Consider the following 230,686-nt stretch of genomic DNA (forward strand, 5'->3'; position numbering starts at 1 on the left):
CCATGCATCACATTGTTTCTGATGGTTGGTCAATAGAGGTGCTAGTGCGTGAAGTAGCAACGCTTTATCAAGCTTTTTGTGAGAGGCAACCTTCTCCTTTACCTGAACTTGAAATTCAGTATGCAGACTTCGCAGCTTGGCAAGGGCAATGGCTGAAGGGAGAAGTACTAGAATCCCAGCTTGCTTACTGGCTAAAACAGCTAGATGGTGCGCCAGCAGTACTAGAGTTACCAACTGACTATCCGCGACCAGCTATTCAATCCTCCCGTGGTGCAAAACATTCTTTCTGTTTGTCAAAAGACCAATCTCTGGCGCTAAAATCTTTGAGTCAGCAGCAGGGAAGCACCTTATTCATGACCTTGCTGGCAGCTTTTAAGACACTACTATACCGCTACACCGGAAGCAATGATATTGTCATAGGTTCTCCCATCGCTAATCGTAACCACAGCCAGATAGAAGGGTTAATTGGTTTCTTTGCCAATACCCTAGTCTTGCGAACTAATCTTGCAGACAATCCCAGTTTTCGAGAGTTGCTGCATCGTGTCAAAGAAGTAGCTTTAGGAGCTTATACCCACCAAGATACGCCTTTTGAACTACTAGTGGAAAAAATACAGCCACAGCGAGACTTAAGCCATACAACTCTATTTCAGGTGATGTTTGTGCTTCAAAATGCACAAAACTCAGAGATTGAGTTACCGGGTTTGACTTTGAGTACTCTCGAAAGTGACAGTGGCACTGCAAAGTTCGATTTGACTCTAGACATGAGAGAGACAGAGAAGGGATTAGTAGGAACTCTAGAGTACAGTACTGAATTATTTAATACCCAAACTATACAAAGAATGGCAGGGCATTTACAGACATTAATCTGTGGTGTCATTGCTAATCCAGAGCAACGGCTTTCTGAATTACCCCTGTTAACAGAAGATGAACAAAACCAATTATTAGTAGGTTGGAATCAAACTCAAGCTGACTATCCCGAGGATAAGTGCATCCATCAACTGTTTGAAAAACAGGTAGAAAAAACACCAGATGCAGTTGCAGTAGTATTTGAAAATGAGGAACTTACCTATCGCCAACTAAATCAGCGAGCCAACCAACTAGCGCATTATTTGGAAAAATTGGGTGTTGGCCCAGAGGTATTAGTGGGGATTTGTGTCGAGCGATCGCTCTTAATGGTAATTGGACTCTTGGGTATTCTCAAAGCCGGTGGTGCTTATGTCCCTCTCGATCCAAATTATCCCCAACAGCGCCTAGCTTTCATGTTGGATAACTCTCAAACCCCTATTTTACTGTGCCAACACCACTTAGCTGAAAACCTGCCCACAGACAAAACACAGTTACTCTGCTTAGACATCAACTGGGAACAAATTGTCCAGGAAAGCAAAGAAAATCCTGTCTGCAATATCCAACCGGAAAACCTAGCCTATGTAATTTACACCTCTGGCTCTACAGGTAGGCCAAAGGGGGCAATGAATAGCCATCGAGGTATCTGCAATCGCTTACTGTGGATGCAAGACACTTATCAATTAACAGCAGCAGATTCTGTATTGCAAAAGACACCTTTTAGCTTTGATGTATCGGTTTGGGAATTTTTCTGGCCTTTGCTGACAGGTGCGCGTTTAGTAGTAGCTCGACCAGATGGGCATCGAGATCCTACATACTTAGTTAATGTAATTAAACAAGAGCAAGTCACCACCCTGCATTTTGTACCTTCCATGCTGCAAGCATTTTTAGAAGCAGAAGGTATAGAAAGTTGTAAATCTCTCAAACGTGTGATTTGCAGTGGTGAGGCACTATCAGTCGAACTACAGAAACGCTTCTTTGCTCGTTTGCAAGCTGAACTACACAATCTGTATGGGCCAACAGAAGCTGCAATTGATGTTACCTATTGGAAGTGTACGCCTGACAGTACACATCACCAGACAGTTCCCATTGGTTGGCCTATCGCCAATACTCAGATTTATTTACTAGATAAATATTTTCACCCCGTACCTGTGGGAGTCATAGGCGAACTTTATATTGGTGGTGTGGGGGTTGCTAGGGGTTACTTGCGTAATCCCGAACTTACAGCTGAGAAATTCATTCCTAACCCCTTCTCTATAGAACCGGGAGAACGTCTTTATAAAACTGGTGATTTAGCCCGTTATTTACCAGATGGCAGCATTGAATTTTTAGGGCGAATTGATCACCAAGTAAAAGTACGCGGTTTCCGCATTGAATTGGGAGAAATTGAAGCTGCTATCAATCAACACCCAGCCGTACAAGCATCTGTGGTTATTGCTGAAGAACAGCGAATAATTGCCTATTGGGTAGCGAAACAACAACCTGTACCTGCAATTAGTGAATTGCGCCACTTTATCGGCCAGAATCTACCCCAGTATATGATTCCGGCTACATTTGTACAGTTAGCAGCCCTAGCGCTAACACCAAATGGCAAAGTAGACAGAAAAGCATTGCCAGCACCAGATTACATTAGGCCAGAATTAGATAAACAGTTTATAGCTCCCCGTACCCCGATAGAAGCCAAATTAGCCCAAATATGGGCAGAAGTTCTCCGTCTAGAACAAGTGGGGGTTGAAGACAACTTCTTTGAGTTGGGTGGAGATTCAATTTTAACTATTCAGATTGTTGCCAAAGCTAACGAAGCAGGTTTACGGCTGACTGCAAAACAATTATTTCAGTACCAAAATATTGCTGAATTAGCTACCGTCTGTCTTACTACTGAGGAGACTACTCAAGCCGAGCAAGGGATTATTACAGGCTTAGTACCTCTGACACCTATTCAGCATTGGTTTTTCCGTCAAAATTTACCAGAGTTACACCATTACAACCAAGCTGTTTTATTGGAAGCCCAACAAGCGATCGCTCCAGATATCTTAAGGCAGAGTATACAGCATTTATACATCCACCACGATGCGCTGCGGCTAAGGTTTGAGCAAACCGAGTCTGGCTGGCAGCAGGTAATAGCACCACCGGAAAGTGAAGTACAGTTAACACGATGCGATTTTTCCACACTACTAGCAGCAGAACAACAGCCAGCTATCGAAGCAGCCGCTACCAAATTACAAGCAAGTTTCGATTTGTCCAGTGGACTTTTAATTCAAGTAGCATTGTTTGATTTAGGTATTCATCAAGCAAGCCGTTTATTGATTATCATTCATCACTTAGCTGTAGATGGGGTGTCTTGGCGAATTTTGCTAGAGGATTTACAAACAGTTTATCAGCAGCTTAGTCAAGGCAAAACTGTTAAGTTACCAGCGAAAACTACTTCTTTTAAACAATGGTCACATTATTTACAGGAGTATGCAAACTCAGAAGCCTTAGCGAAAGAACAGCATTACTGGTTAGCCTTGGCTCAAAAGGAAATTTTTGCTCTGCCAGTAGATTATCTCAATGGAGAAAACATAGAAGCTTCTAAAGATATCGTATCAATAGAGTTAAATGTCGAAGAAACTCACGCACTTTTAAAAGAAGTGCCACAAGCTTATAACACTCAAATTAATGATGTGTTGCTCACGGCACTGGAACAAACTTTTGCTAGTTGGACTGGAAATCAATCTCTATTATTAGAATTAGAAGGTCACGGGCGCGAAGAAATTTTCGAGAATGTAGATTTATCTCGTACAGTCGGCTGGTTTACAAGTATCTTTCCAGTCCACATCGATTTAGAAGCAGCTTTAGACCCAGGGACAGCTTTAAAGATAGTTAAAGAAGAACTGCGAAGGATTCCCAATCGAGGTATTGGTTATGGGATACTGCGCTATTTAAATCATGATCAACAAGTAACAGAAATGCTGAATAGTATCCCCAAAGCTGAAGTGCTTTTTAATTACTTAGGCCAGTTTGACCAGACATTTTCTCAGTCTTCTTCGTTTAAGTTTGCTCAAGAATCTAGCGGATTAGCTCTGAGCCAACGAGGTCAAAGGAGTTATCTTTTAGAAATCAACGCTTTGATAACTAACAGCAAGCTACGAGTGGATTGGGCTTATAGCAAAAATATTCATCGTCAAAGTACAGTCAAATTTATAGCCGAAAAATTTAAGGAAGTGCTGTGTGAACTCATTGCTCATTGTCTATCTCCAGATACTGGGGGTTATACTCCTTCAGACTTTCCTGATGTAATGCTTGATGAAAATCAATTGGAAAAAGTTCTTGCTGAAATGGGTTTGGGTTAGGAGGAAAATGCAATGAATAAGAAAAATATTGAAGCTATTTATCCATTGTCTCCAACCCAGCAAGGGATGTTATTTGAGACATTATTTGCTCCCAATTCAGGTATTCATCTTGAGCAATCTATTTGCACTTTACAAGGAAATGTGAGTGTGTCGGCTTGTGAGCAAGCTTGGCAGAGCATTATTGCGCGGCACTCAGTTTTAAGAACAGGCTTTGTCTGGAAGGAGCAGGAACAGCCACTTCAGGTAGTTTTGCGACAAGCAGCAGTACCATTGGAGCAGCAAGACTGGCGAGAATATTCTTTACTACAACAACAAGCACAACTACAAGCTTATCTTCAGAGCGATCGCGATCGCGGTTTCAATTTATCTCAACCACCTCTGATGCGTTTGGCACTTTTTCAAACTGATGAAAATACTTATCAATTAGTTTGGACTTCTCATCATATTCTCATGGATGGTTGGTGCGGTCCGTTATTATTTCAAGAATTCTTATCTTATTACCAAGCTTTAATTCAAAGTCAAGATTTATACCTTAAACCAGTTCGCCCCTACAAAGATTATATTGCCTGGCTCAAACAACAAGATGAATTACAAGTTAAAGAATTTTGGCAAAAAAACTTAAAAGATTTTACCAAACCTACCCCGTTAGGAATAAGAGCAGAACCCCTAAGTGATAGTACTAATCAACCAAAATATGGTGAGCAAGAAATATATTTAAATGCCACAAACACAGCAATCCTCAAATCGTTAGCAAAATCTCATCGCCTAACATTGAACACTATAGTTCAAGGAATTTGGGCGCTACTTATTTGCCGCTATAGTACTGAAGATGATGTAGTTTTTGGGATTACAGTCTCCGGTCGTCCAGCAAATTTGCCAGGAATCGAATCAACTATTGGGCTGTTTATTAATACCTTACCTTTAAGAGTAAAAATTGATCAGGAAGAAAAGTTATGGTACTGGCTCAACAATATCCAAAATTATAATCTGGAGTTACGCCAATACGAACACAGCAATGCAGGAATCGTTCATGAATGCAGTGAACTACCAGGGCATTTACCTCTCTATGAAAGTCTTTTAGTTTTTGAGAACTATCCTGTAGATATAAATACATTACAGTCTGCTGACCTGAAAATTAACATATCTGATTCGCGTTCCATTGGCGCACAGACTAAATATGCTCTCACGTTCTTAGCAACTGTTAACTCAGAACTCCATTTAAAATGCGTTTATGATCAACGCCGTTTTGATAGTGCTGATGTAGAGCAGATTTTAGAGCATTTTTTAACATTGTTAAACAGGGTTATTTCTGATCCAGAAGCAACACTGCAAACACTTTTAGCGCAAATTCCTCTGGAGCAAATTCCAAAAGTTAGACCTGTACAAAAATCTGCACCTGTTACAGAAAACCAAGTTATACAAACTCAACGCACTCCTGTGGAAGAGGTATTGGCAGGGATATGGATAGAAATTATTGGCAGAGAATATATAGGCAATAATGATAACTTTTTTGATTTAGGCGGACATTCCCTGTTAGCAACTCAGGTAATATCTCGCCTTCGAGATGCTTTTAAGATAGAGATACCGCTAAGTTATTTGTTTGAGTCGCCAACCATAGCAGAATGTGCCCAGAGAATAGAAGCTAAAATCAGAACTGGGGAAAAATTGGAGACTCCGCCAATAAAACCTGTTAATAGGAGTAAAAACTTACCTTTATCTTTTGCTCAACAAAGGCTATGGTTACTCGATCAATTAGACCCAGGCAATCATACTTATAATGAGCCTACAGGTGTGCGCTTAACTGGTTTATTAAACATCACAGCCTTAGAGCAAAGTCTAAAGGCAGTTGTCAGTCGTCACGAAACCTTACGCACAGTTTTTACTACAGTCGAAGGGCAACCAGTTCAGAAAATTCAACCGATTACGGATATTACTATACCGATAGTAGACCTAAGAGTAAAAGAGCGATCGCCCCAACAACGAGAAGCTGAAGCAAAGCGCATTGCACTCGAAGAAGCACAACGCCCATTCAACCTAGCTCAAGGGCCACTACTACGAGTCATACTACTACAGCTAGACGAAGCAGAGTATGTATTACTGCTGACAATGCACCACATTATCTCCGACCTGTGGTCAATGGCGATATTCATTCGGGAACTAGCAGACTTTTACGCAGCCTTTTGCCAAAGCAAATCGCTAATACTCCCAGACTTGCCAATTCAGTATGCAGATTTTGCTATTTGGCAGAGAGAATGGATGCAAGGAAAGGTGCTAGAAACTCAATTAGCTTATTGGAAACAACAACTCCAAAACGCTCCGACAAAGCTAGAGTTACCTACAGACAAACCTCGACCTTTGCAGCCAACTTACACTGGCACAACCCAATCATTCCAACTACCCAAAGACCTCAGCGATGCAGTTAAATTACTCAGCCAGCGAGAAGATGTCACTCTCTCTATGAACCTACTAACTGCATACAACACCTTGCTCTACTATTACACCAAGCAAGAAGACATCCTTGTAGGTTCAGCTATTGCCAATCGCAACCGCAGTGAAATTGAAGGATTAATTGGCTTTTTTGTCAATAGTTTAGTTCTGCGGACAGACCTTTCAGGAAACCCTAGTTTTAGTGAATTGCTGCGTCGGATACGCGAAGTAACTTTAGGAGCTTATGCACATCAAGATTTGCCCTTTGAAAAGTTAGTTGGAGAATTGCAGCTAGAACGAGACTTAAATTATAATCCACTGTTTCAAGTGTGGTTTGCTTTCCAGAATATAGGCACACCAGATATTCAAAAACTCACTTTGTCTTTACCCGATCTCACCCTTAGCCCATTTGAAACTAACAAGCAGAGGTCTCCCTTTGATTTAGGACTCCTACTTTCAGAACAGCCGGAAGGTATTAGTGGTTGCTTTGAATATAAAACGGATTTATTTGAACCCAGCACTATAGTTCGTATGACAGAACATTTAGAAACGCTTTTGCGGTGTGTGGTTACACAACCAGATATCCAACTTAACCAGCTAGTAGAAAAACTGAAAGAATCTGACTATCAACAACAACTGACTCAAGAAAAAGAGTATAAAAATACAGTTCGGCAGAAGTTAATGAAGATTAAACAAAAATCAAATATCAACAGCAATTCATAATGCTATCTCCTTTGCCTCAATAAAATCCTGATTTTCAAATATTATGCAAACCCAAATTCTTGAAGGTGTTCGAATTTCTCCACTCCAGAAACATCTGTGGTTGTTACAACACACAGATAAGCAAACGCCGTTTCGCGCCCAAGTAGCAGTTTTGATTCAAGGGAAGCTAGACATAGCTAACCTTAAAGAAGCGTTAAAAAATGTTGTTAATAAGTATGAAATACTTAGGACTAAATTTCAGCGCTTAACGGGGATGGAAATTCCAGTTCAAGTAATCAATGATGGTAGCATCTGCTGGCAAGACGACTATGATTTAAGTGGCTGGCAACTTCAGCAACAAGAAGCTAAGATTAACGTAATTTTTCAAAAGATGCTTAATTTGCCTTTTGATTACGAAAAAGGTAAGATTTTGCGTATCTCCCTAATAACTTTATCACCGCAAAAATATATATTACTTTTGAGCTTACCCGCATTGTGTGCAGATTCTGCAACTCTGAAGAATTTGGTGAGTGAAATCAGTCGTTCTTACGCAGCTTGTTTACAAGATAAAGAATTATCTGATGAAATCCTCCAGTATGCTGATATTGCTGAATGGCAAAATGAATTACTGGAATCAGAAGATACAGCAATAGGTAGAGAGTATTGGCGTAAAAAGGATATTGCTCACCTTTTGGATTTACATTTGCCTTTAGAAAATCAACTGCAAGTCAATCAAGAGTTTCAGCCTCAAGTTGTGAGCTTGCAAATAAATCCTAATTTTACTAACGAAATTAAAATTTTAGCCCAGAAACATAATACTTCTGTTTCCGTATTATTATTGGCTTGTTGGCAAGTGCTACTGATGCGCTTGACTGGACAATCGGAAATAGTTATTGGTACGGCTAGCGATGGTCGTAATTACGAAGAACTAGAATCAGCGCTAGGATTATTTGCTAAATATTTACCTTTACATAGTCATTTAAATCCAACTAGCTCTTTTAAAGAAGTTTTACAAAAAACTCAAGATCGCCTTCAAGAAAATCATGAATGGCAAGATAGTTTTAATTGGGAAATTATTAAAGCTAATAAGGATACAACTACATCATATTTTCCATTTTGTTTTGATTTTGAATCACAAAATCATAAATATACTGCTGCTAATATTAACTTTTTAATTTACAAGAAATATGCCTGTATAGACAAGTTTAAAGTAAAATGTTCCTGTTTAGAACACAACGATTATTTGACTGTAGAATTTCACTATGACGCTAACTTATTTAGTCCTGAAAATATAAGTCGTTTAACAGAAGAATTTGAGACTTTATTGCACAGCATCTTAAAAAATCCGTTATCGGCAATTAGTGAATTAGAGATATTACCGCCAAACGAGCTACAAAAACTGCTAGCTGATTTTAATCAAACTCAAGCTGATTATCCCAAAGATAAAAGCATACACCAATTATTTGAGCAACAGGTAAAACGCACACCAGACAAAATTGCTGTTGTGTATGAAAATCAGCAGTTGACATACACCCAACTCAACACCCGTGCTAACCAACTGGCACATTACCTACAACAATTAGGAGTTAAGCCAGAAGTACCAGTGGGGATTTGTGTTGAACGCTCCTTAGAAATGGTCATCGGCTTATTAGGTATCTTCAAAGCAGGTGGAGCATATCTACCAATTGAGCCAACCTATCCCAAAGAACGTCTTGCATTTATCATCAAAGATGCTCAAACACCTGTACTACTAACTCAACAACATTTAGCAGCAACCTTATCATTTACAGATACAACCCAAGTAATTTGCTTAGATACTGATTGGCAAACTATTACCCAACAGCCAACAGATAACCCAGCCAGTGATATTACAACTCTAAATCTGGCATACATCATTTACACTTCTGGTTCCACCGGGAAACCCAAAGGTACATTAATTCACCATCAAGGGTTAGTTAACTACCTGAGTTGGTGTAGCCAAGCTTATAATCTTGACCAAGGTACAGGAACAATTGTTCATTCTCCCTTAGGATTTGACCTGACGATTACCAGCCTTTTCTCTCCATTACTGGTGGGGAATCGGGTAGAAATTCTTTCAGAAGACCAAGGTATTGAAACTCTGGCTAATGCTTTACGCACACGTTCTAACTTAAGCTTGGTGAAAATTACACCAGCTCACCTAAAGTTACTGTCTCAGATGTTATCACCACAAGAAGCCGCAGGTCGCACCAGAGCCTTTATCATTGGTGGTGAAAATTTGTTGACTGAAGATATTGCTTTCTGGCGAGAGTTTGCACCAGATACGATGTTGGTCAATGAATACGGGCCGACAGAAACAGTTGTCGGTTGTTGCATTTACCAAGTACCCATAGGAGAAAATCTTTCCACTTCAGTCGCAATTGGTAATTCTATAGCTAATACTCAGTTATATGTTCTTGACCAACACTGTCAACCTGTACCTATTGGTGTAGCGGGTGAGTTGCATATTGGTGGTTTGGGATTAGCTAGAGGTTATCTCAATCAGCCGGAATTGACAGCACAAAAGTTTATTCCTAACCCATTTTCTGATAAACCAGGGGAACGACTGTATAAAACAGGTGATTTAGCGCGTTACCGACCAGATGGGGTTCTGGAATTTCTGGGACGAATCGATGACCAGGTAAAAATTCGCGGTTTCCGCATCGAATTGGCAGAGATTCAGTCTGTAGTTTTAGAGCATTCAGGGGTAAAAGAAGCTGTAGTCATAGCACGGGAGGATGTTCCAGGTAACAAACGTTTAGCTGCATACATTGTTTGGAATGCAGAATCGCCCAGTTCTATCAACGTTCTACAAAGCTTTTTGCAAGAGAAACTGCCTGATTATATGGTTCCCTCGGTTGTTGTACCATTAAAGGCTCTGCCTTTGACAACTAATGGCAAGGTAGATACAAAAGCATTACCAGCACCAGAACAAGTTAGAGCCGAATCAGGTACTTTTGTAGCTCCGAGTACACCGACTGAAAAATTATTAGCAGACATTTGGACTCAAGTTTTGCGTGTGGAAAAAGTAGGTATCCACGACAATTTCTTTGAGCTGGGCGGCGATTCTATTTTGAGTATCCAAATTATTGCTAAAGCTAATCAAGCTGGTTTGCAATTGATGCCTAAACAGATGTTTGATAACCAAACAATTGCAAAATTAGCAACAGTGGCGGGTACAGTTCGCACTATCCAAGCAGAACAAGGATTAGTCACAGGCGAGGTATTGCTCACCCCGATTCAACACTGGTTTTTTGAGCAAAGTCAACCTGAGCCACACCATTACAATCAGGCAATTTTGCTGGAGATGCGACAAAATCTCGACACGGAAATTTTACAACAGGTGATGCAGCATTTAATATTGCATCATGATGCACTGCGGCTGCGTTTTGTCAAGGAAGTTTCTGGATGGCAGCAAGCGATGTCTAGCGACAAGCCGCTTGGCGTCTACGCTATTCCCACAGATATCACAGTGACACGCTACGATTTTTCTACATTGTCACAGCAGAAACAAGAATTAGCGATCGCCTCTACAGCCACAAAATTACAAGCTAGTTTCAACCTCTCAAAAAGTCCGTTAGTACAAGCGGCTATTTTTGACCGTGGCGCAAATCAGCCCAGCTACTTACTACTAATCATTCACCATTTAGCTGTTGATGGTGTTTCTTGGCGCATTCTCCTAGAGGATTTTCAAACTGTTTACGCCCAACTACAAGCGGGTGAAGCAATTAAATTACCAGCTAAAACAACTTCCTTCCAGCAGTGGGCGCAAAAGTTAAAAAACTACGCCCAGTCAACCGAACTTCAGAAAGAACTAGAATACTGGTGTGCAGAATGCCGTCGTCACGTTTCCCGCATCCCAGCAGATTTTCCCAGAGGCGAGAACACAGCAGTCTCGGCTCGTACTATATCTGTTTCCTTGGGTGTGACAGATACCCAAGCTTTATTACAAAAAGTACCAGCCGCTTACCAAACCCAAATTAACGATGTATTACTCACAGCACTGGTACAAACTTTTGCTGAGTGGGTGGGAGAGCCGACACTACTTTTAGATTTAGAAGGACATGGGCGGGAAGAAATTTTTGATGATGTGGATTTGTCGCGGACTGTAGGCTGGTTTACGACCATTTTCCCAGTATTATTAAACTTGCCAGCAACTTCTGACTCAGCCACGACGGTAAAAACTATCAAGGAACAGTTACGCGAGATTCCCAATCGCGGCATCGGCTATGGTGTACTGCGTTATCTTAGCGATGATGAATCAATCGCAGAAAAACTGCAAACCCTACCTCAAGCTGAGGTGCTGTTCAATTATTTGGGACAATCCGATCAAGTCCTTTCAGAATCATCAACCTTTAGCCTAGCTGACGCAGATATTGGTTCTGCAAGCAGTCCAAAGGGAAGCCGTCGCCATTTATTAGATATCAACGCGATTGTAGTTGCAGACCGATTACAAATCAGTTGGACTTACAGCAATGCAATTCATCACCAAACCACGATTGATAATCTTGCTGAGAATTTTATCAAGGCGTTGAGATCACTAATTCACCAAGTTTCTGAAAATAACTCGCTCCCAGCAGATTTATCAGATTTCCAGTGGAGTGAAACTGACCTAGAAAACATTATTGCAGCAATTGGAGACGTTTAACATGGGTATGCAAAATGTAGAGGATTTCTATCCTCTTTCACCAATGCAGCAGGGATTACTTTTTCATACCCTATCTGCACCAGATACAGGAGTTTATTTTAATCAGTTAGCATGTACCCTTTCTGGTCAACTGAATATTCCTGTATTTGAACGGGTTTGGCAGCAGGTAATTCAGCGTCATACAATTTTGCGGACTTGTTTTCGTTGGCAAAATTTAAAAGAACCTGTACAAGTAGTGCTGCGTCAGGTGCAACTACCTTTAAAACATTACGATTGGCAAGGTATTTCACCTACTGAGCAGCAAGAAAAGTTAGCAGTTTTTTTAGAGAGCGATCGCACTTTAGGTATTGATCTCATCCAAGCGCCGTTAATGCGTTTGGCGTTAATTCAACTGAGCGAAAACACTTACCAATTCGTCTGGAACACCCATCATCTAATTACCGATGGTTGGTCTACATCATTGTTGCTGGAGGAAGTTTTTAAACTTTATACTGCTTTCTGCCAAGGTGAAGAATTACAGTTAGAGCCTCTCCGTCCTTACCGCGATTACATCAAATGGCTACATCAACAGGATTTGTCAAAGGCTGAGATTTTTTGGCGACAGAAGTTGAGTGGTTTTTCTGCTCCTACTAACCTACGTATTCAAAAAACACTGAGTAGCACTCATAGCCAAATCAAAAATCATGCAAGCCAACAAATAAAACTGTCAGCTAGTCAAACCGCAGCAATACGATCGCTTGTTCGTCAGCAGCAAATCACCCTCAGTACTTTAGTGCAAGGTGCGTGGGCTTGGCTTCTGAGCTATTACAGTGGCGAGACAGACGTAATTTTTGGTGTCACCGTCTCTGGTCGTCCGGTAACGCTGGCGGGTGCAGAATCTATGGTGGGATTGTTCATTAATACCTTACCTCTGAGAGTACAGGTATTATCAGATACTTATATTCTGGCTTTACTAAAACAAATTCAAGCTCAACAAGCAGAAATTTCTCAATATGAATATAGCCCCTTAGTACAGGTGCAAGGGTGGAGTGAAGTACCACGGGGAATGTCTTTATTTGACAGCATCTTGGTATTTGAAAACTACCCGGTGGATACTACAAAACGGCAAATTAGCAATTTAGAAATATCAAATGTTGTTGCGGATGAAAGGACAAACTATCCTTTAACTTTGACAGCCGTACCTGGCCAAGAGTTGTCATTAGAAATTGCTTACGATCGCGATGCCTACGGCGGGCTACGCCAACGCTTTGATGATGATGCCATAACTCGGATGTTAGGGCATTTAGGTAATTTGTTAACAGGTATAGTTGCAAATCCTGAGCAGCGCCTGTCAGATTTGCCTTTGTTGACAGAAGCAGAAAAGCAGACTTTATTAGTTGAGTGGAATAATACTGGAATTAATTACCCTCAAGACCAATGCATTCATCAATTATTTGAAGCACAAGTAGAGAAAACACCCGATGCTATAGCTGTAGTATTTCAAGAGCAATCTTTAACCTATCGAGAACTAAATCAAAGAGCAAATCAACTCGCCCACTATCTGCAAAAACTGGGAGTAGGGCCAGAGGTACTGGTGGGGATTTGTGTTGAGCGATCGCTCAAAATGATAGTTGGATTGTTAGGAATTCTCAAGGCTGGTGGGGCATATCTGCCACTAGACCCAGTGTACCCGCAAGAACGGTTAGCGTATATGTTAGCGGATGCTCAAGTGTCAGTGTTGCTCACCCAAGAATGTCTCTTGGCAAATTTTCCAGATACCCCAGCCAAAGTTATATGTATAGATAATGCAGAGTTAATAGCACAACAACCGCAAACTAATCCCATTAATCACAGCAAACTTGACAATTTAGTATATGTAATCTATACATCCGGGTCAACAGGCAAACCCAAAGGGGTGATGATTGAACAAGGGTCTTTAGTTAACTACACACAAGCAGCAATAACAGAATATGGCATAAATTCTAGCGATCGCATTCTTCAATTTGCCTCCATTAGCTTTGATGCCGCCGCCGAAGAAATTTTTCCTTGTTTAGTACAGGGAGCAACTTTGGTACTGCGAACTGATGAAATGTTAAGTTCAATACCTCATTTTCTAAAAGAATGTCAACAGCAATTGCTAACTGTCTTAGATTTACCAACGGCTTTTTGGCAGCAATTAACTATTGAGTTAGCTGCACTTAAATTAACTTTACCGTCATTTCTACGATTAGTGATTATCGGTGGTGAGAAAGCATCAATTGATAAAGTATTAACTTGGCAAAAGTGCGTAGATAAAAAAATCAGGCTCGTCAATAGCTACGGCCCTACTGAAGCCACAGTGGTAGCTACAACTTGCGACTTATCAGAGCAAACTTTTACCCAAGAAATACCTATTGGTAAAGCTGTTTCTAATATTCAAACTTATATCTTAGATAGCCACTTGCAACCAGTTCCTATTGGTATTCCCGGCGAATTGTATATTGGCGGTAAAGGTGTAGCACGAGGTTATCTCAATCAACCTGAGTTAACGGCTGAAAAATTCATTCCCAACCCTTTTAACGAAGCAGCAGACAAAAAGCTATATAAAACAGGAGACTTAGTACGCTACCGGGATGATCGCAATATCGAAATCCTTGGTCGTGTAGACCACCAAGTGAAAATTCGTGGCTTTCGGATTGAACTAGAAGAAATTGAAGCCAAACTAATTCAGCATTCTTTTGTGCAAGAAAGTGTACTTGTGGTTAGAGAAGATAACCCTGATGACAAGCGACTAGTAGCATATATTGTTCCTAATACTCAAAATTATGAGTTAGAAAATAATATTAAACTGATACCAGAATTACGACACTTTCTCAAACAGAGTCTACCAGAGTACATGGTTCCTTCTGCTTTTGTACTACTGGAAAAACTACCACTTACACCGAATGGGAAAATAGATCGTCGGGCACTACCTATAGCTGAACATTACTTGTCAAATAAAGAAATAAAGTATATAGCACCACGTACACCAATTGAAGAACAACTGGCGAAAATTTGGGCAGAATTGCTCAAGATTAAACAAGTTGGCATTGAAGACAACTTTTTTGATTTGGGAGGGCATTCTTTACTACTAACACAGCTTGTTTTTAGAGTACGTCAAACATGGCAAATAGAATTACCTTTAAGAAGTTTGTGGGAGATGCCAACAATTGCTAGTTTAGCCCAGAGTATTGAAACGGCTCAAAACATGGGTTATTCTACTCTTGCTATTACTTCAAAAAATCAAATTAATTGGGAAGCCGAAGCTGTCCTTGATCCTACGATACGTCCTAAGACATCAATTAAATATCCAACTGAGCCTACTAACATTTTTTTAACTGGAGTTACAGGTTTTGTAGGGTCATTTTTACTTTATGAACTCCTGAAACAAACTCATGCAGATATTTATTGCTTGGTACGTGCGGCTAATCCAGAAGAGGGAAAAAAAAGAATTCAAAATAGCCTGAAATCATACTTAGTGTGGGATAATTCTTTCAGTTCTAGAATTATTGCAGTTGTAGGGAATTTATCTGAGCCACTTTTGGGACTTTCTCGGCAGAAATTTCAAGCACTAGCTGAGTTAATTGATGTGATTTATCACAATGGCGCATTGGTTCATCATGTTTCCCCATACGCCACACTCAAGCCTGCAAATGTATTAGGAACTCAGGAAGTTTTGAGACTAGCAACTCAAGCGAAAGTCAAACCCGTGCATTTTATGTCAACAGATGGGGTGTTCTCTCCCGAAGGTTATTCTGGCGTAAAAATAGTTCAAGAACAAGATAACTTCAATGATTATCAAGTGCCATCTGGCGGCTACACCCAGAGTAAATGGGTTGCCGAAAAGTTAGTCACAATTGCACGCGATCGCGGCCTCCCTGTAACTATACATAGAATAGGACGTGTTTCTGGACACAGCAAAACCGGAGTATTCAATCAAAATGACTTTTTATACAGATTAATCATCGGCTGTATAAAACTTGAAAAAGTGCCAGATGGCAATATGATTGAAGATATGGCTCCTGTAGATTATGTGAGCAAAGCCGTAGTCCATTTATCCAGACAAGAAAAATCTATAGGGAAAGCATTTCACTTTGTAAATTCCCAACCTTTTCATTCAATTAAGCTGATCAAATTACTCCGCTCCCTTGGCTATCCACTGCAACAAATTTCTAATGACCAATGGCAAGCAGATTTGATTAATATTGCTGAACACTATCCAGAACATCCACTATATCCACTTGTACCCTTGCTTAGTGAACAGAATCATAACTCAGCAGCACTAAAGTTTGATTATCAAAATACACTCGATGGGCTAGCAAATACCTCTATCATTTGCCCGCCAATCGATGATAGTTTGCTTAATACTTACTTGTCTTATCTTATGCAAAAAGGATTTTTGGAGGCTCCCAAACATAAATTGATCAACATCTAATGTTTTATAAAATTCGCCACACATTAATACTATGCAATTAACAAATTCAACAACTACAGCCAAGGTGAATCCTCAACAGCAGTATCTAGAAAACTTTATTTCCCGTTACACCAATCGCACACAAACATCCAAACAGCTAACTCAAGCGTATCGTTCTGTGCTTGCAGATAGAAGAAATTCTATGGGATTTAACAAAACCATTAAAGAAATAGTCTATCCCATTATTGGCAAACGTGCTTCTGGTTCTAAAATTTGGGATGTTGATGGAAATGAATATATAGACCTGTTGATGGGCTTTGGAGTAAGTTTTTTTGGTCATAATCCACCTTTTATTAAAGAAGCCATACAAGAGCGACTAGAACAAGGTATACATATAGGCCCACAATCAGATTTAGCTGGTGAAGTTGCAGAGTTATTCTGTGAACTCACAGGTATGGAACGGGTTACTTTTAGTAATACAGGTACAGAAGCCGTAATGACGGCAATACGTCTAGCACGCGCTACAACAGGCCGCCAAAAAATTGCTATGTTTGCAGGTTCTTATCATGGACATTTTGATGGCACTTTAGTTAAAAGACAGAAATTAGACGACAATTTAGTTGTAGTTCCACGTTTCCCCGGTGTATTGCCTAATGTAGCTCAAGATGTTTTAGTTTTGGATTATGGTGATTTTAAATCGTTAGAAGTAATCAAAGCTTATCAACATGAATTAGCTGCTGTTTTAGTTGAACCTATTCAAGATGAAAGACCAGATATACAGCCTCAAGAGTTTTTGTTACAGTTAAGAGAAATCACCCAAAAATCAGGCACAGCATTAATCTTTGATGAAATGCTCACAGGCTTTCGCCTTAATTTAGGTGGAGCGCAAGCATGGTTTGGAATCAAAGCAGATATAGCAACTTATGGAAAAATTGTCGGTGGTGGTTTGCCCATTGGAGTTATAGCTGGCAAAGCAAGCTACATGGATAGAATTGATGGTGGGGTATGGAGCTACGGGGATGTTTCTTTTCCTCAAGTAGAAACAACATTTTTTAGCGGAACTTACTGCAAACATCCCTTGGCGATGGCTGCTGCCAAAGCAGTACTTAACTATTTAAAAAATCAAGGGACTGCTCTTCAAGAGCAAGTAAATCAACGGACTTCTCAGTTTGTAGAAAAACTGAATACTTACTTTCAAGCAGATGGAGTACCAATTCTATTAGCAAATTGCGGTTCAATGTTTAATTCTATTTCTTTAGGAGATGCTTCTAATTCTGGGGATTCTACTTCACAGAGTATGGACTTGATATCTTATCATCTTCTCTATCAAGGAGTGTTCCTAATAGGAAATGGTGGCTTATTATCTACAGCCCATACTGATGAAGACCTAGAATATGTAATTCAAGCTGTTAAAAATAGCATCAAGGAACTGCGAGAAGGTAGTTTATTGCCATAGTTATGGCATTGACAAATCTACGTGAAAATTAATAATAAAACTAATAGGAGAATAGGCAAATGCTTACAATCAATCCTAATGCTACATACGATCCTTGGGCTAAAATTTACAATGATTATTGGGGGCTAAGATACTGCCAAACTATTTTGCCTGCTTTGGAAAAGCTACTACAACAATATAATATTCAGCCAGAGGCAGATATTCTTGATTTATGTTGTGGTACTGGACACATGGTAGAACATTTAATCGAGCAAGGCTATCAAGTCACAGGTCTTGATATTTCGGAAGGAATGTTGCAATATGCGCGTAACAATGCCCCCAATGCTAAATTCATTCTTGATGATGCCAGATTTTTTAATTTACTACCCACTTTCCATGCAGTGATTTCTGCCAACGCAGGACTTAATGAAATAATAAAACTTGAAGACTTACAACAAGTATTTAGAAAAGTATATGATTCACTACTGAATAATGGAATTTTTTTATTTGGCTTAAATTTGGAAGATTTTTATAAATCCTGGAATGGTGCAATTTCAGATGGTGATGTTAAAGATGATTTCGCTTGGGCTTGTTGTGATAGCTATAGTCCTGAAGAAAAAATAGGACAATTTAAGATTACCATTTTTCAAATGGTAGAAGACTCTTGGCAACGTTTAGATATTAATAATCTGGTTAGAGGCTATTCTAGAACAGAAGTCGTCACTGCTCTTAAAAATGTCGGCTTTACAGACATTAATATTTACGATGAGAAGGGAAATATAGCAGATTCTCAATATAGCCTACATACCATTTTTTCAGGACGGAAGCAACCTAAATAAATAGACAAATTTGGAGGTAAATAAATAATGAAAAACCTAGATACAGAAGACCAAACAATTTATAAAGTTGTAGTTAATCATGAAGAGCAGTATTCTATTTGGCCTGCTGATAGAGAAAATGTCCTTGGTTGGACAGATGCAGGTAAAACTGGGATCAAATCAGAATGTTTGGAATACATTAAAGGAATATGGACTGATATGAGACCCCTAAGTTTGCGAAAGAAGATGGAAGAGTTATCTAAATAATATTTGTATAAGTTTAATATTACTATTTGTAGAGAAGTTCAACCTCTCTACAAAATTTTTATTTTTGAAATCCCCGCCCCGATCGAGATAGACAGATAAAGTTACCACCATAAATAAGCTGAATGTCCAACCAACTAAGTAAAAGCTCTATCAACAATTCAGAATCATTTACTAACTCTCCAATTTTAACAGTACAAGGCTTAGGTAAAAAAATCCAAAATCAATGGTTGTGGCGAAATTTAAACCTTGAACTACTATCCGGAGAACGCGTTGCTGTAGTTGGCGCTTCCGGTTGCGGTAAAAGTCAGCTATTAAGAGCGATCGCTAATCTTGATCCAATACAAGAAGGATACATCTTTTTTCAAGGAAAATCTATTGATTCTTGTTACACACCACAATATCGCTCTCAAGTTGTCTATCTCCATCAGCGCCCTGCACTTTGGGAAGGAACTGTAGAAGATAACCTCAAACAAGTTTATCGTTTAGCAACCCATCGTCAACAAGTTTATAATCGCCAACTAATTCTTAATTATTTGCAGCTTTTACATAAACCTGCTGATTTTTTACAACGTTCTGTGAGTGCAATTTCTGGTGGTGAGGCTCAAATTCTGGCTTTTCTGCGTGCTTTGCAACTTTCGCCTTTGGTGTTACTACTTGATGAACCTACCGCTTCATTAGATATGGCAACAGCCAATAGTTTAGAAGCTTTGGTTGCAGCTTGGCAAAAAGAAGACCCCCAACGAGCATATCTTTGGACAAGTCACGATGCAGCACAATTGCAGCGTATTACTCATCGTCAAATTAACTTAAAACCCAACGAATAATGACAGCCAGTTATATTTCTATTAGTTACACTCAACTTGCATTAGCAGCTTTATTTATCCTCATTAATATAGGTCTTTCATTCGCTTTAAATTTAGGGCTAGGAAAAAGCCTTTTGATTGCTTCACTACGTATGGTAGTGCAATTGTTGTTGGTAGGATATTTATTACAGTGGGTATTTACTCTTCGTAATCCAATACTGATTTTAGCTTTAGCTCTAGCTATGACGATTATGGCGGGTATATCAAGTGTTAATCGGACTCGCCGACGGTTTACCAGTATTTACTGGAATAATTTTGTTTCACTTTTTTGTGGTTCATTTTTAGTTACAGGCTTTACTGTTAGCGGGATTATTCAAGTACATCCTTGGTATGATCCTCAGTATCTCATTCCTCTGTTAGGGATGATTTTAGGTAATTCCCTGACTGGTACTTCTTTAGCATTAGAACGCTTTATGGAGGACTTGACTAATCGTCGAGAACAAGTAGAAGCACTATTAACTTTAGGTGCAACTCGTTGGGAAGCTGCACATCAACCAATTAAAGAAGCATTAAGAATCGGGATGATTCCCACAATTAACTCAATGATGGTGATGGGGTTAGTTAGCCTACCAGGAATGATGACTGGTCAAATTTTGGCTGGAGCTAGTCCTGTAGATGCTATCCGCTATCAAATTGTGATTATTTTTGCACAAGCATCGGGAACTGCGATCGCCACTATAGGAGTTGTATTACTGGCGTTTTTATCGCTATTTAATCAAAAACATCAGCTGACAGATGCTTTGTACAAGCAAAGCTAAACACAATTTTTGTAACAAATCTGCACAAATGGAGTAAGATAAGAAATGAATTTGAAACTCAAAAGAATTGTGTCTACTTATACAACAAAATAGTAACAATTGTTATAGGCTTAAAAAGCCCTTTACTTTTATAGGTTTGGCGAAACTTCACCGCCAAAAAATCACCAGAGCGATAGGAAATTACCTGTGACCAAGTGCGATTGATAGTTATCAAACGTAAATTTGGTTAAGTTGAACATATTTCTGTCAGCAGCATAGGTGACTTCCTACGCCCTGTTATTTATTTTAATTATTTTAGATCAACGTTTTCATGCGATCGCTTGTGGATTAATAAGCTTGGGTTAAAACTCGATCCTCCGTAAACATCCTTAAAAATAAGGGTAATAGCATAATAGCTAATACTATTCAGAACCTTCACAAATTAGCCAAGAGTCATAAGTTCGTAGTTGGTGCTTTCGCCCTAAACTACCAACTACGAACAATACCTACTCCTTAATCTAACCAATTAATTTCTGCCAGCTAGCAGGCCCGAAAATGCCATCGGCATCTAAACCATTTTGCTTTTGAAAGTTCTTAATAGCAACCTCTGTTTGCGGCCCGTAGACGCCATCATTCTCAACACCTAAACGATATTGCAAGTATCTGACAACTGCACCACCAGCATGGTTTGCTCGAATAATTCGTTTTGCCAAAATTAGATTTATGGCATTCCATGTAGTTGAGTTAGCAATTCCAGTCGCTTGAACTCCAACAATTGTCTGAAATTTTTCTACAGCAGATTTGGTGTTAGCCCCAGTGAAGCCATCTTCTACTAATGCCTTACCATTTCTATCAGTTATTTTGAGTCGATTTAAGGCTTTTTGTAGTCTGAGAATAGTCTCATCTACATTATCTTCTTCATCTGGTACGGGATTAACAGGAACACTTGGTAATTTACCAGTTAGGCCTTTAACAATTGCATTAGCCATTGTTTCTGGATTAAAAAGATTCATATCTTTTTGTGAATCAATAAAGCAACATTCTACGAGAATCGCAGGCATATCTGTATTTTTCAGGACATACAAGTGAGAACCACTCTTCACACCGCGATTAAAAAATCCTAACTTGACGATTTCATCTAATACAGGTTTAGCGATTTTTCTGCCATTCTCACTAGTTGCAAATACTTCTGTGCCATTAGCTTGTCGGTTAAAAGCATTAAAATGAATTGAAACAAAAACATTTACTCTAGCCGCATTAGCTGTAGCACATCTTTTGGAAAGTGATTCAGTTACTGTACGAGCGCTACTTGGTTTACATACTACGACTTCATGTCCTAAAGCTCTTAACTTGGATATAACTCTATTACCTACATCTAGAGTTAAATTATCCTCAACTTTAATGCCTCTAGCTCCTGTGTCTGGTGGGCAATTGTGCCCGCTATCAATTCCAAATTTCATGATTTAACCCTCAAGTTAGTTATTTTCACACAAATTCAAAACTCTTCTACTTATAAAGACAAAGTTTTGTTAATAAATTTGTTTAAGTACTTGTTGGCAATATCCACATTATTTTCAGTATTAATACACTGGTAAATAAAATAAGTTTTTGACGAACTTTGTAAGCAGAGTTTATGGAAAAAACCCATTTTTTGCAAAGTTTTTTGAAAGAAAAAACACAACCCTTATAGTTTATCAAAATCAGGAAGATCCGGTAATTGTCACAATCAACTGAAATGCAGCAATTACCCACATCATTAAAATAATAACGCTTTGCAAAAGTAGAAAGCTATGACAAATGTACTTAGTGCAAGAAGGCAAAGGGGCACAGAAGCAGAGGCGTAGAAGGAAGAAAACTGATAACATAGGCTTTTCAGCCTTATTACAGCAGTTTTCCTTTGCATGAAATACAAAGTCACAGGTTTTGAGGCAGAAGCAGGAGGTAGAAACTCTTGATATCTGATACATGAGTCCTGAATTTTGTATCTCACTTAAAAAGCAACTTGCCGTAAATGGTATGTTTATTCTCGTCATTCTGTACTAGTAGGGCTGAATGACCGGAATCTGTAGGTAGATATTTAACAATCAGCCTGAAAGCGAGTTTAAAATTTAAGTAAAGAAATATTTCGTAGCTTACAGGCATGAAACGCATCGTCTTGGTTGCTGGGTTTGAATCGTTTAACGCTGACTTGTATAGAAAAGCAGCTTTTTTGGCTAACTCTCGCTGTCCTGAGTTGGATATTCGAGTATTTAGCGATCGCAATCTTACCAGTCAACGCACCGAGGTAGAAGCAGCACTTGACGGCGCTGATGTGTTTTTCGGTAGCCTACTATTTGATTATGACCAAGTTGTGTGGCTTGGCGATTGCATTTCCCAAATTCCCATTCGCCTAGTCTTTGAGTCAGCCTTGGAATTGATGAGTTTAACCAAGCTGGGTGACTTTGCGATTGGCGACAAACCCAAAGGAATACCCAAACCAGTTAAATTCATCCTCGACAAATTTAGCAACGGACGAGAAGAAGACAAACTCGCTGGTTACATCAGCTTCTTAAAAATTGGCCCCAAACTACTAAAATATGTCCCAGTGCAAAAAGTCCAAGACTTACGCAACTGGTTAATTATCTATGGTTACTGGAATGCAGGCGGTTCAGAAAACGTCGCCTCATTATTTTGGACACTGGCAGAAAAATACTTAGATTTAAAAGTCGGCGACATTCCCCCGCTAATCGAAACCCCCAATATAGGATTACTCCATCCCGACTATCAAGGGTTTTTTGAATCGCCCCGCGAGTATTTGGAATGGTATAAAACCCATTGTAGAGACGCGATGAATCGCGTCTCCCCAGTTGTAGGAATTCTCCTTTACCGTAAACACGTCATCACCAAACAACCCTACATTCCCCAACTGATTCGCAGTTTTGAAAAAGCTGGCTTAACTCCTTTACCCATTTTCATCAACGGTGTGGAAGGACATGTGGCGGTACGAGATTTGATGACAACCGACCATGAAATTCAGCAACGACAACAAGGCAATATAGAGACTCCCTCATTATCAAGTGAAGCAGTTAAAGTGGATGCGATCGTTTCAACAATTGGCTTTCCTCTGGTGGGTGGCCCAGCCGGTTCAATGGAAGCAGGGCGTCAGGTGGAAGTAGCAAAGCGCATCCTCACTGCCAAAAATGTCCCTTATATTGTTGCTGCACCATTATTAATTCAAGATATTTCCTCGTGGACGCGCCAAGGTGTCGGCGGATTACAAAGTGTGGTGTTGTACGCATTACCAGAATTGGATGGGGCTATTGATACCGTTCCCCTCGGTGGTTTGGTGGGCGAAAATATTTATCTGGTTCCCGAACGGGTGGAGCGATTAATTGGTAGGGTGAAAACTTGGGTGTCTTTGCGGCAAAAACCTGCATCGGAACGCAAGATTGCCATCATTTTATATGGCTTTCCTCCTGGTTATGGTGCTGTGGGTACAGCTGCATTATTAAATGTGCCGCGTAGTTTGCTGAAGTTTCTCCACGCACTTAAAGAACAAGGTTACACCGTGGGAGATTTACCAGAAGATGGGGAAGAATTGATTCGCTGGGTGAAAGAGGCGGATGAAATTGATGATACAAAAAATATTCCCGCGTCCGTTAGCGCCCGTACCTTAGAAAAATGGTTGGGATATCTGCAAACCTCCCGCATCGAAAAACAATGGAGATCTCTCACGGGAACTGGAATTAAAACTTATGGCGATGAATTCCAGATTGGTGGTGTGCAATTAGGAAATGTCTGGATAGGTGTACAACCACCTTTAGGGATACAAGGCGACCCGATGCGCTTAATGTTTGAACGGGATTTAACGCCACATCCGCAATATGCTGCTTATTATAAATGGTTACAAAATGAGTTTGAAGCTGATGCTGTAGTCCACTTTGGAATGCATGGGACAGTAGAATGGTTGCCTGGTTCTCCGTTGGGTAATACGGGTTATTCTTGGTCGGATATTCTGTTAGGAAATTTGCCTAATCTATATATATATGCGGCGAATAATCCTTCTGAATCGATGTTGGCAAAACGTCGCGGTTATGGTGTATTAATTTCCCATAATGTACCGCCTTATGGTCGCGCAGGTTTATATAAAGAATTGGTGGCGTTGCGTGATTTGATTGCGGAGTATCGTGAAGATCCACAAAAGAATTATGTTTTGAAGGAAGGGATTTGTAAAAAAATTGTGGACTCTGGGTTGGATGCAGATTGTCCGTTTGAGGATGCGAAGAAGTTGGGGATTGCGTTTACTCCAGAAAATGTGCGGATGTTTAGCGGTCATGCTTTTGATGATTATTTGGTGGAGTTGTATGAATATTTGCAGGTTTTAGAAAATCGGTTGTTTTCTTCGGGGTTGCATACTTTGGGGGAAGCACCGAATGAGGAGGAGTTGGGGTCGTATTTGGAGGCTTATTTTGGGGGGGAACCGCCAAGACGCCAAGAGCGCCAAGAAGAAGAAAGATTAATAAGGGATTTGTTGATGCAATCTACGGATGAGTTAACGAATTTGTTAAGGGGGTTGAATGGGGAGTATATTCCGCCTGCGCCTGGGGGGGATTTGTTGCGGGATGGCGCTGGAGTTTTGCCGACTGGGAGAAATATTCATGCTTTAGATCCTTATCGGATGCCTTCACCTGCTGCTTATGAACGGGGACGAGAAATTGCTCAAAAAATTATCGCCCAGCATTTGGATGAACATGGGAAATATCCAGAAACGGTGGCGGTGATGTTATGGGGATTGGATGCGATTAAAACTAAGGGTGAATCTTTGGGGATTCTGTTGGAGTTGGTGGGGGCTGAACCTGTTAAGGAAGGAACTGGTAGAATTGTTCGTTATGAGTTGAAGCCTTTGGCTGAGGTTGGACATCCCCGCATTGATGTGTTGGGTAATTTGTCTGGAATTTTCCGGGATAGTTTTGTAAATATCATCGAATTGTTGGATGATTTATTTCAACGGGCGGCTGATGCTGATGAACCGGATGATCAGAATTTTATTAGAAGACACGCTTTAGCTTTAAAAGCTCAAGGTGTAGAGAATGCATCGGCGAGATTGTTTTCTAATCCAGCGGGTGATTTTGGTTCTTTGGTGAACGATCGCGTAGTTGATAGTAACTGGGAATCTGGTGAAGAGTTAGGCAATACTTGGCAAAGTCGCAATGTATTCAGCTACGGGAGAGAAGATAAAGGTCAAGCTAGACCGGAAGTTTTGAATACGTTGTTAAAAACTAGCGATCGCATTGTTCAAGAAATCGATTCGGTAGAATATGGTTTAACTGATATTCAAGAATATTACGCCAATACTGGCGGTTTGAAAAAGGCAGCAGAAAAACAAGGCGGTAAGAAGGTTACAACCAGCTTTGTAGAAAGTTTCTCAAAAGATACTACACCGCGCAATTTAGATGATTTGCTGCGAATGGAGTACCGCACTAAGTTGGTAAATCCCAAATGGGCGCAAGCGATGGCGAATCAAGGTTCTGGTGGTGCGTTTGAAATTTCCCAACGGATGACGGCGTTGATTGGTTGGGGTGGTACTGCCGATTTTACCGATGATTGGGTTTACGACCAAGCCGCAGATACTTATGCTTTAGATGCAGAGATGGCGGATAAATTACGCAAGGCAAATCCTGAAGCTTTTCGCAATATTTTAGGCAGAATGTTAGAGGCACATGGGCGGGGTTTCTGGGAAGCTGATAGTGATAAGTTGGATAAATTGCGTCAATTATATGAGTTGACAGATGAGGAGTTGGAAGGGGTCGTGATTTAATTCAGTATTAATACCGGATTAATATGAAAATCATCCAAGTAAAATAAGTAAATAAATTTACATACAGAATATCTACCTCAAAAATGGGCTGTTTCTGTGTGTATTTTTATATGACATTTAATATTATTCATAATTATGATTATCCAAAACTCTCTGAACATATCTATACATCTTAAAGAAGTCTCACGTGAACTATGGCAATTTTTTGGTTCCTATGAATCTTGGATAAATGATCCAGCCAAGTGCAAGGATATACAGAGGAGGATTTCCCACTTTAACCAGACTCATTCAGACAACTCAGACCATATTTGTGATGTTATCCAAGCCTTATCAAAAGGATTTTATCTGATGAAATCTGGCTTAGAATGGGAGGAGCCTGCTGTTGGTCATAACTCAGATGACAAACCCAATGATACACATAAAGCACGTGGTATTCAGTGGCGACTTGTGATGACTTGGGGTGGATTTGAAACAATTATAAAAACATTGTTACTGACAACAGATAAAGGAGGTTTAAATACAAAAAGTATTAAAGATTTCACTGATCAATGCGATTTAGCAAACAACTATAATCCATTAAATCCACCGAATCCAACAAGGATAAATCTTGAAAGATGGCTTAATAAAGATCCATCAATTGAAGGGAAGAGCGCACTTGCAGATTTTCTCAGTCTTGGAAATGGGGATCAAAAAATCATCGAACATTGGATAGTTAAATCTCAACCTGTTTCTAACTGGGTTGAGGCTGTAAGACTCGCTAAAGCACTGCGGAATGCAACTGCTCATGGCGCTCTTTCAGCAACTAAAGTTAAGCAATGGGGACTCGAAAAGCCACTCCTAACTTTATCAGATAATCTGGCAGAAATTGTTGTGGCTGGAATGCAAAAGCTAATATAGCTATAGACTCGAAGTCAGGCATTTAGTGTTGGGTATGGAGAAGTCTTTTACTGCTGTATTTGAAAAGATAGATGATTGGTATATCCTCTACGTCCAGGAGTTTCCCACACTTATTGCACCCCACCTATTAATCCCCTCCTCGCTTGCGGGGAGGGGAGACAAAGCGTAGCTTTGGCGGGGTGGGGTTCTTCGGGTTTAATAAGCAATCAAGCGGACATGATATCACACGTTTCCCTTAGAGAATTTCCAACAAATAAATTATCCAAGATTGTAGTGTCCTGACATACTTAACGAATTCTCCCACCCACCTACTTAATTGTATCGACTGACGATAACTAATAACTATTTGACTAATAATCTTGTTCCACGCCACCTACGACTGGTCTAATTTCAGAAAATGGATCAGTGCCACCACCCCAGTTAAAATCACTAATTCGGATGCTGAAACCGCCTAACTCCAGCACCGGATTGTAACGCAAGGTGATCCCATAGGTGCGGCGGCTATATTCTAAAATGTAGTCCGTGCTAGTTTCTCTACCAGTATCCAAGTTAACAGATGTTTGAAAGCCTAAGCGAAAAGGGCCGTAGATTTGCTGTGATATCCCAGCACTCAACACTTTGTTATCAACGGAGCGATCAAACAAAAAGGGTGATAATCCGTTGTTTAAACCTTGAGAGTAACTAATATTAAAGGCAGTATAGTCGAAAAAAGGTCGAGAAAAATGACCAATTTGACCTTGTAAGCCAATTGTAGCAGTTAGGATACTTTGGTTATCACCATTGGTGTAATAACTGCTAGTGCCTGTAAGTCTAGCGATCGCCTGCAAGTAAGGAACTACAGGGGTAGCTGTGTATCTTAACCCCTCACTGGCAGTGGGTGGTAATGGTGTTCCCTGCCAGAGTAATATCCCTTTACTGAGTTCAGCACTGCCTTGTAAACGACCTAGTGAAATGCGATCGTTTTCCCGCACCGGCTCTAGTAAGTCTTGGCGATCGGTGTTGGCATTGATATATCGAGCGCTTGCTTGATAGGTGAGGTTGATGCCACTCTTGCCTAAAGGAATCACGGGAGAGGTAACAATACCGCCAAGACTGCTCTGGACAGTTTGAAAGCCAAGGGTACCATTGTAAAAGCGAGTGCGGTAGCTATATTCCAGATCCAAAATGTGAGGAAGGGAAGTCCCTAATATCTGGCGCAATCCTAACCTCGCTCGCAAATTCTCTTCTACCTTGTTCAAGTCAAAACTAGTTAACTCTCCAGTCCCCTCAACTACTGCTCGTGGACTCAAAACAGAATTTATCTTTGTTTTCACACCAAACAGTGCGCCTAAGTCACCCGTGCCTTCTTGCACAGCTCTCTGTATTAGCAACTGGGGCGTGATTGTCCAGCGTGTTTGCTCTGTATCGATCACTGGAAAGCCACGCTCAATATACAAACCACCCCGATCTTCTCCATCATAGCCGGGGGAAACTATTGCAGGTGTAACGTCCCGTTCCCGGCGGTCAATAGTCCGTTCATTCACCGGAATTGGCAAGGAGACTCTTTGATCCAATACCAAACGCTGCCCCTGTGTCCTGATGCGGTCTACCAAGGGTGTCTCTCGCGTCAGAGTTACTGTATCGGCGCGTAACTCTAATTCTGGCGGCGAAAAAGGATCATTGGTGATGCGGACATCTCTTGCTTGCCAGCCTTGCGGATAAAAGTCAATGTTTTCAGCTTCAAACCTGAGCCGATTGACTACACCCCCTGTTTTTGGTGACGGGATGTTGGTAGCATTTGCCTGACCACCAATTGTCACATCAATTCCTCCAGGGCTGCTCACACCGGAAACGGGCTGATTGGCTCTAATGCGATCGCTGGGCGGACGTTTCGGAACTCCACCAGCAGTTATACCCGTGGGTGAGAAAGCAAAATCTGTTTGGGCTGAGGGTACGTAAATTTCTCCTCTACCATTTAGCAGTTCCCCATTATCTTGAACAAAGTTATAAGTAAAGCGTTGTCCGCGCAGTACCTGATCGCCCCGTGTTAAAGTTACGTTGCCTTCTCCGGCAGCAATCAAATTGTCTAAATTGACTTGCAAGCGATCGGCATCCACCACCGCCCCATCAAACCGCACAATTACATTGCCAACAGCTGTAATAATTCGCCGTTGCTCGTCATACTCTTGCCGGTCTGAAGTGACTTCTACAATTCTCGGCTGGACTGGTGGTGTGGTAGTGGGCGCTTGCGGTTGATTAGTGGTGTCTACCTCTGGTGTAGGCGTTGGTGCTTGAGTTGGTTGTTGAACTTGGGATTGGAATTCTACAGTGATGGGTGCTGAGAGTTGGTTTGTTGGGTTACGAGACTTGAATTTTATAAAATTTTGTACTGATTGAGAATTCGATGCAAGATCAGCAGCAGATACAGAGATATTATCTGTTCCTGAAGATTGTGGTGCAGTAATACCACTTTGCTGTTTTTGCTGGGTTAATTTCTCAGCTAAAATTCCCGCCTTTGATTCGACTAACTTGTTGCTATTTCCGACACTTGGGACAATTTGAAGAGGACGTAAAGATTGAGCGAATTGGGGACTTGGGGAAACTCTATAGCTAAAGCTACCATCCAAAAAGGTTGGTTTTTCTCTACTAGAGTTTGAATTTGGCGATCGCTCTTTGAGTTTTTGAGAAGGTTCACCTTTTGCGGCTACAGAGGAAGCCTCTGCTCCAACTTTTCTTAGCAACGCAGTAGCTTCTCGTTCCGTCTTCCGTTTGCGTAACGCTGCTCTTAGAAGAATTTCTGAGCGCTCAACGCCGATGCTCGCACTTGTCTTTGTCTCTTCTTTATCTTGGCGGTTAGAGGTTTTAACCTCCTGCGTAGGATAGCCAACAATCAGCGATTTTCCCAAAATTGCAGCATTTCCAGAGCTAATTATGGGCGAAACTTCTGGCGGATGGGGTACAGAGGGGATTTTGGCAACTACCAAGTCATCCTGAGTTGAGTTTTTCAAACTTGGCAATGGCGGATCACTCTTGGTGTCACCCGCAATTACCGATTGAGGCAAATCCTTGGGCTGCTTGGATTTGTCTATCTTTTCCTGTATTCCAGTCTCTACAACTGAAAGAAACTTTGGATAACTAGCAGATGAGGCGTGATTTACAGGTTGTAAAGATTCGAGGATAGGAGGCGGATCGGGCGGCAGAACTGGATGAAGCATATTTGAGCATAATCGGGCTAACAAACAGCCAAATGACGGACGGAAGGATGAATATACATTTTGCCTTCCGACTGTCGCCTTCTGCTACCGGTAGCAAGCCACTTGGAGGAGGAAACTTACTAGGCGAAAGTTTAGTAAGTTTCCGTGGCATTTAGTATCTTCCGCCTTCTAATGTCGCGGATGATTTATCGCTCTTTTACTCTAAGTCCCGACGGCCGGGGTTACGAGCTGGATCGTTTGACAAAAATCCGAAGACAAAGATAGTTACGAAGAAGGCAACAACAATATAAACAGCGATTTTTAAAGTCACCATAGAAATATCTCCAAGGGGTAAGACAAAGAAAGCTTTTCTTTCAGGATCTGCCATGCAGAAAAGATAGCTCCTTTATATTACCCAAATCTCGTCCCTTTTTGAGAGGACTCTGGAGACTGGGGTTACTCTTGTGACGCTAACTGACGGCAAAGGTTTCCCAAAAAGGTAACAGGGGAGATATTTACTATGCTCTATGCCCCATGCCCTATTTCTCAGTTTGAACTTTTACTAGGTCTTTACCAATTCGGTTTTTGATTACTCGTGCAGGTATGCCTACAGCAACGGAGAAAGGGGGAATATCTCTATTGACAACTGCTCCCGCACCAATAACACTGCCTTTGCCGATAGTAACGCCATCTAATACTGTTACTCCATGCCCTAGCCAACAGTCATCTTCAATCACAATTCCCTCACGAGTAACACCTTGGTATTTAATCGGCTTCATCGGATCGGCAAAATTATGATTATTAGCATATATCCCTGAATGGGCGGCTATTAAGCAGTGTTTACCAATTTTAATGTCTCCTGGTCCCTCAATACACACATTTGGAGCAATAAAGGTGTCTTCATCAATATGTATACACGTATTGTCCAAAGATCCTATATCAACGTTACGCTCAATAGCAACTCTATTTCCTAGATGAATTCTATTATTTTTGTGTCCTCTAGCATCCATCCGCACACCCTTGAAAATATATACTCCGCTGCCTATCTCAATACAGCAACTACCGTTAAATTCAACACCATTTTGAATATAGACTGGGCTGCCTATCTGGGCAAAAATACTACGATATCCCAAATTACGCAACTTTGGCCCCAGAAGAAGGGCAGGAATATCACCTAACATAGTGGTTACTAAAAGTTCTTGCACGCGCTGCAATTTTGAAAAATATTGCTTGTTATGCATAGCTACATATCTCTTCAATTAATTGTTGTTGACAGGATTGATGTGTTGTGGTTTTATCCTAAGCTTCAGTAAATACCAACAAATTTTGTATTTATTGACACATAAATTAAGAGGGTAGTGTTACCGAAATTTACCCATATTTTTTAGATGGTTTTCCAAATGTTGAAAAACCAGAGCCTAGCTTTAGCTATGTGAGCAATTCTTTAATTTAGGTGCGATAGAACTGCTCAATTGATATGCACAATTGCGTTAGGTTTCTGGAAGCTTTTGTACCAGTCACAGCACGTAAAAGTTTTGCTTCTGTTCACCAGATTAATTAACACAATCTCAATGCATTGCGTGGTTAAACCCCAGACTATTAAATTGTCTGATGGTAAAATTTGCTGGGTTAGATAGGCTACTGTTTTGGTTATCGGGCAAATTTGCAAAGTTTGTTACGTAAATATGGATAAAATTGTTTACTTTGAGGCTAATTTGTCTCAAACGGTTTTAGCCTTTTAAAACAATTCGGTTCCACAAGCTCTTTTGCAACAAAAAATACATTTAACTAGACTATATTCAAAGATCAGATAAAATTTTTGCCTAGCATAAAAATGTAATTATTGTTAAATTTTTATGGGTCTTATTGCCTAAATAAAATCTAATTAGGGTGGATTATCCCCCACATCAGCCATCACATTGAAGTTAACCATCGGTGCAAACAAGTAAGCGCTTCCCCGACTGCTATGACGGCTTTCTTGCAACGAATTTCTAGAGTATGCTGCTCCAATCATGTTGCACACGGATGATTTACAGACTAACAAATTCACGTTTATAATTACATAAATTGCTTTTAATAACAATTGTTTTTAACGATAACACATTTTATTTTAAGTGGAACACTATTATTAAATAAGTTGATTTTCAAGTTAATTGTTGATGATAATAATAAAAATCAGTTAACTTTTTTACTAAAGCGATGCCTACGGCGGGCAAAGTCTACGCTACTCTGAAATATTTTTATACACTTAGAGAAAATTATTGAAAAAGGTAAGTTTAAAAATGCTTTAAGCGGTTAATTGCTATTTATGTCTATATTTCTACGGTTGCTTGTTGAAGTAATGCTATCATTAGGTGTTCAAGTCAGAATGATATCTACTATACTTATGACGCTCTCTTCGTTAAAAAGCTAAAAATTTCCTTCTTATTTATTACTTGTATCTAAAAATTTGTAAATCACCCATTCGGGTGAGCCAAGCGGGTGATGCGTGCTTGGCACTACTCATTATAAATTTTATTGAAAGAAGACTAAAAATTAACTTAGTTTCCAGGAGAAGTCCAAAAAATAATATTAAATGCCTACATTGAGGTATCGGTTTTAACTCACATACTTGGTTCTAATTATGGCTTTAATTAAAGAAATTGTCCAAGAAGCTCTAACTACCGGCTATCTGAGTGTTGTAGCCGAAGATCAACTGCGATCGCAACTTCAAAGTAATTATGACTCAGAAGACCTAGATGCCTGGATCATTTTACAGCGATCTATTGTGGCGGGTGATGTCAAACAAGAATCACGCCGAAAAAAAGCTTCCCCCTCTCCTAAAGCCAAGGACACTTCATCTAGTATCAAACTTGCTTATCAAATGGCAGCGGAGATTGCTTATGCAGCAGCTGTAGCTTTGTCAATGACAAAAAATACCAAAGATCAGCCTTCACTAGGCGCGTAAAATAACACCGTTGCAAGTTATTTCCTTGCATTAGCACCAAAAAATTTATACCAAGTAGTTAGCGTAGGCGTAGCCTGCAGCAGGCATCGCTTTTCTTAGTTAACTGCTTGGTATTATTTTTACATGATCCTTCCTATTTAGGCGATGTCTACGACTACAAGACGCTGTGCGTAGCTTGCTTCCCCGTAGGGGTACGCTATCGGCTTCGCATCACCTTAAGCTAACCTTAACCGAAGAATTATAGCTAAGTCTTTTTTCTTATACTGCCTCTATGCTATGGCACTTTTATTAAAAAATAATTAAATTATTAACTTTTTATTGATGCAGTTATAAGGAATGTTCCCCCTCAGCCAAGACCTTATAATTGATCCCCGCAATGAATTCTAAAATAAATATAAATTATTCGTTCAGAGCTATAATTTTTTTAAGTGATACATGGCACTAAATGATTAAATTTTAATATACCAAGTATATGGCTAAGGCTAAGGCATAGAATTAGAAACACCTTGGTGTAAACTTTAGCAACGAGGTTAAAAATAATTCTCAATGCTTAACAAAGTCATCGCTTTGTCACAAATTACTGTATAAAGAATTGGCAACATTGGTAAAGAGAGTAAACAATAACCATAGTTAAACTTGGAGTTTTGCCAACTTATGCAGCCAATTCGCACATTTAATGTATCCCCTTCATTACCGCCGCGACTCGAACCACTACGGCGGCTGGCATATAACTTGCACTGGGATTGGAACGTTGAAACTAAAGATTTATTTCGTCGCTTAGACCCTGACCTCTGGGAGTCTAGCCATCATAACCCAGTGTTAATGTTAGGAACAATCTCTCAATCGCGGCTTCTAGAAGTTGTCGAAGATGAAGGCTTCTTAGCACAAATGGATCGATCTGACCGTCAATTAGACGATTATTTGCAAGAGCGGACTTGGTATCAGAAACAACGAGAGCAGAAACCAAAAGAATGCTACGCCTATTTTTCGGCGGAATTTGGACTAGTAGATTGTTTGCCCGTCTATTCTGGGGGCTTGGGTGTTCTGGCGGGGGATCATCTCAAATCTGCTAGTGACTTGGGGCTACCGCTTGTGGGTGTAGGTTTGCTGTATCAGCAAGGTTATTTTGCCCAGTATCTTAATGCTGATGGCTGGCAGCAAGAACGCTACCTGCTCAACGATTTCTACAATATGCCCTTGCATCTAGAGCGCAATCCCGATGGTTCAGAACTGCGGATTGCGGTAGATTATCCAGGGCGCAAGGTATATGCCAGAGTTTGGCGTGTACAGGTAGGAATGGTTCCCCTGTATCTGATGGATACCAATATTGAACCCAACAACACTTACGACCAGGACATCACAGATCAGCTCTACGGTGGCGACATCGATATGCGTATCCACCAGGAAATCATGCTGGGGATCGGTGGTGTGCAAATGCTTAAAGCCTTGGGGCTGAAAGTCACAGCTTATCACATGAATGAAGGTCACGCCGCCTTCTCTGCTCTAGAACGCATCCGTTTGCTGATTCAGGAGGAAGGACTGAATTATCCCCAAGCTAAACAGGTAGTGGCTTCCAGTAATATCTTTACTACCCACACACCAGTACCGGCAGGGATTGACTTGTTCGCTCCCGAAAAAATGCTGTATTACCTGGGGTACTATGCAGAGATATTTGGGTTGCCCAAAGAGCAATTTTTAGGACTTGGGCGCGAGAATACAGGCGATTTATCAGGGCCTTTCAGTATGGCGGTGCTGGCGCTGAAAATGGCAACGTTTTCTAACGGTGTAGCACAGCTGCATGGTGTGGTGTCGCGGCAAATGTTCCAGGGCTTGTGGCAGAAAGTACCAGTAGAGGAAGTACCAATTGCCGCAATTACCAACGGTGTCCATGCTCGGAGTTGTGTTGCGAAATCAACTCAAGAGTTGTATGATCGCTACCTCGGGCCAAATTGGTCATCAGCACCACCAGATAGCCCATTGTGGGAACGGATGGACGCTATACCCGATGAAGAGTTATGGCGTAATCACGAACGTTGCCGTTTAGACATGATTTTGTATGTGCGGGAGCATTTGGTCAAGCATTTAACTGATCGCGGCGCTTCTGTCTCCGAAATTGTCCAAGCCCAAGAAGTTTTAGATCCCTACGCTTTCACTATTGGTTTTGCCCGTCGGTTTGCCACCTACAAACGCGCCACCCTCTGGATGCGTGATTTGGAAAGGATTAAGCGGCTTTTGCTGGCTAACAAAGACCGGAAAGTGCAATTCGTGATTGCTGGTAAGGCACATCCCAAGGATATCCCTGGTAAAGAACTCATCCGCGAGATCAATCATTTTATCCGCGAACAAAATTTAGAAAAACAGGTAGTATTTGTTCCCAATTACGACATTCACATATCTCGGTTGATGGTTGCGGGTTGCGATATCTGGTTAAACACACCGCGTCGCCCACGGGAAGCCTCTGGTACCAGTGGCATGAAAGCAGCCATGAATGGATTGCCAAATTTAAGCGTACTAGATGGCTGGTGGGATGAAGCTGATTATGTCCGCACAGGTTGGGCGATTGGACATGGAGAGAATTACGACGATCCTAACTACCAAGATGAAGTAGAAGCAAATGCTCTCTATGAATTGTTAGAGAAGGAAGTTGTACCTTTATTTTATGAACATCGTGATAGTGATGGTTTACCCCGTCCGTGGGTTGCCAAAATGAAGGATGCAATTCGGTTGAATTGTCCATTCTTTAATACAGCGCGAATGGTGGGAGAATATGCACAAAGGGCTTATTTCCCAGCCAGCGATCGCTATCATACCCTGACTGTTGATAACTATGCCCCAGCTAAAGAATTAGCTGCTTGGAAAGAAAAACTAAGCGAACACTGGTTCAACATCAGAATCAAAGATGTTGATGTATCGGCAGCTTCAGACATTGAGGTTAACCAAACCGTTGCCGTCAAAGCCAAGGTTGACTTGGCAACTTTGACCAATGATGATGTGCAGGTGGAGTTATATCAAGGTGCGATCGATGCCAATGGTGATATTGTCAACGCTGTGCCAGTGGTGATGGATTATCAAGGTGAAGATGGACAGCAATTGAGCATTTACACGGGTAATATCACTTATACTGCTTCTGGTTTGCAAGGCTTGTCTTTGCGTGTATTGCCAAAAAATCCACACCTGGCTAATCCCTATGAACCAAGGTTGATTGCTTGGGCAGAGTAAGAGTGCTGAGTAGTTATTAAATACTCAAGATTAGGCGTTGCTGATTTAAGTTTAGCAACGCCTTTTATTGTTCAATGCAGTTACGCCCCGAAAATAATTACATTCTTTGGGGGATGATAATGTAGCCAGTGGTGCGATCGCCTAATACTAAATTACGTTGTTCTCCCCAATACCACCAGTATGCAGCAACGTAAGCGCAAATTAAGCTATCTAGTTTATCTTCAGTTGCTTTGAGGGCTGCGCCTGTGGTGGGGATTTCAGAAGGAAACGTAGACGCACCAGTGGCTTGCCGTAGGCTACCGCAGAGGCGCAGAGGGCGCAGAGGAGGAGAAAGAGAGGGGAGGATATTGAGAAGATAATTTTGGAGTTTGATTAGTTCTAGGCGGCGCTGACTGAGTGTTCCTTTTTTGTATTTGAGGATGCGTTCTAAGTTGAATAGGTTAACGATTGCTGGGTGGGGAAAGACTTCTATTTGATATCGGCTGAGTTTTTGCGGTTCAATGGTGGGGGCGTGGGCAAAGCCGCGTGATTCTAATTCTAAGCCAAAGTTGATGGTGCGATCAGCGAAGGGTAGGTTTTGATTAGCTGGATAGCATCCTGCATGATATTTACCGAAGTATTTGTGACTGAGTTTATCGGGGAGGCGGCTTCCGGTAGCGTTGGGTATGAGGGTAGGCGCATCTACGGCGATGATGGCTGGTTCGTCTTGTTGTACAATTTGATCAATCCAGGTGAGGATGTCTGCAATGGCTTCTTTACGGTCTAGATCAAGTAGTTGAAGTTGTTCATCTATCCATTCTAAACAGCATAGTCCACTTGGTTGAGATTTCCAGCCTAAATCAATGCCAATAAATTTCATGGTTATAACACGAATTTGCGATTATTTTCGCATTTTGCAGCAACGATTTACCTAAATTTACTTGCTAAAAATCGTGAAAAATAATCTTATAATCTTAAACAGCTTGTCTTAATTTATTTGACTTGGCAATAAATTAATCAAGATTATTCTAATGAAAATCTTATTTTTACATCCCAATTTTCCCTCGCAATTTCGCAACCTAGCAATAGTTTTAGGTAAAGATCCTAATCATAAAGTCGTCTTTGGAACAAATCGTCCTGAAGGGGAAATACCTGGCGTTTACAAAGCTATTTACGCTCCTTCTCGTGAAGCGGCTCCCCAAACTCACCATTACGTTCGCAGCCTAGAAAATGCTGTTCTCACCGCGCAAGCTGTCTATCGCGTGGCAGAAAAATTGAAAGCTGAGGGTTTCGTTCCAGATATAGTTTATGGTCATTCTGGTTGGGGGCCGACTTTATTTATGAAAGATATTTTCCCCAAAGCAGAATTATTATGTTACTTTGAGTGGTTTTACCATGCTCACGGTTCGGATGCGGATTTTGATCCCAATGAACCATTGAATGCTGATGATGAATGCCGCATCCGCGTGAAAAATGCGCCAATTTTGACTGATTTATATAGCTGCGATCGCGGTCTTTCTCCGACGAATTGGCAACGTCAACAATTTCCCAAAGAATATCATAGCAAACTCACTGTAATTCATGATGGTGTTGATACCAAATATTTTGTTCCCAAACCAGGTGCAAAGTTAGTTTTACCAAGAATAAATCTTGATCTTTCCCATGTAGAAGAGTTAGTAACTTATGTGGGACGGGGGATGGAACCTTATAGAGGTTTTCCGCAGTTTATGGAAGCAGTGGCACTAATTCAGCAGCGAAGACCCAAGTGCCATGTGGTAGTTGTGGGAGAAGATCGGGTGGCTTATGGCAAGAATCTCCCTGATGGTCAGACTTATAAAAAATTAATGCTAGAAAAACTAAAATCATCTTTAGATTTATCGAGGCTGCACTTTACAGATAGGCTTCCTTACAATGAGTATCTTCAAGTTTTACAAGCTTCTTCTGCTCATATTTATTTAACTCGTCCTTTTGTTTTATCTTGGTCAATGTTAGAAGTCATGGCAGCAGGATGTTTACTAATAGCTTCTAAGACTCCGCCAGTATTAGAAGTTATACAGGATGGAGTAAATGGACTGTTGGTAGATTTCTTTTCTCCTCAAAATGTTGCTAATCGGGTTGAAGAGGCGCTAAATAATCCTCAAGAGATGCAAGCAATTCGTGCAAATGCGCGAGAGACAATTTTGAAGCGTTATGATTTAGCGAAACTGTTACCACAGCATTTGCAATGGATGTTCGCTGGTAAAAGTTCTGAAAGTTTGAAAAAGCGCTCAGTTTCTAAAGGATTTGGCAAAAATTAGATGAGATTAGTCATTAGTCATTAGTCATTAGTTACAACTAACAAAGGGTAAATCACAGAAAAATATAAAAGCGATATTTAAAATGCGGATTCTTTTTACTATTGCCCATTTTTTCAAACCTAACAGTGAGGGTCGTCATGCTTCTCAACGCAAAGACCCACAACCCCGTTTGCAGGCGTTAACTAAAAGCATTACCGCTTTACACCAATTATTTGGTAAATCTCAAAGTATCATCAACATTGCTCAACGGCTAGCTTTCCCTGCTAACCAGCCTCAGTCACACGAACTAGATATTGTTATTTGTACAACCAAAGATAATCATCTTCTGAATCAACTTCTTTTGCCATCTCATTTATATAAGCATCATTCTACTAATGTAGAACCTCTGCTTTTGGGATTTGAGTGCCAAGTTGTTCTGCAAAGCTGTCTCGATAAGTATGATTATTATTGCTTTCTTGAAGATGACCTAATTATTTATGATCCTTGGTTTTTTATCAAATTAAACTGGTTTACTCAACAAGCGGGTGACTTAAACTTGCTCCAGCCAAATCGTTATGAAGTTTCCCCCCACGGTTTGGTTCACAAAGCTTACATTGATGGGGATTTGGCTTTGCGAGTAACTGCTCCCTTTCAAAATGTGCAGGAGCAACCGGAACTCAAGGGTACAATTATGAATGCACCAATTACCTTTCGTCGTGCCCTCAATCCTCACGCAGGTTGCTATTTTTTAAATGCAAATCAGATGGCTCATTGGGCTAATCAACCTTATTTTCTTGATCGAGATATTAGCTTTGTTGGGCCTTTAGAAAGTGCTGCCACTTTGGGAATTATGAAGACATTTAAAATTTACAAAACCTCACCGGAACAAGCAAGCTTTTTGGAGATTCAGCACTCTGGAACAGGGTTTCTGGGGCTAATTGGAGGACAAGTTGGTTTGGCAGAAAAGGGAAATTGAATTTTAGGATTTGCTGAGAAAGATTACTGCGATCGCTATCTTGAAAAAACAAAAGGTAGGGAATTAAAATGTTCTCTATAGAGTGAGCAATTCCTATCCAATCCTGTTAATTTCTAAATCTATAAATAAAATTTTTGTCTAAAATTTGAATCTAAGTATTTGGATATAAATAATATGGCAGTCGAAAACAATTGAATGATTCCAACAGTAATTTTGAATATTTTGATAAAATAACACATATCTGGAGGTAAGATTATGACCCAAGCCTTGCCGAAATTACTCACCTTCAATGAATTTATCGAATGGTATCCCAACGATGGTAAACGCTATGAATTGCACAGGGGAGTAATTGTTGAAATGCCACCCCCAACCGGATCACATGAAAAAGTTGTAGGATTTATAGCCCGTAAGTTAACTGTCGAGTTTGATCGGCTGAACCTTCCCTACACTATACCCAAAACCGCATTAGTCAAAACTCCTTCTGCTGAATCTACTTATTCGCCTGATGTGTTGCTGCTAAATCTTGATAATCTCGACAATGAGCCGCTTTTTCAAAAAGAGTCAACAGTAAGCCAAGCAGCATCGGTTCCAATAGTTATTGAAGTTGTTTCCACTAACTGGCGAGATGATTACTACAATAAACTTAGGGATTATGAAGAAATGGGCATTCCTGAATATTGGATTGCTGATTATGCTGCATTGGGTGCAAGAAAGTTCATAGGCAATCCCAAACAACCCACTATTTTTATATGCGAATTAGTTGATGGTGAATATCAAATGACACCGTTTCAAGGCAACACCGCAATTTCATCACCTACCTTTCCTCAATTAAATTTAACTGCACAACAGATTTTTGATGCAGCTAACTAACCCACATCCTGCTATAATTCATTATTAATCTGCACCAAAATCCCTTCTAACCGCCCATTAAAAGCTTTATTTAATTGATACTATATTTGACAATTGCTGACAATGTGACACATCGTCCGTAGACTGATAGTCCGTAAACACTCACAATCGGCACTATGAATGAATCGAAACCAAAGATTCTTAGTGCTTTAGGTTATCTTATAAGGCAACATAGAACAGAACTGGGAATTTCTCAAGAAGAACTAGGATCACGCGCTAACTTAGACCGCACGTATATATCTGGTGTGGAACGCGGAGTTAGAAATCCTTCACTCACTGCTCTTGTAGGCCTTGCAGGTGGTTTGGGCATAAGTATTTCCCTTCTTCTTGAAAATCTGGAAATCGAAGCTGATAGAATACAATGAGCAACACAAAAAATCTAGTAGAGGCAATTCAGTCTCAGTTTAAAAAAGGCTCTACTAAACTACAAGTCTTTAAACTTTTATCAGATCAAAAATGGCATTGTAGGGAGTGTGAAGGAAAAAATATAGGTTCAAATCAGTATGCTGGTGGTGGAGGTATACAAGGATTAGAACGCGGAACTAGGAGCCGTCCTGGTCTAGTAATTGAAACAAAAAGAGATTACTGTCCTAATTGCCAACAGATGCGATTAGGAGATCGATGGATAGGAGAAATAAAATCAGCTAATTCTGCATCTAATATACCAGCTTCTTTAGTTCTAAGAATTCTCCAAGTTTATTCATATACAGATGTAATAGAACAGAGACAAAGAGAGAGGCATGAGTTAGTAATTGATCATAGATTTCCAATGGAGCGTTGGGGTGAAAGTGAGCCACCACATCTTACCTCTATGAGCGAAACAGAAATTAAGAAAAAGTTTCAATTACTCAAGAAAGATTCATCTGGTAATCACAATCTTTTAAAATCAAGAAGTTGTGAACGCTGTATAAAAAATGGCAACCGAGGTACACCTTTTGGAATTCGGTTTTGGTATCAAGGAGGTGAAGATTGGCCTTCCATACATCAACGAGGTGCTGAAGCTGAGGAAGGCTGCATAGGATGTGGCTGGTATAACTTTGATATCTGGCGTAATGCTCTTAATCAAAAACTAGCCCAGCCTGCTCAGGATAATTAGCATGAACTTTATTTTTAGCATTTAGAGCAATATCAGTTAGATAAGGAATAAGTGCGTAGCCAATACACTCTGCTAGACGTGGTGGTACAGCATTTCCAATTTGCCACATAGCTTTTTTCATAGAACCTTCAAAAAGAAATGAATCTGGAAATGTCTGTAATCTTGCCATTTCACGAGCGGAAATAACACGGTTGAGATAAGGATGAATATGAGTACCACCGTGGTTCTCTTTAACAGTCATACTTGGTTTACCAGAATATTGCCGTTTGAAAGCATCAACGTATTTTGTATATAATGAACCACCTGGAGGTACTTTAGCAATTCGCTCCATATACTCAGGTGAATGTTTAGTCCACTGATGGTTTATCTCTGGTATTGGGGTATATGCTGGTAAATCAGAAATAGCCGATTCAATAGGTTTGTATTCTTCGGGTAATAACTGAGGCTTGGGATAGGGATTTGGCATTCCAAATCTATTAGCTATAAAGATAGCTCTTGGTCGAATTTGTGGCACTCCATAGGCAGCAGATTCAAGAATTGCAATGGATATATTAGGATAACCAATAGATTCAAAAGCTTCAATAATTGCTTTTTTTACATCTCCGTTTTGTATAGTCAGAATGCCTGGAACGTTTTCCATAACAACATACCAAGGACGTATTTCTGAGACAACACGCACAAATTCATAAAATAAACGATTGCGGGGATCTTTATGATCACGTTTTCCTGCTACCGAGAAACCCTGACATGGCGGCCCGCCTATCACAAGATTTACTTCAGGTAAGCCGATTTGTTGTAGCCAATTACGGGAATCAAACTGTTCGATATCTCCGCAAAAGTGATGACATTGTGGAAAGTTTTTTTTATGGGTAGCAGAAGCGATGGGGTTAATTTCAACGCTAGCTAAGGGTTTAAATCCAGCTTGAACTAGTCCTTGTGTTATGCCTCCTGCTCCACAAAACAGATCCATAAAGGTGTAATTAGATGGTGGATTTGTTACAGAATCAACATCAATGAATATTTTGTATGGATCGGAGTCATTTTGATCTAGTTCTCGTTTAATACGTTCATAACGTCCTAATTTAGGTTTTTTTTGCTTTATAGTAGAGTGATTTTCCTCGTTAGGAAAAAAAGAAAGTTGGGTTCCTTGCATTTTTCGTTTGATATTGATGTCTGCTTCTGTGTGACATATGGCCTACGATATATCAAACATGGCACAGTTTTTGCAGAAACCCACATAAGCTCAACGTCAAACAAGTTTTAAGATTTAGGTTGTGTACTCCACGAAGTTTAAATCCGCTATATTGCTGCTAAACTTCTTTTAAATTATGACTAATGGTTTTTCAACAGAGGTAGGCGCGGTTAGCGGATCAAAGCCTAACTGCTCAGTAATGCGTTCTCTGGCTAAAAGGCGGTACTCCCAAAAATGCTCGCCAGCAGCACATAAACCTAAATACATATTCAGGAATTGGGGCTTCGTGCGGAGAATAGCCCAAAGCTGTTGCCAAAATTGACCCCGAATTTCTTGCCGTTGCCAACCTTGTCGCCAGAGCAAGTGTGCCAGTAGCCGCAGTCCTTTGCCAGGAGGAAAATACATTGTCTGTTGTAGTTGGGGATTAGGTGTAATCTTGAGGCACTGTTCAAAACAACGTTGGAGATAGTTTTTGGGTTCGTACATTCTCCAAATTGCCTCTAAATATTCTTTAGCAACTTCAGTCATCGACCGGGTAGGAACAAAATTCATTAAGGAATTCTGATCCCCCACCTCCAAAATTCCAAATTCTTCTAATAATCGCTCCTCTTTTTTTAGTCTTTCCCAGAGGGCAGTATTGGGAAGGGCTTGCAGTATACCTAGCATTGGTTGAGGAATGCTGGTTTCTTCAATAAAAGCTTGAATTCGCTCCCCAGCGCCAGTTTTTTCTCCATCAAAACCAATGATAAATCCTGCATAGATTAACAATCCAGCTTGATTGATGGTACGACAGGCTTCTAATAGGGGATTGCGGGTATTCTGAAACTTGCGAGTGACTTGCAGACTGTCTTGATCTGGTGTTTCAATACCCAAAAAGACTGCGTAGAACCCAGCTTTAACCATTAGTTCTAATAGCTCAGTATCTTCTGCAAGATTGACGGAAGCTTCAGTCATGAAAGTAAAGGGATAATTGCGTTCCTGCATCCAGGGAATTAATTCTTGTAAGAGGCGTTTCACATTGCGTTTATTGCCAATGAAGTTATCATCCACTACGAATAAAGATCCGCGCCAGCCTAAGTCATAGAGAGTTTGGAGTTCTGCTAGGGTTTGACTTGGTTCTTTGGTACGTGGTTTGCGACCGTATAGATTGATGATGTCACAGAATTCGCATTCAAAAGGACAACCGCGAGAAAACTGGATTGCCATCATTAAGTAATCATCTCGTTTGAGTAAATCAAAGCGAGGGATGGGGCTTTGGGTTACGTCTGGTTTTTCAAGGGCGCGGAAAATTCCTTGTTTTTCACCTTTAGCGATCGCTTCTAAAAATTGCGGAACTGTAATCTCCCCTTCATCTAAAATCAAATAGTTAGCTCCTGCTTTTTGTGCAGGTTCTGGTACTGAGGTTGGATAAGGGCCACCTACAGCAACTTTTTTCCCCAGCTGCGCTGCTTTGTGAATTTGGGCGAGAAAGTCTTCTTTCTGTGCAAGCATGGCAGAAAGAATTACGATGTCGCACCATTGCCAATCTGCATCGGTTTCTTGATTAACATTGCGGTCATAAAACCGAACTTCCCAGTCTGTTGGTAGCATAGCAGCAACAGTCAGAATTCCTAGCGGTGGAATAGATGCTTTAAGTCCCGCTATCTTCATGAATTCGTCGTAAGACCAAAACGTTTTAGGAAAGCGGGGGTAAAGTAAGAGTACCTTCATTGCTGTAGTCCTCTAATTAAATTTTGGTTGGAAGATTTTTTACTTTTGTTAAATCTGTCTGTTGGAGGCTTATTGCAGAGATGATGCTAATAGCCCACTAGTCTGAGCCAAAGAATTAACTCATAATTCCGAGGTTACTGCTACTTACTCTGAAAAAAATTTAAATTTTGTCTATTTTTGTAATCAAAAGTACATAAACTGCTTTAATGAAGAGAAAAAGCTTTAGTTATAGCGTTTTGCAGTTTAGTCTTTCTATTATTGTGTTATGTAAACGCAACCTTTCACAATGCCATTGCATCGGCTAACAATGCGATTGCATTGACTAACAATGCCATTGCATCAACTAACAATGCCATTGCATCGACTAACAATGCCATTGCATCGACTAACAATGCCATTGCATCAATTAACAATGCCATTGCATCAATTAACAATGCCATTGCAGCGACTTTTTATTTTACAACGTACTACAGTCAAGCTTTAGAGGATGTTTGAAAAGTTTTCTTCTCGGTAACAAAACATTCTAGATTCCCCTAAATCCCCCGATAAATTAGGGGACTTTGATTCCGCTTCCCCCCTTTTTAAGGCTTGATTGGGCGGATCAGTTAGTGCCTAAAATCACAGTCAACCACTTTTCAAACAACCTCTTACAATATCCACCCTAAAACCTGGATTTCTCACAAGTAATAAATCCAAGAAGTGTGGGCGTATGGGAGGAAACAGAATTATGCTTTCGTAGCTTCTCACACTTCCCACCCTATGCGTGATAAATTCGGGTAAAAGCTGTCTTACCACACAAACTTGTCGTTTTCCTTTCTGAAGAATCGGAGTTAAGTTAAAATCTCTCATTCCACAACGGCGAGTTGACCTGGAAAATGTCAAAATTAAATGAGTTTTGCGTAGGTGCAAGCGACTTGTCGCCAGACATCGCCACTTTACTAGCGCGGATTTGAGATAACTAAGTTGAAATTTATGGGCAAGCAACGTGTTCTTTCTGGAGTTCAACCAACCGGCAATTACCATCTAGGTAACTATTTGGGAGCCATTCGCAACTGGGTAGAAGGTCAGAGCGAATACGAAAATTACCTCTTTGTAGCTGATTTGCACGCGATTACAGTGCCACACGACCCAAAACAGTTGGCAGCTGATACCTACACTCTTGCTGCTCTCTATCTAGCTTGTGGTCTTGATTTAAATCACTCCACTATCTTTGTACAATCACACGTTTCGGCCCACAGTGAACTCACCTGGTTGCTCAACTGCATTACACCTCTTAACTGGCTGCAAGATATGATCCAGTTCAAGGAAAAGGCTGTTAAACAGGCAGAAAATGTGAGTGCAGGCTTATTAGATTACCCTGTGCTGATGGCAGCTGATATTTTGCTTTACCAAGCGGATAAAGTGCCAGTGGGTGAAGACCAAAAGCAACACTTGGAATTGACACGGGATATTGCAGCTCGGTTAAACCACCAATTTGGTAAACCAGATCAGCCAGTTCTGAAGTTACCAGACCCTTTGATTCGTAAAGAAGGAGCAAGGGTGATGAGTTTAGCGGACGGTACACGCAAAATGTCGAAATCCGATCCTTCGGAGTTAAGCCGAATCAGTTTGCTAGATTCACCAGAACAAATTCAATACAAGATTAAGCGTTGCAAAACTGATCCCATTCGTGGGCTGACTTTCGACGATCCAACGCGTCCAGAGTGTAATAATTTGTTAACCTTGTATACATTGCTGTCTGGAAAGAAAAAGGAAGATGTAGCCGTTGAATGTCAGGATATGGGTTGGGGGCAATTCAAGCCATTGTTGACGGACACGATAATTGAATCCCTGAAACCAATTCAAGAAAAATATCAGACAATAACTGAAGACAAAGGCTATTTGGAGTCTGTGTTGCGGGATGGAGGAGAAAAAGCTAGGGCGATCGCAAATCAAACTTTATCACAAGTAAAAACCGCTTTAGGTTACTCGCTTCCTCTATAGGTTTTCACTTTTCGGTGTGATTTGCTATACCATTTAATAAATGGAAATTCTTAATTTTATGCATCACACCCATAGCCCCACAGCCTTCCAGAGAGCTGTACAAGCAGGTGAATTTCTAGTTACTGCCGAGGTAGCACCCCCAAAAGGGGGAGATCCAGCGCACATGATTCAAATGGCGGCGACTCTTAAGGGAAGGGTTCATGCTGTCAATGTTACCGATGGTAGCCGCGCAGTATTACGGATGTCTTCGTTAATGGCCTCGGTTATTTTGTCACAAAACGGTATAGAGCCGATTTGTCAAATTGCTTGCCGCGATCGCAACCGCATTGGTTTACAAGCTGATTTAATGGGCGCTCATGCCTTGGGCATAAATAATATTTTAGCTTTGACTGGCGATCCCGTAAAAGCAGGTGATCATCCAGATGCCAAAGCAGTGTTTGACTTGGAAGCTGTGCGACTGCTGCAACTGATCCGGAAAATGAATCAAGGCGTTGATTGCAACGAAAAACCTTTGACCGATGGAGCGTTAGATTTATTTGTTGGTGCAGCAGTAGATCCGCAATGTAAAAGTTGGTCGGGTTTGCAAAGTCGATTTGAACGCAAAATCGAAGCAGGAGCGCAGTTTTTTCAAAGTCAGTTGATTACCGATTTTGAGCGGCTAGAAAAGTTTATGGATACCATTGCTTCTGGCTATAAAAAACCGGTTTTGGCAGGGATTTTTCTATTGAAATCGGCAAAAAATGCCCAGTTTATTAATAGATGTGTTCCGGGTGTAAATATTCCCCAACATATTATTGATAGATTGGCAAAAGCCAAAGATCCTTTTGAGGAAGGGATGAAAATTGCAGCCGAACAAGTGCAAATAGCACGGCAATTATGTCAAGGTGTCCATATGATGGCCGTGAAGCGAGAAGATGCGATCGCGCCAATTTTAGATTTAGCTGGGGTTGCTCCAGTTAATCAGTTGGTATCCAAGTAAATAAGATAACAAATCTTTTCTTACAGCAGATGGGAACAAACATCTGCTTTTTTAATGCTGCAATCAGCCATTAAGCTGTCATTAAGCTGTTACACACTTAACTTGAACATTTACATGAAGGCTAATGATCGATGACTGATAACAGTTAACAGTTAACAACCGTAAACAGTTTTTATACAATTTAGGCGCGCATCAGCTTAACTATTGGCTTCCAAGGGGCGTTGAAGGCAAAGCTCGAAACATTAATTTTCTAATTTTATTTAAATATTAGAAGCGCGATCGCCTCTTGTATGTCTAGCTTTACTAAACCAGAAGCGATCGCAGTTAAAAACCTGGGTTACATCTTACCGTGTTGCAACACTTGTTGTAGATGTTGGCGAATCTCTTGCGCGTGTTCAATATCAGACTGCCGCAATTTTTGGAACAATTCTACACAAGGCTGAGAACCTACTTGTTCTGCATCTTTGATGTAGGTATCGTAAGCTTTAATGGCTTCAGCCTTGTTGTGCAAAACGGTGACAAAATCGTATTCCAAGTTGCTAATGGGTTCTTGAGATTGTCCGTTACCTGTATTTGTAGCCATTGCTTGACCTCTTTTAGGATTTCTAATTAACTTTATACTCATCCTTAAAGAGCGATTCATCTTCCAAAAAGAGTATATTTCAATACGTCGGAAGTACCTTGCGAGTGGCGTAGCCCGTCGTAGAAATCGCCTCACAATTACCTCAGCATTATTCAATCTCATTTTTTCGTTATTACTACAGAATTTATTAAACGGTTAGTTTTAACGTAATTACAACAAAAAAGCGCCCCCCATTTCTGGAGGGCGCTTTTTATTTAGTTAATCTTCAGAATTAACCGTTGATAGCAGGAGCAGTAAGAGCTACAGGAGTAATTTCACCAGCAGCTAAGTCTAGGGGGAAGTTGTGAGCGTTACGCTCGTGCATTACTTCCATACCCAAGTTAGCGCGGTTGATTACGTCTGCCCAGGTGCTGATAACGCGACCTTGGGAGTCAATTACTGATTGGTTGAAGTTGAAACCGTTCAGGTTGAATGCCATCGTGCTGATACCCAAAGCGGTGAACCAGATACCGACGACGGGCCAAGCTGCGAGGAAGAAGTGCAGTGAACGGCTGTTGTTGAAAGAAGCGTATTGGAAGATTAGACGACCGAAGTAGCCGTGGGCTGCAACGATGTTGTAGGTTTCTTCTTCTTGACCGAACTTGTAACCGTAGTTTTGTGATTCGGTTTCGGTGGTTTCACGAACCAAGGAAGAAGTTACTAGAGAACCGTGCATTGCAGAGAACAATGAACCGCCGAACACACCAGCCACACCTAACATGTGGAAGGGGTGCATCAAGATGTTATGTTCTGCTTGGAACACGATCATGAAGTTGAAGGTTCCAGAGATACCCAAAGGCATACCATCAGAGAAAGAACCTTGACCGATGGGGTAGATCAAGAATACTGCGGTAGCGGAAGCCAAAGGCGCGCTGTAAGCTACGCAGATCCAAGGACGCATACCTAAACGGTAAGAAAGTTCCCACTGACGACCCAGGTAGCAAGCGCAACCGATCAAGAAGTGGAAAACTACCAATTGGTAAGGGCCACCGTTGTACAACCACTCATCTAAGGAAGCAGCTTCCCAAATGGGGTAAAAGTGCAAGCCAATAGCGTTGGAGGAAGGAACAACTGCACCAGAGATGATGTTGTTTCCGTAGATCAATGAACCTGCAACAGGTTCACGGATACCGTCGATGTCTACTGGAGGTGCTGCGATAAAAGCGATTACGAAACAAGCAGTAGCAGCTAGCAGGGTTGGGATCATCAGTACACCAAACCAACCGATATATATACGGTTGTCAGTGCTAGTAATCCACTCGCAAAAGCGATCCCATACGTTAGCGTCAGAGCGCCGTTGTAAGGTTGTGGTCATTGTTTTATAAGTGCTATTTTTTGTTAAATATGGAACAAGCAGATTTGATTTTGCCTGTTGAAATACAGTCTACATTAAATTTACTTTGACGCGATCTTTGACTTAATATTCTGTAACAGAATTCTTTAACAAGATAATCGAAATATAAAGTTTTCCTACTATATCCAATAGTGATAAAAGTAATGAATTTAGGGTTTGTAAGCCATTTCAAGACTAAACTAGCTATAACTTTCAATGACGCGATCGCCTCCTTTATTGTCTTTACATTCCTTTACAAAGAAGCTGTTAGAGAAATTTTTAACTATATCGATTTGTAACGAAATAATAAGTTGTACATTGTCTTATCTTTTGTGTTGATTTTTTGGAGAAACTTAAAAATCAAAGTATATGTAGGGCAAACTACCTTCAGGAGCAAATAACCAAACAGCGTAGAAACAGATGGGGACAAAGACAAGCTTAAGAGGCCAGTTAAACTCTAACTTCAGCATTCGGTTAAAAGCATAGACTACAGCCATAAGGGCAGCTAAAGCTAGAAGTAACCAAGTGAGTTGAGATTGGCTTATATTTAAGGCATCCACATATACCTTTTGAGCAAACTGGTCGTCAGCAGGGTAGTTCCAAAGATGCCGAATTACCAAAGAAGAGTCTTGAAGATTAGGTAAGCGGAACCAAATCCAAGAGGTAAAAACCATTAATTGGGTCAATAACCAAGCTACAAAGATACCCAGAGGATTTTGCCAGAATTGTTCTAGCTTTTCAAAGCGATCGCTCATAGTATCTGTAAGTCGATGAACCACCAAGGCTAACCCGTGGAATATGCCCCAAACTACATAACCCAAGGCAGCACCGTGCCAGATACCAGCGATTAGCATCACAATAAATAAATTCCAGCAGGTACGGACTAAACCCTGACGGGAACCACCCAAAGGAAAGTAGACATAGTTACGTAGCCAATCTCCTAGAGTCATGTGCCAACGCCGCCAAAATTCTGAAATATTGGTGCTGAAATAAGGAAAGTCGAAATTTTCAGGTAGAACCAAGCCAAAAAGCATAGCACTACCACGGGCAATGTCTACATAACCGTTGAAATCTAGATATAACTGCAAGCCGTATGCGAATGTAGCTAACCACAGATCCGTACTACCCGCCCGTTGTAAGTTCCCAAAACATAAATCGACGAAAATCCCCAGGTGGTCTGCAAAAATACCTTTTTTGACTGCGCCTCTAGCAATCAACCACAGCGCCTGGGCTACTCTATCGCTACTGGGGAACTTTAGTGTATTGAATTGATTTGCTAAATTGTGGTAGCGCGTAATCGGGCCTGAAATCAGTTTGACGAAGAATAATTTGTAAGTGGCAAATTTGAGAAATTGATCAGTAGCAGGGGCACCGCGATAAACATCTACTAAATAGGCAATGCATTCAAAGGTAAAAAATGAAATTCCCAAGGGTGCAATCAATTTAAAAGAGCTATCTGGTGAGTTTGTTTGTATATTAAAAACAAACTTTAATAAAGGAGTAAAATACTTAAAGCCTAATAATAATAAAACATTTAAACTTATCCCTAGCCACAAAAGTTTTAGACGACGGCGATTCCAGTCACCTTGGGCAAATTGCCACTCTTCATTAGAAATTTGCCAATCAAGAGAATGTTTTCCTGGTGATGTATTTTTACCAATCTCTAGCCCCACACGGAAATTAATAAAGGTTAATGCTAATAGTAGTGGTATGTACTGGATGTGCAAAGATGCGTAGAAAACCAAACTGGCGATTAGCAGCGTCCATAATCGCAATTTATGTTGTGCTAAAGACCAATAAATTCCTAACACACTCAATAAGAACAGCCCATAGAAAATTGATATAAAGTTCATTTTTTAGTCATTTGTCATTTGTCATTTGTCATTAGGGATTGGGCATGGGGCATAGGGCATTGGGCATAATTATTCTCTCTGTCCCCCTTGCCTCCCCTGCCTCCTCTGCCTCCTCTGCCTCCTCTGCCTCCCCTGCTCCCTGCCCCCTGCCTCTTACTTCACGGGCCAAGGAATCATCGGGTCATTAGCCAACTTTTTAGAGACTTCGTATGCTCCAAAGCGGTTGAGGTGGCTGGGGTCAGAAAAGTAGTCATTTGCTTTTGGCCACTGTTGGCTCAAATCTCGATAAATAAAGTTGGGACTAGTAGCTAGACGCAACATATATTCCTGAAATTCTTGCTCATATTGTTTACGCACTGGATCTAAATAATCTGCCGTCAGAGGCATATTGACAAAAACTAAGGAAATTTTCTGAGACTGGGCAAACTGAAGCACTTCTTGAAAGGCAGCATCTTGCTGTCCTTCTATTTGGAAAGATTTATAGTCGTTGTCGTAATTTCCGGTAACTCTAGAATGTTTTTGATAGTATCTAGCAGGATTGAAGCGAATAGACAAAGGTAGAAAACCATCAAAATCAACTGATTGTCGAGAAGTAATCTCATCTGAAGTACCGTCTGTTGGTTGCCTTTGTGATGCAACTGTCTGATTGCGACCAAATATAAGCAGTTGTTTTTGCAGTAAATTTTTAATTTGGTCGCGGTTTGGGTAGCTAGCAGAAAGAGATGCTAAAGCCTGATTTAACGACTGATTAACAGCTTCATAGGTGCTAATTTCCGGTTTTTCTTCTTTTACCTTTTCTTCTCCTGAACTTACCGTATTTTCGAGCAAATCACTGCTATTGGCTGTTGTTGGGGTTTTTTGGAATGCTTGTTTATAACCAGCTGATGCAGCTATGGATTTAAAAGTAATATCCTCGCGTCCACCGTTGAAAGCACGGGCCCCATCTGCCCAGAGAATTATTTTAGGCAGTTCTGATGGTTCTAGTACATGGCGAATTACAAAGTCTACAACTTGTGCGGTAGCACCGTTGATCCCAAAGTTAAACACGTCAATATTTGGATAGCCCTGAGTCACTAAAGCTTTAGAAAGTGCTGCTGGATCTATTCCCCTAAGAGCGCGGGAGGAGCCAATAATCAACACATCTGGCGGAGTACCATTTATAGCCAAACGCTGTTTATACAGTGCTAGTTGCTCGTCTAACTGCCTAACATTGAAACTTGGCATCTGCGATCGCGCTGCTAAAAGAATAGCGGTAGCGGTTGCTTTTTCTTTCAGTGGTGCGGCTGCTAAATTATTTGTTGGAGTTTCATCACTTTGAGTAAACTCAGAAGCATTAAATACAGAACTCTGGTTTGGAGGAGATTTTGTTTTAGAAGTGCTGGTAAAAAATGCCGTTTTCTCACCCTGAGTTTTCTCAGATGTCAAAGATGCCTTTTGCTTAGAAGAAGATGAAGGCAAGACATTAGCCACTTTTGGCGTAGTCGTACCCCGTGCAATAATTTGACCCAACACCCAATCGGTTTGGAGGGTAAGTAATAATCCCAGTGTCCCCCAAACTAAAGCAATCTTAAGTCCTTGAACATCAGGGGTTTGTTCTTCCGACTCGTGGCTTTCGGTAAATAGCTGGCTTTTCAACAGGAATTTTTTCGCTGTTGCACTCGCCGTTACCATCCAATCTCGCGCTACTTCTGTCACAAAACTTTGAACATCTTCTGTCGTTAAGTCGGGGCGCAAAATTGGCTCATTAGTCTCAGAGTTTACCAGATCATTAACGTATTTAGAAGTAGCAGCAAATTCTGGGGTTGCTTCTGGTACTAAACGTTGGCGATGCTCAAGATCAACACCATAGTGCCAAAAAGGTTCTTTATTCCCAGCCCGGCGACCGTAGACACGTATCCCCATAATACCGGGAATCTTTAACTGGCGGATAAACTGCGTAACTTTGTTTGCTACTTGTTGCCGTCCTGGGCAAACAGGTGCATCACACATGATGTGCAATAAATCATTTTTGTTCAGCAGGAGGACGCGAACTCCACCTGTCAATAGACGCCAATCCAGGTCAGGATTGAGTAAACGCTCCAGTAAAAATATGATGGCTGGTTCATCGCCAGTATTCGCCAAATCTAGCGGTGATGCGGCAAAGGCGGGATATTTTGCAGCAGGTAAAGCCAGCCAATCAACCCAAGTGGGTTGCTGATCGCCTGCTTTTTGTCCATATACAGTGGCGGCGAGAATGCCTTGAGGTGCGATCGCTTCTAACTGGGGTAAAATCGCATCTAAGCACACTACCTTGTCGGGGATTGGAGCGGTTCCTAAGGGATCAAAAGCTGGGATACAAAAAATATGTAGTGTTGATTCTTTTAGAGAAACTTGTACACCAACTTTTAACCCTGACAATACCTCAGTTAATAATCGAGCGATCGCTTGTACATCCCCCCAACGCGCCCATTCCTTCAGCATTACCTCTGGTGGTGTCAAATCCACCCGCAGCAGCCAATCAGGGGCAGTTTCGCCGCTTACTTGGGAAACAATTATGGCATCTTGGTAGCCGGAAAGCTTGAGATAACGCAACTTCTGGGCTATCGGTTCAGCAAGCAACGATGCATCAGGGCTATAGCTCGACTGGCAAAATATCCACAAGCGCTCTTCTTCTGGCTGAGAGTTCTTTGGCTTATATGGCTTAATCTTTACTTGTACTGATACACCTAATATACTTAGGGTTTCACTGAGATATCGAGCAATAGCCTCTGGGTTTCCTTGGCGTGCCAAACTTTCGTTAGAGACAATCAGCGCCCCACCCAATTGTTTTGATTTTTCCGAGTCTGCTAGCAAGGCTTGCTCCACCTGCTCCAGATGCTTATCTATTTGATTCAAGTAAACCCGGTGGCACCATTTGGGGCGTTGTTCCCCTTTTCTTCGGCCATAGACAAATACTTGATATATTGAGGGTTGTTCGTTACTTGTGAGGATATCTAAGTTTGTTTGCTGTAGTGCTTGCAGCAGGTCAGACAAAGTGCGCCAACGCTGCGGACATTCTGTACCTTCACAAAGAATATGAAGGTCATTTCCCCGTAACCGAACTTTCACTCCGAAAGTGTTGATCCCTGTTGCTTGGCTTACCCATTGCACTAAGGATTGCTGGCGATCTGGTAATACTGTTTTCATGGGAAGTTAACTTTACAGGAAGCGATTGTTGGGGGATAGTGCCTGCACTTGTAAACTAGAACCATAGGTCTATCATACTCTGACGGTTTTTTTTAACAATTTTGTTACCTTCGTAGCTTACAAAATCGGCCAAGATAGTCTTGTACAGGTTGCAAGTCTGACTAATGTTGAGTTTTGCGTTTATTTTACTAATAGGGAGTCATAAATCGGAAGTTAAGAGTTAGGAGTTAGAAGTTAGAAGTTAAGAGCCAGGAGTCAGAATAATTCTATATGACTGATTGATGGCTTGTCCTTTAAAGCTGGACTTGCTTCCCACTGCGCTAACGCCCTTAATCGATGAAACAACCAACAAGCTTATCTCATTTCATATCCATCCCTTGATCGTTGGAGCCATCTTAACTCCTAACTCGTAACTTTCAACTCCCGACTCCTTTTGACTCATATTCCCATAACCAAGAATTAGCAATGCCTCCTGCCAACCAACAACCTTCAACTAACCCCACATCCAATCTGGATTTGTTTAGCATTCCCCAATCTTTCCTTTTACAAATAGGTACAGCGTCTATATTACTGCTGCTCATTACTGGAAAAACCGCAGTAAGAGCGCTAGAAGGCATAGGGGAAGCCAGTGAAGAATTGTTTCGAGGCGATCGCCTACCGATTCTCGACTTCCCAGAGGATCACGAAACTAATCAAACTTAGAAAATATACACCAAATAATTATTTGCTCAGGAACAACCTGGTAAGCACTAAGTGCAAAACCTAGAAGCGTAAACAGTAATTAGCTTTACAACATAGAGAATATGGGTTCCCTTTTATACTCTTCGTCTCAAACTGCGGATATATACCCGGTGTCGGAATTATTTTTGCGTCATCGTCTCCAGGTAGTGGAAGAATTGTGGGAGTCTGTTCTCCGGCAAGAATGCGGTCAAAACATGGTAGATTTGTTGCGGCAGTTGCGTGATTTGTGTTCGCCGGAAGGACAAGCAACAAATGACCAAGCATCCTCAGCCGTCAAATTAATTGAACAACTAAATATCAACGAAGCAATTCGTGCAGCTCGTGCTTTCGCTCTATATTTTCAGTTGATTAACATCATAGAGCAGGAATACGAACAACGGCAGCAACTGAGTCGCTATGAGGCAGAAACAGAGGCTATAGCGCCAGAAACAGCATCCAATGTCAACTATTCGTCCAATCAAGGAGAAGATGACGCGCCTGTTAGTAGGGGAATAGCAGCAGAATTGCTGAGAAAGAATTATCTAGAAAAAGCGCAAGTCAAACCAAAAGGTACTTTCGCTGCTTTGTTTCCCTATTTATTGAAACTGAATGTACCACCCCAGCAAATTCAACGTTTAATTGCACATCTGGATGTACGTTTAGTTTTCACAGCGCACCCAACGGAAATTGTTCGTCATACCATCCGGGATAAGCAGCGCCAAGTGGTACAACTTCTGCAAAAACTGGATACCCTGGAAAACCATTTTGGTACTACGGCCGGGGGATATGCTTGGGAAGCAGCAGATGTCCGCGAACAACTGCTTGAAGAAATTCGCCTCTGGTGGCGTACAGACGAACTTCACCAGTTCAAACCCACAGTTCTAGATGAAGTAGATTATGCGCTGCACTACTTCCAAGAAGTTTTATTTGATGGTATTCCTCAACTTTATAAACGTTTCAAACACACGCTATCCAACACCTTTCCTTGGCTAGAACCACCGAGTAAAAACTTTTGCTCTTTTGGTTCTTGGGTAGGCTCAGATAGAGATGGAAACCCATCAGTCACACCAGAAATCACCTGGCAGACAGCTTGCTATCAGCGCAAAATGGTGCTAGGGAGATATATTCAGTCAGTGAAAAATCTGATTGAATTGTTGAGTGTGTCAATGCACTGGAGTGATGTCTTACCAGACTTACTGGAATCTCTAGAGTTGGATCAGTCCCAGTTGAGTGAGGTATACGACGCATTGGCGCTGCGTTATCGACAAGAACCTTATCGGCTCAAACTGGCTTATGTGCTGAAACGGCTAGAAAATACTCGCGATCGCAATCTAGCTTTGTACAATCGGGAAACGCCAAAAAATCAAGATAGCCCCCTATATCGTTCGGGAGCCGACTTTTTAGCAGAACTGCGGATGATTCAGCGCAACTTAACAGAAACAGGTTTAAGCTGTCGAGAATTAGAAAATCTGATCTGTCAGGTAGAAATTTTTGGTTTTAACTTGACACAGCTAGATATCCGCCAAGAATCATCCCGCCACGCCGATGCGCTGAATGAGATACTACAATACCTGCAAATATTACCTCAACCTTACAACGAACTATCTGAGGAGCAAAGAGTCGCTTGGCTTACAGGAGAACTGCAAACCCGGAGGCCGTTAATTCCGGCAGAATTGCCATTTTCCGAAAAAACCAACGATGTAATTGAAACCTTTCGCATCGTGCGATCGCTGCAACAAGAATTTGGTCTAAATATCTGCCAAACTTACATTATCAGTATGTGTCGCGACGTGAGCGATGTGCTGGAAGTATTGCTTTTGGCTAAAGAAGCCGGACTTTTTGACCCCGCCATAGCCGTAGGAACCATTCAAGTTGTCCCCCTATTTGAGACAGTAGAAGACTTACAACGCTCCAGAAGCGTCATGCGGAAACTGTTTGAACTCCCGTTATATCGAGCTTTGTTAGCCGGCGGCTACGAACATACCAAGGCAGAGGATATCGATCAAAATTCATCCTCCTCTGCCTCCCCTGCCTCTTGTCCCCCCTCACCCCTTCCCGTGAACTTGCAAGAAGTAATGCTGGGGTATTCTGATAGCAACAAAGACTCTGGTTTTTTAAGCAGCAACTGGGAAATTCATAAAGCCCAAAAATCACTGCAAAAAATAGCAGAAAACTATGATTTAAGTTTGCGGATTTTCCACGGACGCGGCGGTTCTGTGGGGCGGGGTGGCGGCCCTGCTTACGAGGCGATTTTGGCTCAACCTGGTCATAGTATCAATGGGCGAATCAAGATTACCGAACAAGGAGAAGTTTTGGCTTCTAAATACTCCTTGTTGGACTTGGCTTTGTACCACATGGAAACCATCACCACTGCTGTGATTCAAGCTAGTTTACTGCGGACAGGGTTTGATGATATTGAACCCTGGAATGAAATTATGGAAGAATTAGCAGTGCGATCGCGTCAACATTATCGTGCTTTAATCTATGAACAACCTGATTTTGTTGACTTCTTCCATCAAGTAACTCCCATTGAAGAAATTAGCCAACTGCAAATTAGTTCCCGTCCAGCCCGCCGTCCATCTGGTAAGAAAGATTTAAGTAGTCTGCGAGCTATTCCTTGGGTATTTAGCTGGACACAAACCCGCTTTTTGCTGCCTTCATGGTACGGTATTGGCACAGCGTTACAAGAATTCTTGAACGAAGAACCAGAAGAACACTTGAAATTGCTACGCTACTTTTACGTTAAGTGGCCGTTCTTCAAGATGGTGATTTCTAAAGCTGAGATGACGTTGGCAAAAGTAGATATGCAAATGGCGCATCACTATGTCCAGGAATTATCAAAACCAGAAGATCAACCCCGCTTTGCCAAGGTTTTTGACCAAATTGCCAGCGAGTTCTATCTCACAAGGGATTTGGTGTTAAAAATCACCGACCACAGTCGACTGTTAGATGGTGATCCTGTCTTGCAACGATCTGTGCAGTTACGCAATGGCACAATTGTCCCCTTGGGATTTATCCAAGTTTCCCTACTCAAGCGTCTACGCCAGTCGATGAATTCTAATGCTACTTCTGGAGTCATCCACTCTCGTTATAGCAAAGGCGAGTTACTGCGAGGAGCATTGTTAACTATTAATGGGATTGCAGCCGGGATGAGAAATACAGGTTGATGGGGAGTGGGGAGTAGGGAGTGCGGGATGAGGGAGCAGGGGAGGCAGGGGAAGAAGAACTTTAATTATTGTCCAATGCCCAATGCTCAATACCCAATGCCCAATGCCCTATGCCCTATGACAAATAACAAATGACTAAAAACAGAATTTTAATTTGCACTTTTTTGGCGCTATCATCCGGTTTTTTTGGTGCTTACACTAGTGGGCAAATGACCATAATGCTGCATAGCCAAAAGTGCCAAAACCAACCTTGGGGTTTAAAGGAGATGTGCAATGCCTGGATGACACCAGGAGCAATATGGCAAGGTAGCACAACAGGATTATGGACAGGCACTATTTTAGGGGCGTTTGTTGGGGGTTTGGTCACACGACAAGCTCGTGATTAACTCGGCAGCAAAAAAGTCAGTAGTAGGTTTGGTGTCAGCAAGACTGGTAAAATCTACCCATAGCGAAGAAGAGTAAATCACCATGCCTACCGAAACTAACCCAGGAAATCAAACCACCACAGGGGCTGATGCTATTGATGAAGCGATCGCCCAGGGAATTGATTTTGATGGTTCTCCCATTCCACCTGCCAAGCTAGAACTTTATGGTAAAGTTATGGCGCTAGAAGCCAATAGACAGCGCAGTGGCGTATCTAATACTATGCGATCGCGTATTGTGCGAATTGGCGCAAAACACATTCCCCAAGCAGAACTCGACCAATTACTTGTAGATGCTGGTTTCGCACCCTTAAAAGAAAAAGAAATTGCCTTTTTTTATAGCGGAAAATAAATATTAATGTTTTACAACAGTTTTCATTTATTTGAACCACATCTGTTGTAGGGGCACAGCAATGCTGTGCCCTCAATTCTCTACCTCAAATATCGCAAATTGCCATCGGGATTTTGGCTTCTTGAATTCTTTCCTGATCGGGTTGAAAAGTGTATCTTCAGCAAGATATTGTCAACTTTCTCTTGTGTTTGAATTAGCAGATGGCTATATGTACTTAAGTTATAGCTGAAAGACTTGGAAAACACATGTCAGGAACTACGTCAAATTCAGAAATGCAATACCGAGTTATCGGCAGTACAGGAGAGAAAGTTTCCGCAATTGGACTAGGTGGTTGGCACATCGGCTTAAAACACGTTGATGAGCAACTGGGTATCCGAATTGTTAAAACAGCCATTGATCGTGGCATCACCTTTATGGATAACAGTTGGGATTACAACGGTGGAGTCAGTGAGATTCGCATGGGAAAAGCGCTGCGCGATGGCTATCGAGACAAAGTGTTCCTGATGACGAAAATCGATGGTCGTTCTAAGAAAGCAGCAGCAAGGCAGCTAGACGAATCACTTCAACGCCTGCAAGTTGATTACATCGATCTTGTTCAACACCACGAAATCCTTCGGCACGAAGACCCACATCGAGTTTTTCATGAAGAAGGGGCGAATGCTGCCTTGATTGAGGCACGGGAAGCTGGCAAACTCCGATATATAGGTTTCACTGGGCATAAAGACCCTTATGTTCATCTGCATATGCTGGAAGTTGCAGCCACTAACGGGTTTAAATTTGATGCAGTGCAGATGCCGCTCAATGTAATGGATGCTCACTACCGGAGCTTTGCAAAGTTGGTTCTACCAGAACTGGTCAAAGAAAACATTGGCGTTCTGGGAATGAAAAGCTTGGCAAACGGTATTCTTTTACGCTCAAATACTGTAACGCCAATTGAGTGTTTACATTATGCTTTGAATCTGCCTACATCAGTTGTGATTACTGGAATTGATAGTATGGAGATTCTAGAGCAAGCCTTTGAAGCAGTACAGACATTTCAGCCAATGAACGACGAGCAAGTGCGATCGCTCTTAGCAAAAACGGCAGAAGCAGCATCACGCGGCGAGTTTGAGCCTTTCAAAACCTCATCAATTTTCGATAGCACTGCCCAAAATCCAGATTGGTTGGGAGAGGAGCCACAGCACCTCCAACAATTAATGTCAGCATAATCGCACATTATATTGCATTAATTGATACGTTACGCAAGAACTAATTGAGTTTACAAGATTAGCGATCGCACCTTTGTCTAGCAGAAAGTATGTTAGCTTGCGTTGATCTTTTTTGAATTAAGGATTAAAAATTCTTGATGACTCTTTCATTTTTAATTTTCCACAGGCTTTGCACTCACTGATAGCGCAGCGTAAAGCTTGCGGCATAGCTTCTCAGAAACTACGCCTTGCATATATTTGAGGCTTATTTCTTCCTCGAAAACCTTTAAGTTTGTTTAATTCGATCCTTAATTACCAGCAAAAAAAATCTTTGCTCAAAATTCAATCTATCAAAATAGTGAATTCGTTTAGTAACTAATGACGCAACAACTTCTATCTAGGGATTGATATGGGTTATGAGCTAAATGAAGTAAAAATAGTATACTAAATCACATGAAGATGTTCTCTATGAAACTGAATTATTTTACAAAACAGCTTTCCACGGTAAAACGCTGGATGGCTACAACACTGTTTTGTATGTTAGCGATCGCTTTTGTTTGGCAAGGTGCATTTTTCTCGAACACCTCAGCAATGGCTGATCCTGCTGCAACCTTAATTGCATCCTCAGACTCAGGCGATCGCGCTCAAGTAAAAGCCAATAGAGATGCTGGACGAACCAAAAATTTCATTGATGATACGGCAGATAAAGTTAAGGATGCTGCCAAGAGTAACGCCAGTAAAGTTGACCAAGCAACAGACGATGGTAGTTTTATTGAGCGCAAAGCAAAGAAAGATGCGGCTACAATTCAGAAAAGAGCAAATGAAGATGCATCTCGAACTAAAGAAGCAGTAGACAACACAAAGAATGTTGTTGAACGTACTGTTGATAACATCAAGGATGCTTTTGGTAAATAGCAATCCTGTTTGATTTGTAAAAATCGAAAGACTTAAATTCCCGACTTTTTAGAAAAGTCGGGAATTTTGCTATTGCTATTTACCAATAATTTAGGAAAATCTAAATTTATTACACAGATTAATTTATCTGACTTTTCACGGCATCTGAAAAAACTCTCTCTAAATCTCTCTCCTAAAAGGAGAGAGACTTTGAATTTCCCCCTTCCCGATGCGGGAAGGGGGTTAGGGGGTTAGGTTTTTCGTGGACTTTTCCACATAACGTGAAAAGCCAGATTAATTTATAACTCTATGCTGTGATACTTGCCGCCATGTTATTTGCTTGTTATGCGAGAAATAAAACAAAATTTTATAATTAATTTATAAAGATTATTTTACTAAAAAAATACTGAGCTAAACTAAAATGAATTAGTATTTTTACACACATATTCTTCAAGTCTATATAATCTGCGATCGCTAAGAAAATTAGCTGCTGTTAACTAAGAAAAGAACAAATACTTGCTAAATATTTGCCGGAAATTATGCTGACTATATAGTTAAAAATGAGATATTTAACTTCCTTTTGTATTAGCTTAAAATAGTAAAAGCGAGTGTTTTAGTTAAGGAATTTCCGCAAACTGCTTCTAAAATATTTGCTTTTTTATACGTAATCGATAAACTTTTAAGTAGCATTGCTGATTGACAAATAGGCTACAGCTTTATCTAATTGTGGCCTCATTTGGACAAATTGTTAATGGTTAACAAATTTTTCACCATTATCAATTACGAAGTTATACTTTCCACTACAACTTAGTAACAATGTAAGAGTCTGATTATGTGAACAACCCGACCGTGGGAAAATCAAAATACCGAAACTAGAAATTAGAGAGGATAACCCTATAATATGCATCTGAGCGAAATCACCCATCCTAATCAGTTGCACGGTTTATCTGTTCGCCAACTGCAACAGATTGCCCGTCAGATTCGAGATAAGCATCTCCAAACCGTAGCAGTTAATGGTGGCCACTTAGGGCCAGGATTGGGTGTTGTAGAATTAACACTAGGACTTTACCAGACGCTGGACTTAGATCGGGATAAAGTGATTTGGGATGTAGGACACCAGGCTTATCCCCACAAACTGCTAACAGGACGGTATGATCGCTTCCACACCCTCAGACAAAAAGACGGGGTTGCAGGTTATCTTAAACTCTGTGAAAACAAGTTTGACCACTTTGGGGCTGGACATGCTTCTACAAGTATTTCAGCAGCATTGGGCATGGCTTTAGCGCGAGACTTAAAAGGCGAAAAATTTAAAGCCGTTGCTGTGATTGGGGATGGGGCGCTGACTGGGGGTATGGCCTTAGAAGCCATCAACCATGCCGGACATATGCCGAAAACTAACCTGTTGGTTGTTCTCAACGACAACGATATGTCTATATCTCGCAACGTCGGCGCGATTCCCCGCTATCTTAACAAAATGCGCCTCAGCCAACCGGTGCAATTTATTAAAGATAATCTTGAGGAACAATTTAAGCAAATTCCCTTCGTAGGTGAATCTTTATCTCCCGAACTCGGACGTATCAAAGAAGGTATGAAACGCTTGGCTGTTCCCAAGGTAGGTGCAGTTTTTGAAGAACTCGGCTTTACCTATATTGGGCCAGTGGATGGGCATAATCTCGAAGAATTGATTGCCACCTTCCAACAGGCACATCAGATACCAGGCCCAGTTTTGGTACATGTAGCAACAGTCAAGGGCAAAGGCTATGAAATTGCCGAATTAGATCAAGTTGGCTACCACGCCCAAAGTCCCTTCAACGTAGCAACAGGCAAAGCCATTCCTTCCAATAAACCCAAACCCCCGGCTTATGCCAAAGTCTTTTCTCACACTCTGGTGAAACTTGCCGAACAAAACCCCAAAATCGTTGGGATTACTGCGGCTATGGCAACGGGGACAGGCTTAGATAAACTTCAAGCTAAACTGCCCAATCAATATATTGATGTCGGTATTGCTGAACAACACGCAATTACCCTAGCAGCAGGACTTGCAACTCAAGGGATGCGTCCTGTAGCCGCCATTTATTCTACCTTCCTGCAACGCGCTTATGACCAGATAATTCACGATGTCTGCATCCAAAATCTTCCAGTATTCTTCTGCTTGGATAGGGCAGGAATTGTCGGAGCTGATGGCCCCACCCACCAGGGTATGTATGACATCGCTTACCTGCGTTGCATTCCTAACATGGTAATGATGGCACCAAAGGATGAAGCAGAACTGCAACGCATGGTAGTAACTGGTGTTAACCATACCAGTGGCCCGATCGCTATGCGTTACCCTCGTGGCAATGGCCACGGTGTTCCTTTGATGGAAGAAGGTTGGGAACCTTTGGAAATCGGCAAAGGCGAAATTTTGCGAACAGGCGATGACGTGTTAATTGTCGCTTATGGCACAATGGTCTATCCAGGGATGCAAGCTGCTGAAATTCTCAGCGAACACGGCATTGAAGCAACTGTAATCAATGCCCGTTTCGTTAAGCCTTTGGATACCGAGTTGATTTTGCCTTTAGCTAAGAAAATCGGCCGCGTCATCACCTTAGAAGAAGGCTGTATCATAGGTGGCTTTGGTTCTGCGATCGCTGAAGCTTTAATGGATGCTGATATTCTAGTTCCTGTCAAGCGGTTTGGCGTACCAGATGTGTTAGTAGATCATGCTGAACCTAATGAATCTAAGGCAGAATTAGGTTTAACTAGTCATCAAATAGCAGAGAGAGTCTTGCAAGCTTTCTTTCAACAGCAACTATCTGCTGTCATCTAGTTAGTTTAATTCACAGTAGTTTTATGAAAATAACCCCGAAGCTTGGGGTTATTTTCATGAAGATACAAGGAAGTTGCGATCGCTATTATCTCAGAGCGCCTCTAGCTTGTAAGCCTCGCACTACATGAAAAAAGCCTGCGTTGTCAGGCTTTTTTAGAAAATTTTGGGAGAGCGATCGCGCTGTTATAAAATCAAAATGTCCATTCGTGGTCTGGATCATCTAGGGCGGCACGAACAGAAGCTAAGTTAACAAGGTCTTTGAAAGGGCTTGATTTAGCAATTTCTGTGATTGAATTTAAGGTAAGGGCTAATTGGTCATTATTGCCGGATGCGATCGCATTATCAACGACAGCAAACAAAGCGCGAAAGTTTTCTGCACGTTCATCAAAAGAGCGATCTAGATACGCCATCAGCAACTCTCGCTGGGCGTTAATCTTGGTGCTTGTTTCTTTTTCCCAAGCATCAATCTCTCGTCTCTTTGTCTTTTCTTGTTCGGCAATTATTTTGTATTCAGTATAAGCTGAAACCATTTGCTGTAAGCATTCAGCAGGATTTAGGTTTGCGAGTGCAAAAGCAGCTATTTTGTGTACTGACATACTTAATTTCCTCCCAGAGTACGATACTTTGCTTGAATAGTTATGGTGGCAGGATTCAGATACCCTTTATTGTCTAAAACAGGAGTTTTCATGATTTCTGCAAGCGCTTTCACCAGAAGTGCTACTTCTTGAAACTTCCTAGCATCGCGATCGCGATTAAAAGGTTGGGCTTCAAGCTCTTGAAGTGCAGATTTAGCACGATTGTTTAAATTACACACTAAATTAGCCAGTTCGACTATTCGCCGTTTAACCTGTAATAGAAAATCTTGAGCTGCTTCAATATTGGCAATTTCTATGTTTACCCTAGCTTCATATTCTCGTGCTTTAGTCAAAGCTTCCTCACCCTTACCAGCAAGTTGAAAACCCCCAACCATCAACGCAGGACCGAGTGTAATACCTCCCAATACAGCACCGCCAACTGCCATACTAGTACCGCCACCTAACCAAGTTATGGCTCCAGTCCAAGCCGCAGCACCACCAAGTTGTGAAATTGCGACTTCACCAGCCCACAACCCAAAAAACTTAGAAACAGTAACAGTACCTACACTCTTTGCTAAGGTAACTGCACCAGAACCTGCTAATGAGGCTGTAACGGCTGCTGACATACCACCTTTTAGCAACTCTTCAGCTTTGATAACTTCTGTTTTGTACTCCTGAATTTGCTGAGTGGAGATGTCTAATCCAGTCAGAATGTCCAGATTGTTTTGGGAAGCTCGCTGACCAATTCTTTCAATAAAAGCTATAAAGTTTGAAATTGTACTCTGCTTGATACGAAGTTGCATTTGACCATAGGTTTCTGCTGACTGGTTGGTAATTTCCCAGGTTGCTTTTAAGTTTTGCAAGCTACTTTCGTATTTTTGTTGAGCTTGTTCACCAATTTCTTTTGCCTGATTCATATTGCCAATGCCTTCAGCACCTTTTAGCGCTCCGAAGGCTCCAGTAGCCAAAGCAGCAGCGCCCAAAATCAATGGAATCATGAAATACTCCTGATTGTGATTAGTATTTAGTTACTACTTGTCTAGGGGTTAAACATAAAAGCGAGGCATCACCTTATACTTATTTTTCCCCAGATACTAACTAATGAACATTCAGAAGGTATAAATTTGATACTGCGATGAATGCAGTTGTCAATCCTTTTGGTGTTGAATGCGATCGCGCAGGGGCTAAAATCTCAATGCAATGGACAAGCGATGTCTACGACGGGCTACGCCTACGCACTCCACTTGACGCTAAAATATTAGTCGCAATCTTGTAGAGATGATTGGCGATGAAAATTAAAGCAGTTGATTTTCTGGGTATCACTGATATATTGAGTCCATGAAGTTTGAGTGGGATGAGCGTAAAAATCAAAGCAACATTACAAAGCATGGTTTAGACTTTGCTGATGCTTTCCGCGTGTTTAATCTACCCATGCTTGTCTACCTAGATGAACTAGAAGACTATGGAGAGAAACAATATCTCAGTATTTGACTACTTAATGGACGAATTGTAGTAGTTATTTACACCGACCCAAGTGAAGAAATGGTTCGGATCATCTCATTAAGAAAGGCACTGTCTCACGAACGAAAAAGCTATGAACAATACCTCAAGAACCGATTGGGTTAGAGTCGATGCAATGAGTAACGAAGACATCGACACCTCAGATATTCCACCCTTGTCAGAAGAATTTTTTGCTAAAGCACAATTGCGAATGCCCAAGTCACCTGTAACAATAACAGTTAAGGTAGATCCTGAAACTTTTGCTTGGTTCAAAGAGCAGGGAGAGACTGCCGAACAGCAGATGGCTGTAGCATTAAAGATTTATGCAGAAGCACACAAAGCTTATCCAGCGTCTGAGGCGAAGTCAACCTAATACAATACTAAATTGGATGTTTTTAACAGTAGCCTCTACGTCAAAAGTCTCAGTCAGGCAAAGTGTTAATGTAGGAGGCAACTGAGCATCAATCCAAATTTTCATGCAGTCAAGCGAGGAAAGTCAGTTCGCCGTGCTGCAAACAATAGACAGGCTTGGATATCTTCGAGTTCAAGATCGGGAAAATCCTCTAAAATCTCAGAAACACTGACATTCTCAGCCAACATTTCTAAAATGTCACTCACACGAATCCTCATGCCTCGAATACAAGGACGACCACCACACTGACCAAGAGTTTGAGTAATGCGAGTCAACAAATCAACCCTTGAGTTCATGCAAGTATTTTAATATCACGTACTTTTATTTAACTCTAGTTCTGCGATCGCAATTATCCCTGTTCTGTCACTTTGGGAGAAGCCAATGCCTGAAAGCCTTTGAGAGCTTTGTTTTTCAGCTTTTGGCTATAAATATTAGTTTCTGTTAGAAAAGAAAAGCTCAAAACTTTATCAAATCAAAGTTTTAGAGTCTCGCTCCGATTATTGTTTTCCGCAAGTGACACAAGAGGGTTATTCCAGCGTAGCAAAAGGGCAATCGCAGTTATCGTATACTAACCCACGAGCAGCTAAGTTGGGCAATTTTAGGTTACTTGTAGGTTTAGGTAATCAATAAAGTTCAGAATTTCTGTATCAGTGAGTTGTAGACGCGTAGGCGTAGCCCGTTCGTAGACATCGTTAACCATTATAAAATCTGGTGAATCTATAACAAAGTTTCTGGATCAACGCCTAGGGCATTCAACCTTTCAATTAACATTTTCACTTTTTGTTCTGCTTCCACACGTCGCTGTTCTTCAAAAGCTGTGCGTTCTTCGGCTTCCCTGATGCGTTCTTCTGGTGTCAGCAATTTTTGCCCTTCTTCGTCATACCAGTACAACCACTCCCGCACTATACCTTGATAAATTCCCCGTTCTCGCCCAATTCCTAAACCAATTTCTGGTAGCCAAACAGGATTTCCTGATATTAAGATATATTCTCCATCAACTAAGTGATACACCTCCAAAGGTGTTTTTTTACGCCGAAGGGGACTATATACAACGTAGTATAAAATTCCTAATTCTTTGGCATATAATTCTTTTTTAGTGCTATATTCTTCCCGATAAATTTGAGAAACAACTTCTAGCGCTAAAATTGGCTGCTTCTTTTCTTCCCACAGCACATAACTTAGGCGTAAGTCCTCATCAACGACACGTTTAACTCCTAAGCTGAGAAACCCATCAGGGACAACGGCTGGTTTGTCTGGGTGATAATAAATACCCATATCAACCCCAAAGTACCAATCCCAACGATCGCACCAAACCAAAGCCAGTGTCGTTTTCAGTAAGCCGGGAATTAAATTTTGGACTTCATTATCCACAGGGGTGTCATTAGAGTCGGGTAATTCTTCGGAAGATGGCAAACAATGCAGTGGATTGTAGTTTAACATGAGCGGTTTTGCCAAATCTGATTCTAGATAGATTGTACGTAATCTATTAATGTGCGATCGCAGGGCAAGAAGAAGGAACCATTTTTAGTGTAAACGTAGCCCGTCCTAGACATAGCCTGTGGATCTTTCTCAGTATTCACAGACTTGTGATTGCAAGATTTTACATTAAATTCATGATTTTTCTATACTGATTACCACAGTCTTTAACTGAAAATAGCAAAAAAGCGCGGAATATTTTTCTTCTGGTATGTACTGCTCCAAAAGCGTACCAAAAAGGGCAGGTTTTGTACCTGCCCTCAGAGCAATAAATATTTCAACTCAAATAGCGATCACTATCTAATTAGCAATTTGGGGTGCATTCAAAAAAACCTTTGGCGCTTATTTTTTTTGCTAATAAAAAGTTACGAGTGAGTAATAAAAAGGGCAAGTAGAAAACCCGCCCTCAAAGCAATAAATATTTCAACTAAACTACCGACCGCAACTTAATTAGCAATTTTCGGCGCATTCAAAGAAACCCTTAGTGCGTCGTCTTTTTGCTGTGCTAATGTTGGCACGGAATTACGCAATCTTGCAGTCAATTGTACAGTTGTCGCGTCATACATCTGAGTCAGCAATTTTGGATAGAAACCGATACCAATAATTGGAATTAGCAAACAGGCAATGATAAATACTTCACGAGGTTCGGCATCTATCAAAGCTTGGTGAGAAACTAATTCCTCGTTCTCTTTACCGTAGAAAATTTCTCGCAACATCGACAGCAGATAAATCGGAGTTAAAATTAATCCAACTGCCATCAAGAACACCACAATGACTTTAAAGGTAGAGCTATAAGCATCGCTAGTAGCAAAGCCGACAAAAACCATTAATTCTGCCACAAAACCGCTCATTCCTGGCAATGCCAAAGAAGCCATTGAACAGGTGGTGAACATGGCGAAAATCTTCGGCATTCTCTGACCGACACCACCCATTTCATCCAACATCAGAGTGTGGGTGCGATCATAAGTTGCGCCAACCAGGAAGAACAAACTCGCCCCAATTAACCCGTGGGAAACCATTTGCAACACTGCCCCACTCAATCCCAAATCGGTGAAGGAGGCAATACCAATCATTACAAAGCCCATGTGGGAAATTGAGGAGTAGGCAATTTTTCGCTTCAGGTTTCGCTGGGCAAAGGATGTCAAAGCAGCGTAAATGATATTGACTACCCCCAAAACTACCAACACTGGTGCAAAATAAGCGTGGGCATCAGGGAGCATTTGGGCATTCATCCGAATTAAGGCGTAACCGCCCATTTTCAAGAGAATACCTGCTAATAACATATGTACCGGGGCTGTTGCTTCTCCGTGGGCATCAGGTAGCCAGGTGTGCAAAGGAATAATCGGCAACTTGACGGCGTAGGCAATCAGGAAGCCAGCATAGAGGGCAAGTTGAAAATTAAGGGCAAAGTCTTTTAAGGCGAGCGATCGCATATCAAACGTCACCGTATCGCCGTAAAATCCCATTGTCAGGCCAGACAGCAAAATAAACAGCGAACCGCCTGCGGTGTATAAAATGAATTTGGTTGCTGCATATTGCCGCCTTTTACCTCCCCAAATCGACAGCAGGAAATATATCGGCACCAGTTCCAGTTCCCACACCAGGAAAAATAACAGCATATCCTGGACGGCGAACACGGCAATCTGACCGCCATACATCGCCAAAATCAAGAAGTAGAATAGCTTGGGCTTGAAGGTGACAGGCCAAGCCGCTAAAATCGCCAGCGTGGTAATGAATCCAGTCAAAATAATTAGGGGCATAGATAAGCCATCTGCCCCTACTGACCAATTCAAACCCATTTGTGGTACCCAGGGGTAACTTTCCACCAACTGCAAATCTGGATTGGAGAAATCATACCCAGTATAAAAAGCATAAACAATTAGTGCAAAATCTATCAGCCCCACAATAAGGGAGTACCAGCGCACTGTTTTGCCTTCTTTATCAGGAATGACGGGAAGAAGTAGCGACGCGGCTATCGGAAACAGAATAATCGTCGTCAGCCACGGAAAATTAGCTATATTCATCACAATTCGTCTGCTATCAAAATCATGTTTGGCAAAAAGTCACTAGTTATTAAGTAACAGCTTTTTGGGGATTTCGTCTTCGTCGTTAGGTTGATTTAATTAAATTGGTAATCCCCTATTTTTCCTCTTGGGAGTCTTTTTTGACAGTTGCGGGTGCGGGATGTGCGTTGTGATACTCCCAGTTAAGTCAAAAATTTGCCTTAAAAAAGTTGGATGAACAAGAGCCAAAAGCACAAATATTAGCCGATTTGCAAGAGTCTGTGCGACAAGCAGCAGTAGGACAAACTTTCCCCGCTTCAGAGCTTTGGGACTACAGTAAGCGATTTGATTGAGTTTTTTTTAGTAAAATAGACGGGGAAAGTTGATAAGGGAAATTTGATTATGTCATCTCCAGCGATCGCTACTGTAATTAAGATGATGGAATCTTTATCTGAAGATATACAAGAAAGAGTTGCAGAACATCTCCGAGAGTACCTGGAAGATTTGCAAGATGAATTTAAATGGAATAAATCATTGAATAAAACTCAACAACAACTGATTGCATCTGCCCAATCTGCTAAAATAGAAATTGCAGAAGGACTTGCAAAACCAATGAACTATGAAAATTTATGAAGTCTGCAACTCTTCCTTCTTTTTGGGATAAATATCAGTCTCTTGAAAAGCAAGTTAGACAGAGTGCGAGAAAAGCTTATCAGTTATGGCGATAAAATCCTTTTCATCCGTCTTTGCATTTCAAATGTATAAATAACGAGGAGAATATTTGGTCTGTCAGAATAACTCGCAATTATCGAGCGATTGGGGTTTTGGAGGGTGACACAGTTACATGGTTCTGGATAGGTAGCCATGACGATTATGAAAGCTTTTTTTCATAACGCGATTCCTATTTGATTTACCACTTATAATAAAATTCCATATTTTGAATATTAGTAGTTTTTCTTGATTCTGAAAAGCCTTTCCCTTCAAACGCCGTCTCAAAACTCTGACTAAAGAATATCTCTTTTTCTAGGAGTCTTTTATAACTTTTTGTCTAATATTCCAGAAGAAATTCGCAACCAACTTAAGCAGAAATTAGCTCCACGCAAGTCAGCGTTAGGCAGGGAAGCCTCGAGCAAATCGATGCCGCTCAAATTAGCTCCACACAAGTCGGCGTTATCCAAGTGAGCTTCAGCCAAGTCGGCATCACTCAAGTCGGAATTTCTGAAAGTAGCTCCTTCCAGGTGAGCTTGATGCAAAAAGACCCCACTAGGGTTGACTCCACTCAAATCAGCACCTTTCAAATCAATCCGGCGAAAGTCCCTCTCTCCAGCTGCATAGCGTTGCAACAACTCCTCAGCAGTTATTCTCATCTGTTTGCCTCCGCAATAACCAACACATACAAATATTTTTGAAGGTGCAGTTGCCAACTTTAGTAGTTATTACCCAATCTCACACCGTCGCCCGTTTTGCTAACCGCCAAGATGCAGACGACCATTTAAGATTTTTGCGTCGAACTATTCCCAATGGAGGTTTTGAGATTATGTTTGAACCACCAGATGATGTAAAAGAAGACTTTAATATTTAATGTGATGTGTGACCTATTCTTGAAACCCCTCTCCAAACCTCTCCCCGAAACGGAGAGAGGCTTTGATTCTTGCTCCCCTTCCCTTGTAGGGAAGGGGTTGGGGGTTAGGTTTGAGATAAAGTTGCACAGGGCGTTATTTAATTGCTGACTATCCGCCAAAAAAAGAGCCTAAATTAGACTCTTAAAAAAACTTAGGGGCGGACGATCGCCCACCCCTATGAAAATTAGGTAACACCAAAAACAATCACTAAGCCCAAAACCGCCCCAAACACAATCAAGGCATAGAATTGAGCGCGACCGTTTTCTAGGTACTTCAGACCTTCACCACTGACAAGGGTGAAAAAGCCTGTGAGGTTAACAGCACCATCAACAACGCGGAAGTCAACTTCCATAACTTGTCTAGCTAGGCGACGCAAGCCGAGGACAAAAACCCGATGGTAAATGTCATCAAAGTACCACTTGTTGAGGGATAACTCGTAAAGTGGTTGGATTTTAGCAGCGATCGCAGCCGGGTCAATTTTATGGCGCAAATACATCAGCGAAGCCAGGGTAATCGCAATCAAAGAAATTCCGACTGAGGCACCCGCCATGATGTAGAATTCCGTCGGATTGAACTCGGAAGTCTTTTCTATAACTTCGGAGAGGGTTTCACTAGGAGGAAAGATAAACTCTTCAAAATAATTGGCGTAGGGAGTTCCCACCAAACCAATCAAAATCGAAGGCACAGCCAACAGTGCCAACGGCAGCGTCATTGTCCACGGCGATTCGTGGGGGGAGTCGCTGTGATGCCCGTGGGAGTCATGGGAATCATGCTGCTGACTAGTTGCCGCCAATTCTCCTTTCTTCATCGCCCCAGGCCCAAAATTCGGGACTGGTTCTTCTGACTCTAATTCCAGGACAATTGTCGCCGCAGCCTTCTTGAGTTTTTCTTTGATTTTCTCGTCAGTACCCCGGAATTTGCCTTCAAATGTCATGAAATACATTCTAAACATATAGAAAGCTGTAATCCCGGCAGTTAGCCAACCAATCATCCAGAGAAATGGGTTAGCCTCAAAAGCCTTCCCAAGAATTTCATCTTTTGACCAGAAACCAGCAAAGGGCGGAATACCAGAAATTGCCAAGCAACCAATTAAGAAAGTAGTTGCAGTGACAGGCATATACTTTCGCAGTCCACCCATCAAGCGCATATCTTGCGCTAAGGCGGGGTCGTGTCCAACGACACCTTCCATACCATGAATTACTGAACCTGAACCCAAGAACAGCATTGCTTTGAAATAAGCGTGGGTCATCAGATGGAATAGTCCAGCACTGTAGGAACCTATTCCCATTGCCATCACCATGTAACCAAGTTGGGAAATGGTGGAATAAGCCAAGCCCTTTTTGATGTCGTTTTGGGTAATAGCAATGCTAGCCCCCAAAAACGCCGTAAACGCCCCAGTAAAGGCAATGACATTCATTGCAACTGGAACGTCTTCAAATACTGGGTACATCCGGGCAATCAGGAAAACACCCGCAGCCACCATTGTTGCCGCGTGAATCAAGGCAGAAATGGGGGTGGGGCCTTCCATCGCATCTGGTAACCAGACATGGAGAGGGAATTGGGCTGATTTAGCAACTGGGCCTAAGAAAACTAAAATCGCAAACAGGACAGCGAGAAAATTGCTGATACTACCTGATTCGACGAGTTGGGCGAGGCGATCGCCCATAATATTAAAATCAAAGCTTCCTGTTGCCCAGAACAGCCCCAAAATGCCGAGTAATAAACCAAAGTCGCCCACGCGGTTGGTCACAAACGCTTTTTGAGCGGCATCTGCTGCTGGCTTGCGATCGTACCAAAAACCGACCAGCAAGTAGGAACACATCCCGACCAGTTCCCAGAATATATAAATCTGTATTAGGTTGGGGCTGACCACCAGACCTAACATTGAAGAGCCAAACAAACTGAGATAGGCGTAAAACCGCACGTAACCGGGATCGTGAGCCATGTAGCCATCGGTGTAAACCATGACTAACAACGCTACCGTTGTTACAATCACCAGCATTAGGGCTGTCAGGTGGTCAATAGTGTAGCCCATGCTCAGGTGAAAATTACCTGCCGCCGCCCACTCAAAGGTGCGAATATAAGGCGCGTGTCCTTGAATTTGACTCCATAGCAAGGCAAGCGACAGCCCCATAGCTGCTCCCATCATGGAGATAATCAGCACAGCGTTAAGCTGGCGGAGGCGGTTTGTCACCTGATTCAACGAGATTAACCCTAGACCGACCAGCATTGCCCCAAGAAGAGGGAACACCGGAATCAGCCAGGCATACTGATAGATTACTTCCATCACTGACGCCTACTTTTAGAATTCTTAATTTAGCGTGTCGAAACTGTTAATAATTGTGACACACACCCTTTAGGATAAAATAACCCACCCAAGACTGATTGGGTGGGGTGTTAAGCATGGTTTTAGATTTGGTCATTTGTCATTGGTCATTGGTCATTAGCTCTATACCCCATGCCCTATGCCCAATATCCATCAAGCAGACCGATACTCTAAGTCCATTGTTTTTGAATTTTTGTAAATTTTCGGGCAACTGGTGTACTTAGCTTGAATCTCTTCTAAAGCTAGACGTAAATCTTCTCTACCGCGAAAGCATTCCAAGCGATGGCGAATAGTGCCATTTTCAATCAATAGTAAAGTGGGTAGTGATTTGAGTTTATAAGTAGTAGACAATTTAAAATTTTGATCGGCGTTAACCCCAACTAATTTAATTTCTTCCCCGCATTGGGCTTGAAATTGCAATAACAGTGGGTGGATAATCCGACACAAGCCACACCAAGGTGCTTCAAAGTTAACTAAAACAGGAATAGGAGATTCTAAAACTTCTTGAGTAAATGTCCGCTCACTAACCGACAACACCATGACACCTCTTGGATTATAAGGTTTTTATATCAAACTACCTATCAGCATTGAAGTGAAGGATTGGCAAGTCAGTAACTGCCAATAAATGCTTTCAGGAACCGAATCTCAGCACACAAAATAATTAAGCAAAAATTAAGCGCGTTGATATGTCTCTGACAAAAAAGCCACCGTGGAATTCGCGCTGGCTTTTTGGACGTTAAGCTCCTGATTGCCTTGGCCACCTGGGGATCTGACTGAATCTGCCATTTTTTCCTAAGGAAAAGTAACTGACCAACAACTACCAATTTAAAGTTTTAACTCGAATCAGACCACCCCCATCTGTAGATGTTTGAACTTATCGTACATTGATTTGGGGCAATTGATAAGCTGAAATCCTCATCTATTTTAGATTTTATGCTGACACTGGGGATCGCTTAGATTTCCCATCTTATCTTACTAGTTGCTTCCAGCAACAGAGGGTGCGATAACCAAAGCAGAGCTATGAAAATGGCAACTCCCAAATAGGAAGGACGAAGAAATTCCTGCCATTTGATAGATTGACGGCCATCAATTATTGCTTTAAAGGGAATAATTGAAGTCCGCTGTTTGGCAATTTCAAAGGCTTCCCCATAACGATCGCTTAAACGGCGATCACCATGCCAAACTCCAAACAAGTGATGTAGCACCAATCCAATGGAAGTCACAAGGGTAAAGGTAGTACCCAGCCACAGAGTATGAGCAACACACCAAATTATTTGTCCTACCATCTGAGGATGACGGGTAATCCGAATAATTCCTGTTTCGTAGAGATGAACTTGGGGCTTTTGAATGGCAGCAATTTCTAGTAGATTGAAAGTAGCTGGATATAAAAATAAAAACGAGATCGCTGACAGTAGCCAAACAAATTCTCGCACTCCTGGCACTCCTTGTAACTGCCAAAGTTGCAAACCATCATAGCGATGCCCAAAAAAGTAAATAATTAATATCACAGCCAAAGGTAGGCTAACTAATGCAAAAATAACCCGATAAAGCCTTGGGCCAATATATTTTTCGGCCCTTGGACGCAAAGCAGCGCCTCCACTGTGAGCGATCGCAAAAACTATTTGTAACCCCAGTATGACAAAATGACTGGGTGTCAACCAAGAAATCAGCATCATATACACATACACAGGTGAAGTAATTTAAAGAAAATTGAATTCAGTACAACCAATACCACAAAGTATTCAAAAGGGGACTTTAGTGAAGATGTTGTGCTATTGTCTTTTTCGAGTCAAGCCTTCAAGTTTAATATGCAACAAATCATGCCCAGCTGATTGCTGCCAAACCTGATTTTTTTCTGCATCCGCTCCTTTTAAAGTTTGTGGATTGAGCCTTATGTCTGACCTTCCTTTCACTTTAGATCAGTTACGTATTTTAAAAGCGATCGCGCAAGAAGGAAGCTTCAAGCGTGCCGCTGATAGTCTTTACGTCTCCCAACCTGCCGTCAGCTTGCAAGTGCAAAATCTCGAACGGCAGCTAGATGTCCCTCTATTCGATCGTGGAGGACGACGCGCCCAATTAACCGAAGCAGGGCATCTATTACTAAGTTACGGTGAAAAAATCCTCAGTCTGTGTCAGGAAACCTGCCGCGCGATCGAGGATTTACAAAATCTCCAAGGCGGTACTTTAATTGTCGGTGCTTCTCAAACCACCGGCACTTATCTTTTACCCAAAATGATCGGGATGTTCCGACAAAAATATCCAGATGTGGCAGTGCAATTACACGTCCACTCTACCCGACGGACTGCTTGGAGTGTCGCTAACGGACAAGTTGATCTGGCAATTATCGGTGGTGAAATTCCCAGTGAATTATCAGAATCCTTGGAAGTTCTTTCTTACGCTGAAGACGAACTAGCGCTAATTCTACCTATCTTTCATCCCTTTACCAAACTTGAAAGAATCCAAAAAGAAGACCTATACAAATTACAATTCATTGCCCTAGATTCCCAATCGACTATCCGCAAAGTAATTGACCAAGTGCTAGCACGCTGTGAAATTGATACCAGACGTTTTAAGATTGAAATGGAATTAAACTCTATTGAAGCAATTAAAAATGCTGTGCAATCTGGTTTGGGGGCTGCCTTTGTTTCAACTAGTGCGATCGCTAAAGAGTTACAAATGGGGGTTCTACACCGTACCCCCATTGAAGGTGTCGTTGTTAAACGGACACTATGGCTGATTTTTAATCCTAATCGCTATAGATCCAAGGCGGCAGAAGCTTTTAGCCGGGAAATTTTGCCCCAGTTTGCTAATCCTGGATGGAGTCAAGATGTGTTAACATTGGCACAAAAAAACATAGTGTTAGCTACATTAGATGGAGCAATGCCCAACTCCTCCGGCGAAGACTAACAATCTGGTCATTAGTCTTAGGCTTAGGGTGTCTAGGTCATTTCGTAATTCGTAATTCGTAATTCGTAATTCGTAATTATTATCTCATAGCTTTTCGCGTAACCTGTCGTAGGCAAGCTAAAAATTTGACATCAGTAAAAAGTTTTCTGTTCTTGATAAAGAAATTTAGTTTCTATGTAACCTGAATCAATTACGAATTACGCTATATCAATTACGAATTATTTTGACTAATGACTAATCACGAAAATGGAAGTTTACTGCACTCGTCCACGTTGCCCACGCCCACAAAACTATTTTGCCGATTTAGATGATATTACGACGCTGAAAACAACGCAGCAAAAGTATTGTACTACCTGTGGTATGCCATTGCTGCTAGATGGTCGATATGTCCCTATGAAGCTACTGGGAAGGGGCGGATTTGGAGCAGCCTTTTTGGCACGCGATCGCCGAATACCGGGAATGCGTCAATGCGTAGTTAAGCAATTTCAACCTGCGGGAAATTTAACCTTAAATCAACTGCAACAAGCACAGTTGATGTTTGAAAGAGAAGCAGAAGTTTTAGCACAGCTTGGTAACGATCACGAACAAATACCTGACTTGTTTGCTTTCTTTCCGGTGATAATTAATGGTTTGCAACCAGGACAGCAAGACCAGTTTTTTTACTTGGTACAAGAATATATTAATGGGGAAAACTTAGAGGAAGAATTAGTTCAACATGGCAGATTTTCTGAGCAGCAAATCTTGGAGGTGCTGCAAGAAATCTTGAAAGTGCTAAAGTTTGTACATGATAGAGGCATTATCCACAGAGATATTAAACCATCTAATATCATGCGTCGTCGTGATGGTAGACTTTTTTTACTAGATTTTGGCGCAGTTAAGCAAGTAACAAATGCTGCGCTAGGTGCTGCTTCTTCCACAGGAATTTATTCTATGGGATTTGCGCCGCCTGAGCAGATGGCTGGGGGTCAAGTATTTCCATCTACAGATTTATACGCCTTAGCTGTAACTCTTATTACTTTGTTGACAAATCAGGAAGCAGTTAAACTGTTTGATGCTTATACCAACCAGTGGAAATGGCGAATGCAAGTCACTATTAGCCCTCGCCTTGCTGACATATTAGACAGGATGCTGCTACCTGCTGCTAATCAGCGTTTCCAGTCAGCTCAAGAGGTTTTAGATGCACTTAACTTACAGGCGGCTCAAGCCTCTACACAATTTAATTCACCTTCTGTAACCCTTCCGCCACAACCATCCAAAGGAGGTTCTAATCCCGTCGTTCCTCGCCGTTTACCAACTCAACCAGCGTTTTCTACAGTGGAATTATTGGGTGGGGCAGCATTTAGTGGGTTTGAGGGGGCATTGATAGCGATCGCTCTCTTGAGTCTAGTAAAATCACCTATAGTTACTTTAGGTATTGCATTTGTAATTTTGGGGATACTGATATTTGCCCAAACTAGACGGTGGATTGAAAAGTTCGATTTACTAATTATTCCAACAATTACTGTCGCAATTATTTTTTTTCTCCCTTTTTTACAAGGGGGGCTTGGCATTAAAGTAGTAGTTTTTTTAGCAGTTGGAGCAGGGTTAGTAGCGATTTCCTTAACAGCCGTATTTAGACTTATTTATAAATTATTATCTCTCTTACTTTAAAAAACTTTTGGTGCTAACAGCTAAATATGTCTCAGAAAAACGAAACACTTAGTCTTTTCTTAGCTGCTATCATCACCATTGGCTTAATATTTAGTGGCTTATGGTTTTTTATGGAACGGTGGGCGCAACTAAATGGAACTGTTGCTAAACCTTCGGGGACTGGTAACACAGATAATCCCATGAACCAATTGCTTAGTAAATGTAACGTGCCCAACCTCCCAGAGGGGACATTCAACTATGGTGGTAGCACAACCTGGGCACCCATCCGTAAGGACGTAGATAGCGTACTGCAAAGCCTGTGCCCTCGGTTTGTTTTACGCTATACTCAACCCCCCTCAGGTCAACCCGGATCTGGAACTGGTATTCGGATGTTGATAGATAATCAACTAGCTTTTTCTCAATCTTCTCGTTCAGTCAAAGCTGAAGAAAATGCCGAAGCTAGACAAAAAGGATTTAGTTTGAAAGAAATTCCAGTGGGGATTGATGGCATTGCGATCGCAGTTAACCACAATCTCAATGTCCCTGGTTTAACTGTCGCCCAAGTCAAAGACATCTACACGAGCAAAATTACTAATTGGCAACAAGTAGGTGGTCCGAATTTACCAATTACAGTCTACTCTCGCAGCAAAGAAGCTGGGGGTACAGTGGAGTTCTTTGTCGAAAATGTTTTAAATAAAGAGAATTTTGGTGCCAACGTTAGTTATATTGGCACGACCACGGAAGCAGTACGAAAAGTAGCGGTGAATACTGGTGCAATTTACTATGCTTCTGCCCCAGAGGTTGTACCCCAGTGTACGATTAAGTCACTACCATTAGGGCGAGCAAGCGGGCAATTTGTAACTCCCTACCAAGAACCCTTTGTACCTCAATCTGAGTGTCCCAGTAAGCGTAATCAGTTGAATAGTCAGGCGTTTCGTAGTGGAGACTATGCAATTACCCGCAATTTATTTGTAATTGTTAAACAGAATGGTCAAACAGATCAGCAAGCTGGAGAAGCTTATGCAAATTGGTTGCTAACACCTCAGAGTCAAGAACTGATTGAAAAATCTGGATTTATCAGAATTAAATGATCCAAATTGTTAAAATTAGCGAAATAATCAAGTTAGGGCTTATACAAAAACTTTTTTAAATTCTTATTTATCGTGCATTTTGAATAGTTCGTTTTTTACCTCCAGACATAACTTATACAAATAATAAACATTTTTATTTTATTTAAATTTGTTCATGTCACAAAAGAATGAAACTAAAATTTTAGCTTTGACCCTGCTGTTTACCGTTGGAATAGTTAGCGGTAGTGTTTGGTGGTTTACTAACAATGGGGTCAAAATTAGTAATAGTATCACTCAAAATCCAGAAACAGCTAGCAATCGATCCTTACAAGACCGCATTAGTTTTGGGGAAAAATCCTTGAATCCGGGTGATATTTCTCCAGTTAAAAAAGAAGGAGTACAGGCGATCGCAGCTAAAAGTTATGATAAAGCGATCGCTAATTTCACAGATGCCCTAAAACTCAACCGTAACGATCCAGAAACGCTAATTTTTCTGAACAATGCCCGCATTGGTTCTTCCAAGAGCTACACTATTATGGCTTCTGTACCGTTCGGCACCGACCCCAATGCTTCGTTAGAGATTTTGCGTGGCATTGCCCAAGCCCAAAATGAAATTAATACCTCTGGAAGAGTCAAGGGAGTACCGTTAAGGGTAGGGATAGCTAACGACGATGACAATCCAGAAATATCCAAGCAAATCGCTTCCAACCTAGTCAGTAATTCAGAAGTATTAGCTGTAGTTGGGCCTAATACTAGCGATTCCACTTTAGCCGCCGGTACTATTTATACTTCAGGAGAACTTGTAGCAATTTCCCCTACCAGTACATCTGTAAAAATTTCTAACTTTAGCCGCTATGTTTTTCGCACGGTTCCCAGTGATTTTATGGCTGCTAGAAGTTTAGCCAACTATATGGTGAAAACTTTACAGAAAAAAAATGCAGTGGTTTTCTTTAATTCTCAGAGTAACTATAGCCAGTCTTTAAAGTCGGAGTTTGTCTCATCTGTTTCCCTAGAGGGTGGACAAGTATCCAGCGAATTTGATTTGTCTCAGGTGGGTTTTAGTGCGGTTAAAAGTGTAGAACAAGCAACTAAGCAAGGTGCAGAAGTGTTGATGTTAGCAGCTAACACTGAAACTCTCGATAAAGCACTGCAAGTAATTCAGATTAACCAGAAAAAGTTAACTCTGCTGGCGGGAGATGATGTTTACACCGCTAAAACTTTAGAAATTGGCAGAGAACAAGCTGTGGGGATGGTATTGGCGGTTCCCTGGCATATTGATGGCGCTCCCAAGTCAAATTTTCCTCAGAAATCCCGGCAGTTATGGGGCGGTGATGTGAGTTGGCGAAGTGCCCTTAGCTATGATGCCACTGTAGCTCTGATTGAGGCATTAAAACGCAACCCCACACGTTCTGGAGTTCAACAAGCACTCTTATCCTCTGAATTTTCTACCACCGGTGCTTCTGGTACAATTCGGTTTTTAGCATCAGGCGATCGCAATGCGCCAGTCCAACTTGTAAAAATTGTTCCTGGTTCTCGTTCCCGCACAGGTTATGACTTTGAACCAGTGCGTTAATCAGCAATAAAAAATTAAAAATTAACCAATACTTAACTTGGAAAAACCTTCAAAATGAGAAATTGAACTTTATGGGGAAAATTTTTACTGTCAATTTATTCTTACCAGCACTCAAATTTTGAGAAAACAGACGAGTAATCCAAGGGAAATTTATTATACCTTGGCATCTATCGTAGTAAAAAGTGAGGATTTGTCATAATTCGCTAACAAAACACCCGTCCTCTCAATACAATCTCAAGTAGCAAGCACTTATCAAGTCAAGCACTTATATTGAATGGACGCACGGGTAATTCTACTATGTCCCAAAAAAATGAAACAACTATTCTTGTCTTATCCATCCTAATCACGACCGGGCTAATAGCTGGCGGTTTTTGGTGGTTTACTAGAAAGTCTGGTGTTGATCTAAATACAATTAATTCTGGTAACACCAAAATGCCCGAAGCCGCGTCAAAACAGCCTAGTAGCAATACTTTCACTTCAGTACAGAATGTTCCTACAGGATTATTCAATTACGGAGGCAGTACATCTTGGGCACCGATTCGGCTGGTAGTTGATTCAGCAATTCAAGCGGCGCGACCAGAACTGCGGCTGCGCTATGTAGAACCCAGCAATGCATCTCCTGGTTCTGGTACTGGCATCCAATCACTCATAGACGGTCAACTAGCCTTTGCCCAGTCCTCCCGACCAGTTTTAGATACAGAGTTAAGTCGTGCCCAGCAGCGTGGGTTCAGTTTGAAACAAATTCCTGTGGCAATTGATGGTTTGGCAGTCGCAGTTAACCCCAGCCTTAATATCCAAGGGCTAACAGTAGAGCAGTTAAAGTCAATTTATACAGGCAAAATTAATAATTGGAGCCAGGTGGGTGGCCCCAATATCCCGATTAAGCCATATTCTCGCAGCATTGCTGATGGCGGTACGGTGGAACTTTTTGTCCAAGATATCTTGGGTGGTCAACCTTTCAGTTCCGATGTGGAATTTATCTCCACAACCACCCAAGCCTTGCAAAAATTGGCTATTAGTCCTGGTAGCATCTACTACGCTTCTGCCCCAGAGGTGATTCCTCAATGCTCAATCAAAGCCTTGCCGTTGGGGCGGACGCAAGGGCAATATATTGCTCCATACCAGGAACCATCTGTCCTCCCGTCCGAATGTCCTGGTAAACGGAACAAATTGAACATTGAGGCTTTCCAATCAGGAAAATACCCGATTACCCGCAATCTGTTTGTGGTGGTCAAACAGAATGGTCAGACTGAGCAGCAAGCAGGTGTCGCTTACGCCGACTTACTGCTGACCGAGCAGGGACAGGAACTGATTACCCAAGCTGGGTTTGTCAAAATTCGCTGACAAGAGCGATCGCCTTCGGTGGGGCATAGTCCATCACACTCAGGCAGAGTGGCGGAAATCGCCGCTCTGAATTGTGCTTTAACCAGCTCTATTAATCGACTCTGCTGGCAAGCAAATGAGATTATCCCCTTGAGTGAGGATTAAGCCACGTTGACGTAGCTTACCCATCAAGCGGGTGACGGTGACACGAGTCGAACCAATCGCGCTCCCAATTTGGGCATGGGTGAGGGGAAAGGGCAGACAATAGCCGCGAATCACATCAGGATCTGTTTCGCTCATTGCTGGCTCTCCATATTCCTCAATTAACAATGTGAGAAATCCTAAGAGTCGGTCAATTGTGCGGCGTTGTCCCAAGGCACTCAGCCACAGTAGCTTACGCTGGTGCTGATACCTAAAGGCATCCATAACTTCACGACGGAAGTGAGGCCAGTTGTCTAAGTCGTGCCAGTACATCCACAACACCGCAGTTTGGTCAACATGGGCGTAAGACTGGAGTGTGAATGGTGACTGAGCAACAATTTCAAATGGCTGTCCCGCTCCCACAAAACCCAAAAACGCTTCTTCTGGGGTTCTGTTAATTCGTCGAGACGTTAGCTGGCTAGCAGTCGCACTAACTTGGGCGGTTCCTACCATGCGGATCGCACCCCTTTGCACCAAATATAGCAAGCCAGGCCGGGCTGGAATGCGCTCATCTTTGCTAAAGGTACGGCAGCGATAGTGTTCTTGAGCCCAGTCAAGAATGCGTTGCCAAGTCAAAAAAGGCCGTGATGCCTCAGAAAAGGAGGATGGAGATTGCATAGGTAACAAAGAGCGTTCGGCTGAAGACAAAGACGTGATCAAAAGGTGCAAGGAGTGTCTTTGTGTTGGCGAGGCAGGCTTAACGCCTAACAGCGTCAGCCAATCCAATCCAAAGAATAGAAAGCAAATTACTCTCTACTCTTTTGTTATACTTCCTACTGTACAATGATGGTAGTAAAGTTTACTTTCTATTTATCGATTATTCATCAAATTTTATCCTCTTCTCATTTTTCTTTATCTGAATTAAATTTATCTCGCAAGATAGATGACAGAAAATCAACAAATATATTTTACATGATTATTTCAATAAAATTACGTGCATTATAAATTACTAGTTAGCAAATATACGTCAGTTAAACAGCTAATATATAGTTATTTTGTAAAAACACTAAGCATTAATACTTATAAAGAAAAAATTATATTCACAAAAAATGAAATAAATCATCTATATAAAGATAGAGATGATAGTAGGGTTTTATATATCTCAAGTGTGGTTCTGCGACTATCAAAATCTCAGAATCGAAAAACTATGGAGCTTGCCGATGCGATCGCCTCTGATTTATTGAAGATTTGTGACGACGTTTTTAGCGTCCAAATTGTTCCTCCTGGGTGGATACATTTTGAATTAACTGACTCGACGTTAGCGACTTGGTTACAAAGTCTTATAGAGAGGAGTTTAGGGGGAGCAGGGGAGGCAGGGGAGCCAGGGGAGGATGAGAGAGATGAGGAAGACAAGGCGAATAACCAATGCGCAATGTCCGATTCATTGTTTGCTGTTCAGTACGCCCATGCACGTTGCTGTTCGCTAGTGCTGCTGGCTCACCGAGAGGGATTGATTAAACTTAGAGAACCAGTTCCAAATACTAGTCCAGCTTTTTGGGATGTTATCTCCCCTAATCCCTTACCTTGGCTCAATGGTGACGGAAGACTGCGGCTAAATCACCCAAATGAGCGTCGTCTAATTGCCGAGTTAGTAAAAGTGGTAGACAACATAGAGTGCGCTGATATTAAGGGTTCTGTGAAATGGGAAAAAGTAGCGCTGAGTTTGAGCCAAGCTTTTGAAAATTTTTGGTCTAATTGCCGGATTTGGGGTGAGGTGAAAATTACCTCACCAGAACTAACCCAAGCCAGACTTGGATTGCTTATGGCTACCCAATCAGTATTAAGGTTTGTCCTAGAGGAAAGCTTGGGTATTATTGCGCCCTTGGAGTTATAAATCGGTAATGTCGCTTAGGTATAAAATAAAAAATCTTATAATAGCTATTGACTCAATGCATCACCTCAGCTACATTATCAGGTGTGTGAGGAGCGAACCAGCTAGGGCACCGAGACGAAACACGGCCAGTCGTCGGTGTCCTTTCTGATTTATAGATTTATATGGGTTAGGTTTGAAAAAGTGCCCTCATTACAGTAAAAACTTTTCAATTGCTACTGCTGCTCCATCTTCCTCTACGCTAGGAGCTACCCACTGCGCGATCGCTTGCACTCCTGCTGGTGCATTGCCCATAGCTACACCGAGGCCAACAGACTCCAGCATTTCGAGATCATTGAAGTTATCACCAATCGCCATAACGTTGGCTATCTCTAATCCCAGCAATTCTTCGGCTAGGTAACGCACAGCAGTTCCTTTATTCACAGAGGCGTTAGTTGCTTCAAAGAAGGTAGCAACAGATGTTGTGAGATAAAGTTCAGCAGGTGTGTATTGGCGGCGCAAATTCCCCAATAGCTTGTCGATCACATCAATGTCATCAGACAAAGCGAGAATTTTTGTCGGTTCATTGGTTAAGGTTTGGCGCAAATCACCCACAGAAATCGGGATAATACCAGAACGTTCTGCATAAATTTGGGTTTCTCTGGTTAACTCACGGACGTATAGCTGATCATTGATGTAGAAGTGGATAGATAGGAGCGATCGCAACTCAGGTCGTTCAAAATAGTCTATTAGCTGGGAGGCAATTTCCCTAGAAATAGCCCAATGGCGATGAATTTTTTCGGTAATTGGGTCTTGAATCCAGGCTCCCTGATAGGCCATTAATGGTAGGGTAGAGCCAATTTCTTGGTGAAAGCGCAAGGCTGAACGATACATTCGACCTGTAGCGATCGCCACTTGAATTCCTTTTGCTTGCGCTGCTACAATAGCTTGCTTTACACCTGCGCTGATGGTGTTAGAGTGTCCTGCGATCGTGCCATCTATATCCAAAACTAGTAGTTTTATGTCTTTTGCAGCAGCCTGATTATCATTAGATGCCAAATGTGTGGCAGATGCTTTCGGCATAATTTCCTAAATTATAAGTTCCAGTAAGAGGTTAACAGGCTCTAGCAACCAGTGGGTAGTATTAGCAAAAATTGGTCTTCTAGCCAACCCAAATTTTCTAACATGAGGATACTGAATCATACAATTTTAGATTGCTATAGTATTTTTTCAATATTGTCAAAATTCTGGTTTAATAATCACAAAGCAAAACCCCGATTTTTTCAAGAATCGAGGTTTTTAGTTTAAATTAGAAAGCCTAACCAATAGATAGGATGGGAAAAATCTACCTATTCAAAAAAGTTTATGAATTTGATACCTTGAACCAGCTTTTTCTGCCTTGTGACAACAGACAAAGCCCAGCAATTAAACTAACTCCAAGTGTGGCAGAGGGTTCAGGTACTGATTTTACTTCATCATAGTTATAAGTTACTTTGATACCTGCTTTAGCATAAGTATCAATATAGGATCTCATGTTGCCAGATCCTGTAACTAGTGAGTCGGCTATTGCTGAGAACAAAAATTCTACGTTGCCATTACCAATGAAAGACTGCAAGAATTGCGTATCAGTGAAAGACTGGATACCAGATTGTGTGGCAGTTAAGTTAGAAAGAGTCTTTCCAGATGTGCCAACATAATCAGTGATTGTATCGTATTGGGTAACTTGGTAACTGGAAATATATTGTGGATTCAGTGCCAACAAAGATTGATTATTTAGTTGTAAGCTCAATTGACTGCCAAGATTTACTCTAACTAAACTTGGGGTTGGACTTCTATTTTCAAAACCTGCATTTCCAAGTATGTCTCCACTAAATTCTATTGTTACGCCCTGAAGCTTGCCTAGAGATGAGTCAAATTTTTGGATGCTCAGAGGTGCATTAATGATATTTGTCAAATCGTAGTTACTAGAACTAGTGTATGAGAGAGAAGCTGCATTAGCTGCTCCAGATGTTGCAACAATTCCTGCCAAGGTTGTAGCAGCAGCTAGAGCGTTCAATAGTTTTGTTGTCATGAATAAAAGATGGTTTTCTAAAACAAATAATTACGGGATTACTAACTTATTTTTAACTCTCGAATTTTGGTTATTAGCCTGATAAATCCACGTAACCTTATATAAAGTTTTCATGTTCAAATTTCTTCGACAAAATACCTTTTTAGAGGTATATATAAAGTTTTGTTAAGGCAAAGAGGCTTTGACAGTGGTAGTTATGTGTTGAAATATTAAGCTAGTTTTCGTTGGTTCCTGAGAATTGAATTCTAGGTAAGCTAGGTCAAGGAAATTAAACATAAAACCCTCAGGAGATAGATCCCTGACTTCTTAACAGAAATCGAGGCTCTAGTTATGTAGCTACTGTGTTTATTTAGACTACTGTACTTAATTGGGACAGTATCCCTGCAAAAAGCTGGTTCTACTTGGCTTCCGTAGTAAAGCTGCAAATGCGTAGACATCGCTTTGTCTAAAATCATGTGCAGAAGCAATTTGTACGCCAAAACTGCGCTATTGTTGGCAAAGCCAAGCTGAAAAAGCATCTAAAATTACTAACTATGTGACAAAGCTTCTGGCTAAAATAGGGCTATGTCTGAAAATTTCACTTCTGTAACTGCAACACGCCCCACGTTCATCCTTGTAGATGGACACTCCCTCGCTTATCGTTCATACTTTGCTTTTGCCAAAGGGCGAGATGGTGGACTGCGTACCAAAACAGGGATTCCTACCAGTATATGTTTTGGTTTTGTTAAGTGCCTGCTGGAAGTAATGGCAACACAGCAGCCTCAAGCAATGGCGATCGCTTTTGATTTGGGTGAGGCCACTTTTCGCCACGAAGCTGACGAGACTTATAAAGCCGATCGCAAAGAAACGCCAGAAGACTTCATTCCCGACTTAGCAAACCTGCATGATTTGCTCAAAGGTTTCAATCTGCCAATTTTCACTGCCCCTGGTTACGAGGCAGATGATGTTTTAGGAACCTTATCACAACGAGTCACTGCTGCTGGGTATAAGGTGAAGATTCTCACTGGCGATCGCGATTTATTTCAACTGATCGACTCTGAAAAAGAAATTACTGTTCTGAATTTTAGTCCAGATGCCCTAAAGCGCTCCACAAATAGCATCACGGAATTTGAAGCAGAACAAGTCAAAGAAAAAATGGGGGTTTTGCCTTCACAAATTGTTGATTTCAAAGCTCTTTGTGGTGATAAATCAGATAATATTCCTGGGGTGAAAGGAATTGGGGAAAAGACAGCAGTGCAGTTGCTAAATACCTATGGTTCCCTTGACAATATTTATGCTGCGTTAGATGAAATTAAAGGCGCAACTCAGAAAAAACTATCAACGGGTAGAGAAGACGCTGATAAGTCTCGCTATTTAGCAACTATAATTCTGGATGTTCCTTTAGAAATTAATTTAGAAGATTGTAAATTAAAAGGCTTTGATACAAACGTCCTGACACCAATTTTAGAAAAGTTAGAATTCAAGTCTTTTTTAGGCAAAATCAACGACCTTCAACAACGTTTTGGTGGTAAAGTCGGAGAAATCCAAGAAACTAAAGCAGACACAATTAATTCCAATATTAACTCAGAATTCAGCGCTGATGAAGATAATGATTTGTGGTTTTTCAGTGCTAGTGATACAGCAGCAGTTCCACAACAATCTACTTCCCCAATTACACCACGCATTATAAATACCGAAGCCAAATTAACTGAGTTAGTGAAACTTCTGCAAAAATTCACCAACCCAGAGACTCCTGTTGCTTGGGACACTGAAACTACCGCTTTAGAACCAAGAGATGCTGAGTTAGTAGGAATTGGTTGCTGTTGGGGAACGCAACCAGATGAGGTAGCCTATATTCCTTTGGGGCACAAAACCGGGGAAAATTTGCATAAGGATTTGGCGCTAGAAGCATTACGCCCAATTCTTGAAAGTGCTGATTATCCTAAAGCTCTACAAAATGCCAAATTTGACCGCTTAGTTTTAAAGTGTCAAGGAATTAATTTGGCAGGAGTAGTGTTTGATCCCATGCTGGCAAGTTACATTCTAAATCCCGATTCAAGTCATAATTTGATGGATTTAGGGCAGCGATATTTGGGATTGATCGCAAAAAGTTATTTGGATTTAGTTCCTAAAGGCAAAACCATCGCTGATATAGACATTACTGCTGTAGCCGATTACTGCGGTATGGATGCTTATTCTACTTTTGGCTTAGTATCGAAATTGCGTGAAGAACTGGATAAACTTCCAACTCTATCTAAGCTATTAGTGGAAGTGGAACAGCCATTAGAAGCAGTTTTAGCCCAAATGGAATACACTGGTGTTCGCATTAATTCAACTTATTTACAAGAACTTTCACAGCATTTAGAGACAGAATTAGCCAGGTTAAAAGAGAAAGCAACTGTTATAGCTGGGGAAGATTTTAACTTGGGTTCTCCTAAACAATTGAGCCAAATTTTGTTTGAAAAGTTGGGCTTAAGCACTAAACATTCTCGTAGAATTCAAACCGGCTTCTCTACAGATGCAGCAACACTAGAAAAGCTCCAAGAAGATGATAAAACTGGATTTGTTGAAGCGATCATTGAGTATCGTACTCTATCTAAATTAAAGTCTACTTATGTTGATGCATTGCCTGCATTGGTGCGTCCAGATACCCAGCGCGTGCATACTGATTTTAACCAAGCAGCAACATCAACTGGTAGGTTATCTTCTTCTAATCCGAATTTGCAAAATATCCCCATTCGTACAGCTTTTAGTCGTCAAATTCGGAAGGCGTTTTTGCCAGAATCTGGTTGGTTAATGGTGGCTGCTGATTACTCACAAATTGAATTGCGGATTTTAGCTCATTTGAGTCAAGAGCCGATATTAGTGCAAGCATATCAGCAAAATGAAGATGTTCATACCGTTACGGCGCGGTTAGTGTTTGAAAAAGAAAATATAACCTCAGAAGAACGAGGAATAGCAAAAACTATCAATTTTGGTGTGATTTATGGAATGGGTTCTCTAAGGTTTTCGCGCTCAACTGGGATAGATAAAACTATTGCCAACGAGTTCATTAAGCGGTTTAATGAACGATATCCTAAAGTATTTGCATATTTGGAGCGAGTCAAGAAAGAAGCGATCGCTCTTGGTTATGTAGAAACTATTTTTGGTCGCCGTCGTTATTTTGACTTTACTAATAACAGTTTACGCAGATTAAAAGGTAGTAACCCAGAAGATATTGATCTGAGTAAATTGAAAAATTTGGGAGCTTATGATGCGGGTTTATTACGCTCTGCTGCTAATGCACCAATTCAAGGTTCCAATGCTGATATTATCAAAATTGCAATGGTAAGACTGCATGAGGTTCTGAAGAATTATCAGGCGCGTTTATTGTTGCAAGTTCACGATGAATTAGTATTTGAAATCCCCCCTCAGGAGTGGGAAGAATTACAACCACAAATTAAATCTTTGATGGAAAATGCAGTCCAGTTGAGTGTGCCGTTGCTGGTGGAGGCGCGTGTTGGTGAAAATTGGATGGAAACGAAGTAAGTTGAACTATGACAAGGCTTTTAGCTAGAAAAGTATCAATCAGTTTATTTTAAAATTTAAAATTCTGATTTATATAAAGTTGACAACATAATCAAGAGCCAAAAGTATTGACTCTTGATAATAGAGTAAGCAATTGTTAAGAATTAACCACCACGCTTTAGCGCTGCTTCTACCTGCTGTAACTCCTTCTCTAAACGATTTTTGAGTTTTTCGGGTACAGAACGATTTGGGTAAGAACTGTAGTGTCCAGCTAGGGAGTTGAGGGCTGTTCGCATGGTTGTAAAAGAGCCAAGACCAGAAACAGAGTTAACCCGCTGATAGCGAGCTGAAAAGTCATTAATTTTTTGACGCGCTTCTGCTTGAACTGCTGCTTTGTCTGGTGAATCTTGTGATACATCCAGAGCTTGTCTCATAATATTGACCACAGCTAAGGTATCTTGGCGATAATCCCCAGTCAAACTATCAGGACTGCCAGAACAGCCCATTAAGCCGATAGATACGACCAAAACCAGCGCAAGCAAACGCGACCAATAGCGCTTCATATGCATTAAGTAAAAGAATACGTAAATCAACGTCCATCCTATCTTGGATTGGTAACCTGGGGATCAATTTATTGCTGAGTCAAGACTAAAGAGTGAGGAGTTAGAAAACTCTATTCATCCAACTCAGAACTCCGTTCATCCAACTCAGATACTCGTTACCATTAAAAAAGGTGGGAAATTATGCGGCAATCGCGAGGTGACATTATTCTTGAGGTTTAAGCTTATAACTCAGTCCCTAGGCTTGGGCAGTGTGAGTATCAAATGAATGTTGCAAATAACTGCCTCTTTACATTTCTATTCATGCTCAAACCTTACAGGTAAATCTATCTTTCGCCAAAGGACACAAACAAAGAAATGAGAAGTCAAGAAAATTTGGCGCAGCCTCATAAAAAAATGTTATTAGTAGCTGCAACTATTTTCTGATTAAAAATTCCGGTATAAAATGCAGGTGAGTAAAATATGTTGAAAATCAAGCATTCGCAACTTAATTGGCTTTTAGCAGGAATGACTTTAGCAGTTATGGGTGTAAGTATTGCTCCAGCTTCTGCCCAAAGTGTCATAGTAATTGATGGCGCTTATGGAGGCAGGCGTGGCTGTGGAGCAGCTTGTGGTCAAACATCGCCTCCTGTTGGTTCTTTTATTTATGGTAGTCCGATTCCTACACCAATGCCTGTAGACCCAGCAACGGGACTGATGCCACAACGCAATCATTACAATTACCCTGATTATTCCTATCCCCTGTTAAGGCAAAACGTAAGAAATTCCACGCTAATTAATCCAACTTTGATTAATCCGGCAATTCGAGACTCAACCATAGTTAATCCGGTGATTATCAATAATTCATGGCGTCGTACACCATTTAGCCGTGGGCGATCGCGTGTTTTCATCTATCCTCGGTAGAGCAAAGAATAGGGAGTAAAGGAGGAAAACTCCTAACTCCTAACTCCGATTAAGTAAACTGCGAACCGAGAATCATCGTCCCAATACCAACATCAGTAAAGATTTCTAGTAACAGGGCATGGGGAATGCGACCATCGATGATGTGTGCTGCACGGACTCCTTGAGCAAGCGATCGCACACAACAACTGACTTTGGGAATCATCCCACCGCTAACGATACCATCAGCAATCAACTGCCGGGCTTCACGAATATCTACTTTTGGAATCAAAGTAGATTGGTCTTTGTAATCTTTTAAAATTCCACTGGTGTCGGTTAGTAAAATTAACTTTTCTGCTCCTAGTGCAGCAGCGATTTCTCCGGCTACAGTATCGGCGTTAATGTTATAAGCTTGCCCTGTCTCGTCTGCGGCGACGCTAGACACTACCGGAATATAGCCATTGCTAGCGAGGGTTTCCAAAATCTTGATATTAACATTGCTGACTTCTCCTACAAAACCGATGCCTTCTTGACCTTGGGGACGGGCTGTAAATAGATTCCCGTCTTTACCACAAAGTCCTACAGCCAATCCACCGGCTTGGTTAATTAGCGCGACAATTTCTTTGTTAACTCGACCAACTAAAACCATTTCCACCACATCCATTGTGGCGGCATCAGTGACTCGCAAACCATTCTTAAATTGTGGTTCGATTCCCAGCTTATCTAACCAACTGTTAATTTCTGGACCACCGCCGTGTACTACTATTGGACGCAAACCAACGCAGGATAAGAATACAATGTCGCGGATAACTTTATCTTTGAGTGTGCTATCTTTCATCGCTGCGCCACCATATTTGACAACAACAGTGCGACCGGCAAATTGTTGAATATAAGGTAGTGCTTCGCTTAGTACACGTACACGAGTGGCTTCAGCTTGCCTGATGTAGTCAGAATCGTTGTCCGTCATGAGGAGCCTAACAGAGAGAGTTAAAACCTATTTCAGTCAGTGTAGAAGACTTTGTAACTCGTCACAATCTCTGATGCCAAAATTGAGTATGTTTGTACTGATAAACTATAGCTGTTTAGTTCGTCTCAGAAATGTAAAAATCTATAAAAGAAGGACTAGCAACCAAAATCGAAAATTATCAGGAAAAATATGGATACACCGATTCTCGATCGGCTAATTGAAGAATTAAAAGTGATGCCTGAAGACTTGCAATATCGAGTGCTGGAGTTTGCCCGAACTTTAATAGGTTCGCAAATTCATGGTATTCCAGGTAAAGAATTATTAAATTTTGCAGGTACAATATCACCAAATGATATTCAGTTGATGCGCGAAGCAATTGAACAAGGTTGCGAACAGGTAGATATAGATTTGTACTAATCATTCATAGGTGTTTGGTTCAGTTACGAGTTCACCATCTGGCATAACGGTATTGTAGAAATAAGCCCCATACATTTCCGCGCAGTGCCAGTTAACTTCCAATAAATTAGCATTTTCAAGATTAACGCCCTCCATACGAGTAACTCTCAAATCAGCACCACGTAAATCAGCACCGCTCAGATTAGCGTCTCTTAAATCAGCACCCCCTAACTTAGTTTTACAGAGCATCGCCCCACTCAAATCAGCACCACTGAGATTAATGCCAGACAAGTCAACTTCGCTTAGGACTGCACCACTGAGATCAACTCCTGAAAAATCATTTTCCCCAGCATCTAAACGACTAAAAAACTCTTCAATATCCATTGAATTCTTTCGTGAGACAGCAGTAAAACTTCAAGCTCTAGAGTCAATCCTATACGAAGGATGAGACAGATCAAGATGGTGCGTTAACGAAGTAACGCACCTTACAAATTAACTATTCCCACACTACCGGACACAACATAACAGCGATCGCTCCTTCAAACCTCTAGAATTGAAATCATTAGGCTGAAGCTAGGGAACGAAAATGACCACGCTGCTAATTCAAACTGAAAGCACACCTCTAACGGTAAATGTTCCCTTACTTGGGCAGATGACAAATGAGCAGTTCTACGAATTTTGTCAAGCCAACGGAGATTTACGAATCGAGCGTACTGCCAATGGGGAAGTCATCATCATGCCACCAGCTTTTTCAGATACGGGCAATCGTAACTTTAACATTGCTGCACAGCTTGGGAATTGGACTGAACAAGATGGCACTGGCATAGGCTTTGACTCCAGTGCAGGTTTTACACTACCCAATGGAGCAATGCGTTCCCCTGATGCTTCTTGGATTGAACTGGAGCGCTGGAATGCTTTAACAGATGCACAAAAAGCTTCATTTGCACCAATTTGTCCCAGCTTTGTGATTGAGTTACGCTCCTTGAGCGATCGCCTAAACAAATTACAAGAGAAAATGCAGGAGTACATCGATAACGGTACATCACTAGGCTGGTTAATTGATCGGCAGAATCGAAAAGTCTACATTTACCGTCCGAATCGAGAAGTTGAAATTTTGGATAATCCCGAAGCAGTTAGTGGCAATCCAGAATTACCAGGGTTTATCCTACGGATGGGCAAAATTTGGTAATTTGAGTCTTCCTAATGAGAAACTTGTGTTTTGAGAACGTTAGGAATTGTCTCAAGTATTCGTACAAGACAAAATGCCGGAGTAATAGTTTGATAACGCTATGCCGCTTTCACTTGATACGCAACCTGTTCAACTGGAATTTCAATAATGAACTCTGTGCCATTGCCTGGACTAGAAACACAATTCAGAGTGCCATGATGTTTATCAACAATTACTTGACGAGCGATCGCCAAGCCTAATCCAGTTCCTTTGCCAACTCCTTTGGTGGTAAACAAATGCTCAAATATCTTTTGCTTGACATCATCTGTCATACCAATTCCATTGTCTTTAATTCGGACAGTAACTGATTGCTGATCCTCTGCTAGCCCTATTTTGATCGTAATTCGATTTGGATGTTGTTTGAGATATTCATAACTTTGCCTTTGATTCGATTCTTCCAGAGCATCGATCGCATTTGCCAGAATATTCATGAACACTTGATTGAGCTGTCCAGAAAAACAAGTGATCGCAGGAATCTTATCGTATAATCGCACGACCTCAATTGCTGGACGTAGCTCATTGGCTTTCAGGCGATATTTGAGGATCAGCAGGGTACTATCCAGTCCTTGATACAAATTAAATTGCACCGGATGCTCTGTGTCCGATCGGGAAAACGTCCGCAAGCTGGTGCTGATATCTCCAACTCGATCTGTTGCCCCTTTCATAGACAAGATCAGTTTCGGCAAATCTTCAGCTAAAAACTCCAGGTCAATCTCCTCTGCATGGTCTTGAATATTGGGTGACGGATTAGGATAGGCTTGTTGATAGTGGTGCAAATGGTTCAGCAAATCTTGGACATATTCAGTTGCGTTACTGAGGCTACCTTTAAGAAAACCGACTGGATTGTTGATTTCGTGGGCAACGCCAGCCACCAGATTGCCCAAAGCAGACATTTTCTCACTTTGAATGATTTGCATTTGAACTTGTTGCAAGTCTTGGATTGCTTTCTCTAAATCTTGGGCTTGCTGCCGTAATTGCGCTTCTGATGCCAATAAAGCGGCTTCTGCTTGTTTGCGCTGTGCAACTTCTTGTTCAAGTTGCTGGTATGCCTCTACTCGTGTAGCGGCTGCTTGAATCGTATGGGCAAGGAATTGGATTTCGTTATCTGGCAATCCACTGGGCATAACAAAATGGTCAATGCTTTGACTGTCGGTGACGGCTTTATTCAAACGTTGCAGAGGATGTAAAACCGATCGCTGAATCATCACTGTCATCAGTGCTAGAATCGCTGACATCCCAACAAGTAGGGTAAAGGTAGAGGTAGAGAACGTTTTCCACGCTTGCTGTTGTAGTTCTTCGACATCAAGAATGGCGATCGTCATTCCGCGTCGGTTTGCCTGACCAAACATGGTGCTGCTAAAGGGCAAAATTTCTACTAATACGGGCTTACCATCGATTATGGTTCTCAAACTCGTTTCTGAACCTGTTTGAGAAACCTGTTCTAATACTTGAGCCAATTCTGGATGAATCGAAGCATAAGGCGGATTTTGTAATGCCTCTCCACTTCGAGCCAGGGTTTGTCCATTGGGACTAACGATCGCCACCTCTACGACCGTTGGCAGTGTAGCGTAGTTTTGTACCACTCGCTTGATAATGCTTCTATTCCCTAGTTCGATTAATCCTTCCGTAGAAAACCCAACCCCCTGGGTAATCGATTGGGCACGTTGTTCTAGTTCTTGCTCTAGCTTTGATTGAATCAAGAAGTAGTTCAATCCCAATGTGGTTAAGCCGACTGTTGCTAGAGAAATGCCAAAACCCATCAGTAGTTGATGGGATAAATTACTTTTAGATAACTTCTGGCTCATGACTTCCATCCTGCCATTGCTTCATTGACAAGTGTTGGATCAATCTCTACGTCTTGCCGAATCACCCGACCATGACGCGGATCTGCTTGAAGAAGTTGGACAATTTCTGCTTTTGCGGAATTGAGACGACCATCTGCTGCAAACATCCGCTTGTTCGAAGTAATATCTCCTTTTTTTAGCCCAGCATAATCACTGGCAAAAGACTTACTACTTTGTCCTAGTTTTTTTCCAACTGCGTTAAATACTTCTGTTGGCTGGGTTTCAACTGCGTGCATTACATCAAACCATGCCAGCATGAATTGCTTTAGTTCCGCTTTTTTAGCTTTCATCATGTTGTCGCTGGACATTAAGATATCAATCACCAGACTGTCTACTTGTTTTGTGGTGTGAATCACATTGCCCTTGATGCTCTTCGCTGTTTCTCCTAGCATCGGTTCCCATAGCACAGCAGCATCGATCTCACCTGTGCCAATTTTCTGGGCTGCTACTTCATTGGAGTAATCCAGAATCTGAACTTCAGAGGGTTTAATTTGCTGGGATTTTAGAGCTTCCAGCAAAATTAAATGGTTGACGGTTCCTAACTTTGCTCCTACTCGTTTAGCGCGTAAGTCTTGCAGCGATTTAATTCCTGTCTTGGCAACAATCCCATCAGCTCCAGCAGAAATATTTGTTGTGATTAACACCACGGGTTTACCATTGCCCGGATCAACCTGCATCACATCCCAGAGGGAAACAAATGCTGCATCTAATCTTCCTTGCATAACAGCCCGACTGGAATCTTGCTGGTTATCAAATCGCACAAATTCAACTTCTAGCCCGCGCTGCTTGAAGATATCTGAGGTTTGAGCATACAGTGCAATGTCAAATCCTACCCAGCTTGTAATTCCCACCCGAAGCGGTTTGAGAGATTGGTTTTGCCCAAGACTACAGGCATTGATCACAAAAGTCAGGGAAAGGGCGATCGCAAACAAACAGAAAAAACCAGGCTTGATACCTAACCTCAAATTTTGCTTCCACCAGATACTTAATGTGTCAATAATCTGGGCAACTTTCATGACTTACCAATCTAAACTTTGGGAAAACTGTATTTAATGTTAAGAGTTCCCAAAAATACAGTGGGTATAACATTCTATGGAAAAATGTTCAAAAAAACTGCTGGAATAAGTGCAAGATGTTATCCAGATCAAGTATTCTCTAAGAAAACTCTATGAACAAGCCTAAAGAATAAATCTCAAATATTTTACTTACAACAAATTTGCTCTCAAACAAGTTGTGAGTTAATTGATATTACCGCGACTGAAAAATTTAGTTTGATAATAAATTCGTGTCAAGCCATCACATATTTCTGCCAGCTAATGAGATTGTGTTTTGAGAACGCCAGGAATTGGCTCTATTTGTTTGGCAACATTTTCAGGTGTATCTGCCTCTTGCACAGTGATGTGCAAATCAACTTGAGAGTAAAGTGGTGTTCGTTGTTCGAGGAGCGATCGCATTACGCTACGCCATAATCTGTATACTGACGCTTGTATGGAGCTTGCAAACCCAAGACAATATCCTCTCGTGGCACTCCCATCATCACTAATTCCTCTGCTGGATTGCGATCGGTTAAGTTCTGTTGTAGCCAGATTTTGCCATCTTTAATATCAAAATGGATCACGCATCGATAAATACGATTAAATCCTTGCCAACCACCATTCATCCATTGATAATGATTGCGTTCTGTGTCTAAAATCAGTTGGACTTCGACATTGTTATCCGAGACATCATCACTGGCATAGTTCGTCAACAATGTTTTAACATATTCTTGATATTTTGTTAGTTTATCCACTCTACAATCACCTCATCTACTGGATTGTAAACAATTAATAGCACCTGATACTGTTTGATCGCAGTTTGAGTAAACTCCAGTTGAAAAAATGTTTTGTACGTATCCAATGGAACTGCTAAGTATAAGACTCGCTCTGGTTCATATCCTGCTAACGCTAGACGGTAACTAAGAAATTGTCCCAAAGCGGAGTAAAAATCTGTAATTGCCGAGGGGTTTAAAAAGCTTTTGATTTCAATTGCTATTTTTTCATTTCCTTTTTCTGTGGCAATTATTTTCTCTACGCCTACATCAATTTGGAAATTGACTTCCCCAAATTTAAATTTTAATGGATCGCTCGTAATCCTCCATTGTTCTTATTGCAAAGCTTTTTTAACTGATTTATGAAAAATATCTTTTGCAGACAGAGTTAGATTAATATTCCCTATTAATGAGAAACAGTTTTTTTTAGTACGCCAGGAATTGCCTCAAGTATTCGCTTGGCAATGTCTTCAGGTGTATCTGCCTCTTGCACGGTAATGTGCAAATCAGCTTGAGAGTAAAGTGGTGTTCGTTGTTCGAGGAGCGATCGCAATTTGCCTTTAGGATCAGCATCTTGCAAGAGTGGTCTTGTGGTATCCTCAGCTAAACGGCTGTAAATTAGCTCCACTGGCGCATCTAGCCACACTATTAAACCGTGGTGCAAGTAACCCCAATTTTCTCGCCGCAGTACAATGCCCCCACCTGTTGATATAGTCAAATTTGTAAAAGCACAGACTTGTGAAAGCACGTCACTTTCTATCTGGCGAAATCCTGCTTCCCCAACTTGGGCAAATAACTGATTGATAGATTTACCTGTTGCTTGGGCAATGACATCATCGGTATCCACAAACCCATAACCCAGTTCCTTTGCCAGTAAGCGCCCTACTGTCGTCTTACCAACACCCATCATGCCAATTAAATATAGGTTGACTCCTTGTAATAAGCTGCTCACTAGTTGCTTTGCTCCAATTATAAATTGTGAGTACTGAGTCACAGTTTCCAATTATAAACTGCCTTAACGCACTTCATTATGTATAAGAATAAGAAAGCGATTGCAGTGTCTAAATCCCCAACTTCGTAAAGTTTTTCGCTTATCTAACTTTTCACGAATTATTTAGGACTGCTATATAAATTTTCTAACTCGTAATTATTTTTAAATTGTACAAATTCATCTTCTATTTGAGTTAAATCAACCGTCGTTATTACTATTGTTAATGTATTTAAAGTAACCAAGGCAATAAGTTAACGATTTTTCTGTGAAATTACCATAATATAAACGAAGAATTTCTCAGGAATGTAGTAACTCGCCTCAATTAACTTTGTATTTGCTGCATAGCGATCGCTATGCTTAATAAAAAAAATAATATAGCTTCTTTGAAACTTTATTCAAACAATTACTGTCTATCTAAATAATCCGAATTTTCACTTTAGTGGGTAATTTTAAGTATACAAGACACTGTGTTTCTACCAGCACCGTGTAGTTATTCTAAAAATCTAGTCATAACAAGCTCTGAGCAATTAAATGTTTCTGATGAAGGTGTAAATAATGACTTATATACTGCGATCGCCCAAAAAACTTTGCAAATTTGAAGTTTTGGCATAAAGACTACTGCATATTTCACCCCAATAAGCCTGAATGAATAAATATAGGATGAATGAGGCGTCAACTATGACTCGAATTCGTGACGTTGTACAAAAAGCTTTAGCAACTGGCTATTTGACAGTAGAAGCTGAAAATCAACTACGACAATTGTTGACTACCCGGTATGAATTGGAAGATTTTAATGCTTTCATGACTTTGCAGGAAGCTGCTATGACTGGTAAGGTCAAGCAGGAGTCTAGAGAACGATGTGGCATCAAGTAGAGAGCCTGCTGCATCTCACCGACGGGAGCGTTTATCATCATCCTCAAAATCATCATCATCATCAAAAAATTCCCAATCATCATCATCACTTTGATTGGTAGTTGGCGGCTGATAAGGGGGGATGATCACCCGGTAGTCAGCATCATAAACGGATTCAGTTTTTCCCACAGCCGTATTTTTGGGTTCGTGGTAGCTGTAAGAATAAACTGAACCGGACTGAGAACTGCTTTTGACTTCTGATTGACGTTCGTAAGTTTTAGAATCTTTAGGCTGTTGAGCTTGAGGATTAGGGGTAGGTGCTTCGTCTGAGCTTTCATCAAAGTTCCAATCATCATTACTGGCATTTGTCTCCCAATCATCAAATACATCACTGCTAGGCTCTTCTTTTTTACTAGCTGGTGGTGGAGAACTGGCAGGACGAGATGTAGGTTCTTCTCTCCGGTTTGCCTTGGCACGAGCCGAAGTTGTGCTTCGGCGGTCAGGAGTTTGGCGTTGTCCTCCCCCAAAATAGTTGGATAAGTTAAACAAGGTAGCAATCAATATAGATGTGAAAGCACCAGTGGCAGTACTGAATAAAATCCATATCGCTAGTGGTAATGGTTGAGTTTGCACGCCCAAAAATACTAGCGATATCGCAGGTGACCAATTTTGGACTAACAACAGCGTTAGTCCTCCCAGTACCGCCACCAATAAAATTAAGCGAATTACAGCCATAGCAATTTTGTCAGTTGTCAGTTATCAGTGGTCAGTTGTCAGTGGTCAGTTATCAGTCTGATTACTCTTCACTAATTACTGTTCACTGACTACTGACACTATCAGCCATCTCTATCATTACCCTTTTAGGACTATTGTGAAATTTCCGATGAGTCCACTGAGGGCATTAGCGACGACCTTCCCACCTCTGAATTGGGATGCAGTCAATATCTAGTTGATCTAAAGCACGGGCGACTACAAAATCAACTAAATCTTCAATGGTTTGGGGATTATGATACCAAGCAGGAATAGCGGGGACAATTCTCACTCCAACTTCTGCTAGAGAGGTTAAGTTACGCAGGTGGATGAGGCTAAAAGGCGTTTCACGAGGAACAATGACCAGCTTTCGTCCTTCTTTGAGTTGGACATCCGCCGCCCGTTCTAGTAAATCGGAACTCAAGCCAACCGCTAACTTTGCTACTGTACTCATGCTGCATGGAATAATTATCATCCCCAGAGTGGCAAAGGAACCACTGGCAATCCCAGCTCCAACGTCACCCCAAGGATGGCAGCGGAGTTTACCCGAAAGTTCAACTCCAGCTTGCTCTCGCCAGAATTGTTCTTGCCCGCTTGGTTCTGATGGCATCCGAATTTCCTGTTCTGACTGCCAAACCATGTAAGTAGATTTAGAAGCAACCAATTCAATACTATAATCTGCTTCTAGCAAAAATTTGATCGCGCGAACAGCGTAAATCAGACCAGATGCGCCCGATACGCCTAAAATTAGAGGTTTAGTTTTATTTGACACTAACGTTGTAGTTGATTTTACTCATCCTCAGAGTAAGGGTCTATATCATCAGACTCCATATCATTTGGTAAGTAGAGGTCTGAAAGATCGTCATTGGAGCCATTACCAGTTAAACCTTTGGGTACACCATCGCTGCCGACTGTTACCAAATCAATTTGCTGACGGTAATAATCGACACTCTTAACTTGTACGGCGACGCGATCGCCTAATCTGTAAGAAGCGCGATTTTTGCGCCCAAACAGTGCCTGTTGTCTAGCGCGATATTCATACCAATCGTCTTTGAGAGAACTAACGTGTACTAATCCTTCTACCCTCAAAGGCACACCAGGATTACTGCTAGATTCCACTTCATCTGCTGGGACTTCAATTTCCACAAAGAAACCGTAGGATTGAACGCCAGTAATCACACCTTGAAATACCTGTCCGATGCGTTGCTTCATCAGTTGGGCTTTTTGCAGCCCGGCTAAATCGGCTTCAGCCTCTTGGACTTCTTTTTCTCGGTCGTTGATTTGGACAATTACCCTAGTTAAATCGCTTTGCAATTCTTGTTGCAACTCTGGGGGTAAAACGTTCCAGTTAATTTCCTCGTGGCTGGAGGAGTGACGCAGGTTAACGCGCTCTCTAACACGAGTGTTGCGGCGATCGCGTCCGTTTTCGAGTAGCGCGTAATACACTCTCTGCATCAGCAAATCTGGGTAACGCCGCAGAGGAGCGCTAAAGTGGACATATTGCGGTAGTGCCAGACCAAAGTGAGAACCTTTGGTAGTGCTGTACGCAGACGGCTTAAGGGTATCTTGTAACAAGTAAGTCAGAACTTGCTCAGAGGGAGATTCCGCAAAAGCTGTAGTCAGATGTTGATAATCTAAGGGTTGGATATCGACTTCTGGATCTAGTGTGAGGTCAACGCCTAAATTGACTGCCAATTTCAGCATTTCCTGAACATCTTCGACATCGGGCGTACCTTGAACTCGCCAGATGGCGGGAACACCAAGAGCATTTAAGTGAGTTGCAACCAGTTGATTAACTAACAGTACCAACTCTGTGAGTAGCGATCGCACTGGTAAATCATTCACCACCACAGCGCCTAAAATCCCTTCATCATAGTAGGCGTTTTGGCTAGGCGGCAGATTTAACTGGAGGCTACCACGAGTCAACCGTACCTGTTTGATGGCTGTTTGCAAGGCTTGGAGGTCTTGCAGGATTTGGGAAACCTGTGATGATTCTTGGGCTTCACCTGTAAGAATTGCTTGGGCTTGTTCAGTAGTTAGTGCAGTTTCGACATTAATTACACTAGGTTGAATTTCCCACTCCAGGACTTGTCCAGATTGGGGATCAATGGTAATTAAAAAAGAGATAGTTAAGCGATCGCTCCCAGGTACTAAAGAACAGCGTTCTGCCACACCTGGGGGCAAAATTGGCAACACTAACTCTCCCAGATATACTGATTTGCCCCGTTTGAGTGCTTCTCTATCCAAGGCTTCATCAGGTTGGACATAGTGAGAAACATCGGTAATATGAACGCCTAAAAGCCAATTTCCGGCTAAGTTCTTTTCTAAACTAAAAGCGTTTTCTATAACTTTGGTATCGCCATTTACCCCTTCAATGGTGAAGGTAAATAAATTACGCAAATCCAGCCGATTTTTCAGGTCTGCTTTAAGTAGCTTTTTGGGCAACTTGGCGGCTGCATCTAGTACATTATCTGGAAAAGTCCGGGAAAGGTCATGTTTACACGTAACTAAATCTATATCAGCAGCAGCTTCAGCATCGCTACCGAGGACTTGTACCACTCGACCAAGGGGAGGATATTGTGCTAACGGGTAACGCAAAACTTCCACATGAACCAAGTGATCGATCGCTTCTTCCAACTTTGCCTCGTTAGGTTGAATCTTCAGTTCAAACAGCAATCGATCATCTAAAGGCACAGCCCGGAAACCAGCTTCCACCTGCTTAATTCGTGCCAGTAAAGTGTGGTTAGAACGTTCTAGAATTAGCTTCACCTCCCCTTCAGGAGAGCGACGACGGCTGCCTTCTTTGAGAACTCTTACCAAAACGCGATCGCCATTCCAAGCATTACTCAAATGACTTTCGCGGATGTAAATATCCTCGGCTCCTTCGACATCTTGAATAGCAAAGCAAAAGCCTTTACTAGAACAACGGAGCTTTGCCTCGATTACTCCCTCTTCGGAGACACGGCGGTACTTGCCCCGTTCTTTCACTAAAATACCGATTTTTTCGAGAACATCTAAGGCAATGTGAAGTTTCTGTAAGCTTTTTTCATCTTCACAGCCAAGTTTCTTTTCTAAAACCTTCCGAGCTACCAATTTATCATCGGTGAAATTGGCAAGGAGTGTAGCGATTGAAAATTCCATGCAGTGAACCGACCTTTGGTCAAAACATCATTGGTTGTTTAATCTGGTTCTTTTCTGTATACCCTCACGGCTTACAGAAACAAGCTGGAAGCGAATTGCCCAGAGGCAAGGCTTCCTAAGTTCTAAGGAAAGGAAGCCCAACCCAGCAAGAGTGGGAAACTACTCCGGCAGTTCCAAGCAAAGGAAGCCTACCCACGGACAACTCTGGGCATCTACGAACTTCTCACTGCACGATGCTCTCAGAATTCGCCTGCGTTCAACTCTCTTCATCTAACCAAACTGAGAAAGTACGCCTGATTTAAATCTAGCCCCGCTAGGTAATTACGCGACGGGTTTTTGAGAAGCTGGGTTTAGAGAATCCATACTGCTCAAAAGCGCTATGCAGGGAAGCCACTGCGGTCTTGAGGTCTCCCGAAGTGGAGGAGGCAGTGCGGTCTTCTCCCAAAGGGAGAGGCTAGCGCCAAGGGGTCTCCCCAAGTGGAGCAACTGCCGTCAAGTGGCGTGGAAATTACAGGTGTTTGATTGTCTAGAGTGAAGGTAATTTTACGCCATTAGAATCTGATTTTTGACTCGGAGGAACTGCCGGTGAACCCAATTTACCCACATGTAGAATCGGTAACAATTAGGTGAGCAGCTTAATAAGCAGTGAGGGCGAACCGTATCTCCATTATTGTAGATTTAGAGCGCATTTCCAGAAAATAGTTCTAGATATTAAGTTGGGTAATCAGTATAGCATTGCAGGCAAGACTACCCAGATAAGTTAGCACTAGCTAAAAATTTCGTCAAAAAAGTGCTGCTGCTACAATTGGGACACAGGATAAAGTAAGAATATCACTTTGATGGCTCAGAGCAGAGAATTATACCTACTCATCGCCTCTCAAGAAACCAATAACACATGGTAAGCAATATTGGCAGGCATTCTGGGTATCGAGTGGATGTAAATTAAAGTAAGGGCAGATGATCTCGCTTGAGCATACAGGCAGTATCAACCCCGTTATTAAAAATATTTAGATTGGTAGCAATATTATGTTGGCTCAATTCCAGAGCTTGTATCCCAAGGGCAGTCTGATTTCTGAATTAGTGCAAATTTTTCAAGGAAAATATATTGTCCGGGCAAGCGTGCAAATAGAAGGTGTAACCCGTGCTACGGGTATGGCAGCAGCAGAAACAGTAGAAGCAGCAGAAGACCAAGCCCGAACCAGGGCGCTGATAGTTTTGGGTATTACAAATGCGCCACAGCAATCAGTCGCATTTAACTCAAATCCAATTCCCCCAGCGCAGCTAAACCCTTCCTTGAATACCAAAAGTGGATTAGATGAGTCTGCTGCCTATTCCTCTGCCAAAGATCAAGATTTTGTTAGTAGTCAGTGGCCAGTAGTCAGTGACAAAGAAATATCTATACCGCCTTCCAAGGTACGGAACATCAAACCAGAGGTAGTAACAAACAATAATGAACAGTACGGGTACAGCAGTGGTGCGTCCCTACCAAGCGATAGCTATAGCCAGGATTTAGGTCAAAACTTTCCTGTGACAGCCAACAAGGAGCTAGAATTTGATCCTCCAGTGGAAAACTTGGAAATAACCTTTGATAAACAGGTGGAAAATCAAACATTTCCAGAGATTTCTGCTAATAATGTCACACCATTTACACCTCGGAGTTACAGCCCTCAAGAGAATATCGCTACCCCGCCAGTGGCAGGAAAGAGAAAGAAGAAAGCTGAACCTGTTGATTTATCGGATGTAATTGCTAAAACAGATGTCGAACTTCAGCGTTTAGGCTGGACACCAGAACAAGGACGGGAACATCTGATTGAAACATACGGTAAGCGGGGGCGTACTTTGCTAACTGAAGAAGAATTACACGGATTCCTCAAATACTTACAATCTCAGCCAGACCCAATAGCAGGATTTTGATTTGTCATTAGTCATTAATTATTTGTAAGGACTAATGACTAATAACGTAGTCTGTTGAATCTAAATCGAGTTTTGAAGTCAAATAACCCCTTTTCATCAGTGAAAAGGGGTTATTTTTAGGGTTTAAGCGAATTAAAAGTGGTAAATCACCATTTACGGCTAGCTACTATTAATTAAGAACAGCAACTGCGGGGCGACTACCAGCAGCGTGACGGTCAATCACTTCGTCAATTAAGCCGTATTCTCTGGCTTCCTCTGGTGACATGAAGAAGTCACGTTCAGTATCTTCAGCAATTCGCTCAATTGGTTGACCTGTATGTTCAGCTAAATAGTCATTTAGCCGCTTCTTGTGGTACAAAATTTCCCGCGCCTGAATTTCGATATCAGTCGCTTGTCCTTGAGCGCCACCTAGAGGTTGATGAATCATAATCCGAGAATGGGGTAAACTCATCCGCTTACCCTTAGCACCAGCGCTGAGGAGGAAAGCGCCCATACTCGCCGCCAATCCGGTACAAATTGTACAGACATCAGGGCGAATGTGTTTCATAGTGTCAAAAATGCCCATACCAGCCGTCACCGAACCACCGGGAGAATTGATGTACATATAAATGTCTTTCTCCGAGTCTTCGGCATCCAAATACAGCAGTTGGGCAACAATCAAGTTAGCAATGTTGTTGTCAACTTGTTGTCCCAAAAAGATGATGCGCTCACGCAACAGCCGTGAGTAGATGTCAAAGGCGCGTTCGCCTCGACCCGATTGTTCAATAACGATAGGAATCATGGAAGCGTGTTTGTGGCTACTTTAAATACATTTTATCGGTGACAGCACGAAACTGGGGTTTATCTCTACTGTTCCTAAGCAGATAAATCAATCCTTTCTCGTTTTCCCTTGTCTAATACAGCGATTTTCAGTTGAGCAAACTATAAAATTTAACCCTTCAGGGCACTTTTTAGGAACAGAAGGTGTCTAAAAAAAAGGAAAAACAAATTAAAAACTCTAATTATCGCCAACCTCATATCTCGGCATTTGCTGGACAACTTTGGCGATGTAGTAATTAAGCCGATAACCGAAATCCAACTTGCTTAGGGAATTGTGTTAAATCAGTAACATTTTAAACATTTTTTTAGCATTTTCCTCAGCAATTCTCAAGTTATTTTTGTTAGATTCGGTAAATCGATAGTACGAGGTGTATTTAGAATAACCAGTCCTACTTTAATGCTATCCACCCAGAGAGAGACGTGCCATGCTGGAAAAACTTGTACACGCCGCCATCATCACCTTCTTGCTCCACTTGATAGCAGGACTTAGCCCAAATACTATGATTCAGACAAGGACAGCATCACCTGTGCCAGAAACGCCACCAAATATCGTTAGCTTACTATTGCGATCGTTTCAGTAAAAATATTTCACAAATTGTACAGGTGTCGGCGATATCAAAGACATGGGCTACTGTCTCTTACCCAAGGGATAATTCGCTCGTAGGATTTCTTGCTTATATACATAGCCGTTTAGGCTAACACTTCTGGGAACAGGATAGACTGAGCAAAGAAGGCAACTACTTGCGTTTAATCATGACTAATCGCCTTGCTGAAGCTAAGAGCCTCTATCTCCGCAAACACGCCGAAAACCCGATTGATTGGTGGTCTTGGTGTGATGAAGCACTTGCAACTGCAAGGGCGCAAAATAAACCGATTTTTCTCTCCATTGGCTATTCTAGTTGCCACTGGTGTACTGTCATGGAAGGCGAGGCTTTTTCTGATATTGCGATCGCTGACTACATGAATGCTAATTATCTTCCCATCAAAGTAGACAGGGAAGAAAGACCTGACCTCGATAGCATTTATATGCAAGCTTTGCAAATCATGAGTGGTCAAGGGGGTTGGCCTTTAAACGTATTTCTTTCCCCAGAAGATTTAGTGCCGTTTTATGCCGGTACTTATTTCCCTGTAGACCCGCGCTATGGTCGTCCTGGATTTTTACAGGTGTTGCAAGCGCTTCGCCGTTACTACGATACAGAAAAAGCAGAATTACAGCAACGCAAAGCCTTAATTATTGAGTCGCTGCTCACGTCTGCGGTGTTGCAAGATGGTACAACAGATGAGCTTGAAGACCGGGAATTACTCCACCAAGGTTGGGAAACCAGCACAAGTGTAATTACTCCTAGTCAATCAGGTAATAGCTTTCCGATGATTCCCTATGCAGAATTAGCACTGCGGGGAACTCGATTTAATTTTGAATCTCGCTATGATGGCAAGCAAGTTTGTACCCAACGCGGACTAGACTTAGCGCTGGGAGGCATTTACGACCATGTGGGCGGTGGTTTTCATCGCTATACTGTTGACGCTACTTGGACAGTACCCCACTTTGAAAAAATGCTCTACGACAATGGACAGATTGTGGAGTATATAGCTTCTTTATGGAGTGCAGGAGTACAAGAAGCAGCCTTTGAGAGAGCAGTTGCTGGTACTGTACAATGGCTGAAGCGAGAAATGACCGCGCCTGAAGGTTACTTCTATGCTGCTCAAGATGCCGACAGCTTCATTGAACCCACGGCAGCAGAACCAGAAGAAGGAGCCTTTTACGTCTGGAGTTACAGCGAACTTCAACAACTGTTAACGCCTGAAGAATTAAGGGAATTAGAACAGTTTACTGTGACACCTAACGGCAACTTTGAAGGGCGCAATGTCTTGCAAAGGCGCTATTCTGGCCAACTGAGTGCAACTGTGGAAACGGCTCTGGGTAAGCTGTTTACCGCTCGCTATGGCGTTAGTTCTGAGTCTTTAGAAACTTTTCCCCCGGCTCGTAACAACCAGGAAGCAAAAACCACTAACTGGCCAGGCCGCATTCCCTCTGTGACAGATACGAAGATGATTGTCGCTTGGAATAGCTTGATGATTTCTGGTCTGGCTAAAGCTGCTGGGGTTTTCCAAGAACCGTTATATCTGGAATTAGCAGCACGAGCAGCAAATTTTATCTTGGAAAATCAGTTTGTCGATGGGCGTTTTCAGCGACTCAACTATCAAGGAGAACCGACTGTGTTAGCGCAGTCTGAAGATTACGCCTTTTTTATTAAAGCTCTCCTAGATTTACAAGCTTCCAACCCTGAGCATAAGCAATGGTTAGAAAAAGCGATCGCTATCCAAGATGAATTCAACGAATTTCTCTGGAGTGTTGAATTAGGTGGTTATTATAATACATCAACTGGTTCTAGTCAAGACTTAATTGTGCGGGAGCGCAGTTACGTTGATAATGCTACACCATCAGCTAATGGAATTGCGATCGCTAACCTTGTGCGTCTCGCCCTACTCACCGATAATCTAGATTATTTGGATTTAGCAGAACTTGGCTTAAAAGCTTTTAGAAGTGTAATGAATCGCGCTCCTCAAGCTTGTCCTAGCTTGTTTACAGCTTTGGATTGGTATCGTAATTCTACCTTGATTCGTAGTACCACTGAGCAAATAAACTCTCTGATCCCCAAGTTTTTACCAACAGCTGTGTTTACCGTAACATCTGATTTACCAGAGGGAAGCGTTGGGTTAGTTTGCCAAGGTTTGAAGTGCCTTGCACCAGCAGCAAATGTAGAGCATTTATTGCAGCAAGTGCAGCAAAGTCAAAATCGAGGATAGTTTTGGTAACATCGGACGCATAACCATGAATAAACCGCCTGTACTTGGAAACATCAGTCCTATTATTCCTGCTGGTGGCGATATGGAAAAAGCGATCGCTTTCTATGAACAACTTGGTTTTACAACAATTCATAAAGAAGGCGATCCGGTGATTATGGCAATTATCAAACGCGACTGTGCAGAAATTTTTCTGCAAAAAAATGACGATCAACACCTTGCAGAATGGACAACTTTTCGAATCAAAGTTGATGGTATTGAGCAGCTTTATCAGGAATTTCAAGCACAAGGTGGACAAATGATTCATCCCAACGCTCAGTTGCAAACACAACCCTGGGGAATGAAGGAGTTTGCAATTATTGATGTAGCTGGTGTGTGCATTACGTTTTTTGAGCCAGAAAACTAACATGACTATCCGCAGCAAATTAACTGCCATAGTCTTAGCAGGTGGCAAAAGTTCTCGTATGGGTCAAGATAAAGCCCTGATTCCCATTCAAGGAGTTCCATTGTTACAGCGAGTTTGTAGCATTGCTCAAAGCTGCGCTGATGTTGTTTATATAGTCACTCCCTGGCCAGAACGCTACCAAGACTTGCTTTTGCCCAATTGCCAATTTATCCGAGAAGTGCCTTTATCTGAAGAATCTCTAGCCCACGGGCCTTTAGTTGGATTTGCCCAAGGGCTAGCCGAAGTCAAAACAGAATGGGTGCTGCTGCTAGCTTGCGATTTGCCGAGGTTGCGGGTTGAGGTGTTGCAAGATTGGGTAACTAGACTTGATAGCGTGGGGGATAATGCGATCGCAGCTTTAGCTCATCATCCGAAAGGTTGGGAACCTCTATGTGGTTTCTACCGCCGTTGCTGTTTGCCACAACTTTTAGAGTTTATCAACCAAGGGGGGCGATCGTTTCAGCAATGGCTTCGGCAATATCCTGTAGAAGTTTTGCCTTTACCAGAACCCGAAATGCTGTTTAACTGTAATACACCAGAGGATTTGGCTTTAAGTTAATTGAAAAAGAGTTCAGAATTCAGAATTAATTAGTGGGGGATGAGAAAGATGAGGAAAATTTTCATTCTGAATTCTGACCAAAGACGCTCCGGCTCCGCTCGTGAATTATACTGTTTAGCGAGTGCGACAAAATTTGCGATCGTTATCATTCTGAGGATATTGCCAAGAATAGGCAAAATGGCTAACTCCCTTCAGTTGAGGGGCGTATTGGCGAAGTGCTTGCATTTGCGCTTCTAGGGATGGACGATTACTAATAGATCCTCCCCATTTGCCGGCTAAAGCTGGAATCACTTGAGTACCAGGTTTTGTCATACTCAAAACCCGTTGCACTTGTGCCACAATACAACTAGCATTACCGCAATTCCCATAAGCCATAGGATGCCACTGCAATGTGGTGGGGAAACGATCCCAAGGTTGTAACCGGGAATCATACCCTTGTCCTACAGTTTGGTTGCCATCAGGGAAAAACACTACTCCTGTGGGAATATTTTGCTTCTTTGCTGGGTAACTAGCTATGGTGACAAAATCTAGAATTCCTTGCATGGCGTGGGCAACGGCGAGTTGCCACAATTCCCACTGTAAAAGTGGCTGTCTATCAGTTGCAGGCAGAATTGATTTTTGCCCTGGCGGGGGGATGCGTCCTTGCCAGAGGGGTTCGCCTTCCTGAGGATAAAGTTTATCGAGTTCAGCGATATCTCCGGCAGTAACATATCCCTTACGCAAAAAGCGGCGAATCAAGTCTAGCCCTTTGTAATTCTGTGCCCGTTTAAATAAAGCTTCTTGAATTGCGGGACTAAATAGCCATAAATCTGAAACTTTGGTGGCGATGGAATCACTTCCTGCTTGGCGCGGATAGCGCACGTAGTCTAATAGCAAACCATCTGGGCGACGGCGTAAAACTTCTTGTACTAATTGGTAGTAGTCGCGTTTTGCTTGTGGGTTGTAGGGGTCGATGAATAGTTGAGAGCCGTTATCTACGACATATAAGCTTGTTTGACCTTTGCCATTACGAGCGATCGCATCTTCTCTATCTCGGCGCTGGGCGTAAGTATAGCCGAAATTGGTAGTAAACATCCAGGCGTAGACCTTTAAACCGCGTTGCCGACCTTTTTGAATTGCTGTGGCGAGTAAATCGGCGTTTTCTGCTCCTGGGGTGCGAATTACAGAAGGCCAAGCCGTCGGGTTGGCTGTTGCTGGCAATAATACTTGCCCGTCGTAAAATACTTCTATATAAACTTGATTATAACCACGGTTGACAATCCGATCCATAATCTGGTCAATTGTTCCTGGTTGAATATCACAGGGATACAAGCGCAACCAGAGGGCTTGGATTTGCGGCCAAGTCTGAGCGCGACACTTTTGTAATTCCTGTGCCTGCTTTTTTACTAAGTTTTGATAGCGGGTTTGGGCATCTTGCTTGCCTTTGAGAGCTGATAAACGTAAGGTTTCTTTTTCTTGTGCTGCTGCTGCTGATAAGTGACAATACTGGGTTACTTGCGCCCTTGCTGGTTCGCTTCCCAAGTTGGGGAGCAACGAACTACTAGTGAAAACAACAGCGAATAGGCGCTGCCAAAATAATCTTGATCTTGCAACGTTCAAGGGGTGGTTAGACATACCTAGCAGTAGATGGACACAATAATCATCGACCCCAATTCAGATAATTGTGGGCAACGTGTATCGAATTATATCGTTAAGGAGTAAAGGTTCTAAAACCTCTTTTTTCAAGACTGCTAAAGGACTATTTGTGTTGCCGATTTTTTTTATAAATACATAAATACATACATTGCAGTATAAAATATCTAAATTCTTACGCAATTTTAGTCTACTATTGGGTAGATTTCGCCTCTACCTTAGTTAGTGAAAATCTGCCAAAACCAGTAGTATTTTTGAACTAAGAATAGCCTGACTTTTAGCTCTTGCCATTACTCCATCTTTTCAATTTCTGGCTTCGTTGCTATTCCGTTTGGGAATTAATAGCTATTATGTAGCAGTTCTAAAAATCATTTGTAAAATAAATTAACCGCAGAGGCACAGAGAACGCAGAGAGAGGAATCGGGGATTTTCACGGTTTATTTAGGATTGCTATAGCTAAAGCCAATTAAAACTTTCAATATTTCAATAAACAAGGTGGGAGGTGAAGCAAAGCGTCTACGCAAAGATCGCAAAGTCAAGTCAAGTGAACTAAAAGCTAAATTTGCTATTTTTGAATGTGGTGCTGAGTATGTTTATGATGCCATTCTTACCCCAAAAGGAATTTTAATATGTATCGTCGTTGGTTCTTATCTGCTTTAGCACTTTTGATGAGTCTAGTTTTGGCTGCTTGCACTACAGCAACCACTCAACAGCCACAAACAAAAATCACAAACCTCACTGAAACGGCAAATACAAATTCTCAGCAATTATCAAAAGGATCAGCAAAAAGGATTGTTGCTCTTTCTTCTCTTTCTGCTGACATTGTTTCTCAGCTCGATCAAACAAAAATTGTTGGAATCACTGGAAGTAAATTATTTAATAATGACTCAAGATTCAAGGATATCCCCCGCGTTAGCGAAGGGCAAAGTCCGCCCAACTTAGAAAAAGTTGTATCACTCAAACCAGATTTAGTTATTGGTGCAGAAGGCTTTTCTAACATCCCAATTCAAAAACTTCACCAGCTAGGAATTCCAACCTTTATGACTAAGGTAAATAACTGGGAATCTCTAGAAAAACTTACTAAAAGACTTGCTAAATCAATTGATGCTGATCCTCAACCTTTGTTAAACCGTTACAAAACTTTCTTGCCAGAAAAGCCAACTCAGGGTTTTTCTACTCTAGCGCTGGTTAGTCGTCAACCAATTTTAGCGCCAAATAAAAATAGTTGGGCTGGGGATCTGCTGGCGAAATTTCAAGCGAAAAATATAGCAGCAGATTTACAAGGAAAAAGCCCAATTGGTGGCTATGTGACGCTTTCGGCTGAGAAAGTTTTAGAAGCAAATCCAGAGGTGATAATTTTGGTTAATCCCCCACAAGGGAATTCGGAAGCTGGGCTTTTAGATTCACTGAAGAAGGAAGCTTTTTGGCAGCAACTGCAAGCAACCAAAAATAACCGAGTCTATGTGTTTGATTATTATGGTCTGGTGAATCCAGGTAGTATAGATGCAATTGAAAAGGCTTGTCAGCAGCTTAAGCAAGCGTTGTTTGCGCCACGGTCTACTTAGCTCAATAAACATAATTTAAAATCTTGTTTTCAGATTCTACCTTGATGAATATAACGGTTCCTATTCAGCTTACAAGATTATATTGCGAGGTGTAGGGGCACGGCATTCCGTGCCCTTACGCGTGTACTTTCAATCTTTTGTAGAACTAATTGGTTTTTGAGCAAAGGGGATATTTTTTTTACCTTCAGGAGAAGCACCTCCAAGGCTGCGGAAATATAGTCCTCCAATAGTAAGTAAAAATGTTACATATCCCACTGCTTGTACAAGATAGAGATTGTCTCTGTAACCAAATAAAGATTTGAGGATAATACCAGGAAACTGTTCGTCAGGCAAAATTCTGGAAGTATTTGAAACCATTGGCCCCAAAATACAAGAGTGGACTTTAGTAAAACGTTCGTAATAGAAACAAAGGCTTTCTGTAGCACGACTGCTAAGGGCAAAGTTAGCCACAGCGTCGTCAAAATGTTTCAAGGCTGAAACTACCAACCCAGCGACAATCAATACTAATAAAATGCCCATTACCTGGAAAAACTGGCGGATGTTAATTTTGACACCCCATTTAAATAGCAGCACCCCAATGGCAGATGCCGTTACCAAACCACCAATAGCACCCAAGGCTGGCATTAATCCCTGTTGAAAATTAGCAGCAACGAATAGAACAGTTTCAAAGCCTTCGCGGACAACGGCAACTAAAATTAAAGTAAAAACACCCCAACCAGCATTTGAGTTTTGTGTCAGTGCTTGTGTAACTGCTCCCTCAACTGTAGCTTTCATGAATCTGGCTTGTTTAGTCATCCAGATTAGCATCCAACTGAGCATTGCGATCGCTAATACGCTAAACACACCTTCCAATGCTGGCTCAACTACCGAGGTGTATTGAGGATTCGCTGCTCCCAGTACTTGAATAACCCAACTAAATAGCACGCCTATTAAGGCACTGACGACAATACCAACGCCGACACCAGCATATACCCAAGAGTTGAGTTGGGATTGTTTAGCTTTTTTCAGTAAAGCTAGCACAATGCCAACAACAAGGGCGGCTTCAACTCCTTCTCGGAGCGTTATTACAAAAGTAGGTATAGCAGTACTAAAATTCATCTTTTGTCCTTTGTCTTTTTTCATTTGCCATTAGTCATTTGCCCTTTGTCAGTTGTCCTTTAAATTATTTTTTGACTAATGACTTAATGACCAATGACTAATGACTAATGACTATTAACTAAAATCGCGTAGCATCTTTTTCAGTTCGAGATTATGCATCTCTTCTTGCCCAATCATGCCGCGAGCAAATTCTTCAAGATAAATGCTGGCATTAGTAACAGTTTCGAGCAGATTCTTATACAGATCCAATGCCTTTTTTTCATGAGATAAGCTTTCTTCCAAGATATCCTTGACTTTATGCTGGTAGGTTTCTTCCATTGGGGCAATTTTCAGGGAGGGATGCCCATCTAAACCGGTGAGAATTTCTCCCACTTGTTCGGCATGAAGTAAAGATTCACTTGCCTGTGCTTTGAAAAAGGCCACAATTGGAATACGGTTAGGGCCAGTCACCATCAAAGAATAATGTGTATAGCGCACTACCCCTGCTAGCTCAAATTCCATAATGGCGTTAAGCAAGTCAATGGTCTTTTTATAGTCAAGTTCTTGCATCAGTTCTTAGTTCAAGTAATGAATGGAGTGTAATTAGTTAGGAGTGACGAGTTAGAAGTTAAGAGTTAGTATTTTGGGATTCATAACTCATAATTCATAATTCATAACTCCTAACTCCTAACTATTTTAAACTCCTTACCCTATACTTCCCATTAAATTAAAGTGTTAGCGCTGTGCTTGGGCATTGGATTTACCAACCACTTTTTGAGAGTTTTCCTCGATGGTTTTTACTAGTTTGGTAACATCATTAGCAGTTTTGACTGCTTTGGCTGGTGGGATGGCAGAAGGCCAAACTTTTATTAGTTCAGCAAAACTAGCATCGATCGCTTTGTGAGCTTCGGGATCTGCTTGAGCTACTTGACTAGAAATTCCTTTGTATAAATCATTGGCGTAAACGACAAAACCGCGAGAGTCTTGATACTCAATTGGCGCGGTTATTTTACCATCTGCGATCGCAGCGCCATATTCGGAGTTAGCTGAATCTAGCAATTCGTTAACAACCTGTAGCACAAATCCTGGTTTTGAGCGTTGATCTGCTGGCAAAGCTGCGATCGCGCCATCAACTGCTTGCACTGAAGAACTAAAATTAGTTTTAACTTTGCTATCCTTCGGACTAGATTTCACTAAATCTTGCAAACTTACCAATGTTGTCTTAAATTCTTTGACTTTGCGCTCATTTAATTGTTCTTCTACATCAACATAAATTTCCTCAACTGGATGTCCAATATGAGGTTCTGCTTGTTTCGGCTGATTCTGATCCAGAAGCTCTTGTGCTACTAAAAGATGCCCTTTCATTAAGCTCAATTTACTCATGTAGTCAACATCTTTTGCCTCACCTGTGAGTACTACTTCCTGAACACCAACTTGGTCTTTAATTTGGTCGAACTGCTCTTGAGTAATTACTTTTTTAGTAACTAAATCTTCTGGGCTACCATATGGGCGATTTGCCTGGATTTTGTTTGATAAAGCTGGAATACCTAGTTTGGCTTCAAACTTATCCAATTCTGACAATATAGCGCTGTTAATGTTAATTTTTTCTTTGCCACCGTGACCACTATGACCGTTATTACTTACTGCCTCTGTAGCTTGAGGGCTAGCAACTGGTGCTGATGGATTTTCTGCGGTTGGTGTACTACTACAGGAACTCAAGGTAACTATTACCGCAGCAGCAGCAGTTAAACAGATATAACGAAGTTTTATCATCTTTTCTTCTTGCATAACTAAAAAGGTATTAATTGAAACATTTCAAACTATTACTATCAAATAGTTTGTTTGACACATTGCCATAGATTTTACTGTCGCATATAATGACATTTTTTATCAATTATTATCTAAAATTTTAAGGAATTAATACGAATAATATTGTCATAAATTTTTAATAGGGTTTTTAGAGTTGCTATCAGCAACTACTTCAAATTGACCCATACAACCGTTTTCTGCGATCGCATCCTGATGGGGATGGAACATATACTTACCTGGGTAGCGAAAAGCAAATTCCAAGATGTGCCTTTCTGCTACACCCATTGTAATCACATCAGTTTTCTCGCTAGGAGTCATACTCATGCCAGAGCGATAGACATCAAAGAAGTTGGCGTGGAGATGAAACGTCACTGCTGGATCGTATTCAATGATGTTAAGGACATACAGCCGAATCAACTGATTTTGATAAATAGGGATGGGATGATGCATATAGTGATGGGGCAAACCGTTGAAAGCGTAATAGTCATTATGGCTATCATCATTCACGTCATACCCAGCCATTACTAGTACGATCTCATCAGCTGGGGGACGGGGAGTAGGTGGATCGATGATGAACATCCCGTAAAGTCCCTTAGCGATGTGCCGGGTGACTGGTTCAATATGGCAGTGATACAGGTGTACACCATAGGGTTCAGCATCAAATTCATAAATTGTGGCTTTGCCGTTGCTGATTGGGCGAACACCATCCATTTCTGCTGGATGAACACCATGAAAATGCAAAGAGTGAGAATGTCCCGCATTATTGAGAAATAGTACCCGGATGCGATCGCCCTGTTTTGCCCGTAGCGTTGGCCCTGGTATGCGACCGTTTAAGTCCCAGATGTTGTAAGAGACAGCACTATTGAGTTTAATAATCGAAGTACCCGCAGTTAACTGAAATTCCCGGATAGTCCGCCCATTTTCTTGCTTTACTGTCCCATAATCAAAATCCCTTAACATTTTCATCGGGTTAATCGGGTTAGTCGTGTCGTCGGATGCTTCCATATCGAATGGTGGCACTTTGACAATTGACTTACTTTGTAGATTTAGCATCTGCCAAAGTCCAGCTGCACCAGTTACTCCAGCCCCTGCTAGTCCCACCTTCAGTAATTGACGACGGTTCCAAAGTTTTTCGTTACCCAGAGTGAAGTTGTTGGGCATGACATTTAGTTACGATTAGCGCCAAAAAAGAATTGCAAATATTTTGCAATTGCTTTTAAATTCTAGAATAATTAATAATTATTGTCAATAATTATTAATTATTCAAAATTGCTGCTTTAAGTTATTAAATTTAGATCAAGCCAGAACCAGTCCGTGAAAATTCCAATCAATATATTCGGATTTTAATCAGTATTTGTTTTTGAAATTTTGTATAAAAAATATTCTGAACAAACTAGCTTTTCATGCCTATTTTCTATTTGATTGATATGCTTATTGCTTTAGCAGTACTTAGAATACAAACAATGCGTATAATAGCACCTGGGATATGGACGAAACTAGGAGACTGTTGCTATGCTGTGGTGCATTTTATTTGCTTAGAGATGAGATAAATAGCGTTTCTATAACATTGTGAGTACTTGCAATTTTGAATCGTTTATTTAGAGCGTCCGCCGATTTAAACTGAATCTTTAAAATGTATTTGCGAGGTATACAGCGTGCCAAGAATTCTTCTCAAGTCAAAAGGCGTATCACTAATTGTGATAGGTATTTTGAGCTTTTATTTAGTTATTGGAGCGTCTACACCAGCCTATGCCATGCATATTATGGAAGGTTACTTACCAGGAAATTGGGCAATTTTTTGGTGGGTAGTGGCGTTACCATTTTTTATTTTAGGATTGCGATCGCTAACTCGCATCACCCAAGCCAACCCTGAACTAAAATTACTCTTGGCATTGGCGGGAGCTTTTACCTTTGTCTTGTCAGCGTTGAAACTTCCTTCAGTTACAGGTAGTTCTTCGCATCCTACAGGTACAGGGTTAGGAGCGGTGCTATTCGGCCCTCTAGCTATGTCGGTGCTGGGGGGTTTAGTTCTGTTATTTCAAGCGCTGCTGTTGGCTCATGGAGGGTTGACGACATTGGGGGCAAATGCTTTTTCGATGGCGATCGCAGGCCCATTTGCTGCTTATTGGATATATCATTTGACGATGCAGCTAACTGGTAAGCAAAAAATAGCTATATTTTTAGCAGCCGCCTTGGGAGATTTACTCACCTACATTATTACTTCCGTGCAACTTGCTCTTGCTTTTCCCGCACCCGTAGGTGGATTTATAGCCTCATTTACCAAGTTTGCGGGAATTTTTGCGATTACTCAAGTTCCTCTGGCAATTAGTGAAGGTTTGCTCACTGTATTGGTATGGAATTGGTTACAATCTTATACGCCTCAAGAACTAGAATTTTTGAAATTAATCAAACGGGAACCTCAACACAATGAAACAGTCTAAAAAAGGATTAAGTAATTGGCTGTTGCTATTAGGAGTAGTGGTATTGGCAGTAGCACCACTAGTATTAATTAAAGCAGAATTTAGCGGCGCAGATGGCCAAGCTGAAGATGCAATCAAAGAAATTCAGCCCGAATATAAACCTTGGTTTAATCCATTAGTTGAGTTACCAAGTGGAGAAGTCGAAAGCTTATTATTTTCCGTGCAAGCGGCGGCGGGTGCTGGAGTCATTGGTTATGTAATTGGTTTGTATAAAGGGCGATCGCAACATCAAAGGAATAAGGAATGAGTCTGCAAATAGATACTCTTGCATACACTAATCGCTTGCGGTGGTTAGCACCAGAGCAGAAATTGCTGTTTGCGATCGCTCTGCTGATTATCGCTGCCTTTAGTCATTCCCTAGTTCAAGTTTTGATTGCAGTTTGGATGAGTACTTGGACAATTATATATGCAGGGATTCCTAGCAAAATTTATTTCAAACTAGTTTATGTTGCTACTTTATTCTGGTTAACAAGTTTACCAGCTTTAGTGATCAATGGCGTAAATATTTCTAACTTACATTTAGTGCAAACTGATTCAGTAGCAGGCTTGGATATTGGCTCTTATTATGTGTACATCAGTATTCACGGTATTGAACAGGGATTCATGATTTTAACACGAGCGATCGCTTCTGTTTCCTGCTTATATTTTATCATGTTAACTATCCCCTTCACCGAACTTTTGCAAGTTCTGCGCCGCGTGGGTTTTCCTGTGCTATTAACCGATTTATTATTACTAATGTACCGTTTTATTTTTATTTTATTAAACACATCTGCCGAATTATGGATTGCCCAACAAGCTCGTGGCGGCTATTGCAGTTTTAATATTGGCATGAAAAGTTTAGCTCTATTAATTGGACAATTGCTCAAACGAACCATAGAAAATTATCGCCAAGTATCCTTGAGTTTGGCATCACGGGGATTTAATGGAGAATTTAAAGTTTGGCATCCTCATCGCTATCATCTATCCAAGCGCTATGCTATCGAAGCTGTTATAGGATGTGCGTTATTAGTAGCATTGGATTGGTATAATTATGCAACAGTTTTTACTCGAATTTGAAAAGTTATATTACACTTATACAAACGCAGAACAATCAGCTTTAAATGGATTAACTCTCAAAATTCCTGCTCATCATAAATGTGCATTAATAGGTCAAAATGGTTGCGGTAAAACCACACTATTTTTATTAGCTAACGGGTTATATAAACCTCAAAAAGGCAGCGTGTATTGGCAAGGGAAGCGTCTACAATACGACCGAAAATCACTCATGAAATTACGGCAACAAGTAGGGCTAGTTTTTCAAGATCCAGAACAGCAACTAGTAGCTTCTACCGTTGAAGAAGATATTTCTTATGGCTTGTGCAATTTAGGATTGCCGACAGGAGAAATTAAACAGCGAGTTGAACAAGCTTTAGTCGAATTTGAACTTACTCAGCTAGCACAAAGACCTGTCCATCATCTCAGCTTAGGACAAAAAAAGCGAGTTTCCATAGCTGATGTCATGGTGCTAAAACCAGAGCTACTATTGTTAGATGAACCAACGGCATATCTTGATAAGTTGCATACTCGTAACTTAATGGCAACTCTGAAAAAGATTCATGCAGATGGTACAACTATAGTAATGGCAACCCACGATCTTGATTTAGTTTATCGTTGGGCAGACTGGATATTTGTCATGGATCGGGGACAACTCGTGATTGAAGGAAAACCCCAAGATGTTTTTAATCAACGCGAAATTCTTGAAGATTTACAGCTAGGAGTGCCACTGATATATGAGATGCTATTTGCTGAGGTATCACCCGAAGAAGAACCAGTTTTAGAGCGCTTACGGCAAAGAATATTGCATAAATTTTGTAATTTTTAATTAAAAATAGCCATATTTTTTAAGTAGAATTTAATTGTTTAGAAGATAAAAAATTAATATTTACCGAGAAATTAAGAAAGTAATGTTGACAAAAATTGCCGTTGAAAAAATTCTTGAACGTGCCTTAATGGGGTACGATTTATCTCCCGAAGAGGGAGTGGTATTGTTACAACAAACTGATCCAGAGGCGATCGCAGCAATACGTAGTACATCCGACACACTCCGGCACACTCAAGCAGGCGATACGGTTACATACGTAATTAATCGTAATATTAACTTTACTAATATTTGTGAGCAGCACTGTAGTTTTTGTGCTTTCCGTCGGGATGATGGTGATGCCAGTGCATACTGGTTAGATTCGGCGCAAATTTTGGAAAAAGCGACAGATGCGGTGCAACGGGGTGCAACGGAAATCTGTATGCAGGGGGGATTAAATCCACAAGCGCTGATAAATGGTAAATCTTTGTCCTATTACCTCAAGGTAGTGGAAACCATTAAACAGGAATTTCCGCAGATCCATCTCCACGCTTTTTCCCCGCAGGAAGTGGAATTTATCGCCAGACTTGACGGACTTGAGTATGCTGATGTGATTGCTGCTTTGCGCGATGCTGGTGTTAACTCAATGCCGGGAACAGCAGCCGAAGTATTAGACGATGAAGTAAGGCGGATACTGTGTCCAGAGAAGATTGACACAGCCACATGGCTAGAAATTGTCAGCACAGCTCATAAATTAGGCTTGCATACCACCAGCACCATGTTATCTGGGCATATTGAAACCCACGAGCAGCAAATCGGGCATTTAGAAAAATTGCGATCGCTCCAAAAAACTGCCATTAATCAGGGATATCCAGCAAGGATCACAGAGTTTATTTTGTTACCCTTCGTTGGGCAAGAAGCGCCCAAACCCTTACGTCGCCGTGTCGGACGCGATCAACCAGTTTTGAGTGATGCACTGCTGCTAGGGGCTGTAGCGCGGATTTACTTGGGTAATTGGATTCCCAACCATCAGCAGAGTTGGGTAAAACTGGGGCTTGCTGGTGCAACCGAAGCCTTAGTTTGGGGTTGCAACGATATTGGTGGCACATTGATGGAGGAGCATATTACTACAATGGCAGGTGCTTTGGGCGGTACGTGTATGGAAGTGGAAACCTTGGAAACTGCGATCGCTTCTTTAGGACGACCTTACCAACAACGCAGTACTCTTTATCAAAAAATTAGAAATTAGTTTCAGATTGCCAGCTTTTAAACAATATTCCAAAAAGATTGCTGGCATTGGCAAAATGAAAATAGTGCTGATTTTTGTAGAAGCCGTGAGTACAGAAAGTTTAGAAATTGCTAAAACCCGCTACCAAAGAGGGAAAATCGCCTTTGAAAATGGGCAATACCGCGAAGCCATCGAAAATTTAGAAAAGGCCAGCGCCCTATTAGTTCATAATTCTCGCCTTGCGGGCGAAGTAGAAATTTATCTGGTGACAGCTTATGAAGCTGCTGGACGCAGCGATGATGCGATCGCTCTTTGCGAAAGACTTAAACGCCATGCCCATTTTGAAATTAGCAAACAAGCGCGACGGATGCTTTATATCTTAAAAGCACCAAAGCTGAAAAGACCTAGCGAATGGATGACCGAAATCCCCGATTTGGGCACATTACCCGATAATGAACTCAAAATTTCTGTACCTGCTAAGTCTAATAAATCTTCTGTGCAGCAAAAGCCTAAACCTACTGAGCCAGAATTCGTTGACCTCAGTCAGGTTAATACCAGAGATAATCGCTTTATCTGGGTAGCGCTAATTGCTATTGGTTTAACCATCTCGTACTTGGTTTGGTTGAATTTTTCAGGAACCCCTGGCTGATACCAATTTTGGATTTTAGATTTTGGATGAAAATTCGTTACCAAAATGGTGTTCTAAAAATTTCAAACAATACTAAGAAGTCAAGATTGGTTAAAATATTTGACTTTTGGGGAGACTTATACTTATGAATTCTTCAAGTTTAGGAAAGATTTTCTTGTGGTTAATCAGACCATTTAGTTTTGTGTTGACACTGAATGGTCGAAATAGAATGAAGCGCTTCTTTCCCATGCGAAATCCTATTCTGTGGCTAGTGCTGTTAACATCCGTGCTACTGACTGGCTGTGTTAATTACGATGTAGGGTTTAACTTTGACAACTCAAATAGTGGCGAACTAGTACAACATATTAAATTAGGAGAGCGGTTAACCAGTTTTAGTGGCGATTCTGTGTACGAATGGTTGAACAGCATAGAGCGCCGCGCCCGTCAACTAGAGGGGAAAACGCAGCGAGTTTCCCAAGAAGAAATCATTGTCACAATTCCTTTTAGTAGTGGTACGGAATTGCAAGAAAAATTCAACGAGTTTTTTAACTCCCGTGCGAATCAATCCTCTGAGTCTGGACAGGGCAAATCTAACTCAGAATTACCGAAAATTGAATCAAACGTCCTCTTGGAGCAAAACAATTTTTTACTTTTAGTCCGAAATCGGTTAATTTATGATTTGGATTTGCGATCGCTGTCTCTAATTGCCAGTAAAGGTAACGTTCTAGCTAATGCTGGTTCAATTCTCGACTTAGAATTTAGTTTGAAGACTCCTTGGGGAGCCAAAAATATCCAACTAACTGAAACTGCTATTGCGCCGGAAAAAAATGGCAATCAACTAGTGTGGAAACTCCAACCTGGCGAGCTAAACCACATAGAAGCTGTTTTCTGGCTACCCAGTCCCCTTGGTATTGGTGGGTTGTTCATTATCCTGTTTATCTGGGGAGGATTGTACTTGAGATACAATTTCATGCCAGATCCCAGAATTCAATTCTCTCCCAAAGCAACAGCTATCCAGGAACAGTAGACTATTCAATTTTGTCAGTTAAGCCGATGCATTCTCCATCGGCTTTTTTAGTTCACCTTTAGACTGTTGTTCGCTACCATACCAACGTTCAGCAAGTGCATTGAGTTGATGAAGCACATCAATGAGTTCCTGTCCATGTTCCGTCAGACCGTAAGTTACTTGGGGGGGAACAGTCGGTTCATACTGCCGATAAATAATCTCTGCTGCCTCAAGCATCCTCAGTCTTTCCGTCAGAACTTTAGTTGAGATGCCCTCAACTAGATGTTTCAATGCACCAAAACGAGTAGGCCCACTATTACACAACACCCACAGTATATACATTGTCCAGGGGCCTGATAGTAAAGACATCAGAATACTTACGGGGCAAGCATCAGGATTTTTAGAGACAGACATCGATAAGTTAGCTAAAATTTTCCAACAGTTACTTTATAGTAACTACTTTACTTTAGTAACTAGTTACTTTTAGTATCTGATGTAATGCTTTACAAATTAGACTTAAAAACAGTAAAAGCAGAAATCTTAGCTAATCAGGAGATATTTGGTGGCAAACATTCTACATATTGATTCCAGCCCCCGTGGTGAACGATCGCACTCAAGAGAACTATCAAAAGAATTCGTCAGTGCCTGGAAAGCAGCGCATCCTGAAGATGCGATCGCCTATCGAGATTTAGGGCATTACCCAGTTCCTCACGTTGATGAAGCTTGGATTGCGGCGGCATTTTCACCAGCAGAAACCCATACTCCAGAATTAGCTGAGGCAATTAGAATTTCTGACGAACTAGTTGATGAGCTTTTGGCAGCCGATCGCTACGTCTTTGGAGTGCCAATGTATAACTTCAATATACCTTCCACTTTTAAGGCTTACATCGACCAAATCGTTCGCATTAACCGGACTGTTGCTTTAGATGCTCAAGGTTTTAAAGGCTTAGTCGAAGGTAAAAAGGCAGTTATCATCACAGCTCGCGGTGGTGACTTTAGCCCGACATCTCCTGCATCTGCATACGACTTCCAAGAACCCTACCTGCGGACGATTTTCGGCTTTATTGGGATTACAGACATTCAATTTATTAACGCCAATAGCCTGAATGAGGGAGATGCCCGTACCCAATCTCTATCAGAAGCACGGGCAACAATTCAAGATTTGATCAGCCAGTGGTAATGTGATGCGGGGCATTGGGCATGGGGCATGGGGCATGAGTTATTCTTCCCTTCTGCCTCCCCTGCCTCCCCACTCCCTCATCTCCTCAAGGCGACAACCGCTCAATTTTCCAAGTGTTATTATCTAAACGCCTATAGAGCAAGCGATCGTGTAAGCGGCTAGAGCGTCCTTGCCAAAACTCAATTTCTGTGGGGATCACTCGTAAGCCTCCCCAATGAGGCGGCCGGGGGATCTCTCGATTTTTATATTTGCTGTGGAACTCTTGCAAACGTCGCTCCAAGACTTCTCGGTTTTCTATCACCTCGCTTTGATTAGATACCCACGCACCCAAACGACTATTGGCAGGGCGAGTCTCAAAATACTGGTCAGACTCAGTTTCAGAAACCTTCTCCACATACCCCGAAATCCGCACTTGACGTTCCAGTTCTGCCCACCAGAAGACTAAAGCCGCCTGGGGATTTTCTGCCAATTCTTGTCCTTTGTGACTGTTGTAATTGGTAAAAAAGGCAAAGCCCCGTTCATCAAAATCCTTGAGTAACACCATTCTGGCTGAGGGCTTACCGTCTGGTGTGGTGGTGGCAATGGTCATGGCATTAGGTTCGGGGAGTTGTGCTGCTAGTGCTTGATCGAACCATTTTTTAAATTGGATAAAAGGATTGAGGTCTACTTCTAGTTCGCTCAAACTTTCCAAAGTGTAGTCTTTGCGGAGGTCGGCTACGGTTTTTTCCATTGTGATTTGTTTCCTTACTATTCAGATACGCCTATATACATATCTTTGTTAAAAATATCTAATAATAGGTTGCATAAGATGCGCCGTTCGGCCTCCCTTCAACGCCTGTTAATTTATGGTCTAAGCGGCCCGATTATCGCTCTTAATGTCTGGCTACTGTCCTTGCTTTTTCGCTATTTCCAACATCCTATTACCGTCTTGATTATTGCGGCAATTTTATTGGGCTGAATTCCATCTGGATTTTTGTAGCTATTTTGATGGGATTTGAGATTGCCGGGTTGTTGGGGACACTTGTTGCTGTTCCTATTGCTGGTACTATTAAAGGCACTTTCGATGCGATCAAGAGCGGTAAGCCCAGTGATTTTGTATCAACTGTCACCATTGCTCATGACCCACCCAATTAAGGGGCAGGGGGAGCAGGGGAGGCAGGGGAGGCAGAGGGGAAGAATAACTTATGCACCATGCCCAATGCCCAATACCTAAAATCAAAACTTGCACAATCTTATCTCACAATTCACAATGGTGATTGATTACAAATTTCAGGGGATACTGCCAGCAGCCAATTCCTGAAAAAAAGAAGCACAAAGGAATTCATAAAGTACACGCTTTGCCAATAGTCAATGAGTTTACTGTTGAATTTACGGTTTTTTGATTCTGATTAATTAATTTAGAACCCGTTAATGGAAGCTTCCGAGCTATTAGAAACAATCACACTCCTGATTTACCAAGCTGAACAGGGAGAAATTGACCCTTGGGATGTCCAAGTGATTGAGGTGATTGACCGTTACTTAGAACTGATGGCACCGGAGGCAATAGGAAGAGGTTATGAAGCGGACTTGTCTCAATCTGGACAGGCATTTTTATCAGCATCAATGCTGGTATTATTCAAAGCTAATACCTTGATGCAATTGTCAACAGTAGGAGATATCCAGGATGGTATACTAGATGATGCCCTATTGGAAGATGAAGACGGAATATCACATCAGGGTCATCGTCTACCATTAGAACGGCAATTGCGTCGTCGCCCATCGGCAATGCCACCACCAAAACGTCGGGTGACTCTGCAAGAGTTAATCAAGCAATTGCAGATTATGGCAAACCAGCTAAAACTGGTAGAAAAAGCCAGCAAACCTATCCGTCCCAGACGTTTGCCTAGTGTCCAAAGTATGCGCGAGGCGCTGGAGTTAGCTCACCAGGAAAATCTGACGGAAGTAGCTGGGGAACTGGAACAGGTGTTGAATGTGTCGGCAAGGGAGCTAAATTTAGAACAAAATTGGTTGAATCTAGAACAACTTGTAGAACTGTGGACTCAGACAAAGCATCTCAACCAAAATGGGTCTGGACATGATTCTAAACACAGTAATTTAGTTAGCGTTTTCTGGGCGCTACTATTGCTCTCGGCTCAATCGAAAGTAGAGCTATTTCAAGAGGAGTTCTACCATGAGATTAAAGTTCGGCTACTTACAGATTCAGCTAAGACTGGCAACCCTTTTGAGCAATCGATGAACTAAAAAATCGATAAGTAGCTTTACAGATAATTTACAGATTTTTGATTCAGTCCCAAAATCCGAGTAAATTGAAAAGATAAGCGATCGCTTGTCATCTAAGTATACCTATGGTTGTAATAACCACTAAATTCCTGTTATCCCTGTTGAAGGGATGACTTAGAGCAGAAATAAAAACTGATGATTAAGTCTCACTTGATAAAAGTAAACTGGCTTGTGGTTGAGGAATAAATTCTTATGAAAGCGATGATTCTCGCGGCTGGCAAGGGTACTCGCGTACGTCCGATTACCTATACAATTCCTAAACCAATGATTCCCATCCTGCAAAAGCCAGTGATGGAGTTCTTGCTGGAACTGTTACGCCAACATGGATTTGACCAGATTATGGTCAACGTTAGTCATTTGGCTGAGGAAATAGAAAACTATTTTCGTGACGGTCAGCGGTTTGGGGTGCAGATTGCCTATTCCTTTGAAGGGAAAATTGATGATGACGGTAAACTGGAAGGCGAAGCAATAGGATCAGCTGGAGGGATGCGTCGCATTCAAGACTTCTCACCGTTTTTTGATGATACCTTTGTAGTGTTGTGCGGTGATGCTTTAATTGATTTGGATTTAACTGCGGCGGTTAAATGGCATAGAGCTAAAGGCTCGATCGCTACTATTATCACGAAATCTGTCCCCAAGGAAGAAGTTTCTAGCTACGGTGTGGTGGTCACTGATGACGATGGCCGTGTTAAAGCTTTTCAAGAAAAACCTTCAACTGAAGAAGCCCTCAGCACCAACATCAACACAGGTATTTATATCTTTGAACCAGAGGTGTTTAACTATATACCTTCTAATATCGAGTACGACATTGGTGGCCAGTTATTCCCTAAATTGGTAGAAATCAAAGCTCCCTTTTACGCCATCCCTATGGACTTTGAATGGGTAGATATTGGTAAAGTACCAGATTATTGGCGGGCGATTCGCGGTGTACTGCTGGGTGAAATCAAGAATGTGCAAATTCCTGGTCATGAGGTCGCCCCTGGCATTTACACTGGCTTAAATGTTGCGGTGAATTGGGACAAAGTGGATATCACAGGCCCAGTTTACATTGGTGGGATGACGAGAATAGAAGACGGAGCTAAAATTGTCGGCCCAGCAATGATTGGCCCTAATTGTTGGATATGTAGTGGCGCAACAGTGGAAAACAGCGTGATTTTTGAATGGTCGCGCCTGGGGCCAGGAGTGCGTTTAGTCGATAAGCTGGTGTTTGGACGTTATTGTGTGGATAAAACTGGCGCTGCAATAGATGTTCAAGCGGCTGCTTTAGACTGGCTGATTACTGATGCTCGTCAGACCCCGCCATCACATACTCCTCTTGAGCTACAAGCGATAGAGGAATTGTTGGGGACAAACGCAAGTTAAAGTTAGGAGTTAGGAGTTAGGAGTTTCGAGTTAGGAGTTTGGAGTTTGGAGTTTGGAGTTAGGAGTTAGGAGTTTCGAGTTTGGAGTTTGGAGTTTAGAGTTTGGAGTTTGGAGTTTGTGTTTTTCTCTTCACTTCTAACTCTTAACTTTATTCCTAACTCTTCACTCCTAACTCTTAACTTTTTTCCTAACTCCTAACTATTTAGATACGTGTATCTTCTAAGACTCTGCTCGTAGGTTTGCAGCAGTCGCTGAGATTCTGCTAAGGTGATACGCTTTTCTTCTAACGCTTTCTCGCAACGCTGGCGAATGTTTTCCACCATATCTTCAGAGTCATACTGAACATAGCTCACTACTTCGCTCATGGTGTCACCTTTGACAACGTGTTCAATCTGGTAGCCTTTGGGCGTTAACTGGATGTGAACGGCGTTGGTGTCGCCAAATAAGTTGTGCAAATTGCCCATGATTTCTTGGTAAGCTCCATTTAAGAACATTCCCAAATAATAGGGTTCTCCGGGTTTGTAGGTGTGTAGTTCTAAAACCGATTTGACATCGCGCAGGTCAATAAAGCGATCAATTTTACCATCACTGTCGCAGGTGAGGTCTGCTAAAATTCCTCGCCGGATTGGTTCTTCATCCAATCGGTGGATTGGCATGATCGGGAATAGCTGGTCGATCGCCCAGCAATCTGGTGCCGATTGAAATACTGACATATTGACGTAGTAGATGGAAGCCATGATTTTTTCTAGGTCTTCGAGTTCATCTGGTACGTAGTCTTGCTGTCTAGTGATTTTCAAAATTTTCTGACAACAAGCCCAGTAAAGGCGTTCGGCTTTGGCTCGTTCTCTGAGGCGTAAAATTCCTAAGTTGAAGCGGCTGATAGCTTCTTCTTTGAATTGCGCCGCATCATGATAGAACTCTTGATAGTTCTCTTGGTTGATGGATTGGTAAGTTTCCCACAGGTAATTGATAATGGGGGATTCTCCCTCTTGTGGAGGTTCTGGTGCATCGAGGGGGACATCGCTAGTACTGAGAACATCAAAAATCAGCACCGACTGATGGGAAGCGATCGCTCGTCCACTTTCACTAATCAGTGTTGGTACGGGAATTTGGCGCTCTGCACAGGTATCTTTTAACTCTGCCACGATGTCGTTGGCATAGTTTTGCATATTGTAATTTTTCGATGCATAGAAGTTGGTTTGGGAGCCATCGTAATCTACGCCTAAGCCACCACCAACATCAAGGTATTTCATATCTGCCCCCAGCATGGCTAATTCCACATAAATGCGGCTGGCTTCTTGGATGGCATCTTTGATCACATTAATGGCAGAGATTTGTGAGCCGATGTGGAAGTGCATCAATTGCAAAGAATCGAGCAGATTAGCTTCTCGTAACTTATCAACAGCCTCGATTACTTCAGGCATTGTCAAACCAAATTTAGCGCGATCGCCACTAGAGGTTCCCCAACGTCCCATGCCTTGGGTACTGAGTTTAGCGCGAACCCCTAATATCGGCTTAATACCTAACTGGCGATTGGCATCAATTACCAAATCAACCTCTTCAATCTGTTCTAAGACGATGATTGGTGTTTGCCCTAGTCTCTGGGCTAACATTGCCGTTTCGATGTATTCTCGGTCTTTGTAGCCGTTGCAAACTAACAATGCTCCTGGTGTATCCAGGACAGCCAGAGCAATCATTAATTCTGGTTTGGAACCTGCTTCTAAGCCAAATTGATGGGGTTTGCCAAACTTGACTAAATCCTCAATCAAATGTCGCTCTTGGTTGCATTTGACGGGGAACACGCCACGGTATACGCCAGGGTAATTATAGCGGGCGATCGCTTTGGCAAAACAAGCGTTCAACCGTTCAATCCGGTCTTCTAAAATATCGGAAAAGCGAATCAACATGGGAAGTCCCAAGTTGCGCTGTTTCATGGCATTGACCAATTCAAACAAATCAAGAGATCCCCCGCGATCGCCCTTGGGTGACACGGTGACGTGACCAGCAGCGCTAATAGAAAAATAAGGTTGTCCCCAACCTTCTATCCGGTATAAGGCTTCACTATCCTCAATTTTCCAGGAGCGAGGTAAATCTCCTGTGGTAGTAGTACTACTAGGTGGTAACAGTTTTTTTTGCTTATGATTTTTCACTTCTTTGTGTCCATTGGACGGTAGCTGTACCACCTCGTCAGATGTAGCAGTTGGATCAACACCCATTTCTTCCTAACCTCTGTTTTTCACCCACGAATTAACAATTTAACGCATTCATTTGGGAACGTATATGCACCCAAAGATAATTTCTGAGATAAACTCTGATTGGTCAAGAGTCATGTGTCATTAGTCATTAGTCATTGGTCATTAGTGGAAAACCCTTGGACTTAAGACAGAGGATGACAAAGGACAAATGACAAAATAAAAAATTCATTAAGTTTTTGGAGATAGCTTTGGAACGTACATTCTTAGCAATTAAGCCAGATGGAGTACAACGGGGATTAGTGGGCGAAATTATCCGCCGCTTTGAAACTAAAGGTTTTACCCTAGTTGGTTTGAAGTTCTTGAAAGTCAGTCGGGAATTGGCTGAACAACACTATGATGTTCACCGGGAACGTCCCTTTTTTGGCGGTTTAGTAGAATTTATCACTTCTAGTCCAGTAGTGGCGATGGTATGGGAAGGTGATGGCGTTGTTGCATCTGCTAGAAAGATTATTGGTGCGACGAACCCCTTAACAGCAGAACCGGGAACGATTCGGGGCGATTTTGGACTGAATATTGGTCGCAACTTAATCCACGGTTCTGATGCTCAAGAAACCGCGCAACGGGAAATAGCCCTATGGTTTAAGGATGAAGAATTAGTGAATTGGCATCCACACTTAACGCCTTGGTTGCGCGAGTAATCAAAGTTAGGAGTTAAAAGTTAGGAGTTAGGAGTTGAAGATTCATAACTCCTAACTCCTCACTCCTCACTCATCACTCCTCACTCCTAACTTATTTAGAGACTTCGCTCTTCTGCGGTTCTACTTGGGTCAATTCAGTGCCAACACGCTTGGAAAAGCCCCAGCCCAAAATTAAGAAGATGGCAGTAATCATGATCCATTCTGGTGGAACTAAATTATCGTTCACCACTTTCAACAACAAGCGCAAGCCTACCAACGCTACAGTTACATAGCCTGCGTCTTCTAGGTTTTCATATTCGTCTAGCCAACGGATAAACAATCCCGCCATAAATCGCAGCGTAATAATACCAATTGTTGCACCCGTCAGCACTAGCCATTTTTCTTGAGAAACTGCGATCGCAGTTGTCACGCTATCCAAAGAAAATGCCAAATCTGTAAATGCAATCACAGGTATCGCTTGCAACAATGAATTAAAACGCGGCCCGTGATGGTGATCGTCTTTGGTTTCTTCCGAGGTAAAGTGTTGGAATACCAACCACAGTAGATAAGCAGCGCCCAATAATTCAAATTGCCAGAATTGTTGTACCCAAGTGGCAGTGAGAATCAGGCTGATTCGCAGCACATAGGCAACGACTAAACCAAAGTTCAAAGCTCTACGCTCAAGTTCTTCGTCTTCCAGCCCGCGCGCGATCGCAGCCAGAGCGATCGCATTGTCGGCAGATAACAGCGCCTCTAAAAGCACCAGGATCAGCAGAACTATAAGGGCTTCAAGGCTGAAATGAAAGTCGAGGTAATCAAAAATTCGGTCTAGCATTCCGGGTTTCTCAAGCAGAAAAAATTAAAATTTGACAAGAACAGAGATTTATATATTAAAAATCGCAATAAATTGCCACTCTAATCCAGCTTAACGTGCTTGTGGTGGATTTTGAAGAGGGTTGAATGGATGCTATCGTAATTCAAGTGGGGGAACTTGCGTATAAGTCAATACATCCAAAGTTCTAACATCTAGCTTAAGGCGATCGCAATGGATTGTTGTCAGTTCGCATCTAAAATTAGAAGATGAGAACAAAAATATGGCAAGAGTTTATGGATAACACACTTCTACAACGCATCACTCATAATCCAAATATCTGCCACGGTAAACCCTGCATTCGAGGACTTCGTTATCCAGTTGAGTTTATTTTGGAACTGCTCAGTTCTGGCATGACTACTGAAGAAATATTGGCAGATTATGACGATTTAGAATCTAAAGATATTTTGGCTGTTTTGTTATTTGCCGCTCGACTCAGCCAAGTCAAAAGCATTCATCGAATCGCCTCATGAAATTTATTGTCGATGCTCAGTTACCAGTTCGTCTTGCCCGTTTTCTCAAAACTTCAGGTTATGACACGATCCACACCAGAGACTTACCAAACTTCCAATCTGTAGTTGAATTGTTTAAGCAGCATTCCTATATTGAAATAAATCAAGACACCATTATTGTGCATCAGTAGTCTGTATGAAAATTTCTAATATCACACGTAGGCTCTAGCTTCCCGTTCTAGATACTCAATTTCTCTTTTCCACCGCTCAAGCTTGTTTTCTCGCTCTTGTAATTGATCTGCTGTAGGCTTTCTGGAAGGCTGGGTATTTGGATTAGGCAGAATTCCATGATTTTTAAGCCAAGTTGGGGAAAATTCCTGCACCTGCCAAAGATAAACATGATCGTGCTTATCGCCACCCATACAACGAATCCGCTTGACTGAAAGTCTGGATTCACCAAAAAAGATTTGCTCATTCCTGGAATTTTTTGGAAACAGGCGCGTCTCACTACCTCTTCCACGAAAGAATTCGATTACAAACCACTCACCAAAATCGAATATACAAACCTCTGTCGGGTCGCTACCATCATCCTCCAATAGATCAAGATTACCTTGGGTTTGAGAGGCTATAGCAATTTGTGATGCCATAGGTAACAAAATACGAAGCCGTTCAAAGCGGTTACTGTAATCAGCCCAAAAATCTCTGCGTCTACATAGCTGATTTGACTCGAATTTTTGTAAATTTAGATTGTTCAATATTAGATTTACTAACTTTTGGAAATCACCATAATTGATACCTCCAATTAACTCTCGAAGTCTTCGCCTTGCTGGCTCTGAAAGTTTATACCAATTATCCCCATTTATATAGTTATTTCGCAACCAATCAACCAGTAATGAATGATTGCTAGCTATATCATTGGAAACATTAGTTAGTAAATGATTCACAGCTTTTATTTGCTGACTCTCTGACATTTCATCCAAACAACTTAACAACCATCTTACTTGCTGCTGATTTGGAGAGCGAATCGTAGTAAAATAAGGAGTTATATCTTCTATGAAATTGCTGAATAATGGAATCCAATTAGGTAAATCTTCTTTGATTATGTTTAGTAATTCAGTTCGATTAATACGCTGTTCACAAGCAATTTTTGCTAATTCTATACCTGCTTGTATACTGCAAAACGCCCGGATAATTTGAACTGTTAGCAGGTGACTAACTAAATCAGAATTAGCAAAAATATCAAAAGATTCAGCTAAAGACTGTGCTAACACCTGTTCTTGCCAATCACCATAATAAATAGCTAAACGCCACAATAGCTGATGTTGTAGCCATGAGTTATAAATTGCTACCTTCCAAATCGCTGCTGATGTTTTCCTAGATCGGTCAAGATTTTGCTGATCCCACTGTGCTTTAGCATGGATGCAATAAACCCAATCCAACGGACTTACTTGATCATCTTTACCCTGTTCAATAGCTTCCAATATTTTATCAACGCTTGGTATTGATATTGTTGCATCTGGTAACTTACTTGCAAGCTGAATAAGTTGATTAGGACTACACTGGGGAGTTTCAGGTAGGGAAGGAATGGAAAACGGATAATTCAATGTTTTAGCTCCTTTAAAGAGAGGTTTTGACGATATCTTTTTTTAATTCATCACTACGGAACTGAAAGCGGAAAACTACTTTGCGATCGCCTGGATTATCACGTTTTTTGTCAGATTCAATTTCTCCCCGACCAGCAGCTAATATTTTCTGGCTTAAAGGTGCTTTGGTAGGGAAATTCATATCATAAAAAATGTAGTTGTAAACTGATGATGATCGCAACAAGCTTAGTTGTAGATTAGTCTTGTCGTCTCCATCTGAGCTAGTGTGACCTTCTATAACTACGCGGCTAATTTCCTGCTCAAATTCTGGTTTTGAGAAAATAACCCCACTGTAAACAGGAATAAAGCGGCGTAAGAAGGCTTTACCTTCTGGTTTAAGTTCTGTACTTCCTTTAGCAAAAAGAATTGATTCTTGTATACTGATATCCCCAGTTTCCGGGTTAACTTTGACATTAATATTGTTGCTTTTCATCTGTCCCACAACATTACCAATTACTACCCGTTTTGGTACATCCTTTTGTGCAAGCTGGAGTAGTGCAGTAATAAATAGCAAAGCAAAAAACATTAGTAAACCAGACATCAGATCGCCAATAGACAGATATATACTAGAATCATCATCATCGGCAATTTCTGTATCAACAAATTCGTCGCTGATAAAATCAGCCATTTTAATTACTCCATTAATAATTTAATATTTTTTATTTGCTTCTAACAGCACTTCTGCTGTTTTTAGTACATCTCCGCAAACTCTAGCCATAGACTTATCTGCTTGTTGAAAAAAGCTTACCTGTAAGTCCACAGTCCTTTGCATAGAACTTTCAAGGTGACTCTGCCAAGACTCAAGGCTACTGTTAAATGTTTTATTCAAATTTATATATGAATTATCTACTATTTGCACTTGCTGACCAATTCCGCTTGCAAGCTTTTCTAGTTGAATCAGTCGTTGTGCATCGTTTAATCCAGCCGCACTAACTAATTTGTTAATTTGTTCGACAGATGTCTGAATTTTAGTCATACTTTTGTCTACTTCTTGAGTCAATTCACTACGTCTTTGAGATTCCTTTTGGAAGACTTGATCTAGATTGTTCACAACCCCAGATAATCCATCTCTTTGTTTGCCTAGCGTCCCCTCAAGTAAGTTGTTTTGTTGTTGAAAGAATATCTGCAAATTTGTTTGATATTCTTCCCTAAATCTTATCAAATCATCTTCTACTGTATGGCGAGTTGCTGTGAGTGTCGCATCAATATTTACTAAAGTAGCCAGAAGATTATCCTTCGCATCATTCATCAATCCAGAAGCTTGATTACCCACTATTTGTAGAGTATTAGTTTGCTCATGAAAGGTTCTATTTGCTTGGGTGAGAATTTGGATAATTCCAGTCCGAGTAGCTTGAAGCATCTCCTGTTCTACTGCTGCGCGTTCTTGTAGTGCTTTTTGCAGTTCCTCTCGAATTCCCCGGAAGGTAGCAGCAGCTTGTACTGCACTGGCTTCAAAAGCACTTCGCTGGGCTATCATTCCTTCGATACTTTGAGCTACACCTCGATTAATTTCGTGAGATGTTTGTTGTATAACTCCTGTAGTTTCAGTTTGGAATTGACTCAAAGTTTGTCCCATATTGTTAGCAAATCGTTGAAGCATCTGCTGTTCTACTATTGCGCGTTCTTGTAGTGCTGTTTGCAGTTCCTCTCGAATTCCTCGGAAGGTAGCAGCAGTTTCTACTGCACTTTCTTTAAAAGCACTTCGCTGGGCTGTCATTCCCTGGATACTCTGATCTACAGCTCGATTAATTTCGTCGGCTGTTAGTTGTAAAACACCTCTTGTATCTGTCTGAAATTGATTGAGAGTGTATCCCAGGTGGTTAGCGAATACTTTAAGTTCTACCAAAGTTTCTTTTTGAAATTTCTCAATTGTCAGGATGGAATTTGCCAAACTTTGAGATATACCACCCAATTCTCTATGTAAACTCAGCACAGCTTCGGAAGCTTGTTGGGTTAACTCTGCACTTTTATCTAGTCGATCTGCAATGGGTTCGAGTACCTGAACTCGCATATCCTTAATGAGTTCTTCTAAAACTCTCTGCCCCTGATTTTCTTGGAGTTCTCGAAGTTGTTTCTGTTCTTTGAAAATTGCTTCTAAAGCTGGAAATATCTGCTGACGCACGGCTAAACCAATAGCTTGGGCTGATAATTGATTTAACCCGTCGAACTGTTCTGCTATGCTCTTACCTACAGATTTACCAATGGCTTCAGCACTCAGTTGGTTTAACCCAGCGAACTGTTCTGCTATGCTCTTACCCACAGATTTACCAATGGCTTCAGCACTCAGTTGATTTAACCCTGACAAATTATTTCCAACACGGATAAATGCTTCAACTAGATCACCATTGTTATTGTCTGTTGTTTTTAAGGTTGCGATCGCTTTCAATTTCTGACGCAAACTATCACGCCGTTTTTGCCTTAGCGAATCGCACCCAAACAAAACTAGAGTAAACAAGCTACCAGAACCAAGCCCCATCAAGGAAGTAGAAAAAGCTGTTTTCATTCCTACCAGTAGCCCTTTACTAGCAGTCATCAATTCTTTAGGATTTTCTGTAGATAAATTAATTCCTTGTAGTCCCTGTTGTATACCATAAAAGGTTCCTAGAACGCCAATTGCAGTACACAAGGTTGTCACAAAGCGCAGAGAACTACGAGGTATGGGATGGACTAAGACAGATGGATATTTTATCAGTATGAAATTACCATCTTGTTGTTTGAATCTACTAAAGTCATCGGTTCCTAGATGCTCTTTTAACCAGGGGCGGACTTTGTCTAAAAGCTTTACATTTTTACCCTTTTTCAAATTACTCAAAAATTTAATCGAGGTTCCAGTTATGCCACACTCTGAGTGCCAATACTGCCATAATGTGTAAAACTCAACAATAATTGCGGCTACTAATACAAAAGCAGTTGCCCAATGAAAAGGTTCGCTATCCCAAATAATATCCCAAACTTTTGCTATTTCCACACTTAATCCCTCTTGTTTCTCTTGGTTATATCTTTGTGAATTTATCTAATTCTTTATTCGTAAGAACTTCTTCAGCTATCCGTATTGGGAGATGCTCTGCATACAAGCGTTCTCTCATAGGTTCCCGAAGGCATAAGCTATAAAGTCGCTCCCCCTCTGCCTTTTTATCCTCAATTAAATAAACCTGTTCTGGTGCATAGCTTCGCAACAAACGCACCTGCAAACAGGTTTTTAAATCCCGCGAAGAAATAGATAGAGGTGAATCTTGTCCAAATAATTCACAAGCCACTTTCCAAGCGTGGTTAACCGCCACAATTTCGTTAACCAATTTTTCCACCGAGGGGTACAATATTTTTGCAGTTTCATTAATCAATACTTTTGACCTACTTGCGTGAGCTTCAATAGGTCTATAGTTCCCAAAATGGGAACTTTTATTTAACTTTTATTGGTAAATCTATTTTGATAAAAGTAGTTTTTGATGCCAAACCACTCTTTGGGCGTTGAAAAAATATAGAGTGTGTTATTGCTTTTACTGTGTTAGCGGATGCTGTTGGCGAAAGTTCTCTGCTTAAAATCAGATGTACTCTTTAAGGAAACAGTTTCAACCTGAATAACAATTACTTCAGCATTGATAAGAAAATATTTAATCTTTGTAAGAAATGCTTAAACCTTTCTTATAAATGCTTTAACGCGAGTAACAATTGGTTCAACATTGATAAGAAAATATTTAATCTTTGTAAGAAATACTTAAGCCTTTCTTATAAATGCTTTAACGTGAGTAACAACTGCTTCAACATTGATAAGAAAATATTTAATTTTTGTAAGAAACACTTAAGCCTTTCTTATAAATGCTTTAACGTGAGTAACAATTGTTTGAACATTGGCAATAAAAAATTGAATTTTTGCAACAAATACTTAGGGTGTGTGCAATTGAGATACCTCACCTTGATTGGACTATGTAAAATTTGTCCCTTTCTTTAGTAACGAGCCGACTTTTTACGGCATCTGGAAAACCTCACTTCTATTTCTCTCTTCTAAAAGGAGAGAGACTTTGAATTTCCCGCTTCCCGCATCGGGAAGCAGGGTGGTTTCATACAAGCGGAGAAAAACTAAAACTGCGTTTCAAAGCCTCTCCCCCGGTGGGGGAGAGGTTTGGAGAGGGGTAAAAAGCTATGCCACAAAACCAGAAATCAAGACTTATGCATTTTATTTTTCTTTTTTTGTATGAAACCACCCTGCCGCATCGGGAGGGGTTAGGGGGCTAGGTTTTTCGTGGACTTTTCCACATAACGTGAAAAGTCAAAGTAACGAGAGGGATGTCTGATAAAACAGGGTGAGGTTTTTTACTGCAAAATCAAACAGCGATCGCTCTCCTAAATGCTGTCTTATCTTCACAGCTAGACTATCATTACTTACCAAAAATTCTTTAATAGCATTTTGAGTGAAACCCAGCCTCATCTAAGGTTAACGCTGAGTTTCACTGCATTCAACTAGCTTGATTTGGCGGTATTTCTTCAGGTGGCGTTTCCGCCGGGGGAGCTAGTACCGCATCCGGCGCTATATATTCTACGGGAATCGGTTGCTTATCATCAGTTTCTGCATCTGGTTGCGCTGCTTCCACCAATTCAGGAGATGGGGGATGTGGTGGAATCGCTTCCGGTACACTCTCGGTTTTGGCTTCGGTGTCAGTAGTAACTGTCTCCTCTGCTGGTTTTTCTGGTATGGCAGTAGTTTTGTCGATAATCTCAACAGTAGGTTTCTCTGCTATTACAGAGGTAATGTCTTCAGGTTTGGGGGTTGTAGGTGTTTTTTTACTCCCAGTCTGTTGTACCTTGTTTTTCACACCACTGAAGGTGCTACCAAGACCTTTTTGCAACTGGCCTAGGCGTTCCTGAAGGGAGAATTTATTTACCTGTTCTTGAATGCCAGTTTTCACTGTCTCAGGACTGGGTACTTGAGTTTGTTGTACTTGCGGGGTTAGTTGGCGACGTAATGATAGAGTTTGCCAGCCAAACCAGACCAATAAAGCCACACTAGCTATATGACCCAGCAACAAACCTCCAGTAATGCGTGGTGCAAACACCCATAAAACTAGGGCGTAAAATAGTCCTACACCACTCCAGATAAAGTCATTCTTGCGGTGGATTTCTGGAAAAAAGAAAGCTGCTATATAAATGGCTAAACTACCAATACCGACCACCAAAGCTAGGACAAATGCCAGCATTATTTGGTTACTCCTTACTGCGTCCTTTGACTATTTCAATTTTGCAAATTTTGTCAGTCAATTGTTGATTTAGATACAATTTAAAATTAATTAGCCGTGTTAGTTGCGGATTTTTGCCCTTTATTCAAGTCTTAAGGTCTTCTTTAGGGGAGAACGGAAAATATCGGACTACCCTTAAAGGTAAAAGGATCTGCAAGAGTTAGCCAGAAATTTTTTATGACACTACAAAGCTTTGGTGTGATTGGATTAGCCGTTATGGGTGAGAACATCGCTCTAAACGTGGAGCGCAATGGCTTCCCAATTGCAGTTTACAACCGCTCCCGAGAAAAAACGGATGCGTTTATGGCGCAGCGTGCTACAGGACGGAACGTCAAAGCCGCCTTTACCTTGGAAGAATTCGTTGCCTTATTGGAACGTCCCCGCAAAATCCTAGTAATGGTGCAAGCTGGTAAACCAGTGGATGCGGTGATTGCTCAACTCAAACCCTTGTTAGAGGAAGGCGATATCATTATCGACGGTGGCAACTCTTGGTTTGAAGATACGGAACGACGCACTCAGGAATTAGAACCCGCAGGGCTTCGGTATCTTGGTATGGGTGTCAGTGGCGGTGAAGAAGGAGCGCTAAATGGGCCTTCACTGATGCCTGGAGGTACAACAAGCTCTTATGAGTATCTATCGCCAATTTTCAACAAAATTGCTGCCCAAGTCGATGATGGCCCTTGTGTAACCTATATTGGCCCTGGTGGTTCTGGCCACTATGTCAAAATGGTACACAACGGTATTGAGTATGGCGATATGCAGCTAATTGCTGAAGCCTACGACTTGCTGAAAAATGTCGCTGGATTAGACCATAATCAGCTACATGAAGTGTTTGCTGAATGGAACACCACCGATGAACTCGATTCATTTTTGATTGAGATTACGAAGAATATCTTCCCATATCTTGACCCAGAAACAAATAAACCCCTGGTAGATTTGATTGTTGACGCAGCCGGTCAAAAGGGAACTGGACGCTGGACTGTGCAAACAGCATTGGAATTGGGAGTCTCTATTCCCACAATTACAGCAGCGGTTAATGCCCGGATTATATCTTCTATTAAAGAGGAACGGGTTGCAGCGTCTAAAGTCCTCACAGGCCCCAGTGGCAAATATGACGGGCAAACCAAGGACTTTATCAATAAAGTACGCGATGCTCTCTATTGCTCAAAAATCTGTTCTTATGCTCAAGGGATGGCGTTGCTATCCACAGCTTCAAAAACATATAACTGGAATTTGGATCTGGGCGAAATGGCGCGGATTTGGAAAGGTGGTTGTATTATTCGCGCTCGCTTTTTGAATAAGATTAAAAAGGCTTTTAGCGAAAATCCAGCTTTGCCTAACTTGCTGTTAGCTCCCGAATTTAAGCAGACAATTCTCGACAGACAGACTGCTTGGCGGGAAGTAATTGCTACAGCTGCAACACTGGGAATTCCAGTACCCGCATTTAGCGCATCCTTGGATTATTTTGACAGCTATCGCCGCGATCGCCTGCCTCAAAACCTAACTCAAGCACAACGCGACTACTTCGGCGCACATACCTACCTGCGTCTTGATAAGCCCGGAAGTTTCCATACTGAATGGGTTCCCATTGCTGAAGCTAAGAAGTAAATTTTCACACACCTACATCAGGATATTGTGAAAGGTTAAAAAGTTTCAGAATACAGTTTTAAGGGTGGCTCTGAGTTTCAGAGTCACTTTCTTTTTAGAGAACTCCAAAAAATAAATTATCCAATTTTTTGGATTGTGCGTACTAATAGTACTGCTGATTGTGAACCAGTCTTGTGGATGTTAAGGATATCTTGAGTTTCTTGAGACGTACAACCTAGAAGTATCTTTATTTCTGAATCCTTCTTTTCGGAATCGATACAACAGATAATTGCAGTTACTTTCCTCTCAGATAAGCTTCCTAACCAGACATCAATACCGCCTTCATCTCCAGAACTAGTGTTTTCTAGATATCCATAATCAAGTGGATAAACAAAAGATGGATATCGGGGATGTGGTGTTCCTTTTGGGCGATCTATCTTTAAATTACAAATAGCTACAAGCCGCTCAAGCTGGAGCCAGAAATTATTATTTTTTATCATGAGATATACTTATTCTTGATAAAAATTAATTTTAAGGGTTATTATTACCAAGATATTTGGCTTTTAATTCTTCTAATTCTTTATCTATCTCATTTTTACTAGAAGGCTGAGATGTAGGGGTTGATGCTTGTATTTTATGTGGTTGAGGTTTATTACTACCCAAAAACTGGGTTTTCATTTGTTCTAATTCTAGATCAATTTGACTAGGAGATGGCGATACAAAAGCAGGTGGAGAATTAGGTGGCGATTGAGGAATAGGTTTTGGTGAAATCGATGGCGTGGCTGCTACTTGCGACTGTTGATTTAAATCTTTGAGAACTTCATCTACTGTTTGATAACGCCGAATTGGAATACTCTCTAACATTTTGTTGAGAATGCGACTCAACTGATTACTAACAGGAGTTTTCAAGTATTGCTGCCAAACCCAAGTATCGTTGTTGGTATCATAAGAATCGAAAGGCGATCGCTGGGTTAATAAATTAACACAAGTAGCACCCAAGCTGTAAATATCGCTGGCAAAAACAGCCCTACCTCTCATTTGTTCAGGGGCAACATATTCTGGACTACCAATACTAGTACCAGTTTGATTTAAGGCAGCACCAGTGGCAGATTTAGCAGCACCAAAATCTACTAATACTAGTTTGCGATCGCTCTCGCGTAAAATAATATTTTCTGGCTTAATATCACGGTGAATTACTTGTCTAGCGTGGCAAAATTGCAAAACTGACAATAAATCATTTAATAGCTGCCGGATTTGTATTTCATTGAAAGCACCTCTATGTGCCAATTTCTGGGCTAAGTTTTGCCCGTCGATAAATTCTTGTACAAGATACTGTCGGTTTTCTTGGGTAAAATATGCCAGTAGTTCGGGAATTTGGGGATGTTTGCCCAATTCATCTAACTGCACCGCTTCTTGGTTAAATAACTCTACGGCTTTGGCAAGCGTATTAGTGCCTTGAGATTGGGGATAAAATTGCTTAATTACGCAGCGTGGCTTTGAGGGTTTATCTTCATCCACAGCTAAGAAGGTTTTGCCAAAACCACCTTGCCCGATTGGTTTGATAGCACGGTAACGTTCTTTGAGAAGTAACTTGGAACCGCAAGCCCGGCAAAACTTGACATCATGAGGATTTTCAGGCTTGGGACAATGAGGATTAAGGCAGTAGCTCATACAGGCGATCGCTCTTATATCTCTTTATTTTACTGGCGTTCAGGGTGGGAACTTCCGCAAATCCGTTAAACTATGAGCGATGTCTACGACGGGCTACTCGGCCTCGCACTACTAACTAGTAAAATGTCTAAGCTCGTTTTGAGAGTTTGTACTAAGCACAAAGCGTGCTTAGAAGATAAGGACTAAATAAAGTCCTTACTACAAACTTTTGACCAAAAATAAAAAGGTACAGAGCAAGTAAATTTATTTATGGGGTTTCCCCCTGCTCCCTGCTCCCTGCCCCTTTTCCTCTTTCTGACTTCTGCCCTGCGTTACTACCCGATACCTTCTATAACTGGATGGAAGTAAAAGGCGAATCCCAACACTGTATAAGCAGCTAATAATAAAGTCCCTTCCAGCCAATTGGATTTACCATCAGAACTAATACTGTTTGCAATCAAGACTGACGCAACCACAGCTACTAATTCAAAGGGTTGGAAATCTAAATCCATTGGTTGTCCCAATATCCGCCCAGCTATAACTAACACAGGCGCGACAAATAGGGCAATCTGCATACTTGATCCCACAGCTACCGAAAGGGAAAGATCCATCTTATCTTTCATTGCCACGGTGACTGCTGTAGCGTGTTCAGCCGCGTTACCGACGATGGGAACCAAAATCACCCCTGTAAACAGTGCCGTCAAACCTAGCTGAGATGTGGCCACTTCTAGAGAATCAACTAACATTTCTGACTCAATTGCCACCATTAAGGTACATACTAGCAACACGCCAACCCACAACATCATATTTGGTTTAGCATGAGGGGTTTCCTCTTCTTCTGTCTCCGCTACACCCACATCATATAGATAAGAATGGGTTTTCATCGAAAATAGCAGTGTTAGGGCGTAAACCAGGATTAACACCACAGCAACAGCAATAGAAAGATTTTGCAGTGTTTCTTCGTTAATTCCTTGAGAGGTATAATTCATTGCCGTTGGCATCAACATGGCAATCACCGCTAAATTCATCGAATCAGCATTCACCCGCGCCACAATTGGCTGAAATGTCTGTTCTTTGTAGCGCAGTCCCCCCAAAAGCATGGAAAAACCCATCACCAGTAGTAAGTTACTAATAATCGATCCCGTGATACTGGCTTTGACTACATTTATGAATCCAGCATTCAGCGCCACTAGGGCGATGATTAGTTCCGTAGCATTGCCAAAGGTGGCGTTTAACAAGCCCCCCATTGATGGCCCCACTACAACAGCAATTTCTTCTGTGGCTGTACCCATCCAAGCTGCTAAGGGCAGAATTGCCAATCCAGCTGTAATGAAAACTATCAATTCTCCCCACTCCAGAAAGTGGGCTGCTAGAGAAACTGGGATAAATAGTAATAAAACCAGAAGAATAATGTTTTTAGTTGACATTTGTTGCCTTGGTATGAAGGTATCATTCACAGCGATAAATCCTAAATTTTAAATTTGGAGTGTTGAATTAACCATTACTTTTACTCAGCACTCCAATAGGATACTCTCAACCGCCTGTAGAGCAATTCAGAAATTGTACTGTTTTCAGTTCAATCCTCTGTATGTAAAATAAGATTGCGATTTAAGGAGTTTTCGTAATTTTTTGTTGCAAAAGTATGAATTTGAGCCAAATTATTACACCGAAAATGGGTTTTAATGTATTAAAAGACAATTAAAATTTTGATTGGCGCTGCTAACGAAAAAACCCCTAACTGAATCTTTGTTGAGCTAATTACTTTGAGCCTTCAGGGAAAGGGCTGTGCGATAACGCAGATTTCCCACTAGAATAAGAAAGATTTGTCAATAATTTGGTTGGATTCCATAGTTGTTGTTTATACCGGATTTTGTGCTCAAACTATTGTAGAAAGCTTTACGCACAATGTTTTCGGTGCAACTGCAAGTTTTTTGTTTTGGATAAATATACATGACTTCTGCTGCTGAAATGCCAGCTAGCTCTGGCTCAACGTTAACATTACATTCAGATCCCAAAAACACTAAAGAAACCGATCCCCTGAGAAAGGCTAATGGTGTTTATGTGACGGTGCATGGTCATTTTTACCAGCCACCAAGGGAAAACCCTTATCTGGACGCAATTGAACGCCAACCGAGCGCTGCACCTTTCCATGACTGGAATGAGCGGATTCATTGGGAATGCTATCGTCCAAATGCTTTTGCCAGAGTCTTAAATGACCGAGGCGAAGTGGTGAAGATCGTCAATAATTACGAGTATTTTAGTTTTAATATTGGTCCAACGCTGATGTCGTGGCTAGAACGCTACGATGTGGAGGTTTATCAGCGGATTTTAGAGGCGGATGCCAAGAGTAGCGATCGCTTGCATGGTCACGGCAATGCGATCGCGCAAGTATACAATCACATCATCATGCCTCTGGCAAACGAACGCGACAAATATACCCAAATTCGCTGGGGTAAAGAAGACTTCCGCTCTCGCTTTGGCCGCGATCCCGAAGGGATGTGGTTAGCAGAAACAGGTGTGGATTATGCCACCCTAGAAGCTCTTGTTGCTGAGGGTATTCGCTTTATTATCCTTGCACCATCTCAAGCACTGCGTTGTCGTCCTGTCCCCACTGAAGATCATCCCAATCCTGAATGGCACGAAGTCGGTGGTAGTCAGATTGATCCCACCCGTCCCTATCGTTGTTATTTGAAGCCCACACTAGACACTTCATCTTCACCTCTGAGTGCAATCAAAGAGGGGAATGGGGATAGTAACCACTCCTCCCCCTACATTGATATCTTCTTCTACGATGGCCCGATATCGCGGGATATGGGTTTTAGTGATGTTGTTTATAATGCTAGCCGCTTTGCTGGACGTATCGGTTCGGCTGTGCGTGGGGATCATCGGCCAACACAGTTAATCTCTGTGGCAACGGATGGCGAAACCTTCGGACATCACAAGAAGGGAACTGAAAAAACTTTAGCCTACGCCTTTACTAAAGAGTTTCCTCAACAGGGTTGGACGGTGACGAACTTTGCCCATTACCTCAGCTTAAATTCTCCCGGTTGGGAAGTGGAATTAAAATCAGTCACAGCCTGGAGTTGTGCCCACGGTGTAGATAGGTGGCAGGATGACTGTGGTTGCGGTGGAGAAGGCAGCATTTGGCATCAGAAATGGCGTCGTCCCCTGCGGGATGCCCTAAATTGGCTGCGGGATCAGCTAACTGAGGTGTATGAAGAACATGGTAAGCAATTATTTCGTGATCCCTGGCAAGCACGAGATGAATATATCCAAGTAATGCGCGATCGCACTGCTACCAATGTCAACCGTTTCCTAGCCCGTCATCAAACCCACAAACTAACCGCAGCCGAACAAGTAGACGCACTACGGCTATTGGAAATGCAGCGTCACGCTTTGTTGATGTTCACTAGTTGCGGTTGGTTTTTTGAAGAAATTTCCCGTCCAGAGGGGACACAAATTCTGCGCTACGCCGCCCGTGCTTTGGAATTGGCAGGGGAAGTGGCTGGTGTGCAGTTGGAAAAGGGCTTCGTCAAACGTCTTGGTTTAGCCCCCAGCAATGTGGATGACTTCAAACACGGTGGCGAAATTTATCGGCAACTCGTGTTAACTGCCCAGCTTGGCTTTAAGCAAGTAGCAGCCCATTACGCCATTACTTCCTTATTTACCAATCACAAACCAGCAGAAACGCACAATTCTTTGCCTAGAAAAGATGCTGCGGACAAACAGTCTCAGCGTTACCAGAAAAAGGTTTATTGCTACGCTGCTAATGAGCTAGATTACCAACTGCAACGCATGGGATCGCTAACTCTGGCTGTGGGGAATTTAAAGCTGGTATCAGAGATTACTTGGGAAAGCGAACATTTGGTATTTGCGGTTCTCCATTTGGGAGGCTGGGATTTCCATTGCTGTATTCAACAATTTACTGGGCGGCGTGACTACAGCCAATTAAAAGAAAAGCTGTTCGGCGCACTAAAACAAGCTAGTGCAGCTCATACTATCTTGGCGATGACACAGCTATTTGGCGAAGAAGCTTTCAACTTGCAAAATCTATTTGCTGAAGAACGCCACCGGATTATGGGGCTGCTTAGTCAGGAAACGCTGACACGTTTAGGACAGTTGTATACCCAAGCGTACCGTGATAATTATGGTGTGCTGATGGCGTTTCATCGAGATGAAATAGCAGTACCGCAAGAATTGCAGGTAGCAGCCGATATTGCTTTGGGGCATCGCTGTTTGATGACATTGCGGTCGCTTGAGCAAGATATCGCTGATCCCCAAAAGAGTTGGAGTCACATATTAGAATTAGAAGCGATCGCTACTGAAGCAAAACATCTGCGTTGTCGGCTGAATATTCCCGATGGTAGGCAGACGTTAGAACAGTTAATTGCGCGATCGCTCTGGCAATTGTTGCACGATGCCAATGGTAGCTTTAATGCAGATATCCAGCTATTGGAACGATTGATTGATGTCGGGGATCAACTAAATATTGATGTTTCTCTACAGCGATCGCAAGAACTCTATTTTAGTTGTCTGCAAAGTCAGATAGCGCCTGTGTGTATTACTAGCCTTGGGAATGAAGCAGATAATCAGTGTCTTCAGTTGCTCAAGTTGGGCAAAAAGTTAGCCGTTGATGTTAGCGTGATCTCAAATCAGTTAGGGATGTAGCGCATCACAGCCATGCATTGCTGTCAACTTAAATCAGAACCTCGTTCCTAGTTAAAGATTGGGAACGAGGTTATATCAAATTCGGTTAAGTCAGTTGAGATAAAAATTTCACGTAGAGAGAAGGGGAAAATTTTCCCCTTTTCTTTTTAATTTCTTTTACTTAACCTGAGTTCGGGTTCTGATAAGTATTCCTTAAGGTTGCTTGTGTTGACTTATTGCCATCTTTTCTGCGTTCGCTGATGGTTTTAAGAAACTTTTTCGAGCTTATTATCAGTTAATTTGGATAGCTTTTTACGTTTCAATACTAAATGTGTGCTAAAAGTGCCGAGAGCAAGTAAGGTCACGATAGATGTGGGTTCAGGGACACTGATTATAGTTGCAGAAAACCTAATGGGTAATTCACTATCTTCTGTTCCCAAATTTTCAAAACCTGGTGTCAACGGTGGTGCAGAAAAAACCTCTAAATAACCAGGTGTCGGCAAGAAACTAGCAAAAAAAGGACTCACAAAGTTTCCTCCTGATGTGGAATAACCAAAACCATCACCCGTTAACTGTTGACTATTAGGACTAATTAAATTATCAACATTAAAAGGTTCGTTTCCTGGGATTGGAGTCCCTGCGGGTTGTAAACCAGTAATTGTTTCACCATTACGTGTACCTGTAATTCCAGAAATTAAGTAATAACCTAATTCGTTAGGGGTGTCATTAGTGGTGAAAGTTCCGTTTGCCTCTATACCAGTACCAGAATAATTCCAGTTCCAATTTATTGCAGAGGCGGTTTGCATTGTTCCAAAAACTAAGCCAAACGTGGTAGTCAGGGCTGTAGCAGATAGTAGAGCTAGATTTTTCATAGAGGTCGTTAGTGCGATTGCTTTCAACATACCAAGGATGATCCTGGTTCTTGTAGAGAGTTCCCATGTATTATACGGAAACTGGTGCTGACTTTTCCCGTTATCTCCTTGATTGAGCGTAGATGCTTTGCAGCTTGTCGCAGACATCGCTTGACTTTTCCCCTAGCCCAAAGCCCTATTCTCTCGCAATTGTCAGTAATCTTAATTTATTGAGAATAAAATATAGTCTGAAACTCTTGTTGCTTAGTTGTTTCATGACTTAACGGGAAAAGTCAGATTGAGAATAGATTAAAACAGAGCTTTGGACCGAACAATGACAAATCAAGGGTTTTGAGGATTTATTATCCCGAACTCAGGTTACTTAACTAGCGATCGCAATGATAGGGATAAAGCCACTCACACCTGAAAAGTCCGTGGGTATGTTTCTCAAAAAAGGTTCCTGCATGGCGGCTACGTGATATATCGATCCCAGCTTTCGTTTTAATCTCATATAACCAAGGAAAGGATACTACTAAAACAGCTATGACCGCGAAGAGATAGAGAATCGTAGTTTTAATATTGAAGAATCTGAGAGAATTGCTATTGTGATTTTGAGGCATGAATCGTGAGAAATTAATAGCTCATCCAATCCTAACCTAAAGTTTAAAATATTGCTGGAAGCGGGAATCAACGTTGCTTGATTTCTGCTGATTGCACGTTAAACAGAGGGTTTGTAGATTGCTAATATCATTTTGACCACCACGAAAAAGGGGAATGATATGGTCAATACTGAGGTTAGTTTCTCCAGTAGTTTTGCCGCAGCTTTAGCATTGATATTTGTAATGTTGAAAAACATATTTCTTCACTTCTGGCGGGATACGAATGCGGGGAGTTTTGCTCATTTTCTCTTTAGTTGCTAATAAACTCTTCCAAGCTTGGTACATCTACCCAACTTGCTTTTGTATGAGATTCATGGGATAAATCCATCAACAGCTGAGAATAAATTCCTTCTCGTAGCGATGGTGTAATTTCTTGATTGCGGTCAATTCCTTGCACCCATTGGTCTACTACGCGGATAAATGCTGAAATGCGCCCATCAGCATAATTTTTGGGAAAAATTAACCGATTCGGTATTTCTATTTCTGTTAAAGGTTTACCTGGCTGGGAACCCCAAACACGAAAACCATGTATATAATCTTTTTGATTTTCACTGCCCACAATTAATGTACCGCGATCGCCATATACTTCTACCCAATGGGTTCTGGGTGCATGAACAACTGCACTAATAGAAAGTTGGCAAGGTGTACCATTCGCTAATTCTAGGGTTAATATACAGTTATCATCTGTATTAACTGGCTTATATTCCCCACTAACAGGGTCGACTCGTGTGGGAATCGCAGTAGTTAAGTGGGCGTTTAATCTACGGACTGGCCCAAATAACCAGTGAATGTAATCAAAGGCGTGAGAACCCAAAGATCCCAATGCACCGCCTCCTTTATCCTTGTCAGAATACCAATTCCAAGGGCGTGAAGTATCAGCACGAGAAGAACCTAACCAATCAATTTTAATTAGGCGCAACTTACCCACATAATTTTCTGATAATAGTTCAGCAAACAACTGCCATGCTGGTACAAAGCGAAATTCAAAGTCTACAGTCGCAATAACGCCTTTTGCTTTAGCTAACTGATAAAGTTCTTTAGCTTCAACTGCATTTAACGCTGTGGGTTTTTCTAGTAATAAATGTTTCCCAGCTTGCAATACGGTTTTTGCCATTTCATAGTGCAAAAATGGCGGTGTAGATATACTGACTGCTTGCACTTCTGGTAATGCCACAATATTAGCAAGTGAGTCGGAGGCGTGGTGAATATTATAGGATTCTGCTATGGCTTTAGCTTTATTTATATCTCGGTGATAAACAGCAACTACCTCAGTTTGAGGATGTGCTTGAAATCCCGGTATGTGGACTTTTTTACCAAATCCAGTGCCTGCGATCGCAACTCCAATCATATAATTTTTATTCCCTGATTTCTGTGATATTTTTCGTTCGGAATAAGTGTTATCACACTTTTCTATCGTAAAACTCTAATAGTCAATGGGTAACGATAATGCTCCCCATTGTAAGCTTTAATAGCAGCAAAGGTCACTATAAACGATTGTAATACCAATTTGAATAAGACTAGTGACATAAGTACAGTTAATAAACTATCTAAAGTAGTTTTTATTTCATTAAATGAACCATTGGTAGTTACTGCCACACTAAAGCTAGTTAACAGCAAAATTAAGGATATTGCTATGACAATAAAGGTATATAATGTTAAAGAAATTTGAAAATTTATAGATTCCTTTCCTTGTAAATCAATCCAGGGATACTGTACTTTTTTACATCGCCAAATTAGAACTGGAACTAAAAGATTTAGGGGTAAATATACAGGAATACCAATAAACACTAAAGAAAACAATAATATCCACCCTAACAAAGCCGAGAAATGACACAACATCGCCCATATACGCATTTGTTGTTTAGGTTTTTCTCTCATGGCTTTTTATGTGTAAGTGGATTTAGCAGATAATTCCCCATTCTAATTATCTATAAAAAAGCCAAACAAGAGCTTTAAATCTGAGTATTTCTCTGTCATAGCTTTCGGGAAGAGGTTCTATTTCCCAGACTATACCCTCTCCTAGCAGCAGCGCAACTTCTAAACTTTTGAGGACTTTATCAAGAGCGATGGCGTAACGACCCGCCGGAGGTCATCGCAATTTGAAAATAGTCTGAGAGATTATACTGAGTGCTGGCAAAACAAGCAACCGTTTTTGGGATAACAATAGCAAGATTGATCTAGAACTTACGCACAAGAGATCCGATCTATGCTGTAAACTTAATAACACTAACGGATTTCTAATATGCGAGTTCAAATAACTGTAGTTGCGATCGCAGTAATGTTAATGGGTGGGGAAAATCCACAGGTTCTTGCAGACTCGCAACCTCTTACTCAAGATGAGGCTAGTGGTATTGTGACCCCAAAAGCTACGATTCATATAGAAGGAGGTTATGCCAAATATGGTGATTATATAGGAACAACTCTAGGAGATAGCCAGACGTTTGAAATTTCCCAAAAAGTTGTCAAAAACATCCAGATTCGTTTTATTAATGGGAAAGATGAATTGTTTGATGATAAAGGTCAGCCAATCAAGGGGCGGACTCAGACAGATTTTATCATTGGTTTGCTGAAACTCAAACCAGGTCAGGTATTCCGTGAGGATTTACTTCAAGCAGACTTACAACGATTGAGGAGATTAGAGTCATTTAATCAAGTCAATGTTTACTCTGAAGAAGATGCTTCTAGTATTAATATCATTTATGAAATTAAAGAGCGTAACTTCCCTTCTTTCATTTTAGGAGGCGGTAATAATGAAGATGTTGGGCTATTCGGACGGGTCGGTTACAAAGATGCAAATATTAGCGGTCTGAATGATAAATTAGATACAACTGTGCAGTTTAGCACTAAAGATGTCCAGTTTAATGGTCAATTCACTAGTCGTTATCGTCCTGAAGAACCAAACCGCTTAGGGTATAGCATTAGAGGTTTCCGTAGTCGAAATATATCGGGAACTTTCAACGAAGATATTAGATTGTCTAACGGCGACAAAGTGCGAGAGGGAAGGTTTGGCGGTTCTGTAGGACTTTTACGCTCTTTTGATGACTGGGATACAACCGTGGCTCTCAACTATACCCGGATTAGCCTACGCGATCAAGAATATAACGTTGCACAGGTCGATAGATTAGGGAGTCCCCTATCTGTTAGCGGTACTGGAATTGATGACCTATTTACAGTATCATTTGCTGTATCCAGAGATCAACGCGATCGCCGAGACAATCCGACTCAAGGATCAATCCTCACCTTCAGCACAGAACAAGCGATTCCCATTGGACTGGGCAATATTTCTAGCAACCGTCTACAAGGAGACTATATTCAGTATTTACCAGTCAGTTGGATAGGTAATGGTAGACCAACCGACAATCCAGAAATGTTGGCTATTAACTTACAAATTGGTACGACTATTGGAGACTTTCCACCAGCTGATGCCTTTAATATTGGTGGACTAGATTCTGTCAGAGGTTACGGTTATGGTAAAGTTGCCAGTGGTCGGAGTTATGGTTTAGCTTCGGTGGAATATCGTTTTCCACTTTTTCAGTCAATAGGGGGAGTTCTCTTTACTGACTTAGCCTCAGATTTCGGCTCTAGCGAAACCGTGCTAGGAGAACCAGGAGTGCTGCGAGACAAACCTGGAAGTGGCTTTGGTTATGGCTTAGGATTGCGAGTCAATTCATCCTTTGGGCTGATTCGAGGCGATTTAGGAATTAGCGACCAAGGAGAAGTTAGATTTGAAGTGACTACAGGTCAGCGATTTTAAGCGAAGCGCCTATGCGTTAACCTAGACAAAATAGTGACGCATAATAATATAGGCGATCGCTGAGATAAAGCTAACATTCATGATTTTCGCAGAACCTGTGGTGGTTATGTGCGCGGAAGGGTAGATGTACAAATTCTACAGCCCTGAAAAAGTGCTTCTATCTCAACACCAGGAAGCGTTTCACCCCGCTAATTCACCAATCGTCATCCGCGCAATCTTTGAAATGCTTACAAAAGGTTAGTTTCAGCCTTTAAGGTTTTCCGGCACTCTTTCCAAACAAATTCTCTAATGCTATGATGGCTCTAGAATCGCGCAACCGCACCTTGAAAACTAAATATAGCTTGGCTTTCAGGCTCCCGCATTGCAATTAATCAAAATCCCTATTAGGGATTGAAACCGCGCATTTATACACGTACACGCTACGGGAATCATTTGCAATTAATCAAAATCCCTATTAGGGATTGAAACATCCCCAAGTAACCCTCAAGATAACCCGGTAGTCATTGCAATTAATCAAAATCCCTATTAGGGATTGAAACAAATGACTCGTAAATATTTATAGGAACTAAAATAAATTGCAATTAATCAAAATCCCTATTAGGGATTGAAACATCTTTCTTGTCTTGGTAGCATTTGCGTATATCAAATTGCAATTAATCAAAATCCCTATTAGGGATTGAAACACGCAGGTTACGCCCCATGTTCCTAGTCATACTGATTGCAATTAATCAAAATCCCTATTAGGGATTGAAACATTACTTACGGTAATCCAACACCGGAGCGACGTTTCGATTGCAATTAATCAAAATCCCTATTAGGGATTGAAACGTCAGCCTGTCTTTGTACTGTCTACGCTGATCAACCATTGCAATTAATCAAAATCCCTATTAGGGATTGAAACGCACTCGTAAACCAAGTAGTGTACTGATTCACTAGATTGCAATTAATCAAAATCCCTATTAGGGATTGAAACCAATCTTCTAAAAAGTATTCTTTTTTCTAAACTAATTGCAATTAATCAAAATCCCTATTAGGGATTGAAACCTCTATTTTACCTATGTATTCCCAGAGGGTAACTCTTATTGCAATTAATTAAAATCCCTATTAGGGATTGAAACGCAGTACTTGAAGCACCCTTTGCTTCTATTTCTGATTGCAATTAATCAAAATCCCTATTAGGGATTGAAACCTATACTTTAACTTGCCCTTATACCGATGCTCAGATTGCAATTAATCAAAATCCCTATTAGGGATTGAAACCGCAGTGGCACGCCATTTCTACTCATGTGAGTGAGATTGCAATTAATCAAAATCCCTATTAAGGATTGAAACATACAACGCCCAAAAACCTTCAAAAAGCGTTGATTATTGCAATTAATCAAAATCCCTATTAGGGATTGAAACCATTCTGAAACAATGCCACCAAAACCAATTTCCTATTGCAATTAATCAAAATCCCTATTAGGGATTGAAACTCATAAAGCGTTCTCTTTGTAGCTGGCATAATAACATTTGCTGTAGCATTGATGACTATATTAAATATTTTTGCTCTTGTCTATATAGATACAGATTTTTATATTTGCGTCTAATATGCTTGATTGAAGCATACTCATTTCAGGTGGATAGCATCATTTATTGTCCGCATAAAAATAGCTATAGCAAAAATTATACAGCAGATTGGAAGTAAGTAAGATACAAAATGTAGAACTTAGAAAACTGCTGTATATTGCTGTAGCTAAATTTATAAAACTTAAATTAATTAACTCACGTTCGTCATTCTTTAGCATGAATAAAACATCTGAAAGCCGGAAAAAAAAAACTGCTCTAATTACAGGAGCAGCTAGTGGGATAGGCTATCAATTAACCCAGATTTTTGCTCGTCATGGTTATAATCTGGTGTTAGTGGATAAGAATGAAGAAAAACTTAGTGAAATTATAGGTGAATTCCCGCAAAAATTTGGCATTTTTGTGAAAATTCTAACTAAGGATTTATCTATCTCAACATCCCCAGAAGAAATTTTCGCAGAACTACAGCAAGCATCCATCAAGATTGATGTGCTGGTTAATAATGCTGGCTTTGGTACTTATGGAGCATTTAGCGAAACAGACCTCAATATTGAACTGCAAATGCTTCAGGTAAATATGGTGAGTCTAACTCATTTAACAAAGCTATTTCTCAAGGATATGGTTGAGCAAGACTATGGAAAAATATTAAATGTGGCCTCAGCGGCTGCTTTTCAACCAGGGCCTTTAATGGCAGTTTATTTTGCTACTAAAGCCTATGTGTTATCATTTTCAGAAGCGATCGCTAATGAATTACAGGGCACAGGTGTCAGCGTGACTGTTCTTTGTCCAGGGCCAACAGCATCGGAATTTCAACAAACTGCTGCAATGGAAGATTCAAAGATTGCTAACGTCAAGAGAATGATGGATACGCAAACCGTTGCTAAAATTGGTTATCGGGGCTTGATGACAAACAAAACCGTTGTTGTTCCTGGTATAAGAAATAAGCTATTAACTGAAAGCGTCAGATTTACACCCAGAAATTTAGTAACAAAGGTTGTGAGAAGTATGCACGAACTCAAAAAAAATAGGTAGCCCGATACTTTATACTTTTTTCAACTAAATCACGGGAGTCACTTTCTTGACACAACGAAGTTAACAAGGGCATCTACCGATAAGCATAGGGATCAGCCATGTAACACTTCTGCTACAATCGCATCACTAAAGGTTTTTGTTGTGAAGCCCATAGTCGATATACTCCATAATATAGTTGTTTTTTGAATATATATATGCCGTAAAAGTTGGACAGAAAGACCTGGAGCATAAAAATAAAGTAAAAACCACAGACAATAAGGTTTCGTGACTTACGTATAGATGCTTGTATGTTTAGACAGTGCTGGAGAACAACGGGAACAACTATAAGAGAATCTGCAATGTTTACTGGAGTCTTTAAAACAAACTAAAAAGCGGGTTTTTAGAAGTTAGTGGTACTTAGTGGATTTTCATAAATAACTTTATATATTCTGGTATTTTATTTAATTTCATTACCTACAAAATTTGTCAAAGATAATCTAACTATAACTATTATTTATTACTATCTTTTGGATACTCAATTACCTCACTCTAGTAAGATGTGCGCTAATTATATCAACCATTATGATATTTATAAATATAAATTCCAGTTGATGTACTGAGGTAAGTAATGGCAATTAAATTGAAAGTTCCGGATATCAAAGGTGATGAGTGCGCTAAGAAAATAACTCAATCTATTCAGACTATGGAATCTGATGCCAAAATAAATGTGGATGTTAATGCAAAAACCGTAACTGTAGACGCTGCGGCTTCTGAAGAGACAATTAAACAAATAGTTCAATCTGCTGGTTATACTATCGAAGGCTATTAATTACATTTCTAAATTCCTGAGGAGATTTAGATGAAGTAATCTAGCTATTACAATTGCTTAGTTATATATTCGCCCGGAAACCGGGCGGAATATTATTAAATAATTGCTCTATTTAATCTTTATTAAGAGTATTTTCCTCTTTTGACACCTTTGAAATACTTAGTTTTTGGCTTTAATTATCATCTGTAACAGATACAGCTAAAGACTAGAGTCGATTGAAAGTATTGCTGTATATTTGTTTGCTTTAACAAAAATGTTAGATTTTCCGTTACTAGTTTTCAAGAACGGATTAACATGGGGTCATAAATTTGACATTCTTGAACCCCATAATTGCCCAGAATTAAGCTAGCCGATTCAAGCTCATTGTCTGTGCCACTAACGATAAGTATGTAATTGCCTTGAGCAATTTGTTCGTTGTAAAAGCGTGCCCACTCATCTGCTATTCCTAGCCTCATAGCGTCAAAACGCTCACTTAAATTAACATCAATTGACCCAATCAATTGAGAAAAGTCTTTGCAAATTAAGGAAATTTGGTTTGCTGAAAAACCTGCGGCATACATATCGTTAATTGCGGTTATAGCATTATTTATGCTATTAAAGTAACTAATAGCATACTTGGCCAAAATGCCACTTTTATTAGTCATGGCAGTTGCAGAAGTCCTCGTGGTCAAATAATTTGTAGGTAGTTGCTCACTATTAAGAGGCTCGTAAATGCCAAACTCTTCAATACCCCAACGGTGTAAGATTGCTTCTACTTTAGCAATTTCAAAAGATGTACAATCCACGATTATGAAATAGTGTCCATGCTCTACTCGCTCGTTATATGCTCTAGCTTGGTCTTCCGATATTCCCCAACCAACAAGCGCACCAGCAAAAGTCCCAGTAGCAGCACCAATACTTGCACCAACAAGGGTTGTAACTAAAGCAGTTGCAGCTGCGCCAGCCAACATTATTGGACCAACTCCAGGGATTGCTAAAGTACCAAGACCTACTAATAAACCAGTCAACCCACCAACAGCGCCCCCAGAAAGCCCTCCTACTGTTGCACCTTCGTCGGCTTTATCACCAGTGCGCTCTTTAATTTCATCATCGGCAATCTCATGATTGCGATCTGTATTCTGTACAACTACAGATACTTTTTCCATAGCCAAGCCAGAATCTCTCAACTCATGTAGTGCCTGTTCTGCATCTCGACGATGAGTAAATACGCCTACAGCACGTTTAGATTGACTTAAAACCATTATTACTCCTTGATAGCCGAGGAAAATTAATTCCACACAAATCTAGTTTTTCATTATCTGTAATCTTAAATACAAGTTTATTTAACTTGAAACCATCGCAAGTAATAAAACTCATTACAGACGCTGCAATCACTATCTGTTTGTTAACCCTCTAATATCATGTTTGTTTAATTGCTTATTACCCTTCTTCTGTCACTTTCCGGGAGGGCGATCGCTAGAAGCCCCATGAGGCAACCAATACAAGCTATACTATTAGAAAAAAATTGATCTTGTATTCTGTGTATTAGAAAAGAATTGCGCGAGCGCAGGCTATACAAAAGCTTTAGAATTCAGAAATGGCAAAAGTTTTTGGAGAATGACAGAAGAGGGATAACCCAGATTTCTACTTGTGAGAAATCCATTTGAAAATCCCGCCCTCTATGTAAGCAGGGCGGGGTAGATGAAAACCTGATCAACGGATTTTCTAGATGAAAGAATCTGTTGATCAGGTTTAACCATTTGCAAAAAATCGTTTTAGATTACGGTCTATCTACTTTGATAGTTCTGGTGTGAAGAGAATGCGGCTTTCACCGATGGTATCAAATGCAGGTGTAGACCAGCGATCAACTACTTTGCCCAGAATTGACATTTCTTGAACTAAGCGGTCAAACTTATCAGGAGTGAGAGATTGAGGCCCATCAGATAAAGCTTTAGCTGGATTGGGGTGAACTTCAATCATTAAAGCATCTGTACCAGCTGCGATCGCAGCCATTGCCATCGATGGAACATATTCAGACCTACCAGTACCATGACTGGGATCAATCATAATTGGTAAATGGGTGAGCGATCGCAATACCGGAAGCACCGATAAATCTAAAGTATTCCGAGCATATTTGCCATCAAAGGTTCTGATTCCCCGTTCACAAAGAATCACATTGGGATTTCCAGATGCCAAAATATATTCTGCCGCCATCAGCCACTCGTCAATTGTGGCAGACATTCCCCGCTTCAGTAGCACAGGTTTATCTTGAGCGCCTACCTTTTTGAGCAACGAAAAGTTATGCATATTTCGCGCTCCGATTTGGATTATGTCAGCGGTTTTCGCCACTGCTGATAAATCAGCAGCATCCATGAGTTCTGTGACGATACCCAAACCAGTAGCTTCCCGCGCTGCTGCTAATAAATCTAAAGCGCTTTCACCATAACCTTGAAACGCATAAGGTGAAGTGCGGGGTTTGTAAGCTCCGCCACGCAGAAACTGCGCTCCTGCTGCCTTCACCCGTTTTGCCGTTTCGACAATCATCGCTTCATTTTCAACGGAACAAGGCCCGGCGACTACTACGATTGGATGATTTTCGCCGAAATAGATATCACCGTTAGGTGTTGGTACAACAACTTCGCTGGCTTCTCCATGTCGGAATTCTCGACTTACGCGCTTGAAAGGTTGTTGCACTCGTAATACTTGCTCAATCCAAGGGCTGAACTCTTGAACCTGTAATTTATCGATGCTAATGGTATCACCAATTAGCCCCAGCACAACTTTATGAGTGCCAACACTTTTTTCTACCGTGACTCCCCAAGTCTCACTCACTTCTTGGCTGATGCGAGTAATTTCTTCAACAGGCGTACCGCTCTTAAGTATGATAATCATCTATTTTTCTTCCGTATAGTTTTTGGGTGTAATACAGTCCGTTCGTAGGGGCACAGCAATGCTGTGCCCTTACCTTGGGAATTAGTGCAAAAATTCAGCAAGTTGTTCTAGTTTTGTCCAAGCAGCGCCGCTTTGCAGAATTTCCTTGGCAAGGGCAATACCCTTAACACAACCTGCTAAAACATCAGTTTCCCCATCAATCGCTTCACCAACTTGCAGCGCGAGAGCTGTATTTAAAGCGACTACATCTTGCTGCGCTTGAGTGCCTTTACCTTGGAGAACTGCCTTCAAGATTTCGGCATTTTCTTCGACATCTCCACCGCACAACGCCGCAGTTGGTGCGAAACTCAAACCAAGTTCTTGAGGATTGAGCGTTAGAGAACGCACTTTTTTATCTTGGAGTACAGCCAAGTCAGTGACATCTGCCAAACCAGCTTCATCTAAACGTTCGCGTCCGTGGAGTGCGATCGCTTGCTGACATCCCAATTGGGATAAAGCTTGAACAATCTCCTCTAGTAAAAGCGGGTCGTTCACACCAATAATTTGCCCCGTTGGTCGCATGGGATTTACTAGCGGGCCGAGCAAGTTAAAAACAGTCCGCACCTTCAAAGTTTTTCGCAAAGTTGCGATCGCTTTGAGTGCAGGATGCCAACCTGGAGCAAACAAAAAGGTGATTCCGATTTCACCCACTGCGGCTTGCACTCTCTCAGGAGTGGCGTTGAGATTTATACCCAAAGCTTCCAGCACATCAGCCGAACCAGTCTTGCTAGATGCGGAACGATTGCCATGCTTGGCAACCTTGACCCCGGCGGCAGCAGCGACAAAGGCAACAGCAGTAGAAATATTAAAAGTGGAAGCGCCATCTCCACCAGTTCCGCAGGTGTCTATTAGGGGAGTTAAAGATTGGGTACTGGGGATTGGGGATTGGGATTGTAAGACGCTAGCCATTCCAGCTAATTCTTCGCTGGATACGCCTTTAGCTTGAATTGCGGCTAAAATTGCTCCTGATAGGACATCAGGAATGGCATCTGTGAGCCAACCTTGCATTAGATCCGCAGCTTGGGGAACCGTCAACGATTGCCGATTCAACAACTGTTGCAATAAAGCTGACCAGTTGTAGAACTCAGGAGTGACGGGGATGTTGTCAAGTTGAGTTTTAGTTACAGCTATCATATTTGTCATTAGTCATTGGTCATTGGTCATTAGTCATTGGATCATTAGTCATTCACGATTGGACTTTGGACAAATGACTAATGACAAGAAGAGAAAATTAAGGAATAAGGACTTTGGCGACGGTTTGCACGTCCTTGTCACCTCTGCCCGAACAATTAATGACGATGCGGGGGTTGCCTTCTAACTGAGGACAAAGGGTTTCGAGATATGCGATCGCATGAGCAGTTTCTAAGGCTGGGATAATCCCTTCTAGTTGCGAAAGCCTTTGGAGTGCATCTAACGCTTGTTTATCGGTAACACTGTAATATTCGGCGCGACCAAGATCCTTTAAATAACTATGCTCAGGGCCAACGCCGGGATAGTCTAATCCGGCACTAATTGAATGGGCTTCGATGACTTGACCATCATCATCTTGCAGTAAATAGCTCATTGCACCGTGCAATACACCTATTTTTCCTTTTGTCAAGGTAGCAGCGTGTTTTTCTGTATCTACACCTTCACCCGCCGCTTCGACTCCGATTAGGCGCACCGAGGGTTCATGCACAAACTCATGGAATAAGCCGATCGCATTGGAACCTCCACCCACGCAAGCCAGTAGAATATCTGGTAATCCTCCCCATTTCTCCTGAGCTTGAGCGCGAGTTTCTACACCAATTATCGCGTGGAAGTCACGGACAATCATTGGGTAGGGATGAGGGCCAGCAACAGAACCCAGGATGTAATGGGTTGTTTCTACATTCGTCACCCAATCCCGAATTGCTTCAGAAGTTGCATCCTTGAGAGTTCCCGTACCTGCTTCTACTGGACGAACTTCTGCCCCCATTAATTTCATGCGGAACACGTTCAGGGCTTGGCGTTCCATATCCTGAACGCCCATGTAAATTACACATTTCAAACCGAACCTAGCACATACAGTTGCAGTCGCAACCCCGTGCTGACCTGCACCCGTCTCTGCAATCACCCGTTGCTTACCCATGCGTTTAGCTAGTAACACCTGAGCCAAAGCATTATTAATTTTGTGAGCGCCTGTATGATTCAAATCCTCACGCTTTAAATAAATTTGTGGCCCTGTGCCATCTGGTCTAGCGTAGTTTGTTGTCAAACGTTCAGCAAAATATAATGGGCTGGGTCGTCCCACATAATCGCGCAATAAGTTTTGCAGTTCTGCTTGAAAACTCGGCTCATTGCAATATTGATTAAATGCCGCTTCTAACTCAGTTAATGCAGGCATTAAGGTTTCGGGGACGTACTTACCGCCGAATTTTCCAAACCTGCCTAAAAGGTCAGGTAGCACAGGCGTAGTTGAAATTACAGCGTTGATGTCTTGGATGCTTACCACAGTTGAAAATCCTTTAATGTTCAAGTATTTTTTACTCTCGTTCTAACTTTTTAGAACTTATTCCACTGATAAAATCTTCTTTGTGTTTGATTGTCACGGGTTTCGTAGGTATAACCCAGTGTCCTGTGATTCAAAACGTCTATAGGACGCACCAAATCGTCAGAGTCAAAATTTGGTAATAGGGATAGTAAATTTCCAAACGCCGTAGCTTTGGGGGTAGACATACCGCCGTCCCAAGGCCACATTAGGTCTTTAAGATTGTGTCCATAAGGCTGACCATTAGTAGGATAAAAATCGCTACCTTGATGACCGTTCTCTTGCCATTGGGCCCAGAGGCGGTCTGCGTTCGCATGATTCAACCAAAATACTGGGTCATATGGCGAACTTGGTATATTGCTCATGGTACCCAGACCCTTAAACTTTACGGGTCTTGTGCTTGCGTCTATCTGTACCCCACCTACGAAACCATGAATATAGTTGTGTAGGAATCCTCCTGGGGTGACTTTACCCTGCTCATCTACAGAGATAAATCCTTCCAAAGCAGGGCGAAATAGAGAGTAGTCATTAAGACGAAGGGCACGCTCAACATCTTTTTTGGGCACAGGGTAATCACTGGCAGGAGGTGCTTGTAGAAAGCGGACAAGTGATGTACCTAATGATGTTCCGGTATCTTGGTCGATGTTTAATACTGGATTCATAACCCAGCCATTTGCAGCAGCAAAAGCCCCAGATTTCACAGGCCCGCCTGTAAAGTTTCCCTGATTTGGAATTTTGATGGTTACTCCTTGACCGTTAGAACCAAGAAAGTCATCGTTAAAAATCACATCAAGTGCTTTAGCGTCTGTCCAATCCCAGTATGGGAGAGTAACAGTTGGGTCTACTGCTTGCAATGCTTGTTCAAATCTGCGGATATATTCTCGATGCCAAGGGAAAAATGCGGCATTTTCATGAGCAAGTTCCTCAACGGAAGCATTGGAATGCCCTTTATGATTATGAATTAAGCGTGTTGCCCCTATATGTATGGCAACGAATTGGTCGTAAATACTGAGCTTGCTACCTGCGGGAATTGTAGTTTTTAAGGTTTTGATTGCCTTGACGAAGGCTGTTTTCTCTGCTGATGTCAGGTCAGTTACGTTCTTTCTTACAGCTAAGTGAGCGTATTGTCCTGGAAGATTTTCATACTTATAGTTCTTGTCTTGTCCGTAGTTAATGCGATCGTGGGCGAAGACTGTAATAGCACAGGCGCTAACTAGAAGTAAGCTATAAATTAATATTTTGACAGATTTCAGCAGGAGTTTCATAGCCAAGATTTCCTTTGTATTTCTTCCTTTGCGACCTTTGCGACGGCAGTCGCTCATGGGGGATACCCCCTTGGCGCTAGCCTCTCCCTTTGGGAGAAGACCGCGCTGCCTCGCCTTTGCGGTTTATCGAACCACAGAGGCGCAGAGAACGCAGAGAGAGAAAAAATAGAGCTTTTTTATTTTGCGGAAACAACTTGTTGCAGGGATACTTGAGTAATTGCTGCTTTGAGTTCCTGACAAAGCTTTTCTACAGCTTGTAGTCCTTCGGTTGGGCTACCTTCAGCTAACTTTTTAACGAAGGCACTACCAACAATCACTGCATCTGCACCCCATTCCTTTACTTGATGTGCTTGTTCTGGCCCTGAGATGCCAAAACCAACGCCGATGGGTTTATCAGTAACGCTTCGCAAATCTGTTAATAAATACTTTACGCGGTCTTGAATTTGAGCGCGGATACCTGTAACGCCTGTAACGCTCACTAGGTAGATAAAACCCTGAGATTGATGAGCGATCGCTTCAATTCTATCTTTAGAACTAGTAGGAGCTACAAGTAAAATTACCTCAATTCCGAAAGATGCAGCAGTTTGGATTAATTCTTCTGCTTCTTCTAAGGGTAAATCTGGCACTACCAAGCCTCGGACGCCAGCAGCAGCAATTTTTCCTAAAAATGGTTTAATACCTCGGTGTAAAATGGGATTGTAGTAAGTAAATAGAATTATCGGTGCTTTTAGATTAGGACTCACCACCTGTAACATCTCTAGCACTTGCTCTAATTTCGTGCCATTTTGCAAAGCGCGGGTTGCTGCTGCTTGAATCACAGGCCCATCTGCTAGAGGGTCGGAGTAGGGAACACCCAACTCGATGAAGTCTGCACCATTGCGATCTAAGATACGTAAAGCCTTGGCAGTGGTTTCTAAGTCAGGATCGCCTGCTGTGATAAAAGGGATTAAAGCACACTGTTGGCGATCGCGTAAGGTTTGAAAGGAAGAGGAGATAGAAGTCATTCTGAAAAATAGTTAATGATTAGTTAATAGTTCTGGAAGAATCAACATTTAGCAATTAGCGATGTTCACCCTAAATTTTTTGTCATTGAGGCTTTGATACTCGTGAATGAGTTTTTTATCTCCGTTAGGGAATAAAGAAAGGGTTAAGGGGGAAGAGAAAAGGGAATCTTGCCCCTTAGATGTCCCCTTTACCCGCATTCTGCAAGAAACTTATTTTCTCAAATATCCACCCAACCGCCTTAGAAAGGCTTGCTTTAATTTTAAGGAGGGTTAGGGAGAATCAAGTCTTAGCAAAGTACGCACAGCTTGTTCTACATCGCTTTGTTTAACTAAAGACTCTCCGATCAAAACCGCACGCGCACCAGCCTCAGCAACAAGAGATAAATCAGCAGGTGTATACAGTCCAGATTCACTGACGACGGTGATATCCAAACTTTGTAATTGTTGTTGGCGCTGTGCTAAAAGTTGTTGTGTTGTTCTTAAATCAAGGGTAAAATCTTCTAAATTGCGATTGTTTATTCCTACTAAACGTAAGTCGTCAAGCATTAATACCCGATCCAGTTCAGCCAAGGTATGGACTTCCACCAGTGCATTCATGCCTAAATCGTGAATCACTCGCAAAAAGTTTTGGAGTTCTTGATCTGATAAAATAGCGGCAATCAACAAGACTGCATCTGCACCTGCTGTCCGTGCTAAATAAATTTGATAGGGGTCAATGATGAACTCCTTGCACAGTAGGGGTAATGCTACTTGCGATCGCACCCTTCGCAGATTATCAAAACTACCTTGAAAGAACTTTTGGTCAGTCAGGACTGATAAACAAGCTGCACCACCTCGTTCATAAGCTTGAGCAACAGCTACTGGATCAAAATCTGCGCGGATAATTCCACGGCTAGGTGATGCCTTTTTTACCTCGGCAATTAAGCTAGGTTGGTTAGAATTTTCCTGCAAAGCATTCAAGAAATTTCGCACAGTCGGTGCTGCATTTAACTGTTGTCGCAAAGAAGCTAAAGGCAGTTCTTGCTGCATTTGTGCAACTTCTTCCTTTTTATGCAACACAATTTCTTCAAGAATATGGCGGGGAGGGGCAACTTGGTTAGTCATAAAATGCTAGGGGAGTGGGGAGAGGAGTTAAGAGTTAGGAGTTAATAGTTAGGAGTTATGAGTTATTAATTATGAGAGTTTTTGAGTTAGGAATTTCAGTTCTCGAAATTCCATATTCTCAACTCCTAACTCCTAACTCCTAACTTCTAACTAATGATTGTGTATATGCACGCACAACATTTTTAATGATTTCCAGACCGACTTCTCCCGCTAGAGTCATGATTGACTCTGGATGAAACTGAACGGCGGCGATGGGAAGTGTCTGATGTTCAATGCCCATAATTACGTCGTCATCAGAAATCGCTGTTACCTTGAGTTCTTTTGGCAAACGTTGCGGTAGGGCAAACAATGAGTGATATCTACCTACTGGAAAAGATTGTGGTAAATTTTTGAAGGTCACAGAATTAGAATCAGTGACGAAAATCCGTGAGGATTTACCATGTTGGGGATAGTTCAGGACTCCCAATTGTCCATCAAAAGCTTCAACAATGCCTTGCAATCCCAGACAAACTCCGAAAATAGGAATTTTGCGATGAAGAAGAGCGCCGACTGTCTGGGGAACCCCAAAATCACTTGGTCTACCAGGGCCAGGAGATAAAACAACTAAGTCAGGGCGTTCTGTATCGAATAATGATTCTGAAAAACCATGACGGAGTGTGGTAACGATCGCACCAGTTTGGCGAATGTAATTGGCTAGGGTATGAACAAATGAATCTTCATAATCTATTAGTAAGATGCGTTTGCTAGCTTCCGCACTTGGGAGGATTTTAGTTAATTTGATGGAAGCAGGTTCATCAATTTTCTGAGTGGTTTGCTTTACACGGCGAATCGTCTCAAATAAAGCAGCAGCTTTGGTAATTGTTTCTTGCTCTTCTGCTTGGGGTATGGAGTCATAAAGGACAGTAGCGCCAACTCGCACTTCGGCGATGCAGTCTTTTAATCGGATTGTCCGCAGAATTAATCCAGTATTTAAATTCCCATTGAAATTTAAATAGCCAACTGCTCCACCATACCAACGTCGGGCGCTACGTTCATGCTGTTCAATAAAATCTATTGCGGCTCTTTTGGGTGCGCCGGTGACTGTAACTGCCCAAGTATGTGAAAGAAAGGCATCTAAGGCATCAAATTGCGATCGCAGTGTACCTTCAACATGATCCACTGTATGAATTAAGTGGCTGTATAATTCAATTTGACGACGACCAATCACCTGTACTGAACCAGGTTCGCAGATTCGGGACTTGTCATTGCGATCGACATCAGTACACATTGTCAACTCAGCTTCATCTTTGTGGGAGTTGAGTAACTGACGAATCTGCACCGCATCGTCAAGAGCATCTTGTCCCCGGCTAATAGTGCCACTAATGGGACAAGTTTCTACCCGCCTACCTTCAACCCGCACAAACATTTCTGGAGATGCACCAATCAGATATTCTCCACCTAGATTAAAAATAAATCCATAAGGGCTAGGATTTATTTCTTTTAAGGTGTTAAATAGTTTGCTCGGTTCATCTTCATAGCCTTCAAAAAAGTTTTGACTAGGAACTACTTCAAATAAATCGCCTCGGCGGAAATAATCGAGCGCACCCTCGACTTTTTTGGCATACTCGCCTACTTTATGGTCAGCAATTTGATTGGGGAGAAGATGTTTTCCACGATAATCTACAGACTCACCTGTTCGAGGAAGATCATTAGTGCTGCCATGCACTGTTTCAAATTCATATTGTAGACGGAATGCACGTTGCTGATAGTAGTCAACAACTATCAAGTCATCAGGTAAATAAAGTACTAAATCACGTTGATCTGTAGGACGTTCTAGACGTTGGGTAATTGGTTCAAACTGAAAAACTAAGTCGTAACCAAAAGCACCATACAATCCTAAATGCTCGTCTTCTTGACTAGAAAAAGCGGATAAAATTTCACGGACAACTGTAAATGCTGAAGGTTGTTTACTGCGCTCTTCTTCAGCAAATAATTTTTTCGCAGCTTTAACAAAGCCGATGATATGGTTCTTATCTAGGGTAACTTTCTCAAGTTGTTCTGACTGAGATACTTGCTCTAAAAGGAATGGCAAAAGTACCCGACCACGTTCATTTAACGCTATCAAAGTAAAAGCATTTCCCTGTGTAGTCAATTCTAATGGTGGATTGACAAATCCGATCGCCCATCTTTTGTATCTACCTGGATATTCATAGCTGCTCCTTAGCAAGCCTCCACGCTGAGAATTTAAGCGGAACAGAATATCTTCAAGGGCAGTGTCCATCTTAACTTCTGTGATGGAGCGAGAAACAATTACACCGCCAAAGGTTTTGTAGGAACGCGAATCAAAAATCATGGGGAATTTCTCTGGAAGAGTTATTAGTCAGCAGCCCTTAATCATTATTGATAACTATCTTAAAATTCAAAACAAATCCAGATAATCCGATGTCAATTTAATTCAAATTATCCAAACCTGTATATTCTTTTTAAAAGATGTAATGAAAAACTTTTTGCTTCTTATTTAAGATTACTAGATATTAAGCAGATAAGACATTGAATAATTTTTCGATTAGGTGTCAATTTATTCGCTTTTTATACTGCTCTTCTAGTACATTTCCTGATAGTGCTGTTTAAAGTTATTTGCTTCCCTCAAAGGTAGTAGATTATTTCACAAGTTAATAGCAAATCTCTGCATTACTACCTTAGAGGAAGGCGTACCCCTACGGGGAAGCAAGCTACGCGTAGCGTCTCGTAGAGAAGCGCCTATGCATTTAAAATTCACCCCTCACTTGCCACGAAAAAGAATCCTAAAACTCGCGCAACAGCGATATTGCTTGCCTGTACAATAACAAATCCACCTTGTGAACTTCAATTGCTTTTCCAATGCGTTGTAATAATGTTAAAGTCAATTCTCCGCCCAAGTGTTCGCGGAATTCGGTTAAACCCCGGAATAGACAATGGGGATGTTCCAGTTGTGATAACTTCTCAACCAGTTCTGGCACATATAAAGTGAAACCCAACGCTGATAAAGTACTTAATATCCGTTGCCATTCTGAACAATCCAGCAATCCTACTAAATAGGAATAGGTGCTATCCAAAGCGATACCGATCGCAACTGCTTCGCCATGACGCAAGCGATAATTTGTCAAATGCTCTAATTTATGAGCCGCCCAATGTCCAAAATCCAAAGGGCGAGACGAACCCATTTCAAAAGGATCGCCACTATTGGCAATATGTTCTAGGTGCAATTGGGCGCAACGATAAATAACTTGTTGCATGGTATCCATGTCTCGCCGCACCAGGGCTGTGGTGTGAGAGTGGATATAATCAAAGAAGTTAGCATCTTTAATCAGCGCCACTTTCACGGCTTCTGCAATTCCAGAACGCCAATCGCGATCGTCTAAGCTTGTCAAAAAGGCAGAATCATTTACAACTGCATAAGGTGGTGCAAATGTGCCGAGAAAGTTCTTTTTACCAAAGGCGTTGATGCCGTTTTTCACGCCAACCCCAGAATCATTTTGTGCTAACACCGTTGTTGGAATCCGAATTAGACGAATTCCCCGGTGAGCAGTTGCAGCAGCATATCCAACCAAATCCAATACAGCCCCGCCACCGATTGCTAACACATAAGAATGGCGACATAATCCGGCTGCTTCAATCAATTGCTGGATTTGCTCTACTAAAGTACCATCGTTTTTAGCAGCTTCTCCTCCTGAAATGATCATCGGTTCGGCTGCGATCGCTACTATCTCTGCATAAAACTTGGTATACGCTACTAATTGCCTAACCAATTCAGGTTGATGCTGCAATACTCCTGCGTCTACTATTGCTACAACTTTCTTCGGCTTTGTCTCCCCATCTGCTGTAATCACTTGGGCTAAGGTGGGATTTTTCAACTCAAATAAATTTTGGGTGAAGTAAACCTCATAGTTGAAAGTAACCGAAACACGTTGATGAATTGGTTGCAGACTAAATCTACTTTTTTGCTTAATGTCAACTACCATGTTTTTGCTGATATATCTACAAGTGTGGCACGATTGAAAGCTTCAAGGAACATTTTTACCGAGTGAGAGCCATTGATCTTGACTTTATTATTAATGATGAAAAATGGCACACTGTTAATACCGTTGGGACGAGCAAATATTGATTCTGCTACAAAACCTTTAACCGCAGCATCATCACTTAATTGTAGCCGTAATTCTTTAGCGTCCATTTGGTAAGCTCTACCTATGGCAATAAGAACTTCGATATCTCCAATGTTCAAACCATCTTCAAAGTAAGCTTTATAAATGGCTTCTACAACATCGTTTTTTACCTTTGCTGGTGCGAGGGTAATCAGTCGGTGCGAAAGCTTAGTATTTACAGCCAAACGGATTTTGTCAAAATCTAGTTTGACTCCAGCCGCCTCACCTGCACGTCGCGTACTATCAAACAGGTATTGCAACTCTTCTGGTTTGATGCCTTTTCTATTTTGCATAAAGCTGCGAAATTCGTACCCGCCAGCAGGAATGGTATTGTCGAGCATAAAAGGATGCCAGCGAATATCAACTTCTTTTTCTGGCCATTCTGCCAGTGCATCAAACAGATGCTTTTTCCCTATTCTACACCAGGGACAAACTGGATCGTGAAAGATGTCTATCAGCATAGTTATCATTCTTCAAATGCTAATATTTCTGTGCATTTGTGGTTTCAAATCTCGTTGAATCGTTGGATTTAAAGGCTTTATAAAAACGTTGATTTTTTCTTCAAAAAAGCTTTGAGTATTTTCAAACTCTTGAATTAATGCATCTCTATCTTTCCTAGCTACCAGTTTCGCCAATCGGCTGTAAGTATTAGCTAAAAAGCTAATTGCATTACACCTTTCTTCAGTAGCTAGCATAATATCAACACATAAATTAGGATTTTGAGAAAACAAACGTTTAACAATATCAATTTCTTGACGGTAATTAGGTGTTGACATTGTTAAGCTCTGCTCTACATCGACTTTCACTTGTGCTAAGAAAACACCAAGGCTAAATCTACAGAAATGCTGCGTTGCTTGAATAACCACCATCATTTGATCGTGTTCTTCAGGCGTACAAACAATTAACTCACCACCTTTACTTTTAAGAAAATCTAATAACCATTGAAATGATTCATCGTTTCGACCTGGACAGACTACCACTTTTTGTCCCGAAAACGATTTGATATTTGGCCCAAACATTGGATGTAAACCCATGACTGGGCCGGAATGGTGTTCGAGCATCGCTTGAGTTGGCTGAGTCTTTACGCTGGTGATGTCACATAAAGCTGTAGTTGGGGCAAGATATTTGGCTGCACGCTTGATAACATCAACCGTATATTCAATGGGAACGCTTATTAATACTAAGTCTGCCTGACTCAACAGTTTATCTGCGTATTCCCAATCCTCATGTTCGAGAACGCTGACATTGTGCCCTACTAGCGAAAGCTGCTCTTTAAATAATCTTCCCATTCTGCCGCGTCCACCGATGATCGTAATTTGTCGGGAACTGACATGATTTGTTGCAGATTTAGGAATCAGACTAGCATGGCAACTATTTACTACAGTTGCCCAAACAGACTCAGGGATACCAGCTTGGGCGAGGAGGGGAGCCACATCAGCCAGTTGTTCATCTAAAGAAGGTTGTTCTGATGCTGCTAATAATGATATGCGATCGCTAAGTAAGGCGATTAAGCTCTGGTCAGTTTTTTTAAGCTGATCTGAATAAGAGGATTTCAAAGGCATTTTTCCTGTCCCCAATTTTCAAATATCAACAAGTGATTCGTTGGAAGTCAATTCGGGCAAGATATCCAAAGTTGTTGCTTCTTTGGCAATCACATCAGCAAATAACTCTTCATACCGATCTAGCGCTTGCTCAAAGGAATAATTTTCTACCGCAAACTTTCTTCCCTTGCGGCTTAATTGTGCTACTAATTCCGGCTGATTATATAAATCCAATACCGCCGCAGCTAAAGCATCTGCTGACTCTGGTTCAACGATAACGCCACCGCCACTTTCTTTGATAGCTTTGGCAGCAGTACCAGCAGAAGGAACTGAACCCACAATTGGGCGGCCACTGGCTAACAGCAGTGGTATTTTAGAAGGCATATTAAAGGAAATTACATTGCTCTTTTGCACAATCAAGCCGAGATCTGCGGCTGCTAACATTTGTGGTAGTTTTTCTCGCGGTTGCAATGGTAGCAGCGAAACGTTATCTGCACCACAAGCCAGACAATGTTTTTGCAACCTTTCGAGGGCCTGAGATTCACCAGCAATGACGAAGACAATTTCTTTTAGATGACGCAAGCGAACTGCTGCTTCTATTACTGTCTCCAAACCTTGCGTCAGAGCAATATTACCTGAATAAAGCACTACGAATTTATCATCAAGCTGATGGGTAGCCCTCCAGGAGTTATTCTCCTTCGGTAAAGGGCGGATAAAATTTAGATTCACCCAATTAGGAATGCAGGCAATCTTATTAGCCGATACACCTTTATTTATTAGATTATCTACAAAGCCATCGGCAATTACACTAATGGTATGTGCAGTTCGGTAAGCAAACTTCTCTAAAGCTTCCAGAGCTTTAATCATCAACTTATTCTTAATTAGCCCAACACGCACAGCAGCTTCCGGGAGGATATCTTGCACATTCAGCACTACTGGGCAGTTGTATAGCCAAGCTATTAAGGTTGCAGGTAAACAAACTAGTAGGGGCGGCACTGTTAAGAGAATTACATCAGGTCGTTCGCCCTTAAGAGCTTGTGGCAAACTCGTAAAAACAAAGCTCAACTCTAGCAGTAACCGATCTACGAGGTTAGGTTTAGACTTAATCCGCAGGTAACTACGCTGAATGGTGACACCATTTTTTTGTTCAGTAACGTATAACTTACCTCGATACCCATCGTAAATCTGGCGTTGAGGATAGTTAGGCATACCAGTGATTACCCGCACTTGGTGGCCTCGCTTCACCAGCCCTTCTGCTAGTTCAGTCATCAAAGGTGCAATACCAATTGGCTCTGGATGATAATTGTATGAATAAATAAGAATTTGCATGAGTTGTTAATGTCCTGGAAGCACCTTGATAATGATGTTGGCTTTAATTGTGTTAACCAGTTTTTATCTCCCTTATTCCGGATTTAATAACCTGAAAATTTTTAGAAAAGTTTCGTAGGGGATGTTAAAGCCAACCGTAACGCACCAAAATTCTTGAGGTGGTAGGTTATGCCTCTGAGTAACGCACCCTACGAAACTGTTAATCAAGCATGAGAACTCAACACTGTTTTTGCAATTACTTCTCTAAACTGAAGACTGGCTTTTTTTGTCCACGTTTTCGCAATGTGACGGTAGCAGCCCCAAATCCAAGCAATGCTAAACTCAGTGCTGAACTTGGCTCCGGTACTTGCTTTCTGCCTTCTACGTTTAGCACTTGGACGCGACCTTGGAAGAAATCGCCAACATAAAGCTTGTCATCTTTGAGGGTTGTGCCACCCGTCCAGTTAAACCTGCCGGGAGTAAGGTCCAGGGGGTCGCCAAAAGGAGGGCCAGTTAATGCTGGAGGCGGTACAGGGTTACCTGATGCATCTAGGGCTGGTTGACCGAAGGAAGTCAAGAAGTTACCGTTTTTATCAAACACCTGAACGCGGCTATTGATAGAATCAGCTACATAAATATTCTCTTGGTCGTCCACTTCGATGCCAATTGGCTGAAGAAACTGTCCAGGTTCGCTACCTGCTGAACCAAATGCCAACAGAGGGTTACCAGTTGGATCGAGTACTTGAACGCGGTTGTTATACTGGTCAGCTACAAAGATATTTCCACTAACTGGGGAAATTCTTACACCTGCTACACCTTGGAATTCCCCAGGTGCAGTGCCCAGAGTGCCACCAATGACACCAATTGGCTGTCCGTCAGGTGTGAATTTAAGGATTCTTTCGCCGTTAAAATCACCTACGTAAACGTTGCCAGTTTCGTCAAATGTCAAACCAGATGGTCCAAAGAAAATCCGATCATTTACGCGAGGGGTAAAATCTCCGTTTGCAAAGGATCTAATAAAGTTACCCTGAGAATCGAATTGATTGATGCGGTTGTTGTAAACATCACCTGAATACAGATCCCCTGTTACAGGATTAAAGTCTACAGTTGTTGGCTCGTCAAACTGTCCGGGTCCTGTGCCGCCGGAGCCAATTGCTCCAATATACTGACCGCTAGGATTAAATATTTCAATTTTGTTACCAAGGTCGTAGTTAGGACTACCATCTGCCGGGTTAATACCGCGCCCGTTAGCTATGAGGGTATTTCCTTGGCTATCCACCGCTATCCCTTGAGGAACAAACAGTTCTCCAGGGCCGAACCCAGGACTACCGATACTTCTGTCGTAAGTTAATGTTACAGCCTTGGCTTGGGCTGCTGCTGCCAGCACCATCAATCCAGTACCGAGAATGCCGATTGAGAAATTTTTGACTAACCCCATGAGTTTGAAGTCCTGGTTGTATGAGTGTATACTCTTTCCTAGACTAATATTCGTTCCCAGTCCTAGTTCGGGAACCCTAATATTTGGGCTGCTGCCTCCTGTTTGAAATGCAACTTTCTGTGTGAGGCAGCAGCCTATTCTCTAACCATTACCTGGCAGAGCAAGGTAATGAGGAATTAGACAGTCTCTGCTTTGGGTAGTAACTCTTCACCCAACTTGTTTGGGCGTTTGCGCTTGGCGATCGCACTAGTTGCGCCTACACTAGCAAGTGCTAGTAAGCCAAGTAGTGAAGTAGGTTCGGGGACTTTTTGTGTAACAAGACCATCCACCCGAACAACCTGCCCGTTTTCTGGGCCGACACCACGGTTGGTAATATAAATTTTGCCGTCAGGGCCAATATCTATTCCATCAGCTGAATCTAATCCTTCACCTGCTGCAACGAGTGTTGTACGAGTACCATCAGGAGCAACTTGGATAAGAGAACCAGGTAGATTTGTAATGTCACCGTTTAACTGGGACTCGTCACTGAACTGTAAGACCAGCAAATTGCCGTTCTCATCAAAAGTTAAGTCAGTGATGTGCGTAAACCCATCTAGAAAAACCTCTGGGTTGCCATCCTCGCCGATGCGGAAGATCCGCGATTCATTTTCTGGATATGGAAAGCCCGTATATTCACCAACGTAGAAAGCTCCATCGGGACCAATTGCACCACCTGTTGGTACTGATTGAAGCGCTATATTTCCTCCAGGAAGTTGTTCTACTAACCCTGGAAGTAATTCTACTAGGTCTGGAGGTAACTCTTGCCCTGGTGGTGCAGATGGCAACACTGAGGCACTAACGATTTTCTTAGGAATTGCGATCGCTTCAGAGTCACTGCCATCAAGTTTAATTCTGTAAGCAGCGTTTCCACCTCCATCAACGACATAAGCAGTATCGCCACCGATAGTCAGATCGTAGGGATTGGTAACTACATCTTGACCATCTGGATTGTTGGTAATTTCATACTTGCCAAAGTCGAAAATACTGTTGAGAGAACCGGTATTCAGGTCAACTTTGTATAGTTGTGCTAAATTCGGGGCATTCAAAACTTTATCGGGTGCGGATGGCGGAAAAACTTTAAGTTGCGTTTCTGGGAGAGGGAATTTAGAACCAAGTTCAAGTGTTTCTTTATCGCGGTTTCCAGGATATCCAGCAAACCCAGTTAAAAGATAAGCATTTCCCAAAGAGTCGAATTGCAGGTCTTGAATACCAGCTCCTTGGTTGCCAGAGGGTTGTTCTGCGACAGACTGAAAGTTAGTGAGTAAACGCGTTTTGGTACCGTCTGGTGAGACTTTAACGAGTGAACCACTATTGCCTGCACAAAGAGGCTGAAATATTGCACTTGGAGATGGCTGGCAATTCCCGTTTCCTCCTATACCTGGCTCTGCTACGTATAGACTTCCATCAGGGCCAAAGCTATTAGCCCGTGCATTACTGATTCCATCGACAATTGTCGTTAGTGTTGCAGCTTGTACAGATGGCGTTCCACAAATAGCAGCAAAACAAAATGTAAGAGATGTAAGAGCAAATGACTTGAGTTTCATACCTTTGGAGATTGAGAGTTAAATAAGTGGAAACTTTTATGGTTTTAAAGACAACGAATCCCAGTCTTTGAAGAACGCAGGATTGGTTTGAAACTCTTGACTTGAGCGCCACGGCTCCATTTATGGGAGGTTTGGTAGCTTTCTCTTCTTGTGCAACCAACCAACGCCGAAAGCACCGATCGCTAATATGCCTAAAGCAGAACTCGGTTCAGGGACAGATTTGATATTTTCAATTCTGAGAACTTGTCCAAGTCCTGGGCGATCGCCTCGGTTTGTGACATATACTGCACCATCAGCACCAATAGTCAAGGCGCTAGGTGACTCTAATCCATTCCCACTCAGAAGAGTTGTGCGTGTCCCATCGGCAGCTATTTTGATGACAGAACCATCAAAATCACCCTTCCAAGCTGACTGATTGGCGTACTGCAAAGCATACAAATTGCCCTCAGTATCAAATTCCAAGTCTGTGAGTTGGGTAAAACCATCGGCGAAGACTGATGGATTGCCATCAGCACCGACTCGATAGATTTTTGCCTCATCCTCTGGGAAGGGAAAACCTGTAAATTGGCTGATGTAATAAGCGCCATCAGGGCCTTTAGTCACACTTGAGGGTACTGGTTGACTCGCAAACTGCGATCGCACCTCTTCACCTTGAGATGGCACTTGTGCCGGTTCATTGGATGGTGTACCGGAGGGTGGAAAAACTGGATTAGTCAAGATGTCTTGGGGAAACGCAACTATCGCCTGCAAATTACTACCATCAGCGTTAACACTGAGTAAGTTGTTTGCACCTGCATCAACTGCAACTAACTTATTGCCATCTATTGCAAAACCCAAGGGATTGCTACCGACATCACCACCATCAGGATTGTTGGCGAGTTCATAGTTAGCTAAATCGGCAATACTCGCCCAGGAATTGGTATTAAAATCAGCAGCGATAATTTTACCGAGGTCAGTTTCACCTAAATTGCGATCGCGAAAGACTGGATTAGCCCCATACCCAATCAGAACATAAGGTTTACCTTGAGCATCAAATTTGATGTCACGGGGCCCGGCGGCTCCAGTACCATCTGGTAATGCTAAGGAAGGAAGTCCTGTAAGTATGCGTTCGGTCTTACCATTCTCAATTTTGGTAACTGCGCCACTTGTGCCATAGCATAAAGAATCGCCTTGACCGCTTGCTGGTGGAACACAAGCTCCACTTCCCCCTATTCCCGCCTCTGTAACATAGAGATTACCATCAGGGCTAAAGCTCAAACCTCCGGCATTATATAAACCATCGGCGATTACTGAAAATGATGCAGCTGAGGCAACTTTCATTCCAGAAAAAGCGGCAACACAAAAAGTGAGGATAGTAATGGTAAGTTGTTTCAGTTTCATGTGTTGCAATAGGGCTGATCGTGGGGAATTTAGGGGTGAGTTTTAAACGCAGAGTAACGCTGTAGACGCTTTTGCGGCTTGCCGCAGGCTGGGAAGCGCAGAGGAACGCTGAGGTTTTAGTTGGTAACTAATGCTTCTGGAGTTTTTGGTAGATAGCTCATTCCTCGGTCAAATGATTTGAGGTTTCCAGCTTTGGCTTCGAGTAAACGTTTGATGTTCATGCTCTCAGCGCCAAAGTCTTCAATTTGAAGTTTGCCGTGAGTAACAGTTCCATCTGTTTTCCAGAATGTGATCCGATGCAGGATGAAACCTGAAGCTTCGGGGTCAGCGAATGCATAAGCGGTTGGGATGAGTAACGCTACAGAACGCTGATAATATTCGTAGTCTGGATAAAAGTGTTCTTGTTCAAGTAAGTAGTATTTGCTCAGACTATGAACCCGAACGGAAACTTTTACCTTCTGGTCATATTCGTCTTTGAATTCACCTGAATCAGAGGTAATATCACCATTTGGGCGAAGTAAATGTGCCCACTCATCTATGTTTCGTAGGTCTTTTAAGTATTCAATGCCGATTTCAATTGGGGCATCAACATAGATGGTATCTGTATCGATAAAGTGGCGACCTTTGGCTGCTGAGGTTAGACCAGCCTTGCGTTCCAAATTACCTTTTAGAGAACGACACTCGGAAGTATGTACCGTGTGAATTCCCTGCATAATCATCTGAGTTTGTCGTTTTGGATCGACAAAGCTCAACCAGTGAAAGTATACACCTTTTTCATCTGTTCCCGGCTCAATGTAATCTGTTGGAAACAGCAAAACAGGGTAAACCTGAAAATATTTCTGATACTCTAATCCACAGTGCCACTCAATGCCGTAGAAAAGCGGGTTCTCTAATTTTTTAACGTGATAATAGAGGTTTTTGTGATAACCAGATGCAGTTCCGAGCCAAGTATCTTCGTCAACTTGCTCTTTCATCCGGCTATAAAGAGTCCATTCGTCTAAGTTTTTTAAACTACAAAGATACTCAAAGGCGTTCTCTGGTGAAGTAGCAATGTAAGCTGATGTTGCAAATGTATTTTTTTCCACTTATCACTCCTTAAGATAATAACAATTAAGCTGCGATCGCCTGAGTCTTCTTTCGTTTACCGTTCTGAATACGGTCTTCTGCTAATTGTTTAGCAGCATCGTTGGTAGTAATTTCCTGCTCTTTAGAAATATTAAAAATTGCTAGGAGTGTGTCATAAATGTTATGCACTTGCTTGAAAGCTTTTTCTTCGTCATAGCCAATCATTTCGTTGTAAACATTGATTAGCCCTCCGGCATTAATTACATAATCAGGACTGTAAAGAATCCCTTTTTTGGCAAGCATTTGACTATGTAGTTGCTCATTCTCCAACTGATTGTTAGCTGCACCAGCAATAATGGAAGCTTTTAAGAAAGGAATTGTATGACTATTAAGAATTCCTCCTAGAGCGCAAGGAGCAAAGATATCTACATCAAGAGAGTAAATTTCAGCTGGTTCTACAATAGTTGCGCCAAAAAGCCGTTTTGCCTCTTCCGTTTTTACTGGATCTATATCGCTAACAAAAAGCTTGATATCATGCTCATGTAAGTGCTGGCAAAGGTTTTTACCTACATTTCCTAGACCTTGAACTGCAACTTTCATGCCATCAAGTCTTTGACTTTGCCAACGAGACTCCACAGCAGCTTTAATTCCTAGAAAAACTCCTAGTGATGTTATGGGAGCAGGCCCACCAGATTTTTCTGATACCCCAACTACATATTTCGTTTCTTGGCTGATTGTCCGTACATCATCAGGAGTAATATTGACATCTTGACCAGTAATAAAACGCCCATTCAAACTGTCAACAAAACGTCCGTAGGCTCTTAACAGATCATCTGTTTTATTTTCAGGATTAGCGATAATGACTGCCTTTCCGCCACCAGCCGGAATGTTAGCACAGGCAGCTTTATATGTCATACCACGACTAAGACGAAGTGCGTCTTTTAAAGCAGCTTCTTCGTTGACATAAGGTAAAATTCTTGTAGCTCCCATAGCTGGGCCCAAAGTTGTGTCATGGATAGCAATAATCGCCTTAATTTCGGGATTTCTACCATGACAAAAGAGAACTTGTTCGTGGCCCATTTCTCTAACAGTTTCAAATAGCAGCATTTTCACCTCTCGATATTGTTTGGAATTGGTTAGAGAAAGTAATTAACATTACAAAATGTAAAGATATAGACACAAAAACCTTCTCAAATATTAAGATTGGATGAAGTTAGGAAAATACTTAGGGTTTAAAAATCAAAAATTTTAAATTCCAGTTGATTAGGTGTAGTTTTTTTGCTGGAATAAAATTTTGCCGCTTCTAAATTCATCCTTGGTCTTTTACTCAATAGACGAATCAAAACTGGATTGTAAAGTCCGTCTTGTTGAGATGTTTCAGTGTCTATATTGAAGGAAATTGTCAGGTTTTAGAATTAAACCATTGGAAATGAAACTTGCTTTGCTCCATTTTTAGCTGCACTTGATTTAACTCCTTGTGCCGCCAAACTTTTATTACGTGCCCCAGAAGGTGCTGGTCGATCAGCGTCAATCACTACATCAATCAGAAAGGGAACAGTTGATGCCATCGCTTGTTGTAATGCTGCTTCGATATCTGACTCTTTGATGACTACGATCGCTTCTGCTCCCATACCACGAGCAATCATGGCAAAGTTTGTTGGTGGAAGCGTTGCATCTGCGCCCTTTAATCCCAAGATTTTCATCCCTTGATGGCACATGTTGTAACGCGCATCGTTGAGGACAATCCAAATCGCAGGAATTTTGTATTTCACGGCTGTGCTGATTTCGTTATTCATCAGCATTGCACCATCGCCTACAATCCCTACAGCTTTGCCATTGTTCGCCACTGCTGCACCCAACACTCCTGTAACGGCGTGACCCATTGCGCCGACTCCGGTGCTGACTCGGTAACGATTGGCTTCGGAAAATTGGAGTAGATGAGTTGACCAAGTAAAGGAGTTACCACACTCCGCCATGACTACAGCATCGCTATCTTCAACAATTATCTTTTGAATAGCTGCCATCAATACTTCTGGCCGCACTGGATAATCTACCTCTGGAGCAGGTTCAATTGCTTTGTGTTCTGGACGAGGTAGTGACAAAGTCGTGGAATCAGGAGCATCCGGTAACTGCTGCAATAACTCTTCCACAAAAGCTTTGATATCAGACCGAACCCCGAAAGTTTCAACGTGTGGATAGGCTACACCTGGCACTTCGGGATCAATATCTACATGAACAAAACCTTCTTTCGGAACTAGCGCCGAACTCCAGAAGGAAGTCGGTTCACCAAGGCGGGTTCCTAATACGAGTGTGCGTAGTGGAGGTTGTTGTTCCATATAAGTTAAGACGGAAGCATGACCGCCTAAACCTGTGACACCCACAAACTGGGGATGATCTTCGGGGAAGATACCTTTACCACGGGGTGAACACATGACGGCTGCTCCCGTTCTTTCAGCGAGTTCAATGATTTCTTCTGCTGCGTCACGCGCACCGAAACCAACCCAGATGGCAAAGGGACCAGATGATAATAACTCTACAGATTTAGCGATCGCTTCTTTTGAAGCAGTCATCGGGAACGGAGAAACATCTAGTTGAGGTAAAGCTATATTCTCAACTAAACTTGTTTGCACAGCCGTGGGAACACTCAAATGAGCGACAAATCCGCCTGGTTGCGCCATAGCCAAAGCAAGTTTGCGAAAAATCTGCGGTAGTTGAGCCGCAGATTCAATCGTGATTGCATAGTTAAATAGCGCTCCTGAGGTAAAAATTCCTCCACTTGGCAATGTGTAAGTGCTGGTTTCTTGAATTGCCCAACGTCCACGCTGTGGTGCTGAGGTGCAAGCTGAGAGCAAAATTACCTTTGCACCTTCACCACGAGCCGCGAATAATCCGGTGAGGGCGTTGGTGATCCCCGGCCCTGCTGTGGTAAAAACTACAGTGGGGCGATTATTGGCAAAGTATGCTTCGGTGGCTGCAAATGCTGCTCCTGCTTCATGGCGGAAGTTCAATACATTAATAGTACTATTGGACAGCGCACCCCAAAGGCTTGCCATCGCACCACCAGCAACACCAAAAGCATTATTTACCCCTAAATTTACCAACATCTGAGCGATCGCATCGGCAACTGAGAGGGCTGGAGGTGTTTCATCATTTAAAAAAGGCTCAATTTCCACATTCTTCTGCGATTCATCAAGCTGATGCGAAGCGTCAGATACAGATTCTACATATCTGTTTGCTGGAAATTCTTTGTATGGCTCAGTGGTGACTAGAGGAGAGTGTGAACCAGTATAGTTTTGACTCATTAGTTTTACGTAATTACATAAAGTTAAACAAAAGCTCTTTAGTTTACGATCACAGCGCTAAAATATTTTATACAAACAACCCTGTTGTTTTTAACGACTATGACAGAGCTTGGTCGTTCGTAGAAACAGTTGATTACTGCTGATTGATGCTTGTGAGCGCAGTAACAAAAAATTTTTACCAGAAGCATACAGCAATCAATACTGTGCTTCTTGTCACCACAATAGAAGAGATAAAGACTGTTGTGCAATCAAAAATCCTTTGATGGGGGTGTCAAATCTTTCGCTTCTACTACATGACTACAGTGCTTAAGTAGGTCGGTAGGGGAAAACTAAACCATGTAGAAGGTATGCAAACAAGCAAATAAGCTTAATTCAAGCCTTTCTCATAAACTTTACAAAATTTAATATAGTTAAGTTTAATAACGCCGATTTAATTAATGAGGCGCTTGGAGAGGTATTTGTTTTGTGATTGCTACTACGAACAAAACCTATTTGCAATGACAAATCTTTTGATGAGGCTGTTAATTCTTTTGCTTTTATCGTGATTGCGACATTTCCAACTTAGATATTTTGAAACATTGATATACTGCGTAGGCGTAGCCCGCCGTAGGCATCGCCGCTAAGATACATTACCAAATTTACAATAGACAATTTTTTGATCTAGTTGTCAATTCTTTTGCTTCTAGATTCCCCCCCCAACTTACGCCACTTGCTACAACCGGGAGAACCTTCAAACTCCTCTTTTTAAGAGGGTTGGGGGATCTCTTGTAGGGTAAGCCTTATAAGTCTTTCAGTCTTACTGTGAAGAAGTTAACTTGTAATGCTAAAGACATAATAACTTAACTTTTATCTTTCTTTTGAGAGATTGCTAAAAACTAAATACTTCTATTGCTTGATAAAATTTATCAGATTTTGATGTGAAATATAGCATGAGCACCGTACCTTATCAAAAAAAATGTTTTTTATGTAACAAAAAAATACAAAATACACGTAAAATAACTGTGATATCTCTAATACAAATGTATTTCTGAGGACGGATGACCAATCATATTCTTCTATAGTTAAATTCCTGAGAGAGTAGGTTAAGATAATTTAAGAAAATAAATTGATGAATAAAATTTGTTCATTTAAGCCAAGCCCAGCACTGCAAATTGATTTATGCTGATAATCAAACGACTCTACACCAGTAGTTCGCCAAAGTCCTTAGTTGCGGAAAGGTTAAAGGATAAAAATTCGTATCCTTTAACCTTTCCTAGCTCAAAACCCAGCAATTTTAGGTTGGTGCATTAGCTAGCTTTGGTGCAGGTCTAGTTTAAATGTAAGATATATTTTCTATTTTATAGATTAAGAGTTTTGAACTCTTATCTAATAAGATTTATCGACTAATCTAGATTTGATTTGTCTAAAGTTTGTGTAACTATAAAAAACTGTTTAGGTAAATAATAAATTTTGAATATTTTAGTTTTTTTTTAGGAGAATTTAGTTTAATAATTCACTATTTATTGGTATGATAAGTTTTGTGAACCTGATTAGTAATATTTTTTAATTTACTAACTAATCTTATTTTTTAATAGCCTAACGGTGTCCTAAAGATTTTAGTAAGTTATGACTATTAACTCGTTAATGGCTATGGTACTGATTGATTACCAGGAGGAAGTAGGAATATGAATTCTGGCGACTATACATTAGCTAGATCAAAGAATCAATCGGTACTACAACCAGAAGTAGAGATGAAGTTTGCTCACTTCCTAATAAATCACTCTGTAGATGCTGCTTTCTGTTTAGGAGAAAACGCACAGTTTCTCTACGTCAACGATGCCACTTGCCGGATGACTGAGTATTCCCGTGAGGAATTACTTTCCATGAGGCTGCATGATATAGACGTAGATTTTTCTCTACACAATTGGTCAGATATTAGCTCACAGAGTTCCCTTACCTTTAAATCTCGCTACCGGGCAAAAGGAGGTCGGATATTTCTAGCAGAAATATCCATTAGTCATGTAAAACAACAAAATATGGAATTTGGCTGTGCTTTTGCTCGTGAGATAAGTGATGAAATAGTAGAACTGAGCGTGCAAAAGTGGACTGATGAATTAAGGGATGCTAAAGACAATTTGCAACAGGAATTTTATCAACTCAAGGCAAAAGAAGTAGAACTAGAAACATCTCTTTCTTTACTTCGTTCTACTCTCGAATCTACTGCAATTGGTATTGTTGCAGTTAACTTCGAAGGAGATATTCTGAGCTTAAATCAGAAATTTGTCGATATGTGGCAAATACCAGAATCCCTAATACTATCTAAAAAATGTCCTCGATGTAAAGCTTTTTTTGAGAACCAACTTAAAGATCCACAAGCTTTTAGTCGACTGATTTGGGAAGTATCTAGCCAATCTGATTTCGAGAGCTACGACATTCTAGAGTTGAAAGATGGGAGAGTTTTTGCACATTACTCTAAGCCCCACTTATTGGAAGGGACAATTATTGGTAGAGTATGGAGCATTTGGGACATTACTGAATCGAAACGGACTGAAGAAGCATTACGGCTGAACGCAGTTAGATTTCGGACTTTAGCAGAAACGACAGATACCAGCACTTTTTTGATTCAAGGTGCGCGGCTTTGCTATATAAATCCAGCAGTAGAGCAACTTACTGGCTACACAAAAGAGGAACTATTAACAGGCTTTGATATTCGCCGACTGATTAAAAGTAAAAAACGCAGACAAATACGTAAGCAGGGTGAAGCAGCTAACTTTGAATATCAAGAGATGAGTATTCTGACAAAAAACGGCACAGAGCGCTGGCTAGCTTGTGCGGTTGTAATGCTAGATGGAGGGCTAGATTTTGGTGGAAAACCAGTAGAAATGGTTGCAGGCATAGATATTACCGATTACAAATATGCAGAATTAGGTCTTAACCAAGCTTTAGAACAAGCAAAACAACTTAGCGAACTTAGAGCGCGTTTTCTTTCTATGGTCTGCCATCAATTCCGGACACCATTGAATATTGTTTCATTTTCTAATAGTTTACTAAAGGAAGAAGTAGACAAACGTACACAAAAGAAAATACAACCACTACTGGATCACATTCAAAAAGCTACCGAACAACTCAGCCAGATGTTGGATGATATTTTGTTCTTCTCTAAAGCAGAAGCAGCAAAAATAAACTGTGAACCAAAACCACTTGAGTTAGTTCAATTCTGTAATGATGTAGTTACACAAATGCAGATGAGTGTTCGCCAAATTCCGATTAATTTTGTAAGTCAAGATAACTCTTTAACAGCCTGCATTGATAAAAAACTCTTAGAGCCGATTTTAAATAATTTGCTCGACAATGCAATCAAGTATTCTCCCTCTAATATTGCAATTGATTTTAAACTTTCTTGCAAAAATGAGAAAGTAATTTTTCAGGTCAAAGATAAAGGGATCGGTATTTCAGTTGCAGATCAACAACGAATATTTGAGCCATTTTACCGTGGTAGTAATATTGATAGTATACCTGGTACTGGATTAGGGTTATCGATCCTTAAAACCCTTGTAGATTTACATCACGGTCAAGTCTCTGTAGAAAGTCAAGTTGGTGCAGGCACTACGTTTACCGTAATGTTGCCATTAAGCAAATCAGAGTTTAATAGTTCCGAGTTATGAGTGTTGAAATTAAAATAGTTGTTAATTAGTACTTAACAATCATAACTCTCGGAACGAAGTCATTTATCTCATGCCTATTTACATACTCACCAAAGAGTATAGTAAGCAGCTTCTGCAAAAAGTTATGGTAATAAAAAATTATGTACGAATCTCCAAAGAAAATTCTCGTTATTGAAGATGATAACGTTACCCGCAATCTTTACTTAAAAGGTCTTGAGGCTAAAGGTTTTGATACGATAGGTGCTAACAACGGTGTTGCTGGTATCCAACAAGCACAAGAGCATATACCCGACTTAGTGATTTGCGATATCACGATGCCAGATATGGATGGTTATAACGTTTTAACTACGCTACGCCAAGATCCCCTTACAGGAATTATTCCCTTCATTTTTTTGACTGGCAGTAGTACTAAAGCAGATGTTCGCAAAGCTATGGAATTGGGAGCAGACGACTATCTTACCAAACCCTCTACACTAGATGAATTGCTCAGAGCGATCGCTATTCGCTTGCAAAAGCAAGCTACTCTCCAATACTGGTGGGCTATGAAATCTGAGAAAGCTCCAAAATCAGTATTTGCAGATAATACTACAGCGATCGTTGGAGGTGTTAACGTTAGTGTTGGCAATAGCGTTGGCGTTGGCGAAGCCTCTGGTACAGAAGCCTCTCGTAGAGAAGCGGTAGCGACGTTAGGAGCGTCAGCCTCTGGTACAGAAACCTCTACTAGAGAAGCCCCTGATACAGAAATCATGATCCCTCCTAAGTCAATCTTTCCCTACATTCCCCAATTAAAAGAAGTTTTCGACTTTATCGAAGCCCATTATCATCAAGGAATTACTTTGTGTGATGTGGCTGTTGCTGTTGGTTACTCACCTGCTTACTTAACTAACCGAGTAGCAAAGCAGACAGGAGAGACTGTAAACTGCTGGATTGTCAAACGCCGGATGGCGGGAGCTCGTTTTCTACTCCAAAATGATGATCAGACAGTCGAGAAGATAGCGAAAGCATTGGGCTATCAGGATGTGTCTCATTTCTCTCGCCAGTTTCGCCAACATCACGGTTTACCTCCCCAAGCTTGGCGCAAAGAGCATCAACTTGTATCGCAAAAACAGGTAAAATTTTGGCAAAATTGCTGAAATCAGGTTCAAGCAGTGTTTATATTCCTATTATCCCTTAGCTTCGGAGTGTAACCAGTTACCCAATTCAAATAAATAGCTGCGTAAACTCATACATTAAATCCACCCTACCCTTACGTAACATGGCTGGATCTAATCTTTCAGTAGTGTTGCAAGTCATCAAGACAACTAATCGTTGCTGCATCTGAATCCCAGACTCATCAATTACACTTTGATACAAAGTGCCATCCAGTAAACTCAGAATGTGTTCGGTTTTGTTATTGTATTGAGCTACCTCGGAAGCACGATTTTGCGCTAGATTATCAGCTTCGTTAATAACGATACAAATACGCTCTATATAAGTCGGTGGGACAAAGTTAGCGATCGCATCATGATCTAAAATAAAAATTACATACCCTAAAGGTACAAGAATTTCTTTTGCTACTGCCTGTGTCCAGACCGTTTTACCAGTACCTGGTTGTCCATGTACAACAACTGCTAACTGGTTTTGATTAAGAATCGCTTGTTGTACAGAATCAGTAAAACTTTGGATATCTGCCGGAAATGTGCGAATGGGGAATTGACTGTGAACCTTGCCTACACGACTTTGATATCCACTCAACATAACTGCTAAGTCGTAAGTCGCTTTGTTAATTAGCGGCGCTAGATTTTTCGCCATTATAGTATATTGTCGTCGCCCGCGATCATAAGGATCAATTTGCAACCAAACGTCATTCTTCGACCAGTAAGCATAAACAGTATTGATAACATCTAAACGTTCCCAGTTAACAAATTTATCTATAGGAAAATAAAAATCTCTTTCTGAGTAATACTGGGTAATAATATCGGGATTACCCAACACACGTAAAACTCGTAATACAGTAATTTCTTGCAGTCGGTTAAGAACGTAGTCAATGGGGATACTACTACGGCTGACAAATTGAACGATTGGCGTTTCCGTACTCAAAACATCTTTGTAGCGATGATCCGGTGATTGAGGATCTGGTGTGATGTAATTCCAAAACTTTTCAACTTCGTAGCGGGTATTATCAGATACAACATTTAATAAATTAGCCCACCAAGCATAATTATTTCGTCCCAAAACATCAGCAACATTACTTGCTAAATTCAAACTTTTTTGAGTTAATTCGCGGGAGTCACTATACAACAGTTGCCACAAAAACCCCCAATCTAATTCTCGGTTAAACGGTCGCCAACCGCTAGCAAGCAAGCTTTGCCGGGTATTATTTGTAGGAGTGCCTTCATTACTTCTAAAATAGTCAAAATCCATATTTGTCAGTTGTGCAGCATTAATCGAGTTATTTTGTGTTAAGTAAGAGATTTTAAAAAATTTTCTCGTAAGATCAACTAATTACGTACAAATGGTAATTTTAGTTTCACAGTGCGGTAATGGCTAGGAAGTCTTTTTAATTTAACTCATCATTAATGTAACACAATATAATACATGATAACTACTTGGGTCAACTTTTTTGACAAAGCAGTTAAGTCTTAATGTACTTGCGCCACTTATTCATCTGTAGTTAAGCTCATCCCACCCGGTTGACTGTTAACTGTTAACGGTCAACAGCGTCGGGGTGTCTCTCATCCCATGTTTAAAAAGAGTAGGTTTTCTCGACACCTTTTTATAAAGCGTCAAAAATTTGGGATGGTGCGTTATATCATGTCCGGTTGATTGCTTATTAAACCCGAAGAACCCCACCCCGCCAAAGCTACGCTTTTTCTCCCCTCCCGAAGAGCGGGGAAGAGTTGGGGGTGGGGTGCAATGACTGTGAGAATCGTAACTAATTATGCGGACATGATATTAGCCTACGGCATAACATATGCGACAAAACTGCTGGCGGGGTGGGGTTTTAATGAAGTATCTCTTCTTGTTAATCAAGTTGAATATTTGCCATTAATTTCTATATAACCCTCTGAAAGATCGCAACCCCATACAGTTGCAGAGGCTTTACCAATATTGAGACTAACGTGGATATTTACTTTATCTTTGGACATAATTTGTCGCAACTGTTCCAGATTTTGATTAGTTAAGCTATTAGGATAAACTTTTACATTATCAAAACTAATAACAACTTGTTCTGGATTTATTTGCTGTTCATTTTCGCATTTGCCTATAGCCATAGCAACTCGCCCCCAATTTGGATCTGCTCCATAAACGGCGGTTTTTACTAATGGTGAATTCACAATTGCTTTAGCTACTGTTTTAGCTTGTGCATAATTAATCGCTGAATCTACAGTCACCTGAATAATTTTGGTAGCACCTTCTGCATCTCTAGCAATTTTCAACACCAATTCTTGTGCAACTTCTTGCAATGCACTGCCAAAATCTGCTTCTGAAACTTCACCGGCTAAACCATTAGCTAGAATCACGGCGGAGTCACTGGTAGAAGTGTCAGTGTCTACGCTCAAGCAGTTAAAGGTTTTATCTATAGTAGAGCGAAAAATAGCACGAAGGCTATTTGGAGAAATTGCAGCGTCAGTAAAAAAGAAAGTTAAAAGGGTAGCCATATTAGGCTCAATCATGCCAACACCTTTGGCAATTCCTACTAGCTTGGCATTGCCTATTTGCCGTGTAGCTAATTTTGGTACTGTATCTGTGGTCATAATTCCACGAGCTGCGGCATGAAAATCAGCATCAGTCAAGTTTTTCCCCAATCCTAATAAACCCGCCCGGATTTTTTCAATCGGGTAACGTCTGCCAATTACACCTGTAGAAGCTATGACAATGTTATGTGCAGCAATTCCAGTTTCAGCTGCAACTAATTGCACAACCTCTTGAGCATCAGCGATGCCAACAGAACCATTAGCTACATTTGCATTCTTAGATATAACGACAATTGCTTGTGCTTGTGAATCTTTTAAGTTATTGCGGCTAATAGTAACACTAGGCCCGGCAAAAAGACTTTGAGTGAAGACTCCATCAGCAACACAAGGAACTGATGATTTAATAAATACAAAATCATCAGTTTTATCTCGTATTCCCAAATTAGTAATAAATGCACTAAAACCCTGAGGCGTGGAAGATATAATTGATGACATTTTTTTTGATTTAATAATTTTGATTAATTATCTCATACCATTTGCAAAAATATTTATGGCATATAAATTGCCTGTAGGCTCGTATAGATAGATGTAAGCTTTTAGCAACCTATCTATAACAGAAAATCCATAAAATTTTCATGGAACCTAAAAGCTATAAATCAGTTAATATGACAGTAAATGTCGTCCAGCCGTTACCGCTTTCTACTTGAATGCTTCCTTGCAGTTGTTTGACTAATTTTTCTACTATAGATAAACCTAATCCCGAACCACCTTGGTTCCAGATATCTGCATTGGGGAGGCGATAAAATTTCTCAAATATTCGTGGTAGCTCTGTTACCGGAATTTCTGCTGAATTACTGACAATAATAATAGTTTTTGCGGGTGCTTCCAAGGAATTGTAACGTACGCTTAGGGCAATTTCACCACCCGCAGGTGTGTATTTACAGGCATTATTGAGCAATTCTACTAAGATTCGTTCCAAACTAATACCATCTGAGAACAATGGCAGGAGATTTGAAGGGAGATTCAACTGTAGAGTTTGCTGATGTTCTTGAACACGGATTTGAAATGGCTCAATAACCCAAGGTAACCACTGTTGTAAGAGCAACGCATCAGGTGTAATAACTGGATAAGATGAGCTTTCCAGCCGTTGTAAGTCTAGTAGATCGTTAATTAATTCTAGCTCACGATCGCACTCACCTTCCATCAGTTCTAGATAGCGTTGAGCTTCCTCAGTACCAGGAGATAATTGTATCATTTGAATCATTAACTTTATATTAGTCAGAGGCGATCGCAGTTCATGCGAAACTAAATTCAAAAAGTCATTTTTAAGTTGATTTATCTCCTGCCATTGCACTACAAGTTGCTCTTGTTCAATTTGCTTTTGACGCGCCTCAATCGCTCGTTTTCGCTCAGTTATATCCCGAAAAACTAACACAGCGCCTGTAATATTATCTTGATCATCTTTAATTGGTGCAGCACTGTCATCAATTGGTATTTCTTCACCTTGTTTAGTAATTAGAATAGTTTCTGCTGGAAGACTGACGATAATCCCATCTTGAAGGACTTTTACAATCGGGCTTTCAATAGATTTATGAGTTTCTGCATTAGCAATATTGAATATTTCTGATGAATTTCTGCCACAAGCTTCTTGCTGTTTCCATCCGGTGAGATTTTCAGCGACAGGATTCATAAAGGTTATCAATTCTTGCATATCGCTAGCAATCACACCATCGCTGATACTTTTTAAAAGGGCATCCAACCATTTTTTATTTACTTTTAATTGCCTTTCTAAACCATGTTTAGTCAGGGTTATTTCAATATTTGTTTGTAGTTCTCTTTCTTTAAAAGGTTTGATTAAGTAGGCAAACGGCTCAGTTATCTTAGCTCGTTCCAATGTATTTTCATCTGCATAAGCAGTCAAATAAATTACTGGAATATCTAAACGCTTATAGATTTGTTGAGCAGCTTCGATACCGTCCATTGATCCTTTTAGCCTAATATCCATTAGTACTAAATCAGGGGATATTTCTACTGCTTTATTAATTGCTTCTTCTCCTGAAGAAGCGATAAAAGGAACGGTATAACCGAATTTTATAAGTCGATACTGTAAATCTTTAGCAACAATAGCTTCATCTTCCACAACTAAAATTTTTGCGTTTGCCATCTTGTAGTTATTTTATCTTTAACCTAATGTAAATACCATATGGCACTCTACTCCACTAGCACCTGTTATATGGAGATTTCCTCCAAGTTGATTGGTTAAGGCATCTACTAACTGCCAACCTAAAGAGGCCATATTTTTGAAATTAAAATTTGATGGTAAACCAATTCCATTATCACTAACTACCAGTGTAACCTGATGGTCATGATTTTTTTGAATACCGATATAAATCGTACCATTTATATCTGTTGTAAATGCATATTTTAATGAATTGGATACAAGCTCATGGATAATTAAGCTACACGGAATTGCTGTATCTAAGCCTAGAAACAGTTGCTCATCGATATTTATTGTCAGAGCGATCGCATCTTCATCGACTTCGTATGCACTAAATAAACTGGCTACCAAATCTCGGATATATTCACCAAAATCAATCTTTGCTAAATCTTGTGACTGATACAATTTTTCGTGAACTAGAGCCATTGACGCAATCCGTTGTTGGCTTTGTTTGAATATTACCAAATCGTCTTTATCTTTGATATAAGCAGATTGCAAGCTTAACAGACTAGAAATAACTTGTAAATTATTTTTGACACGATGGTAAATTTCTTTTAATAACACCTCTTTTTCTAAGAGTGATGCTTTGATTTGCTCCTCCCATTGCTTGCGATCGCGCTGCGCGGCTTGCCGTTCGGTAATGTCTTCGACCACAGCAATAAAATACTTTGGCTCTCCACTAGGTTCACGCATTAAAGATACGGTGAGATTAACCCAAACTATGGAGCTATCTTTGCAGAAATAGCGCTTTTCCATTGAGTAAGTTTGAATCTTATCTGCTAAAACCTGGTCAACATATTTCAGGTCGGCGTTAAGATCATCTGGATGAGTAATATCTTGGAAAGTTAGCAACTGTAGTTCTTCGAGTGTGTAACCAACAATATCGCAAAGCCTCTGGTTAACTAACAACCATCTTCCATCTATATCTACATGGGCGATGCCAACAGCAGCTTGATGGAATGCAGCCCGGAATCGCTGTTCGCTTTCCCGCAACGCTTGCTCTATTCGCTGGCGCTCAGTAATTTCTGCTTGTAGTGATTGATTAATTGTTTTTAACTCTGCTGTCCGTTGCTCAACTTTGTTTTCTAGTTGGTAAAGTAGGCTACTTAATGCCTCCTCTACTTGCTTGCGCCCAGTGATGTCAGTATGTGAGCCTGCCATCCGCACTACATTACCGTTTTCATCCCACAGTGCCTGACCTCGATCTAAAATCCATTTATAAGTACGGTCTTTACATATAACTCGATATTCAGCAATGTAAAACGGTGTCTTTTGAGCAAAGTGATCTTGAACTGCTTGTGTCACCCAGTTAAGATCATCAGGATGCACTCGTGTCAGCCTTTCATCTAAATGGTTAGAAATTTCGTGGTCTTCATAACCGAGCATTTCTTTCCAGCGAGCCGAGAAGAAAACTTCATTGGTTTTAACATTCCAGTCCCAAATTCCATCATTATTGCCGCGCAAAGCTAATTGCCAGCGTTGCTCGCTTTCCCTCAACACCTCCTCAGTCCGTATACGTTCTGTAATTTCCTTTGCTAGTTGAGAATTTGCAGTCTCTAGTTGGGCAGGACTCGGTAGAGCCAGTGCCTGGGGTATTAATGGCACAAGTTCTATAGCTGTCAATACGGAGACGAAAGCGGTGATAGCTTTAATTAACCCTGATAGCCAATAGGTAGGGTACCAAAGCGTCCACACATCCATTAAATGGGTTGTGCCACAAGCAATGATGAATGTGCCAAACATCAGGAACATCCAGCCGAAAGGTATATCTCGCCGTTTACGGACAAAATAAACCAACATCACTGGAATTGAATAATAAGCAAGTCCAATTAATACATCTGAAACTAGGTGCAACCAAACCAATTCTGGTTTCCAGAGGTAGCAATGTCCGTGGGGAATAAACTGGCTAGTAGAGAAAAAATTATTTAAAAATTCCATCATAAAAACCTATACACTGCACAAGTCTCACCAAAGTCTAAAGTGTAATAAAGCAAGAGGCTTTAAGTTTAAGCACCTTTAGTAGAAATACAGACGTTTATAGTGTGGCTTCTCATACTCTTCATGAGAACACGTTCGGCGTTTGTCAGAGCTTTCTTGTACTAGCGTTAGGCTAGTACAGAATAAAAGTTTAGGCTTCTACATTCTATATCTGTCACCCTTTCTGAGCTTTTTAACCTGATAAGGTAAAGTTTATTGAAATTAAAGTACCGCGATCGCTTTGGTTTTTGTTACCGTAGATTCTCTGAAATGAACTCTTTATATATAAATACCTTTACGAAATCACAGTAATATTTCGCTTATATAATATAATTAATACTTAGATTGTAAGTATATTTTCCCGTTAAGAGGTTATTTGAAAAGTATTTTACTGCCCATCGCCAAGTTCCATCAGCGCCTTGCCAGCTTTAAAAAAGGCTCTCTCCGCTTTGCCTTTCAGGTGCAGGCAGTAACCCGGATTTTTCACCAAATTTATGAAACCCAAGTCTAGAGGCTGTAGGGGCGGGTTCACAAATAAATATGCTTCAATCATTCACGAATATCTCGTGAACCCGCCCCTACCATTTTGTGAGAAATGCGGGAGTAAGCGTAGCCCCTTCAATGCAGACATACATCCATTCTGTGTTTTTCGTATAATCTAAGCTTTGGGATGTTTCCGGTTTGGGTACAAATCCTCACTATATTTCAATACGCTTGGGTTAAACATCTCTTTCTTCTCTCTGCGCCTCGGCGGTAGCCTGGGGTAAGCCGCTTTTAAAAAATTGGCTTTGGTAACAGGGTTTTAGCCTTAACTGAGCTGTATTGCATTATATTTGATTCTCAACTCTTTAATTCTAATGACAATGAATTACTTGTATAAAAAAGATAAGGGATTGCTCATATTTTCCGCAAAACCAAGAACACCACGATCGCGATGTTCATAAATTAATTTTCCTTGAGAATCAAATAGAAAAGTCCCTCCCCGTTGTGTCAAATAAGATGAATCTGGTACATAAGTATTCCAATTGCTCAAAACTTCAGTCATGTTTCTCAGGCGCAGGGTTGCTAGTTCAAAAGGACGCTGAAAACCTTTTCCTCCAGCAGCGTTGAAAAATGAACCTTTCATTGGTGGTAAAGGTGTACCCGTCACAACTTCCTCATCAGCAATTAACTGAGGAGCATTATAATCACCTTTATAACCCCGAAAAACTTCCTTCAGAGTTCCGGGACTACCAATCCCAGCACACATTAGCATTAAATTCAGCCAAGCTTTTTGTGACGTTGATAGCGTTGGGAATTGTATAGATAAACCACGATAAAGCTCTAAAAAAGCGTGAATTTCAGCTATTGTATCCACAAACAGCCATTCTTGAGGAAATCCTGTATATTCACAAAACTTGACACCAGAATTGCGGTTTCCAATTCCAATAGCGCGAATTGTGATTCCTCTTGCTTGAATCTTTTCTTTTTCTTTTCGCAGCCACCAAGCGTATTCTAAATTATCAAAATCTCCCAACTGCGACCAAATAAGTACGAGCAACTTTGAACTATTCGAGCAACCATCTAAAACGGGTTTAATCTCTCCATCACTTACTCGCAAGCGTTGAGTTTGACTCAAAATCGAGTAAATATCTGGAGAATTGGAGCGTGTTTGGGTATTCATTTAGGTTATAGCAACAGTCTTCAGATAAGATTTGAGATGGATTCGGACAATAAGGGACTTTCAACTAAAAAAATATCCCATCCCTGCGGGACGCTACGCGTAGCTTGCTTTCCCAGAGGGGTACGCATTTAGGGCAGGGGAGCAGGGGGAAAAACAGTAGTGTTGAGTTCAGAAATTTGGATAATTTATTTTTTGGAGTCCCTAACCCTGATGTACTAATGCTCGTCCTTGCTCTGACAAGAAGGGCTGTAGGGCGAACACTAACTTTGCAACCATTGAATTGGTACTAGTACCGCAAGGCGGAAGTCAAAAGTCAAAAGTCAAAATAAATGCAGCATAGGCGTTTCGTTGATTTGGAATGGGTTGTATATTTCCGCCGCGCTGTACTAGTAAAGTAAATGCATCACTAGTGTTTAAGGTGCTACTTTTTCCCGAAACTGTTTACCAGCAGAAAATGCAGGTACTTTGGTAGCTGGAATCGTGATTGTCTCATTGGTTTTGGGATTACGTCCTTCACGTTGAGAGCGTTCGCGTCGCTCGAATGAGCCAAACCCTATAAGTGTTACCTTCTCACCATTAGCTACAGCTTCGGTAACAACTGACAAAAAAGCACTAATAACTTCATCGGCTTGCTTTTTTGTAATGTTGATCTTTGCTGCTACAGCATCTACTAATTCACCTTTGTTCATAAATTTCCTCTAAGCATTGCAAGTAAAGGAAATGTAGCATTAATAACTATTATCAGGAAAGGGGGAAAAGGAATAAGAATCAAACAATACATGAAAATTAACAATGCCCGACTAATATTGCATTCTTGCCCCGTCCCAGATTTTCTTTGATTAGTAACCCATCACCAGTAGCCAGGGTAAACAATGGTTTATGGAGGTTTTTATTATCTGGGCAATCGCGTAGTTATGATTAGAAAATTTTATATTTACGCAATGTCGCACAATTTTTAGGATAATAAAAATTGTGCGACATTGCATTGTATTACAGACGAGTAGAATTGTTGCGATCGCTATACGGGATCATTATGCAAAGTTTAGGCATGAGTTGTTTTTCGTCAACAAACGACCTTTGCTTTGATCTTGGTCAGATCAACATTTAATGATCGCCTGTTGACACAAATGAGAGAATATATCACGCTTGAGTGCAAACGATATTCTTATTTTTGTTTGCAGCTTGCGGTAGGTTCTACATTGTAGAAAGTCCCTGGCTTGGGATTAATTGAACGCAACTCTTGGATAAAAGCATTAAATTTTGTATTGCTTATGCCGAAGCCAGCTTCAGCACAAGCAGATAAACCCCCTTCGATGGGAATAGGAGATCCCACCCTGGGACTAAATACAATGAATTTATCGACAGTGCCAGTGGCGACCCCAAACCCGATAACCTGGCGAATTGTTCGCAAAGCAGCATTATCTAAGGAACCACCAATACTGCCAATACTGATATTAACCGCACGACTCTCAGCAAACGCCGGCGCACTAATCGACAATACTGCCCCGACAATAATCAAAGAGGTGAACTTCTTCATTTTCCCTTCCTTCAAAAAATTGAAAAACTAATACAGAGTTTCTGACATGGATGAGGTACATTAGAAACTTTACCATGTAAGAATTTCAGATATCTTGTTGTACCTCAGTCGACTCAAAACCTATGTAGGTAAAAAAGCGTAGACTAACTCTTTATTATACGGAAAATTTCTATTTTAAGAGGTTGTTTGAAAAGTTCCCTGTTGAGTAAAAAAAGCTCTCAGGGCATAAGCTGTAGATACGTATATACAGCACCATTGAGAGCGATGAGTAAAGCATACTCTAGTAACCTGACCCAAAGTCAATTCGAGTTAATTGAACCCCTGATCCCTGTGGCTAAATCTGGTGGTCGTCCACGAGAAGTAGAAATCTGGGCAGTGCTAAACGCCATTTTTTATGTACTGGTTCAAGGCTGCAAGTGGCGAGACCTACCTGAGAATTTCCCGGCATGGCAGACGGTGTACACATATTTCCGTAATTGGCGTATTGATGGCAGAGTGGTAGTGGCATATTTACCACTACCTCAAGATTACCTGAAGCCAGAGGGGCTTTTGGAGTATGAGAAATTCCGCATACAGGATACTTATGGAATGAGCCTTACCCCGGAACTGGTTGAAAAAAATGATGGGGGAAGCTGATACGGAAGATTGCCGCGCTGGAGGCGATATTGGCAACGCCTGGGGAAATGATTACTGCGTTTGCCCTGGCTTGGCACAGACTCTGATTTTTCAAGAGTACCCTTAAGGGTACTAGATGTGACAATACAACTTTCATAAAGTGGAAAAAACATCGTCAATCTAATTGTAAATGAATGTAAATTTTAATCTTAGCTTTGCATAAAACCGGAAAAATAAAACTGAGTAATACTTAAATATAAAACTTACACATTGACAAAAGCAATTAAATATGGGTATGCACTTTCAAGCATTCAAGCTTGATTTTTTCACTATTAGCCAGCGATCGCTGCCGACTTACTTACGCCATACAAAAATATTAGACACAATCCGGAATGGTGCAATTTGATTTTGTAGCTAGATATATCGTTACAAAAGTCAGATCGAGCCGATTAATCCTCAATGGTTTTTACTATTTTTACTCTTAAGAACAATCGTTTGGATAAACCTCTAGTTTAAAAGAGAAATGGATTTCAATACTTCTCTGGTATTCTACTTCCTACTTTGCTCATTTTCAAACATCTAGTCACAAAATATTAGGAAAAGATAATGACAAAGATTTTGGTTATTGATACGGAAAATCAAGCCCGTAATATGTTTTTAAAATGTTTGGAGGAAGAAGGATTCGATGTGATAGGTGCAGAAAATGGCCTTGTCGGTATTGAGCGGGCACAAGAGCACTTACCCGATTTAATAATCAGCGATATTCTAATGCCAAAACTTAATGGTTATGGTGTCTTAAGAGCGCTGCGGCAAAACCCTATCACAGCGATGATCTTGTTGATTTTTGTCACAACCAAAGTGACTCAGGCTGACATTCGCAAAGGCATGGAACTCGGAGCTGATGACTATCTCACTAAGCCCTGTAGACCAGAGGAATTACTGAGAGCGATAATATCTCGTCTGGAAAGACAAGCCTCGCTCCAAAAGTGGTATGCTGCACAGTTCCAGCCACTTTTAAAATCACCCGAAATTGAGATTACGAAACCGAATACACCTCAATTGATTTTTCCGTCTGACCCCCAGTTGAAAAAAGTATTTTATTTCATTGAGGCTAATTATAACCAACAGATTAGTCTCAATGACATAGCCCTGGCAGTAGGTTATTCTCCTAGTTACCTTTCTAAACTAGTACGACATAAAACTGGACAAACTATACAAAGTTGGATTATTCAGCGCCGAATGGCAGCAGCACGTTCCTTACTTGTAGGAACTTCAGAAAGAGTGGAACAGATTGCTACATTGGTGGGGTATCAACATCCAGTTCATTTTTTTCGCCAGTTTCGCCAATATCACGGGGCAACTCCCCTAGCTTGGAGAAAGGCAAAGGCGCATTGCAGCTTTATTAAATACGATATTCACCAAAGCTAAGACAATAATTGTTAGTTTTTTTAACGTAATTAGTTATTGTTTTTAATTCTGAAATATTTTAAAGTATGAAAAGAGAAAGATAGTTTGCCTTCTGGTTTTATCTTTGATTAAAGCTCTCTAACTGATTCTTCTGTTTTTTGAATTAAGCCTAATTTACGCATTAGTAATTATGAACAAGTTTTAGTGATCAATATGCATAAAAATCCAAACTCATTTCAAATGTACCAGAGAAATATGCATATCATACAGATGATATAACTAACATAGTGTCAAGCCTACCACTAATCATTATTTTCCCGATTTAGGAAAAATTTTAATTCATGATTGCCGTTATGAAATTTGACAGCCCATTAACAGAAATTGAGCGTCATCTAAGTACATTTTGGCAGCAGGCAATCCCAATGTGATTTTGTGAGAACGGGGAATTCGCACCTTCACTCTATAGTATACAAGTACTACCATTGATATGTCTGCAATCTTAGTACTATGATTGCTCATTTACTTGCCCATCATGTTTAATTTCAGCCATGCCACTGACTTTTTAGAATTCGTACCAATGATGCTAATGGTAGCGATCGCATCTGCTACAGATTCTTTAATGATTAAAGTTTACCCAAAACCACCCAAAACCCTCTCAGATGGGACTGGGCCTCTCACACTGAAAAGACTTGAGCAATTATTAATGCAGGAAATGGCTGTTTTATGACAATTCTTTGGTCGTTGGACTCAAAACTATAACACCACTGCAACGCCAAAGTTGGCTCCAATTCCCTCCACTGCACACACTTGAACAAGTGAATCATGAACGTGTCAATAACTACAAAAAAGGACAAGTAAACTACAAGATGAACACAGCATCCCTACGCCAAAATACAACCTCTGTTTCTTCATCATCCCTGTTTGGTAATTTAGACAAAACCGTAGTTGTGGGCAACCGCAACTTGACAATAAACGAAGTTGTTAGTGTAGCACGTCATGGTACTCTAGTACGCTTAAACGATCATCCTGATGTGTTGCAGGGTGTGCAAGCATCCTGTGACTACATTCATAATGCAGTTGAATCGGGAGATCCAATTTACGGTGTCACTAGTGGCTTTGGTGGCATGGCAAACGTCGTAATCCCCCGTGAATGTGCCGCCCTGCTGCAAAATAATCTGATGTGGTATCACAAGGTAGGAGCAGGAAAAAGATTACCGTTGGCTGATGTGCGTGCTGCCATGCTCTTACGTGCCAACTCCCACTTGCATGGTGCATCTGGCATCCGTTTAGAACTCATCCAACGCATGGAAACGTTTTTAAATGCTGGTGTCACTCCTCATGTATATGAATTTGGCTCAATCGGTGCCAGTGGCGATTTAACGCCTTTAGCCTATATTTCTGGAGCATTGATTGGTCTAGCTCCAAGCTATACCGTTGACTTTAACGGCCAAGAAATGGACGCGCCAACTGCGTTAAAGAAGCTGGGTTTAGAGCCATTGCAACTACTTCCAAAAGAAGGGTTAGCAATGATGAATGGCACTTCAGTTATGACAGGTATTGCAGCTAACTGCCTACATGACACCAAAATTCTCTTAGCACTGGCTATGGGTTCACACGCCCTAGCTATCCAAGGTTTGAGAGGTACTAATCAATCATTCCACCCATTTATTCATAAGCTCAAACCTCATTCAGGTCAAAAATGGGCTGCTGCTCAAATGCTCGACCTGCTTGCTGGCTCACGCTTAATCCGCGATGAGTTAGATGGTTCTCATGACTATCGCGGTGAAAACCCCATTCAAGACCGTTATTCGCTGCGCTGTTTGGCACAGTATATGGGGCCGATTGTTGATGGTGTAGAGCAGATTCAAAAACAAATTGAAGTAGAACTTAATGCTGTCACAGACAACCCACTTATCGATGTAGCAAACCAAGCCAGTTATCATGGTGGCAATTTCTTAGGACAGTACATTGGTGTAGGAATGGATCAGCTACGTTACTACATAGGGTTATTAGCGAAACACTTGGATGTACAAATAGCTTACTTAGTAGCACCGGAATTTAACAATGGACTGCCACCATCTTTAGTAGGTAACCAACAACGCAACGTCAACATGGGATTGAAAGGATTGCAAATCACTGGAAACTCAATTATGCCCTTGTTGACCTTCTATGGCAATTCCATAACTGACAGATTTCCTACTCACGCTGAACAATATAACCAAAATATCAACAGCCAAGGTTTTGCGTCTGCCAACTTAGCGCGTGTAAGCGTGGAAATCTTTCAACAATATATGGCGATCGCTCTGATGTTTGGGGTGCAAGCCGTTGATTTACGTACTTACCTGGTTGCTAACCATTATGATGCCCGTGTTACCCTGTCACCCGCAACTAAAAATCTCTATACGGCGGTGCGCGATGTAGTCGGACAAAAACCTTCACCTGAACGCCCTTACATTTGGAACGACCATGAACAACCCCTAGATGAACACATCGCCTTGATCGCAGAGGATATCGCAAATGGAGGACAGATTGTCCAAGCCCTGAAAGAGACTTTATTTAGCTTAGACTGAGGTTGGACAAAAACAAGATGCTAAAACAGAATATTTCGGCAGACGATGCCTCCGGGCAAGCTGCTTCTCTACGAGAGCCTAAAACTCCTCCTGGCCCGCATGGTTATCCAATCATCGGCAACCTTCCACAAATGCTGAGAAATCCACTTCAGTTCCTAAGTAACGCTGTACGTCAATATGGTGATGTTGTCCATCTGGGAGCGATGGGTTCTCAACAGCTTTACTTAGTGGCTCATCCAGATCATTTGAAATACATTCTGCAAGAAAACAGTCGCAACTACATCAAAGGTCAAAACTTCCAAGCAATCAAGCTGGTGATTGGCGATGGTTTAGCAGTCAAAGAAGGTGAATCCTGGCGGCGCGAACGGCATCTTATGCAGCCAACTTTTCACCGCCAGAAAGTCAGCACACTGGTCAACCTAATGACCAAAAACATCGCTCAGATGCTAGAGAATTGGCGCAACATTGGCTTAGATAAACCGCTCGACATCTTTGCAGAGATGATGCAATTAGCGCAGACAATCCTTCTGGAGAGTTTGTTAAGCATCGATTCTAATGACGAAATTGATCCACTCAATCAAGCCTGGGACACGGCATATGAATACCTTAGTAGCCAACTCTGGGCAGTAATCAAGTTGCCTTTGTGGGTACCCACGCCCAAAAACCGCAGATTTCAACAATCGATGCAAACCTTGAATGCTGCTATCTATCGGATCATTCGGGAACGTCGAGAAGGCAGCAAATCTCCGCATGATCTGCTCTCAATGTTGATGGATGCTTATGACCAAGAATCTGGTCAGGGAATGAGCGATAAGCAACTGCGCGACGAAATTATGACAATCTTCACCGGTGGATTTGAAACTTCAGCTGCCGTTCTTGCGTGGACTTGGTATTTGCTCTCTCAAAACCCAAGCGTAGAATATCAATTGCAAGAGGAAATTAGCCGTGTTTTAGACGGGCGTACCCCAACCTTGGAGGATTTACCAAGCTTAAAATATACCAGGATGATTATCGAAGAATCGATGCGGCTTTATCCGGGTGCTTGGGTCTTCACTCGCACTAATCTAGAGTCTGACCAAATAGGCGACTATCACATCCCAGCTCGCTCCTTGATCATGGTCAGCCCGTATGTGACGCAACGTCTACCAACCTTCTGGGAAAACCCCGAAGAATTCAACCCGGAACGTTTTACACGGGAACAAGTTGCTCAACGCCCACGCTATGCCTACTTCCCATTTGGGGGCGGGCCACGCCAATGTATTGGCGAGATATTTGCGATGACCGAAATGCAGTTGGTTGTAGCCATGATAGCCCAAAAATACCGTCTACATTCAGTACCAGGGCATCCTGTTGAAGAGGAACCAATGTTTACATTGCGACCTCGCCACGGAATTTTGATGACCTTAGAATCGCAAGTGAGTCTTGTTGATGCTTGCTAACTTAAACCACAAAAGACTTTGTTTAATTTGCTTTCGTCTGCTGCTTGAAGTGAGTATTTTCAGTGATGAACATTGCACAACATATACAGAGGGGTCAACTGTTATTTCCTGACAAAATCGCTCTGATTTTTGAAGATAACTATTTTACTTACCAACAGCTTAACCAACTAGCCAATCGCGTGGCTAACGGATTACGGGGATTAGGAATTCAAAAAGGCGATCGCGTTGCCTTATTTCTACCGAATATTCCAGAATTTGTCTTCTGCTACTTAGGAATTCAGAAAATTGGGGCTGTAGCTGTCTCAGTTAATGTCATGCTCAAGAGTGATGAAGTTAAATTTATCCTCAATGATTGCAGTGCTAATACACTTATTACAACAGAGGAACTCAGTAAAAATGTACCAGATTGGGACTTATCCCAACTTGAACATATTTTGATTGCAGACGGTCGATCAAAAAAAGGAATTAATTTAGAGCAACTGATGGCAAGTGCTGCACCCAACGCTTGTGCTGTCGAAATGGAACGCGACGAACCGGCTGCAATTGTCTACACATCCGGTACAACAGGATTTCCTAAAGGCGCTACACTTTCTCACGGCAATATCATTTCAAATATGTATTCCAAGAATCGTTGTTGTGGAATGCACTCTGATGACCGACTATTGCTTTATCTGCCGCTATTCCATTGCTTTGGCCAAAATGCAATTCTCAACGCCGGATTAAACGCCTGTGCAACCATTGTTTTACAACGCCGTTTCGAGCCAGAGAAAGTACTTAAAACTATTGCTAATCAAGGCATCACGATGTTTTTTGGTGTACCAACAGTTTTCATAAAACTACTGAAAATGGATACGTCTGGTTACAACCTTAAAAGTGTGCGTTATTATTTTACTGCCGCCGCACCGATGTCACCCGAAGTCGTCCAACAGTGGCAGGAAAGGCATGGTTGCGTCATTCATGAAGGGTATGGTCTCACTGAAACATCTCCTTTTGCCTGCTACAACCACGACTTGAAATACAAAGTTGGCTCAATTGGTGCCCCCATTGAAAATGTCGAAATGAAAATTATCAATTTTGATGGTAAGGAGGTACAAGCAGGAGAATTGGGTGAGATCATTGTTCGAGGCCCGAATGTCATGCTCGGTTATTGGAACCGTCCGATTGAAACTGCCCAAGTTCTCAAAAATGGCTGGTTTCATACTGGTGACATTGGCATGATGGATGAGGATGGCTATTTTTATCTTGTTGATCGCTTAAAAGACATGATTAATGTTTCTGGCTTCAAAGTATATCCTGCAGAAGTTGAGAACGTTCTCTATGCACATCCAGCGATCGCTGAATGTGCTGTCTATGGTGCTCCCGATCCAGTAAAAGGTGAGATAGTCAAAGCTAAGATTCTCTTAAAAGCAGGTTTTGCCATAACACAAGAGGATATAATTGCCTTCTGCTTTGAGAAGATGGCGAGTTACAAAATTCCAAGCGCGATTAAATTTATTGATTCCCTACCCAAGAATGCAATGGGTAAAGTACTCAAACGAATTTTACGTGAAGAAGAACTTTCAGTTGCATCTTAGAAAGCTGCATAAATGATGTCCTAATCAATGTTAAATATATCAAGGACAGATTTAGCAAACAAATTCTACATATTACTGAAAGTATGGTCGCAAAACCCACCTCTACAAATTTGTAAAGAACTGAAGCTCTCTTCTAAAAGTCTCCAGATACTAAGTGGCAAGTGAATGGTGGTTCGACTGTCAAAGACTTTGAAGAAATTGTGCAAACGGTTTTGTAATCCCAAAATAAGTGGTCAACTATCTATGGTCTAAGTTTGATTTTCAAGACAATCTGGATAGTTTGAAATTAGATTGGTGATTACTAAATGACTTATATTTGAGGCTAACTATGGATTCTAAATCCTTTACTGCTGCTGATCTCGAACGTTCATCTAAATCTTCCATCTTTCCACCATTTTCACCTTTTGGAGATGGACAGACAAATACTCACTTAGACATACCAATTCTCAACAGTGAGCAATCTGCGCCACTCTCTGTTGCTGAAGCTGTAGTCAAGATGCTGCAAAGACTGGGAGTGCGTCATGCTTTTGGTATCTCTGGCGGAGCGATCGCCTCACTCTGGGCTAGTCTAGAACATAGCGCCATTGATGTACTTCACTTCCGTCATGAAGCTGGAGCCGGTTTTGCAGCCATTGAGTCATACTTTGTTAATAACCACCCTGTTGTTGTATTTACTACAACAGGACCAGGAATTACCAACGCATTAACTGCACTGTTTGCAGCCCGTTGGGAAGGTGCAAAGGTGATTTTCTTATCAGCTGCTACCTCAGCACCGCAGCGTGGACGCTGGGCTTTTCAGGAAACCAGCACCTACACAATGCCCAACGAATTGTTTTGTACATCCGGTTCGCTATTTCATTACGCTACTACCATCGAGTCTGATGATGAACTGCCAGAGGTTGCTCGCAGACTTGCTCTTGGGTTGACAAGACCAGGTGGGTTTGTGGCTCATTTGAGTATCCCTACAACCACTCAGTCAAGTTTACTCAAAACACCATTACCTCACGCGAATTTCTCACAAGCTCTCACGAGTCCTGAAGAAAGTGCGATCGCTAAAGCTGTACAATTACTTTCTGAAGCGCCCTTTGCCATTTGGGTAGGCTTTGGTGCTAGAGGTGCAGCAACAGAAATCCGCCAACTCGCCGAGAGAACTGGAGCAGCAGTGATGTCTTCGCCACGCGGCAAAGGTATCTTTCCAGAAAATCATCCTCAATATATCGGTGTGACAGGCTTTGGAGGTCATGCCTCAATTTTGCAATACATGGAAGAGCAACGTCCTGGGCGGATACTGGTTTTGGGAACCCGATTGGGTGAATTTACCTCTTTCTGGAATCCGGCGATGATACCCTCACGAGGGTTCGTGCATATAGACATCGATCCAGAAGTACCCGGAACCGCTTACCCATCTGTGGAGACTTTCTTCGTTCAGTCTGATGTGCAAGTCTTCGTTAAATCCCTACTAGAATATTTTCCCGATCGTGCTAGTCAGTGTCCTGTACTGCCTCATCCTGATCGTGCAATAACTAGTCCCCGCCCCAAAAGCCCGGTGCGCCCCGATGTGCTAATGGATGCAATTCAACGGGTGTTTGTCGAAGACAGCGATGCAGTGGTATTGACCGAAGCAGGTAACTCATTTGCTTGGGGAACTCATACCCTGCGATTTACTGAACCAGGTCGTTACCGAGTCAGTACGGGTTTTGGTTCAATGGGACATGCTGCCACCGGTGTCGTGGGTGCCGCCCTAGCCCTAAATGGTAAAGCTGTCGCCATTGTTGGAGATGGTGCAATGCTGATGAACAACGAAATTAACACCGCCGTTAAGTATCAGATTCCTGCCGTCTGGATTGTCTTGAATGACGCACACTACAATATGTGCACTCAAGGTATGTCATTGTTGGGATTCAACGGCGTAGACACGCAGATGCCATCAGCAGATTTTGTAGCAATTGCCCGTGCAATGGGAGCTGACGGTATCTGCGTCGAAGAAGAGACTGAACTCCAAACTGCACTAGAAAAAGCGCTGGCCTCAAAAGTGCCGTTTGTGGTCGATGTAATTATCGACCCAAATCAGACTGCACCTTTTGGGAATCGAATTCAAAGTTTGATTAAACAAGGAGCTAAAGAAATAAAAGGAGATTTGTCATCATGAATCAGGCAGTAGGAATTCGCTCACTTACAGTTACCTTTCCCAGCGTTTTACGTACAAACGACTATTGGAGAAATCATTATCCAGAATTAGTGACTCAAGCCGAGCAAAAAACGTTAGCAAAACTATTTTCTGCTACTGCACCAACTACCAAAAGCTACGAGTTCGATCTCGAAATGGCACCATATTTGTCAGATCCTTTCCGTGGTGCCGTTGAGCGGCGAGTACTAGCACCAAATGAATCCTCTATAACATTAGAGAAGCGAGTGGCATTTGATGCGATCGCTGCTGCACAAATGTCACCTGATGATGTCGATTTGATGATTGTTACCTCACTGTTCCCTGAACGCATTGCACCAGGCAACGCTGCTTTCCTTGTTGGCGAAATGGGCTTGCGTTGCCCCGCTTGGAATCTTGAGTCAACTTGCTCTAGTGCTTTAGTTGCTCTCCAGACTGCCACTTCACTGGTGCAAACAGGAGCATACCGCAATGTGTTGGTGGTTATTTCTTGCATTTACTCTCGTTTTGTAGACGAGGATGATACCTTATCTTGGTTTATGGGTGACGGTGCAGGAGCTTTTATGGTCGGTGCGCTCAAACCAAATCAAGGAGTTTTGGCAAGCAAAATCATTCATACTGCTGCCACCTGCGGAGCCTTCTTTAACGAACTGACAACAGATACCGAAGGCAATCCCCGGATGCGTATTCAGAATGGGAAAAACGCTAGCCAACAGATCCGTGGCACAGGTGTCGAGTTTGTTCGTACATGTAGTGAAGCTGCTGTTGCAGCAGCTGGTATAACTATTGATGAGGTCAAATTCTTTGCTTTCAACACACCCACTGCCTGGTATGCAAATTTGTGTACACAAGCACTAGGGATTGATCCGGAGCGCACAATCAATCTTTATCCGCAGTATGCAAATATTGGGCCGGTACTTCCAATTGTCAATATGTACTATGGCGCACATTTGGGGAAAGTTCAAGAAAATGATCTGATTCTTGTCTATACAATTGGTTCAGCATCTACTGCTGCTGCAACGGTAATGCGTTGGGGCGATGTTAAATTAGGACCTCTCCCAGCACCACCTCTCCCAGCACCACCTCTCTTGGCCACAGCGTAAAACTTTTTGTTACTCTAAGCCGGAAGAAATGCTGAAACTATCCATTCGATTAGTAATACATAATCTCAAATATGCTTCCGTGCTGGTGCGTAGCGCCCACAACCTTGAGGCAATCACATGATTCATATTTTGCTTCAGCAACGCCACAAAACGTTTTGCTTGCCAAACTACGCAGAATATGTTGCTGTAAAGACGAAACCACAAGAGAGTTTTGATACCGACGAGTACTCTGTTAAAGAATTTAGTTAAAGGGATATTAGCTGATGATTGCTACCAAGTATAAGTTATCAACGCTGATCGCTGGAGCCGTAGTTTCGACTTTTTGTTTAGCAGTGGAAGTTACATATGCACATCCAGGACACTCGCCTTTTTCGCCCCATGATATTACACCACTTTCAAAAACAGCAGGTCAGGATGTCTTAGTAGTACCGCCAGATGCACCTGGCCGTCCAATTTACTCAGTATTTACAGGTACAAGTACCTTTTTAGCAACTGGAGAAGATACTGGCGGACAGTTTTCGTTCTTTGATTTGACTGTGAGACCGAATGGTGGTGGACCTCCACCACACACACATAGTAATCTAGATGAGGCATTTTACACGCTGACAGAGCTTCAGTTTTTGTTAGGCAATGAAACTAAGGTGGTAGAACCTGGTACCTTTCTCTACATCCCTAAAGGCAGACGACACCAATTTTTGAACACTGCTACAACAACTGGGAGATTACTAACGTTTACTTTTCCTTCTGGCTTTGAGGGTTTTTTTGCGGAAGAGGGTAGGCCAATAATAGACATTTCTAATCCACCCCCTCCCCGTACAGACTTCACAGAAATTGCACCAATAGCTGACAAGTACGATACAAAACTCGCTTTGGGTGCTGAAGGAGACACTACAGGACTAAGGGATTTCCTCTTAGTACCACCGGATGCACCAAATCGTCTGTCGTTTGCTAAGGCAGGTAGTTTGTTTACTTCTTTAGCAACTGAAGAAGAAACTGATGGAAATTTCTCACTCTTTGATGTTGCATTAACACCGGAAACTGGTTCTTTAGAGATGAATGTAAACTCTGATGCAACTCAGGCTTTCTACGTCCTAGATGGAGATGTAACATTCCAAATTGGCGATCAAACTACGGTAGGAACTCCAGGAACCTTTGTCTACCTTCCTCAAGGAACACCTTATGCTTTGCAAAATCGGGGAACTAGCCAAGCTAGAACGCTGTTGCTAAGTAAGACAGCCTCTGTTCCAGAGCCTGCTTCTACAGTAAGTCTATTGATTTTGGGTGTTTGCGGTACGGTTTCTATACTCAAACACAAACAAAAGCAGCAAACCTAGTGATGAGTAAACATTCTAAATCAATTCATATAACCTCAAAACATTATCGATACAAAAGATTGAGTGTTGAGAAAGTCTTTATCTTTTTGTGTAAGCGATCGCACAATAGTTTACTACAGTCATGGGCTGGCGATCGCAACTTTAAGTATTTCCCTGTCTGAAGGCAGCTAATTGCAACTCATTTCTCAACGATTATTAATTAGGAAATATATGAACACAGCAAATTTGTTACTTGCTGCCGTAAGCGCACTATTAACTACCGTAGGAATCGCAAGTCAAGCAGATGCAACTCAGTACTTAGGAAATCCACAACCCTTAGGCGAAGGCTTTGTTCGCTCTTTTGTCACACTTGATGACCAAGGACATCCCTCAGAAATTGGTGCTATACTCACCCAAGGAAGCTTGTCACTACCTATCAGTAAGGATACATCTGATATTGTCATCCCACTTTCTTTGACATCTGAGGCATCAACAACGGCATTTGATTCTCTTTTATTGAAGTATCGCACTCATAGTGTTCCAGGAATTCCAGAAGCTCTTGGTGTTCCCCGAATCACACTTGATGCTTTTTTACTCACCCCTCAAGAAATAGCTTTAATCTGCCCAAATGCTGGTATAAATAGTTCAGAACCTGTTTGTACTGGTGATGAATTGGCACAAGCACTAAAGCCACCAAAGCCAGAATTTATTCCTCAAGGGATGCAGCCAACTGGATTTGTCGAGCCAGGCTTCGGAGAGCGCTATTTTGATCCTGAGGCAGCATTGCCTATCTTTACAGGACAGCAGCCATTTAACACGCTTTATGACTATGCTTTCTTCGATGGTCAAATTAGTTTGACATCCTTTGGAGCTACAAAAGCTTTCCTTGAGACGCAATCAAGTATTACCAAACCTATTAAAGTACCTATCTCCTATCCTAAGACTGGGTATTATCCAACCCAATATAGCGTCAGCTTTGATCCGACTAGCCAAGAATACAAACTATCGCTGAGTGGATTGACCTTTCGCTCCGTCCCCGAACCCTCTTTTACATGGGGACTATTAGGACTTGTTACTTGGGGTGCAGTTTTCCTGCAAAAAAACAAACTGAAACAACAAAAATTAGTTCAGCAATAACATTGGAAAACTCTACCTATTTACCAACAGAAGAAGAATATTATGGCAAATCAACAAATTTTCAAAAGTCTTCGAGGAACCATTACAGCTACAGCGATCGCAGTTAGCTCAATGATGACAATAGCATCAACTGCAACAGCCGCCACATTACAGGTTAGCGTTGAGAATCTGGGGCCAAACGGTGGCTCTCTAGTGACTCCAATCTGGGTTGCTTTTCAAGATGGTAGCTTCGATACTTTCGATGTAGGTGTTCCCGCCTCATCAGGAATTGAGTATATGGCTGAAGATGGTGTTTCAGGTATTGATAGCAAAATTTTTGGTGAGTCAGATTTCCTAAACAATGTACTGTATGGAGCCATACCTCAAAAATCGACTATTGGCGGTTTGTTTGCTGAAAGTTCAGCAGCCAAAAACGGTGGTACTCAAGATATAGTCTTTCCTAACCCCGCCGATTGGTTATACAATGCTCCAGTAATTTTCCCCGGTGGGGTTGCCACAAAAACCATTGAGTTGAATGGCGATACCGCCAACCATCGCTACTTTAGCTACGCCTCATACGTCTTCCCTAGCAATGATGCTTTCATCAGTAACGAGAAACCAATTGAAATCTTTGATGCTAACGGTAAATTCATCGGGGCTGACCTGATCATTCTGGGAAATCAGGTCTGGGATGCTGGTACTGAGGTAAACGACGAGAACCGAGCTAACGTCGGATTCCCATCTGAGACAGGAGTTGATTTTAACGTACTTGGCAGAGGCATTCCCGAAAATGGAACAGTCCAACCCCACCCAGGCTTCAAAAACCTTGGTGCAGGCGGCTTCTTTGATTATACTCTTGGCGGAAATCAACTTTTTGCCAATGCAGATTTTAAAGCTTCAGGTTACCAAGTAGCGCGGATTAAAATCACAGAAGTAACCAAGTCTGTACCAGAGCCATCTACAACTGGAGCGATCGCTTTTGCTGGACTTTTAATATTGCTTCCTCAAGTTCGTCGGAGCATGAGACGCAATCCTCACCTAAATTTATCTCATTCGTAAAATTTTCGTTGATTGGTATTTCTGTAGGGGTGGGTTTTATAACAGACCTCTGATTCGTTGCAGGCTTTTTCATTAAACCTGCCCCTATATCAACGGAAAATCGGCGAATTGAAGGTTAAATTTTAAAATGCAAAGTTGTGCTAAGTCCATTAGAGACTGAATATCCCATTTAACCCAATCAAAAAAGCAATCATGTCTACAATCTTAGAACGATCAATAATCCAACAACTGGAACTGCCCGGAACAAAAGTGTTCAGACAAATGTTTGATAACACTTGTCAAGCGATCGAACAACTTGATGGCAAGGCTAAATTTATTGAACAACCGTGGACACGTAATAACGGCACTTGGGTAGGCGGTGAGAATAGTGGAGACTCGATTTATATTGACCGAGCTTTAGACAACGGCAATGTTTTTGAAAAAATCGGAGTCAACTATGTAGCGATCAAAGGTGAACTGCCTCCCGGAATGACTTTCCAAAATTCAGGAGCTTTAGCAACGGGTGAAGCGGATAAAACTCATAGCGATAAAGGTACTCCCTACTTTGCTACAGGTACTAGCTTTGTTATCCATCCCCATAACCCAATGGTTCCAATCGCCCATGTCAACTACCGTTATTTCCAACTGGGTCATAGTAACCAGCCAAATTATTGGTGGTTTGGTGGTGGTGCGGATCTAACCCCTGCATACCTGTTTGAAGAAGATGCAGTTCACTTTCATAAAATACACAAGGATGTTTGTGATAAACATGATGCTTCCTATTACCCACGCTTTAAAAAGTGGTGTGATGAATATTTTCATGTATCTCATCGTGGTGAAAGCCGAGGAGTTGGTGGAATTTTCTTCGATCATCTAAACAATCGCCCTGTAGAAGAACTTCTGGCGTTTGTTACAGACTGTACTGAGGCATTTGCTCTTGGCTATCTACCGATTGTAGAGAGGCGTAAAGATATGAACTTTACAGAAGAGAACAAGTACTGGCAGCGAATTGTTCGGGGACGTTATGTAGAGTTCATTTTAACTTCTGATCGCGGTGCTCGCTTTGGTATAGCCAGTGGCATGGTGAACCATCAAAGTGTTTTCAACTGTATGCCTCCTGCCGCTTCTTGGGCATATGATGATCAACCAACTCTGGGTAGTCAAGAAGCAAGCTTGAGAGAAGTTTTGAGAACTCCACGAGAGTGGGTATAGGCTTTCGGAATAGATAAAGACAGCGAACACAGTAAAGGTAGGTGTTGAATGACATGAAAATAACACAACTGTTGAACATGGAGCGATCAAAAGTTAAGAGTTGGATAAAACCTCAATTGAAAATATACAAAAGATTTCCACAAAAAGGAGGAAGTAATGTTATTTTACGAACAATAAAACTTTATTGGTCGGTAATAAATGAATTTGAAGTTGATATTGTATTAGCTTGTCGTGATATTCTCAGATATTTTCTGATTGTCTTGATCATTTATTGCCTATTTTCCACAGTTAAAGTTCATCCATAAAACTAGTTTTTGTTTGTGATTATTGTAAAATAAGAGGGAAGTGAAGATGGAAAATAAGATAGGTGTAGATAAGATAGGTGCAGGCGATCTGCGGATGGAAGACATCCTCAACATAGATGAATCTAAAGCTATGAGCTTGTTCCGGAATAGATTTGTAAGGTATAAAAAGCTGGCGAAGGAAATGGGAGATGAAGCCGCTTTTGAAAAAATGATGGAAAAGTATCCTGAACAGCAGAAAGCATTAATGGGTGCTTTTATCGATAATGCTACTCTAGCCGAAGGCTTCAAGAAACCGATTCCCCTGTTGAAAATGATGGGCTTTGTTACGGAAATAGTAGATATTTCCCAGAATGGAACAGATGCTACACTTGAAATTCAAAGAGTTTGCCCAGCTTTATCTCTTGCTAAAGAGTATGGTTTTGAAACGCCTTGCTATCTGCTCTGTGAAATGGAACAAGAGGCAGCCAGAAGAGCTTTTCCTGGTTTGAAAGCTTCAATTCTCAGTAAACAAGCTGAAGGTGACTGTGTTTGTGTCTTTAAGTATGAAAGACCAGAACAACAAGTAACACAATCCAGGAAAAGTACATCGAGCATCTTTTCCAAAGTCATAAATCTATTTCGAGTAGTTCCCGTTCTTATTCAGATCGGTATTAAGATGCTTAAGATTCGCCTTTCTAATTAAGTGGTAGTTTTGAACAATTCGCGGCCTATAGCTATTACAAATTTAGTAGTAGTTCAAAATTATTTTGATGAACTTAGTTTCCCGCCTTTACAGTTTGTTTGAAGCTGGCTTTATGTCCATCAAGCGCATATTTCTCGCCGCCTGAGAGGTAGTGAGTCAAAACGTTTAAATCATACGCGCATTATCAGTATCTAGTCTCTCTTTGTGAGTTTTTGCATTGTCAAGGTAAATCATGAACAGTGTTATCTCAGATCTACAACACATCATCGAAGGTGAAGTTAGCGGCATAGAAGAAGATTTAGTCGCAGTTTCTCAAGATTTCGGTGGCATTATTCAAAAACAACCCCAAGTTGTAGTTCGTCCTCAGAATGCAGCTGATGTGGCGAAATCAATACAATATGCTGCCAAGCAAGGGATAACGGTTTCTTCGCGGGCGGCAGGACATTCGCTCAGTGGTCAATCCCTAAACCAGGGAGGCATTCTTTTAGATATGAGGAGGCTGAACCAAGTTCATGACCTTGATGCAGACCAATTGTGTTTTAAGGCAGATGCTGGTGCAACTTGGCGACAAATTGTGAATGCATCAATTTTGCACCGTCTGATTCCTCCTGTTCTCACCAATTACTTTGATGTCACTATAGGGGGAACCCATTCGGCGGGAGGACTAGGGCAGAGTTCGTTTCGTCATGGCTCCCAAGCCGATAATTGCTTGGGGCTAGAAGTGGTTACTGGAACAGGAGAGTTGGCCTGGTGTACGCCAGAGCAAAACAGTGAGTTGTTTTATCATGCACTCTGCGGCTACGGACAATTCGGTATTATTACAAAAGTCCAGCATCGGCTTAGACCCTACCGTCCTTTCACCCGTACCTATTTCCTCTGCTACGACGACTTAGATACCTTTCTACAGGATGAGCAATTGCTAATAGCAGAGGATCAGGTGGATGGGTTACTGGCGTTATTTTCTCCTTGCATTATGGGCGTGGCTAAATCTGGAGAAAAAGGACTACGACCCCTCATTGAGTGGTTCTACAGGATGCAGATTACCTTAGAGGTTGATTCACTCAACGGCTTCAATGAGGAAAAATTGCTCTCAAGTCTAAATTTTTACCGTCATGTTTACACCGAAAATTTGACTTTTGAGAAGTTTGTGCAACCTGTGATCCAGATTCCTCATCTTCCCGGAATGGCAAATCCTTGGATTGATGTGCTTTTGCCGGGATCGACTGCAAAAGAATATATTGAAACGGTTCTTGAACAGGTTCCCGGGTTTATTGACTTCAGGACTACTCCCATCGGTTCCTTTGGGTTGGTTTCTCACAATACCAATATGCCTATGTTCGCCTTACCAGAAGAAGAGTTGGTTATCGGCTTTGGGATGTATCCCACTGTTCCCAAAGCTCAAATTCAGCCTATTTTAGAGCAGTTGAATCTGTTTACTAATCTAGCGTACCAAATGGGTGGTAAGCGGTATGTAGCAAGTTGGGCTGAATTGGATTTAGCACAGTGGCGACTTCAGTTTGGTGATTATTGGTTGCAAGTTAATGAATTGAAGCAGAAATACGACCCTCAGGGAATCCTGAACCCAGGGTTTATCAAATATGAAGACATAACCTATGCAGAGATGGAGCAGTTACACACTGTGTTTACTCAAACGGTTGTCTCTAAATCTTTACTGCCAGTTCCTCTCACCGAAGATGTTCCTGTGGCCGCACCGTCTGATTCTCGATTAACCTTTTCTCCTAGAGCGATCGCTTTAGCAGCCTTAGTAATTCTATTTTTCTTGCTGTTCGGTGTACCCTTATCCGGTCAGGCGTATCCGCTTTAATCTGTTGATTGGTATGCAAATTCGTGAGTGGAATCTACAACAAACTTTTGCTTTTTGAAACTTGTGTTTACCTCTAATTCAGCAGAAACCAGTTAATAAAAGCGTCAAAGGAGGAAGAATGAACATTATCGCCGTCGGTCTTAGTCACAAGACTGCTCCGGTTGAAATTCGTGAAAAACTGAGTATTCCAGAAGATAAAATTGAACAGGCGATCGCTTGTCTATGCAACTATCCCCATATCCAAGAAGCTGCTATTCTTAGCACTTGCAACCGATTGGAAATTTATCTGGCTGTCCTATCAGCAGAGCAAGCGATCTTAGAAGTGACTCAGTTTCTTTCAGAGCATAGTAAATTATCTAGCCAAGATTTGAATTATCATTTATTTATCTTGCTTCAGCAAGATGCTGTGATGCACCTGATGCAAGTTGCTTCTGGCTTAGATAGTTTGGTCATCGGAGAAGGACAAATTCTCGCTCAAGTCAAACATGCCTACAAACTAAGTCAACAGCACAATGGCATTAAACAGATTCTCAATCAACTCTTTAAACAATCGCTAACAGTTGCTAAGAAAGTCAGAACAGAAACTTCGATTGGTACCGGAGCAATCTCAATCAGTGCAGCAGCAGTAGAACTTGCTCAAGTCAAAGTGAAAGATTTGTCAGCCTATCGAGTGGCAATCGTGGGTGCTGGCAAGATGTCTCGATTACTGGTGCAACATCTATTATCTAAGGGAGCAAACCGCATTTCAATCATCAACCGCTCTATCGAACGGGCACAGGAATTAGCCAATCAGTTCAGCGAGGCTCAACTGCAATGCTATCTCCTGAGCGAAATGATGACGGTTATTGCTGCCTCTGATCTGGTGTTTACTAGCACTGCTTCTACAGAACTGCTACTAGATCGAGCCAAACTGGAGATGATATTGGCAGCTAATCAACCACTGATGTTGTTTGACATTTCCGTTCCACGCAATGTTCATGCTGATGTAAATGAGTTGGCTCACGTTCAAGTGTTTAATGTCGATGATCTCAAAGCTGTTGTAGTACAGAACCATCAAAGCCGACGGCAGGCAGCAACGGAAGCCCAAAGGTTGATTACAAAAGAGGTAGAAGCATTTCGTGCCTGGTTGCGATCGCTAGAAGCCATTTCTACGATTAGCTGCTTACGAGAAAAAGTAGAAAGCATTCGTGAGAAAGAGTTAGAAAAAGCAATGTCACGCCTTGGTTCTGAGTTTGGTAAAAAGCATCAAGAAGTGATCGAAGCACTCACCAAAGGGATTGTTAACAAAATCCTGCATGAGCCAATGGTGCAACTTCGCACACAACAGGATCTAGAAGCCCAACGCCTTGCCGTCCGGACTCTGCAAATGTTGTTTAACCTAGATAGCGAATTTCAAAATCGCTCTATTAGTAAAACAACCACGATCACTACTATTACTAAAACAATCACCAATATTTGATTGAATCGCTGGTTAAAGAGTCGGTTTAATCGGCGTGAATTGAGAAAGTACAGCTCAACAAGGAAGAAGCATTACGCGATCTCGCTACTGTTGATTGTTCATAACTCACCCTGAAACAAAAACAAAGGATTTCCCGCATCTAATCTAAATAGTAGGAACTAAGTATGTTAAAAAATTTTTGGTATGCTTGCCAACACAGCACAGCCGTCACCAATCAGCCCAAGCAAATTGTGATGTTAAATCAGAGGTTTGTCCTCTATCGCAACACTAAAGGACAAGTCATAGCGCTCCAAGATCAATGTCCTCATCGCGGTGCTGCCCTCTCTTTGGGCTGGATAGATGATGGCTGTATCCGTTGTCCTTATCATGGATGGAAATACCAAGCTGATGGACGATGCGTTGAAATTCCTGCTAATGCACCAGGAACACCGATTCCCCCAAAAGCTCGCATTGAGAGCTACCCTGTACAAGAAAAATATGGGTTTATTTGGATCTTTTATGGTGATTTACCAGAAGCAGAACGTCCACCAATCCCACCCCTTCCAGAATTTGAGGACTCAATTTGGTATCGTTGTTACTTAGACTTTCAAGTCAATACTCATTACACTCGAGTTTTAGAAAATTCTATTGATATATCCCATTTGCCTATCGTTCATGCGAATTCTTTTGGTGCAGGATTCCGTCAAAATCAGAGGGTTGAAGATTATGAAGTTCAGGAGGAACCTTGGGGCATAAGCGCTAAAATTAAATACAAAGATTACACAAAACCCAAGGGCTTTTTTAGTCATTTTTTCCCCTCAAAAGGCACAGAGGTAGAGACAAAATTTACCTTTTACTTTCCCAATATTACAAAAGTTGCAACTAGCTCTGGTCGTATCAAGATTATCAACTACGCAATTCATTTTCCTGTTGACAATAATACGACTATTAGTAAGCGAATTCTTTTCCGCAGTTTTTTACCTTATTCTTGGATGGACAATAGATTCCTCAAGTATTATACTAAGATTTATGCGGAAGATAGCCGAGTGAGTGAGTCTCAATATCCTAGAGTTGTTCCCCCTAACTTGTCCACCGAAGTCCATGTTGCTTCTGATGCTTTGCAAATTTCTTATCGCAAACTTTATCAAAAGTATATAGCGATGGGCTGGGGTTTAAACGAGCATCAGGGCTTATTACATAACAACTCGAATAACAATCTATTGCAACCATATCCTGTAAAATAGATGAATTAAATTTTCATTTCAGAATAAGTTGCATTTATCAAAGTATTTATTTTTCTCTTGATTCATAGTTTTTAGTGTATATTCGTCATTGAATTTGTTAAATAAAACTTATGAATGCAACTTAATTTTGAAATAACCAAAATAACTTAAAGAAATTAGGAATTAAGCACAATGTCAAAGAACTTAAATAATTTTTGGTACGTTTGTGAATTCAGTTCAGTTATTACCAATAAACCCAAACAAATCATAATGTTCAATCAAAGATTTGTCCTTTATCGTAACCCTGAAGGACAAGTGGTGGCACTCAAAGACCAATGTCCTCATCGCGGTGCTGCTCTCTCTTTGGGCTGGATAGACGATGGCTGTATCCGTTGTCCTTATCATGGATGGAAATACCAAGCTGATGGACGATGCATTGAAATTCCTGCTAATGCACCGGGAACACCGATTCCCCCAAAAGCTCGCATTGAGAGCTATCCTGTGCAGGAAAAATACGGATTTGTTTGGATTTTTTATGGCGATCGCAACTTACCAGAAACAGAACGCCCCCCCTTGCCATCAAATCTTCCAGAATATTTATTCTCAACGATGCGTGCTGCTCCTCATCTGGATCTGGATCATGCTAACTATATCCGCCTGATGGAAACTAATCTTGACTTTTCCCATGTCATCGCTGTCCATAGGAAAACCTTTGGTCAGAGGATTCCACTCAATTCAACTGTTCGATATCCTGTTGAAGAATATGAATCGAGCGCCGTTGCTGAATTCACTTATGAATCTTTAAGTAAGTCAAAAAGTTTGTTGAACTTTTTGCTCGGTGGACGCCCGCAGGTATCACTCAGATTAAGCTTTTTTCTTCCTAACTTCACGCTAGCTGAAATTAGCGTAGGGGGAGATACCAGATTTCCTATCAAATTCGCTGTTTTAGCAGGCTATTGTCCAATTGATGAGTATACGACTGCCGTCAAACGGATTTTATTTCGCAATATTTTACCCTTCCCTTGGCTAGATAAAGTCTTCACCCAACTTGATGCCAAACTTGCTTGGGAAGATACTATGGTAATCGAATCTCTAGATCCTCAAACACTCCCCGACATGTCAGAAGAACTTCACGTTGCTGCTGATGCTCTGGGTATTGCTTTGCGCAAGCTACAGCAAAAATATCTAGCGAAGGGTTGGGTTCTAGAGTCCTCTGATAACAAGTTGGATAACTCTAACAGACATCTAGCACAACCTTCTGCCTCTTTGGTGAACTAAATTTACGTTACAGAGAATTTACAGAGAGTAGATTAGTTAAACATCAATTAGTTCTTCTATTAGGAGATATATGGCAACTCTGTTGATAACTGTGCCAGCCGTTACTAGTCACATCCTTCCTATGCTGCCAACAGCCGAGGCTTTAGTTAAGCGAGGTCATCGTGTTCTGGTACATACTGCACAGCATCATTTTGACAAGGTACAGGCGGCTGGTGCTGAACTTATCCCAATGCCTGAACATTGTGACATTGTATATCGATTAGAAAATTCTTCAGTGCGCGTGCCTTCCTGGCTTCCTAAGTTTCTCAGTCAAGTTTGGTACTTTCGCAACGAAGTACTCGCAATGATCCCAGTCATGGTTGCAGAACTGGAAACCATCATTAAAAGGGAGCAGGTAGACTGTCTAATCGGCGACTACCTTGGTTTCGGCGCCTCTTATGCAGCGGAAAGACTTTGTATTCCCTACGTAACATTAACTATGTCTTGGGCGTTGACACCCAACGCTGATGCTATCCCTTTGTTTCTCTCATTACCGTTACCGTCTCGGGCTGTTCATGCTATAGCTGATTTTATATTCCCGCTACGTCGCATTCGCAATCAGATCGGTCTACCTCAACGTCCTAAAAACACACCGGCTGAGTTTTTTGCTGTGATAGTTTCCAATCTGCTGAATTTAGTAACTATTCACCAGGAGTTTATCCCTCCCAAGCAGCTTCAAAAAAATCAAGTGTTCATCGGTCCTACTGCTTTTGAGACACCTCGAACAAACGATAACCAACCCTTTGGAGCAAGCCTAGCGCCTGGTACCGTATTGGTTAGCAGCACTACCTCACCCAAGTCGGATGATGGTTTATTCCGTCGCTTGGTGGAATCGCTTGCTCAGACAGGAATTCCCATACTTGCTCTTTCTGGTAGTGCTACTGATATCCCCTCAGGACTTGGGGAAAATGTGCGTCTGGAAAAGTTTGTGCCTTTCGATGAAGTTTTGCCTTATGTTAGCGCGATTGTTACATCTGGTGGTTTTGGAACGGTGGGAAGGGCTTTTAGGATTGGCATTCCTATGTTAATTATCCCTGACCTTGAAGGAGACACTTTGTTTACAGCTATCCGAGCAGAGGAACTGGGTTTAGCTTATCATTTACCGAAAAGTAAAACCACTCCCAAAGTGATTCAATCTAAACTCAAAGCTTTGCTAGAAGATCATGCTCTGCATGCTAGACTTAAAGATTTGTCTCTTAAATTACGTTTAATGAACGCTCCAGAATTAGCAGCCAACGCAATTGAGGACATATTACAGAATTCACAGACGACGAAAAAAGTGCTCAGAGCAACTTACACAATGCCTTAAGCTACGAGATGACAATAGACAAGCCATCTATTTATTTCAATTTTGGAAACGTTCCACTTTGCAAATAATACAAAAGAACAGCAATAATTTGAGGAACTAATCATATTATGTCAACTTCAACTCCCAAAACTATCCTTTTCAACGGAATGCAAGTATTTTGCTTGCAAGAATATGAAGTGAAGTTTATTGAGAAAGAAATCCCAGGATATGTTAAAAATGGAATCGAGTTGCACGAAAATGACACTGTTTTTGATGTAGGAGCCAATATTGGTTTGTTCACACTTTGGGTATATCAGCAGTGTAATAAAAACGTGAATGTTTTTGCCTTCGAGCCTGTTCCAGCGGTTTTTGAAGTGCTACAACGCAATGCTCAAGAGTTTGATCCAAAAAAACTCAAAGTATTTCCTTGTGGGCTTTCACAGGAATGCAAAACCGTAAATTTTGCTTACCATCCCAACGTTACAGCAATGTCTCATGCCTATCCAAATAATTTAAAAGAGTTACAAAATGAAGTAAAGCAAACTTTTCTTTCTGGTTTCAAAGTAGGACCTTGGTCTATCCGTTGGATTAGTTGGCTGCCTCTAGTTCTCCAGTCATTTCTGGTTGATAAGTTACTAGAAAAATGGTTTCAGATAGAGCAAATTACTTGTCAGATGAGAACAGTATCAGATATCATAAAAGAGAATAATGTTAAACGAATTGACTTGCTCAAATTGGATGTTGAAAAAAGTGAGTTAGATGTCCTTTTGGGTATCGAAAATTCGGATTGGAAAAAGATAAAGCAAGTAGTTGCTGAAGTTCATAATTTCGATGGCCGACTTGAAAAGATTGTAGCTTTACTCAAAAGTCAAGGTTTGAGCGAGATTATCCTAGACCAGCAACTCGTTTTTAAGGGTTCAGAGCTTTTCGTTCTGTATGCACGGCGACAGAATTCTCAGCAGAAATCCTTTTGAGTTATACCTGACGTTGTGACACACATCTGCTGAATCTCGACTTAGCTCTGATTCATTAAGGAAAGCTTAATAAACTAACTGTCGAATCATCAAGCAAATGAGTGAGCAAAAAATCATAGCTTCACTAAAGCCTGTGTAAAATTCATAATCCTTACTCAAGCGCTGAAAATGATTGAGTCATCCAAAAAGTATGCTCAAAAATCCATTGCTTGTGTAAGGGACTTCCAACTAAAAAAATATTCCATCGCTTTGGCGAGCAGGGGAAGTAGGGGGCGCAGTGGAAGCAGGGGAGGAAGAATCTAATGAAACGATCATAGTCCGCTCCCAAAATTGAATAATTTAATTTCTGGAAGTCCCTAAGGACTCAAACTCATGTTTTTAGCCATAAGCTCCTATATCGACGATGAACAGGTCATAAGATAATACGGTTCAGTTAAGCATTTCTCTTTTCTCTCTGCGTCCTCTGCGCCTTGGCGGTTCGTTAAAAAATTGACTTTGATAATAGAGTTTTAGTTTTAGCTGAACCGTATTGCGTGATGAGAGTTAGGAACTTCCAAATAAAAAATATCCCAAAACTGACGCAAAAATTATCTCTATTTCTCCTCTCTCTGCGTCTGGAGTAGTAGCCTGCCACAAGCCGCTTCTTACGTTCGCGCAGCGTATCGCAGACAGACGCTCCTTGGCGTTTGCGTCTACGTTTATTTGAATAATTTATTTCTTGGAAACCCCTGATACAAGTTTTACAGGAAGAAGTAACCTCACCCCAACAAAGTCAATAAAGTCGATTTATTGACGGTGTAAGATAAATTATTTCATCAGTCGTTAGTATGTTTAATCCAAAAGATCCCAGAATCTCTGTATTCGGAAGTACTGGTTTTATTGGCTCTAGGTTTTGTTATCTCTACAAAGATGAAGTCATAAAAATACCAAGAAATGAGTATACACCAAAGTCAAAGGATATACTTTATTTAATAAGTACGACTCATAACAAAAATGTTTTTACTAATCCACAATTAGATATTAATACTAATTTAATAGTATTGATAAACGTCTTAGAGAAGTGTAAGGATAAGAATATAGTGTTTAACTTTATTAGCTCATCTCTTGTCTATGGAGACGGCGAATTACCAGCAACTGAAAGTACTGTCTGTAATCCAAAAGGTTTTTATGGTATTACCAAAAAGTGTGCAGAAGATTTGCTAATTTCGTATTGTAAGACTTTTAATATTGCCTATCGAATCCTCCGTCTGTGCAGTGTATATGGAAAGTCAGATGGAGAGATAATAAAAAAGAAAAATACTTTACACTTTTTAATAGAAGAGCTTAAAAATGATAGGCCTATAAAACTATATTTTTATGGAGACTTTATAAGAGATTATATGCATCTTGATGACGTAGTAAGGGCAATCTATATTGCTATTAAATCTGCTCCAATTAATTCAGTTATAAATATTGGTAGCGGTGTTCCCTATCGTTTTAAAGACTTAATTGAGAAAGCACAAAAAATAACACGCTCTCAAAGTGAAATTGAGATATGTCCTTCACCAGAATTCTACACAGTTGCTGAGGTAAAAGATATATTCCTTGATGTTAGGAAACTAAATTCTTTAGGCTTTAAGCCAACTATTACTGTCGAAGAAGGGATTGCACAGCTATGCAGTTGATCAAACAACATTTATAATTTTTAATTTTTTTATTAAATTAGGATTTTCTAAAATGGAAACATTTTTCATAACTGATAGACTTGGGTTTATGTACAAGCCTACTTTCACACATATAGTCTCTCCCCCACTTTAATAACTAACTGCTCAAACGGTTTAAGCAGAATTCAAAAGACAGGATAACAATACTCTTACAAAGAGCGAGATCCAACCATTTAAGGAATTAAGTATGAAGGGCATTATTCTAGCTGGTGGTTCTGGTACCCGATTGTACCCTCTCACGCAGGCAGTAAGCAAACAGCTAATGCCTGTTTATGATAAGCCAATGATTTACTATCCCCTGTCCACTCTCATGTTGGCTGGGATTCGTGAAATACTCATTATCTCTACGCCTACCCACCTACCACTGTTCCAACAAGTTCTGCAAGATGGTAGCCAGTGGGGTCTCAAGTTTAGCTATGTCGAACAACCAAAACCTGAAGGGATACCACAAGCATTCATCTTAGGTAAAGATTTTATCGGTGACGACTCTGTATGCCTAATTTTGGGTGATAATCTTTTCTATGGCAATGGTTTAGTTGAAGTGTTGACCTATGCAGCCAATTTGCATGAGGGCGCACTCATCTTCGGTTATCGAGTTACTGAGCCTCAGCATTATGGAGTAGTTGAATTTGATGTAGTAGGGCAGGTAGTGTCTTTAGAGGAAAAGCCCAAAATTCCCAAGTCTAACTATGCTGTGCCTGGTATTTATTTCTACGATTCTCAGGTTTGTGAAATTGCCGCCCAGCTCACACCCTCAGCCTGCAATGAGCTAGAAATTACGGACTTGAACCAGGTTTATCTGCGTCGAGGGCAATTGAGAGTAGAGCTTTTAGGTCGAGGGTACGCTTGGTTAGATACAGGAACTCATGAATCTCTTCACCAGGCTGCTAGCTTTATTCAAACTTTGGAACAACGGCAGGGTTTCAAGATAGCTTGTATCGAAGAAATTGCCTACCGCCAGGGATACATTGATGTGGAACAACTCTATCAACTGGCTAAACCATTATCTAAAAGCAGTTATGGGCGTTACCTAATAGACATTATCCATGGTGATATTCGTACTACTCAGGTTCCGCAAGTCAATCGGGTTATACCATTTTATGAAATAGCTGATACAAATAAAGCCTCTTAAATGATAAGAGGAATCCTTGAATATATGGAGAAATGTATGGAAAACTATAGGTTATTGCAAGCAGCCCGAGGTGAAGTACTGGATCGTCCGCCTGTGTGGATCATGCGTCAAGCGGGTCGCTATATGAAGGTCTATCGGGATTTACGTCAAAAATATCCCTCTTTTCGAGAGCGTTCTGAAAACCCTGATTTGGCAGTGGAAATTTCGCTGCAACCTTTCTATGCCTTCAAGCCCGATGGGGTGATTATGTTCTCAGATATTCTCACCCCGCTACCTGGTATTGGCATACCGTTTGATATTATCGAAAGCAAGGGACCAGTATTTGAAAACCCAATCCGTACACAGGCGCAAATTGATGCGCTTACACCCCTTGATCCCGAAATATGTTTGCCATTTGTGCGCGAGATTCTGACAACACTGCACAAAGAAGTGAATGGTCAAGCAACTATTTTAGGGTTTGTTGGCGCTCCTTGGACGCTAGCTGCTTATTGCATTGAAGGCAAAAGTTCAAAAGACTACGCCATCATTAAAGGTATGGCTTATTCACAGCCAACCATGCTGCATCAATTTCTCGCAAAACTTGCAGATGCGATCGCCATTTACGCACGTTATCAAATTAATTCTGGGGCACAGGTAGTGCAACTGTTTGATTCTTGGGCAGGACAACTCAGCCCTCACGATTTTAAAACGTTCTCTCTACCTTATCTGCAACGGGTCGTGCAACAAGTCAAAGCAACCCACCCAGACACACCCCTGATTCTATATATCAACAACAGCGCTGGAATCCTTGACTTCATGGCACACTCTGGCGTAGATATCGTTAGCGTAGACTGGACTGTTGATATGGCAGTGGCACGGCAACGGCTCGGTGCAGATATTGGAATTCAAGGAAATATTGATCCGTGTGCGTTATTTGGTTCTCAAGAGTTTATCCGCAACTGCATCCTCGACACAATAAACAAAGCAGGGAACCAAAAACACATTATGAACCTCGGTCACGGTATTTTACAGAACACTCCAGAAGAGAATGTTGCTTTCTTTTTTGAAACTGTTAAACAATCCAACTATATTGTGCAATAATTCTAACTCACGCTATATGACTACACTCCATTCCACTTCATCTACGATTTACAGTTCTACTCGCACAATTCGCATTGGTTCTCGTAAAAGCCAACTAGCTCTGATTCAAACTTACTGGGTGCAAGAACAACTCCAGAAACGCTTTCCTAATATTTCTTTTGAAGTTCAAACTATGTCCACCCAAGGCGACAAAATCTTAGATGTTGCCTTAGCCAAAATTGGGGACAAGGGACTCTTCACCAAAGAACTTGAATTGGCAATGCTAAACAAAGAGATTGACTTTGCTGTTCACTCTCTTAAGGATCTGCCGACTCGTTTGCCAGAGGGGTTAATGTTAGCAGCTGTAACAGAACGGGAAAACTCAGCAGATGCTTTAGTTGTGCATGAAAAATACAAAGATAAGCAAATTGATACGCTACCAGAAGGTGCAGTGATTGGTACATCTTCCCTACGACGGCTAGCACAGTTGCGCCACCACTTTCCTCACTTCACGTTTAAAGATGTGCGAGGAAACTTGAATACGCGGATGGCAAAGCTGGATGATGGGGAGTATGATGCATTGATTTTGGCAGTTGCCGGATTGCAACGATTGGGGATGAGCAATCGCATTCATCAAGTTTTGCCAACTGACGTTTCTCTCTATGCTGTCGGACAAGGAGCCTTGGGCATTGAATGCCGTAGCGACGATCTAGAAGTCCTATCGCTCCTTAAGGCAATTGAACACATCCCAACCCGTGATCGCGTTCTTGCCGAACGTGCCTTCTTACGAGAATTAGAAGGCGGTTGCCAAGTGCCAATCGGAGTTGATACCCAGTTGCAGGCAGATACACTAACGTTAACGGGGTTAGTCGCCAGTGTGGATGGTAAACAGGTGGTAAAAGATTCTGTGACTGGTTTTGTTAACGAGGCAGAACAGCTAGGGATTCAACTGGCTCAAACTTTGCGGCAACAAGGAGCGCAAGACATTTTGGAGGAAATTTTTAAGACAGTCCACCGGAGCTAAGAAACTTGCTGGTAAAGCATATTTGCGAAGAACTTAGGATAGCCTCTGCATTGTTTAGTTAGATCAAGTCCATTTGATGGATGACCAATTTTATCTTTAATCACCACTATGTTTCCAATTCATCGCCCTCGTCGCCTGAGAAGTCATCCGCAACTTCGTCGGATGGTGCGTGAGACTGTTTTGACAACCAGTGATCTTGTCTACCCCCTCTTTGCCGTACCTGGTAAAGGAATCGCCAAAGAAGTGAAATCCATGCCTGGTGTTTACCAATTGTCGGTAGACAAAATCGTGGAAGAAGCCAAGGAAGTTTACGATCTTGGCATCCCTGCAATTATCCTATTTGGTATTCCTCAAGATAAAGACTTAGAAGCAACGGGCGCATGGCATGATTGTGGTATTGTGCAGAAAGCTGCTAGTGCTGTGAAACAAGCAGTGCCAGAACTAATTATTATTGCTGATACCTGTTTATGTGAATACACTAGTCATGGACACTGCGGCTATCTGGAAGTTGGTGACTTGACTGGGCGCGTCTTGAATGATCCAACACTAGAGTTGCTGAAGAAAACAGCGATTTCTCAAGCTCAAGCTGGTGTAGATATCATCGCTCCTTCGGGGATGATGGACGGGTTTGTGCAGGCAATTCGGATTGGATTGGATGAAGCTGGCTACCTTGACACTCCGATTCTTTCATATACCGCAAAGTATGCTTCGTCTTACTATGGCCCTTTCCGAGATGCTGCTGAGTCAACACCACAATTTGGCGATCGCCGCACATACCAAATGGATCCTGGTAATACCCGTGAAGCCCTCAAAGAAGTTGAACTTGATGTCGCTGAAGGGGCTGATATGCTCATGGTGAAGCCAGCCTTAGCATACATGGACATTATCTGGCGCGTGAAGGAAGCAAGCCAATTACCTGTTGCTGCTTATAACGTTTCTGGCGAATATTCCATGATTAAAGCCGCAGCACTCAACGGTTGGATAGACGAACAACGGGTGGTTATGGAAACATTGACTGGCTTTAAACGGGCTGGTGCTGACTTAATTCTGACCTACCATGCCAAAGATGCTGCTCGTTGGTTAGCTAAACTTGGCAATTGAACTTTCTAGCTCTGAAATTCTTGTGGGGTAAGAATCTTGCTTATCCTACAAACTGAGCGGGTAAAATGCTCACCTCACAGGAATAGATATTCACCTTTCAGGAGATTAAGTTGAGATGATAATGACTGCTTCGACTTCTCAAGCAACCCAATCCAAATCTTTACCTCCAGCTGATGCAAAGGCTAGAGTCAGCCAATTCATGCAGCAGTTGCAAGATAACATTTGCCAGAATTTGCAACAACTCGATGGCGTAGCCACATTTCAGGAAGATACATGGGAACGGGCTGAAGGGGGTGGTGGGCGATCGCGCGTTCTACGTGATGGTGGGGTTTTTGAACAAGGTGGAGTCAACTTCTCTGAAGTTTGGGGTTCCCATCTTCCATCCTCAATTTTGGCACAACGTCCGGAGGCAGCTGGACATAAATTTTATGCCACAGGCATTTCTCTAGTGTTGCATCCTCGCAATCCTTATATACCAACGGTTCATCTCAATTACCGCTACTTTGAAGCAGGTCCAGTTTGGTGGTTTGGTGGTGGTATAGATTTAACACCTTACTATCCTTTTGCTGAGGATGTGGCTCATTTCCATTCCACGCTCAAACAAGCCTGTGACGCTCACCATCCTGAGTATTATCCAGTGTTTAAGCCCTGGTGCGACGAGTATTTTTATCTGAAACATCGCCAGGAAATGCGGGGTGTAGGCGGTATCTTCTTTGACTACCAAGATGGTCAAGGTCATCTGTATCGAGGCCCCAATATAGAAAATCCAGCAGCTGTTTATAGTAACCAAATTGGAACCATAGAATCACGTACCTGGGAAGAATTATTTGCTTTCGTGCATAGTTGTGGAGAGGCTTTTTTACCAGCATACGTACCGATTGTAGAGCAGCGACGCTTAATGGAATATGGCGATCGCCAGCGTAACTTCCAGTTGTATCGCAGAGGTCGTTACGTAGAATTCAACCTAGTTTATGACCGTGGAACAATCTTCGGTCTGCAAACAAATGGGCGCACAGAGTCAATTTTGATGTCGCTACCACCTGTAGTTCGCTGGGAATACGGCTATAAACCAGAACCTAATACACCAGAAGCCGAGTTGTATGAAACTTTTTTAAAGCCTCAAGATTGGGCTGACTGGACATCTCAGGTCAGATAAAAGAGCTATTAATCACTCCACACAGAACTCAAGATGAACTTCCAAATATTATCAAAGCGTTCAAATCAATGGACGTTTGCCCTGATTGTTGCTGCCACTGCCATCTCAGGCACAATTGTTTTCTATAGCATTTCCCAATTCAGACAAAATGCCCAGCCAACGGTCGTTGTAAAATCTGCTCCAATCGTTCGCAAAATCACCGCTTTAGGACGCATAGAACCAGCAACGGAAGTTATCAAAGTCTCTGTACCTGCTACTCTCAGCAATGAGCGCGTGGCTAAACTACTAGTGCAACGGGGCGATGGCGTTAAAGCAGGCCAGGTCATTGCAATCATGGATGCACAAGCTCGTTTGGAAAATGCCTTATTTGAAACGCAAGCACAAGTCAAGGTATCGCTCTCAGAATTGGCAAAGGTGAAAGCTGGCGCTAAATCTGGGGAAATTGCCGCACAAAAAGCTGAAATTGTTCGCCTTCAAAAACAGTTAAAAGGTGAAATTGCTAGTCAACAAGCCACGATTGCTCGTTGGGAAGCTGAGGTACGAACTGCCAACTCTAACTACAATCGCTATTTCTCACTTTACCAAGAAGGAGCGATCGCTTCTTCAGAGCGAGATCAAAAGCTGCTTGTTTTAGAAACAACACAAGCACAGCTTAACGAAGCTAAAGCTAAACAAAACCAAACCGCAGATACAATACAGCAGCAAATCAGACAAGCCAGAGCTACCTTAGAGAAGATTACTGAGGTGCGTCCGGTTGATATACAGGTAGCTCAAGCTGAGGTAGATAAGGCAATCTCAGCAGTCAAAAAGGCTAATGGTGACTTAGCCCAAGCATACATCCGCGCACCGATGGCAGGTCGCATTCTCGATATTTACGCTAAACCTGGAGAAGTCGTTGGCACAGATGGCATTGCTGAACTGGGACAAACTAGCCAGATGCAAGTCGTGGCGGAGGTTTATCAGACTGATATTGAGAAAATTCAACAAGGTCAACCAGCGATGATCACAAGCGAATCATTTTCTGGTAATCTTCGTGGAACCGTTCGTTTAATTGGATTGCAGGTCATCCCTCAAGAAGTAACTAGTGGCGAACCCGGAGAAAATCTTGATCGCAAGGTAATTCAAGTGAGAATTCAACTCAATCCAGACGATAGCCGACGGGTTGCGAATTTAACCAACTTACAGGTACAAGTCGCTATTCAACCCAAGGCGTTATCAAGCAATAGTCAGTAGACACTCTAATATCAAAATTTTATGTTTCCTAAATTATTCCGTAAAACACCGCTAGCTTGGCTGCAAATGAGTCGCCAAAAAACCCGTCTGCTGGCTGCGATCGCGGGAATCACCTTTGCCGATTTTTTGATGTTTTTTCAACTTGGCATCAGGGATGCATTATTGGATTCGCAGGTTAGTCCATACGCCACACTCCAAGGAGATTTGTTTTTAGTTAATAAGTTATCTGATAACCTTGCATCAGTCAAAAGTTTCTCAAGAGATAAGCTCTATCAAACATTAGGTGTTGATGGTGTAGCATCCGTTAGACCGTTGTATATTGGTCAAGCAACGTGGCGAAATCCTGACAGCCAAGCTAGTCGTCAAGTCTTTGTTTACGGGATTGATCCGAATCGGTCAGCCTTTAGTTCTCCAGATATCAATCAAAACTTGGATAAACTGAAGTTATTAAATCGAGCATTGTTCGACAAAGGAGGGCTTCCTCAACTGGGAAATGTATCTGCTTTATTAAAGAAAAATAACCCCATTTCCGTTCAGGTCAATAACTTTGAAATTAAGGTTGTTGGATTATTTGTACTCGGTTCTTCCTTTTCTGCTGAGGGCAATATCATCACGAGTGACTCTACTTTTTTAAGACTCTTTACTCGTCGTAAAGCGGATGAAATTGATGTAGGTATCATTAAACTGCAACCTAATACATCAATTGAGCAAGTGCAGGCAAATTTGCGAACAATTTTGCCCGATGATTTACTGGTGCTAAATCTTAATGAATTCACCGCCCGTGAACGCACATATTGGGAAACAGGTTCTCCTATCGGCTTTATCTTTGGGCTTGGCGTAGCAGTCGGTTTTTTAGTCGGAGCGGTTATCGTCTACCAAATTTTATACACAGATGTTTCCGATCATTTGCCAGAATACGCAACATTGAAGGCAATGGGCTACAGTGATAGGTATTTAATTGGGATTATTATTCAAGAGGCGCTTTTCTTAGCGATTTTGGGCTTTATACCCGGTTTTCTGCTTGCAAATGGACTTTATACTATTTTTAGGTCTGCAACACTTCTACCGATCGCAATGAAACTGAACCGTGCGATCGCGCTGCTGGTGTTGACTATGATCATGTGTGCTGGAGCCGGAGCGATCGCTATGCGAAAGCTACGAGCTGCTGATCCTGCTGATATCTTCTAAATTTTTAATTTTTTAGGACTTTACCCTTCTAGAGGATGTGATCAAATCTTGAGTTGAAGTTTGTCAAAGCCTCACATCTCAACTCATAAATTTCTACTAATACTAATTGTCCATAACAAAACTGAAACTCGTAATTATTGAATATTCATGCTTAAAGAATCTATTCAAGAAACTCAAAACTCAAAATATAAAACTCCAAATTATGATCCAAAACCTATTATTTCTGTTCGGCAGCTTAACTACTACTTTGGTTTAGCACAACTTCGCAAGCAGACCTTGTTTGATATTAATCTAGATATTTATCCAGGTGAGATTGTGATTATGACCGGGCCATCCGGTTCTGGTAAAACCACACTACTAACGCTGATAGGAGGTTTACGTTCAATGCAAGAAGGTAGCCTCAAGATATTAGGGCAGGAGATGTCGTGTGCAAATAAGCGGCAAATCATGGAAGTGCGAAAGCAAATTGGCTACATTTTTCAAGCACATAACTTGCTAACCTTCTTAACAGCAAAACAGAATGTACGAATGTCTTTAGAACTGCATAACAAGTATCTAGAGCAAGATATGGATAAGTTGGCAAGTGACATTCTTAACACAGTTGGTTTAGGCGATCGCGTCGATTATTATACAGACAATCTTTCTGGAGGACAAAAGCAACGAGTGGCGATCGCTCGTGCCTTAGCTAGTCATCCCCAACTTGTTCTTGCAGACGAACCGACGGCTGCCCTTGATAAGAAATCAGGACGCGATGTTGTAGAACTTATGCAGCGTCTAGCCAAAGAGCAGGGATGCACAATCTTATTAGTTACTCATGATAACCGAATCCTTGATATTGCCGATCGCATAGTTCACATGGAAGATGGACGATTGTTAAAGGAGTCCAAAGAACAGAAAATATAAAATTTCATGCTCAAATCAAAGGATGAACCATAAAAAGCTTCTTAAAGCGCACTGTTTCTCGTGTTTTCTCAGAATCGGGACAAGTCAATGGAATCAATTGCAAGCAGATTGTATCTTAACCCAAGTTTATTGCAGATTTGGAGCGATCGCTTAATGCAATGGGATTGGAACAGATACTTCGCCATTAAGAATTATTTGCAAAACAAACTATCTTACGAGGAGAACTACAATGGAAAGATTTTTTTCTCAAGACATATCATCTAATTCATCAAACCAATCATATTGGGTAGTTGGCGACTCAGTTAAGTTTATAGCAACTAGCGAAAACACTAATTATCAATACGATTTATTCGATGTATACGTTCCACCAAATGTTGGAACTACACCGCACATCCACCTTGCACAAGATGAGGGATTCTATATTGTAGAAGGAAAAGTAAAGTTTCAGCTAAATAACCAAGTTATAACTGCAACTCCTGGAACTTTTGTTGAC

The 230,686-nt window shown here is 41.5% G+C and carries 184 protein-coding genes, 6 pseudogenes and 1 CRISPR repeat array (2 of these 191 cut by a window edge); of the genes and pseudogenes, 102 read left to right on the top strand and 88 right to left on the bottom strand.

Going from position 1 to position 230,686, the window contains the following annotated elements; translation table 11 throughout:
• The 9 genes from H6G96_RS08905 to fetB all read left to right on the top strand — a co-directional run.
• On the top strand, nucleotides 1-4,175 hold the 3' portion of the coding sequence (locus H6G96_RS08905; protein ID WP_190911121.1) for a non-ribosomal peptide synthetase. Its footprint begins 3,736 nt before the window's first position; 4,175 of the gene's 7,911 nt are visible here — the last part of the coding sequence; its start codon lies off the left edge, out of view; its stop codon occupies nucleotides 4,173-4,175.
• A gap of 12 nt (nucleotides 4,176-4,187) precedes the next feature.
• Nucleotides 4,188-7,325 carry a condensation domain-containing protein gene (locus tag H6G96_RS08910; protein WP_190911122.1) on the top strand — a complete coding sequence of 1,046 codons (3,138 nt, stop codon included), beginning with the start codon at nucleotides 4,188-4,190 and terminating at the stop codon, nucleotides 7,323-7,325.
• Between the two features lie 43 nt (nucleotides 7,326-7,368).
• Nucleotides 7,369-11,970, top strand: coding sequence for a non-ribosomal peptide synthetase (locus H6G96_RS08915; protein WP_199339460.1), 4,602 nt, complete (start codon nucleotides 7,369-7,371; stop codon nucleotides 11,968-11,970).
• A 1-nt stretch (nucleotide 11,971) separates the two neighbouring features.
• Nucleotides 11,972-16,402, top strand: coding sequence for a non-ribosomal peptide synthetase (locus H6G96_RS08920; protein ID WP_190911123.1), 4,431 nt, complete (start codon nucleotides 11,972-11,974; stop codon nucleotides 16,400-16,402).
• A 31-nt stretch (nucleotides 16,403-16,433) separates the two neighbouring features.
• Nucleotides 16,434-17,837 carry an aspartate aminotransferase family protein gene (locus tag H6G96_RS08925; RefSeq protein ID WP_190911124.1) on the top strand — a complete coding sequence of 468 codons (1,404 nt, stop codon included), beginning with the start codon at nucleotides 16,434-16,436 and terminating at the stop codon, nucleotides 17,835-17,837.
• Nucleotides 17,838-17,896: 59 nt separating this feature from the next.
• Nucleotides 17,897-18,655, top strand: a complete 759-nt coding sequence (locus H6G96_RS08930; RefSeq protein ID WP_190911125.1) for a class I SAM-dependent methyltransferase — start codon at nucleotides 17,897-17,899, stop codon at nucleotides 18,653-18,655.
• Nucleotides 18,656-18,682: 27 nt separating this feature from the next.
• A complete protein-coding gene (locus H6G96_RS08935; RefSeq protein ID WP_190911126.1) occupies nucleotides 18,683-18,901 on the top strand; it encodes an MbtH family protein in 219 nt (72 codons plus the stop codon).
• A 122-nt stretch (nucleotides 18,902-19,023) separates the two neighbouring features.
• A complete protein-coding gene (locus H6G96_RS08940; protein ID WP_190911127.1) occupies nucleotides 19,024-19,725 on the top strand; it encodes an ATP-binding cassette domain-containing protein in 702 nt (233 codons plus the stop codon).
• Nucleotides 19,725-20,522, top strand: a complete 798-nt coding sequence (gene fetB / locus H6G96_RS08945) for an iron export ABC transporter permease subunit FetB (RefSeq protein WP_190911128.1) — start codon at nucleotides 19,725-19,727, stop codon at nucleotides 20,520-20,522. Before H6G96_RS08940 ends, fetB begins: the two co-directional genes overlap by 1 nt.
• Before the next feature lie 497 nt (nucleotides 20,523-21,019).
• Here fetB and H6G96_RS08950 read toward each other — a convergent pair whose 3' ends face one another.
• A complete protein-coding gene (locus H6G96_RS08950; RefSeq protein WP_190911129.1) occupies nucleotides 21,020-21,961 on the bottom strand; it encodes an N-acetylmuramoyl-L-alanine amidase in 942 nt (313 codons plus the stop codon).
• A 680-nt stretch (nucleotides 21,962-22,641) separates the two neighbouring features.
• Here H6G96_RS08950 and bchH point away from each other — a divergent pair.
• Together bchH and H6G96_RS08960 are read left to right on the top strand one after the other, a co-directional pair.
• Complete coding sequence (bchH, locus tag H6G96_RS08955; RefSeq protein WP_190911130.1) at nucleotides 22,642-26,298, top strand: magnesium chelatase subunit H; 3,657 nt, start codon at nucleotides 22,642-22,644, stop codon at nucleotides 26,296-26,298.
• A gap of 135 nt (nucleotides 26,299-26,433) precedes the next feature.
• Entirely contained in the window at nucleotides 26,434-27,195 is a 762-nt protein-coding gene (locus H6G96_RS08960) for a hypothetical protein (protein ID WP_190911131.1), read from the top strand.
• Between the two features lie 350 nt (nucleotides 27,196-27,545).
• On the opposite strand, the gene H6G96_RS08965 is transcribed toward H6G96_RS08960, so the two are convergent.
• From H6G96_RS08965 to H6G96_RS42315, 4 genes are all read right to left on the bottom strand, one after another.
• A complete protein-coding gene (locus H6G96_RS08965) occupies nucleotides 27,546-30,389 on the bottom strand; it encodes a DUF3769 domain-containing protein (protein ID WP_190911132.1) in 2,844 nt (947 codons plus the stop codon).
• Between the two features lie 196 nt (nucleotides 30,390-30,585).
• Nucleotides 30,586-30,702, bottom strand: a complete 117-nt coding sequence (locus tag H6G96_RS08970) for a photosystem II reaction center protein I (RefSeq protein WP_190730213.1) — start codon at nucleotides 30,700-30,702, stop codon at nucleotides 30,586-30,588.
• Between the two features lie 205 nt (nucleotides 30,703-30,907).
• Entirely contained in the window at nucleotides 30,908-31,609 is a 702-nt protein-coding gene (locus tag H6G96_RS08975) for an acyltransferase (protein WP_190911133.1), read from the bottom strand.
• Between the two features lie 644 nt (nucleotides 31,610-32,253).
• On the bottom strand, nucleotides 32,254-32,382 hold the full coding sequence (locus H6G96_RS42315; RefSeq protein WP_256091202.1) for a hypothetical protein: 129 nt from the start codon (nucleotides 32,380-32,382) through the stop codon (nucleotides 32,254-32,256).
• Between the two features lie 609 nt (nucleotides 32,383-32,991).
• On the opposite strand from H6G96_RS42315, the gene H6G96_RS08980 reads away from it, so the two are divergent.
• Nucleotides 32,992-33,315: a hypothetical protein gene (locus H6G96_RS08980; protein WP_190911134.1), complete on the top strand. Its 324-nt coding sequence runs from the start codon at nucleotides 32,992-32,994 to the stop codon at nucleotides 33,313-33,315.
• Between the two features lie 654 nt (nucleotides 33,316-33,969).
• On the top strand, nucleotides 33,970-36,534 hold the full coding sequence (gene glgP / locus H6G96_RS08985; protein WP_190911135.1) for an alpha-glucan family phosphorylase: 2,565 nt from the start codon (nucleotides 33,970-33,972) through the stop codon (nucleotides 36,532-36,534).
• 97 nt (nucleotides 36,535-36,631) lie between these two features.
• On the opposite strand, the gene H6G96_RS08990 is transcribed toward glgP, so the two are convergent.
• The gene (locus H6G96_RS08990) at nucleotides 36,632-37,393 is read right to left on the bottom strand and encodes a DUF429 domain-containing protein (RefSeq protein WP_190911136.1); all 762 of its coding nucleotides are present in this window, start codon (nucleotides 37,391-37,393) and stop codon (nucleotides 36,632-36,634) included.
• Nucleotides 37,394-37,544: 151 nt separating this feature from the next.
• On the opposite strand from H6G96_RS08990, the gene H6G96_RS08995 reads away from it, so the two are divergent.
• The 5 genes from H6G96_RS08995 (at nucleotide 37,545) to H6G96_RS09015 (ending at nucleotide 41,770) form a co-directional block, all read left to right on the top strand.
• Nucleotides 37,545-38,810 carry a glycosyltransferase family 4 protein gene (locus H6G96_RS08995; RefSeq protein ID WP_190911137.1) on the top strand — a complete coding sequence of 422 codons (1,266 nt, stop codon included), beginning with the start codon at nucleotides 37,545-37,547 and terminating at the stop codon, nucleotides 38,808-38,810.
• A gap of 82 nt (nucleotides 38,811-38,892) precedes the next feature.
• Nucleotides 38,893-39,765 (top strand): calcium-binding protein, encoded by an 873-nt coding sequence (locus H6G96_RS09000; RefSeq protein ID WP_190911138.1) that lies wholly within the window; start codon nucleotides 38,893-38,895, stop codon nucleotides 39,763-39,765.
• A gap of 255 nt (nucleotides 39,766-40,020) precedes the next feature.
• Nucleotides 40,021-40,635: a Uma2 family endonuclease gene (locus H6G96_RS09005; protein ID WP_190911139.1), complete on the top strand. Its 615-nt coding sequence runs from the start codon at nucleotides 40,021-40,023 to the stop codon at nucleotides 40,633-40,635.
• A 155-nt stretch (nucleotides 40,636-40,790) separates the two neighbouring features.
• The gene (locus H6G96_RS09010) at nucleotides 40,791-41,039 is read left to right on the top strand and encodes a helix-turn-helix transcriptional regulator (protein WP_190911140.1); all 249 of its coding nucleotides are present in this window, start codon (nucleotides 40,791-40,793) and stop codon (nucleotides 41,037-41,039) included.
• Nucleotides 41,036-41,770, top strand: coding sequence for a restriction endonuclease (locus H6G96_RS09015; RefSeq protein ID WP_190911141.1), 735 nt, complete (start codon nucleotides 41,036-41,038; stop codon nucleotides 41,768-41,770). Before H6G96_RS09010 ends, H6G96_RS09015 begins: the two co-directional genes overlap by 4 nt.
• Here H6G96_RS09015 and H6G96_RS09020 read toward each other — a convergent pair.
• From H6G96_RS09020 to H6G96_RS09030, 3 genes are all read right to left on the bottom strand, one after another.
• On the bottom strand, nucleotides 41,733-42,923 hold the full coding sequence (locus tag H6G96_RS09020; protein ID WP_190911142.1) for a DNA cytosine methyltransferase: 1,191 nt from the start codon (nucleotides 42,921-42,923) through the stop codon (nucleotides 41,733-41,735). The two genes, H6G96_RS09015 and H6G96_RS09020, sit on opposite strands and share 38 nt — an antisense overlap.
• A gap of 168 nt (nucleotides 42,924-43,091) precedes the next feature.
• Nucleotides 43,092-44,672: a B12-binding domain-containing radical SAM protein gene (locus H6G96_RS09025; RefSeq protein ID WP_190911143.1), complete on the bottom strand. Its 1,581-nt coding sequence runs from the start codon at nucleotides 44,670-44,672 to the stop codon at nucleotides 43,092-43,094.
• Between the two features lie 281 nt (nucleotides 44,673-44,953).
• Nucleotides 44,954-45,112: a hypothetical protein gene (locus tag H6G96_RS09030; RefSeq protein ID WP_190911144.1), complete on the bottom strand. Its 159-nt coding sequence runs from the start codon at nucleotides 45,110-45,112 to the stop codon at nucleotides 44,954-44,956.
• A gap of 532 nt (nucleotides 45,113-45,644) precedes the next feature.
• Here H6G96_RS09030 and trpS point away from each other — a divergent pair.
• Together trpS and H6G96_RS09040 are read left to right on the top strand one after the other, a co-directional pair.
• The gene (gene trpS, locus H6G96_RS09035; RefSeq protein ID WP_190911145.1) at nucleotides 45,645-46,655 is read left to right on the top strand and encodes a tryptophan--tRNA ligase; all 1,011 of its coding nucleotides are present in this window, start codon (nucleotides 45,645-45,647) and stop codon (nucleotides 46,653-46,655) included.
• Nucleotides 46,656-46,713: 58 nt separating this feature from the next.
• Nucleotides 46,714-47,634 carry a methylenetetrahydrofolate reductase gene (locus tag H6G96_RS09040; RefSeq protein ID WP_190911291.1) on the top strand — a complete coding sequence of 307 codons (921 nt, stop codon included), beginning with the start codon at nucleotides 46,714-46,716 and terminating at the stop codon, nucleotides 47,632-47,634.
• Nucleotides 47,635-47,971: 337 nt separating this feature from the next.
• On the opposite strand, the gene H6G96_RS09045 is transcribed toward H6G96_RS09040, so the two are convergent.
• Complete coding sequence (locus tag H6G96_RS09045) at nucleotides 47,972-48,217, bottom strand: hypothetical protein (RefSeq protein WP_190911146.1); 246 nt, start codon at nucleotides 48,215-48,217, stop codon at nucleotides 47,972-47,974.
• A 271-nt stretch (nucleotides 48,218-48,488) separates the two neighbouring features.
• Nucleotides 48,489-49,571 (bottom strand): photosystem II q(b) protein, encoded by a 1,083-nt coding sequence (psbA, locus tag H6G96_RS09050; RefSeq protein WP_190730205.1) that lies wholly within the window; start codon nucleotides 49,569-49,571, stop codon nucleotides 48,489-48,491.
• 182 nt (nucleotides 49,572-49,753) lie between these two features.
• On the opposite strand from psbA, the gene H6G96_RS42320 reads away from it, so the two are divergent.
• On the top strand, nucleotides 49,754-49,888 hold the full coding sequence (locus tag H6G96_RS42320) for a hypothetical protein (protein WP_277932903.1): 135 nt from the start codon (nucleotides 49,754-49,756) through the stop codon (nucleotides 49,886-49,888).
• A gap of 54 nt (nucleotides 49,889-49,942) precedes the next feature.
• On the opposite strand, the gene H6G96_RS09055 is transcribed toward H6G96_RS42320, so the two are convergent.
• Together H6G96_RS09055 and H6G96_RS09060 are read right to left on the bottom strand one after the other, a co-directional pair.
• Entirely contained in the window at nucleotides 49,943-51,442 is a 1,500-nt protein-coding gene (locus H6G96_RS09055; protein ID WP_190911147.1) for an MBOAT family protein, read from the bottom strand.
• A 153-nt stretch (nucleotides 51,443-51,595) separates the two neighbouring features.
• Nucleotides 51,596-54,607: a DUF1574 family protein gene (locus H6G96_RS09060; protein WP_190911148.1), complete on the bottom strand. Its 3,012-nt coding sequence runs from the start codon at nucleotides 54,605-54,607 to the stop codon at nucleotides 51,596-51,598.
• A 465-nt stretch (nucleotides 54,608-55,072) separates the two neighbouring features.
• Here H6G96_RS09060 and H6G96_RS09065 point away from each other — a divergent pair, with 465 nt between their 5' ends.
• From H6G96_RS09065 to dxs, 7 genes are all read left to right on the top strand, one after another.
• Nucleotides 55,073-55,309 carry a hypothetical protein gene (locus H6G96_RS09065; RefSeq protein ID WP_190911149.1) on the top strand — a complete coding sequence of 79 codons (237 nt, stop codon included), beginning with the start codon at nucleotides 55,073-55,075 and terminating at the stop codon, nucleotides 55,307-55,309.
• A 101-nt stretch (nucleotides 55,310-55,410) separates the two neighbouring features.
• Nucleotides 55,411-58,494: a phosphoenolpyruvate carboxylase gene (gene ppc, locus H6G96_RS09070; RefSeq protein ID WP_190911150.1), complete on the top strand. Its 3,084-nt coding sequence runs from the start codon at nucleotides 55,411-55,413 to the stop codon at nucleotides 58,492-58,494.
• A gap of 131 nt (nucleotides 58,495-58,625) precedes the next feature.
• Complete coding sequence (locus H6G96_RS09075; protein WP_190911151.1) at nucleotides 58,626-58,880, top strand: hypothetical protein; 255 nt, start codon at nucleotides 58,626-58,628, stop codon at nucleotides 58,878-58,880.
• 82 nt (nucleotides 58,881-58,962) lie between these two features.
• Nucleotides 58,963-59,268 (top strand): DUF4090 family protein, encoded by a 306-nt coding sequence (locus H6G96_RS09080; RefSeq protein WP_109007959.1) that lies wholly within the window; start codon nucleotides 58,963-58,965, stop codon nucleotides 59,266-59,268.
• 245 nt (nucleotides 59,269-59,513) lie between these two features.
• Nucleotides 59,514-60,476 carry an aldo/keto reductase gene (locus H6G96_RS09085; RefSeq protein ID WP_190911152.1) on the top strand — a complete coding sequence of 321 codons (963 nt, stop codon included), beginning with the start codon at nucleotides 59,514-59,516 and terminating at the stop codon, nucleotides 60,474-60,476.
• A gap of 447 nt (nucleotides 60,477-60,923) precedes the next feature.
• Complete coding sequence (locus H6G96_RS09090) at nucleotides 60,924-61,370, top strand: hypothetical protein (protein WP_190911153.1); 447 nt, start codon at nucleotides 60,924-60,926, stop codon at nucleotides 61,368-61,370.
• A gap of 880 nt (nucleotides 61,371-62,250) precedes the next feature.
• Nucleotides 62,251-64,158 carry a 1-deoxy-D-xylulose-5-phosphate synthase gene (gene dxs / locus H6G96_RS09095; RefSeq protein WP_190911154.1) on the top strand — a complete coding sequence of 636 codons (1,908 nt, stop codon included), beginning with the start codon at nucleotides 62,251-62,253 and terminating at the stop codon, nucleotides 64,156-64,158.
• 191 nt (nucleotides 64,159-64,349) lie between these two features.
• Here the strand turns inward: dxs and H6G96_RS09100 are convergent, their stop codons facing one another.
• Nucleotides 64,350-64,754 (bottom strand): hypothetical protein, encoded by a 405-nt coding sequence (locus H6G96_RS09100; RefSeq protein ID WP_190911155.1) that lies wholly within the window; start codon nucleotides 64,752-64,754, stop codon nucleotides 64,350-64,352.
• 2 nt (nucleotides 64,755-64,756) lie between these two features.
• Nucleotides 64,757-65,731 carry a hypothetical protein gene (locus H6G96_RS09105; protein WP_190911156.1) on the bottom strand — a complete coding sequence of 325 codons (975 nt, stop codon included), beginning with the start codon at nucleotides 65,729-65,731 and terminating at the stop codon, nucleotides 64,757-64,759.
• 137 nt (nucleotides 65,732-65,868) lie between these two features.
• Between H6G96_RS09105 and H6G96_RS09110 the strand changes: the two genes are divergently transcribed.
• The 3 genes from H6G96_RS09110 to H6G96_RS09120 all read left to right on the top strand — a co-directional run bounded on the left by H6G96_RS09110 (nucleotide 65,869) and on the right by H6G96_RS09120 (nucleotide 66,606).
• Nucleotides 65,869-66,009: a hypothetical protein gene (locus tag H6G96_RS09110; RefSeq protein ID WP_190911157.1), complete on the top strand. Its 141-nt coding sequence runs from the start codon at nucleotides 65,869-65,871 to the stop codon at nucleotides 66,007-66,009.
• A 62-nt stretch (nucleotides 66,010-66,071) separates the two neighbouring features.
• Nucleotides 66,072-66,224 carry a BrnT family toxin gene (locus H6G96_RS41200; RefSeq protein WP_242063210.1) on the top strand — a complete coding sequence of 51 codons (153 nt, stop codon included), beginning with the start codon at nucleotides 66,072-66,074 and terminating at the stop codon, nucleotides 66,222-66,224.
• A gap of 103 nt (nucleotides 66,225-66,327) precedes the next feature.
• Nucleotides 66,328-66,606: a hypothetical protein gene (locus H6G96_RS09120; protein ID WP_190911158.1), complete on the top strand. Its 279-nt coding sequence runs from the start codon at nucleotides 66,328-66,330 to the stop codon at nucleotides 66,604-66,606.
• Between the two features lie 101 nt (nucleotides 66,607-66,707).
• Here the strand turns inward: H6G96_RS09120 and H6G96_RS09125 are convergent, their stop codons facing one another.
• The 3 genes from H6G96_RS09125 to ndhD1 all read right to left on the bottom strand — a co-directional run bounded on the left by H6G96_RS09125 (nucleotide 66,708) and on the right by ndhD1 (nucleotide 70,145).
• Nucleotides 66,708-66,941, bottom strand: coding sequence for a DUF433 domain-containing protein (locus H6G96_RS09125; RefSeq protein WP_190911159.1), 234 nt, complete (start codon nucleotides 66,939-66,941; stop codon nucleotides 66,708-66,710).
• A 421-nt stretch (nucleotides 66,942-67,362) separates the two neighbouring features.
• Nucleotides 67,363-68,085 carry a Uma2 family endonuclease gene (locus tag H6G96_RS09130; protein ID WP_190911160.1) on the bottom strand — a complete coding sequence of 241 codons (723 nt, stop codon included), beginning with the start codon at nucleotides 68,083-68,085 and terminating at the stop codon, nucleotides 67,363-67,365.
• Nucleotides 68,086-68,567: 482 nt separating this feature from the next.
• Entirely contained in the window at nucleotides 68,568-70,145 is a 1,578-nt protein-coding gene (ndhD1, locus tag H6G96_RS09135) for a photosynthetic/respiratory NAD(P)H-quinone oxidoreductase subunit D1 (protein ID WP_190911161.1), read from the bottom strand.
• Nucleotides 70,146-70,354: 209 nt separating this feature from the next.
• Between ndhD1 and H6G96_RS42325 the strand changes: the two genes are divergently transcribed.
• Together H6G96_RS42325 and H6G96_RS09140 are read left to right on the top strand one after the other, a co-directional pair.
• Nucleotides 70,355-70,477, top strand: a complete 123-nt coding sequence (locus tag H6G96_RS42325) for a hypothetical protein (RefSeq protein WP_277932904.1) — start codon at nucleotides 70,355-70,357, stop codon at nucleotides 70,475-70,477.
• A gap of 49 nt (nucleotides 70,478-70,526) precedes the next feature.
• Nucleotides 70,527-70,757, top strand: coding sequence for a hypothetical protein (locus tag H6G96_RS09140; RefSeq protein WP_190911162.1), 231 nt, complete (start codon nucleotides 70,527-70,529; stop codon nucleotides 70,755-70,757).
• A 401-nt stretch (nucleotides 70,758-71,158) separates the two neighbouring features.
• Here the strand turns inward: H6G96_RS09140 and H6G96_RS09145 are convergent, their stop codons facing one another.
• Entirely contained in the window at nucleotides 71,159-71,491 is a 333-nt protein-coding gene (locus H6G96_RS09145; protein WP_190911163.1) for a pentapeptide repeat-containing protein, read from the bottom strand.
• A gap of 44 nt (nucleotides 71,492-71,535) precedes the next feature.
• On the opposite strand from H6G96_RS09145, the gene H6G96_RS09150 reads away from it, so the two are divergent.
• Entirely contained in the window at nucleotides 71,536-71,706 is a 171-nt protein-coding gene (locus tag H6G96_RS09150) for a hypothetical protein (RefSeq protein ID WP_199339480.1), read from the top strand.
• A gap of 224 nt (nucleotides 71,707-71,930) precedes the next feature.
• Here H6G96_RS09150 and H6G96_RS09155 read toward each other — a convergent pair whose 3' ends face one another.
• From H6G96_RS09155 to H6G96_RS09165, 3 genes are all read right to left on the bottom strand, one after another.
• Nucleotides 71,931-74,033, bottom strand: a complete 2,103-nt coding sequence (locus H6G96_RS09155) for an NAD(P)H-quinone oxidoreductase subunit 5 (protein WP_190911164.1) — start codon at nucleotides 74,031-74,033, stop codon at nucleotides 71,931-71,933.
• A gap of 192 nt (nucleotides 74,034-74,225) precedes the next feature.
• The gene (locus H6G96_RS09160) at nucleotides 74,226-74,612 is read right to left on the bottom strand and encodes a thioredoxin domain-containing protein (protein ID WP_190911165.1); all 387 of its coding nucleotides are present in this window, start codon (nucleotides 74,610-74,612) and stop codon (nucleotides 74,226-74,228) included.
• A gap of 413 nt (nucleotides 74,613-75,025) precedes the next feature.
• Nucleotides 75,026-75,748: an NnrU family protein gene (locus H6G96_RS09165; RefSeq protein WP_190911166.1), complete on the bottom strand. Its 723-nt coding sequence runs from the start codon at nucleotides 75,746-75,748 to the stop codon at nucleotides 75,026-75,028.
• Between the two features lie 217 nt (nucleotides 75,749-75,965).
• Between H6G96_RS09165 and H6G96_RS09170 the strand changes: the two genes are divergently transcribed.
• The 5 genes from H6G96_RS09170 (at nucleotide 75,966) to H6G96_RS09190 (ending at nucleotide 82,595) form a co-directional block, all read left to right on the top strand.
• A complete protein-coding gene (locus H6G96_RS09170; RefSeq protein ID WP_190911167.1) occupies nucleotides 75,966-76,979 on the top strand; it encodes a LysR family transcriptional regulator in 1,014 nt (337 codons plus the stop codon).
• A gap of 246 nt (nucleotides 76,980-77,225) precedes the next feature.
• Entirely contained in the window at nucleotides 77,226-78,629 is a 1,404-nt protein-coding gene (locus H6G96_RS09175) for a serine/threonine-protein kinase (protein WP_190911168.1), read from the top strand.
• A gap of 26 nt (nucleotides 78,630-78,655) precedes the next feature.
• Complete coding sequence (locus tag H6G96_RS09180; protein WP_190911169.1) at nucleotides 78,656-79,699, top strand: PstS family phosphate ABC transporter substrate-binding protein; 1,044 nt, start codon at nucleotides 78,656-78,658, stop codon at nucleotides 79,697-79,699.
• Nucleotides 79,700-79,853: 154 nt separating this feature from the next.
• Nucleotides 79,854-81,251, top strand: coding sequence for an ABC transporter substrate-binding protein (locus tag H6G96_RS09185; RefSeq protein ID WP_190911170.1), 1,398 nt, complete (start codon nucleotides 79,854-79,856; stop codon nucleotides 81,249-81,251).
• 297 nt (nucleotides 81,252-81,548) lie between these two features.
• A complete protein-coding gene (locus H6G96_RS09190) occupies nucleotides 81,549-82,595 on the top strand; it encodes a PstS family phosphate ABC transporter substrate-binding protein (RefSeq protein WP_190911171.1) in 1,047 nt (348 codons plus the stop codon).
• A gap of 78 nt (nucleotides 82,596-82,673) precedes the next feature.
• Here the strand turns inward: H6G96_RS09190 and H6G96_RS09195 are convergent, their stop codons facing one another.
• Nucleotides 82,674-83,393, bottom strand: a complete 720-nt coding sequence (locus H6G96_RS09195) for a Crp/Fnr family transcriptional regulator (protein ID WP_190911172.1) — start codon at nucleotides 83,391-83,393, stop codon at nucleotides 82,674-82,676.
• A gap of 529 nt (nucleotides 83,394-83,922) precedes the next feature.
• Here H6G96_RS09195 and H6G96_RS09200 point away from each other — a divergent pair.
• Entirely contained in the window at nucleotides 83,923-84,609 is a 687-nt protein-coding gene (locus tag H6G96_RS09200) for a DALR anticodon-binding domain-containing protein (RefSeq protein ID WP_347242202.1), read from the top strand.
• A 189-nt stretch (nucleotides 84,610-84,798) separates the two neighbouring features.
• Here H6G96_RS09200 and H6G96_RS09205 read toward each other — a convergent pair whose 3' ends face one another.
• Both H6G96_RS09205 and H6G96_RS09210 read right to left on the bottom strand, forming a co-directional pair.
• Nucleotides 84,799-85,668 carry a Cof-type HAD-IIB family hydrolase gene (locus H6G96_RS09205; RefSeq protein WP_190911174.1) on the bottom strand — a complete coding sequence of 290 codons (870 nt, stop codon included), beginning with the start codon at nucleotides 85,666-85,668 and terminating at the stop codon, nucleotides 84,799-84,801.
• 280 nt (nucleotides 85,669-85,948) lie between these two features.
• On the bottom strand, nucleotides 85,949-86,656 hold the full coding sequence (locus H6G96_RS09210) for a choice-of-anchor E domain-containing protein (protein ID WP_190911175.1): 708 nt from the start codon (nucleotides 86,654-86,656) through the stop codon (nucleotides 85,949-85,951).
• 564 nt (nucleotides 86,657-87,220) lie between these two features.
• On the opposite strand from H6G96_RS09210, the gene polA reads away from it, so the two are divergent.
• Nucleotides 87,221-90,163 (top strand): DNA polymerase I, encoded by a 2,943-nt coding sequence (gene polA, locus H6G96_RS09215; RefSeq protein ID WP_190911176.1) that lies wholly within the window; start codon nucleotides 87,221-87,223, stop codon nucleotides 90,161-90,163.
• Nucleotides 90,164-90,306: 143 nt separating this feature from the next.
• Here the strand turns inward: polA and psb27 are convergent, their stop codons facing one another.
• Nucleotides 90,307-90,711, bottom strand: coding sequence for a photosystem II protein Psb27 (psb27, locus tag H6G96_RS09220; protein WP_190911177.1), 405 nt, complete (start codon nucleotides 90,709-90,711; stop codon nucleotides 90,307-90,309).
• Between the two features lie 453 nt (nucleotides 90,712-91,164).
• Between psb27 and H6G96_RS09225 the strand changes: the two genes are divergently transcribed.
• A complete protein-coding gene (locus H6G96_RS09225) occupies nucleotides 91,165-91,605 on the top strand; it encodes a hypothetical protein (protein ID WP_190911178.1) in 441 nt (146 codons plus the stop codon).
• Nucleotides 91,606-91,654: 49 nt separating this feature from the next.
• On the opposite strand, the gene argB is transcribed toward H6G96_RS09225, so the two are convergent.
• A complete protein-coding gene (argB, locus tag H6G96_RS09230; RefSeq protein WP_190911179.1) occupies nucleotides 91,655-92,548 on the bottom strand; it encodes an acetylglutamate kinase in 894 nt (297 codons plus the stop codon).
• Between the two features lie 189 nt (nucleotides 92,549-92,737).
• Between argB and H6G96_RS09235 the strand changes: the two genes are divergently transcribed.
• Nucleotides 92,738-92,965, top strand: a complete 228-nt coding sequence (locus H6G96_RS09235) for a hypothetical protein (protein WP_190911180.1) — start codon at nucleotides 92,738-92,740, stop codon at nucleotides 92,963-92,965.
• Here H6G96_RS09235 and H6G96_RS09240 read toward each other — a convergent pair whose 3' ends face one another.
• The gene (locus H6G96_RS09240) at nucleotides 92,966-93,328 is read right to left on the bottom strand and encodes a pentapeptide repeat-containing protein (RefSeq protein ID WP_190911181.1); all 363 of its coding nucleotides are present in this window, start codon (nucleotides 93,326-93,328) and stop codon (nucleotides 92,966-92,968) included. It lies immediately after the preceding gene.
• A gap of 202 nt (nucleotides 93,329-93,530) precedes the next feature.
• Between H6G96_RS09240 and H6G96_RS09245 the strand changes: the two genes are divergently transcribed.
• Complete coding sequence (locus H6G96_RS09245) at nucleotides 93,531-94,133, top strand: Uma2 family endonuclease (protein WP_190911182.1); 603 nt, start codon at nucleotides 93,531-93,533, stop codon at nucleotides 94,131-94,133.
• A gap of 98 nt (nucleotides 94,134-94,231) precedes the next feature.
• Here H6G96_RS09245 and H6G96_RS42815 read toward each other — a convergent pair whose 3' ends face one another.
• From H6G96_RS42815 to H6G96_RS09275, 6 genes and pseudogenes are all read right to left on the bottom strand, one after another.
• Nucleotides 94,232-95,977 carry an ATP-binding protein gene (locus tag H6G96_RS42815; protein ID WP_190911183.1) on the bottom strand — a complete coding sequence of 582 codons (1,746 nt, stop codon included), beginning with the start codon at nucleotides 95,975-95,977 and terminating at the stop codon, nucleotides 94,232-94,234.
• Nucleotides 95,974-97,032 carry an ABC transporter substrate-binding protein gene (locus H6G96_RS09255; RefSeq protein WP_190911184.1) on the bottom strand — a complete coding sequence of 353 codons (1,059 nt, stop codon included), beginning with the start codon at nucleotides 97,030-97,032 and terminating at the stop codon, nucleotides 95,974-95,976. Before H6G96_RS09255 ends, H6G96_RS42815 begins: the two co-directional genes overlap by 4 nt.
• A gap of 297 nt (nucleotides 97,033-97,329) precedes the next feature.
• Nucleotides 97,330-97,470, bottom strand: a pseudogene (locus H6G96_RS09260) (shikimate kinase); the annotation flags it as partial.
• Nucleotides 97,470-97,805, bottom strand: coding sequence for an element excision factor XisI family protein (locus H6G96_RS09265; protein ID WP_190911185.1), 336 nt, complete (start codon nucleotides 97,803-97,805; stop codon nucleotides 97,470-97,472). The pseudogene H6G96_RS09260 and the gene H6G96_RS09265, both read right to left, overlap by 1 nt.
• Nucleotides 97,793-98,209: pseudogene (locus H6G96_RS09270) on the bottom strand (XisH family protein). Before H6G96_RS09270 ends, H6G96_RS09265 begins: the two are co-directional and overlap by 13 nt.
• Before the next feature lie 20 nt (nucleotides 98,210-98,229).
• Nucleotides 98,230-98,775, bottom strand: a complete 546-nt coding sequence (locus H6G96_RS09275; protein ID WP_190911293.1) for a shikimate kinase — start codon at nucleotides 98,773-98,775, stop codon at nucleotides 98,230-98,232.
• Between the two features lie 717 nt (nucleotides 98,776-99,492).
• On the opposite strand from H6G96_RS09275, the gene H6G96_RS09280 reads away from it, so the two are divergent.
• Nucleotides 99,493-99,687, top strand: a complete 195-nt coding sequence (locus H6G96_RS09280) for a hypothetical protein (protein ID WP_190729288.1) — start codon at nucleotides 99,493-99,495, stop codon at nucleotides 99,685-99,687.
• A gap of 15 nt (nucleotides 99,688-99,702) precedes the next feature.
• On the opposite strand, the gene H6G96_RS09285 is transcribed toward H6G96_RS09280, so the two are convergent.
• The 3 genes from H6G96_RS09285 to H6G96_RS09295 all read right to left on the bottom strand — a co-directional run bounded on the left by H6G96_RS09285 (nucleotide 99,703) and on the right by H6G96_RS09295 (nucleotide 103,557).
• Nucleotides 99,703-100,401, bottom strand: coding sequence for a LapA family protein (locus H6G96_RS09285; RefSeq protein WP_190911186.1), 699 nt, complete (start codon nucleotides 100,399-100,401; stop codon nucleotides 99,703-99,705).
• 166 nt (nucleotides 100,402-100,567) lie between these two features.
• Nucleotides 100,568-101,188: a UbiX family flavin prenyltransferase gene (locus H6G96_RS09290; RefSeq protein ID WP_190911187.1), complete on the bottom strand. Its 621-nt coding sequence runs from the start codon at nucleotides 101,186-101,188 to the stop codon at nucleotides 100,568-100,570.
• A gap of 17 nt (nucleotides 101,189-101,205) precedes the next feature.
• The gene (locus tag H6G96_RS09295; protein WP_190911188.1) at nucleotides 101,206-103,557 is read right to left on the bottom strand and encodes a ribonuclease R family protein; all 2,352 of its coding nucleotides are present in this window, start codon (nucleotides 103,555-103,557) and stop codon (nucleotides 101,206-101,208) included.
• A 1,026-nt stretch (nucleotides 103,558-104,583) separates the two neighbouring features.
• Here H6G96_RS09295 and H6G96_RS09300 point away from each other — a divergent pair.
• Nucleotides 104,584-105,471, top strand: coding sequence for a hypothetical protein (locus H6G96_RS09300; RefSeq protein WP_190911189.1), 888 nt, complete (start codon nucleotides 104,584-104,586; stop codon nucleotides 105,469-105,471).
• Between the two features lie 169 nt (nucleotides 105,472-105,640).
• On the opposite strand, the gene clpP is transcribed toward H6G96_RS09300, so the two are convergent.
• Nucleotides 105,641-106,252, bottom strand: a complete 612-nt coding sequence (gene clpP, locus H6G96_RS09305; protein WP_190729283.1) for an ATP-dependent Clp endopeptidase proteolytic subunit ClpP — start codon at nucleotides 106,250-106,252, stop codon at nucleotides 105,641-105,643.
• Nucleotides 106,253-106,715: 463 nt separating this feature from the next.
• On the opposite strand from clpP, the gene H6G96_RS09310 reads away from it, so the two are divergent.
• From H6G96_RS09310 to H6G96_RS09325, 4 genes are all read left to right on the top strand, one after another.
• Nucleotides 106,716-106,871 carry a hypothetical protein gene (locus H6G96_RS09310; RefSeq protein WP_190911190.1) on the top strand — a complete coding sequence of 52 codons (156 nt, stop codon included), beginning with the start codon at nucleotides 106,716-106,718 and terminating at the stop codon, nucleotides 106,869-106,871.
• Nucleotides 106,872-107,043: 172 nt separating this feature from the next.
• The gene (locus H6G96_RS09315) at nucleotides 107,044-109,098 is read left to right on the top strand and encodes a thioredoxin domain-containing protein (RefSeq protein ID WP_190911191.1); all 2,055 of its coding nucleotides are present in this window, start codon (nucleotides 107,044-107,046) and stop codon (nucleotides 109,096-109,098) included.
• A gap of 25 nt (nucleotides 109,099-109,123) precedes the next feature.
• Nucleotides 109,124-109,501 (top strand): VOC family protein, encoded by a 378-nt coding sequence (locus H6G96_RS09320; RefSeq protein ID WP_190911192.1) that lies wholly within the window; start codon nucleotides 109,124-109,126, stop codon nucleotides 109,499-109,501.
• Nucleotide 109,502: 1 nt separating this feature from the next.
• Complete coding sequence (locus H6G96_RS09325; protein WP_190911193.1) at nucleotides 109,503-110,099, top strand: molybdenum cofactor guanylyltransferase; 597 nt, start codon at nucleotides 109,503-109,505, stop codon at nucleotides 110,097-110,099.
• A 114-nt stretch (nucleotides 110,100-110,213) separates the two neighbouring features.
• Here the strand turns inward: H6G96_RS09325 and H6G96_RS09330 are convergent, their stop codons facing one another.
• On the bottom strand, nucleotides 110,214-111,713 hold the full coding sequence (locus tag H6G96_RS09330) for a family 10 glycosylhydrolase (RefSeq protein ID WP_190911194.1): 1,500 nt from the start codon (nucleotides 111,711-111,713) through the stop codon (nucleotides 110,214-110,216).
• A gap of 647 nt (nucleotides 111,714-112,360) precedes the next feature.
• Here H6G96_RS09330 and H6G96_RS09335 point away from each other — a divergent pair.
• Entirely contained in the window at nucleotides 112,361-113,296 is a 936-nt protein-coding gene (locus tag H6G96_RS09335; protein ID WP_190911195.1) for an ABC transporter substrate-binding protein, read from the top strand.
• Nucleotides 113,297-113,425: 129 nt separating this feature from the next.
• Here the strand turns inward: H6G96_RS09335 and H6G96_RS09340 are convergent, their stop codons facing one another.
• The 4 genes from H6G96_RS09340 to H6G96_RS09355 all read right to left on the bottom strand — a co-directional run bounded on the left by H6G96_RS09340 (nucleotide 113,426) and on the right by H6G96_RS09355 (nucleotide 117,343).
• Entirely contained in the window at nucleotides 113,426-114,394 is a 969-nt protein-coding gene (locus H6G96_RS09340) for an FTR1 family protein (RefSeq protein WP_190911294.1), read from the bottom strand.
• Between the two features lie 114 nt (nucleotides 114,395-114,508).
• The gene (locus tag H6G96_RS09345) at nucleotides 114,509-114,943 is read right to left on the bottom strand and encodes a ferritin-like domain-containing protein (RefSeq protein ID WP_012412436.1); all 435 of its coding nucleotides are present in this window, start codon (nucleotides 114,941-114,943) and stop codon (nucleotides 114,509-114,511) included.
• A 165-nt stretch (nucleotides 114,944-115,108) separates the two neighbouring features.
• Nucleotides 115,109-116,146 (bottom strand): helix-hairpin-helix domain-containing protein, encoded by a 1,038-nt coding sequence (locus H6G96_RS09350; RefSeq protein WP_190911196.1) that lies wholly within the window; start codon nucleotides 116,144-116,146, stop codon nucleotides 115,109-115,111.
• A gap of 162 nt (nucleotides 116,147-116,308) precedes the next feature.
• On the bottom strand, nucleotides 116,309-117,343 hold the full coding sequence (locus H6G96_RS09355; protein ID WP_190911197.1) for a multicopper oxidase domain-containing protein: 1,035 nt from the start codon (nucleotides 117,341-117,343) through the stop codon (nucleotides 116,309-116,311).
• A gap of 593 nt (nucleotides 117,344-117,936) precedes the next feature.
• Between H6G96_RS09355 and H6G96_RS09360 the strand changes: the two genes are divergently transcribed.
• The 7 genes from H6G96_RS09360 (at nucleotide 117,937) to H6G96_RS09390 (ending at nucleotide 123,382) form a co-directional block, all read left to right on the top strand.
• A complete protein-coding gene (locus H6G96_RS09360; RefSeq protein ID WP_190911295.1) occupies nucleotides 117,937-118,623 on the top strand; it encodes an energy-coupling factor ABC transporter permease in 687 nt (228 codons plus the stop codon).
• Nucleotides 118,610-118,909, top strand: a complete 300-nt coding sequence (locus H6G96_RS09365; protein ID WP_190911198.1) for an energy-coupling factor ABC transporter substrate-binding protein — start codon at nucleotides 118,610-118,612, stop codon at nucleotides 118,907-118,909. The genes H6G96_RS09360 and H6G96_RS09365 overlap by 14 nt, the downstream gene beginning before the upstream one ends.
• Nucleotides 118,906-119,718, top strand: a complete 813-nt coding sequence (cbiQ, locus tag H6G96_RS09370; protein ID WP_190911199.1) for a cobalt ECF transporter T component CbiQ — start codon at nucleotides 118,906-118,908, stop codon at nucleotides 119,716-119,718. Before H6G96_RS09365 ends, cbiQ begins: the two co-directional genes overlap by 4 nt.
• Complete coding sequence (locus H6G96_RS09375; protein ID WP_190911200.1) at nucleotides 119,693-120,523, top strand: ABC transporter ATP-binding protein; 831 nt, start codon at nucleotides 119,693-119,695, stop codon at nucleotides 120,521-120,523. The genes cbiQ and H6G96_RS09375 overlap by 26 nt, the downstream gene beginning before the upstream one ends.
• 82 nt (nucleotides 120,524-120,605) lie before the next feature.
• The gene (cofH, locus tag H6G96_RS09380) at nucleotides 120,606-121,748 is read left to right on the top strand and encodes a 7,8-didemethyl-8-hydroxy-5-deazariboflavin synthase subunit CofH (RefSeq protein ID WP_190911201.1); all 1,143 of its coding nucleotides are present in this window, start codon (nucleotides 120,606-120,608) and stop codon (nucleotides 121,746-121,748) included.
• A 55-nt stretch (nucleotides 121,749-121,803) separates the two neighbouring features.
• Nucleotides 121,804-122,376, top strand: a complete 573-nt coding sequence (locus tag H6G96_RS09385; RefSeq protein WP_190911202.1) for a tetratricopeptide repeat protein — start codon at nucleotides 121,804-121,806, stop codon at nucleotides 122,374-122,376.
• Nucleotides 122,377-122,500: 124 nt separating this feature from the next.
• A complete protein-coding gene (locus tag H6G96_RS09390; protein ID WP_190911203.1) occupies nucleotides 122,501-123,382 on the top strand; it encodes a DUF3153 domain-containing protein in 882 nt (293 codons plus the stop codon).
• A gap of 18 nt (nucleotides 123,383-123,400) precedes the next feature.
• Here H6G96_RS09390 and H6G96_RS09395 read toward each other — a convergent pair whose 3' ends face one another.
• On the bottom strand, nucleotides 123,401-123,775 hold the full coding sequence (locus H6G96_RS09395) for a helix-turn-helix domain-containing protein (RefSeq protein WP_190911204.1): 375 nt from the start codon (nucleotides 123,773-123,775) through the stop codon (nucleotides 123,401-123,403).
• A 148-nt stretch (nucleotides 123,776-123,923) separates the two neighbouring features.
• Between H6G96_RS09395 and H6G96_RS09400 the strand changes: the two genes are divergently transcribed.
• Entirely contained in the window at nucleotides 123,924-124,541 is a 618-nt protein-coding gene (locus H6G96_RS09400; protein WP_190911205.1) for an NAD(P)H-dependent oxidoreductase, read from the top strand.
• Nucleotides 124,542-124,626: 85 nt separating this feature from the next.
• Here H6G96_RS09400 and pdxH read toward each other — a convergent pair whose 3' ends face one another.
• A complete protein-coding gene (pdxH, locus tag H6G96_RS09405; RefSeq protein WP_190911206.1) occupies nucleotides 124,627-125,271 on the bottom strand; it encodes a pyridoxamine 5'-phosphate oxidase in 645 nt (214 codons plus the stop codon).
• A 209-nt stretch (nucleotides 125,272-125,480) separates the two neighbouring features.
• Between pdxH and H6G96_RS09410 the strand changes: the two are divergent.
• The 3 genes and pseudogenes from H6G96_RS09410 to H6G96_RS09420 form a co-directional block, all read left to right on the top strand.
• Nucleotides 125,481-125,675, top strand: a pseudogene (locus H6G96_RS09410) (AI-2E family transporter); the annotation flags it as partial.
• A 276-nt stretch (nucleotides 125,676-125,951) separates the two neighbouring features.
• On the top strand, nucleotides 125,952-126,782 hold the full coding sequence (locus H6G96_RS09415; protein ID WP_190911207.1) for a ScpA family protein: 831 nt from the start codon (nucleotides 125,952-125,954) through the stop codon (nucleotides 126,780-126,782).
• 231 nt (nucleotides 126,783-127,013) lie between these two features.
• A complete protein-coding gene (locus H6G96_RS09420) occupies nucleotides 127,014-128,183 on the top strand; it encodes an NDP-sugar synthase (RefSeq protein WP_190911208.1) in 1,170 nt (389 codons plus the stop codon).
• 194 nt (nucleotides 128,184-128,377) lie between these two features.
• On the opposite strand, the gene speA is transcribed toward H6G96_RS09420, so the two are convergent.
• Nucleotides 128,378-130,399, bottom strand: coding sequence for a biosynthetic arginine decarboxylase (gene speA / locus H6G96_RS09425; RefSeq protein WP_190911209.1), 2,022 nt, complete (start codon nucleotides 130,397-130,399; stop codon nucleotides 128,378-128,380).
• Between the two features lie 227 nt (nucleotides 130,400-130,626).
• Here speA and ndk point away from each other — a divergent pair, with 227 nt between their 5' ends.
• A complete protein-coding gene (gene ndk / locus H6G96_RS09430; RefSeq protein WP_190911210.1) occupies nucleotides 130,627-131,076 on the top strand; it encodes a nucleoside-diphosphate kinase in 450 nt (149 codons plus the stop codon).
• Between the two features lie 91 nt (nucleotides 131,077-131,167).
• On the opposite strand, the gene H6G96_RS09435 is transcribed toward ndk, so the two are convergent.
• Complete coding sequence (locus H6G96_RS09435) at nucleotides 131,168-131,890, bottom strand: DUF475 domain-containing protein (RefSeq protein ID WP_190911211.1); 723 nt, start codon at nucleotides 131,888-131,890, stop codon at nucleotides 131,168-131,170.
• A gap of 272 nt (nucleotides 131,891-132,162) precedes the next feature.
• On the opposite strand from H6G96_RS09435, the gene H6G96_RS09440 reads away from it, so the two are divergent.
• Complete coding sequence (locus H6G96_RS09440; RefSeq protein ID WP_069068569.1) at nucleotides 132,163-132,399, top strand: DUF433 domain-containing protein; 237 nt, start codon at nucleotides 132,163-132,165, stop codon at nucleotides 132,397-132,399.
• Nucleotides 132,396-132,569, top strand: a complete 174-nt coding sequence (locus H6G96_RS09445) for a DUF5615 family PIN-like protein (protein ID WP_190911212.1) — start codon at nucleotides 132,396-132,398, stop codon at nucleotides 132,567-132,569. The genes H6G96_RS09440 and H6G96_RS09445 overlap by 4 nt, the downstream gene beginning before the upstream one ends.
• Nucleotides 132,570-132,590: 21 nt before the next feature.
• On the opposite strand, the gene H6G96_RS09450 is transcribed toward H6G96_RS09445, so the two are convergent.
• From H6G96_RS09450 to H6G96_RS09475, 6 genes are all read right to left on the bottom strand, one after another.
• On the bottom strand, nucleotides 132,591-133,982 hold the full coding sequence (locus H6G96_RS09450; protein WP_190911213.1) for an EH signature domain-containing protein: 1,392 nt from the start codon (nucleotides 133,980-133,982) through the stop codon (nucleotides 132,591-132,593).
• Nucleotides 133,983-133,995: 13 nt separating this feature from the next.
• Nucleotides 133,996-134,649 (bottom strand): OmpA family protein, encoded by a 654-nt coding sequence (locus tag H6G96_RS09455; protein ID WP_190911214.1) that lies wholly within the window; start codon nucleotides 134,647-134,649, stop codon nucleotides 133,996-133,998.
• Between the two features lie 21 nt (nucleotides 134,650-134,670).
• Entirely contained in the window at nucleotides 134,671-136,989 is a 2,319-nt protein-coding gene (locus H6G96_RS09460) for a hypothetical protein (RefSeq protein WP_190911215.1), read from the bottom strand.
• A 25-nt stretch (nucleotides 136,990-137,014) separates the two neighbouring features.
• Nucleotides 137,015-137,362, bottom strand: a complete 348-nt coding sequence (locus H6G96_RS09465; RefSeq protein ID WP_199339463.1) for a hypothetical protein — start codon at nucleotides 137,360-137,362, stop codon at nucleotides 137,015-137,017.
• 926 nt (nucleotides 137,363-138,288) lie between these two features.
• Nucleotides 138,289-138,447, bottom strand: coding sequence for a hypothetical protein (locus H6G96_RS09470; RefSeq protein WP_190911302.1), 159 nt, complete (start codon nucleotides 138,445-138,447; stop codon nucleotides 138,289-138,291).
• Between the two features lie 28 nt (nucleotides 138,448-138,475).
• Nucleotides 138,476-139,213, bottom strand: coding sequence for a Ycf66 family protein (locus H6G96_RS09475; RefSeq protein WP_190911216.1), 738 nt, complete (start codon nucleotides 139,211-139,213; stop codon nucleotides 138,476-138,478).
• A 216-nt stretch (nucleotides 139,214-139,429) separates the two neighbouring features.
• On the opposite strand from H6G96_RS09475, the gene gndA reads away from it, so the two are divergent.
• Nucleotides 139,430-140,860: an NADP-dependent phosphogluconate dehydrogenase gene (gene gndA, locus H6G96_RS09480; protein WP_190911217.1), complete on the top strand. Its 1,431-nt coding sequence runs from the start codon at nucleotides 139,430-139,432 to the stop codon at nucleotides 140,858-140,860.
• A gap of 116 nt (nucleotides 140,861-140,976) precedes the next feature.
• On the opposite strand, the gene H6G96_RS09485 is transcribed toward gndA, so the two are convergent.
• The 3 genes from H6G96_RS09485 to cax form a co-directional block, all read right to left on the bottom strand.
• Nucleotides 140,977-141,339: an inorganic pyrophosphatase gene (locus H6G96_RS09485; RefSeq protein WP_190911218.1), complete on the bottom strand. Its 363-nt coding sequence runs from the start codon at nucleotides 141,337-141,339 to the stop codon at nucleotides 140,977-140,979.
• 31 nt (nucleotides 141,340-141,370) lie between these two features.
• Nucleotides 141,371-142,510, bottom strand: a complete 1,140-nt coding sequence (locus tag H6G96_RS09490) for a serine/threonine-protein kinase (RefSeq protein WP_190911219.1) — start codon at nucleotides 142,508-142,510, stop codon at nucleotides 141,371-141,373.
• Nucleotides 142,511-142,824: 314 nt separating this feature from the next.
• Nucleotides 142,825-143,916, bottom strand: a complete 1,092-nt coding sequence (gene cax, locus H6G96_RS09495; protein ID WP_190911220.1) for a calcium/proton exchanger — start codon at nucleotides 143,914-143,916, stop codon at nucleotides 142,825-142,827.
• A gap of 523 nt (nucleotides 143,917-144,439) precedes the next feature.
• Here cax and H6G96_RS09500 point away from each other — a divergent pair.
• Nucleotides 144,440-147,157, top strand: coding sequence for a DUF3536 domain-containing protein (locus tag H6G96_RS09500; RefSeq protein ID WP_190911221.1), 2,718 nt, complete (start codon nucleotides 144,440-144,442; stop codon nucleotides 147,155-147,157).
• Between the two features lie 245 nt (nucleotides 147,158-147,402).
• On the opposite strand, the gene H6G96_RS09505 is transcribed toward H6G96_RS09500, so the two are convergent.
• The 5 genes and pseudogenes from H6G96_RS09505 to H6G96_RS09520 all read right to left on the bottom strand — a co-directional run bounded on the left by H6G96_RS09505 (nucleotide 147,403) and on the right by H6G96_RS09520 (nucleotide 150,524).
• Complete coding sequence (locus H6G96_RS09505) at nucleotides 147,403-148,155, bottom strand: PEP-CTERM sorting domain-containing protein (protein WP_242063211.1); 753 nt, start codon at nucleotides 148,153-148,155, stop codon at nucleotides 147,403-147,405.
• A gap of 218 nt (nucleotides 148,156-148,373) precedes the next feature.
• The gene (locus H6G96_RS41215; protein WP_242063212.1) at nucleotides 148,374-148,607 is read right to left on the bottom strand and encodes a hypothetical protein; all 234 of its coding nucleotides are present in this window, start codon (nucleotides 148,605-148,607) and stop codon (nucleotides 148,374-148,376) included.
• 36 nt (nucleotides 148,608-148,643) lie between these two features.
• Nucleotides 148,644-148,889, bottom strand: a pseudogene (locus H6G96_RS09510) (HNH endonuclease).
• Nucleotides 148,890-148,896: 7 nt separating this feature from the next.
• Complete coding sequence (locus tag H6G96_RS09515; protein ID WP_190911222.1) at nucleotides 148,897-149,994, bottom strand: Gfo/Idh/MocA family oxidoreductase; 1,098 nt, start codon at nucleotides 149,992-149,994, stop codon at nucleotides 148,897-148,899.
• Between the two features lie 62 nt (nucleotides 149,995-150,056).
• Nucleotides 150,057-150,524, bottom strand: coding sequence for a DUF4870 domain-containing protein (locus H6G96_RS09520; protein WP_190911223.1), 468 nt, complete (start codon nucleotides 150,522-150,524; stop codon nucleotides 150,057-150,059).
• A 364-nt stretch (nucleotides 150,525-150,888) separates the two neighbouring features.
• On the opposite strand from H6G96_RS09520, the gene H6G96_RS09525 reads away from it, so the two are divergent.
• The 3 genes from H6G96_RS09525 to H6G96_RS09535 all read left to right on the top strand — a co-directional run bounded on the left by H6G96_RS09525 (nucleotide 150,889) and on the right by H6G96_RS09535 (nucleotide 155,806).
• Nucleotides 150,889-152,400: a BamA/TamA family outer membrane protein gene (locus H6G96_RS09525; protein WP_190911224.1), complete on the top strand. Its 1,512-nt coding sequence runs from the start codon at nucleotides 150,889-150,891 to the stop codon at nucleotides 152,398-152,400.
• Between the two features lie 360 nt (nucleotides 152,401-152,760).
• Nucleotides 152,761-153,875: a CRISPR direct-repeat array (repeat unit 37 nt; unit sequence ATTGCAATTAATCAAAATCCCTATTAGGGATTGAAAC).
• A 310-nt stretch (nucleotides 153,876-154,185) separates the two neighbouring features.
• On the top strand, nucleotides 154,186-154,998 hold the full coding sequence (locus H6G96_RS09530) for an SDR family oxidoreductase (protein ID WP_190911225.1): 813 nt from the start codon (nucleotides 154,186-154,188) through the stop codon (nucleotides 154,996-154,998).
• A gap of 607 nt (nucleotides 154,999-155,605) precedes the next feature.
• Nucleotides 155,606-155,806 carry a heavy-metal-associated domain-containing protein gene (locus H6G96_RS09535; protein ID WP_190911226.1) on the top strand — a complete coding sequence of 67 codons (201 nt, stop codon included), beginning with the start codon at nucleotides 155,606-155,608 and terminating at the stop codon, nucleotides 155,804-155,806.
• 278 nt (nucleotides 155,807-156,084) lie between these two features.
• Here the strand turns inward: H6G96_RS09535 and H6G96_RS09540 are convergent, their stop codons facing one another.
• The 18 genes from H6G96_RS09540 to scyA form a co-directional block, all read right to left on the bottom strand.
• Nucleotides 156,085-157,047: a general stress protein gene (locus tag H6G96_RS09540; RefSeq protein WP_190911227.1), complete on the bottom strand. Its 963-nt coding sequence runs from the start codon at nucleotides 157,045-157,047 to the stop codon at nucleotides 156,085-156,087.
• A 529-nt stretch (nucleotides 157,048-157,576) separates the two neighbouring features.
• Complete coding sequence (aroF, locus tag H6G96_RS09545; RefSeq protein WP_190911228.1) at nucleotides 157,577-158,677, bottom strand: 3-deoxy-7-phosphoheptulonate synthase; 1,101 nt, start codon at nucleotides 158,675-158,677, stop codon at nucleotides 157,577-157,579.
• Between the two features lie 81 nt (nucleotides 158,678-158,758).
• Nucleotides 158,759-159,850, bottom strand: coding sequence for an anthranilate phosphoribosyltransferase (gene trpD, locus H6G96_RS09550; RefSeq protein WP_190911298.1), 1,092 nt, complete (start codon nucleotides 159,848-159,850; stop codon nucleotides 158,759-158,761).
• Between the two features lie 97 nt (nucleotides 159,851-159,947).
• Nucleotides 159,948-161,180 (bottom strand): tryptophan synthase subunit beta, encoded by a 1,233-nt coding sequence (gene trpB, locus H6G96_RS09555; protein ID WP_347242205.1) that lies wholly within the window; start codon nucleotides 161,178-161,180, stop codon nucleotides 159,948-159,950.
• A gap of 59 nt (nucleotides 161,181-161,239) precedes the next feature.
• Nucleotides 161,240-162,547 (bottom strand): tyrosinase family protein, encoded by a 1,308-nt coding sequence (locus H6G96_RS09560; protein ID WP_242063213.1) that lies wholly within the window; start codon nucleotides 162,545-162,547, stop codon nucleotides 161,240-161,242.
• Nucleotides 162,548-162,666: 119 nt separating this feature from the next.
• Nucleotides 162,667-163,494, bottom strand: coding sequence for a tryptophan synthase subunit alpha (gene trpA / locus H6G96_RS09565; RefSeq protein ID WP_190911230.1), 828 nt, complete (start codon nucleotides 163,492-163,494; stop codon nucleotides 162,667-162,669).
• Between the two features lie 270 nt (nucleotides 163,495-163,764).
• Nucleotides 163,765-164,598 carry an indole-3-glycerol phosphate synthase TrpC gene (trpC, locus tag H6G96_RS09570; RefSeq protein ID WP_190911231.1) on the bottom strand — a complete coding sequence of 278 codons (834 nt, stop codon included), beginning with the start codon at nucleotides 164,596-164,598 and terminating at the stop codon, nucleotides 163,765-163,767.
• Nucleotides 164,599-164,737: 139 nt separating this feature from the next.
• Nucleotides 164,738-166,930 (bottom strand): anthranilate synthase, encoded by a 2,193-nt coding sequence (locus H6G96_RS09575; protein ID WP_190911232.1) that lies wholly within the window; start codon nucleotides 166,928-166,930, stop codon nucleotides 164,738-164,740.
• A 451-nt stretch (nucleotides 166,931-167,381) separates the two neighbouring features.
• Entirely contained in the window at nucleotides 167,382-168,578 is a 1,197-nt protein-coding gene (locus H6G96_RS09580; RefSeq protein ID WP_190911233.1) for a 3-dehydroquinate synthase, read from the bottom strand.
• Nucleotides 168,572-169,219: a DsbA family oxidoreductase gene (locus tag H6G96_RS09585; protein ID WP_190911234.1), complete on the bottom strand. Its 648-nt coding sequence runs from the start codon at nucleotides 169,217-169,219 to the stop codon at nucleotides 168,572-168,574. The genes H6G96_RS09580 and H6G96_RS09585 overlap by 7 nt, the downstream gene beginning before the upstream one ends.
• A gap of 12 nt (nucleotides 169,220-169,231) precedes the next feature.
• Nucleotides 169,232-170,320: a bifunctional chorismate mutase/prephenate dehydrogenase gene (gene tyrA, locus H6G96_RS09590; protein WP_190911235.1), complete on the bottom strand. Its 1,089-nt coding sequence runs from the start codon at nucleotides 170,318-170,320 to the stop codon at nucleotides 169,232-169,234.
• A gap of 18 nt (nucleotides 170,321-170,338) precedes the next feature.
• Nucleotides 170,339-171,628 (bottom strand): glycosyltransferase family 4 protein, encoded by a 1,290-nt coding sequence (locus tag H6G96_RS09595; protein ID WP_190911236.1) that lies wholly within the window; start codon nucleotides 171,626-171,628, stop codon nucleotides 170,339-170,341.
• A 235-nt stretch (nucleotides 171,629-171,863) separates the two neighbouring features.
• On the bottom strand, nucleotides 171,864-173,045 hold the full coding sequence (gene scyF, locus H6G96_RS09600) for a scytonemin biosynthesis PEP-CTERM protein ScyF (RefSeq protein ID WP_190911237.1): 1,182 nt from the start codon (nucleotides 173,043-173,045) through the stop codon (nucleotides 171,864-171,866).
• 176 nt (nucleotides 173,046-173,221) lie between these two features.
• Nucleotides 173,222-174,628, bottom strand: coding sequence for a ScyD/ScyE family protein (locus H6G96_RS09605; RefSeq protein ID WP_190911238.1), 1,407 nt, complete (start codon nucleotides 174,626-174,628; stop codon nucleotides 173,222-173,224).
• A gap of 120 nt (nucleotides 174,629-174,748) precedes the next feature.
• A complete protein-coding gene (locus H6G96_RS09610; RefSeq protein ID WP_190911239.1) occupies nucleotides 174,749-176,008 on the bottom strand; it encodes a ScyD/ScyE family protein in 1,260 nt (419 codons plus the stop codon).
• A 116-nt stretch (nucleotides 176,009-176,124) separates the two neighbouring features.
• The gene (gene scyC / locus H6G96_RS09615) at nucleotides 176,125-177,093 is read right to left on the bottom strand and encodes a scytonemin biosynthesis cyclase/decarboxylase ScyC (protein ID WP_190911240.1); all 969 of its coding nucleotides are present in this window, start codon (nucleotides 177,091-177,093) and stop codon (nucleotides 176,125-176,127) included.
• Nucleotides 177,094-177,118: 25 nt separating this feature from the next.
• Entirely contained in the window at nucleotides 177,119-178,180 is a 1,062-nt protein-coding gene (gene scyB / locus H6G96_RS09620) for a tryptophan dehydrogenase ScyB (protein WP_190911241.1), read from the bottom strand.
• A 308-nt stretch (nucleotides 178,181-178,488) separates the two neighbouring features.
• Entirely contained in the window at nucleotides 178,489-180,375 is a 1,887-nt protein-coding gene (scyA, locus tag H6G96_RS09625; RefSeq protein WP_190911242.1) for a scytonemin biosynthesis protein ScyA, read from the bottom strand.
• Between the two features lie 1,664 nt (nucleotides 180,376-182,039).
• Between scyA and H6G96_RS09630 the strand changes: the two genes are divergently transcribed.
• Complete coding sequence (locus H6G96_RS09630; RefSeq protein ID WP_190911243.1) at nucleotides 182,040-184,019, top strand: scytonemin biosynthesis sensor histidine kinase; 1,980 nt, start codon at nucleotides 182,040-182,042, stop codon at nucleotides 184,017-184,019.
• Between the two features lie 137 nt (nucleotides 184,020-184,156).
• Nucleotides 184,157-185,152, top strand: a complete 996-nt coding sequence (locus tag H6G96_RS41220; RefSeq protein ID WP_347242206.1) for a response regulator — start codon at nucleotides 184,157-184,159, stop codon at nucleotides 185,150-185,152.
• Between the two features lie 67 nt (nucleotides 185,153-185,219).
• On the opposite strand, the gene H6G96_RS09645 is transcribed toward H6G96_RS41220, so the two are convergent.
• The 8 genes from H6G96_RS09645 to H6G96_RS09680 all read right to left on the bottom strand — a co-directional run bounded on the left by H6G96_RS09645 (nucleotide 185,220) and on the right by H6G96_RS09680 (nucleotide 195,091).
• The gene (locus H6G96_RS09645; protein WP_190911244.1) at nucleotides 185,220-186,422 is read right to left on the bottom strand and encodes an AAA family ATPase; all 1,203 of its coding nucleotides are present in this window, start codon (nucleotides 186,420-186,422) and stop codon (nucleotides 185,220-185,222) included.
• 605 nt (nucleotides 186,423-187,027) lie between these two features.
• A complete protein-coding gene (gene argJ, locus H6G96_RS09650) occupies nucleotides 187,028-188,191 on the bottom strand; it encodes a bifunctional glutamate N-acetyltransferase/amino-acid acetyltransferase ArgJ (RefSeq protein ID WP_190911245.1) in 1,164 nt (387 codons plus the stop codon).
• Nucleotides 188,192-188,345: 154 nt separating this feature from the next.
• A complete protein-coding gene (locus H6G96_RS09655) occupies nucleotides 188,346-189,860 on the bottom strand; it encodes an ATP-binding protein (protein ID WP_190911246.1) in 1,515 nt (504 codons plus the stop codon).
• 18 nt (nucleotides 189,861-189,878) lie between these two features.
• Nucleotides 189,879-191,855 carry a PAS domain S-box protein gene (locus H6G96_RS09660; protein ID WP_190911247.1) on the bottom strand — a complete coding sequence of 659 codons (1,977 nt, stop codon included), beginning with the start codon at nucleotides 191,853-191,855 and terminating at the stop codon, nucleotides 189,879-189,881.
• Between the two features lie 424 nt (nucleotides 191,856-192,279).
• Nucleotides 192,280-192,444, bottom strand: a complete 165-nt coding sequence (locus H6G96_RS09665; RefSeq protein ID WP_190911248.1) for a hypothetical protein — start codon at nucleotides 192,442-192,444, stop codon at nucleotides 192,280-192,282.
• Between the two features lie 315 nt (nucleotides 192,445-192,759).
• A complete protein-coding gene (locus tag H6G96_RS09670; protein ID WP_190911249.1) occupies nucleotides 192,760-193,554 on the bottom strand; it encodes a peroxiredoxin-like family protein in 795 nt (264 codons plus the stop codon).
• Nucleotides 193,555-193,967: 413 nt separating this feature from the next.
• Nucleotides 193,968-194,243, bottom strand: a complete 276-nt coding sequence (locus tag H6G96_RS09675; RefSeq protein ID WP_190911250.1) for an HU family DNA-binding protein — start codon at nucleotides 194,241-194,243, stop codon at nucleotides 193,968-193,970.
• Between the two features lie 476 nt (nucleotides 194,244-194,719).
• Nucleotides 194,720-195,091, bottom strand: coding sequence for a hypothetical protein (locus H6G96_RS09680; RefSeq protein ID WP_190730369.1), 372 nt, complete (start codon nucleotides 195,089-195,091; stop codon nucleotides 194,720-194,722).
• A gap of 264 nt (nucleotides 195,092-195,355) precedes the next feature.
• On the opposite strand from H6G96_RS09680, the pseudogene H6G96_RS09685 reads away from it, so the two are divergent.
• From H6G96_RS09685 to H6G96_RS09775, 20 genes and pseudogenes are all read left to right on the top strand, one after another.
• Nucleotides 195,356-195,583 (top strand): annotated as a pseudogene (locus H6G96_RS09685) (transposase); the annotation flags it as partial.
• A gap of 127 nt (nucleotides 195,584-195,710) precedes the next feature.
• On the top strand, nucleotides 195,711-195,833 hold the full coding sequence (locus H6G96_RS42330; protein ID WP_277932905.1) for a hypothetical protein: 123 nt from the start codon (nucleotides 195,711-195,713) through the stop codon (nucleotides 195,831-195,833).
• Nucleotides 195,834-196,312: 479 nt separating this feature from the next.
• Nucleotides 196,313-197,134, top strand: a complete 822-nt coding sequence (locus tag H6G96_RS09690; RefSeq protein WP_190911251.1) for a DNA-binding response regulator — start codon at nucleotides 196,313-196,315, stop codon at nucleotides 197,132-197,134.
• Nucleotides 197,135-197,645: 511 nt separating this feature from the next.
• Nucleotides 197,646-197,840 carry a hypothetical protein gene (locus H6G96_RS41225; protein WP_242063217.1) on the top strand — a complete coding sequence of 65 codons (195 nt, stop codon included), beginning with the start codon at nucleotides 197,646-197,648 and terminating at the stop codon, nucleotides 197,838-197,840.
• A 139-nt stretch (nucleotides 197,841-197,979) separates the two neighbouring features.
• Entirely contained in the window at nucleotides 197,980-199,683 is a 1,704-nt protein-coding gene (locus H6G96_RS09700) for an aromatic amino acid ammonia-lyase (protein WP_190911252.1), read from the top strand.
• A 17-nt stretch (nucleotides 199,684-199,700) separates the two neighbouring features.
• The gene (locus tag H6G96_RS09705) at nucleotides 199,701-201,122 is read left to right on the top strand and encodes a cytochrome P450 (protein ID WP_190911253.1); all 1,422 of its coding nucleotides are present in this window, start codon (nucleotides 199,701-199,703) and stop codon (nucleotides 201,120-201,122) included.
• Between the two features lie 65 nt (nucleotides 201,123-201,187).
• The gene (locus H6G96_RS09710; RefSeq protein WP_190911254.1) at nucleotides 201,188-202,696 is read left to right on the top strand and encodes a long-chain fatty acid--CoA ligase; all 1,509 of its coding nucleotides are present in this window, start codon (nucleotides 201,188-201,190) and stop codon (nucleotides 202,694-202,696) included.
• A 328-nt stretch (nucleotides 202,697-203,024) separates the two neighbouring features.
• Nucleotides 203,025-204,845, top strand: a complete 1,821-nt coding sequence (locus tag H6G96_RS09715; RefSeq protein WP_190911255.1) for a ScyA-related TPP-binding enzyme — start codon at nucleotides 203,025-203,027, stop codon at nucleotides 204,843-204,845.
• Nucleotides 204,842-205,963, top strand: a complete 1,122-nt coding sequence (locus H6G96_RS09720) for a 3-oxoacyl-ACP synthase III family protein (RefSeq protein WP_190911256.1) — start codon at nucleotides 204,842-204,844, stop codon at nucleotides 205,961-205,963. Before H6G96_RS09715 ends, H6G96_RS09720 begins: the two co-directional genes overlap by 4 nt.
• A gap of 263 nt (nucleotides 205,964-206,226) precedes the next feature.
• A complete protein-coding gene (locus H6G96_RS09725) occupies nucleotides 206,227-207,297 on the top strand; it encodes a cupin domain-containing protein (protein WP_190911257.1) in 1,071 nt (356 codons plus the stop codon).
• Between the two features lie 210 nt (nucleotides 207,298-207,507).
• On the top strand, nucleotides 207,508-208,413 hold the full coding sequence (locus H6G96_RS09730; protein ID WP_190911258.1) for a hypothetical protein: 906 nt from the start codon (nucleotides 207,508-207,510) through the stop codon (nucleotides 208,411-208,413).
• 42 nt (nucleotides 208,414-208,455) lie between these two features.
• Nucleotides 208,456-209,451: a spondin domain-containing protein gene (locus H6G96_RS09735; RefSeq protein WP_199339466.1), complete on the top strand. Its 996-nt coding sequence runs from the start codon at nucleotides 208,456-208,458 to the stop codon at nucleotides 209,449-209,451.
• 192 nt (nucleotides 209,452-209,643) lie between these two features.
• Nucleotides 209,644-210,642 (top strand): oxygen-dependent coproporphyrinogen oxidase, encoded by a 999-nt coding sequence (gene hemF / locus H6G96_RS09740; protein ID WP_190911259.1) that lies wholly within the window; start codon nucleotides 209,644-209,646, stop codon nucleotides 210,640-210,642.
• A 351-nt stretch (nucleotides 210,643-210,993) separates the two neighbouring features.
• Nucleotides 210,994-211,629, top strand: a complete 636-nt coding sequence (locus H6G96_RS09745) for an L-2-amino-thiazoline-4-carboxylic acid hydrolase (protein ID WP_190911260.1) — start codon at nucleotides 210,994-210,996, stop codon at nucleotides 211,627-211,629.
• Between the two features lie 232 nt (nucleotides 211,630-211,861).
• Nucleotides 211,862-213,454 (top strand): FAD-binding protein, encoded by a 1,593-nt coding sequence (locus H6G96_RS09750; RefSeq protein WP_190911261.1) that lies wholly within the window; start codon nucleotides 211,862-211,864, stop codon nucleotides 213,452-213,454.
• 118 nt (nucleotides 213,455-213,572) lie between these two features.
• On the top strand, nucleotides 213,573-214,913 hold the full coding sequence (locus H6G96_RS09755) for a glutamyl-tRNA reductase (protein ID WP_190911262.1): 1,341 nt from the start codon (nucleotides 213,573-213,575) through the stop codon (nucleotides 214,911-214,913).
• 164 nt (nucleotides 214,914-215,077) lie between these two features.
• Entirely contained in the window at nucleotides 215,078-216,136 is a 1,059-nt protein-coding gene (locus H6G96_RS09760; protein ID WP_190911263.1) for an aromatic ring-hydroxylating dioxygenase subunit alpha, read from the top strand.
• Nucleotides 216,137-216,307: 171 nt separating this feature from the next.
• Nucleotides 216,308-217,393 carry an aromatic ring-hydroxylating dioxygenase subunit alpha gene (locus tag H6G96_RS09765; protein WP_190911264.1) on the top strand — a complete coding sequence of 362 codons (1,086 nt, stop codon included), beginning with the start codon at nucleotides 216,308-216,310 and terminating at the stop codon, nucleotides 217,391-217,393.
• A 70-nt stretch (nucleotides 217,394-217,463) separates the two neighbouring features.
• Nucleotides 217,464-218,741, top strand: coding sequence for a glycosyltransferase (locus tag H6G96_RS09770; protein WP_190911265.1), 1,278 nt, complete (start codon nucleotides 217,464-217,466; stop codon nucleotides 218,739-218,741).
• Between the two features lie 161 nt (nucleotides 218,742-218,902).
• Complete coding sequence (locus H6G96_RS09775; RefSeq protein WP_242063218.1) at nucleotides 218,903-219,694, top strand: FkbM family methyltransferase; 792 nt, start codon at nucleotides 218,903-218,905, stop codon at nucleotides 219,692-219,694.
• A gap of 66 nt (nucleotides 219,695-219,760) precedes the next feature.
• Here the strand turns inward: H6G96_RS09775 and H6G96_RS41230 are convergent.
• A pseudogene (locus H6G96_RS41230) lies at nucleotides 219,761-219,911 on the bottom strand (IS5/IS1182 family transposase); the annotation flags it as partial.
• A gap of 610 nt (nucleotides 219,912-220,521) precedes the next feature.
• Between H6G96_RS41230 and H6G96_RS09780 the strand changes: the two are divergent.
• The 10 genes from H6G96_RS09780 to H6G96_RS09825 all read left to right on the top strand — a co-directional run.
• A complete protein-coding gene (locus H6G96_RS09780; RefSeq protein WP_190911267.1) occupies nucleotides 220,522-221,358 on the top strand; it encodes an SDR family oxidoreductase in 837 nt (278 codons plus the stop codon).
• Between the two features lie 226 nt (nucleotides 221,359-221,584).
• Complete coding sequence (gene rfbA / locus H6G96_RS09785) at nucleotides 221,585-222,529, top strand: glucose-1-phosphate thymidylyltransferase RfbA (protein ID WP_190911268.1); 945 nt, start codon at nucleotides 221,585-221,587, stop codon at nucleotides 222,527-222,529.
• 36 nt (nucleotides 222,530-222,565) lie between these two features.
• Nucleotides 222,566-223,609, top strand: coding sequence for a uroporphyrinogen decarboxylase (gene hemE, locus H6G96_RS09790; protein WP_242063219.1), 1,044 nt, complete (start codon nucleotides 222,566-222,568; stop codon nucleotides 223,607-223,609).
• 16 nt (nucleotides 223,610-223,625) lie between these two features.
• Entirely contained in the window at nucleotides 223,626-224,612 is a 987-nt protein-coding gene (gene hemC, locus H6G96_RS09795; protein ID WP_190911269.1) for a hydroxymethylbilane synthase, read from the top strand.
• Between the two features lie 108 nt (nucleotides 224,613-224,720).
• Nucleotides 224,721-225,713, top strand: a complete 993-nt coding sequence (gene hemB / locus H6G96_RS09800) for a porphobilinogen synthase (RefSeq protein WP_190911270.1) — start codon at nucleotides 224,721-224,723, stop codon at nucleotides 225,711-225,713.
• 115 nt (nucleotides 225,714-225,828) lie between these two features.
• On the top strand, nucleotides 225,829-226,869 hold the full coding sequence (gene hemF, locus H6G96_RS09805; protein WP_199339468.1) for an oxygen-dependent coproporphyrinogen oxidase: 1,041 nt from the start codon (nucleotides 225,829-225,831) through the stop codon (nucleotides 226,867-226,869).
• Between the two features lie 33 nt (nucleotides 226,870-226,902).
• The gene (locus tag H6G96_RS09810; RefSeq protein ID WP_190911272.1) at nucleotides 226,903-228,102 is read left to right on the top strand and encodes an ABC exporter membrane fusion protein; all 1,200 of its coding nucleotides are present in this window, start codon (nucleotides 226,903-226,905) and stop codon (nucleotides 228,100-228,102) included.
• Between the two features lie 21 nt (nucleotides 228,103-228,123).
• On the top strand, nucleotides 228,124-229,290 hold the full coding sequence (devC, locus tag H6G96_RS09815) for an ABC transporter permease DevC (protein WP_190911273.1): 1,167 nt from the start codon (nucleotides 228,124-228,126) through the stop codon (nucleotides 229,288-229,290).
• A gap of 147 nt (nucleotides 229,291-229,437) precedes the next feature.
• Nucleotides 229,438-230,193, top strand: a complete 756-nt coding sequence (locus tag H6G96_RS09820) for a DevA family ABC transporter ATP-binding protein (protein WP_190911274.1) — start codon at nucleotides 229,438-229,440, stop codon at nucleotides 230,191-230,193.
• A gap of 229 nt (nucleotides 230,194-230,422) precedes the next feature.
• A protein-coding gene (locus tag H6G96_RS09825) for a cupin domain-containing protein (protein WP_190911275.1) crosses the window boundary here: on the top strand, nucleotides 230,423-230,686 show its 5' portion. 1,473 nt of this gene lie beyond the right edge of the window; 264 of the gene's 1,737 nt are visible here — the first part of the coding sequence; it begins with the start codon at nucleotides 230,423-230,425; its stop codon lies off the right edge, out of view.

It is taken from the genome of Nostoc sp. FACHB-892 (assembly GCF_014698795.1).
Taxonomy (GTDB): domain Bacteria; phylum Cyanobacteriota; class Cyanobacteriia; order Cyanobacteriales; family Nostocaceae; genus Nostoc.

Coding starts and splice junctions, on each gene's coding strand:
- H6G96_RS09765 (WP_190911264.1), top strand. CDS start 216,308: ATGTCAAAGAACTTAAATAATTTTTGGTACGTTTGTGAATTCAGTTCA.
- H6G96_RS09355 (WP_190911197.1), bottom strand. CDS start 117,343: ATGCCCAACAACTTCACTCTGGGTAACGAAAAACTTTGGAACCGTCGT.
- H6G96_RS09525 (WP_190911224.1), top strand. CDS start 150,889: ATGCGAGTTCAAATAACTGTAGTTGCGATCGCAGTAATGTTAATGGGT.
- H6G96_RS09160 (WP_190911165.1), bottom strand. CDS start 74,612: ATGGTGTTGTCGGTTAGTGAGCGGACATTTACTCAAGAAGTTTTAGAA.
- H6G96_RS09770 (WP_190911265.1), top strand. CDS start 217,464: ATGGCAACTCTGTTGATAACTGTGCCAGCCGTTACTAGTCACATCCTT.
- H6G96_RS09175 (WP_190911168.1), top strand. CDS start 77,226: ATGGAAGTTTACTGCACTCGTCCACGTTGCCCACGCCCACAAAACTAT.
- H6G96_RS09720 (WP_190911256.1), top strand. CDS start 204,842: ATGAATCAGGCAGTAGGAATTCGCTCACTTACAGTTACCTTTCCCAGC.
- H6G96_RS09500 (WP_190911221.1), top strand. CDS start 144,440: ATGACTTCTGCTGCTGAAATGCCAGCTAGCTCTGGCTCAACGTTAACA.
- H6G96_RS09100 (WP_190911155.1), bottom strand. CDS start 64,754: ATGTCAGTACACAAAATAGCTGCTTTTGCACTCGCAAACCTAAATCCT.
- scyA (WP_190911242.1), bottom strand. CDS start 180,375: ATGAGTCAAAACTATACTGGTTCACACTCTCCTCTAGTCACCACTGAG.
- H6G96_RS09145 (WP_190911163.1), bottom strand. CDS start 71,491: ATGAGAATAACTGCTGAGGAGTTGTTGCAACGCTATGCAGCTGGAGAG.
- H6G96_RS08965 (WP_190911132.1), bottom strand. CDS start 30,389: ATGCTTCATCCAGTTCTGCCGCCCGATCCGCCTCCTATCCTCGAATCT.
- H6G96_RS09730 (WP_190911258.1), top strand. CDS start 207,508: ATGAACACAGCAAATTTGTTACTTGCTGCCGTAAGCGCACTATTAACT.
- H6G96_RS09735 (WP_199339466.1), top strand. CDS start 208,456: ATGGCAAATCAACAAATTTTCAAAAGTCTTCGAGGAACCATTACAGCT.
- H6G96_RS09180 (WP_190911169.1), top strand. CDS start 78,656: ATGTCTCAGAAAAACGAAACACTTAGTCTTTTCTTAGCTGCTATCATC.
- H6G96_RS09040 (WP_190911291.1), top strand. CDS start 46,714: ATGCATCACACCCATAGCCCCACAGCCTTCCAGAGAGCTGTACAAGCA.
- H6G96_RS09350 (WP_190911196.1), bottom strand. CDS start 116,146: ATGATAAAACTTCGTTATATCTGTTTAACTGCTGCTGCTGCGGTAATA.
- H6G96_RS09520 (WP_190911223.1), bottom strand. CDS start 150,524: ATGAGAGAAAAACCTAAACAACAAATGCGTATATGGGCGATGTTGTGT.
- trpA (WP_190911230.1), bottom strand. CDS start 163,494: ATGACTTCTATCTCCTCTTCCTTTCAAACCTTACGCGATCGCCAACAG.
- H6G96_RS41215 (WP_242063212.1), bottom strand. CDS start 148,607: ATGCCTCAAAATCACAATAGCAATTCTCTCAGATTCTTCAATATTAAA.
- H6G96_RS09690 (WP_190911251.1), top strand. CDS start 196,313: ATGACAAAGATTTTGGTTATTGATACGGAAAATCAAGCCCGTAATATG.
- glgP (WP_190911135.1), top strand. CDS start 33,970: ATGCAGCCAATTCGCACATTTAATGTATCCCCTTCATTACCGCCGCGA.
- H6G96_RS09295 (WP_190911188.1), bottom strand. CDS start 103,557: ATGGAATTTTCAATCGCTACACTCCTTGCCAATTTCACCGATGATAAA.
- H6G96_RS08925 (WP_190911124.1), top strand. CDS start 16,434: ATGCAATTAACAAATTCAACAACTACAGCCAAGGTGAATCCTCAACAG.
- H6G96_RS09085 (WP_190911152.1), top strand. CDS start 59,514: ATGTCAGGAACTACGTCAAATTCAGAAATGCAATACCGAGTTATCGGC.
- hemE (WP_242063219.1), top strand. CDS start 222,566: ATGGAAAACTATAGGTTATTGCAAGCAGCCCGAGGTGAAGTACTGGAT.
- H6G96_RS09375 (WP_190911200.1), top strand. CDS start 119,693: ATGCAACAGTTTTTACTCGAATTTGAAAAGTTATATTACACTTATACA.
- hemB (WP_190911270.1), top strand. CDS start 224,721: ATGTTTCCAATTCATCGCCCTCGTCGCCTGAGAAGTCATCCGCAACTT.
- H6G96_RS42315 (WP_256091202.1), bottom strand. CDS start 32,382: ATGATTGGAGCAGCATACTCTAGAAATTCGTTGCAAGAAAGCCGTCAT.
- H6G96_RS09065 (WP_190911149.1), top strand. CDS start 55,073: ATGCCTCCTGCCAACCAACAACCTTCAACTAACCCCACATCCAATCTG.
- H6G96_RS09140 (WP_190911162.1), top strand. CDS start 70,527: ATGTCATCTCCAGCGATCGCTACTGTAATTAAGATGATGGAATCTTTA.
- H6G96_RS41225 (WP_242063217.1), top strand. CDS start 197,646: ATGTTTAATTTCAGCCATGCCACTGACTTTTTAGAATTCGTACCAATG.
- H6G96_RS09315 (WP_190911191.1), top strand. CDS start 107,044: ATGACTAATCGCCTTGCTGAAGCTAAGAGCCTCTATCTCCGCAAACAC.
- H6G96_RS09760 (WP_190911263.1), top strand. CDS start 215,078: ATGTTAAAAAATTTTTGGTATGCTTGCCAACACAGCACAGCCGTCACC.
- H6G96_RS09255 (WP_190911184.1), bottom strand. CDS start 97,032: ATGAAAGTTGCCCAGATTATTGACACATTAAGTATCTGGTGGAAGCAA.
- H6G96_RS09225 (WP_190911178.1), top strand. CDS start 91,165: ATGTTGAAAATCAAGCATTCGCAACTTAATTGGCTTTTAGCAGGAATG.
- H6G96_RS09300 (WP_190911189.1), top strand. CDS start 104,584: ATGTTGGCTCAATTCCAGAGCTTGTATCCCAAGGGCAGTCTGATTTCT.
- H6G96_RS09655 (WP_190911246.1), bottom strand. CDS start 189,860: ATGGCAAACGCAAAAATTTTAGTTGTGGAAGATGAAGCTATTGTTGCT.
- argB (WP_190911179.1), bottom strand. CDS start 92,548: ATGACGGACAACGATTCTGACTACATCAGGCAAGCTGAAGCCACTCGT.
- H6G96_RS09320 (WP_190911192.1), top strand. CDS start 109,124: ATGAATAAACCGCCTGTACTTGGAAACATCAGTCCTATTATTCCTGCT.
- H6G96_RS09575 (WP_190911232.1), bottom strand. CDS start 166,930: ATGATTTTTGATTCGCGTTCCTACAAAACCTTTGGCGGTGTAATTGTT.
- H6G96_RS09080 (WP_109007959.1), top strand. CDS start 58,963: ATGCCTACCGAAACTAACCCAGGAAATCAAACCACCACAGGGGCTGAT.
- H6G96_RS09435 (WP_190911211.1), bottom strand. CDS start 131,890: ATGCTAGACCGAATTTTTGATTACCTCGACTTTCATTTCAGCCTTGAA.
- H6G96_RS09105 (WP_190911156.1), bottom strand. CDS start 65,731: ATGATTCCATTGATTTTGGGCGCTGCTGCTTTGGCTACTGGAGCCTTC.
- H6G96_RS09705 (WP_190911253.1), top strand. CDS start 199,701: ATGCTAAAACAGAATATTTCGGCAGACGATGCCTCCGGGCAAGCTGCT.
- H6G96_RS09540 (WP_190911227.1), bottom strand. CDS start 157,047: ATGGTTTTAAGTCAATCTAAACGTGCTGTAGGCGTATTTACTCATCGT.
- H6G96_RS09535 (WP_190911226.1), top strand. CDS start 155,606: ATGGCAATTAAATTGAAAGTTCCGGATATCAAAGGTGATGAGTGCGCT.
- H6G96_RS09190 (WP_190911171.1), top strand. CDS start 81,549: ATGTCCCAAAAAAATGAAACAACTATTCTTGTCTTATCCATCCTAATC.
- H6G96_RS09170 (WP_190911167.1), top strand. CDS start 75,966: ATGTCTGACCTTCCTTTCACTTTAGATCAGTTACGTATTTTAAAAGCG.
- H6G96_RS08960 (WP_190911131.1), top strand. CDS start 26,434: ATGATTATCCAAAACTCTCTGAACATATCTATACATCTTAAAGAAGTC.
- H6G96_RS41200 (WP_242063210.1), top strand. CDS start 66,072: ATGAAGTTTGAGTGGGATGAGCGTAAAAATCAAAGCAACATTACAAAG.
- H6G96_RS09210 (WP_190911175.1), bottom strand. CDS start 86,656: ATGACAACAAAACTATTGAACGCTCTAGCTGCTGCTACAACCTTGGCA.
- H6G96_RS09110 (WP_190911157.1), top strand. CDS start 65,869: ATGAATGCAGTTGTCAATCCTTTTGGTGTTGAATGCGATCGCGCAGGG.
- H6G96_RS09335 (WP_190911195.1), top strand. CDS start 112,361: ATGTATCGTCGTTGGTTCTTATCTGCTTTAGCACTTTTGATGAGTCTA.
- H6G96_RS08915 (WP_199339460.1), top strand. CDS start 7,369: ATGCAAACCCAAATTCTTGAAGGTGTTCGAATTTCTCCACTCCAGAAA.
- H6G96_RS09610 (WP_190911239.1), bottom strand. CDS start 176,008: ATGAAACTGAAACAACTTACCATTACTATCCTCACTTTTTGTGTTGCC.
- H6G96_RS09470 (WP_190911302.1), bottom strand. CDS start 138,447: ATGAGGCTGGGTTTCACTCAAAATGCTATTAAAGAATTTTTGGTAAGT.
- H6G96_RS09490 (WP_190911219.1), bottom strand. CDS start 142,510: ATGAGCTACTGCCTTAATCCTCATTGTCCCAAGCCTGAAAATCCTCAT.
- H6G96_RS08980 (WP_190911134.1), top strand. CDS start 32,992: ATGGCTTTAATTAAAGAAATTGTCCAAGAAGCTCTAACTACCGGCTAT.
- fetB (WP_190911128.1), top strand. CDS start 19,725: ATGACAGCCAGTTATATTTCTATTAGTTACACTCAACTTGCATTAGCA.
- H6G96_RS09680 (WP_190730369.1), bottom strand. CDS start 195,091: ATGAAGAAGTTCACCTCTTTGATTATTGTCGGGGCAGTATTGTCGATT.
- devC (WP_190911273.1), top strand. CDS start 228,124: ATGTTTCCTAAATTATTCCGTAAAACACCGCTAGCTTGGCTGCAAATG.
- H6G96_RS09285 (WP_190911186.1), bottom strand. CDS start 100,401: ATGGCTGTAATTCGCTTAATTTTATTGGTGGCGGTACTGGGAGGACTA.
- cofH (WP_190911201.1), top strand. CDS start 120,606: ATGTTGACAAAAATTGCCGTTGAAAAAATTCTTGAACGTGCCTTAATG.
- H6G96_RS09365 (WP_190911198.1), top strand. CDS start 118,610: ATGAAACAGTCTAAAAAAGGATTAAGTAATTGGCTGTTGCTATTAGGA.
- H6G96_RS09030 (WP_190911144.1), bottom strand. CDS start 45,112: ATGGCATTGTTAATTGATGCAATGGCATTGTTAATTGATGCAATGGCA.
- H6G96_RS09345 (WP_012412436.1), bottom strand. CDS start 114,943: ATGCAAGAACTTGACTATAAAAAGACCATTGACTTGCTTAACGCCATT.
- H6G96_RS09385 (WP_190911202.1), top strand. CDS start 121,804: ATGAAAATAGTGCTGATTTTTGTAGAAGCCGTGAGTACAGAAAGTTTA.
- H6G96_RS09015 (WP_190911141.1), top strand. CDS start 41,036: ATGAGCAACACAAAAAATCTAGTAGAGGCAATTCAGTCTCAGTTTAAA.
- H6G96_RS09120 (WP_190911158.1), top strand. CDS start 66,328: ATGAACAATACCTCAAGAACCGATTGGGTTAGAGTCGATGCAATGAGT.
- H6G96_RS09745 (WP_190911260.1), top strand. CDS start 210,994: ATGGAAAATAAGATAGGTGTAGATAAGATAGGTGCAGGCGATCTGCGG.
- tyrA (WP_190911235.1), bottom strand. CDS start 170,320: ATGCCTTTGAAATCCTCTTATTCAGATCAGCTTAAAAAAACTGACCAG.
- ndhD1 (WP_190911161.1), bottom strand. CDS start 70,145: ATGAATATAGCTAATTTTCCGTGGCTGACGACGATTATTCTGTTTCCG.
- H6G96_RS09280 (WP_190729288.1), top strand. CDS start 99,493: ATGACTCGAATTCGTGACGTTGTACAAAAAGCTTTAGCAACTGGCTAT.
- H6G96_RS09670 (WP_190911249.1), bottom strand. CDS start 193,554: ATGAATACCCAAACACGCTCCAATTCTCCAGATATTTACTCGATTTTG.
- H6G96_RS08950 (WP_190911129.1), bottom strand. CDS start 21,961: ATGAAATTTGGAATTGATAGCGGGCACAATTGCCCACCAGACACAGGA.
- H6G96_RS09075 (WP_190911151.1), top strand. CDS start 58,626: ATGACTAAAAACAGAATTTTAATTTGCACTTTTTTGGCGCTATCATCC.
- H6G96_RS09155 (WP_190911164.1), bottom strand. CDS start 74,033: ATGGAAGTAATCTATCAGTATGCCTGGCTGATTCCGGTGTTCCCTCTT.
- H6G96_RS09310 (WP_190911190.1), top strand. CDS start 106,716: ATGCTGGAAAAACTTGTACACGCCGCCATCATCACCTTCTTGCTCCAC.
- H6G96_RS09060 (WP_190911148.1), bottom strand. CDS start 54,607: ATGAAAACAGTATTACCAGATCGCCAGCAATCCTTAGTGCAATGGGTA.
- H6G96_RS08995 (WP_190911137.1), top strand. CDS start 37,545: ATGAAAATCTTATTTTTACATCCCAATTTTCCCTCGCAATTTCGCAAC.
- H6G96_RS09200 (WP_347242202.1), top strand. CDS start 83,923: ATGGAGCTTGCCGATGCGATCGCCTCTGATTTATTGAAGATTTGTGAC.
- H6G96_RS09005 (WP_190911139.1), top strand. CDS start 40,021: ATGACCCAAGCCTTGCCGAAATTACTCACCTTCAATGAATTTATCGAA.
- H6G96_RS09605 (WP_190911238.1), bottom strand. CDS start 174,628: ATGAAACTCAAGTCATTTGCTCTTACATCTCTTACATTTTGTTTTGCT.
- dxs (WP_190911154.1), top strand. CDS start 62,251: ATGCATCTGAGCGAAATCACCCATCCTAATCAGTTGCACGGTTTATCT.
- H6G96_RS09725 (WP_190911257.1), top strand. CDS start 206,227: ATGATTGCTACCAAGTATAAGTTATCAACGCTGATCGCTGGAGCCGTA.
- pdxH (WP_190911206.1), bottom strand. CDS start 125,271: ATGGAAAAAACCGTAGCCGACCTCCGCAAAGACTACACTTTGGAAAGT.
- clpP (WP_190729283.1), bottom strand. CDS start 106,252: ATGATTCCTATCGTTATTGAACAATCGGGTCGAGGCGAACGCGCCTTT.
- H6G96_RS09700 (WP_190911252.1), top strand. CDS start 197,980: ATGAACACAGCATCCCTACGCCAAAATACAACCTCTGTTTCTTCATCA.
- H6G96_RS09020 (WP_190911142.1), bottom strand. CDS start 42,923: ATGCAAGGAACCCAACTTTCTTTTTTTCCTAACGAGGAAAATCACTCT.
- psb27 (WP_190911177.1), bottom strand. CDS start 90,711: ATGCATATGAAGCGCTATTGGTCGCGTTTGCTTGCGCTGGTTTTGGTC.
- H6G96_RS09025 (WP_190911143.1), bottom strand. CDS start 44,672: ATGAAGGTACTCTTACTTTACCCCCGCTTTCCTAAAACGTTTTGGTCT.
- H6G96_RS09185 (WP_190911170.1), top strand. CDS start 79,854: ATGTCACAAAAGAATGAAACTAAAATTTTAGCTTTGACCCTGCTGTTT.
- cbiQ (WP_190911199.1), top strand. CDS start 118,906: ATGAGTCTGCAAATAGATACTCTTGCATACACTAATCGCTTGCGGTGG.
- H6G96_RS09340 (WP_190911294.1), bottom strand. CDS start 114,394: ATGAATTTTAGTACTGCTATACCTACTTTTGTAATAACGCTCCGAGAA.
- H6G96_RS08930 (WP_190911125.1), top strand. CDS start 17,897: ATGCTTACAATCAATCCTAATGCTACATACGATCCTTGGGCTAAAATT.
- H6G96_RS09715 (WP_190911255.1), top strand. CDS start 203,025: ATGGATTCTAAATCCTTTACTGCTGCTGATCTCGAACGTTCATCTAAA.
- trpS (WP_190911145.1), top strand. CDS start 45,645: ATGGGCAAGCAACGTGTTCTTTCTGGAGTTCAACCAACCGGCAATTAC.
- hemF (WP_190911259.1), top strand. CDS start 209,644: ATGTCTACAATCTTAGAACGATCAATAATCCAACAACTGGAACTGCCC.
- H6G96_RS09750 (WP_190911261.1), top strand. CDS start 211,862: ATGAACAGTGTTATCTCAGATCTACAACACATCATCGAAGGTGAAGTT.
- H6G96_RS09055 (WP_190911147.1), bottom strand. CDS start 51,442: ATGAACTTTATATCAATTTTCTATGGGCTGTTCTTATTGAGTGTGTTA.
- hemF (WP_199339468.1), top strand. CDS start 225,829: ATGATAATGACTGCTTCGACTTCTCAAGCAACCCAATCCAAATCTTTA.
- H6G96_RS09395 (WP_190911204.1), bottom strand. CDS start 123,775: ATGTCTGTCTCTAAAAATCCTGATGCTTGCCCCGTAAGTATTCTGATG.
- H6G96_RS09580 (WP_190911233.1), bottom strand. CDS start 168,578: ATGGTAGTTGACATTAAGCAAAAAAGTAGATTTAGTCTGCAACCAATT.
- H6G96_RS09010 (WP_190911140.1), top strand. CDS start 40,791: ATGAATGAATCGAAACCAAAGATTCTTAGTGCTTTAGGTTATCTTATA.
- hemC (WP_190911269.1), top strand. CDS start 223,626: ATGACTACACTCCATTCCACTTCATCTACGATTTACAGTTCTACTCGC.
- H6G96_RS08990 (WP_190911136.1), bottom strand. CDS start 37,393: ATGAAATTTATTGGCATTGATTTAGGCTGGAAATCTCAACCAAGTGGA.
- H6G96_RS09125 (WP_190911159.1), bottom strand. CDS start 66,941: ATGAACTCAAGGGTTGATTTGTTGACTCGCATTACTCAAACTCTTGGT.
- H6G96_RS09165 (WP_190911166.1), bottom strand. CDS start 75,748: ATGATGCTGATTTCTTGGTTGACACCCAGTCATTTTGTCATACTGGGG.
- H6G96_RS09240 (WP_190911181.1), bottom strand. CDS start 93,328: ATGGATATTGAAGAGTTTTTTAGTCGTTTAGATGCTGGGGAAAATGAT.
- H6G96_RS09645 (WP_190911244.1), bottom strand. CDS start 186,422: ATGGATTTTGACTATTTTAGAAGTAATGAAGGCACTCCTACAAATAAT.
- H6G96_RS09325 (WP_190911193.1), top strand. CDS start 109,503: ATGACTATCCGCAGCAAATTAACTGCCATAGTCTTAGCAGGTGGCAAA.
- H6G96_RS09530 (WP_190911225.1), top strand. CDS start 154,186: ATGAATAAAACATCTGAAAGCCGGAAAAAAAAAACTGCTCTAATTACA.
- H6G96_RS08975 (WP_190911133.1), bottom strand. CDS start 31,609: ATGCATAACAAGCAATATTTTTCAAAATTGCAGCGCGTGCAAGAACTT.
- H6G96_RS09505 (WP_242063211.1), bottom strand. CDS start 148,155: ATGTCTGCGACAAGCTGCAAAGCATCTACGCTCAATCAAGGAGATAAC.
- H6G96_RS09045 (WP_190911146.1), bottom strand. CDS start 48,217: ATGGCTACAAATACAGGTAACGGACAATCTCAAGAACCCATTAGCAAC.
- H6G96_RS09660 (WP_190911247.1), bottom strand. CDS start 191,855: ATGATGGAATTTTTAAATAATTTTTTCTCTACTAGCCAGTTTATTCCC.
- H6G96_RS09560 (WP_242063213.1), bottom strand. CDS start 162,547: ATGAGCGACTGCCGTCGCAAAGGTCGCAAAGGAAGAAATACAAAGGAA.
- H6G96_RS09780 (WP_190911267.1), top strand. CDS start 220,522: ATGTTTAATCCAAAAGATCCCAGAATCTCTGTATTCGGAAGTACTGGT.
- H6G96_RS09360 (WP_190911295.1), top strand. CDS start 117,937: ATGCATATTATGGAAGGTTACTTACCAGGAAATTGGGCAATTTTTTGG.
- H6G96_RS42320 (WP_277932903.1), top strand. CDS start 49,754: ATGAATTTAGGGTTTGTAAGCCATTTCAAGACTAAACTAGCTATAACT.
- trpD (WP_190911298.1), bottom strand. CDS start 159,850: ATGATAGCTGTAACTAAAACTCAACTTGACAACATCCCCGTCACTCCT.
- H6G96_RS09445 (WP_190911212.1), top strand. CDS start 132,396: ATGAAATTTATTGTCGATGCTCAGTTACCAGTTCGTCTTGCCCGTTTT.
- gndA (WP_190911217.1), top strand. CDS start 139,430: ATGACACTACAAAGCTTTGGTGTGATTGGATTAGCCGTTATGGGTGAG.
- argJ (WP_190911245.1), bottom strand. CDS start 188,191: ATGTCATCAATTATATCTTCCACGCCTCAGGGTTTTAGTGCATTTATT.
- H6G96_RS09455 (WP_190911214.1), bottom strand. CDS start 134,649: ATGGCTGATTTTATCAGCGACGAATTTGTTGATACAGAAATTGCCGAT.
- H6G96_RS09330 (WP_190911194.1), bottom strand. CDS start 111,713: ATGTCTAACCACCCCTTGAACGTTGCAAGATCAAGATTATTTTGGCAG.
- H6G96_RS08970 (WP_190730213.1), bottom strand. CDS start 30,702: ATGGTGACTTTAAAAATCGCTGTTTATATTGTTGTTGCCTTCTTCGTA.
- H6G96_RS09675 (WP_190911250.1), bottom strand. CDS start 194,243: ATGAACAAAGGTGAATTAGTAGATGCTGTAGCAGCAAAGATCAACATT.
- rfbA (WP_190911268.1), top strand. CDS start 221,585: ATGAAGGGCATTATTCTAGCTGGTGGTTCTGGTACCCGATTGTACCCT.
- aroF (WP_190911228.1), bottom strand. CDS start 158,677: ATGATTATCATACTTAAGAGCGGTACGCCTGTTGAAGAAATTACTCGC.
- H6G96_RS09755 (WP_190911262.1), top strand. CDS start 213,573: ATGAACATTATCGCCGTCGGTCTTAGTCACAAGACTGCTCCGGTTGAA.
- scyB (WP_190911241.1), bottom strand. CDS start 178,180: ATGCTGCTATTTGAAACTGTTAGAGAAATGGGCCACGAACAAGTTCTC.
- H6G96_RS42815 (WP_190911183.1), bottom strand. CDS start 95,977: ATGAGCCAGAAGTTATCTAAAAGTAATTTATCCCATCAACTACTGATG.
- cax (WP_190911220.1), bottom strand. CDS start 143,916: ATGTCAACTAAAAACATTATTCTTCTGGTTTTATTACTATTTATCCCA.
- H6G96_RS09710 (WP_190911254.1), top strand. CDS start 201,188: ATGAACATTGCACAACATATACAGAGGGGTCAACTGTTATTTCCTGAC.
- H6G96_RS09665 (WP_190911248.1), bottom strand. CDS start 192,444: ATGATTGAAGCATATTTATTTGTGAACCCGCCCCTACAGCCTCTAGAC.
- H6G96_RS09595 (WP_190911236.1), bottom strand. CDS start 171,628: ATGCAAATTCTTATTTATTCATACAATTATCATCCAGAGCCAATTGGT.
- H6G96_RS09090 (WP_190911153.1), top strand. CDS start 60,924: ATGAAACTGAATTATTTTACAAAACAGCTTTCCACGGTAAAACGCTGG.
- H6G96_RS09390 (WP_190911203.1), top strand. CDS start 122,501: ATGAATTCTTCAAGTTTAGGAAAGATTTTCTTGTGGTTAATCAGACCA.
- bchH (WP_190911130.1), top strand. CDS start 22,642: ATGAAACGCATCGTCTTGGTTGCTGGGTTTGAATCGTTTAACGCTGAC.
- H6G96_RS08910 (WP_190911122.1), top strand. CDS start 4,188: ATGAATAAGAAAAATATTGAAGCTATTTATCCATTGTCTCCAACCCAG.
- H6G96_RS09415 (WP_190911207.1), top strand. CDS start 125,952: ATGGAAGCTTCCGAGCTATTAGAAACAATCACACTCCTGATTTACCAA.
- H6G96_RS09000 (WP_190911138.1), top strand. CDS start 38,893: ATGCGGATTCTTTTTACTATTGCCCATTTTTTCAAACCTAACAGTGAG.
- polA (WP_190911176.1), top strand. CDS start 87,221: ATGTCTGAAAATTTCACTTCTGTAACTGCAACACGCCCCACGTTCATC.
- H6G96_RS09205 (WP_190911174.1), bottom strand. CDS start 85,668: ATGCCGAAAGCATCTGCCACACATTTGGCATCTAATGATAATCAGGCT.
- H6G96_RS09130 (WP_190911160.1), bottom strand. CDS start 68,085: ATGTTAAACTACAATCCACTGCATTGTTTGCCATCTTCCGAAGAATTA.
- H6G96_RS09820 (WP_190911274.1), top strand. CDS start 229,438: ATGCTTAAAGAATCTATTCAAGAAACTCAAAACTCAAAATATAAAACT.
- H6G96_RS09195 (WP_190911172.1), bottom strand. CDS start 83,393: ATGCAATCTCCATCCTCCTTTTCTGAGGCATCACGGCCTTTTTTGACT.
- H6G96_RS09515 (WP_190911222.1), bottom strand. CDS start 149,994: ATGATTGGAGTTGCGATCGCAGGCACTGGATTTGGTAAAAAAGTCCAC.
- trpC (WP_190911231.1), bottom strand. CDS start 164,598: ATGACTAACCAAGTTGCCCCTCCCCGCCATATTCTTGAAGAAATTGTG.
- H6G96_RS09440 (WP_069068569.1), top strand. CDS start 132,163: ATGGATAACACACTTCTACAACGCATCACTCATAATCCAAATATCTGC.
- H6G96_RS08935 (WP_190911126.1), top strand. CDS start 18,683: ATGAAAAACCTAGATACAGAAGACCAAACAATTTATAAAGTTGTAGTT.
- H6G96_RS08920 (WP_190911123.1), top strand. CDS start 11,972: ATGGGTATGCAAAATGTAGAGGATTTCTATCCTCTTTCACCAATGCAG.
- psbA (WP_190730205.1), bottom strand. CDS start 49,571: ATGACCACAACCTTACAACGGCGCTCTGACGCTAACGTATGGGATCGC.
- H6G96_RS09475 (WP_190911216.1), bottom strand. CDS start 139,213: ATGCTGGCATTTGTCCTAGCTTTGGTGGTCGGTATTGGTAGTTTAGCC.
- speA (WP_190911209.1), bottom strand. CDS start 130,399: ATGGGTGTTGATCCAACTGCTACATCTGACGAGGTGGTACAGCTACCG.
- H6G96_RS09235 (WP_190911180.1), top strand. CDS start 92,738: ATGGATACACCGATTCTCGATCGGCTAATTGAAGAATTAAAAGTGATG.
- H6G96_RS09630 (WP_190911243.1), top strand. CDS start 182,040: ATGAATTCTGGCGACTATACATTAGCTAGATCAAAGAATCAATCGGTA.
- H6G96_RS09245 (WP_190911182.1), top strand. CDS start 93,531: ATGACCACGCTGCTAATTCAAACTGAAAGCACACCTCTAACGGTAAAT.
- H6G96_RS08940 (WP_190911127.1), top strand. CDS start 19,024: ATGTCCAACCAACTAAGTAAAAGCTCTATCAACAATTCAGAATCATTT.
- H6G96_RS09585 (WP_190911234.1), bottom strand. CDS start 169,219: ATGCTGATAGACATCTTTCACGATCCAGTTTGTCCCTGGTGTAGAATA.
- scyF (WP_190911237.1), bottom strand. CDS start 173,045: ATGGGGTTAGTCAAAAATTTCTCAATCGGCATTCTCGGTACTGGATTG.
- H6G96_RS09810 (WP_190911272.1), top strand. CDS start 226,903: ATGAACTTCCAAATATTATCAAAGCGTTCAAATCAATGGACGTTTGCC.
- H6G96_RS09420 (WP_190911208.1), top strand. CDS start 127,014: ATGAAAGCGATGATTCTCGCGGCTGGCAAGGGTACTCGCGTACGTCCG.
- H6G96_RS42330 (WP_277932905.1), top strand. CDS start 195,711: ATGATGGGGGAAGCTGATACGGAAGATTGCCGCGCTGGAGGCGATATT.
- H6G96_RS09485 (WP_190911218.1), bottom strand. CDS start 141,339: ATGATAAAAAATAATAATTTCTGGCTCCAGCTTGAGCGGCTTGTAGCT.
- ppc (WP_190911150.1), top strand. CDS start 55,411: ATGGGTTCCCTTTTATACTCTTCGTCTCAAACTGCGGATATATACCCG.